Here is a 230,686-nt window from a genome sequence, read left to right on the forward strand (position 1 = left end):
GTCACACAAAACTTTTAGTACTTGATGAACCAAACGCTAACTTAGATAGCAATGGAGAGGCATGCTTAATTAATGCAATTGGCATTGCAAGAAAACAAAATACTACTACTGTTATCATCACTCACAAGCTACCGTTATTGTCCGTAGTTGATAAGGTGATCCTCATGTCAGATGGTGTCATTTACGCTATGGGACCAAAAGATGAGATTTTGAGCAAATTAGTTGCTCCATCATCAAGTACCACAGAAGATGAGCGCTCTTCAGCAAATGGTTAGTTTACTTACAATAAATTCTGTATCTGAAATAACAACTGTTCCAGAAAATATATATTTCTTTACCATTAGAAATAATATTACAAGAATAGTAAATAGATTAATAACTCCTATGTATCCGTTCAGGCAATGGCGTCAACTTAAGGGAAAATATCAGTGATAGTGTATAAAATTTCTCTCTAAATTTTTTATCATTAAATTATCCAAAGAGTGCAATAAACAGCACTTTTGTTTCTGTTTTATTTCAACAAAGAAGTCTAAAATGTGTCCTTAAGTTGACGCCATTGTCTGTTCAGGATAGCGGCAAGACCATAGAGTAAAAGTGAGTTTACAACAAATAGGTGTCATCCCAGCGCCCCTATGATGTCATCCCAGTGCTTGACACTGGAATCCAGCTTTTGATCGAAAATGTTGTATAGTGCGTTTGTTTACAATCAATTTTTCTGGATCCCAGTGTCTGGGCACTGGGATGACACCTTTGTGTTTGAGGCAAAATCGGCTATAACACTTAACATACTGCCTTTGCAAACAAATGTTCGTACAGCTGTGTGTCACGCACTTTGCTTCAATATTTGCACATTAGCCACTCCCCTGAACAGATACACTCCTATTAATTAAAGTTAATCGGCAGATAGTGTATATTTCTAATTAATGAATTTCCTAATTTATTGTTTAAATAACTTAATATTAGTAGTAATTTTATAAAAAAATTATAGTATAAATAATGTTGCTGCGAAAATTTATAACAATATTTCCCTCTAACGTTTAATGAATTTCAATAAATTGCCTTTTTAATTCTAGATAAGTATATGCTTTATTAATATGTTTAGTTCAAAATCCAAAAGTAAGTTTATGCTTTCTATTGGAGAAGAAGGCATAATGTTACTATATTTTAAAAATAATACTTTAAACAAAAGGTATTTTGTTAAGGGCAAAAACGATAAAGCAGTTTCCGATTTAATTTCATGTCTTTCGTCAGATAAAAAAGCACCTTTATACCTGGTGCTTAATCATGCAGATCAAAATTACTCGCTACAGTTTATTACAAGGGCAAACAAGATTAGTGCCTATCTATCAGCAAAAACAAAGATGGAGCATTTTTCTCGTAATAATGACATAAGTTCAGTTTTTTTGGTTGAGAAGCCAAACAAATTCAATCAAAACTGGTGCTATCTTCTTGTTTCATCAAAAGCAAAGCATTTAGTAGAATATTGGTTGAATGTGTTTATTGAAATAGGCTCCAACTTTAAGGGAATATTCATGTTTCCTATAGAAATAAGTAATATAACAAAAAAGATTTTACATAAAGATCCTAATAATTGGAAAATTATAGTTGCTGCAACTAAAACGGGAGGCTATAGACAAGTGGTTCTTAAAGAGAATAAAATGGTATTTACGCGTTTAACATCATTTACTAATGATAATTTACCAGGAATTATCGCTGGTGGAATATATCAGGAAGTGCAAGATACTATTCGATCCTTAACTAAGTTTGGGTTTGAAAAAAATAACCCTATCGACCTTTGTATCATAGTGTCAGAAGATATTAAAGCTAGTTTATCAGTCATAAATTTTTCAGAGAACAGTGTGAACATATTAACTCCATATGAGTTAGGCAAACTATTAGGAGCGGAACTAGCTATAAGTGAAAAAGATAACTTTTGCGATACCATAATTTTGTTTCATAGCTTTAAGAATAAATTAGCAGCTATTTTTAATACAAAGGAAACTAAAGAATTTTATCTATTCAATTACCTTTATTTAAACTCTCCTCGAATTTTTCTATACTTCGCCCTGGTTTTAGTTGTAATTAACGCCTTCAGTTTGCTAAATTTGTATTCAAATTTCAATGTCGCTGATAATTTATCAGCAAAGCAGAGCACCTTAAATAACCAATTAACAAAACTTAGCCAAAGCTATAATGTAAAAAAAATAGATGAAATTTATGATTTTATTAATATCAATAATATTTTATCAAAAATAGAATACTCTCCTCTTACACAAGTTAAGTATGTAGAAAAGTTAAAAGTACCAGGTATAGAGCTTCGATCATTTGAATGGAATTATAATGAGGCAAAAAGTTATATTACCACAACTTTAAGGTTTAATTTTCAATCCGGTAAAAATAGTTCCTATCAATACGAGAAACTACGAAAAAATTTAAACGATAATTTTCGTACCTATGACATTAATATTTCTGCTGCTAAAGGGCAAAATCCATCTATTGATGTTGAAATAGGAGAGGCAATGTAGATTAATGACTATCTCTCAATTAAAAAGAAAAGCTACAATTCAGTTCATATCGTATTTGTTATTATCTGTTGGATTAATAGGGTTATTAACATATGTTGTTATCTATAGCGAAAAGATTTATAATAAAAACCAAATTGCGATTGATAAAATACGTTCTATTAATTTACAGATTACTGGAATTCAAAAAAAAGAAGTTGTTCTAAATAAAAACCTAGATTTATGGAAAAAAATTTCTTCTTCAAATTTACACAGTAGCAGATACATCGCAAATTTAAATTTCGAGCTTAGCAAGTTATATAAAAAGTACTATATATTAGAACCTGAAATATCAATTTCTATACCCGAAGAAGTTGAGCTCTACAACAAAAGTGAACGCACAAAAGTAATAAAAAGTGAAGTGACCCTAAATTTAAGCTCAATCAGCGATAAGCATATTTTTTTATTTCTACAGTCTATTCCAAATCTGCCCGGTTATGTTATGATCAAATCTCTTATTTTAAATAAGCAGAGAAATATTGATGCTGCAACTATGAATCAAATTTTGAATGGTAATATGATAGAGATAGTGAGAGCTAATATAGTCTTTGATTGGTATACTATATTAAGTAGATAAGGTGATGAACATAAAGCTGTTTTTTATTTTTACGCTACTCATTTCCAATGTTAATGCATATTGCAGTTGTGAAGATATCATAGAAAGCATAGAAATTTGTAAGGAGTATTCTTGCCGACAATATATTGGCAATGAAGATTTTATTGAGCATAAAATATTAGGATTAAATAGTGGAAATTTATGCGTATATATAGAAAAACAAGTTAATGATGAAATGGTTTGTCATCATTCTCAGTATGGAATGATGATAGAAAAAAGATATTTTGAAAGTATTCTTAAAGTTGGCAATCAAGAAATCGATGATTTTATTGATATAGCAAATGTGCGTGCAAAAGAGTGTTTCTTTATCAACAATCAAAAACTAAGCTATACAGATCGGGACGATATAATAAGAGAAGCAGTGGAAAGTGACTTTGACGTTTTGTCACAATATAGTAACGTAAAAAGCATTTTTTTTGATGAAGAGCCAGTTAATAGAATGGTCAATGAAATGGAAAAGTTCAATTTACGATCTTCAAGAGCTGCAAAAGAGGAGGTATCAGATAATTTCAACGGTAAGGTAGTGAGTTTAGACTCAATTTTATATCTTTCTCCCGATACATGGAAAATATGGGTAAATGGAAAGCTGTTTATAAATACTAAAGATTTAAAAGTGCACTCAGTCACTGAAAATTATGTAACTTTTGTATGGACCATAGATCAAAAAGCAATAAAAAAGCATGCGAATGATTCTCAAAATGTATATTTTGGATATGGGAGTATTATTTTTACGCTTTATCCAAAACAAAAATTTGACTTGGATAGCTTATCTATTAAATAATTTAGTATATAGCCAAAGTGACTTACGACAATTTGAAAAACCGTCATCCCGCTACGTGTTAGCGGAATCTACACCGCGAATGAATCCATAGCTATACGAACATTGTGATTTGAGAACAATCTCCGCCAGGAAGGGTGTCATTCCAGTGCTTGGCACTGGAATCCAGCCTTTATTATGCAGCCACTGGGTTGAAATTAAGTCTTCTGGATCCAAGTAGTCTGGGCACTGCCTTTGTGTTTGAGGCAAAACCTGCTATAACATTTAACACACTGCTTTCACAAACGAATATTCGTACAGTTGTGGAATGAATCGTGGTATGACGGTCCGCTACGTGTTAGCGGGATCTAGAGATACCGCGGGTCTATACATGCGCTTGTAGCTCAGTTGGATAGAGCGTTGCCCTCCGGAGGCAAAGGCCGTGGGTTCGAATCCCTCCAAGCGCACTTTTAATAAAATTTGACAATAGTACTTTCATATAAGATAATAAAGGGATTTATTTAGAACATAATTATGTCTGGTGGTACCATAAACAAAGTCATACTAGTTGGTAATTTAGGAAAAGATCCTGAAATTAGGACTACACAAAATGGAAAAGAAATGGCAAGTTTTTCAATAGCCACATCTGAAAGTTGGGCTGACAAACTTTCCGGTATGCGCTCTGAAAAGACAGAGTGGCATAATATCGTAATTTTTAGTGAAGGATTAGTAAAAATCGTCAAAGATTTTGCACGTAAAGGCAGTAAAGTTTATGTTGAAGGTTCTTTGAAAACTAGAAAATGGACTGACCAAAACGGTGGTGAAAGATACACAACAGAGGTGGTTCTATATAATTTTAATAGCGCTCTTACTCTCTTGGATTCACGAAATAGTGCACCAAATCCTGATTACAAGCCAAGTGAATACAAACAAGGTGAAACAGGACAAAAAGATAAATACGAAAGTTTTGACAACGATATAAAAGATGAACTACTCGACGATGAAATACCATTTTAACAATTTAAATTGAAATCTACATTTTTATGGACTGCTTGTGTTACTCCTTTTAATTGCAATGGGGATAGCATAGATTATAGCAGTTTGCAGCGTTTACTGACAATGCAAGTTAAAGCTGAAAATGGTGTAGTGTTGCTGGGTAGCACAGGTGAAAGCCTATCGCTTACTGATTCTGAAAAGCGTACATTAGTTGAATTCGTATGTAAGCTAAAATTAAATACGAAAATTATAATTGGCGTACCAGGAGTGAATCTATATCAGACTCTTGAATGGCTTGATTTTTGCAAGGGTATGCCTATTCACGGCTATCTAATGACAACTCCCATTTATGCAAAGCCCGGAATTATGGGGCAGACTTTATGGTTTGAAAAGCTGCTTGAGAAAGCACATGTGCCGGTTATGTTTTACAATATTCCATCGAGAGCAGGAGTGAGCCTCCATGCTGAAACTGTACGCAACTTATCCAGCCACGAAAAATTTTGGGCTATCAAAGATTCAAGTGGCACCGTTGATACTTTAGCTCAGTATAAGAAAGTTGCACCAAATATTGAGGTCTTTTGTGGAGATGATAATATGATATCTGATATGGCAGCTTATGGTGCGGCTGGCCTGGTTTCCGTTGCTTCCAATGTTTGGCCACGCATAGCGCATGAATATGTTAAGAAATGTCTGAACGACGAACTGTCTTCACTGTCATTCCAGCGCGTGACGCTGGAATCCAGAAGGAAACCTGTTCAAATGACAGGAAATGACATGAAAAGTTCAACAGATATCTGGCAACAAGCTTGCAAAGCCCTATTTATTGCCAGCAACCCAATACCCACTAAAGCACTTTTGCATGATATTGGTCTTATAGAACATCAAACTGTCCGCCTACCACTCAGCACAGAAGACTTACCGTCTATTGAGAAATTGAGGCAAGCTAATGAAATTATCTTCGGGGGAGAGGATTGCCAAACACTTCAGGATACCAGTACCCTGCATCAATACCGTCAATTTCCATAGAGGTATCAGGCATTGCTTTATCGATTAACAATTTAAAAGGAATATAAGCAATAGAACCTGCCAAAGCAGCTAAAGCTCCTATAGCTGCTGGTGATGTAAAGCCAAGAGCAACAAATCCTGCTCCTATCCCGAATCTAATACCAGTATATGCAATTGCTTGTGCTATTTCTTTTGAAGAATCCTTAAAGCCCGAAGTTAAGAGTGTTGCTATTAAAGATATTGCAAGTAACGATGATAATAGCAACCCAGCACCAACCATTCCACCTGCAACAAGAGGTGACAAACCAGAAATAGAGCTTATAGCATAATTTGTAACAATTCCATCAATAGCTCCTAAGCCTGCTATTACCCCCCCCCGCTATTCCACAGATTATTCCCGCTATTGCTATCGTTCCTATTGGATCTGATTTAAATAATCGCTTAAGTTCTTCTATATCTTGAGATCCACTCATAATTTCTACCTCTTTATTAACATTTAATTAAGGCTAACATACTAACACATTATAGTCAATATATTCTATACCATTCTTTCAGGGCTTTTTAATTGACTTTCAACGCACTTTAGTCTATACAATTTTAATATCTTAAGCTATAAGGCACACCAGATCTATAGCTAAAGTGACCTTACCCAGAAAAAATGGAGAGAAAGAAAGGAGTTTTTTTGTGGTAATCCAATCAATCTAATTAACAGCTTGCTCATTATAGTCTTGCAACTCTGATTTAATATACAATCCAAGTGTCATTTGAACCATACGCGTCAAGTTAAGGAAAAGTGTAAGTAAAATTGATAGAGTGAAGGAAAAGAATAAGGTATAAGTTCTTCTTGGATATGTGAATGAGAGAACTTACAATGGACAGAATAGCTTGCTTATCAAAAGACCTCAATGAATTCTTTAATGAAAAAGCAGACGAAATATCAATTGCAGTAGGTTTTATAAAAAGAAAGAGAAAACTTAATGGCTCATCATTCATAAAAGCTATGGTTTTTGGTAACATAGGAGTTGGTGATTGCAGCATAGAAACAATGTGCCAATTGCTAAATGAAGACTCGATAGAAATTACAAAACAGGGTTTGGATTATATTAGCCTGCCCAGTAGCATGGAAGATATGTACAAAGGATATGGGAGTAGCTATAGAGATTGTGAGAGTAATACCAAATCAGGAATAAAGCTGCAGTTAGTCTTTGATTACCTGAACCAAGCGCTAGATAAGTTAAATTTAATAGAAGGAATAAGGTCGGATCAAGGTTATAGGGATTATCTGAACGGTTTATCAGCCAATGATTTGCTAATATTTGATTTGTGCTACTTTGTGCCTAGTTCTTTTAAACAGATTGATGAAGCAGGTGCATATTTTGTTAGTCGTTATAAGTCTGATACCAATATATATGATATAGAAACAAATCAAAAAATAGAGTTGTTGGAATGTTTAGAAGGTCAATCCCTTCTAGAGATGGAAGTGCTATTAGGAAAAGAAGTAAAAATTAAAGTGAGAATTATATGTCAAAAATTAACTGAAGAACAGTCTATAATTAGAAGAAGAAGGGCTAATAAGTTAGCAAAATCACATGGATATACATCTTCTCAAAAGAATCAAAAATTGCTGGATTGGTCGATATTCATAACTAACGTTCCAGAGAGTAAAATCAGCGCTGAACAAGTATTAACAGTTTACAGGGTAAGATGGCAGATTGAATTATTATTTAAATTGTATAAGAGTCACATCAGGCTTGACGAACTTAAAGGAAAACCATACAGAGTATTATGTGAACTATACGCTAAATTGTGCGCAATTCTTATATTTCATGGAATAGTTGGTTGTATAAAACTGAAAGAGAATACAGAGCTGAGTTTAACAAAGGCATTCATTGAATTAAAAAGAAGGATTAGGGAGTTGTTTTTAGCGTTAAGCAGTAAAATTAATAATTTGAGAATTTTCCTGAAAAAACTTACCACAGACTGGTCACAATTTTCTGTGAAAGACAGATATAGAAAAACTAGAGTATCCACCTTAAGTTCATTGAATTTTCTTACCCTTGCTTCTTAACTTGACGCGTATGGTAGCGGCGATATGGTGGCTTGCCAAGCTAGATTTACGGGTACACATGCATGATAAATTTATAGAGCAGAACAACGGATTGACTGTTACGGTATATCGCCTGGAAGAACGGGTAAAAAATCTTTCTGAGGAATTGGATGAATTCAAAGCTAACTCGAAGTACAAGTAATTATTTTTCTGCTAATGGTATATAAACCTCAGATTGAGATTGACGATCTTTCCAATTTTCAACGTATTGTTCAACTAATGAAGGGCTTCCTGTTATAACCAGTAGATTCTCAGCATTCTTTTTCTGGGCAGCGTCAGAGAAATTGAACGAACCCGTGATGATTTTTTGATTATCAATGATCATAATTTTGCTATGTGAAATTGCAGGTTTATAGTCTATGTATACCGGTATCTTTTGATAAAACAATTCATTGATAACACTATACTTTGAGCTAATTTGCGATTCATCAAGAATTACCTTAACATCAACACCTCGTTTTTTTGCCCTGATCAAAGATTGTGCAATAGGTTTAGAAGTAAAAGAATATGCCTGAACTAACACAGATTTTTTGGAGCTATCTATAGCATTAATTATTTGATTAGTACAATTTTCTCTAGGTGTAAAACAGACTGTAGTTTTTGGACAGCCCTGATAAAAGTGAGCAAGTTAATAGAACTAATAAATATGACAAAATATATACTTTCAGTAGATGGCGGAGGCATAAGGGGCATTATACCAGCTATAATACTAGCAGAAATAGAAAAGAGAGCAAGAAAACCGATCGCTGAAATCTTTGATCTGATGGCAGGTACTTCAACCGGTGGGATTGTTGTAGCTGGATTGTGTAAGAAAGATGAACGGCGAAATCCTCAATATTCAGCTAATGATTTAGTTGAGCTTTACCAGGAGTATGGAGCATATATTTTCAAGTCTTCGTTTTTTAGGCAATCAATACTATCGTGGTTTAACTGTGCACAATACCCATATGAAAACATTGAATCAGTACTGGAGAAGTATTTTGGTGACGATATTCTAAAAAACACTTTAAGTAAGGTACTAATTACAAGTTATGATATTCACAATAACTGCCCATTTTTCTTTAAGAGCTGGAAGAAAGATAAAAATTTTATCAAATTGAAAGATGCACTCAGAGCCACAACAGCAGCCCCAACATACTTTGCACCTAAGTACTTAGAAGTTAGCCAAGAAAAAAGAGTATTAGTCGATGGAGGGGTATTTGCCAATAACCCAGCGGCTTGTGCATATGCAAATAGTAAAAAACTTTTCCCTAATGAAGAAATAGTGTTGGTATCAATTGGCACAGGTCGGCTATCTAATCGAATCAAGTACAGGAAATTAGGAAAAATAGCCTGGATAAAGCCTCTGTTAAATGTGATGTTTGCATCGAGCCTTGATGTAGTGAATTATCAACTAGGTAATGTAATGGACGACATATACATCAGGATACAATCACAACTGACAATAGCGTCGGCTGAGATGGATAATATTACATCAAAAAATATTAAATGTCTACAGCAAGAGGCAAATGCAATGATAGAGGACAACCAGGAAGCAATAGATAGATTCTGCAATATTGAACTATAAACGATGCCAAGCAAACTAAAGAAATTATACCACAAAGCAAAGAAAGGTTTAAAAAACATAGTTTCGCCCAAAAAGCATAAAACTGTGACTAAGGGGCAAGAAGCTAAAATTTCAAACGATAAGCCAAAACCGCCACATGAGCAACCTCTGAAGTTGATGGAGAAGACCTCTAAAGTAGAAAATGTCAAAAAAGGAATAAAAGAAAAAATAAAAAGCTTCAAAACGAAACCCGTAGAGAAAGAGCTGAAAAGAGGCAACGTGTTCAAAAAAGGCCTCAAAAAGCTAAAAGGGAAAATAAAAAAATTAAACCCAATAAAGGTTAAGAAAAATAAGATAATCGGGAGCAAGAGACTAGCATTTTTACTAACATCTGCTACAATTGTGGCAATTTTACCAACATTCAGTTTAGCTCCTCTTCCAGCATTAGCCATAACTTCGGCATGTGTTTTCAGTATTAATTTTATAGCTGTGAAGACGTTAAAGAAATTTATCAAACAACGCAAATTAGCGGCAGAATCTAAAGAAGTAGCTGAACCGGAAAAGCCACAAGAAGAAATTCAAGATGTATCGGTCGAATCAATAAAAGAAGAATCTAAGCAAGTTTCCAGAGAATAGATTTCTATATTAATAGATATACCTAAATACTTTTATATTTTTGCTTAAATATTATATATTTAATAAAAAACACTAGCAAAGCGGGAATTTTGTTCGTAAAATAACCCAAAAGTGAGTGCAAGAGTTAATAATTTAAAAACATTTATCGCTGCATACTCTAATACAAACACATTTTTTGTGGAGTTGTTATGACAATCGAAAAAATTTTACAAAAGGCTGCAAAGGAAATTTATCACCTCAGACATCCTAGTATTCTTTCTTTATTAGTTCGTGCAGCCTTCAAAGAGATTATCAATAGTAGATTTGGTACTAAAATTTTACATTTCTCTGCAAAACGCGATCTTTACAACTTATTTCTATTCCTTGTGGAATATGATGCTAACGTTGATGCCGTAAATAAAAAGGGCAATACAGTATTACACGTTGCCTCTCAATATGAATCCACAGCAATAGCAGAGGTTGCTGTAGTTATGAGCAAAAATGTTAATGCTCAGAATATCGATGGCGACACTCCTTTGCATTATTCAATAAAGTATAAGCACCTTGATGTTATGCAAAAGTTGTTACAATGCGGTGCAGATATCAATTGCCAGAATCGTCTCGGTGAATCTCCTCTTCACATGGCTGTAAAATATGCTGACACAGTAACGTTGGGATTGCTGATCAAAGGGGACGCTTTTCTTGAAATTAAAAATATAGAAGGAAGTACCCCTCTTCACCTTGCAGTTTCATTAGACTTCTTTCAAAATTCATGTAGGGAGCTCAAAATTGTGAATTGCAGCAATCAAATTAAACCTTAAACCAAAACGTTTTCGTCGGTTTCTATACCTGTCCGAGATGATTTTAAACCTTTTCAATTACGTTTTCAACAATTGCCCTTTGGCTCATAAGTGCCCTGTTCTCTTTTTTTTGTTCTTTGCTTAACGGATTCTTTTTCGTTTTCCTGTGCGGTAATACAACATTTTTGTGTATCTTCTGCATTCCCCTGTAGCCGGCATCAGCTAAGATTTTAGTTTGCGGCAATACTGCTACCTTTGATTCTCTAAACATCCGTGTTTTCTACCATTCGAGAAAGATGTGCATATGACTTTTCTACTCTTCTTCTCTGTTACTATTTGTGTTTTTATAGTATGCCTTTTTTTCTTTCCAGAGTAGAAGGGCTTTTGCTTTTTTTTGGTCTCTCTACTGGCGTTTCAGTTCCGTCTATTACTAAAACTTCATATTCTACATCACTCTTTAATAGCTCTTTTTTTCCTGGTAATGCAAAATCTGGATGTTTTATTAATATGTCTTCTACCCATCTTATTATTTTAAAACTGTTACTTTCACTCATGCCATAGCTTTGCCCAATATGAAAATATGTACGATATTCTCTTATATATTCCAGTGCCATAAGTAGCCTGTCTTCTATGCAAAGTTTACTTTTTCTTCCACTTCTAGCTTTTTTTCTTTTATCCTCCACTTCTAGAATTTCTACCATTCGCTCAAATGTTGCTTTTTTTACCCCTGTTAAACGTCGAAACTTTTCTCCTTCTAACTTTTCTATTTCCTTATATTTCATGCTTTCAAATACTTCATCTTACACTCCCTCTAACAATTTTGAAAGGAGTCTAGTGTCAGCTACTTGAATGACATCATAGGAGCGCTGGCCTGACAACCGTCATCCCGCTGCTTGTTAGCGGGATCTAGAGATACCGTAACGGTATGACAAGGGAGAACAGTCAATGGCGTCAACTTAAGAGCCTTCATTAGCAAACCCTCTTATGGATTTTCTGAAAAGTTTTTGAGTGTATTGTATTTTTAATTTGTAAGATGACGCACCATCTCGCAAATAAATTGAACACCTGTAGAATCTCTACAGAGTACATCGACAATACTCTCCTTTTTAGCAGCAATTTCAGGGTTTTGAATGGGACTTAGAAATTTTACATCTTTTATTTCAGCCTCACCAGTGAGACCTAGAATATCATTGAGAAAATGAACAAGAATATCTTTATTTTTCTCAGTGCTACAGATACGCCGGAACGCGAAGTCATTTTTTGGATCGAGAAATTTAGAAAAAGCCATAACAAAAATGCCTGAAAAACGTTAATAATTATACACTATTATTAATAATTATTCAATCATATTTTTAAGTATTACAATTTTTGAAGCTAATGGATTTAATCGCAAAGCCATAGGATGACAGAAATTTAATGATCCAGGATATACTCCTTTGTTAAGGGAGATTGAGCATTTTCAAATATTTCTTGAGTGCTTCCAGACTCAACAATTCTGCCATTATGAAAGAAAATTACACTATCAGATAACTTTTTAGCTTGCTTCATTGAATGAGTTACCATAATTATAGTAAATCTTAATTTCAGCTCTTGTATAAGATTTTCGATTGCATTGGTTGCCATTGGATCAAGAGCAGAGCACGGTTCATCCATTAATAAAATAGTTGGCTTCACTGCAATTGCGCGAGCGATGCATAGCCTCTGTTGTTGGCCACCGGATAAATTAAGTGCGCTATCTTGCAATCTGTCTTTTAATTCTTCCCATAAGCCAACTTTGGTTAAACTACTTTCTACCACTTCATTCAATTTTTGCTTATTCTTTACCATACCATGCAATTTTGGCCCAGAAGCAACATTATCATATATTGATTTTGGAAAAGGATTTGGCTTTTGAAATACCATACCAACTTTTGCTCTAAGTAGTACAACATCCATATCGCGTGAATATATATCACCCAGCCCATCGATATCTAATTCACCAACAGTTTTGCAACCTGGTACATAGTCATTCATACGATTAAAACAACGCAAAAATGTCGATTTACCGCACCCGGATGGTCCGATAAAAGTAGTAACTTTTTTCTTATAAATATCCAAATTTATATCGAATAAAACTTGTTTAGAGCCATACCAAAGATTTAGATTTTTAACGGAAGCATATATACCGCTCATATCACATCCTGCATTGAATAGAGCCCCGGAATTTCTCTTTTATTTTCGTATAGCCATACTGCTGCTTGAACAGCTCCTCTAGCCAATGTTGTGCGATCAATTGCTTTGTGGTTTAGTTCTATCCGTTCATCAGAATTAACAAACATCACGCTGTGATCTCCTATTACTCCACCTCCACGAGATACCGCAAAACCTATTTCCCCCTTTTTCCTTATGTTTGAACCACTATGTAAATATTGATTGGACTGAAAATCCACTTTTGAAGCGTTAGCAATTGTTTTGCCAAGTTCTATAGCTGTTCCAGATGGTGAATCCTTTTTTAAGTTATGATGCATTTCCCAAATCTCAACGTCATATTCATTACCTAAAAGCTCAGCAGCTTTTTTTACCAATTTCAGCAACACATTAACCCCAACACTCATATTTGCTGACCATAATATTGGAACTTCAGCAGCATACTCTTTTAAATCGACACCTTCTATTCCAGTTGTGCCACTAACCAGCGGTGTTTTAAATTTTACAGCTGCTTTAAGGCAGTCTAACATACATTCTTTAGTTGTAAAATCTATTACAACGTCGGATAACTCAAATATGCCACTAATAGAACTTGTAACTTTAATTCCTAGATTGGCTATAATTGGTCCAATATCTGAATCTATGTACTTACTGCCTGAACGGGCAACAGCACCTGCTATTTCCACTTTGGTATTTGTAATTAATTCATTGAGTATTTTCTTGCCCATTCTGCCTAAGCAGCCTATTACTCCAACTCTGATTTTCATAAAGCTTTCTAGCGTTTATTAAGAATATTAGGCCTTTTTTTAAGCTCTGTCACTTCTGATCTATATTCTATAGCTGTACGAACACTGCAATTTGGGTCTACCAGATCCCAGTGCCTTGACCACAACTATTGCAATATGGTACATAGTGAACGATGTCATTCCAGTCTGGAATCTAGCCTTTCTGCAATCTCATCGAAAACGTTGTAACCACTTTCTATGCTAGTTTGCTTGCTTACAAGCAAACTTTTCTGGATCCCAGTGTCTGGGCACTGGGATGACACCCTGACAACCGTCATCCCGCTACTTGTTAGCGGGATCTATGCTAAGAGATACCGCGAATGAATCGCGGTATGACGTAGGACTGCTGTCATTCCAGTACCTTTTTTTGTCATCCAAGTAGCGTGACACTGAAATCTAGCCTTTATTATTTGGTTGAAATTAAGTCTTCTGGATCCCAGTGTCAGCTACTTTCATGACATCATTATAAAGTAAAATGAGATCCCAGTGCCCAGACACTGGGATCCAGGAATTTTATTAAGTTGGTGAGCATAAAAATAGCTGTTTTACGTTAAAATACAACGTTTTGATGATTATGGAAAGGCTGAATTCCAGTGTCAAGCACTGGAATGACACCATAGGGGCACTGCCGTCATAAAGGAACCAGTGTCAGCTACTTGAATGACATCACAGGGACGCTTGGATGACACCAGTAGTTAATCTCATGTTGAAAAATCATTTTATGATCTAAATCAGTTTTTTTACAGGTAACTTCTAAGCTTATCAATTTTTCCAAGATCTTCTTAAGTTCTGAAAGTTGCAAACTTTTCAAATGAGATTTAAAACTCTGCAATTGTTTAAAAAACAATGGAGGGCTTAGCTGATCAATCGCAGCCTGCTCACTCATTCCACCTTGCACTGACAGCAAAACGGTTTCAAGGCGTAGGAAATAATTTGATATAATGCGAATTAGCGCTATCGGTGAAAAATTTTCTTGCGATATCAATGCATCAGAAATTCTAATGAAACGCGACATATCTTTACTTGCTATGGCAGAGCATAGATCATCAAGTGTAGCATAGTCGTTGCCGGAAGTTGAAAAGCATAATTCTATATCAGTAAGTTTTAGGTCTTTTCTCTCCCCTAAGTACAAAACTAACTTCTCAAGTTCTGAACATATAGGCCGCTTGCTATGATTAAAGTAAGATTGCAAATGGTAGATTATCTCATTTGTGCATTTTATATCATTTTGTTTTAAGTAACTTGATATAATGTCATAAAGATTGCTGTTGCTGTCCTTATAGGAAGCAATCACACCAAAAATTTTTGAACTCTCCATATAACTTTTAGTCGCAGAATTATATGGAAGATCACTTGCTACCATTATTACATAGTGACCACTTGCGTTATAATCCAACACGTTTTTTAACTCTTTGGATATACCTCCACTCACATTTATCAGCTTAATTAATTTTTTGCTGGTAAACATCGAAATGTTTGCCAATTCAGAAAACAGTAAACCGGGTGACTTATTCACTATTGCAAAATCCATCACCTGAACTGAATACTCATCTAAATTAGCAATTATTTCTTGTACATAAAAACCAACCCTACTGTTATCACTTCCATGAATTAACACACCACTTAAAGCATCAGGTTTCTCTAGGAATTTTTTAACTTTGGATGGTGTGACCCTCATGCTATCTATATGATATCATTCTCATTTCACTGTACATGAGTATCCAAAGACTCCGAGCTTTCTTGTACAATATTATGCGCATCATCTGCCACATCATCTGACGCATCCTTCCTCCAAAAAGAAGCACACTTATTGTAAAAATTTTTCATAGGTTGTACTATATATTTAGAAAAAAATCCTTCTTCGCTCATATTGCTTACTCCATAAAACTAACATCTTATCATTAGCACATAAACAATAATATAGCAAATTGTGCTAAGATAGTGATGTTTTATAATGAGTATATTACAAAATTATTAACATTCGAGACTAAAATTAAGCCAACCTGCTTAATATTAGCCTTATAAAATAAGCAATAATTAAATATACGGCTGCAACAAGTATAATTGCAGGTCCAGTTAACAAATCAAAACTTGCAGATAACATGAGACCTGATATCCCAGAGATCACAGAAAAAACTGTTGCAACAATAATCATCTGCATTGGAGTTTTCGAAATGAGCCTTGCAGATGCTGCTGGTATTAGCAAAAATGCAGCAATGAGTAATATTCCTATTAGTTGGGCAGCAATTGCTATAAATATGGCAAGAGTGATTAAAAATTCTAGTCTAACAAAATTAACATTAATCTTCTCAACTACTCCTAAATCTTGATTAATTGAAATCATTAACCAATAACGCCATCTAAATATTAATATCAAAGTAACTATTACAGAGGTTAAAAAAATCGATATTATATCACTTTGATCGAGCGTTAATATATCACCAAACAGTGAGCTAATAATACTATTATTGCCAGATGGAAGAAAAGACATAAGTATTAAACTCGATGATAAAACTACATTGGTAACAATGTTCAATATCGTATCAGCAGAATATAATCTGTTAAAATTAAGAGAAAGTAGTATAGCAAATGTAATTGCAATGAGCATTATGCTAAGCGATGGGCTAATCTTAAAGATTAAAGCAAGTGCAATACCGAGCAATGAAGAATGGGACAAACTATCACCAAGATAAGATAACCTTTGCCATATCATAAACGATCCTAAAGCGCCTGTTACTAGGCTAATTACGACTACTGCAACTAGACTGTTGATGAAAAAATCCTGGGTAAACATTTCAAACATGCTATATGGCTATTAGATAACTGACAACAAATCTATCTTCGGATATTAAAACGTTATGGGTTCTGCATGCTGCACCGGTTGTCATAAATTCAAAATTTAAACCTTTTTGTTCCATAAGATAGGACTTCACTGAAGAACTTGGTATATTGCGTGTTTTACCAGTACCTATTATCAAAATTTCTATTTCCTCTGTTAAAAAAGATTTAAAATGTTCCTTGCTATTTATATCACTTTCTTTCAATTTAATCACCTTTTCAGGAAAAATTATAATTGAGCCATAATATTCTTGATTGTTTACCAAAAATTTTCCTTCCCTATAACCATTTATAAGATTTTTATTCTCGGAAATTAAGGGCATAAAGTCAAACTATTAATTGAGTGTCACATACCCACCATTCTGGTTGCTTTTCTCTGATATTAACTGCAGCAGCTTTTGCATTTTCCTCACTATCGAATATTCCAAAGCATGATACACCACTGCCTGACATGCGAGAAAGTATAGAGCCTTCTTGTGACTCAAGTGTTGATATCACATCCTTAATTTCAGGTACAAAGCTTATTGCTATTTCTTGAAGATCGTTTCTCGTCTCTTTAAGAAGCTTCAACAAATCCTTTTCAGCGTCATCGCTCCATTTAATTGGCTCAGAAAATTTTCCTTCATGTTTGGAAAATACCTCTGGTGTACTCAAAAACCTTTTTTTCGGTTTCACAAGCACCACATTTGTGGGTAAAGAGAATTTTTTAATGTGGCATAATTCTTCGCCAATACCTCTAACAAAAACTGGCTTGCTATCTACGCTTGCTGGAACATCAGCACCAACGTTTAAGGCTATTTCATTTAAAATCGTCCTATCAATCTCCCACAGCTTCCCTAGCGTACGTACCACAGCTCCAGCATCTGAGGATCCGCTACCAAGTCCTGCAGCAATTGGTATATTTTTTACAACCTTTACAATGACTTTAGTGCGTACAGGAGCATGTCTAAGCAGCAGATTAACCGCTTTCGTTACAGTGTTATACTGGTTATTTATTCTAGACTCGGAGTTTATAAATTCAACTGTAGAGTTATCGTATCTAGAATCCTTCTCACCTACTTTTATTTCCAAAAAATTAGAAAGATTAGCAAAGACAAATAAACCTTCAATCAAGTGATATCCTGTTTCCTTCTTATTTACAACATGCAAAAAAAGATTGATTTTTGCAGGCGCCTTTACACAAAAACTTTTCATTATATATCTTCACTAACACTATTTTTACATTATATGTATAATGCTATTTTAGTCAACTGTATATAAGGTTCTCGCACTTCTGATGAGATCAAATGCCATAAATCCTAATTTCTCTGTGTGGGTAAATGCATCTGCTGGTACAGGCAAAACAAAAATCTTAATAGACAGAGTATTGAGACTTTTATTAGAAAACAAAAGAAATATTCTTTGCTTGACATTTACCAATGCTGCAGCAAACGAGATGGAGAATCGCATTCACAGCATACTCAGTAAGTGGGCAATATGCTCAGAGAGTGAATTAATAATGGATCTGGAACAACTAGATTTCTTTCCAATGTCATTCCAGCGCGTGACACTGGAATCCAGTAAAAAAAAAGAATGGATCCCAGTGTCACGCGCTGGGATGACAGGGGGTGGTGCATCGCATAACCATGATTTAAGCAAAAAACCAGCGGTAAACCCTTCGGTGTCATCCCAGTGCGTGACACTGGGATCCAGAAAAAATAAAGATTATTTAACAAGAGCAAGAAGGCTTTTCTCTGAACTGGAAAATCTTGGTCTAACTATACAAACCATACACGCTTTCTGTTACAAATTAATTTCCAACTTTCCTATAGAAGCTGGTATCGCTCCAAATTGTACACTGAGTGAATGTAAAGAATTACATTCCATCATATTCAATAAAGTGCTTCATAACGAAACTGTGCAGGATGATATCAACCTTATTGCAACTGAAATTGATGAAAATAAACTACGCGATTTGCTTTATACTTTATGTATAAAAAGATCGATATTAGCAAATGATTCGAAATATATCAAAGATAAATTGAGCGCCCCAGATGAAATTCATGACTTACAGAGTGAAACAATTGAGCACGTGGAAAGACTAGCCGAGATATTAAGTGAAGGCAGTAAAAGAGATCAGAGTTATAGTGCAATGCTCTCTGATTGGTTTAATAGCACAAAACCGTCCGTACCAAATGGTGTCATTCCAGTGCTTGACACTGGAATCCAGAAAAAAAGAACCAGTGTCAGCTACTCGGATGACACCGGAATAAAGTGGAATGACACCAAAATAGAAAACCTAGCCAAGGTATTTCTCAAATCAGAATCGCACGAAAAAAAGAGCATATCATCCATTGCAACAAAAAGTATTTTGGAGAAATTTAGAGATGCAGAGCAAATAATAGAGAGCGTTCAGAATGTAGTATTTACCCATATAAGAGACATGAACTCTTATCAAATATTCAAGAGAACCAGTAGCTTACTTGGTGTATTTAAAGTATATGTTGATTTATATAATAGTGAAAAATCAAAAAATGCACTGCTTGACTACAATGATATAATCAACTTAGCAACAAATCTTCTCAGCAATCCAAACTATAAAGATTGGATATTGTTTAACTTGGATCAAAAAATAGATCACATCCTTGTTGACGAGGCACAAGACAATAGCATCAGCCAGTGGAAAATTATAACAAATCTCTGCGATGAATTTTTTGCCGGTAATGATGAAAAGCGAACCTTATTTGTAGTTGGTGACGTAAAACAATCCATATACAGATTTCAAGGAGCAAATCCCCATCTATTCAACTATATGCAACAATACTTTCATACGAAAACTGGTGGTAGAGATTGGATATCATGCCAACTTGAAAAGTCATTTCGCTCAACTCCAGAAGTTTTGATGCTTGTAGATAGAATATTTAATAACTTCCGCACAGAAATATCTTTTAATGATAATGAAATAAAACATGTTCCACATAGAGAAAATGACCAAGGATATATTGAAATTTGGCCAGCGTTACCAATGCGCAAAGAGAAAGAACAGCAAGCTTTACAAATTCCTCTGACATGTAAGGAAGGTTATACAATAGCAGATCGATTACTTGCTCAAACAATAGCCAACAGAATTCACAATTGGTTAAACGAAGGGCGGATTTTAGTCGCTAAAGATCGCCATATAGAACCAAGAGACATTATGGTTCTGGTACGACAACGAAACGTGTTAGTTGATTACATAATAAGCGAACTTAAAAAAGCAAACGTGCCAGTTGTAGGCCGAGATTATTTTAGAATTATGGACTATATAGCCGTGCAGGACTTAATAGCTTTGGCCGAATTTTTACTCCTCCAGGCAAATGATTTAGCTCTTGCAAATGCTTTAAAATCACCACTATTTAATTTTACCGAGGATGATTTATTTAATATTGCATATGATCGTAAAGAGCATTCACTATGGGAAAGAATTCAGGATTATTCTGTGGTTATCTATAGTGAATTAAACTATCTCATTAACTTATCTCGCACAGAATCCCCTCTTACATTATTCACGCATGTACTGCGTACAGGTAAGAAAAAATTTGCTGCAAGGCTAGGTCTTGAGTGCTTTGAGGTCCTAGACGAATTTATGAACCTTGTGTTGCAATTTGAAAACCCATCTCTTCAAGCGTTTGTTCAGTGGATCAAGGAGAATAACCCGGAGATTAAGAATGATATGCAATCAGAACGCAATGCTGTGCGAATAATGACAATTCATAAATCAAAAGGTCTGCAAGCTCCCATAGTATTTTTGGTTGATACAAACACAGTGCCAAGAAACAGTGAAAGCATTATCTTTGATGGAACGGAAGTGCCATTTTGGTGTGGAAAAAACAACAACGCTTATTGCGATCAAGTAAAAAGAGAGAAAAAACTAGAGGATTATAATGAATATTTGCGTTTATTATACGTAGCACTCACACGTGCTGAAGATGAGTTATACATCTTAAGTAAAGAGCCAGTGCAAAAGGGCTCTTGGTATGATCTAATCACTCAGTATGGAGAACCATATGAAAAGAAACACTCATACTTACAGCTAATATTTAAAGAAAAAGTTGAAGTGCTATGTGTGAACGCAAACTACCCTTACATTTATAAAAAACGTGATTATTTTGACGTTCCGGTCATTTCCCTTCCGCCAAACCTATCAATGTCATTCCAGCGTCCTCCCCTGTCATCCCAGCGTCCTCCTCTGTCATCCCAGTGCTTGACACTGGGATCCAGTAAAAAAGAAGAAAAGCCAGCATCAGCTACTCACTCTTCGATGTCATTTCAGCACGTAACGCTGGAACCTGGAGAAAAAAAGCCAGTGTCAAGCACTGGGATGACAAATAGGGGTATTGGAATGACAGATGAGAGTGCTGGAATGACAACAAGGAGCATTGGGATGACAGATGGTTATGCAAGAGGCCTGATTATTCACAGCATATTGCAGTATATGCCCAAGATAGAAAAAGAAAGGAGAAAAAATTGGGTCAGAAAACACCTTGATAACATCAACATCAGTGAAGATAAGGATGAAATTTACAGTAGAATATTAGCCTTTAATGAAAAATATGGCTATTTGTTTGACTTGGAAGGCAAATCAGAGATTACACTGAGTGGAACAATTGATGGCAAGTCAGTATTAGTACGACTAGATAGGCTATGCATAACGCAAGATAAAGCAATCATAATTGACTACAAATCGCACCGTAACGTTTCTGTTTCCTCATTAAATGAAATAAAAAAACAGATGTTGATCTATAAAACCTTAGTACAAGAAATATATCCAAACAAGCAATTAGAGTGTGTGGTTATTTGGGTAGAAGATTTAACTCTGCAATCTGACTTTTGATAAAATTTGATTACAAGAGATAACTACTACGTCATCCCGCCGCGAACCGTCATACCGTCACGGTATCTCTAGATCCCGCTAACAAGCAGCGGGATGACGGTTTTTCAAATTGTCGGTAAATCTAAGTCAGTTTAGCTATAGAAGGGTAGGGGATAAAAGTTCGTTATTTTACTATATTAGGTCATCATGTTGGTGATAATCATGATTACATAGTGAGTAATTGCCTACGTAATTTTCGTCAGCATCGTGATTAACATCAGGTTTAAGCAAAGAAAGATTGTCATCGGATTGTTCTTCTGATAAGTTAAGCAAAGAAAGGTTGTCGTCAGATTGTTCTTTCTCTTTAGACTCAAATAACCATGAAAAGAGTGATGAGATAGAATCAATGATGGATTTAATTGCTGAAAAATATTGGATAAGAAATTACTGGGTTGCTCTATTTCATCCACATCTTGTTCAGGGTTACTTCTGCTTATAAATGTCTTATCTAGCTGTTTGAATATATTTTTGTCGGAGTTTTGAAAATATATTCGACTTATCTCCTTATTTTCATCAACGTAAATCAATAAAGTTGTATTCTCATTCCCCAATCCATCACATTCACTAACGAGCGATTCATGAGAGTTCTTAATGTCTTTGATAAGTTGAAGTTTTTCTTCTTCTGCTGAAAGATAATCTCTGTGTTCTGCTCTATAAGTGGTGCCTTTGTATTTAAAACTAAACATTGATCCATGGTCTTCATATTCATCTACTAGTTCATGAATACTCTTGACATTTTGTATAGCTTTAAATTTTTCTTCTTCTGAAAGGTTCTTGTGATATTTATAAAGTGTACCTTTATATTTAAATTGAAACATCGATCCACGGTCTTCATATTCATCTAATCCAGAGTTCTTGATACGTTGTATAATTTGAAATTTTTCTTCTTCTGAAAGATCTTTGCGGTATATACTACCAGTTGTATCCTTATATTTAAATTGAAACATCCATCCACGGTCTTTATATTCATCTACACCCATCTGCTTGCAAATAGCTTTATAATTTTTTTCTTCTACCTCTCGTCCAACAACATTTGCTATGAGTTCAGTATCCAGAATATTCAAAGTTCGGACTGTTGCCAATGGTGAAAAACGCAATTGAAATATGTGACCTAGCTCATGACCTAGAACAAAATCCATGGCACTTTGCTTATATGTCAGAATATTCTGATAATCTGTTACTCCTCGTGTAATATATCCTGGACCACCATCTTCATCTAAGCCGAGAAGATCATTATACTTTGTATAATCGCTTCTATTATTAAAAATGTGAACCGTTATATTGTAACTTGCATTACTATTTTTCAAGCAAAACTTTTCTTTAAATGCCTCATAGGCAGTTTTAATGTCTGTTTCTATTTGGTTTTGTTCCTGCTCAGATAAGTTGTCGTATTTTATAGTACAATTTATATACCCGTATTTAACGGTAAAGCTGTTAGACAAAACATCATGTATATTTGTGGAAAAATAATTGAACTGCTTTGACTCAGCTTCCTTATACAATTGATGCCCATATTTATCACTAGAATACTTTGGTAGTTTAGGTACTTTGGCAATTAAGTTTTTGTTACTATCAAAAAAAGAAATGTCTATATTACCAATTTCACAATTTTGTATAGATTGCCCGCAAGTGCCATCATTTGCACAATCGTGATGATTTGGGTCAGTCTTCTTATAAAACCATGCGTTAGTGTATTTTCCCATTTTGATACCTCACTACCAAACCTTACTATATTATTATCTTGGTAAAAATCATAATAATTCGTTAACTTGTATTTTAAATCTGTATATCAAGTGTACTTTTCTCATAAAGCGCCAATTGTGAAGCTAATGAACTTTATTTGTTTAAAATTTTGCTGAAATAGCTCTTTTTATACTATGTTTTATATAGCTAAACTGACTTAGATTTACTGACAATTTGAAAAACGACAAACTCGTCATTCCGCTACTTGTTAGCGGAATCTATGCTGAGATACCGCGGCGGTATGACGTAGGAAAACCTTTCTTGGGTTAGCTATAGTTTGCTATATTATGTGATTTTATTTTCCATAATATATGTTATGTAATTTTTAATGTTAATAAAACTACTTCCCAACCTTTTAAACAGCAACTTGTCAAACCTCCAGATTAGCACTTAAGAAGAAGTGTTAAAGTATCTCTTTAAGTATTATATATTAGTATTTAGAGATCATATTTATTATAAATGTCCAAAGTACTCAACGCGTTCTGAGCAACACTCGCTACTTTGTTTGAGTCTAGTTCATCTAGTTTATTACTAGGTTTTAATACTGCACATGTAATGCCACCAGCAACAATCCCGACTGCCAGCACAGCAGCTACAGCTATACCAACTAAAGCCAATATTGGTAATTGAACACCAGCAGCAAAACATCCACCGAAAGCTATTAATCCAGCTATAATACTAGAAGCACCACCAACTTTCATTCCTATATCAATTGCCATACTCTTCTCAATTTTATAAATTTCGTTTAGAGAATCATGATTTCCAGTTACCCATAAAGAACGTTTTAATCTTTCATAATCACTTTCTACCATGCTAGTAAGAACTTCTTTTAATATACCTTCCTCTTTAGCTGCATCTAAAATAGCTTTAGTTCTTTCTCCTATGATTATTGTCCAGTAGAAATTTCAAATTTTGTGAAATCTTTAAAAACCCAGTCATTTTTAAGAGTATAGAAAATAGTTATAAGAAATTTCCTAGCAGTAGCAGTTATAGCTTTAGCAGAACCACGCTTCTTTTTTATATGTTCATAAAAACTTTTCAAGTAAGGACTGTAACGTACAGCAATCCAAGTACATTGAACTAAAGAAGTACGCGCTATTTTTGACCCTCGTTTGGTAATTCTTCCAATTGTACATTGCTGATTAGATTGAGAAACTCTTGGTACAACTCCAAAATATGCAGTAAGTTTCTCAGGTCTACGGAAATCATTAATGTCTCCAATTGTTGCAATAAAGACAGCTGCAGAAATTGGACCAATTCCCTTTATGCTGATAAGATTGCTGAACCCAGGAAGTTGTTTAGCAAAAGCTATAATTTCCTTTTCAAGTTTTTTAAGGCTTTCTCGGATAGCTTCTAAATGATAGCTAATCACTTCAATTTCAACTTTTTCTAAAGGCTCCCAATTATGCTTTTGAGTAGCACGCTCAAATCCTACTTTAGTTGTAAGTACTTCTTTTTTAATTTTTATTCCATGATAATTAAAAAGACCATGAACTTTATTGATTAAAGATACCCGTGACTTTACTAACTGATCTCTCGTTTGAAGAAGAGAAGCTAACTGCTGGCATTGTTTGTTTTTGCACCTTGCCTCAGGCAACATATCTTTGCTTAGAAAGAAAGCAATAGCTCGCGCATCATGCTTATCTGTTTTGTTCACAGAGCGACGAACAACTTCAAACTGTCCAGGAGCAATTATTACTATGCGTTTAACGTAAGGTGAAACTGCATCATAAAAGAAACAGCTGTTACCTGTTGCTTCTATGGCTACTTCATATGTTTCTTGAAGATCTTTGGTGAAATTATCCAAGTCTTTTAAGCGAAACGTTTGAATATGCTCAGGTTTCCCTTCTTGTAAGTAACAAGCAGTAAAACTATTGGTATGTAAATCAACTCCAATGTGACGCATATTTTTTCCTCCAATTGCATATTTCAATATATCAGAGTAGAATATTGCCGGTTGTTCCAAACTCCTATACGAGGTCATCACATTTTGTGAGCCTCACGATGATTTTCGGTGGCAGGGGCAGTTAATCTCCCCCACGAAGTCTTCTTTCTACTCCCTGGGCAGAAAGTGCTTCAGAAAAACATCCAACCTGCCACCTATCCACTCTGAGAAGTTATTATCTTCTCTTGCTTCCAACCAAGCAATACTTATTCATACCATCTCCCCCATCATTAAAACCTAGAGCATAGACAATCGGTGTTGCATACGTATTTGCACAAATAAGAACCTCTTTTAATATACCTTCCTTTTTAGCTGCACCTAAAAGAACTCCAGCTTTTTCTTTCCAATCATTAAAATCTAGAGCATAAGTAAACGGTTGTAAGTTGGAAATGTGATATAAAAAGAAGCAAGAAGGAAGATAACTCTATAAAAATGTGGTTATCGCCAGGCTTGAGCGACCGTAAGACGGTAGTATTATAACATACGTAGATATCAAGGTACTCAAGCCTATCCTTCGAGACGTTTGAATAGTTGTTTGGGACATATATATGCACCCGTTTACAATCTTAAATTTTAACTTAAACTCTCGAGGTTCTTTATGGTTACATCTTATCAAAATTTTATTGGCATTGATATCGGAAAACTTGAATTTGTTACTGCAGTTAATGAACAAAAAGGTGTCATCAAATTTGACAATAGTTGTGTTGGTTGGAAACAATTCTACCAAAAATTTTCAAATATCTTGCCCAACTCCATGGTAATTTTAGAAGCTACAGGAGGTTATGAGCTTGGCTTATTGTATTTTCTTATTGATAGAAACATTGCTGTGCATCGTGCTAATACTCGTCAAGTTAAAAACTTCATTCTATCTCATGGAACTTTGGCAAAGACCGACAGTCTTGATGCAAAAGCGCTTGCCCAATATGGTTCTGAGCGTTGTGGACATCTGCAGCTATTTACACCTATCTCAAAAGAACAAACCACCTTGTTTGCACTTTGTCAGCGTCGTGACGATATTACGAAAATGCTTGTTCAAGAGAAGAATAGGCTAAAAACTCCTGGAAATGATTACATTAAGGAAAGTTGTCAACAAGCTATTGAATTCCTCAACAACCAGGTAGAAAAGCTTGATCAAGCTATACAAAAAATAGTCAATGAAAATCCTGAATTGCAACGATGCCAAAAAATTCTTGAAACAGTCCCTGGAATAGGTAGAAAAACCTCTCAATGTTTATTGTGTCTCATACCGGAACTTGGTTCTTTAAATAAAAGGCAAATTGCAAGCCTTGCAGGTGTTGCGCCTCATCCTAAGGAAAGTGGTAAAGCTATTGGCTACCGAAGGATTATAGGTGGAAGAAGTAACGTTCGTTCAAAGCTTTTTACAGCTGCCATGGCTGCTGCAAGGTCCAAATCTGCACTTGGTGCCTTTTATTCTAAGCTTATTGAAAGTGGTAAGAAAAAGATGGTGGCTATAACAGCTCTAATGCGTAAAATAATAGTGATTGCTAATGCAAGGCTTAAAGAAGCAGTTAATTTGCATATTTAAAAATTTACATAGCAATAACTGAAATTGGTTAATGAATATGCGCGTCCACACACATTAAAAGCGCATATTCATTAACTTAAGCAGAAATTGCTGTGGTGGCTGTTTGATACAAAATTCTGTTTCTATAACAAATGGGTTTTTATTGCCCATATGAAGTTGCAAAACTACAAATAAAAAATTTTTAAAAAAACATAGTTGATACCTAGATTTGCTAGTGTAATAGCAAATTCAAAATGATCAAAGCCATAGTATTTTTCCTGAATTGCTAAGGCGCGTTCAAGCAACTCTCTTGCTCTCTGAGGATCACCTAAAGCACCATAAGCTATACCGAGGTTTGTCAGTAATTTAGCAACTTCAAAATGATCAGAACCATAATGTTTCTTCAAGATAGGTAAAGCCCATTCAAGCAACTCTTTTGCTTTCTGAGGATTACCTAGTGTCCTATAAGCGGTACCTAGGTTTCCTAGTACTGTAGCAATTTCAAAATGATCAGGTCCATAATGTTTCTCTTTAATTGCTAAACCTTGCTCAAACAACTCTTTTGCTTTCTGAGGATCACCTAAAGCGTAATGAGCGGTACCTAGACTTCCTAGTATTATAGCAACTTGAAAATGACCAGAACCGTAATGTTTCTCAAAAATAGGTAAAGCTTGTTCAAGCAACTCCTTTTGTTTTTGAGGATCACCTAAAGCACCATAAGCGGTACCTAGGTTTGCCAGTGTAATAGCAACTTCAAAGTGATCAGGTTCATAATGTTTCTCTTTAATTGCTAAAGCCCGTTCAAGCAACTCTTTTTGTCTTCTAGGGTTACCCAAGTCATAATACCCATTATCCATCCATATTAGCAAATCCATAAGATAATACTTCTCTATTGTTTGTTTTTCTAAAGGATTTTTCTCTAGCCAATCATCAATATGTGATAAAAATGCTTCTAAATGCAGCAATAGTTGTCTTTTCTTAGCATAATCTTCTAATTTATCACTACCATAAGGAAAACTCTCTTGTAATAGTTGAAAAACAGTTTCCATGTCTTCTTTGCTTTTTTCACTTTCTTCTGATTGTAGCCTTGTCACTTCCTGAACCAAGTTGTGCACTAACATACTATGATCTTTTTTGATAGTTAACATAGAATAACTTGTTAATATTCCAAACGCTTCATGGAAAGTTTCTAAGGAAGGATTATTTTCTTGATTATCAGCAAAGATTTCTAGTAAAGATTTAGGGATAGGACTACCATCTAAGTAAGCACAAGCAGTAAGCCAGTTAGCCGCCAAAGAAGATTCTTTTTTTATTGCTTCTACTGTAATGTTCCATGTAACATACACTATTGCTGCAGTCTCTCTATTAGCACCAGGTGGAAATGTTTCGAGCAATGTTTTATCAGATAATAAAGTTCGTTTTCTATCATTATATAATTTCAAATAGTCTGAAATATTTATATATGTTTTCTTTATATAAGCGCTTGCTTGGGCTAAAGCTAAAGGTAAATGACCTAATGTCTTTGCTAATGCATCTACTTGAGTTATGTCTAGTTTTTTTCCTTTTACTTCTAGTATCTTACGGATATAGTCCCTTGATTCTCCAGGTTCAAAAACATCAACAGAAATAGTGTTCTGTGGTTGTGGCCAGCCAAATTTATAACGAGAAGTTAATAATATCTTTCCTCCTTTTATAGGGAGTAAATCTGCTATATCTTTGTAATTAGGAGCATTATCGCATACCAGTAGCCACCCAGCACGTTTAGGGTGTTCTAGCCAATACTTAACATGCTTGGCGTGATCTTCTTCACGAAAGTTTTCTCCGTAACCATGAATAACGTTTAGTCCACGTCCTAACTTGATGTACTCGTTAATTAAAGTATTTCTATCTCGTGTATCAAGCCAAATTATCCATCTATATTTTTGGAGCTTACTCCAAATAAATTCTAATGCTAATTGTGTTTTACCTATTCCACCTAGTCCATGACAAGCAACTAGTGTTGCTGTATCATTAGCTTTCAGGCATTCTTCTATTTTATCTAGCAACGCTTCTCTGCCGACAAAGTTATAATTTCAAAGAGGAACCTGCCAAAATTCATGTAAATTTTCTTTAGGTTTTAGGTTATAAAGATGTTCTATAGCTTTCTTAAAGTAATCATCTTTTCTTGTTAGATAAGAAACTTCGCTACCCTGTTGTACCCACCATTTCTCTACCTTGTCATATACACGGACAAAAACTGTATCAATATCTTCTTCCCCTGATATTTTGTATACATTTCCTATTTTTTTCTTAATAATATCATCTAATTTTGAATGATTAGGTTGATTAACTACAAACCTTAATCTAAGTAAAAAATCTTCTATTTCATCGTCACTACCACAACTGAAGTATTTTTTTAGTTCAAGATGATTTTTTATTTTGTAGCACGTTCCTCTGTGACCTTCATAAATACTTAAAATGTTATCATCTGTTAACTTTGACTTTTCCAGATACTTCTCTAATATTTCTACGCTTCCTTGCTTCTCTGTACCTTTTTTTAGGTTCACATTGACATTAGTATGAATGACAAGCGTAATATCACTGTTCTTACACTCAGGGTTTTGCTTAATCTCAGGATGAGATTCAAAATATTTGTTTAACCCGAAATCCTCTTTCTGTCGCTTTCTATCGTTTCCATCAATAAACAAATCTTCAAAAGTAATATTCTTCGAAGGGCGATGTGTATCGCAGTGCTTAGCTTGAACCAAGATAATTCTCGATTTGTTCTTCTGATCTTTATACTCAAAAAAAATATCATCAAAGGCTCCAAAACCTTCTATGTTTGATGCTAACCAAAAGTCAATTTTACTACTTAACCCATGAAGTAGATACAGCATTAATAATTTTACTTCGTACTTGCGACCATGATCACCTGTTGATGTGCCACCTCTCTTCTTAAATGTACGATTACTAAGTACTTCAGATTGTTTGTTTTCTACATTCACGGCTCACCACCCCACCAAACACCACCAACAACTTCTTTCTATAAAAAATTAAAGTCACCAAGTGCCTAAGATAATGCAACAGATTCTTTAATATTTCAATAACAATGCTGAACAGGGTCGATTTTGTTTGCTGTCTTAAGCATAAAGATTTCCCGAATCTAATATGTAATTGCTGTAGGCTGCATTTAGTAATATAATCTCATATTAAATAAGACTTTACTTAAGTTTATGCTAGATTCTCCGCTAATTTTGACAGCCATTCTTATATTTTTTATTTTTACGTTGTCATTCTTTTTTATAAGAAAGATATTTGGGTCAACAAATAAGAAGATAATAAAATCCTTTAGGAAAATTGTTCAGCAAATAAATGCATTAGAAACAGAAATGCAGAGCTTATCTGATGAGGAGCTTGCTGGTAGAACTGAAGAATTCAAACAAGAATTGAAAAATGGGAAACCGTTAAATGACATTCTTGTACTTGCATTTGCGGTTGTGCGCGAAGCCTCTCGAAGGTTTCTTAACATGAGGCACTTTGATGTTCAACTGATTGGTGGAATGGTGCTCCACAATGGCATGATATCAGAAATGAAAACAGGAGAGGGAAAGACACTCGTTGCAACTTTAGCAGCATATCTAAATTCCTTAGAAGGGAAAGGCGTACACGTTGTAACTGTTAACGACTATCTTGCAAAACGAGACACAGAGTGGATGAGCAAATTATATAATTCTCTTGGGGTTTCTGTTGCGTTTATTACGAATAACTTGACAGACGAAGAGAGGAAAGAGGCTTACAGTGCAGATATCGTGTATTCCACAAATAACGAGCTTGCCTTTGATTACCTGCGAGACAATATGAAATTTTCTCAAGAAGACATGGTTCAGAGAGGCTTTCACTACGGAATAGTTGATGAAGTAGACTCAATACTCATTGATGAAGCTCGCACTCCGCTTATTATTTCTGGCCCGGTTGAGGAAAACAATCAGATATATAAGCATATCAATAAAATAGTAACCAAATTAGTTGACTCTGATTATGAAGTAGATGAAAAAGGTAGAACGGTATTCTTGACTGAAGATGGTATTTCACGAGTGGAGGAACTACTAAGGTCATACAATCTCATTCCTGAAAATTCCTCGCTCTATGATACTGACAGCATGATAATGACTCATTATATAGACCAAGCATTACGTGCACATAAGCTGTTTACTGCTGATAAAGATTATATAGTAAAGGATGGCAAGGTAGTGATTATTGATGAATTTACTGGGCGTATGATGGAGGGCAGGAGATATTCCGATGGTCTTCATCAGGCACTTGAAGCGAAGGAGAATCTTGAAATTCAGCATGAAAACCAAACTTTAGCATCGGTCACATTTCAGAATTACTTTCGTATGTACAATAAACTTTCCGGAATGACGGGAACAGCAGCAACAGAGGCAGAAGAGTTTCGTGATATATACAGATTAAATGTAGTAAAAATTCCAACCAATGTACCTGTAAAAAGAGTTGATATTGATGATGAAATTTACGGTACAGAAAAGGAAAAATTTAATGCTGTGTTGAAGTTTATAGAAGAATGCCACAAGCGCCTTCAACCGGTCCTTGTTGGCACGGTGAGCATCGAAAACTCTGAGAAGCTTTCTGCGCTTTTGCAAAGCCATTCTCTTAAGCATTCAGTATTGAATGCTCGTTATCATGAACAAGAGGCGTACATAATAGCGCAAGCTGGGGTGCCAGGTAGTATCACTATAGCAACTAACATGGCAGGACGTGGAACTGATATTCAGCTTGGTGGAAATGCTGAAATGATCGCAAAGGTAGAGCTCAAGAAAATAAAAAATGCTGATGAAAGAGAAAAAAAATACCAAGAAATAGTTGAAAGAGTAAAAAAAGATAAGGAAATTACTATAAAAGCTGGTGGTTTATGTGTGATTGGAACCGAAAGACATGAAAGCAGGAGAATAGATGATCAATTACGCGGCCGTTCTGGCCGTCAGGGTGATCCTGGGCTTTCTAAGTTCTTTTTATCACTTGAAGATGACCTAATGAGAATATTTGGTTCTGATAGAATGAGAAGCTTTTTACAAAAAGTAGGGTTAAAGAATAACGAAGCTATTCATCATCCATGGATCAATAAGGCACTCGAGAAAGCGCAAAAGAAAGTTGAAGCTAGAAACTATGACGTGCGGAAATCTCTACTTAAGTTTGATGAAGTAATCAACAACCAACGTAAAGTTATTTTTAAGCAGAGAAACAATATCTTAGGCAACGAAATTAATGATGTATTTGAAGTGTATAGCGAAGTAAATGAGAGCGTAGTAGAAGGTATAATCCAAAGTGGCTATTACGAAGATTATGTTGAAGATATAGCCAAAGAATTCCATACAAGGTATGGAATAACGCTTGATAAAGAAGACTTGGCAAAGTTTTTGAATAAACAAGAAGCTTTGAATTATATAAATGATAAGATACAAGAATTTTTTACTGAGAAAGAAAAATATTTCAACAGTCAGCACACTACAGATTTGTGGAATACGATCGTGAAGCAAATGATGATAATGACACTTGATCATTTATGGAGGGAACACCTTTCAGTTCTAGAGAGCCTAAGACAAAGCATAAGCTTACGTGCTATGGGGCAGAAAGATCCATTGAATGAATTTAAACGCGAAGCTTTCTTGATGTTTGAGTCAATGCTTGAAAAGTGGAAAGAGCTTACCATTTACCGCCTAGCGCACTTTAAGTTGGCAGACAACCAAGAGATAGGCAATAGGTTACATTCTGCTAGAAATAGCAGACTTCCCAAAGTCTCAAGAAACGACAAATGTCCTTGCAACTCCGGAAAGAAATACAAACACTGCCATGGTGCGGTTACTGTGGTGAATTAGTAGCTGTAGTCTGCTGCGCATTACTGCAGCTAACCTCACTTAATTTACTGCCAATTGTAACTCCATAGGCAGAGCATATAACTCCATAAACAATACTACCAGCTATTAACACAGATGCTGCAGTAATTCCAACTGTTGCTAGTACAGATAATTCAGTAGCGTATGCAAGCATCAATGGAATTACAACAGTAGTAATAGCACCCACAGCAGCGCTAATTTTTATTGCTTTATGCTTATACATGATGGATCTGCACCATAGTCTAGTAGTAGCTTTATTAGCTTTGGATGTTTATAATTGTAATGAATAGCTTAATCCAAGGGAGTTTTTCCTTCTCTATCTAGCAAATTAACACTTGCTTTTCTTTCGAGTAGAGGTTTCACTATTTCTGTATTTCTTTCCCTCATAACGGCATAATGCAAAGGAGTTCTTCTATAAAATTGATTTTGTACATTAACATTCGCTTCTTTTTTCAGTAGAAGCTCTACTATCTCTACATTGCCGAACCAAGCAGCATAATGCAAAGGTGTCATTTCAAGTTCACTTCGCACATTAACATTTGCATTGCTTGCTAGCAAGAACTTTACCATTTTTAAATTTTGTTCACCGACAGCAAAGTGTAAAGGAGTCATGTTGAGTCTATTTTTTACATCAATATTAGCCCCTATTTCCATTAAGAATCTTGCTAGCGTTTCATAACCATTTTTAACTGCTAGGTGCAATAAACTATAACTATCTTCACACAAAAAACCTGTAGATTGGTATTCTTTGAATATGTGATTTACATTGAAATTATTCTTTTTCCATTGAAAATATTGATCAGAACTATAAATATCAACTATGTTTTTTTAAAAATTTTTTATTTGTAGTTTTGCAACTTCATATGGGCAATAAAAACCCATTTGTTATAGAAACAGAATTTTGTATCAAACAGCCACCACAGCAATTTCTGCTTAAGTTAATGAATATGCGCTTTTAATGTGTGTGGACGCGCATATTCATTAACCAATTTCAGTTATTGCTATGTAAATTTTTAAATATGCAAATTAACTGCTTCTTTAAGCCTTGCATTAGCAATCACTATTATTTTACGCATTAGAGCTGTTATAGCCACCATCTTTTTCTTACCACTTTCAATAAGCTTAGAATAAAAGGCACCAAGTGCAGATTTGGACCTTGCAGCAGCCATGGCAGCTGTAAAAAGCTTTGAACGAACGTTACTTCTTCCACCTATAATCCTTCGGTAGCCAATAGCTTTACCACTTTCCTTAGGATGAGGCGCAACACCTGCAAGGCTTGCAATTTGCCTTTTATTTAAAGAACCAAGTTCCGGTATGAGACACAATAAACATTGAGAGGTTTTTCTACCTATTCCAGGGACTGTTTCAAGAATTTTTTGGCATCGTTGCAATTCAGGATTTTCATTGACTATTTTTTGTATAGCTTGATCAAGCTTTTCTACCTGGTTGTTGAGGAATTCAATAGCTTGTTGACAACTTTCCTTAATGTAATCATTTCCAGGAGTTTTTAGCCTATTCTTCTCTTGAACAAGCATTTTCGTAATATCGTCACGACGCTGACAAAGTGCAAACAAGGTGGTTTGTTCTTTTGAGATAGGTGTAAATAGCTGCAGATGTCCACAACGCTCAGAACCATATTGGGCAAGCGCTTTTGCATCAAGACTGTCGGTCTTTGCCAAAGTTCCATGAGATAGAATGAAGTTTTTAACTTGACGAGTATTAGCACGATGCACAGCAATGTTTCTATCAATAAGAAAATACAATAAGCCAAGCTCATAACCTCCTGTAGCTTCTAAAATTACCATGGAGTTGGGCAAGATATTTGAAAATTTTTGGTAGAATTGTTTCCAACCAACACAACTATTGTCAAATTTGATGACACCTTTTTGTTCATTAACTGCAGTAACAAATTCAAGTTTTCCGATATCAATGCCAATAAAATTTTGATAAGATGTAACCATAAAGAACCTCGAGAGTTTAAGTTAAAATTTAAGATTGTAAACGGGTGCATATATATGTCCCAAACAACTATTCAAACGTCTCGAAGGATAGGCTTGAGTACCTTGATATCTACGTATGTTATAATACTACCGTCTTACGGTCGCTCAAGCCTGGCGATAACCACATTTTTATAGAGTTATCTTCCTTCTTGCTTCTTTTTATATCACATTTCCAACTTACAACCGTTTATGGTGCTTTAGGTGATCCTCAGAAAGCAAAAGAGTTGCTTGAACAGGCTTTAGTAATTGACAAAGAACACTATGGGCCTGATCATTGCAAAGTTGCTGTTACACTAACAAACCTCGGTAACATTTATAGAGCTTTAGGTGACTGTCAGAAAGCAAGAGAGTTGCTTGAACGAGCTTTAGTAATTAAAGAGAAACATTATGAATCTGATCATTGCGAAGTTGCTATTACACTGGTAAACCTCGGTAACGCTTATTATGCCTTAGATTATCCTCAAAAGGCAAAAGAGTTGTTTGAACGAGCTTTAGCAATTAAAGAGAAACATTATGGCTCTGGTCATTTTCAAGTTGCTATAATACTAGGAAGTCTAGGTACCGCTTATTACGCTTTAGGTGATCCTCAGAAAGCAAAAGAGTTGTTTGAACAAGCTTTAGCAATTAAAGAGAAACATTATGAATCTGGTCATTTTCAAGTTGCTAAACTACTAACAAACTTAGGTGCTCCTATAGGGCTTTAGGTAACCTTCAGAAAGCAAAAGAGTTGCTTGAACGGGCTTTAGTAATTGATAAAGAACATTATGGACCTGATCATTGTGAAGTTGCTATTACGCTTACAAACCTAGGTGCCACTTATAGGGCATTAGGTAATTCTCAGAGGGCAAAAGAGTTGCTTGAACAAGCTTTAACGATTCAAGAAAAACATTATGGACCTGATCATTGCGAAGTTGCCAAGATACTGATAAACCTCGGTATTACCTGTTATGCTTTAGGTGACCCTCAAAAAGCACAAGTATCGTTTACACGAGCTTTACCTATCTTTAAGAAACATTATGGCCCTGATCACCCTGAAGTTGCTAAACTACTGGTAAACCTAAGCGACGCCTATGGTGCTCTAGGTAATCACAAGAAACAAAAGGAGTTGTTTGCACGGGCTTCATCTATCTTTACGAAACATTACGGCCCTGATCACCAGGAAGTTGTGAAACTATTGGCAGAATTGGATGACGTTTAGGTTTTTAGCAATGCTAAATTAACAACAACTCATTGAGCTACACTTCCAAAACTAACCTATTTGGATCTTCTATATAATTTTTTATTTTAACGAGGAAAGTTACTGCTCCTTTGCCATCAACTATTCTGTGGTCGTAAGAGAGGGCAATGTACATCATAGGTCTGATTTCTACTGCATTACCAACAGCAACTGGCCTATTTTGTATTGAATGCATTCCAAGTATTCCAGATTGCGGAGGATTTATTATCGGAGTAGAAAGGAGCGAACCGTATACTCCGCCGTTTGAGATAGTGAATGTTGCACCTTCCATTTCTGATACCTGTAACTTGCCTTCGCGAGCTTTTTTGCCAAGAGCAACTAAAGTCAACTCAATTTCTGCAAATGACATCTGATCAGCACTCTGAGTCACAGGTACAACAAGGCCTTTGTCAGTGCCAACAGCAACACCTATGTCATAGTAATGTTTATATATGATTTCATCACCTGAGATTTCAGCATTAATTTCAGGGATCTCTTTCAGTGCTTGCACTGCTGCCTTTATAAAAAACGACATAAAACCAAGTTTTATTCCATATTTTTTTTCAAAGGCGTCCTTATATTTTGTTCTTAGATCCATGACATTTTTCATGTCGATTTCATTGAACGTGGTCAGTATTGCAGCAGTATTTTGCGATGCTTTCAAACGAGTGGCAATTACTTGCCTTATTTTGCTCATTTTTACTCGTTCTTCTCTTCGCTCTCCACTCACTACACTTTTTGGCAATTCATATTGTTTTATTGCAGGCTGTTCAGCTTTGTTTATATGGCCTATTACATCTGCTTTTGTTATCCTATCTCCCATGCCAGTTCCTTTAACACTTTCTGCGCTGATTGCATTTTCCTCCATAATTTTACGAGCTGATGGAGCATCTTTTTTGGCAGAACTTTCGCTTTTATCTTCTTTTTTCACTTCTTCTATCATCTCCCCTACAGAAAGTTTCGCTAACAATTGATCAGGACTTATTACATCATCTTCTTTTATAAGAAATTCAGTTATTTGCCCTGAAGCTTCTGCAGTTAATTCGAGTGCTGTTTTGTCAGTTTCAATTTCAAAGATCAAGTCATCTACTTTTACTGCTTCTCCAATACCCTTCTTTATTTTTACTATACCTTCCGTAACTGACTCACCACCAAGAGTTTTTGGCGCTCTAATTTCTATAATTTTGCTCATAAAACAACTTCCGTATAAAACTTTCTATAGATTTATACATGAAAAGAGACATGTAATAAACTAATAAATTCATTGAGGCTCTTATCATTTAGAAGTGACAAACGGATAACATATTTCCAAATGTCATTCCAGCGCGTGATGCTAGGCCATAAAAATTCCTTGACAAGCTTCGCCAGCCCCCTTATCATGAAAATGAAGCTATTTCATTTAACTTCGCAATCTGTGCAGATTAAAACGACAAGAAAACTTGTATTTGGTGTACTATGCTTAATTTTTTGCACTATGTGCACTCTATGTCTTTATAAAACTTTTAGTAAACTCACTTTTACTCTATGGTTATACTACCTTGCCGCTATCCTGAACGGACAATGGCGTCAACTTAAGGAAAAATATAAGCGATAGTGTGTAAAACTTCTCTCTAAATTTTTTATCATTAAATTATCCAAAAAGTGCAATAAACAGCACTTTTGTTTCTATTTTATTGCAACAAAAAAGTTTAAAATGTGTCCTTTTTAGACGAGACGTGCAGAAAGGAAAAAATCTTATTCTACAAATTAAAAATACAATATACTCAAAAACTTTTCAGAAAATCCATAGGAGAGTTTGCTAATGGAGGCTCTTAAGTTGACGCCATTGCCTGAATGGATACAGATCGTAAGTTGTTTTACAAGGTATAGTAGTTTCTAAAATTTTATAACCCTAATTTGAATTAATAGACAGCAGAATCGAAAGATTATTACAAGGAAAAACCTACACAGATCGACCCTTTTGTGAATCTGCGTTTCTGCTTTCTTCAACTTGTTTTGCAAAAGATGTTTCCTGTTTCTGAAGTGGCTTAGCAATTTCACGCACAACGGCAGTAACTGCTGTTAAAAACGTTTTTAACAATGCACCTAAAGCTCCACCAACTGCTTCCCTGCCATATATATGAGCTTGCTTTTCGTTACCGTCAGCAGTTTCCCCTGCCCTCCTTCTTGGATCCATCCTATGAGCAATCACCGAAAACAACACTCCCCTGATTGAAGACTTCACTTTTTCCTTTGCTTCGTGGACATCCCCATCTTTTGCTGTTTCATGTCCATGACTTAAGTGTTTAGCGTTCATTAGCTCCTTTTGTTGCTGGGCAAACATGCTACTTAACACTTCTTCTATCGCTTGCTTCCTTCTTTTCTCTCTGACTCTTTTCATAGATTCTGATTTATCGCGAGTATGCTTTGTGGTTTCAAATTCTGCATCAATATCTTCAGACGCAGCCTGACTATATAAAGTCTCTATGAGCCTGTCTATGCTTCGCTTTATTTGCATAGTCCTTTCGTAACTATCCGAATTATCAATTCCTTCGTCGATCTGATTTAGAATATCCTCAAAAACTTTCAAATAGTCTTGAATATACTGTATTATGTATTGCTTATCTTCCTCTTTATGTTGTTCTTCTTGATTTTGCTGATTTTCATTTTCTAAACTTTTCTCTCTTTTATCATCGTTATTTTCTTCAATATCATCACCGTCTTCCTCGAAAAGGTCTTTGTCGTTCATGATTTTTTTTAATTTAGTTAAAATTCTCACCAGTTACTATTGTATATGAAAAAATTAAATTAACATTAATGAAAAGCGTTTACAACTTCAGCGCTAGCTAAAACGACAGTAAAGCTGTCAAAAGTAACAGGATCATAATACCTCTCATACAATTCAACTGAACACCTAAGCATTATCTTTTCCTTAGCATTAAAACTAATTTCATAATCATTATTAGAGTTTAGCATAGCAGAATTACGTAATAATTCATCAGCTAATACAGAGTCTAAAATTCCATTAATTTTTATCGTAATGTGTCTGCTTCCAGCAGAGTCCAATACTTTCCTCCAGCCAAAAGAAGAAATATCTTTCACCTCTTCTCTGTTATTACGCAAAGTAAACCTTAGGTTTCGTATATTATTTAACACAATAAAATTATTGTCATGATCTTTAATTTTTAGCTGTAATTTGCTCATTATCACCTCCTTTTATTAAAATATCAAAATTAATTGTTGAATGTAAAATTTCATCGTGCTGATCCATAGCACAATTACTTTCTAAAATGGCCTCATTATTAAAACCTTCAATGCTCTTAAGTATCAAGTTAATATGCCTTATAATGGCAAACATACTGCCTATATGATAGGTATATATGTCGCATGAAAATCTTGCCTTTGTAGCAAAATTGGACAGCATATGCAGGTTATTATAATTCACTACGCGTAATCTTAGGTAAGGAATGGTGACCTGTTTAGGTAAGTAGTCATAAATGTTAGTAACATATTTCCTTAAATCAGAGTTTGCTTTTAGTGCTTCATAAATGCTACTGTACAACTCGTTTATAGCTTGAATTTTTTTCATAATTAATCCTCACAGACACGGCTATTGCAATTTGCAGGCAATTTGCGTGGCAGATCCCAGTGTCTGGGCACTGGGATGACACCCTTCTGGTGGGCCCAAATCGCAATGTTCGTACAGATAAGTTCTTGGATGACAAGAAAGAGCTACAAAACAACTCGCAGTTCGCGAAACGGAGAATACACCTTCTTCACTTCAGACAAATGGCTACTTACCTCCGATTCACGATTTTTGTAAAGAGCAGAAACATGCCGCATAATACCTAGTTTTATCTGCTCAGGAATATTGTCATAGCCAGCCTCGTATACAACATCTGCTCTTATTGCATTCAAATAATTGAAAAACTCAACGTAGCCCCCTACATCACTAAAATAATACTTAAGTGTTCTTTTCTCTTGACCTTTAGATATCATTGCAGTAGCCAATACTATCTTACTCACAGGGCCATAGCTTAAATAGATCCTACGAGGTACATAATCTTCATATGAAACTTGCCATGTTTGCTTTACTAGTGACTTTTCCATATGCCACTCAGCATAATCAGTAGCCATAAAAATTAGATCTGAAATCAACTTATCATCCTGGTCGTTCTCAATACGTAAAAAAGATTTAACCTCTTCTAAAGTAACCGGAAAAGATTTAAGCTTAGATTTACGTTGCACAGATATTCTTGGTGAAGTAGATCTTATTGACATAATAACCCTCCTTTTTGATATAGCTAGAATAAGTAAGGTTTACCTCGTGACAGCGTGGGGCAAATCTTACTTACTTTAGCTATGCAGCTTGCATGCAACATTAAGTTAAATTGGCGCAGCAATAACTCTGAGTGCTTTATCGTATGAATATATTGAAAAGAGAACGTATTAAAGCTGTTTCTCCTTTTTTATTGATAAAATTTGAACTTATAGCATATTCAACTAGGCTAGATTTTAGTAGATTGACATTTTGAGAATGAATATTATTGAAGGTGGAGTTTAACTCTTTAGCAACCAGACTGCGAAATTTTTGCACACTGTAATATGCGATATTTTCAAGTTCATGTGCAAATTTATCTTGAGCTATAGTTGTTATATCTTCAATTTCCTTATTAAACTCCTCCAGCTTTTTTCCATTACTCTTAGAGTTTTTCGTAAAAGTTTTCATATCAATTAAACTCAACTACTATCATAATTATAATGACAATAAAAAACTACCAAAGTAAAAAATTCACACTACTGTGTAACTCATAACTGTACGAACATTGCAATTTGGGCCTACCAGGAGGGCAATGCCTCTTATCCAAGTACCCTCTCTTCTTGTCATCCCAGTGCTTGACACTGGGATGACAAAAAAAGGAGCACTGGGATAACATCATCCTTTTTTGGGGATTTCAGTGCAGCTACTTGCATCTGCCACCTGCAAACTGCAATGTTTGTACAGATGTAGGTGCTAAGTTTTACAAACACCGTTGTGCTGAACCTTGAATATCCACTTCTTTCAATTCAGTGGTAGGTTTTGGTTCAGCGATGGGTTTTGATATTGCGTATGTAACGCTACCAGCTATCAGTGCAGATACCACAGAAGCTGCAACTATTAATAGAGCAGACAATCCGGAAGCAATACTAAGAACACCTACTACTAACATAGCTGCAAGGCTCGCATAGGCAACTCTTGGGGAAAATTGTCTTTTTCCTACTTTTTCTAGTGACACTTCATTTGTTTTAGTTTTTGTTTTGCATAATTCACCCTTAAGTGTTGTGTTTTCACTTTCTAGATCTTGTATTTCTTGTCTTAGTGATTCATTCTCTTTATTGAATTCTTTCAACTTAGTCTCATGTTCAACTATGCAACTTTTTGATTCTGCTAGTTCCTTTTGCGCTTTTTCTAACAACACTTTTGTTTTAGAATGCTTATTTTCGTTTTCTTCTAATTCGCTATTAAGTGTTGTATTTTTACTTTCTAGATCTTGTATTTGTTGTTTTAGTGATTGTTTTTCTTTCTGTTCATTCTTTAGTTGAGCACGTAATTCTTTTAACTTAACTTTACGTTTTTTAACCCTTTCTGCTTCTTCTGGAGTTTCCGTTGCATTGTATGTTTCGGAATGGGAAGAAGTACTAGGTATCAACTATGTTTTTTTAAAAATTTTTTATTTGTAGTTTTGCAACTTCATATGGGCAATAAAAACCCATTTGTTATAGAAACAGAATTTTGTATCAAACAGCCACCACAGCAATTTCTGCTTAAGTTAATGAATATGCGCTTTTAATGTGTGTGGACGCGCATATTCATTAACCAATTTCAGTTATTGCTATGTAAATTTTTAAATATGCAAATTAACTGCTTCTTTAAGCCTTGCATTAGCAATCACTATTATTTTACGCATTAGAGCTGTTATAGCCACCATCTTTTTCTTACCACTTTCAATAAGCTTAGAATAAAAGGCACCAAGTGCAGATTTGGACCTTGCAGCAGCCATGGCAGCTGTAAAAAGCTTTGAACGAACGTTACTTCTTCCACCTATAATCCTTCGGTAGCCAATAGCTTTACCACTTTCCTTAGGATGAGGCGCAACACCTGCAAGGCTTGCAATTTGCCTTTTATTTAAAGAACCAAGTTCCGGTATGAGACACAATAAACATTGAGAGGTTTTTCTACCTATTCCAGGGACTGTTTCAAGAATTTTTTGGCATCGTTGCAATTCAGGATTTTCATTGACTATTTTTTGTATAGCTTGATCAAGCTTTTCTACCTGGTTGTTGAGGAATTCAATAGCTTGTTGACAACTTTCCTTAATGTAATCATTTCCAGGAGTTTTTAGCCTATTCTTCTCTTGAACAAGCATTTTCGTAATATCGTCACGACGCTGACAAAGTGCAAACAAGGTGGTTTGTTCTTTTGAGATAGATGTAAATAGCTGCAGATGTCCACAACGCTCAGAACCATATTGGGCAAGCGCTTTTGCATCAAGACTGTCGGTCTTTGCCAAAGTTCCATGAGATAGAATGAAGTTTTTAACTTGACGAGTATTAGCACGATGCACAGCAATGTTTCTATCAATAAGAAAATACAATAAGCCAAGCTCATAACCTCCTGTAGCTTCTAAAATTACCATGGAGTTGGGCAAGATATTTGAAAATTTTTGGTAGAATTGTTTCCAACCAACACAACTATTGTCAAATTTGATGACACCTTTTTGTTCATTAACTGCAGTAACAAATTCAAGTTTTCCGATATCAATGCCAATAAAATTTTGATAAGATGTAACCATAAAGAACCTCGAGAGTTTAAGTTAAAATTTAAGATTGTAAACGGGTGCATATATATGTCCCAAACAACTATTCAAACGTCTCGAAGGATAGGCTTGAGTACCTTGATATCTACGTATGTTATAATACTACCGTCTTACGGTCGCTCAAGCCTGGCGATAACCACATTTTTATAGAGTTATCTTCCTTCTTGCTTCTTTTTATATCACATTTCCAACTTACAACGGCCTAAGATAGCTGACCATACATACCGTTTAGTCTATCTATTAGGCCTTCATCCTTTATCAATGAGCGATCTGCTCCATATTTCATCAAAAGGTTGGCTGATTCTTTTTTGTCATTTGCAAGAGCGTAACATAATGGAGTATACTCAGCTTTATCTTGTGCATTAACATTTGCTCCACCTTCTACTAGATACTCTGCAATCTCTACACAACCATATGCAGCAGCATAATGTAAAGGGGTCAGTCCATCTTTATCCTGTACATCAATTTTTGCTCCACATTTTACCAAAAGTTCCACTGATTCTTTATTGTTTCTTGCAGCAGCACGATGTAAAAAAGTCAATCCATTTTCATCTTGTGCATCAATGTCTTCTCCATTTTCTAATATAGATTGGCCTAAAGCTTCAGATCCATCTCCATCAAAACATATTCCACTGTCGTCACTACTACTTTTATTTAAAAAGGTCTGTTCACCATTATGTATAGTATACTGCTCTAGATGTTGATCGTGCAAGTAATCTTGTTCTATGCGCTTCTGATTATTGGCAAATCTTTGTTCTGCCTCTTGCAACTTTTGCGCCACAGCATCTCTTTTAGCCAGTTCTCTTTCTAATGTATCATCTACTTTGTTTATATTGTTTTCATTATTGTTCTCTTTCTGACGTCCTTCCAATACTCGCACTCTTTCCACTACTGATGCTTTCGTATTCTCATTATCTCTTGTCAAAGAACTTGCTGCCTCTAACATTTTTATTATAGCCTTTTTATCTTTTACATCGCCGACAATATCCCTTGGAGTTCGGCCTTGACTATCTTTTAGTGAAGGATTTGCGTTATTGTTCAATAAAAGCTGAACTATCTCTTGATGACCATGCGAAGCAGCAATGTGCAAAGCAGTGAATTTAGAATTAACATCACCCGACATTTGTTCATCAACTTTTACTTTCTTTTCTAGTAGGAGTTTTACTATTGGTACACTGTTACATTCCACAGCAAGATGTAACAACATACAATTTACAGTTTTGTCTGAATCTTGTATCATGAATAGCTTATCTATCTTCAAATTGTTATAAGTGCTATATACTCCTGAGTTTACATCTTTTAGCTCACTCCCTATTCTTTCAAGTAAATTATTCTCATTTAAACCTTCATTCTTGCTTACCTCATTTATTATTTCAAAAAATTTTTCCTTTTTTATTGCCATAACCTTTCCTCTCAATTTATTTATTATTGCTGAACAGTCTCACAAAAAAGTTAAGTTTGTCGAAATTCCATGTTTGATCTAAAAATTAGTCATAAACATTAGACTTCTTTCAAAATTGTTAGAGGGAGTGTAAGATGAAGTATTTGAAAGCATGAAATATAAGGAAATAGAAAAGTTAGAAGGAGAAAAGTTTCGACGTTTAACAGGGGTAAAAAAAGCAACATTTGAGCGAATGGTAGAAATTCTAGAAGTGGAGGATAAAAGAAAAAAAGCTAGAAGTGGAAGAAAAAGTAAACTTTGCATAGAAGACAGGCTACTTATGGCACTGGAATATATAAGAGAATATCGTACATATTTTCATATTGGGCAAAGCTATGGCATGAGTGAAAGTAACAGTTTTAAAATAATAAGATGGGTAGAAGACATATTAATAAAACATCCAGATTTTGCATTACCAGGAAAAAAAGAGCTATTAAAGAGTGATGTAGAATATGAAGTTTTAGTAATAGACGGAACTGAAACGCCAGTAGAGAGACCAAAAAAAAGCAAAAGCCCTTCTACTCTGGAAAGAAAAAAAGGCATACTATAAAAACACAAATAGTAACAGAGAAGAAGAGTAGAAAAGTCATATGCACATCTTTCTCGAATGGTAGAAAACACGGATGTTTAGAGAATCAAAGGTAGCAGTATTGCCGCAAACTAAAATCTTAGCTGATGCCGGCTACAGGGGAATGCAGAAGATACACAAAAATGTTGTATTACCGCACAGGAAAACGAAAAAGAATCCGTTAAGCAAAGAACAAAAAAAAGAGAACAGGGCACTTATGAGCCAAAGGGCAATTGTTGAAAACGTAATTGAAAAGGTTTAAAATCATCTCGGACAGGTATAGAAACCGACGAAAACGTTTTGGTTTAAGGTTTAATTTGATTGCTGCAATTCACAATTTTGAGCTCCCTACATGAATTTTGAAAGAAGTCTATTGGCGTTTTTTATTCTAAACGCTGCAATTTAGCTGCTTTTAAATGCAACTAACCTAAATTATAAACGTTAAGAAATTTACTGAGCGGAAAAAAAGGCAAAGAAACCCTAGGGTAGCTAGTATTCAAATTCTCCCTTGTCTATTTGACGTCTTTTACTGTCTTAAACGCTTTATAAGCGCGTTTCGGCTTGTATAGGTAGAAACCTAAAAGTTTTATAAAGACATGAGGTGCACATAGTGCAAAAAATTAAGCATGATTTACGCCAAATACATTAAGTTTTTTTGTCATTAATCCACTGCAGAGATTGCGAAGATAAATAAATAGCTTCAGTTTCATGATAAGGGCGCTGGCGAAGGGTGTCAAGCAAGTTTTTCGTTTCTATATGCGCTACCTTAAGACTTCAACGTCTTAACGCACCTGACCCCATCGACATATAAATTTGCATGACTTTTTTGAGTATTAAGCAATGCAAGTCCAATGTTGTCTACACTAGAGCGCAGTTCCCCTATTTCCTCATTGTTTTCATTTGTAACTTTAGTGCCAATATCTGGAAGTGCGTTATCTCCCTCAACAAGGTAAAGTTTTCTTCTGAATATTTCTTGTCTGCTCATTCGATTTACAACTTCCTGACCTATATAACACCCCTTATTAAAGCTTATACCGTTTACCTTATCGATTAAAAATTGCAGCGGAAACGATGAATTCTGCACCATATCTTTCGCTCCATCTGGAACGAGATTTTGAATTCTAACTTTTTCATACTGAGTAAAATCCCCAACCGGCTCTTTTATTTCATCTTTATGTATGATCCTCATTCCTAGCAGCTTGTGCCTTGGATCTTGAAAAATAACTTGTGACTTACCACTACACTCCGCCAACTTAGTATTAAACAAAACTCCAACCTTATATAGTGCGCTAACGTCTTTAATCTTCACTCTCAAATAAGTTTTAAGCAAATCTAGTTTCTCGATTATTTGCTGCAAATGCATGTTTTCGCACTCCAAGAGGGTGTATTTACCATATTCAATAAGAAAAAAATCATATAGATATTTTCCCTGAGGGCTAAGCAATAAAGAGTAAATGGCTTTTTGGCTATCCAACTTATTAATATCATTGGTTATAATACCCTGCAGAAAATCTCTAGTATCAGGCCCATATAGCACTATCACACCACGACTTAAGAATGGTATATAACTCATGAAATCTCTATAAATAAATCTAAATTCTATTATATAACATTAGGCTCTTTTAGAAACTGCTTTTGGCGTGCATATTTTATATGGTGTGCATATTTTACAAGCTCCAGCCCTTGAAATCTAACTTACGAGTATATATATAAACTTATAAGTTAATTTGTTGATGAGGAAAAACAAATGTCAAGTATAAGTTTAAATGTATTAGATGATAGCGTGCTGATCAAGCCTATTAGCGAAGAAAAGCAAGGTGGAATTGTGCTTCCATCAAGTGCTGAAGAGAAACCTACTAAAGGTGAAGTTATAGCAGTTGGTGAAGGTTCACGCAATTCAAGTGGCGAACGCGTAACTTTAACTGTGAAAGCTGGTGATAAAGTGTTCTATCGTCAATGGGCTGGTACAGAAATAGAACATAATGATGAAAAGCTTATCGTGATGAAAGAGTCCGATATACTTGCTGTCATTAAGTAGCAGTCTTTATTTTTACTAAACTAAAACAAAGCGCAACATAACGCATTGTAAATGGTTTTATTATAGTTTTCTAAATTTTTTATTAACAAGAGGTGATAAAAATGACTAATGTAGTAGTATCAGGTGAGCAGTTGCAAGAAGCCTTTCGTGAAGTCGCAGCAATAGTGGATTCAACGGTAGCAATAACTGCGGGACCTAGAGGAAAAACGGTAGGGATTAATAAGCCCTATGGAGCACCAGAAATTACAAAAGATGGTTATAAGGTGATGAAGGGTATCAAGCCTGAAAAACCATTAAACGCTGCGATAGCAAGCATCTTTGCACAGAGTTGTTCTCAATGTAACGACAAAGTTGGTGATGGTACAACAACGTGCTCAATACTAACTAGCAATATGATAATGGAAGCTTCAAAATCAATTGCTGCTGGAAACGATCGTGTTGGTATTAAAAACGGAATACAGAAGGCAAAAGATGTAATATTAAAGGAAATTGCGTCAATGTCTCGTACAATTTCTCTAGAGAAAATAGACGAAGTGGCACAAGTTGCAATAATCTCTGCAAATGGTGATAAGGATATAGGTAACAGTATCGCTGATTCCGTGAAAAAAGTTGGAAAAGAGGGTGTAATAACTGTTGAAGAGAGTAAAGGTTCAAAAGAGTTAGAAGTTGAGCTGACTACTGGCATGCAATTTGATCGCGGTTATCTCTCTCCGTATTTTATTACAAATAATGAAAAAATGATCGTGGAGCTTGATAATCCTTATCTATTAATTACAGAGAAAAAATTAAATATTATTCAACCTTTACTTCCTATTCTTGAAGCTATTGTTAAATCTGGTAAACCTTTGGTTATTATTGCAGAGGATATCGAAGGTGAAGCATTAAGCACTTTAGTTATCAATAAATTGCGTGGTGGTTTAAAAGTTGCTGCAGTAAAAGCTCCAGGTTTTGGTGACAGAAGAAAGGAGATGCTTGAAGATATAGCAACTTTGACTGGTGCTAAGTATGTCATAAAAGATGAACTTGGAATCAAGATGCAAGATCTCACGCTTGATGATCTTGGTACGGCTAAAAATGTTAAAATTACTAAAGATAATACCACAGTTGTCAGCGAAAATAGCGATTCTGACAGTGTGAAAGCTAGAATCGAGCAGATCAAATCTCAAATTGAAACTTCAACTTCTGATTATGATAAAGAAAAGCTAAGAGAGCGTTTAGCGAAATTATCAGGTGGTGTTGCTGTGCTCAAAGTTGGTGGAGCAACTGAAGTGGAAGTTAAAGAACGTAGAGATAGAGTCGAAGATGCGCTGCATGCAACAAGAGCTGCAATTGAAGAAGGTATAGTTCCAGGTGGTGGAGTTGCGCTTCTTTATGCTTCATCTGCACTTGATAAGTTAAAAGGTGCAAGTGACGAAGAGCAAATAGGCATAAACATTATCAAGAAAGTTCTCAGTGCTCCAATTAGAAGGTTAGTCAAAAATGCTGGTCTTGAATCTGCTGTTATAATTGACTATTTGATTAAGCAGAATGATAAAGAGCTTATATACAACGTTGAGGCTATGAATTATGCTAATGCATTTACAGCTGGTGTGATTGATCCAGCAAAAGTGGTGCGTATTGCTTTTGAAACAGCGGTATCTGTTGCGAGTGTGCTGATAACTACTGAATCTATGATAGTTGATGTACCAAGCAAAGAAAATGCTTCATCTCCTATGGGTGCAGGAGAAATGAGTGGCATGGGTGGATTCTAAGTAGAATGAAACCGTGGAGCAATTGCTCCACGGTAGTTCCAAAAAATCTCACATTTTACTGTTCGTTAGATGATGTCATTCCAGTGCTTGACACTGGAATCCATCCTTTCCATAATCATCAAAACATTGTATTTTAACAAAAAACAGCTATTTTTATGCTTGCCAACTTAATAAAATTCCTGGATCCCAGTGTAAAGCACTGGGATGACACCCTCCTGATGGGCCAAAATCACAATGTTCGTACAGTTGTGGATTCATTCGCGGTATCTCGGCATAGATTCCGCTAACAAGTAGCGGGATGACGAATTTGTCGTTTTTCAGATTGTCGTAAGTCAGTTTAGCTATAGCATAATGCTATATTAATAAATAATCTATATAATGCTATTAAATATAATAATTAAAATCTAAATCACTTTCTCTATAAAAGGAGAAATTTACCTTAATGAAAATACATATATATTTAATATTGTTTTTATTTTTTTCTTGCACTCAACTATATGCTGACGAGGAAATTGCAAAATTTGATTTACTTATTGGCGAGATAAATGAAGCAAGCCTCACTCTTAAAGGTGCAATAAGGGTTACAGTAGAACCAGGCTGGCACATATATTATAAAGATCCTGGAGATTTCGGTTTTCCCACTTCTTTTGATTGCAAGGGTAACACATTAAACATAGATATTTACTGGCCTACTCCAAAAAAACATAGAGATAAAGTAGGAAGAGAGATATTTATCAGTAACGTATATGAGGACATGGTATTATTTCCCTTTAAGATGAATATGTTTTCAAATCAGGGGTATATTGACCTTAACTTCCATATAAATTATGCGATATGTAAAGATAGGTGCATCCCTAAAAATGCTGAGATAAAAATCAAACAGCCACTAAAGGATTTTATAGATTCTGATATCAATAAACTTATAAATGAGTGGTATGAAAAATAGGGTTCTCATGGGGTAGGTGTCATTCCAGTGCGTGACACTGGAATCTCATTTACTTTTTTGTTCACTATGTGAGGAACTTGGGCCTACAAGTATATAAACATAATGATTTCACATAAAAAATTTAGATCCCAGTGTCACGCACTAACTGTACAAACATTGAGATATAAGAGTAATTTGTACCAAGAAAAAAGATGTCATCCCAGTGCCTGGGCACTGGGATCCAGATTGGACACTAAGTTGGTGAGTATAAAAGTAGCTAACCTTATGTTAAAACACAATATTTTTGGTGAGGGGTTGCATTAAAAGATGGATTCCAGTGTCAAGCACTGGAATGACATCGTTTTAACATTGTACCATATTACAATGTTCGTACAGTTATGTGTCACGCACTGGGATGACAAGAAAAGGTTTCTAGAATGACAGGAACGAAGTCATACATAGAAAATAGGTTAGGTATTTTCAACTTTTGTATGTATACTTAGATCAAAACACTCACTTTTAGTATGTAAATGGATATAGTAAAGTTTGTTTTATTACTGCCAACAATATTACTCATGCTAGTTGCTGGTGTTTACCTGTCGGTTAAACTAAAATGGCTACAGATATTTAGATTGCCGTACGCCCTTTCACTCATTGGAGTTAAAAGAGGAGAAAATAAATTTTCTTCTATAGCCGCCCTGTTTACAATCTTAGGGGGAAATTTAGGAGTAGGAAATATTTCAGGAACTGCTGTTGCTCTAAAAACCGGAGGACCGGGCTCTATTTTATGGATGGCAATAATTATTGTTATCACTTCTGTGATAAAATATGTCACTTGTTATCTAAGTATAAAAACCAGAAAGGAAAAGAACGGACGGTTTATAGGTGGCCCTATAGCCTACATGGCTGATGCATTTAACTCTAGAAAAGCTACAATTGTGTTTCTAGTTGTTATGATAATGGTTTCAATAACAGTTGGTAACCTTGTTCAGGTAAATTCTCTATCAATACCACTTAACATGATAGATGTGCCTGTAGTCATTGGTGGCATTGTAATGGCCATAATATTTTTTGTTGTTGCAGTTCTCAGCTTAAAAAAAATTAAAATTTTTATATCGGCTATGATACCGATAATGACGGTAAGTTACCTCATACTTTGCGGTATCATATTATTTAAGTTTAGTGAAAATATCCTTCCTTCTCTAAAACTAATAACAAGCAGTTTTTTTACAACTAGTAGCTTTAACTCTGGTTTATCTCTAGGTTTGATTTTAGAAATGTTGACTATTATTCAAGTTGGAACTTTGCAAGGTATTTTTGCAACAGATATAGGGCTTGGCCTTGAAGGAATCGTGCACTCTTCAATTGTTCCTAAGAAAAATAACAATAAATTTATTATTGAACAGAGTCTAATCACAATAATATCGCCTTTTATAGTTGCATTCATAGTGTTCATTACAACGATGGTACTGCTTGTCACAGATTCTTGGGTCACTGATTTAGAGAGTACTAACATGTGCATATTTGCTTTTAGAAAAGCTATGAATTGGCCCTATATTGACTATTTAATTATGGCCATAATGTTTTGTTTTGCTTTCACTACTATTTTTACTTGGTTTTTTTGCTCAAAACAGACAATACGCTATGTGTCTATGGATAATAAATACACTAAAATCTGGACTGTAGTTTTTACCTTAATCATTCCACTTGGTGCAATAGGTAAAGTCCGGTTACTATGGGATGTTGCTGATATCTCGATTGCTGCTTTGTTGTTTATCAACATACTCGCTATACTCGAGCTAACCTCTCAAGATCCAGAAGTGTTTACTGTGAGTAGCAGATATTTGAAGTTGCAAAAACAGAGCTATAGCTAAAGCAATTTAGGCTATGCAGCTGTTGTGATATAAGAGTGATTTCCGCCAAGAAGGATGTCATCCCAGTGCCCAGACACTGGGATCCAGGAATCTTGATTGGCACTAAGTTAGTGAGTATAAAAGTAGCTAATCTTATGTTAAAACACAACATTTTTGATGGGGTTCGTGAAAGGCTGGATTCCAGACTGGAATGACAACTTAAATCGTTTGATGTTACCATAAAATAGCTTGTGTCATCACATTAGTAACACAACCTTCCTTAATAAAAATTCAACCAATGCCCGTAATAATCATATTAGCTAGTATTAGCTAGCACTAAAGGCAGAGGGTTATTAGTGAGGGATATATGGGCACTAACGATACACAACAAGAACACATTTATAATAAGCGCATTCAAGAAATTTTTTCTTTATTTAATGAAAGAAAAAAGGAAGACGACCCAATTTATAATGCTAGAGTTGATTTTAACACAGTAAAGTTTTTAACAGAACGCACCAATTGGGATTGGAACAAAGACAAAGATGAAGCATGTGGAGTTATTCTTCAGGAATGCGACAAGACAAACAAAGCTAGACAAGAGCTTGAAGATAAAGCTAAAGAAGAGTTGAATAAATATATTACTATTGCTAATAACATTAATGATGATGTTAAAGATAAAAAAGTTTCAATATATGGTAATCATGCAAGTATTACACTGGAGGATAACAAGAAAGAGTTCAAAATCAGCGAATTTTTAAACAGTGATTTTTGTCAGAAGAATGGAATCTCGGGGTTTTCAACGTTGCATAGTGATGGAAAGAGCGGAATGCATGGTTTTGTTGCCGAGGAAGGTGAAGGGAAAGAAAAGAGAAAAGTAAGACATTATGTCGTAACCGATGGTTCATATGAAATGACGCTAAATTGGTATGTGAATGGGGAAAAGTGTACTATCAAAATCAATATTGATAAAGATGGTGTAGAACTTATTGAAGGTAATGGCGTTACTGAAGATCAGCTAAAAGCAAATAAAGACGTAAAAATAGGTGGTTTATTCTTGCATAAAATAGAATTCGGAAAAAAAGGAAAAGCACAAGAGAGTGAAGTGCAACATAACACGTCATCATTTGAAACTACAATAAGAAGAGATGTTAAGAGAGATGTTAAGAGAGATGTTAGCATTCAAGCTACTGATATAACTCGAAAAAAAGAAGATCACCATTCACATTTTGGACCACAATCTAACATCAGAAGGCAGTCTTACGATAGCGGAATTGGAAAAGATTTTGACGATAAAATTAATTCTCAGGAGGCTAAAGAAAAGCGTGAGCTTAGACAAGCAGCACGAAAAGCAAATTCGGGAGGTCAAGTTTATAACCTCCAATCGCTTTTTGAGGAGAATCCTCAGAACAAAAAAACTCCTCCACAAGTACCAACTAGAACTAGTTCACTACCACCTGAAAAAGATGTTTTCAATGAGCAAGGGAGAAGCAAACTTGGAAGCCAAAAACCAGATGACTTGCGCGAAAATGAGCAAACACCTAATAATCAGCAAAAAGGTGAGCATCAGCCAACCACTGTATCAAGTGGAAACAACTACGGATTCCCATCTTCTGATCCTTCGGATTTCACCAAATCCGTAAGCCACAATCAAGATAATAGGCAAAAAGATGAACGGTATTACAATCCTACATTTGCTACATTTGAACATGCTGTACCTGGAAGCCAAAAACCAGATAGAAGTGAGCAAACACCTAATGATCAGCAACAACCTAAAACCCAGCAACAAGAAGGAAATAGCAAAGGCGATCTGTTACAAGACATCAGAAATTTCAAGAAAAACAACTTACGGCACATTGATGTTGATGATAGAGAAGCATCAATTGCAGGAAGTAGAAAAAATAACCTATCACCGTTAGAGACATTAAAGGACAGAATTCCTTATTCACCTTCTCCAGATAACAGTGATAACCAAGATGCTAGTGATGCTAAGTGGAAAGAAAGTGAACAGCCGCTCTCTGCTACAGCACTCAATAATAAAAGTGACTCGGGCTATTCATCTCAAATTCATGCTCAACCTCAAGTAGATCCTGAACAGCCAAAGAGGAGCTTAGAGAACATTGAACAAAGTGATCAAACTCCACCTGAAAATCTTCTTAAGGAAATCAGAGATAGATCACAGCAGGATAATAGAGGATTAAGGCAAGTTGATTCTACTGATAAACTGTCACAAGATAAAGAAGATGAATTGCAAAAAGACGATTTAGCAGATGTAAAAATAGTCGAAGGTCCAACTGTTAGTGTCTCTGCTTCAACACCAAATAGTATAAGTGATTCAGGCTATATATCTCCAACTAATAGTGATAGTAAATCTCAAACAGATTTAAAACAGGTAGGAAGGAAATTAGAAGAATATATTAGACAAAGTAATCTAACTCTATTTGAAGAACTTAAAAATACATTAGGTCAAGAAAATCTCGGGTTAAAACCAGCTGATCAGAGTCAGATTAGCGAAGAAACTAAAAAACGCTTGAGAGAAGTTGGGTTGCTAAAAGACAGCTCAACAGACATAAAAGCAAACGATTCGGGCTATTCATCTCCAACTCATGCCAATCATGAACAATCTCAAGTAAATCCTGGACAGTTAAAAGCGAGCCTCATGAATGTTGAACAAAGAGATGACACTCTACTTACAGAATTTACCAGTAAGTTGGATAAAGAAACTCAGAAGTTCCCACTAAAACCGGTGGATCAGAAAGAAATGAGCGAACAAACCAAAGAACGTTTATCAGAAGCTGGATTGCTAAAGGACGGCTTAGCAGATGTACAAACAGTGGCAGAACAAAAAAATGCTGATACTAATCTGACTATAGATAACAGTAGTAATCTATATAAATTATTAGAGAAAGATGAAGCACAACTGAAAGCTGGAGTAATAGAAGAAGAAAGAGGAGATACTTTAACAGAACACACTGATGGTTATGATCGCAATAGAATTGCATTAGCTAACAGAAATAAAAGACCACTAGATTGGGCTAAACAGGTTGCTGAGTCACAACAAAAAAAAGATACTAATAAAGGTATTTCAATATAAATTGAAGTTAAAATAATTACTTAGCAAACAATAGGTTTCGTGTAACGGCAATCCGATGACGGAAGAATAGGAGCCGCGTAAGAACAATACGAACATTCCAGCTAGGCCTTGTATATTGCATCCCCCTGCCCTATTTTTCCACTCTTCTGATGCTAAATAATACTTAATTTCTTGTTCACTGAGACGTTTAAATTTCACTATTGTAACCACAGTCCTAATATGTTGTTTGGATTGATCGGGAGTTAATAGACATACACTGGTATATACTCTATGCCTTCTTCCTGATAACAAGCGGATACATTTTTCTGCTTGCTCAACGTTTTCAGCTTTGAGCAATATCCTTCTACCACAAGCAACAACTGTATCAATACCAAGCACAAAGTAATTTGGATTTGAGCTTTGTATTTTCTCCGCTTTACTTTTTGCCATACGGATTGAGTAATCCTTCGGAAGTTCCTTTTTTAAAGGGGCTTCATCTATATCTGCTGGCAAAATTAAACCTGGCTCAATGTTTATTTGTTTTAGTAAAGCTATACGCCTTTTCGATGATGAAGCAAGAATAAGATTATTTAGAGATCGTTCTGTCACTTGTACCTTTAAGCCTTCTAATGATCCTACCCTTTCTCGCATTCCTATCGTAAATGCTCATCTCAACTAACACCCTATCCCCTATAATGATGCGTATTTTACTTCTTCTCACTTTCCCTGATACATGACAGATAATTTCATGTTCATTGTCCAGTTTCACTCTAAATTCTGCTGCAGGTAGTAAAGCAGTTATTGCCCCTTCCACTTCAAAAATTGTTTTCGATTTCTCGTCTTTTATCATATGTTATATTATAATTTAATAATCTTTTTTAGTCTACTATAGATTTTAAATTATTATCAACACAAAAGACCTTTTGCGGTATCCGTTCAGCGGAGTGGCAGAATAAAGGTAGACAAGGTGATCTAAAAGATAATCATAGAGTAAAAGTGAGTTTACAACAAATGGTGTCATGCAAGTAGCTGACACTGGTTCTTTTATGACGGCAGTGCCCGGAGGCAGTGCCCAGACTACTTGGATCCAGGAAAAAGAATGGTGTCATCCGAGTAGCCCCTTCGGTGTCATCCCAGTGCTTGACACTGGGATCCAGGAATTTTGATTGGACACTGGGTTGGTAAGCATAAAAGTGTTATGTAAAATACAACGTTCTTGATGGAATTACGGCAAGGCTGGATCCCAGTGTCAAGCACTGGGATGACACCATTTGTTGTGTTTAACAAAGTTCATACTTAGCTTTATGTTAGCTATAAACATTAAGAAATTTACTAAACAGAAAAAAAGGCAAAAGAAAACCTAGGGTAGCTAATTATTCACTATCCATTTTTTAAGTTGGCGTTTTTTAATGTTTTAAATGCTTTATAAGCGTATTTCAGCTTATGTAGATAAAAACCTAGAAATTTGATAAAGACATAGAGTGCACATAGTGCAGAAAATTAAACATGAGACGCCAGATACGTTGAGTTTTTTTGTCATTTAATCTGTACAGAGAAGATAAATAAATAGCTTCAGTTTGATGATAAGGGGGCTGGCGGAGGGTGTCAAGTAGTTTCTATTGAATATATACAGTGGAATGATAAAATTCACACACACATTTTACCACATGATCTGCGCTGATATTAAAATGCTCATAAAGTGTTTTATAAGGTGCTGATTCTCCGAAGCTTTTCATGCCAATAAATATACCGTTTGAACCTATATATTTATGCCAACCCATTTCACTTCCGGATTCAATTGCAACTTTAATGCTGTCATTATTTAATATTGCCGCTTTATATTCATCGCTTTGCTCGTCAAAAAGCCTCCAGCATGGCATAGAAACAATCCTTGTACCTATACCCTTTTCCTGCAATTTCTTCCCTGCTTCAACTGCAATTTCAACCTCGGACCCCGTAGCAAATATCGTCACTTTTAATTCTTTTGAACATTCACACAAAATATATGCACCAAACTTCGATAGATTAGCAGATTGATCGATATCAGAATGCATGTAACTTACGTTTTGCCTTGAAAGCGCAAACAGTGCTGGAGATTCTTTCTTTTCGAGTGCAATACTAACACACTCCAGAGTTTCAACTGCATCGGCTGGCCTAAAAACATATAGATTTGGTATAGCACGCAAAGAAGCTAAATGCTCTATTGGCTGATGAGTTGGGCCATCTTCTCCCACTCCAATTGAGTCGTGAGTCATTACATAGATAACCTGCTTCTTCATCAGAGCTGAAAGACGTATAGCAGGACGACAATAGTCGGAAAATACCAAAAAAGTGCCGCCATAAGGAAGAATCGCGCCGTGAAGTGCCATACCATTCATACATGCTGCCATAGCGTGCTCTCTCACTCCATAGTGGACATAAGAACCACTATAATTATTACTATCTATTACCTGCATGTGCTTATATTTAGTGCAATTTGACCCAGTAAGATCAGCAGAACCGCCGATTAATTCCGGCATAGACTCAGTTAAAAGTTCCATTACTCTGCCAAAAGAAGATCGAGTAGCTTCGTTTGGCATTGTCTCGTGTATTTGTTTCTTCAAGTTAGCCAAAACACTATCGATATTATCTGGTAGGCGTTTATCTAACCGTCTTTGAAGTTCTACATGATACCCTGTCATCCCAGCATTCTCTTCTGTCATCCCAGTGCTTGACACTGGGATCCATTCTTTTTCTTCTTTCCTGGATTCCAGCGTCACGCACTGGAATGACATCGTGTAGTTTTGTTTTGCTCTCTCAACAGTTTTCTTCCAGGCATTTTTCACATCTTCTGGTACATGGAATGGTTCATAACTCCAGTTTAATTTCTCTCTCATCTGTTTGATGTCTTCCTCCGAAAAAGCACCACTGTGAGCAGAGGATGTGCCAGCACGGCTTGAAAACTTTCCGATAATGGTTTTGCAGCAGATCATTGTAGGTTTATCAGACTTTTTTGCTTGCTCTATTGCAAAGGATATGGCATCAAAATCATGGCCATCAATTTTGTCAACATTCCATCCATACGCTAAGAAGCGTTTCTCTACATCATCAGAGCAGGAAAGGCAAGTAGCGCCATCTATAGAGATATCATTATCATCAAAAAGAGCTATGAGCTTATTCAATTTAAGATGCCCAGCAAGTGATGCTACCTCATGGCTTATTCCTTCCATAAGACAGCCATCCCCTAGCATCACGTAAGTGTAGTGATTGATTCTGAATTGCTTTTTAAGGATTGATTCAGCAAGTGCCATGCCAACAGCAGCGGCAAACCCCTGACCGAGAGGGCCTGTTGTTGCCTCTACCCCGGAAGTCAAGCCGAACTCTGGATGACCTGGGGTTTTGGATCCCATTTGCCTGAAATTCTTTAGCTCATCTATGCTAATATAACCTGTCAAATATAATATTGAATATAGTAACATTGACCCATGGCCGTTTGATAAAACAAAGCGATCTCTATTGAACCATTGAGAATTATCAGGATTATGATTCAGATATTTAGCAAACAAAACAGTTGCAACATCTGCCATGCCAAGTGGCATACCTGGGTGTCCAGAGTTTGCTTTTTGTACTGCATCAATTGATAAAAAACGGATGGCGTTTGCCATAGATTCCAAAGGTAGATGATTCATAGAAAAACTTAAAAATAAAGTATAAAAGATTATATCAGCAAAAACAAGTTGACACTGAGTGCTAAAATCCTTAATAATCTAAAGTTAAATCGTGAGAGTTTTTATATGACAACTGTTATCACTAGAAAGTATAGGATTAGCCGTAGACTTGGTGTAAATTTATGGGGTAGAGCTAAAGACCCAGTAAACAAAAGGAAATACCCTCCAGGTCAACATGGTATTCTTGGATTCAAGAAGTTATCCGACTTTGGTAAGCAGTTTGCTGCGCATAAGAAATTTAAGTTTTACTATGCGATTTCAAGTAAGCAGCTCAGACGTACATTTTTAGATGCTTATAACAGAAAGGGTTATACGGCTGATAATTTTATCGGTATCTTAGAATCGAGATTAAGTTCTGTTTTATACCACTCTGGTCTTGTTCCAACAATTTACTCAGCAAAGCAGCTCATATCTCACAAGCACGTTACAGTTAATGATAAGGTGGTTAACATATCGAGTTATCGAGTGAAGCCAGGTGATATAATAAAAATAAGAGAAAGGGCAGGAAAAATTCCTGTAGTAGTAGAGGCTGAACAAAAACAAGAGCGCAAGGCTCCGGATTATTTAGAAGCAGATAGTAAAGAGCATTCAGTGAAGTATTTGAGGTCACCTCAATATTCTGAGGTTCCTTATTCAGCAGACATGGAAGTCAATTTAGTAGTAGAGTTTTACTCTAGATAGATAAAAAAAGCCCGTGTGGCGGAATCGGTAGACGCAGCGGACTTAAAATCCGTGGGTTTTGCGACCTTGGGAGTTCAAGTCTCCCCATGGGCACCAATTTAACTTAGCAGATAAATACAAAAAAGTATGAAATGGCTTGATATAGAAGATATTGTAGAAGCTCTGGAAGAAAAATTTCCAGATGAGAATATAATTAGTATCAGATTCACTGAGCTTAAAAAAAAGGTTTTGAGTTTAGAGGAATTTGATGATGATGAAAAACGCTGTAACGAAAAAATACTCGAAGCTATTCAAGCAGCTTGGATTGAGGAAAGATTAACCGCATAGCAATAAACCATACGCAAACGTGATTTCTATTACAATTTGCATATTGATTATGCTATTTTTTGGATCTAGCCTGGCAAGTTAATAATAATTTAACCAATTAAAATTAAAACAGCTATAAGGTTAATTATGAGGCAAAACAAAAATTTTTGAATGGGACGACTTACTTGACAAGTGCTACGTTGAAATAAGTTTTACATAAAAATACTGCTTTTACGGTGTGAGGCTAGAGGGTAGAGTCTTCGTAAAGCAGTTAGAAGGTTGTCATCCCCATACGCGTCAAGTTAAGGAAAAGTGTAAGTAAAATTGATAGAGTGAAGGAAAAGAATAAGGTATAAGTTCTCTTGGATATGTGAATGAGAGAACTTACAATGGACAGAATAGCTTGCTTATCAAAAGACCTCAATGAATTCTTTAATGAAAAAGCAGACGAAATATCAATTGCAGTAGGTTTTATAAAAAGAAAGAGAAAACTTAATGGCTCATCATTCATAAAAGCTATGGTTTTTGGTAACATAGGAGTTGGTGATTGCAGCATAGAAACAATGTGCCAATTGCTAAATGAAGACTCGATAGAAATTACAAAACAGGGTTTGGATTATATTAGCCTGCCCAGTAGCATGGAAGATATGTACAAAGGATATGGGAGTAGCTATAGAGATTGTGAGAGTAATACCAAATCAGGAATAAAGCTGCAGTTAGTCTTTGATTACCTGAACCAAGCGCTAGATAAGTTAAATTTAATAGAAGGAATAAGGTCGGATCAAGGTTATAGGGATTATCTGAACGGTTTATCAGCCAATGATTTGCTAATATTTGATTTGGGCTACTTTGTGCCTAGTTCTTTTAAACAGATTGATGAAGCAGGTGCATATTTTGTTAGTCGTTATAAGTCTGATACCAATATATATGATATAGAAACAAATCAAAAAATAGAGTTGTTGGAATGTTTAGAAGGTCAATCCCTTCTAGAGATGGAAGTGCTATTAGGAAAAGAAGTAAAAATTAAAGTGAGAATTATATGTCAAAAATTAACTGAAGAACAGTCTATAATTAGAAGAAGAAGGGCTAATAAGTTAGCAAAATCACATGGATATACATCTTCTCAAAAGAATCAAAAATTGCTGGATTGGTCGATATTCATAACTAACGTTCCAGAGAGTAAAATCAGCGCTGAACAAGTATTAACAGTTTACAGGGTAAGATGGCAGATTGAATTATTATTTAAATTGTATAAGAGTCACATCAGGCTTGACGAACTTAAAGGAAAACCATACAGAGTATTATGTGAACTATACGCTAAATTGTGCGCAATTCTTATATTTCATGGAATAGTTGGTTGTATAAAACTGAAAGAGAATACAGAGCTGAGTTTAACAAAGGCATTCATTGAATTAAAAAGAAGGATTAGGGAGTTGTTTTTAGCGTTAAGCAGTAAAATTAATAATTTGAGAATTTTCCTGAAAAAACTTACCACAGACTGGTCACAATTTTCTGTGAAAGATAGATATAGAAAAACTAGAGTATCCACCTTAAGTTCATTGAATTTTCTTACCCTTGCTTCTTAACTTGACGCGTATGTTACAATAAACGGTGTCATCCGAGTAGCTTGACTACTTGGATCCAGAAAAATTGACTGTAAACAGGTACACTATACAACATTTTCGATCAAAAGCTGGATTCCAGACTGGAATGATACCACCTGCAAATTGCAATGTTCGTACAATTGTGTATTAAGAGAGAGCTTATTGTTCAAGAAGTTCTAGATAAGCCTCAAATCTATAAAGTTTATTACGCTTTTTGTTGTTGCTATCTTTCACTAATATTTTGGCTTCAACAAATTGTAGGATTAGATTATTTACTGTATTGTAAGTTTTATTTAATCTTTTGCTTAATTCTTTAATACTTATAACTGGAAGTTGAAAAAGTATATTCAATGTTTGCAATGCTGTATCACGGATCTTGAAGAAGCATTGATTTACTTGAATTATGTTTACTAAGTCCCTTTCCAACCTTTCAATGCTCTTAGCTCTACAATAAGCATCAAAGCTACTATCTTTTATAGCATTTAAGTAATACTCGATCCACCCCTCAAAGTCACCATGAGTTCTTATTCTGTCTAAACATCTATAATAATCAAAGTGGTTCTTTTTAAAATAGTAGGATGGATAAAGTATTGGAGTTGATAATAAGTTGTAATGAATTAGTAGTATTACAATTAAAAGTCTTCCTATTCTTCCATTACCATCTATAAATGGGTGAATAATTTCAAATTGTGCATGCACTAGCCCTACCTTTATAAGTGGAGGCAATTTGTTATCAGTGTTAACATAGTTTTCTAAGTCGTTCATTAGATTGACTACTTCAGGTGCAGGGGCTGCAATGAGATCACCAACACGTACAGAATCTGCACGATATTCACCACCACCTTCATTAGATTGCATTAATTCTTTATGAGCAGTTAAGATGGTTTGTGCTATTGTTGAATGTTTTGCTGTACTGAGCGCCATCTCAAGTGATTTTGTATAATTCATAACTAATTGGGTTTGCTTGTTAGGTTTTGTTGATGATACTCTTTGAGTAAAAACATCAAGTAAAGTTGTGTGTACACCTTCAATTGCGGAAGAAAGTAGTGCTTCTTTTACAATATATGCCTTAATAAACCTTTCTGCATTTGGTAAACACTCAGCCATTTCGTTCAATTGACCAAGCTTTATCATTGTTTCACCGTAAAGAACAGCAATATTTTCACTAAAACTAAAAAGAGGATCTTTCGGTGGTAATGGATAAGGGACAAAGTGTGCTAACTTATCTATATAATGGTAATATCCACTTTCACGCATTGTTTCAATATACAGACCCAAATTGAAACAACTATACAAAATCCTGCTTATGTTTCAAGATAAATGACTTTAATGAAATATAATTTACCTTACCACTTCGTTTTGATTCTCCAGTTCAACATAGGATAAATTACTCATACATTCTCCTAGTATTTCCTCCTTTTTATCATTATCTAGTCCACTGCTAAACCCCTGACACTTTTTCTCAAGAGCTAAGCGTGTAGCTATGATATATCTTACTGTTTCAGGGGATAACTCCGGCAACTCATGACGAATCTTTTCCTGCTCTTCTTCAGAGAAATTGCCAAGGTTTTCCCTGGCCGTTTCAGAAAATTTTTGAGTAATCGTTTCTTTTATCATTCCACCAACTTCCTGTTTATTTAGTGTAATAACTACCGATGGATGCAAGCCAGATAAAGACTCAACCATTTTATTATATGTTCCACCGGCACAACTTTGACCGCGATTACCATAAGTTGTTGCTGCATCTATAAGACCTTTAATAAACATATCCTTTCTGTTTTTTATGTCCTCATCACTTAAAGGAATTTTTGGGTCTATCGTTCCTGTGTTTCTATCGTTGCAAGCTTTCCAACACAAAATAGCTGTTTGTTTTAGTGTTAATTTGCTATAATTATCTTTAAAACTATCTCCTGTTGTTTTATTAATAAACTCCAAGCATTTAAGTGCATGAGATTTTTCATCTTCTGTAAATTCGCTTGACTGCCTAATATACTCTTCAACTTCAGTTGTATTTCCTCTATTTAGTTGTGTATAGAATTCATCCTTACTTAGGTTCTCCTTATATTTTTCTATGAGTCTATCAACACTTAAATTTATACTAGAAACTGCACTTGGATCATGAGTAGTTTGCGCAACAAAAGGAAGAACATTAACTAAATCGTGCATGAGAAACTGCCTTTCTTCTTCTGGAGCTTCTTGTATAAAATTAAAAATCTGCCGTATCTCTTCAATGAGTACTTGGTTTAGCAAACTTAAGAATAATATAGGCAGCACTAAAAGTATACAGGAAATAATAATCCATACGGCTAAAACAGCTTGCAATATTACCCTAATGATATTTTTTGGCCAGGCCGATAATCTTGTTTCATTTTCTTCTGGTTTTAAAAAATAATCTACTAACCAATAATACAAAAAGAACTGTATAAGAAGAAAAAGTGGGGGAATTGTGCTTATCAGTAAAAGTATGTTAATGAATTTTTTGATTCTACCAGTATTGTTATAAGCGTTTCGTACTCTCTCTATTATGGTGTTTGCTCTATTTTGCTGTTGATTATTATCTGCACCTGCTAACATATTATATTTTCTCTAAAGCACCAGATTTAGTATATTAGAATATTAAAATTATATCAATAAAAAATTTGTGAACTACTATAGCTCTCTGTGATTTACTGATCGCTTTATAAAAAGCTTTATACTTTTTGCTTAATTGGAGGTGCTAACTCTGCACTTTCTGCTCTGTCTAGGGTACTACTTGGTTTTTTTGCAGTAATTTTTTGAGTGCTACCATCTACCTTATTCTCGATATCTGCTCCATATGATCTTAATACTTCAATAGCTTTCTCGTTTCCACTATTCAGCGCAATATCCAAAGCATCCATTCCATCATTATTTTTGTGGTTGATAAAATTCTCTAACTCAAAGATTTTTATATATTGCTCAATGATGAATTCTACCACTTTTCCAGGGCAATTATTAGCGGCAGGAAAGAGTACTGTATTGTTATTATTGTCTTTCTTTGTTACATCTACTTTGAGCTTGTCTATCAAATACTTGATAATTTCTATTCTGCTATCATCTTCTGCTTCAGTGCACTGCCTAGCAGCTAAAAACAGAGCTGTTCGCCCATTATTGTCCACATCTTCAATATCTTGTCCCTTATCAATTAAGGCTTGTATTATATTTTTATTCCCATACAAAGCAGCAAAGTGAAGAGGAGTATACCCTTCGGTACTTTCTCTTTCATTAATCAATGCACCATGGCTAGCTAGTAATTCTATAAATTCTGGCGTATTTGGAAAAACTGCAAAGTGCATTGGTGTTAGATCATCTTTACCATGATTTTGAGTTTTTGCATTAACGTTTGCTCCATTTTTTATCAGCAATTTTGCTATTTCTAATTGTTTGCGTCCGATGGCAATATGCAGTGGCGTACGATTGCGTTCATAATGATCATTGACGTTTGTGCCACACTTTATTAGTAGTTCTGCAGCTTCAATATTACCTTCCTGAATTGCAACATATAAGGAAGCATATCCATCTTTTGTTTCCTCTGTCATACGAAATTGCAAACATGTTAGTTCATATATTATTAAGGATTATTATTAAGTTTTTATTAATACAATATTAATAATAATTAAGATTTTAACCGCGATTAGAGAAATTTATGTTTATCGACAATTTTGTAAACAGCAAACCCGTCATTCCGCCACGAACCGTCACGGTATCTCATCAGCTAACAAGCAGCGGGATGACGGTTGTCAGGCTAGCTGTCATCCCAGTGCCTTGACTACTGAAATCTAGATTCACCTTATGATAGTGTCATCCCAGTGCCCAGACACTGGGATCCAGGAAAGTTTGCTTGTAAGCAAGCAAACTAGCACAGAAAGTGGTTACAACATTTTCGATGAGATTATATGGAAAACTGGATCCCAGTGTCAAGCACTGGGATGACAAGGTATAAACCTTATCTTCATGCCGCCACGAACCTTCATACCACGATTCATTCGCGGTATCTCTAGATCCCGCTAACAAGTAGCGGGATGACGGTTGTCGTTTAGCCATAAATATTTAAGAAATTTACCAAATGAAAAAAAAGGCAAAAGAAGCCCCATGGTTAACTAGTTATTTATATGTACTTCAAAATATTGGCGTTTTTTATTCTAAACGCTCCGATTCAGCCGCTTTTAAATGCGACTAACCTAAATTATAAACGTTAAGAAATTTACTAAGTGGAAAAAAAGGCAAAGAAACCCTAGGGTAGCTAGTATTGAAATTCTCCCTTGTCTATTTGACGTCTTTTACTGTCTTAAACGCTTTATAAGCGCGTTTCGGCTTGTATAGGTAGAAACCTAAAAGTTTTATAAAGACATGAGGTGCACATAGTGCAAAAAATTAAGCATGATTTACGCCAAATACATTAAGTTTTTTTGTCATTAATCCACTGCAGAGATTGCGAAGATAAATAAATAGCTTCAGTTTCATGATAAGGGGGCTGGCGAAGGGTGTCAAGTAAGTTTTTCGTTTCTACTGAATGACAATTGTGGCTTGGGAGGTGATGCAAGAAATCTGTTATTTTAATTGTGTGAAATTTAGTTTTGTGTTTCGTAATATTATACAATCAAATTGATAAAAGCTGTATTATCTCCTTGCAGCATTAAGTGTATATTTTTTGCTATTTTTTCCACTAAGGGAGTAACATTATCAAAATTTGAAAATTTTGATAACACATAATCTGCTAAGCTTCTTTGATCTTCAGGTCTACCCACTCCAAATCTCAAGCGCCAATAATCGTTGCCAATAAAACTATCTATGGATTTAAGTCCATTATGTCCAGCAGAGCTACCACCTTTCTTTATTTTTATTTTTTCAAGTTCCAAATCGGCGTCATCGTGTATGACAACGATATTATCTAGCGATAATTTGTAAAAGTTTCGTATTTTTGCAACAGGGATGCCTGAATTATTCATAAATGAATAAGGCTTTATTAACATGATTTTATTATCATTAATTATGCCAGAGGTTATTAGATAATCGGCTTTTTTAGAGAACGACTGGAAATTCCAATATTTGCAAATTGTATCAACTACGATGAAGCCGATATTATGATAAGTTAACTCATATTGACCACCAGGGTTACCAAGCCCAATTATCAGGTGCACTATTCCTCTGTTTCTGCTTGAGGTTCTTCAACCTCACTATCGGCAGCAGAAATTGTAACAATGGTAAAATTTTCTTCTTCATGAGCTACAAACTTAACACCTTCTGGTAATTTTACATCATTAATATGTATAGACTGGCCAATCATTTTACCGGATAAATCAACTTCAATAACCTGAGGTATTTTATCAGGAGAGCATTTAACAGCAATAGAACGACACAAAACATTAAGCACTCCACCTAACTTGATCCCTGGGGCTTTACTTTCATTCACAAATGATAGAGGTATGTCTATTTTAATTTCGCTGCCTTTATCAACAAACTGAAAATCAACATGTTGCACAGTATCCTTTACTACATGCAATTGGATATCACGAACAAGAGCATATTCCTTTTTGCCCGAAATATTCAGCTCTATCAAATGTGCAGAAAGAGAGCCTGATTTATATTGCTTCGTGAATTCCTTTGCAGACAATGTCAAATTTACATTATCATGGCCTTTTCCATATATGATTCCAGGGATGTTTCCTTTCTTCCTTAGAGAATGCATCGCTTTTGTTTTTGTTATATCACGTAACTCTGCATTAATTGTTACTATTTCCTGTTGCGTCATCGGTTACTCCTATTCAGCTAATCTTTTTAATATAATTTAATAATAATATAACATAAAAATATTTATTTCAAACTTCATTCTTTCATATTAATTGTTTGTGAAAGGATTTGTTTAGATATATATTTAAGCTTATTTAACAAGAACTATGGGCATTGACGATAAAGTAGTTTTTAGGATTTATAGACCAACAAGAACTGCAACACAATCTGGTTTAGGTAATACAAATTTCTGGCACCTGAAAATTGAATCTGGCTCTTACTACATTGAACCTTTAATGGGGTGGGTTGGCTCAAAAGATCCAAAAAAACAGATTGTATTAAAGTTTGATTCTCTTGAAAAAGCAGTATTCTACGCAAAAAAACGTAACGTTAAATACATAATTGAAATGCCAAAAAATGTTAAGAGGCTGCCAAAATCTTACGCAAGCAATTTCATACTAGAGTAAGTTGCACAACAAATGGTGTTATGCAAGTAGCTGACACTGCTCTCCTTTGTCATCCCAGTGCCCAGACACTGGGATCCAGGAATTTTATTAAGTTGGTAAGCATAAAAATAGCTGTTTTACGTTAAAATACAATGTTTTTGATGATTATGGAAAGGATGGATCCCAGTGTCAAGCACTGGGATGACACCATTTGTTGTAAACTCACTTTTACTCTATGGTTATACTACCTTGCCGCTATCCTGAACGGATACAAAGTAAGTTTTATTGTGATGTGCTCATCTGTAAAAAATAAGACTTAATCTCACTGTTGATCATGGATTTTAAGTTGTGTTAACACACTGCGGCCATTTAAAGAGTCAAGATTTTTAACCTGACTAGCCAGTATTAATGAGTTATTTTTCAGGTATTTCTTTACAAGGCTTGCAAGTCTTTTTGGATTATTCAAATAGCTCCACTCTGCTTGTAAAACTTTTATATCACTTTGTACTAAATTAATTTCACTTTTTATTTTTATTAGCTCTCTATTTAACGACTGAACATGTAATTTTACCTTAAATAGTCCTACAATGCTAAGAAAAAACATAACTATTGAGATGATGCAGAAAGTTCTCACGACAACCTCTGTATAGCTCTTAGTTTTGCTGAGCGTGAACGCGGATTTGCACTTACTTCTTCTATACTTGCTTCAATCACTTTTTTATTTAGAAGAGAGAATGTCTTGCAATCAGTAGCACATAAATCTTTAAAAAAAGTTTTGACTATACGATCTTCTAAGGAATGAAAGGTGACGACAATTAATTTGCCATTCTCACTTAAAATCTCAGATGCAGCTTTAATGCCCTTTTCAAGTTCTCCCAGCTCATCGTTTACCCATATTCTGATTGCCTGAAATGTTCTGGTTGCAGGATCAATTTTGCTTTTTCCACGAAATACCACGGAACGTACAATATCCGCAAGCTCAAATGTAGTTTTGATAGTTTTTTTCTTCCGTGCACTTACTATTGCTCTTGCGATTTTGCGAGAATGACGTTCTCCTCCGTAGTTATATATAGTATTTGCGATTTCTTCTTCGCGTAAAGCGTTAACAAACGTTGAAGCGTTTATATAAGAAGAGTTATCCATGCTCATATTGAGTGGACCATCATGTAAAAATGAGAACCCTCTATCTCCGTTATCAAGCTGCATAGATGAAACTCCGATGTCAAAAACCACTCCATCCACTCCGTTTGATGTCATTCCAGCACGTGACCAGTTATTTTTTCCAGTATCAAGTACTGGGATGACAGGAGATGGCTCAACGCTGCTTAGTATACTTTTAATATTACTAAACTTCTCAATGAATAGTTTTATTCTATCTGGATATCTAACGCTTAAATCATCATAAAACTTAGTTACCGTTTCATCTCTATCAATTGCATATACTTTGCAATCAGCTGACTCCAATATTGCTTTGCTATACCCTCCAGCTCCAAATGTGGCGTCTACGTATATGCCACCATCCTGCGGTGATAGTAGTGATAGCATCTCTTTTAACAAAACTGGAGTGTGTGTCATAGTGCTCCATCAAGAGACTCTGTGCATACAAATAAAAATAACTTCCCACTAAAACATATGGAAGTATATAGGCAATAATATAAAAACACTTGAATATAGTCAATGATATAAAAATATTAAGATTTAATAAGATGCTATTATTAATATGATGTTCAAATTTTTCTATTATATAAAAAAAAGTAATGTATATTACTAAATACTAAACAGACTATAGAAAATTATGCAGCAAATAACAAAAGTAATATTTTCAAGTTTGATTTGTAACACTTTATTGTGGTATGACCACATGCTTTTTGGCCACTTAATAAACATAATAGGTGGTGTGTTTTTTCCATCGGATGATCAACTAACCAGCGTATTGAAGGCTTTTGGAGTGTTTGCAGTGGGTTTCTTAATGAGACCAATCGGCGCTGCTATATTTGGTCACATTGGTGATAAGCATGGCAGAAGAGTTGCCTTATTGCTCTCGATTATATTAATGACTTTATCAACCGTATTAATTGCTTTTGTTCCAGGTTATCAAAGCATTGGAATACTAGCGTCAATGCTGGTAGTGTGTTTAAGATTATTGCAGGGTATATCCCTTGGGGGAGAAGCAGGAAATGCACCATTTTTAATAGAACACGCTCCTAAAAACAAAAAAGGATTTTTTGGCAGCATTGAAGTATTAAGCGCAATTTTTGGTTCAGTATTAAGCCTGATAGCGTTACTCATATGCAAAAAAGTATCTGATTTTGAATCTTGGGGGTGGAGATTACCTTTCATTTTCAGTTTAGCAATGGGATTAATTAGCATATATATGAGATATATACTTGATGAAAGCCCAGAGTATAAAAGACAGAAAAATCCATCTAAATTGCCATTAAAAGAGTTATTAAACAATTAGAAAAAGCCTGTTCTAATATCAATAGGTATTGACTTGGTTGAAAATGCGTCTCTCTATATATATTTGGTATTTTTCAATGTGCTTACGAATAAAATATTAACAGTAAATACTCATTTTAATCATATAGTGGAAATACTGAATCAAATTGCACTTGGAGGATTGACAATATTGTTTGCAATACTTTCTGATAAGGTAGGAAGAAAAAAAGTTATGAAGTTTGCATTTATAGCTTTTGTAATAGTGAGTTATCCAGTTTTCTCAATGTTATGTAGTGGCAATTACTTGCTGGCACACATTCTTTTTATAATTCCAATAGCTGCATCGCTTGGCCATACGCGTCAAGTTAAGAAGCAAGGGTAAGAAAATTCAATGAACTTAAGGTGGATACTCTAGTTTTTCTATATCTATCTTTCACAGAAAATTGTGACCAGTCTGTGGTAAGTTTTTTCAGGAAAATTCTCAAATTATTAATTTTACTGCTTAACGCTAAAAACAACTCCCTAATCCTTCTTTTTAATTCAATGAATGCCTTTGTTAAACTCAGCTCTGTATTCTCTTTCAGTTTTATACAACCAACTATTCCATGAAATATAAGAATTGCGCACAATTTAGCGTATAGTTCACATAATACTCTGTATGGTTTTCCTTTAAGTTCGTCAAGCCTGATGTGACTCTTATACAATTTAAATAATAATTCAATCTGCCATCTTACCCTGTAAACTGTTAATACTTGTTCAGCGCTGATTTTACTCTCTGGAACGTTAGTTATGAATATCGACCAATCCAGCAATTTTTGATTCTTTTGAGAAGATGTATATCCATGTGATTTTGCTAACTTATTAGCCCTTCTTCTTCTAATTATAGACTGTTCTTCAGTTAATTTTTGACATATAATTCTCACTTTAATTTTTACTTCTTTTCCTAATAGCACTTCCATCTCTAGAAGGGATTGACCTTCTAAACATTCCAACAACTCTATTTTTTGATTTGTTTCTATATCATATATATTGGTATCAGACTTATAACGACTAACAAAATATGCACCTGCTTCATCAATCTGTTTAAAAGAACTAGGCACAAAGTAGCCCAAATCAAATATTAGCAAATCATTGGCTGATAAACCGTTCAGATAATCCCTATAACCTTGATCCGACCTTATTCCTTCTATTAAATTTAACTTATCTAGCGCTTGGTTCAGGTAATCAAAGACTAACTGCAGCTTTATTCCTGATTTGGTATTACTCTCACAATCTCTATAGCTACTCCCATATCCTTTGTACATATCTTCCATGCTACTGGGCAGGCTAATATAATCCAAACCCTGTTTTGTAATTTCTATCGAGTCTTCATTTAGCAATTGGCACATTGTTTCTATGCTGCAATCACCAACTCCTATGTTACCAAAAACCATAGCTTTTATGAATGATGAGCCATTAAGTTTTCTCTTTCTTTTTATAAAACCTACTGCAATTGATATTTCGTCTGCTTTTTCATTAAAGAATTCATTGAGGTCTTTTGATAAGCAAGCTATTCTGTCCATTGTAAGTTCTCTCATTCACATATCCAAGAAGAACTTATACCTTATTCTTTTCCTTCACTCTATCAATTTTACTTACACTTTTCCTTAACTTGACGCGTATGGTTTATTGTAAGGACTTATCTCACATTTACTCTATGATTATCTTTTTAGAGCACTTTGTCTACCTATTTTGCCACTCTGCTGAACGGATATAACCTAAGTTACTTTAGCTATAGATAAAGAAACTTACATTTCAATTATTTCACAATTTCTGTATAATCTTAAAAACTCAATTAGTGCGTTATGAAGATAATAATAGGTAATGCTAGTAAGGAATTAGGGGAATCAGTAGTTAACCGGCTAGATGTTCAACCATCCTCTGCTTGGATATCAAAGTTTACCGATGGTGAGGTAAATGTAGAAGTAGCAAATGATCTATATAATCAAGAAGTATATATAATACAATCTCTTTCTCCCCCTGTGAATGATAATCTTATGGAGCTTCTGCTTATAATTGATGCAGTAAATAGATTAGGAGCCAAAAGGATAGTAGTAATTATTCCTTATTATGGATATAGCAGGCAAGATAGAATTATCAAGAACAATAATATGCAGTCTGCTTTAAGTGCCAAATTAGTTGCAAATCTTATTCAAACTGCAGGTGCAAGTAGTGTTGCAGTTATTGATTTGCACTCAAGTCAAATTGAAGGATTCTTTGATGTACCGATAACTAATTTGAACTGCTTTGAAGCATTTGTTGACTCTATACACACAGAAAATTTGGCAATTGTTGCACCTGATGTTGGAGCAATTGGCAGAGCACGTGCTTTTGCAAAGACTTTAGAGGAAAAGTATAAGATAGGGTTAAGTGATAAGATTATTGTAGTAGATAAATATAGGGAGAAAGCAGGCACATCTCAAGTAATGAACATAATAGGAGAAGTTGCAAATAAAAATTGTGTCATTGTTGATGATATAGTTGACTCTGGTGGAACATTGTGTAATGCAGCTCTTGCTTTAAAAGGCCACGGAGCAAAGTCCGTAATTTCATGCATCACACATGGCGTGCTTTCAGGAAGTGCAGTTGAGAAAATTTCTTCCTCTTCTTTAGATAAATTAGTGATTACGGATACCATACTTCACAAACTTGAAAAAACTGGTAAAATAGAAGTTGTTTCGGTCGCAGATATTTTAACTCACTTTATCCAAGGAGGTAAAGATGCCAGCTAAGTCAACAGAAGACGTTATTACTTCACTAATAGAATTTGCAAATAAGAGAAAAATAACAATTACCAAAGAAGAAATGCTTAAAATTGCACAGCTTGTAAGGATTAAGTTATCAAATGACGAGATTGATCACTACTCCAAAGAACTGACAATGCTGGATTGGATACATGATACTTTATTGCAAGTTAATACTGAAGGTGTTTCTCCTATGCGTTATGGCAGTATAGACAAGGACATTCATGTACGCGATGATGTTATAAATTCTCAAAACATTAAAAAAGAGATATTGTCCAATACAAAACCTGAGCATGGGTATTTCGTAGTGCCAAAGGTTATAAACGATTAAGGTAAAATAAGGCTCATATCAAACCTATAATAGATCGTATCTGTTCAGCAGAGTGGCAAAATAAGGTAACGAGAAAAGACAACTATAGGAACAAATGGGTGTCATTCCAGTGCTTGACACTGGAATCCAGTCCTTTTGCACAGTTCCATCAAAAACGTTGTAGAGGATTAACCGCTTTCGTGTTTACCAACTTAGTGCCCAATCTGGATCCCAGTGTCAAGCACTGGGATGACAAGAAAGGGAGCACTGGAATTTTTGTTTCAGTATTTGTACATTAGCCATGCATCTGAACAGATACAATAAATCTACTTTCAAAAATAAGACCAATCCGGTAAAGAAGCATTTGTGGGAGTGGAAACCATTTTTTGATTTTTCTTTACTAAGTCTACTAAATATAGTTTAGAGTTGCTTGGTGATTCTGTTCTTGTAAAAATGATTTCTCTGCCATTTGGTAGCCATGCCGGGGATTCAATTTTATGCCCCTCTGAAAGCAGACGTTCTTCTTTGCCATCTGGCTTCATAACTCCTATGTAAAATTTTCCTGACTGAATCTTTGTAAAAGCTATCAGATCTCCTTTTGGCGACCAAACAGGCGTAGCATATCTTCCACTTCCAACACTAATTCTTTTAGGTTTTTTACTTTTGTTAGTAAAATCGATAACGTACAGTTGCTGACTCCCACTTATATCAGAACTAAAAGCCATATACTTTTGATCTGGAGAAAAAGAGGGAGAAGTGCTTATAGCTGAACCTTTAGTAATTTTTTTTGTCCGTTTACTACTTAAATCCAAAGATAATATATTCGTTTCACCACCCAATGAGTGGGAAATTAAAAGAGATTTACCATCGGGAGAAAATCTTGGTGCAGAAACAACTCCTTCAAATGCGCTGATTATTGATTCAGTGTTATCTTTTAAATTTTTTAATATTATATAACTTTTACCATTTGCGTACGAGATATAAACAATACCCTTTCCATTTGGTAAGAATCTCGGTGTTGACACAAATCTATCGCCATTTGTTAAGTATTTTATATTACTTCCATCTTGATTCATCACAGCAATTTTACGCACAGATTTGTAGTTGCTATCTTTTTCTTCAGCAATATACGTGATTTTTGTGTTGAAGTGCCCTTTCTCACCAATCAATCTATCATGTATCACATCCGAAACGAGGTGACCAATTTTTCTCCAGTCTTTTGCTGGAAAAACAACTGACTGAGTAAGTAATTCTCTTTTTGTAAAAGTGTCAAATAAACGAAATGATAGCTCTAATGCACTACCAGATATTTCGCTTAAACTTACTGTGACTACAGTATCGCTTTTCCAAGATTTAGATTCAGCTTCCGCGCCACGTTTTACATTAAATAAGCCACAATTAGATAAATTTGTTCCTATTACCTTTGCAATATTTTCACTTAATTCCCTTTCCAACGCTGTTTTACATGTACATTTAGATACAGCAAGACCGATGTTACCAACACTGCTTTTTTTTATATCAACATATAAAGCAGCTTTTGTAAAATAAGGAATAAATAACAAAACAAGCAATATTAGTTGAACGAATAACTTCATTAGACTTCCTGCTTTGCTCTCTATCATCCCAGCAAACGTTTACTTTTGAAGGTAAACTGCACAACAAACGACGTCATGAAAGTAGCTGATACACAACTGTTCAAACTTCTCGTGTTACAGTAGGTGACATTAACCTCTGATGTCATCCCAGTGCTTGACACATAACTATACGAACATTGCAATTTGTAGGTGGCAGGTGGTGTCATTCCAGTGCTTGACACTGGAATCCAGTTTTCTGGCAATTTCATCGATAATGTTGTATAGTGCGCTTGTTTACAATCAATTTTGCTGGATCCCAGTGTCAAGCACTGGGATGACACCCCTACCGGCAGGGATTGCTCTAAAATCACAACGTTCATATAGTTGTGTGCTTGACACTGATTTTTTTTATGGATTCCAGTATTGCATGCTGAAATAACATCAAAGAATACATTGTTAACTTCTTACTCAAATAATGGTTAATAAAAGAGGTATATTTCTATACCTGTTCTATCTGAACCTCAATTATAGGTCTTTTTAGTAAATATTCCTTTAAGATACTCAATATTGAACTTTCAATCTTATTTTTAATTTTTTTTGTTGGTTGCAAACTAAACAACGACTCAACTTTCTTGACAATTTTCTGTATGATAGCTGCATCTTCTAGCACTTCAAAAACACCAGGTACAAATACTTTTGGTTTAGCAAGCAATTTATTTTTCTTGTTTACAACTGCTGTTACCACAATAACTCCAGCATCTCTCATTCTTTTACGCATTTTTATAACACTGCTCTCCGGATGACGTAGCAGCGTACCATCAATACCAAAGTAGTCAACATCAATTGAATCAACTTTTTCTCCGTTCTCCAAATTAACAATATCACCTGGTGCAATCATTATTGCTTTTGCCACACCGCACTCTTTAGCAAATTTTACATGTGCATGCGTGTGAATATATTCGCCGTGAACTGGAATAGACATCTTCGGTTTTATTAAAGAATACATTTCCTTTAGCTCTTCTCTTGTTGGATGCCCAGAAGCATGAACATGCTCTGTTTTTTCAGTAACAACTTCTACCCCCATCTCAATAAAGGCATTGAGCATGTTGTGCGCACGAGTTTCATTTCCAGGAATGATTTTTGACGAAAAGATCATGGTATCACCTTGCTGCATTTTAAATGCTTGATGACTCTTAGCAGCAAGTCTTGCGGTAGCTGCCAGTGGCTCACCTTGACAACCTGTGCAAAGTAGCACCAGTTCTTCCCTTGGAAAATTTACTGCTTCCTTTGCTTCAAGAAACTGAGGAGAATCAGTTAAATAACCACTATCTTGCGCAACTTTCACTATTCTCCATAAAGATCTACCAAGTAAAACTACTTTTCTATTTAGTGCTTTTGCAGCTTGGCTTATCGTTTCAATTCGTGCCACATTTGAAGCAAATAGCGAAACAGCAACTAATTTTTTAGACCGCTTTATTATGTTATAAATATTATTATAAATTTCACCTTCTGACTCAGGGTGATGCTTGCTTAATATATTGGTTGAATCGCAAATTGCTGCAAGCAGGTCACCTTTATCGCCAATTTCTTTTAGGAGCTCCATATTAGAAGTTAATCCAACAACAGGTTTTGGATCAAATTTCCAGTCTCCTGTATGGAGTGCACTACCCATTTCAGTGCTAATTAATATTGAATTTGCCTCAGGAATTGAATGAGTTACATTTATAAACTCGATGGTAAAAGGACCCAAATTTGTGCTGCCATTTATGTCCACCTCTTTCACAGGCACTATACCTTCCAATCGAAATTCTTTTAGTTTCTCTTTAAGAAAATTAACCGTAAATTTTGTTGTATATATGGAGCACTGCAACTCTTCCCACAAGTGGGGCACTGCACCGCAGTGATCCTCATGTGCATGTGTAATTATTATTCCAAGTAAATCTTTTTTTCTTTGAGCAATAAAATCTATATCAGCAATAAGCAGCTCAACACCTGGCATAGTTTCATCTGCAAAACCAACACCAAGGTCGATCATAATCCACTTACCTTGGTAATGATATAGGCTAACATTCATCCCGATTCTTCCTACTCCCCCAAGCGGAAGAAATAAAAACTCATTTTTGTTTATATTCATTAAATTTAAATTATTAAAACTTGAGAATAGCAAAACTTCGACCTTAAATAAAGAAATTTATTGCTTTTACATAGTTTTAAGGAACTAAGAAGTTTCTGTTGGCTAATAATAACACTATTGTTAAGTTTTCCATTAATAAGGTCAAAGAATTGCAGGATTAAATGAAAACCCGTAAACAGTTACCCCTTTATGTCATTTAGCAGATTTCTTATTTTTTTTTTACTTTACTAAAAAACCCTTCAGATTGCTGTTGTACACTTGCATTTTCCTCTTCTTCAAGCGCTTTTAATAGTTCAATTTGCTTTTTAGTTAAATTTTTTGGATTTAAAGTCTCAACTATTACCTGTACATATAAATCACCACGAGCATGTGAGTTCATATATGGCATACCCTTTTCCCTACAACGTAGTTTGGTACCAGTTTGAGTGCCTTCAGGGACCTTTACTTTTATTTTAGCTCCATCAATTGATTGAATATCGATTTCACCACCAAGCACTGCTAGTGTCATTCTTATAGGCACTTTACAGTGTAAATCTGCTTTATTTCTAGCAAAGATTTTATGGGAAATTATTTTCACGTATACGTATAAATCTCCACTTTTTCCACCTTTTGTTCCAGTTTCTCCTTTACCACTTATCCTTACCTTAGCTCCTTCTTCTATGCCTTTTGGAATTGAAACGGATATATTTACTTCATCTCTTCTACGTCCACTTCCACCACATTTCTTACATTTATTTTGTATTATTTCTCCTTCCCCATAGCATGTAGTACATGTTCTTTCGATGGTAAAAAAGCCTTGTTGAGTTCTAATCCTACCGCTTCCCTTGCATGTGTGGCACTGAACTGGTTTAATTGCTCCTTCGCCACCTGTGCCTTGGCATGTATCACATTTTACATTTGTCACATAATGTATAGGCGCTTGTATTCCTTTAAATGCATCTTCTAAGGTAATTTCAAGATCATAACGTAGGTCTGCTCCAGATACTCCTGTTGTACTTCTTTTTGCTCTCGATCTACTTGCACCACCACCGAATCCTCCACCAAAGAAGTCATTGAATATGTCGCTAAAATCTCCTGCAGAACTGAAGCCTTGAAATCCACCAGAAGCACCTTCGTGGCCATAACGATCATAGCCTGCCCTTTTCTCAGAGTCAGACAGAACTTCATATGCAGCTGTTACCTCTTTAAATTTTTCCTCTGCTTCTTGATTGCCAGGATTTCTATCAGGATGATATTTTAACGCTAATTTTTTATACGCTTTTTTTATCTCATCAATACTGGCATTTTTGCCTACTTCCAGCAGATCATAGTAGTCTTTTTTGCTCATATATAATAGTTTAGTGCTTAACCTTTAAAGATAGGTATTACATATATTAATTTCAAGTGTGACTTCTGTTTCCTATAAAATGTGGTGCACCCTGAGCGACTTGAACGCCCGACCTTTTGATCCGTAGTCAAATGCTCTAATCCAACTGAGCTAAGGGTGCTTTCACAAAGTTAACTTTAGCAGGTTTTGTGGCTTGATTCAATTAATTTGGCTAAAAATAAAACTGTTAATTTTATCATACGGTGAGCCCCTAATAATTCCTAAACTGCCGTTCCGCATCATCAGAAGGAGCACTTGGAAAAACACCTTGAAGATTTTGAAAATAGCTATCTACCGCTCCTTTAGCTTTCCCGATATTTTCTGATTCTTCCTCATGCTTCATATGAAAAGCTAAACCACCAGCAAAACATGCGAGAGAATTAATACCAAGAATGACTAAACTCCACGCTGGTAAGACTGGGTAAACAGCACAAGCTATCAAAGCTGCCAAAAAACAGCGCCAACCGCAAATTCTATATTCCTAAGCATCTTAAGTTTATTATCCAGGTAATCTATTTTTTCTTCTTTTCTAGCCGTTTTTCTGCTGCTGTGATACCAAAAACACATACTAGCATGGAAAACAACACACACAACTGCAGCTACTATACCTAAAGCTAATAGTTTTCTACTGTCTTCTGAGTCTTTTTTCTTATCTTTTTCGCTTTGACAAAAGGCATTACTATTACTATTGTTAATATTTGTTATATTATTAACCGTAGTGTGACCACGTCCACCGAATAAAGAATCAATCCAGAATTGTAATAGTAAATAATCCCAAAAACTTAAGCTATCATTTGAGTTTGAGCGTGGAAATTTTTCATACACATTTTTAAAATTCTCCTCACTCCAAGTTAAATTCGGTGTATTATTACAATGCTGTAGAAACCCTTCAATATTATTACCTGATTTCTTTATATAGGCTAACGCATACCTTTTTAAAACACTATCACTTGCTACCATAAATACCCTCTTAAGTTAAGATTAAATTAATAAATACTTACTTACTATAACAAGATAACATCTACTTGTCAACTTGAGCCTGATTCAAGTATCCGTTCAGAGTGTGGCAGAAGAACTTATTCAAATAAAGTAGGTGGTAAAATATAAACATTTTATAAAGTGAAAAATGGACTTTTCAGACCACTGCCGAGCTAAAAAAGCCCTGTATTTCTCAGCTTTACTTCATTGGTTAATCCGCAACTGGGGTCTCTAGATCCCGCTAACACGTAGCGGAATGACGGTTTTTCAAATTGTTGATAAATCTAAGTCAGTTTAGCTATAATTTCCTAAGTTTGCTCACAATCTCTTGACTTGACACATATGTTTTTTTCCCAAATGTTACTATCTTCCTCCTTTTCCTTTCTCAATTTGTGCAACCATTTCCTTTACATTTGCATGCGTGAGAAGGGAATTTTTGCTGACATGAGATTTTGGATCAGATTTTGCTGTTATGTGTTTCGTTGCAGATCTTTTATTCTCTGTTAGAAATGAATGAGATTGTTTTTTCTTCACACCGATATCCGCTTGTGCTGCTGGAGTGGTTTTGCTTTCAGCAAGCCGTACATTATCATTTCCTTTTGCTTGATTTTGCTCAAATTTTTCTTTTAATGCCTTTACTTTACTGCCCATCTCGCGATTAGCTCCTCCTTTCATAGTAGCTGCTGCTACTTTTGGTATCGCCTTACCAGCAGCTTTTTGTGCTGATTTCCTATTGTCTTGATTTTCAGATTTTAGTGGTACTCTTTCAGCTGATTTTTTAAGAATTGCTCCTACTACTTTTGGCTCTGTGCTTACTTTTTGATTAGCACGGCTTAGATTTTTAGGCTTTAGCGGTACTGCAGGTTTATCTTTGATTACCACTTTCGATTCTTGTCTAACTTCTTGACCAGTAGTAAACATTTTTTTTGGCACTTGCGGTGGTTTTTGTGGTACTAGGGATTGAGGTTGTTGTTTCTGCTTACGTTCTCTTTTTGCTTCTATATGTTCTTTAGAAACTGTTGCATAAATTGGCTCTTCTTTGGGCGATTTTGAACTCTGCGAATTTTCCATTAAAATTTTACTCTTCTTCTCTTGATAATTTGATATCTCTTCGTATACAGACTCTTCATTTAATGAACTTCCATAGCCTAAATCTTCTCTCTGCTCATATAAAGGATTTTCCTTTTGCTTTTTCTCTTGATAATTTGATATGTCTTCATATTCAGACCCCTGATCTAATGAACTTTCATAGCCTGAATCCTCAGAAGGATTTTCCTTAGCATCAGGCATACTAAAACTATTAGCTCCTTTTAGTAAAGAAGATGTAGACTTTGCCTTGCTTTCTCCATCTGAGGATATTTCTGATTTAAAGCGTACCTTCCTCGAATCTGGAGCAGCCGGAGGTGCTGTTGTTGGTCGCTTTATTTGCCTCATGCGATTACCACCTAATTTTTCTTTCGGCTGTTCTTCTTTTCGCAGCTCAAAAGTACCTTCCTTTTGCTTTCTACCTTCCAAACTCATTTCGTGTGATCTATCTTTTCCTTGACTCTTTTCACTTTGTTCTAAATTCAAAGAATCTTTTAAAATATTATTTTTTCTTAAATCTTTTTCTAATTGTTCCAAGAGATCAATTTTTTTTAAAATTCTTGTATACTTAGCTGCTGTTTCTAAAGTGAAACTTGACAACTCATCATTTACAAAATTACTTATACTACTGTTCTTGGTTGGAAAATTTTTTCCCAAAATTCTATTCATTAATGTTTTAAAAAGACCTAATGGCTGTTCTACATAATTGTTCAAGTCAGTATATATAACAAACTCAGCTATACCTTTTGCCTCACCTGTAAAACCTTCTAATGCATGAGATAAATCCCTTAACGTTTTGTTATATTGTTTCTCTGCATTTCCTAGCTTTACAGCTTTGATCAGAGAATCGAGATTTTTTTTATAGTTCTCACTTTTAAATGGATTATTCATACTAATTACAGCTCATTATTTATTAAAATATAGATCTAAAATATTAAGATCTAGTAAATATTACTTTTGTAATTCATGTAGAACTATAGCTATAGTAAGTAAGATTTCCCTGCGTCATGCCGCTGCGGTATCTCAGCCGCTAACAAGTAGCTGGATGACGGTTGTCAGGGTGTCATCCCAGCATCTTCTCCTGTCATCCAAGTAGCCGACATTGGGATGGCTTTGTTGCATCGCTACTTATGAAAGGCTAACTATAGTTAGGATTATAAGCAACCTATTAAAAATCTTGTTTTTTTGCAATCAATCTGATCAAATTTAAGAATAGTAATTTGTTATTTATATTAATAAATTTAATTCTATTGAAAATAGCTAAAGCATTGAAATTCTTGAATTTTAGCCGGATTAGTGAGTGGTAGTGAAATTTCTTTTACTCAAATTTAGGTATTCACTGACCGTTCTTGTTATAAATACCAGAATAATAAGCTACTGATATTCTCCATCTTTTTTATCTTTAATCCATCATAGCTAGCGATGCAACAAAGCCAACTGGAATCCAGAAAAGTTTGCTTGTGAGCAAGCAAACTAGCATGGAAAGTAGCTGATCTTATACTAAATGAATGTTTTTGATGAGGTTGCATAGAAGCTGGATTGTATCTTAAAAAGGTCGAAAGACTATTGGGTGGAAAAGAAGGTAAGATGCAACTTAATGCGAGCCAGGAAAGCAAAGGAAAGGTTTGGTTGGAAGAAGTGGAGTAGCGAATGGATATACAAAACGCTGGGTCTATATTCAGACTACAGAATAAGGTATTACAAACCGAAAGCATCACCAGTACAATAGTTATAAACTTTGGCAAAGAATCTACTAGGAAAGCGTAGTGCGGATGCTGCGTTTGACGAGGCGGGAGCTAGAAACGTTAACATGGGAATTTGGATTGAGGCCCACCACGAAAGTGATGACCAAACCCTAAAGTAGGCGCGCCAGTTCTCGACCCTACATATTTTTTTGAAGGTCAAATCCAGTTTAGGGTCGAGAAATTTTGATGGCAAAAATGCCTAAAAAACATTAATAATTATACACACAATTATTCAACCATATTTTTGAAAATAGCTAGTTTCTGTATTTATTTCAGATTGAAGAAAGCTCAAATGAAAGATCGTGTTTTGCTAAAAATCACAGAATGCAGTCTGGTTACTATTTAAAAGGATATGTTCAAAAAAACTGTGTCAAATCAACTCACACACTTCATTACCAACTTCATGATGAAGTTCCGCAGTTGGATGGAAATAATCAAAAAAGAAATAATCCTTTAGTGTTTCTTTGCTACACCCAGGGTTATAGTCAACGTCAAGTTCCCCTTTAAATATCAACTTTAAGAGTATTTTTATATTTTCTTTAAATCTCCCAACTTGGTCTGCAATGTTCGATGTGCATGCATCTTGACAATTTAAACCTTTGCTCTTGTATTCGCTAAGCATACTTCTCATTTTAGAGTTAAGATCAAATGCTTTTATTTCAAGATCTGTACTTTTCTTCATATAATCTAAGCCTTTAGCCAATTTTGCATTGAAACTCTCCGTGAGCTTTGTAGCTAGTTCCCTTGCTTCTTCATCTCTATTAAAAGCTGGTATTAAGCCAACTTCAGGTGCGTTTGCAACAACTACATGCTTAACACCATGTTCATTTAGAACCTTGAGTGCATTACATATTTCACTCACTGCTTGTTCCAACACTTCTTCCGCTTTAGTATCGTCATAAGCAGTGGCAACCATAACATCATTTCCGCCGATTATGATGCAAAATAAATCTTCTTTACCTATATCTGGATGATGTTTAATTACCGCATCTAGCTGGTTAGCTAAACGAAATTTATTGAAGAAATAAGAAAAAATAGGGTCAAAAATTTCAGACGCTGTTGCACATGAAACTGCATAGTTTTGACCTTGCTGTTCGTGGCATCTACCAAAAAATGAATAACTCCACCCAGGTTTAAATTCGTCTAAATCTAAATATTTTGCTACATATTCAACAGCAGTAGGGCCATTGCTAAAAGATCCTCCTTGATAAAAAGGGTCATCAAACTTTACGCTTTTTGCAAAGGATAAGTTATTTAAAATTCCAATGATTGCGCCATTATCGGATAAACTATCACCCAGAACATAAAAATTTCTATACTTAGAATTGTCATTTTTGTTTGTCATAATATTTACCGTAGATTAGCATGTTGTTTCATTAGATTCATAAAAAAAGAAAAATAGCGGTGAAATTATACAACTTTGGCCTAACTTTCTCTCCATTTTTTCCGGGCAAAATCAGCTTCTTCTTAACTTGACACGTATACTTAAAAGAACCCTCTAAGTTTTCTAGCGCGGCTTGGATGTTTCAACTTGCGCAGTGCTTTTGCCTCTATTTGCCTAATTCTCTCACGCGTTACATTAAAAATTTTTCCTACTTCTTCTAAGGTATGTTCCTTCCCATCTTTACCAAGGCCAAAACGCATTCTTAGAATTCTTTCTTCCTTTGGTGTTAAAGTTGCAAGAACATTGGTTGTAATGCCACGCAAGTCAGCAAGTATTGCAGCATCCTCTGGTCTGGAGACCCGCTTATCTTCTATACAATCACCGAAGGTACTACTATCATCTTTTCCTGTTGGAGCTTCAAGACTTACTGGATCCCTTGCTATTTTCATAACTTTGCGTATTCTTTCCAGCGGCATTGTCAGTTCTACACTCAATTCCTCTAACGTCGGCTCTCTCCCCATCTCATGAGTCATCTTTCTTAATGCTCTGTTGATTTTACTGATAATTTCCACCATATGAACTGGTATTCTAACTACTTTAGACTGCTCAGGTATTGCCCTAGTGATTGATTGTCTTACCCACCAAGTGCCATAAGTTGAAAATTTATATCCACGTTTGTAATCAAACTTATCCACGGCCTTCATAAGACCAATATTGCCTTCTTGTATCAAATCAAGCAGATCAAGGCCTCTTTTTGAATACTTCTTAGCAATGGAGACTACTAGCCTTAAGTTAGCCTTAATCATCTCTTGCTTTGCTTCAGAGACTTCTCGTTCGTGTTTTTGTATTCTCCTGATTAGCTCCTTAAATTCTTGTACGTTATCTTCCTGTATATGCTGCTTAATACCGTTCAAGGTACTAGCTATATGTTCAGAGTTATCGTCTATAAACCTTAAAAATTTGTTTTTTAATTCACCTGTAAAAGAGGATTGATTTTCATTGATCTTTAAAAGACTTATCTCTTTCAACTCGTGCTTTAAAAGCACGTCATCATAAACTTTATAGAAACTTTCTCTATCGATATTGTATTTTCTAGCCTCAGCAATAAGATTAGCCTCTTCAAGCGTGACGGATCTATTTATCTTATAAAGTTCTTGTGTAATTCTGGCAACAGCAGCATCACTTAACTTAATTTGTAATGCTATAGACCATATTTGATTATACAAATTTTCTAGCTCATTAGAGAAATTTTTAGAATTTTTTCTTAATATCAACGCTTCATTTGTTAAAGTAATTACCTCATCCAATGCAACTATGACCTTTGGCAATAAGTCACTTTCCATTTCAAAAATAGAAACATTTAAATTGACTGAACTTATATCTTCATTATCACCGTCTTTCTCATCATCACTTTTTTTACTATCTTTCTCATCATCACTACAGTACTCAGCATCTTCAGAAATGTCCTTAGAATCCTCAACATCTTCAGCACTCTCTTCACTTTCTTCTTTGGGTACCACATTAAAATCAGAGTTATAAATTGCATCCAGATCTATAATTTCTCTCAGTAAGAGAGCTCCATTACTTAAATCATCACGCCATACTTTTATCACCTTTAATGTTACTGATGTTTCAATTATCGCACGTAACATGTTATGCTTTTCAGATTCAATTTTTTTTGCTATCTCGATTTCATCTGCCCTTGACAAAAGCTTTACAGAGCTCATGTCTTGTAAATAAATCCTCACTGGATCATCATTTTGTACTAAAGTTGGAGTAATATTTGGCGATGTGTCATCATCATCAAGTTTACTATCATCACTGTTGGAAGGAATATCTTCTTCATCTTCGCTACTTTCAAGCACATTAATTCCGGAATCCTGCAATAAAGATATAGCATCATCTATAAAGTCAGACGAAAAATTTTCATCTGATAATTTATCATTTATATCATCAAAGGTGATAAAACCACCCTTTTTTGTACTCTTAGTTACCAGATCTTTGATAATTTTTTTCTTATCTTCTGCATCATGAATAGTTGACATCATTACCTTTATAGTTTATAATTTTATTTCTTATTAACAAACAAACTTACAACGAGCAAGTCTATAATTTTACTTTTAACTTGTGGCTATTTGTTACTTCATATAGTTTAAGATACTGTTAATTTATGTACACTTGTCTTGATCAATTGTTCCATACTTTTCTTCCATTTTTACTGCTATGGATAATCCAACTGAAAATGTTGCAATTCCAACCACTATAGCAGTAAGCATTAAAACATGGGGTATAGGATTGCTATATGAATAAAAATTTGAAACCAATATAGGAGGCAAGGAACTTTTTATATATCCTAGAGATATGTAAAATAACAAAACAGATGCTTGGAAGACGCTTATCCCTATCATTTTCTTGATTAAATTTTTATCGTTTATAATAATATATAAACCTAGCACCATTAATACAATAATAATCGTATAATTATATAAAGTCATTGTTTTTTCCTACGAGCAAAATTTATATATATAATTAACATAGAGGAGTAGACAGTAAATGCTACACCTAATTCCACCAAAAAAATACCTAATTTTTGACCGGTTCTATTATTGGCTAACAAGATATCATAAGATAAAAAATTTTGGCCAAGTAAAGTTGTTGCAACGCCCGTTCCTCCATAAATTAAAATACCTAACACGTTAGTCAATCTAATCACAGAATAAGGTATTGCTTTTAGAGTTGTAGATACACCAAATAGCATTGAATATAATATTATCCCGGAGGCAATAATTATTCCTGCTTGAAAACCTCCACCTGGAGTGTAATCACCGTGAAATTGTATGTATAAACCAAATAAAATGATAAAAGGTATCATCAAAAATATTACTGCATTTAATATCGGATCTTTAATCATTTTCTTTTTCTTCTTTTAATATCAACGTTATACAAAGCGCAGCAGTAAAAACTACTATAGTTTCTCCAAACGTGTCATAACCACGAAAGCTTGCCAAAACAGCTGTCACTATATTAGGAATACCGGTAGCTTTTTCGGTATTTTCCACATAATAAGGAGCAACATGCAAGTGGATCGGAGCATTGTGGCTGCCAAAATCTGGCAATTGAATCATAAAATATGACAAACATACAGCCAGAAATAACATAAAAAAAAGCGTTATAGGGTTATGAGATAGATTTACTTTATGATTCTTTATCAAGGAGAGTGCTGCAAGCGTAAACACCGTACTGAGTCCCGCACCAACAGAAGCTTCAGTAATTGCAACATCAGGTGCATTCATAATTAAGTATATAAGCGCAATCAGTGAACTAAATACACACATTAGAACAGCACTTACGACTAAATGTCGCGAGAAAACTATAAAAACCTTAACTATTAGTAACAACAAAAGTAATACTACATTTAATATTTCTAACACCTTAGCCTTCTTTAACAGTTTTTTTCTTAACTTTATAATGAGTGCGCGCTAAAATATAGCTATTAGTTGAGTTAGCTACCCATATTATAAAAATTAATAATACTATTTTAACAGTATTGATTGAAAATCTATTCTGCAAAGCAAAACCAATTAACAATAACGTTGCACCGCTAGAATCTGTAATACCTGCTGCATGTAACCTAGTATAGAAATCAGGAAATCTAATTACTCCCACACTTGAAATGATTACTAAACAAATGCCTAAAAATATGAAAATGGATCCTATCATAAATTATTAAAACAACATTAATCTCATTAGTGCTATAGTTGATATAAAGCTAACGCTAGCATACAACAATGCTATATCAATTAAAAAAAAATTATTCAGAATGATTGATATTGCTGTTATGAGTACAACTACTTGCGTTGAGAAATTATTGAACGCTAAAACCTTATTGTACACATCATTTGACTTAGACACTATGCGACACAACATCACACTCATACAAAACAACAGTGCATAGATAGCAATGTGAATCATTTAAAGACTATGTAACTTCAGTAGATTTCTAAACGGATACTTCTTCATCGCCATCTTGATCATTTATTTCATCATCTATTTCACCATCCACTTCATAATCTTTGCTTTCTTGACTTGCATCAAGATCTGTGTTATCAGAAAAATTTAATAAATTCGCTAGCTTACTTGTATTACTGCTGTAAACATTATTCATATTTCCTTTTATGTATTCCTTGCATCTACCTACCAAAAGGCTAAACAGCTCATGAGTATCCACCTGTTTTCCTGCTATTTCATGTAAGGAAACTATGGTATTTTTATGACCTTTAAACTTAGCTGCTTGAATTGGATTACTTGCTCCTGTATTTAAATCATGTGTTCTTTGACTTGCCAACAGAACCAATTTGAAACGGTTACTTACCCGTTCTATACACTTTTCTACAATAGACTCAGCCATAAGATACTACCTTAATAAGTTTTATATTATATCACAAAAAACAAGTTGTCAACTTTGTATCTACTGTGATTCAACTTCATGTTTTACTTTTTCTGCCTCAGATTTTATTTCTTGGCTTTCTGTCATCGTGATTGTTATCTCATGATCAATTTTTTTTAGAAATCCTAACAATCGCTCTAAAGAAAAACCATCTATTTTACCATTTTTAATTTGTGATACCTTTGGCTGATCAATACCAAGTTTCTCAGCTGCAAAAGCCTGAGTCCAAGCATTTTTTTCTATAATTTTATTTATTATATAAAGCAACTTTGTTTTTATTCCTGCACTGTCTAAGTTATTTAACGATATTATTTCCATAATTTTTACACTCACATATCAATTAACTTTATTAAATATTATAGCATAATATTTTATATACCAAGATATTAATATCATATAACTTGTCAATAATTATATGATATCAATATTTAAAACTTTAAGTTGATTGTATATTAATATTTTCATCAAATTTCTAGTAATTTTAAATTACTATTTTACCATCAGCCTATCTGAAAAAACCATTTATAGAAAGAACAAGCTAAGATTACAAAGCTTGAAATATAAAAATAATTATTTTATAAATTTATCTTACATAAGAAGTTTATATATCTATATCTTAATATGGATATTTATTTAAATTTTTAAAATTTCTATTTTAACGAGAATTCTATATATTATATTTATAATATAATTTAAATATTTGTTGCTTTTTAGCTGGAACATTATTTAGTTAGTAAGTAAAATTGTGTTGAATATGACAAAAATAAAAAAAGATGTTGCTGTTATTATGGGAAGTGAGTCAGACTACACCACTATGGTCCATACCGTCGATATGTTAAAAGCATTAGAAGTTTCACATGATATATTCATAATATCTGCACATAGAACACCAGAAAGGCTCTTCAATTTTGCTAAATCTGCACAAGAAGAAGGTTTTAAGGTTATGATAGCTGGTGCAGGAGGTGCAGCTCATTTACCTGGTATGGTTGCGTCACTAACTTGTTTACCAGTTATCGGCGTTCCTGTGCATAGTAAACAATTAAATGGGCTGGACAGTCTACTCTCTATAGTTCAAATGCCAAAGGGTGTTCCAGTTGCAACCATGTCTATAGGAGAAAATGGAGCATATAATGCTGCCATTACCGCCATATCTATATTGTCAATTTCCAACAGTGAAATTGCAGGTAGGTTAAAAAAGTGGAGAGAAAAACAGACCAAAGAAGTAAAAGAAAAACCAGTTTCATAATAAATCTATGGCAATAATTCTTTTAGACACAAAAACCATAAACCGTATAGCAGCAGGGGAGGTGATAGAAAGGCCAGCAAGTGTAGTAAAGGAATTAGTGGAAAATGCAATAGATGCTGGAAGTTTGGAAATAGAGATCAAAATAGAAAGTGGTGGGCGTAACCTTATTATTGTGACAGATGATGGTAACGGAGTAGAAAAAAACGATTTAGAACTTGCGTTTATGCGTCATGCTACTTCAAAATTAAGCGACAATGAGTTGATAGAAATCAAGCATCTTGGCTTTAGAGGAGAAGCTCTGCCTTCAATAGCAGCAGTAAGTAGGATAAAATTATCGTCTAAGGCAAGAGAAGCAAATGAAGCATGGTCTATAAGTTATGAGGGTGGAGAAAAAATAGGGGAGCTGACTCCTTATTCTTTATCACAAGGTACACATATTGAAGTACGAGATTTATTTTTTGCCACTCCAAATAGACTAAAATTTCTAAAAACCGAAAGAGCAGAAACTCAAAGCATTGTTGATATTGTAAACAACCTAGCAATGATTAACTATCATATAGGGTTTACTCTCACTTCAGGTAATAAAAAGCTCTTAAAATACGCTAAGCAGACTTCGTTATTTCATAGATTGTGTGAAGTAGAAGAAGAATTTCAGGGCAGTTCTCTGGAGATTAATGAAGAAGAAGACGGCATTAAACTTACGGGACACATCTGTAAACCGACCGTCAATCGTGGTAAGTCAACTCAGATCTATACGTTTGTTAATGGAAGGCCAATTAAAGATAATCTACTTATTGGCGCAGTTAGGTATGCATATCACGATTTTATTCCAAGCGATAGGTATCCTTTCGCAGCGTTACATTTAGAGATACCTTATGATCAAGTAGATGTAAATGTGCATCCAAATAAGTCAGAAGTAAGGTTTCAGAATAAGAAGCTCATATATGAGATAGTGACAAGAGGATTAATTAAAGCATTGTCAAGAAGGATAGGCACCTTTCCAGCGCATGACCAGAAAATGGATTCAACATTGCCAGATTCTTTTGATAAACCTAATGTTCAAAATGAAAGAAGGCCAAGTCCTTTTGAAAATCAACTAATAAAAGAATTTGCTTCTCCAAATGAAAGAGTAAAAAGCTTATCAGAACAGTCAAAATCGTTTGATTATACCGGCATACAGAAATTCCCATCACAAGCGGAGACTATGGTTCTGGAAAAAAAGGTGTTAGAGCAAGTTGATTTGATAGAGAGCCACCCGCTCGGGTTTGCACGCTGTCAGGTCTATAATACTTACATTATTGCCGAGGTAAGAGACAAATTGATTATAGTCGATCAGCATGCAGCCCACGAGAGACTAGTATATGAATGCCTAAAACAAAAATCAAGTATAAAAAGACAAAAACTACTTCTTCCTGAAACGGTTGAAATCAAAAATCAAGCCGGAATGGAGATGATTGAAACCTATAAAGATAAGTTATTTGAAATGGGTTTTGATATTGAAGTCAAATCAGAAAATAAAGTGATAGTAAAAGAAATCCCTGCAATTTTGGGAGCAATAGATGTGAAAGAGATGCTAATTAATATAGTCGATAGATTAACGGAAATAGAAGATACATTGCCAGTAGAAGATAAAGTGAACAAAATATTGGCCACTATCGCTTGTCATGGATCAATTAGAGCGGGTAGGAAAATGAGATTAGAAGAAATGAATGAGCTGCTTAGACAAATGGAAAAAACCCCATATTCCGGGCAATGCAACCACGGAAGACCAACTTATATAGAAATGAAACTCAGTGATATTGAAAAACTTTTTGAGCGGAGGTAAGAGGTTGCCATAAATATGTAAGTGCTCCTTCCTCGTCATCCAAGTAGCTCATAGAAACGAAAAAACGTATCTGTTCAGATGCATGGCTAATGTACAAATATTGAAACAAAAATTCCAGTGCTCCCTTTCTTGTCATCCCAGTGCTTGACACTGGGATCCAGATTGGGCACTAAGTTGGTAAACACGAAAGCGCTTTACAACGTTTTTGATGGAACTGCACGAAAGGACTGGATGCCAGTGTCAGCTACTTGCATGACACCCATTTGTTCCTATAGTTGTCTTTTCTCGTCTACCTTATTTTGCCACTCTGTTGAACAGATACGAAAAAACTGTATCCGTTCAGCTAAGTGGTGTGAGAGACGATAGATAAGAGGTTTTGGAAAGGATTGAGACCCATTTGTTTCCATGTTAAGTATAACGAAATTATCCGTTCAAGGAATGCATTTCCCCGCTTCGATTGTGTAAAATATGAATTTTTGCGGTAAACGACATAATGCCGTATTTGCCGTTCAGCATGGTTATTTGTCAGCGGAATATTTTCTGGATCATCTAAAAATTTCCACATCATCCTTTCAGATTTCATAATATTTCTTACAACTCGAGAGGCTCCTATTGCTTCAGGTAGGTGGAATATCTCCTTCAAGTAATACCTTGTACGTTTTCGCAACTTTCTGGCAGGTCTGGCAAATCTTAAAATGTCTATCTCATTTTTTAGTAAAGCTTTTTTTAGTGCAAATAATTCAGTGGCCACGTTTCTCAAGTAACAACCCAGAACTTTAACTTCAATATTCCAACTATGTGCTAATCTTTCAAAATCTCTTGATAAATGTGCCCAACAGATTTGCCTGTTTTTATCGGCAAAGTAGTTGTATGCTGCATACCTGTCGTAAGCTATTGCGATTGCAGAACTTGCTATTTTGTAAAACCTTCATTCCTCTTGATTCTGTCAATTTTACAAAACTTGCCGTATTGCTTGCAAACACCAAGCGAGTTTACCTTTGTTATAATGGCTCGTTTCATCAATATGTAAAACTTTACTTCTACTTATCTCTTGTTCGATTTGCTCATATGTTTTTTCGCATTTCGATGCAACTCTGTGTTCACTGTTTGATATGCTGCCAACACTTATATTCAAATTAAAAATATCATTTATAATGCTAGCCACTTCGCGCTTTGAATTCTTGTAAAATCCGCTGAGTGCTGCAATTATCGATTTAACTTTTGGACCAAATGTATCTGATGTAACACCTTCTGGTAATTTGCTGCTTCTTCTTTTTCCGCACTTCCGACAACGGCCATGCTCTAGCTGATACTCTACTACATACGGCTTAATTTCCTGCAGATCAACTTTCTGATGAATATATGGTTTTTCACATACTGCAATCTTCCCTCCGCATTCGCAAGAACTCTATCTTTATCACCTCATCTGCATCCACTTTAGCGCGATAATTACCTTTGTGTCCGATCTGACCACCAATATTTCTTTCGCTTTTTGGCTTGTCCTTTTTTATTTTGTATAGCTCTTTTGAGCTGGGCAGGGATGAGTTTTTTGAATTTAAACCGAGCCTTTCCTTTAATTCAGCGTTCTCTATCTTTAAAGCTTTATTTTCTGCTTTTAAGTTTTCTATCTCTGCTTCCAGTTTTTCTATTTTCTGCTGTAAATTTTTGCAAAGTTCTAAAAGGTTTACCACATTACCTCACTTTTGCTCTATGATTATCTTTTTAGATCACTTTGTCTACCTTATTCTACCACTCCGCTGAACGGATACATAATATTGATGTTAACACTATTGTCAAGTGTACTGGCCTGTCCATTAGTGAGATTGAAGAATTGCAGAATTAAGTGTGAACGGATACGGTTTCTCATCTTTACCATGCTGTATAGAAAAAAGTCTGGATTCCAATTTGCATGACAATATGGAATATCTGCTTCTTTCATCCCAGTTTGGGATCTTTTATTCCATTTTATCAACAGTTTGTTTTGCAGTATCAAACAATTTTAATCCTATAATCCCGAATGTAACTAAAATAAAGCATATTACTTCGAATAAATTAACTGGTTCATCAAATAGGTAAACTCCAAGTATCGAAGCTCCTATAGCGCCCACTCCAGTCCAAATTGCATAGCATACTCCAATAGGTATAGAACGTGTGGCGAGCGAAAGTAAATATGTACTAAGAGCCATGGAGAATATGCTAATTATTGATGGTACGAGATGAGTAAATCCATAACTATGCTTAAGTGTTATGACCCAGAACACTTCAATTAGTGACGATAAGAGTAAATATATCCAATTCATGCATAAATTTTTAGGTTTAAATAGAGAGCTTTAGCCCTATGGTTCCTATTACAATTAAAACGATACATAAAACTTGAGATAAATTAATATTCTCTGTGAAAGTGGTTGCACCAATTATAGTTATTCCAATTGTGCATATTCCAGAGGAAACTGCATAGCATACTCTAATAGGTAGAAAGCATGCTGCAAGAGATAAAAAGTAAATGCTAATGATCATAATTACCAATGTTGCAATCGAAGGCACAACTTTAGTAAAACTGTTACTAAACTTTAGCGTTACAGCCCACAGTATCTCTAGGATACTAGACAGCAACAAATACAACCAGCACATTTTCGTAACATTTCAATCTTGTATTGTAACAGAAATTGTTAGTTAAAACTACACTAAAGTGCAATAGATCTCTCTTTCGAAATTGCTTTAATATCAAACTTAAAACAACATCCTAAAAAACTTTTCTATGAAATTCAATTCCTGCACGTCATTTGCTGCATAAAGAGGTGTAGTTTGTTGCTCAATACCTGGTATTTCTACAAAAACTTTGCCCACTTCTTGACCTTTTTTAATTGGTGCAGGTATCATATCTTTATATTCAATACGCACCTTAATTTGGTCATGCAATTTGCGGTTGTAAGTTATGGTAACATCGTTTGCAACTGTAATAGGCACTTTTCTATCTTTTCCATAGAGAACATTTACTTCCTCAACTACGCTGTCTTTAACGAATATTTTCTTAGTGTTAAAATGATTTAAGGAGTATTGTATCAATCTTTTTGCTTCTTCTATTCGCTCTTTCTCAGTGTTTAAACCATTTACGACAGCAAAAATTCTCCTATCATTTCGTTTTGCAGATGCTACAATGCCGTAACCACCAGCATTTGTATAACCGGTTTTTAAGCCATCAACTCCAATGTCATGAAAAAGTAGAAGATTTTTATTCTTTTGTACAATTTCATTATATGTCAAATATTGTTCGGAAAATAAATCATAATATTCAGGAAAATCAGTGAAAATCCTTTTTGCCAGCATTACCAAGTCTTTTGCGTTCATAAAATGATCTTCATCTGGCCACCCGCTTGAGTTGACAAAATGACTGTCATTCAGATTCAAATTTTGTGCAACTTCATTCATTTCAGCCACAAAATTCTCTTCTGATCCTGCAATGCCCTCGGCTAGTGTTATGCAGGCATCATTACCTGAGACTATTGTAATTCCTTCAAGTAATTCCCTCACCGTAACGGATTGACCTTCTTTCAAAAACATAGAAGAGCCTCTCCTTTCCCACGCTTTTCTACTTACTCGAAATTTATCCTCCATGTGTATTATTCCAGCTTTGAGATAATCGAAGGCTATATATAAAGTCATTAGCTTGCTCATTGAAGATGGGGCCATTTTTTCATCAGAATTATGGTCAAAAATGAATGAGTCTGAAGCTAAATCTAAGACTACTGCTTGCTTTGCTTTGGTTCTAAACTGGTATGAGTATGAAGAAAAAGGAAGTATAAAAACTAATAGCAAAATTACCAATCTGCTTAACATATTTATAATTTTAAATTTACAGTGTACTAATTAATAGTATAATTTTACAGGGGCATTTCAATAGATCTCTTACATAAAACTTCCTTGACAAGCTTCGCCAGCCCCCTTATCATGAAACTGAAGCTATTTATTTATCTTCGCAATCTCTGCAGTGGATTAATGACAAAAAAACTTAATGTATTTGGCGTAAATCATGCTTAATTTTTTGCACTATGTGCACCTCATGTCTTTATAAAACTTCAGGTTTCTACCTATACAAGACGAAACGCGCTTATAAAGCGTTTAAGACAGTAAAAGACGTCAAATAGACAAGGGAGAATTTGAATACTAGCTACCCTAGGGTTTCTTTGCCTTTTTTTCCGCTCAGTAAATTTCTTAACGTTTATAATTTAGGTTAGTTACATTTAAAAGCAGCTAAATTGCAGCGTTTAGAATAAAAAACGCCGATATTTTTAGTACATATAAATAATTAGTCACCAACGGGGTTTCTTTTGCCTTTTTTTTCATTTGACAAATTTCTTAATGTTTGTGGCTAAAGCAATTTAAGAGACCGAAAATGGTGTCATTCCAGTTCTCCTGTGATGTCATTCCAGTGCTCCTTTTTTGTCATCCCAGTGCGTGACACTGGGATCTAGCCTTTATTATGCAGCCACTTGGTTGAAATTAAGTTTCCTGGATCCCAGTGTCACGCACTGGGATGACAGGGGGGGAGGCTACTTGGTTGACACTATATAGGCTACTTAGAGGACCCAAAAAGGGTGTCATCCCAGTGCGTGACACTGGGATCCAGCCTTGCCGTAATCTCATCAAGAACGTTGTGTTTTAACATAAAACGGCTACTTTTATGCTTACCAACTTAATAAAATTCCTGGATCCCAGTGTCACGCACTGGGATGACAAGAAGAGGGCACTGGGATGACATCATAGGGACACTGCCCTGACAACCATACGCGTCAAGTTAAGAAGCAAGGGTAAGAAAATTCAATGAACTTAAGGTGGATACTCTAGTTTTTCTATATCTATCTTTCACAGAAAATTGTGACCAGTCTGTGGTAAGTTTTTTCAGGAAAATTCTCAAATTATTAATTTTACTGCTTAACGCTAAAAACAACTCCCTAATCCTTCTTTTTAATTCAATGAATGCCTTTGTTAAACTCAGCTCTGTATTCTCTTTCAGTTTTATACAACCAACTATTCCATGAAATATAAGAATTGCGCACAATTTAGCGTATAGTTCACATAATACTCTGTATGGTTTTCCTTTAAGTTCGTCAAGCCTGATGTGACTCTTATACAATTTAAATAATAATTCAATCTGCCATCTTACCCTGTAAACTGTTAATACTTGTTCAGCGCTGATTTTACTCTCTGGAACGTTAGTTATGAATATCGACCAATCCAGCAATTTTTGATTCTTTTGAGAAGATGTATATCCATGTGATTTTGCTAACTTATTAGCCCTTCTTCTTCTAATTATAGACTGTTCTTCAGTTAATTTTTGACATATAATTCTCACTTTAATTTTTACTTCTTTTCCTAATAGCACTTCCATCTCTAGAAGGGATTGACCTTCTAAACATTCCAACAACTCTATTTTTTGATTTGTTTCTATATCATATATATTGGTATCAGACTTATAACGACTAACAAAATATGCACCTGCTTCATCAATCTGTTTAAAAGAACTAGGCACAAAGTAGCCCAAATCAAATATTAGCAAATCATTGGCTGATAAACCGTTCAGATAATCCCTATAACCTTGATCCGACCTTATTCCTTCTATTAAATTTAACTTATCTAGCGCTTGGTTCAGGTAATCAAAGACTAACTGTAGCTTTATTCCTGATTTGGTATTACTCTCACAATCTCTATAGCTACTCCCATATCCTTTGTACATATCTTCCATGCTACTGGGCAGGCTAATATAATCCAAACCCTGTTTTGTAATTTCTATCGAGTCTTCATTTAGCAATTGGCACATTGTTTCTATGCTGCAATCACCAACTCCTATGTTACCAAAAACCATAGCTTTTATGAATGATGAGCCATTAAGTTTTCTCTTTCTTTTTATAAAACCTACTGCAATTGATATTTCGTCTGCTTTTTCATTAAAGAATTCATTGAGGTCTTTTGATAAGCAAGCTATTCTGTCCATTGTAAGTTCTCTCATTCACATATCCAAGAGAACTTATACCTTATTCTTTTCCTTCACTCTATCAATTTTACTTACACTTTTCCTTAACTTGACGCGTATGATTATGTGAACTATACGCTAAATTGTGCGCAATTCTTATATTTCATGGAATAGTTGGTTGTATAAAACTGAAAGAGAATACAGAGCTGAGTTTAACAAAGGCATTCATTGAATTAAAAAGAAGGATTAGGGAGTTGTTTTTAGCGTTAAGCAGTAAAATTAATAATTTGAGAATTTTCCTGAAAAAACTTACCACAGACTGGTCACAATTTTCTGTGAAAGATAGATATAGAAAAACTAGACTATCCACCTTAAGTTCATTGAATTTTCTTACCCTTGCTTCTTAACTTGACGCGTATGGTTTATTTAACACTCCCGTAAAACCTTCATTCTTCTTGACTCTGTCAATTTTATAAAACTTGCTGTATTACTGGCAAACACCAACCAAGTTTACCTTTGTTATAATGGCTCGTTTCATCAATATGTAAAACTTTACTTCTACTTATCTCTTGTTCGATTTGCTCATATGTTTTTTCGCATTTCGATGCAACTCTGTGTTCACTGTTTGATATGCTGCCAACACTTATATTCAAATTAAAAATATCATTTATAATGCTAGCCACTTCGCGCTTTGAATTCTTGTAAAATCCGCTGAGTGCTGCAATTATCGATTTAACTTTTGGACCAAATGTATCTGATGTAACACCTTCTGGTAATTTGCTGCTTCTTCTTTTTCCGCACTTCCGACAACGGCCATGCTCTAGCTGATACTCTACTACATACGGCTTAATTTCCTGCAGATCAACTTTCTGATGAATATATGGTTTTTCACATACTGCAATCTTCCCTCCGCATTCGCAAGAACTCTATCTTTATCACCTCATCTGCATCCACTTTAGCGCGATAATTACCTTTGTGTCCGATCTGACCACCAATATTTCTTTCGCTTTTTGGCTTGTCCTTTTTTATTTTGTATAGCTCTTTTGAGCTGGGCAGGGATGAGTTTTTTGAATTTAAACCGAGCCTTTCCTTTAATTCAGCGTTCTCTATCTTTAAAGCTTTATTTTCTGCTTTTAAGTTTTCTATCTCTGCTTCCAGTTTTTCTATTTTCTGCTGTAAATTTTTGCAAAGTTCTAAAAGGTTTACCACATTACCTCACTTTTGCTCTATGATTATCTTTTTAGATCACTTTGTCTACCTTATTCTACCACTCCGCTGAACGGATACATTAGTTCTTTTTTGTAATATCCCCTATTCCACATCGTTCCATAAAAGAAGCATCTGTAGTATTTATACTAGCCATTACTTTCGTGACAATAGCTTTAGCACCGAAAAATACAGCACAAAATACACCTAGCGCAAAAAGAGCTGGCCATGGCATTCTACCAAATATCGCAAGCAAAGCTGCACCTATTATCACTACGGTCATAAGCGGTCCACCTATTCCCCAAACGTAGCCAATAATATTACATATTACTTGAGCAGTTGTATCAGCATTAGTGTCAGCGGCAGCACTTCCAACATGAGAAAAAGAAATAAATAATACTATAAGAAAAATATTGAAAATTCTCTTGATTGTAGGGTTCATCCCTATACCTTAAACTTAGATATTGTAATTATATCTAAAATAGTATAATTTTTGGTAAAGTTAACAAAAAGATTACTGTATATCAAATCTTACTATTACCTACAAATATAAATGTACTTATAAATAAAGTATTACAATATTAGAGTTTGCAAATATTGAGGGTATAAAAATGGCAAACGAGAGTAATGAATGGGCTAAAAATGAATTTGGAGATGCTGTACTTGGAGATAAAAGATTAACTGACCGATTAGTAAATATTGCTGACAGTTTGATAAGTTTACCTGAAAGCTCAATTAATGAGGCATGCGGAAGTTGGTCAGAAGCAAAAGCAGCATATCGTTTTTTTCAAAATGAGAACGTAAAAGAAGTCGATATTCTAGCTTCACACATTGATAAAACAGTTGAAAGAACAAAAGCTCATAAAAGAATTCTTGTGATTCAAGATACAACTTATATTTCATACTCAAGCCATAAGCGGATTGGAACTATTGCTGAAAAAGGAGCAGTAATGCATACAGCCCTTGCTGTTAGTACGGAAAGTTGGTACTGGGAAGTGACCCATTTCCAGCAGTTTTTTCTTCTTCTGCTTCTTCCACTTTAGTACTAGGCTTTGACATCATATACGTAATACCACCAACCGCTAGTGCTGCTGTTGCAACTGCAACCACTGCTATTACTATAGGTATTAACTCAACTGCAATCGTTTCGGTTGCAAACAGTGCTACTGCTATAGCAGCGCCTAATACTGCCGTTGAACCACCATAAATAAATGCTCGTTTTCTCAGTTGTGTTTCTTCTGCTTCCTCTAGAAGTTTCTTTATAACATCATCTTGAGCTAAGTCTCTTGGAGTTTTACCATCGTTATCTTGTAATAGATAATCTGCTCCATTTTCTATTAGAATTTTTACTGTCTCTGTACGACCAAACGTAGCAGCCAGGTGTAAAGGAGTATGCCCATCTTTCTCTACTGCATCAACTTTTGCACCTTTTGCTATCAGAATTTTTACTATCTCTGTACAGTTTTGTATAGCAGCTAAATGTAAAGAAGTCATCCCATTTTCAATTGCCGCATTAACATCAATCCCTTTTGCTTGTAATAGAACCTTTACTATCTCTGTACGAACTTGTAAAGCAGCTAGATATAACAATGTACATTTTATAGCTTTTCCGTAAAAAGTAAACTGAAACAGGTAATTTACACTAAAACCAGCTTTTCCCCGTTTTTCATACTCATTTTTATCTTTTACTTCTAATTTCTTTTTTATTCTTTTAATTACGTTGTCCTTACTTAAATCTTCCTCCTTATCAATTACACTTAATATTTCTTTCCACTGCTTACCTTCCATTACCATAACTTTACCCTAAATTTTAACAATCTCAATTATCACATACCATAATAAAAAAGTCAACTTCACACCTTAGGTTGCAAAATTCTAAAAAGCAGCCAGAATAGAATAAGCAAACATTTACGAATTGAATTTAGTGCAAACAAGGGTGTTGATATCAACCATACTCTGCAGAATCGCAATATGGTATGACTACATGCTCTTTATTGATTTGATTAACATAATCAGCAGAGAGTTTTGTTTTGCAAAAGATGTCTACAGTAACATACTGCAATTATTTGGAATTGTAGGGCTAGGCGCAATTGTAAGGCCACTTGGTGCATTCATATTTGGTCACGTTGGTGACAGGTATGGAAGGAGGATAGCATTAATAATTACTATCTTGCTAATATCGATACCATCGAGTCTCATTGCATTTATTCCAAGTCACAATCAAGTAGGTATAATTTCTACTATATTGCTTCTTGCAATCCATATAACACAAGGAATTGCACTTGGTGGTGAACAAGGAAGTTCTGTTTATCTTATAGAGCATTTATCCAGTAGGAAAGAGAACTTAGGGATGTATTTTGGAATAATGAGTTTTGGCCGCTCCATTGGCGTCTTGCTTTCTGCGGTGATAGTAATTATCTGCAAAAAAACTACTGATTTTTGTACCTGGGGTTGGAGATTGCCATTTATTTTCTCAGCTATTTTAGGATTAATTAGCGCGTATAGCATATACAAATTGGGAGAAACTCCAACATATGAAAAAAATCGAAAACAAAGAAATTTACCTGATTTGCCAATAATAGAGCTTATAAAGCGCCACAAGAGAGCTCTTATACTTGCTATTTTAATATCTGTACCTGTTAATGTTGCTGTTGGATTTACCATATTTCTTCGAACTCTCGCAAAGGAAATAGCATCAGTGGATGTTTATGTAACAACATATATCAACGAAATTGTATTGATTATAACCAGTATATTAATGCCGATATCTTCAATAGCGTTTGGAATGTTGGCTGATAAAGTTGGAAAAGAGCGCACTGCAATCTTATTTATAGCAATTACAATGGCACTGTGTTGTCCTGCGTTATCTATTGCATATTACTACAAAAATTATCTTGTGATTGCGTTGAGCGTAATGGTTCTCTCTATAATAGAAAGGGGTATAGTTCCCATAGGAATAGTTGCATCTGAACTCTTTCCTACCAATGTTAGATTTAGTGGTGTGAGCTTATCACGCAATATCTCTTATGCGTTACATGGAGGATTTACTCCTATGGTTTGTATTTGGTTGACTGTAACATTTCCTCAAACAAACCTTGCTGCTGGGCTTTATATAGTCTTCTGCTTATTGATCAGTGTGGTAGCAATATTGCAAATAAAACCGCAAGATAAGAAATTTGATTGGTCTTAGTTTTCTCCTATGTGATTTGATAGTGATCTCCACCGGGAAAGGGTTTCATCTAAGTAGCTGACACCCTGACAACCGTCATCCCGCTGCTTGTTAGCGGGATCTAGAGATACTGTGACGGTATGACGTAGGACTGCTGTCATTCCCATACGCGTCAAGTTAAGGAAAAGGGTAAGAAAATTCAATGAACTTAAGGTGGATACTCTAGTTTTTCTATATCTGTCTTTCACAGAAAATTGTGACCAGTCTGTGGTAAGTTTTTTCAGGAAAATTCTCAAATTATTAATTTTACTGCTTAACGCTAAAAACAACTCCCTAATCCTTCTTTTTAATTCAATGAATGCCTTTGTTAAACTCAGCTCTGTATTCTCTTTCAGTTTTATACAACCAACTATTCCATGAAATATAAGAATTGCGCACAATTTAGCGTATAGTTCACATAATACTCTGTATGGTTTTCCTTTAAGTTCGTCAAGCCTGATGTGACTCTTATACAATTTAAATAATAATTCAATCTGCCATCTTACCCTGTAAACTGTTAATACTTGTTCAGCGCTGATTTTACTCTCTGGAACGTTAGTTATGAATATCGACCAATCCAGCAATTTTTGATTCTTTTGAGAAGATGTATATCCATGTGATTTTGCTAACTTATTAGCCCTTCTTCTTCTAATTATAGACTGTTCTTCAGTTAATTTTTGACATATAATTCTCACTTTAATTTTTACTTCTTTTCCTAATAGCACTTCCATCTCTAGAAGGGATTGACCTTCTAAACATTCCAACAACTCTATTTTTTGATTTGTTTCTATATCATATATATTGGTATCAGACTTATAACGACTAACAAAATATGCACCTGCTTCATCAATCTGTTTAAAAGAACTAGGCACAAAGTAGCCCAAATCAAATATTAGCAAATCATTGGCTGATAAACCGTTCAGATAATCCCTATAACCTTGATCCGACCTTATTCCTTCTATTAAATTTAACTTATCTAGCGCTTGGTTCAGGTAATCAAAGACTAACTGCAGCTTTATTCCTGATTTGGTATTACTCTCACAATCTCTATAGCTACTCCCATATCCTTTGTACATATCTTCCATGCTACTGGGCAGGCTAATATAGCTACTATCCAATAGCTTAATGCTTCTAAATTGCTTCAAAATTCTGCAATCAACCTGTAAGCTGTTTTTAAATAAAACTAAAGATTCATTATACATTCTTTTCATAAATTCCACTGCTTCTTCAGTAAATCTAAAATCCAAACCCTGTTTTGTAATTTCTATCGAGTCTTCATTTAGCAATTGGCACATTGTTTCTATGCTGCAATCACCAACTCCTATGTTACCAAAAACCATAGCTTTTATGAATGATGAGCCATTAAGTTTTCTCTTTCTTTTTATAAAACCTACTGCAATTGATATTTCGTCTGCTTTTTCATTAAAGAATTCATTGAGGTCTTTTGATAAGCAAGCTATTCTGTCCATTGTAAGTTCTCTCATTCACATATCCAAGAGAACTTATACCTTATTCTTTTCCTTCACTCTATCAATTTTACTTACACTTTTCCTTAACTTGACGCGTATGGCTGTCATTCCAGTCTGGAATCCAGAGAAAAGGATGATGTCATCCCAGTGTCCCTGTAATGTCATTCCAGTCCTTGACACTGGAATCCAGCCTTTATTATGCAGCCACTTGGTTAAAATTAAGTTTTCTGGATCCCAGTGTCTGGGCACTGGGATGACAAAGGAGGGCAGTGTCAGCTACTCGGATGACACCCTGCTGGTGGACAATGTTTGTATAGTTGTGCGTCACGCGCTGGAATGACGAATTACTTAACCTTCATACCGTCACGGTATCTCCTAGCATAGATCCCGCTAACACGTAGCGGGATGACGATTTTGTATCGGAAAATAAGTAGCGGAATAATGACAACCACGTCATACCGCCGCGGTATCTAGCCACTAACACGTAGCGGAATGACGAATTTGTATCGGAAAACAAGTAGCATGACGATTTATCAAATGTTCCTTAGTTTCTCAAAAAAATCCTTTAACAAAAAAGAGCATTCTATTTCTAATATCCCACCATAAACTTCGGGCATATGGCTGCAAAATTGAAATATCTTAGCACCATTTTCAATACCTCCACCTTTGGGATTGTAAGCTCCAAAGTACAATCGTTTAATTCTGGCAAAGGAAATAGCTTGAGCGCACATCGGACATGGTTCTAATGTTACGTATATGTCAGAATCATAAAGCGTTGAAGTTGAGAGCAACTTACATGCCTGCTTGATCGCTAACATCTCTGCATGTGCAGTTGGATCGCTGGATATATTGTGTGCAGAAGAAACAACATTGCTTCCACTAACTATTACGGCACCTATGGGAACCTCACCATTTTTCTGAGCAAGTTTGGCTTGCTCTATGGCAAGCTCCATATATTGATACTTAAACACTAGGCACTTATTTCTTATCAATTGCTGCTTTAACGAACGACACGAAAAGAGGATGAGAAGAAAACGGCTTTGATTGAAATTCTGGATGAAACTGCACACCAATAAACCACGGATGACTCTCTAACTCCACTGCCTCTATGCACGTTCCATCTTCTGATATGCTACTGCATAGCAGCCCATTTTTTTCCAAATCATCTTTATAATCTGAATTGATTATGTATCTATGCCTGTGTCTTTCTGAAATAGTAGTGTTACTATATGCATCCATCATTTTAGAGTTTGCATTTATATTACATTTATATGCCCCAAGTCTCATGGTTCCACCAAAATCGTCATCTTGATCGCCAGCTAACTTAACGATTGGATGTTTACAGTTACGAAATTCTTCAGAGTGTGCATCTTCAAGCTTAACAACATTACGAGCAAATTCAATAATTGCAAGCTGCATACCAAGGCAAATTCCGAAAAATGGGATATTATTTGTACGGGCATAATTTATTGCTAATATTTTACCCTCTACTCCGTCATCACCAAACCCCCCTGGAACAAGGATTGCATGAGAATTCTGTAATTTCTCTCCTATAAGTTTTTCATTTATAGGTTTTTCTTCCTTCTCTCTTGAGTTAACCCAATTTATCCTTACTTTGACTTTATTACTAATCGCACCATGATTTAGCGCTTCAACTAGTGATTTATACGCATCAGGGAATTCGGTGTATTTTCCCACTATAGATACAGTAACTTCCTGTGTTGGGTGCCTTATGGAATGCACTATTTGATCCCATTCAGTCAAGCTTGGTTTTGACTCACTTAAATGAAAGTGCTCCAAAATTTGCGTATCAAGCCCACATTGGCTATACAACACCGGTAACTCATATATATGACTCACATCAGGGGCAGGTATCACATTGGATAAAGAAACATTGCAAAGCTTAGCTATTTTCTCTCTTTGATTATCGAAAATTTCTTTCTCACTGCGGCATAATATAATATCTGGTTGTAACCCCGCGGAATTTAACTCTCGAACTGAATGCTGCGTTGGCTTTGTCTTTAATTCTTGCGCTGCGGTAAGATATGGTATTAAAGTTAAGTGAATAAGGATAACTCTTTGTTTTCCTAATGTGTAGTTAACTTGGCATATAGCCTCCAAAAATGGTTGGCTTTCAATGTCACCTACAGTTCCGCCTATTTCACATATTACAAAATCTAAACCTTCCGTACCATTAAAAATAAACGATTTGATCAAATCTGTTACATGAGGAATGACTTGCACAGTTTTGCCCAGATAATCACCACGCCTCTCTTTCTTCAATAACTCATGATATATCTTACCAGTTGTTATATTGTCATCTTTTGTTGCTTTAATTCCAGTAAAACGCTCATAATGCCCAAGATCCAAATCAGTTTCAGCACCATCCTCGGTAACAAAGACCTCTCCGTGCTGAGTTGGGTTCATTGTCCCAGGATCAATGTTGAGATACGGGTCAAGTTTTCTGATACGGATCTTAAAACCGTGAGCTTGAAGAAGCGCACCAACGCTTGAAGCAACTAAGCCTTTACCAAGCGACGATACAACTCCACCTGTGACAAAGATAAATTTAGCTTCCTTCATTAATTTTCAAATGGAACAGAAGTAGATTCACTTTCTTGCTTTTTTTCTAATATAATTTTTTCTGCGATCGATTTTTTATGTACGTCTTTTGAACATAATCCTGACAATAGCAATGTGTTTATAATAAACAATCCAGCAACAATAGCCGTTATTCTGCTGAGCGGGTTTTCAGAAGATTTCACCGGAATCATCGAATTGACCCCCTGTTGTGTATTACTAAAACCACTTAACGAACTACTCCCAGGCGGCTGCAAGAGCACTAAAATTACTAACACAACAACCAATATTATTTGAAATATACTTAATACCGCTACTGACATTATAGATAGGGCTGAAAATAAAAATCTTAGCAGTACAAAGCACGTAAGTCAAGAACATCTGTCACCCAAGTAGTTTGAAATCTAAGTATGTATTTACTGCTTACCTTATTTTGATTAACATATGCATAAGACTTTGGGCTTAATATGTATCACATTTTAAAATACAAAAATTATGAACCAAAAATAGACGAAAGTGCTTTCATCGCAGGTGGCTCGCATATCATAGGCAAGGTTGAAATAGGAAGAAATGCGAGCATCTGGTTTAATTGTGTGGTCAGAGGGGACGTTGGATCAATAAAAATAGGTGATGGAACAAATATTCAAGATGGAACGGTAATTCATGTGGATAGAAACCCAGGTGGTGACACAATTATTGGCAGTATGGTAACAGTGGGACATTTTTGTATGTTGCACGCATGCACGGTGCATGATAAAGCGTTTATTGGTATGGGCTCTACCGTGATGGACCATGCAGTTGTGGAGCCTGAAGCTATGGTAGCTGCTGGCTCACTGGTAACACACGGAAAAGTGATAAAAAGTGGGGAAATATGGGCTGGTAGGCCAGCAAAATTCTTCAAAAAAATGTCGAATGAAGAAATTAAACATATTACACAATCAGCACAAAACTATATTATGCTAATGAAGGAATATAAGAATTGAAGCTATATGTTAGGCTGAGAAGCCTTTGACTTCAAGAAGTTCTTCAAGCCAACCACTTCAAAATGTTCAGGATTATGATCCACTTTTTCTTCAACTTTTACTTTACTGTTTTGTAATTTATTCATTATTTTACCATCTATTAAAATATCTCTAATACGAAAACTTGCCTTCTCCTTCTTACCTATTACTTTATCTAGTATATCATTAACTATATTACCAATAATTGATGATACGCCAGGAATTGCTAGTATTGCTTTAATAGTGGGTTTTTCATCTTTTAAATTCTCCATACTTTCTGGAATAGCATCATTATTGATTGAGAAATTTAAATTTTGCCCTTCTGATAACTCTACTGTAAAAGTGGAAAATAAAGTTTTAGGTATTCTGCTTGATTTTTTTGTTTCACTTTCTTTTATTTTATCCCAGACAAAATGATAAATACATTCAGTCCACTTAAAATTAGGACTAAGATTGATACTATCTGGCTTGTCTAGAAGCATTACTATACTAGGCGTGCTTGCATTACCGTTTTTATTTATATACTGAAAAAGGCATTCAATTGACTCTTGCTTTTTGCTTTCAAAATAAAATGGCATATATAACCGCATGTGATCAGAACTAATTTTAATATTAGATTGCCTACTCTCAAAACTTAGTGTACAAGCTCTGCTTTTTCTATCATCACTTAGCTGAAGACTTGCAAGTTGACAATTACTATCGTTAAAATGTCCAGACGCTTTGTCTACTGAATTTTCAAATATTGCAACTGCAAAAGTCTTTGAATGGTCAATAAATTTTTCTACTTTTCGGAAATCTTTAGTACTATAAAACTTATTGCTTTCATATCTTTATCTGTTAACACTAACTTCCTGTTCACCAAAATCTTCAGTGACATCAAAAAATTCTTCTTCATCCAAATTTCTTTCCTTTTCACCTGACTCTTGTTCTTCTAGAGCATCATACCATACATCCTGCTCATCTTCTGCATCAATCTCATTGTCTTGTGTTTTTATTTTGTTTTCTACATTTGTTTTTCTTGTATTGCCGTCACGGTCATTTCCATTACTAGCATTTTGCACGTTGTTTGATGATGTGTGCTTGTTACTTTGAAATAAGCTCTTTATTTTTGATATTAAGCTAATCCATGCAAGCCTGCCCTGATTAAGTAGATCTCCAAAGCTTTTCATTGTTTTTTACCTCTAAACCTATTACTGAAAATTATAACAGAATAAGTTAAATATGTCAATAAGATACACAAAGTTGCTACACTTGCTTGATTGTGCCAGCTTAAAGCCTTAGGATTAAGGATAACACTTTTGCTATAGTATATTGATTTTTTATAAATCTACTAAATTGAAAATTTTTCGATATTTTTCATTTTTTTTATTGACTTTTAACACAACTGCTGGTGGATACTGCCCTCATCACAACATTAGTACAATTGTACTATCTGTAAACATACATTGCTTTAGCTATATGTCTAATTTCAGAGATCTAGCTAGTAACCACTCTATTTCTACCACTGTTTTTTGCTTTATATAAATATCTGTCAGCACGTACTATAAATTTTTTAATATCATCAAAGTCAGATCCTTGCATTTCTGCAATTCCAATGCTCACAGTTATGTTATGGGTTGTATTTTTGTCCGCAAGTATGAAAGGTTCTTTAGCAATAATTTTTCGTATTCTCTCCGCAATAGTATACGCATCTGATACATTGGTATCTGGCATTACAACAACAAACTCCTCACCACCAAACCTAGCTAGTAAATCTGTCACTCTGATATTTTCAGAAATTCTTTTCTGTATTTGCTTTAAAAGTTCATCTCCAGCACTATGCCCAAAACTGTCATTCACTATCTTAAAATAGTCTATATCAAGTATCATAAGAGACAACCTTCTATCCTTTTCCACAGAGTCCTTAACAATGTTTCTTAAGTGTGCATCAAAATATCTTCTATTATAACAGTTAGTTAATGGGTCCTTTATAGACATTTCCGCATTATTAAATAAATTCATTCTCAAGGCATCTTGATATCTTTTGCGTTTTACTTGCGAATTAACCCTTGCTATTAACTCACCCTCATCCAAAGGTACTGTTAAATAATCATTAGCACCTACATCAAGTGCTTTTACTAAATTGTTTTTATCATAATCCTCAGAAAGAATTAGAATTGGTGTATAACGTGTTTCCACCTTACTACGAAACTCAGAACACAAACGCAAGCCGTCAGTTTTTGAAAATTGCATATCAGAAATGATCAGGTCGTAACCATTCTCAATACCAACCTTCAATGCTTCCATTGGATCACTCAGTATTTTAATTGACCTAAAGCGTTGCTTTAATATATTATATATCTGCTCTGCTTGATGAACATCCTCATCTATAACAAGTATGTTAGCATCAAAAATCTGATTGGAATAATCCATAATACTGTTTCCTGCGACTCCACCAATCTCAGCGTTAGTTTCTCCTCTCAAACGCAATTCATCGATAATCATCTTTAAGCGCGTGAGGGACTTGATCCTTGCAGATAAAGCAGTTTCGTTTATTGGTTTAGTCAGAAAATCATCTGCACCAGCATTAATGCCCTGTACTCTATCATGAGTGTCATGCAGCGCAGTTACCATAATTATTGGAATATGGGTTGTCAAGGGATCACTCTTTAGCTCCTTACAAACTTCAAAGCCATTCATCTTTGGCATCATGATATCAAGTAATATAATATCAGGCTGCTGCTTTGCTACTAAATCTATAGCTTCTTCACCATCATGAGCTACGATAACCGTATAGTACTCTGCTTTTAGTCGAGCTTCTAAAAGCTTGACATTAGATAGTACATCATCTACTAACAGAATCTTCGCTGTCATTATCTTTAGATGTATTATCTATATCGTAAGTAGGATAAAGCTTACCATTTTTACCAACTATGTAATTTACTTTCTCAGTATTACACTCTTTATATAAGTCTTCAATTCCGGCATCCTTCAATAACCTTTTGGCTTTTGACTTTGCAATTATAAAATACCTATATATAGTCTTAATAAAATCAATAAATACAGGTACCTTATTTTTATCAAGAACAATTATGCTCACTAAAGCTACAACTAAAATTTCTGAAAGACCTATATTGAACATTTTCCTATGAAGCAAGTACTTTAATCCTTCTGATTATAAATATTAATTTGCTTAAATCAAGTTTAGAAGCAACCATCTCATCTAAAAAACTATTATAACGTTCTATGTAGTCCTTATCATTACAAGCCCAGGTTTGAACCTTATCTTCGGGGTTATCAGTAGCTTTTATGACTTTAACAGCTAGTTTGTGATGGTAATTGCTTAAATCGTCCAATAAATCATTAACTAAGCTGCGATCCCAATAAGAAGAGCGGCTTTTCATCTTGATGGCAATTGTTCTAATCAGATCGAATCTTAACAGCGACTTTAACTCAAAGTATATTTTACCAGCATCAAGAATGGACAAAGATGTCTGTTCAGCAACAGATATAATGTCCAGTGCATAAGCAAGAACGCATAGATCAGCAACTTTTTTTGCTAGATCTTTATTTATATTAAGTTCTACTAAAGAAGTTGATCCATGGCTATAGACCTTTAATAGGTGTTCATCTAAAACATCAGTTAAGTTCTGGCCTAAAGTTTCAATTGCATCTTTAAATTTTGTAACATCATCCAATTCTATAAAGCTAAGCTTGCCAAGATTTTTCACTAGCCAAAATGATACTCTACCAATAAATTTCTGCACGTTCCTCACTATTTGTAAGTATGAGTTAACATCAATTTTTCCATCCAATTCATCAATTTTCTGCCACAGGCTGTTTAAATCATACAGGTGGTTAACAACAATATATATGTTAACCGCTTCTTGTATCTTAATTCCAGTGTTCTCAGCCAAATTATTGATGAATATACAGCCCATTCTATTCACTACATCATTTGCAATGCAAGTAGAGATAATTTCTCTACGAAGTTGGTGTTTTAATATGAAATCCTTAAACTTTGTTACCATCTTTTTAGGAAAATAACCTAGCAAGTAGTCATTAGATATAAGATCTTTTTCAGGCAGATCGGAATGTATAATTTCATTTTTTATTGCTGTTCTAGCATAAGACATTAGAATAGAAAGCTGAGGAGAACTGAAACCTTCTGCACCAGTTAACATCCTTGCTATCTCTTCTTCAGTTGGAAGAAATTCTACGCTTCGGTTTAACAGCCCAGATTTTTCTAAACTGAGCAGTAACCTGTGGTGCTGCTCCAATCTCTCTTTAGCTTGCAAACACTCAAGAAGTAATGCTTTTGTTTCAATTTTGTTGTGGTTCTCAAGCACTTTGGATGCAACTTCATCCACCATACTTGCCAGTATTTCATTCCTTTTTTCTAAAGAAATATCCCCTGCTTTCATAGCTGAAACAAATGCAATCTTAATGTTAACTTCAAGGTCCGAACATATCACTCCGGCTGAATTATCAACAAAATCTGCATTGATATATCCACCTCTTTCAGCATATTCTATTCTTCCAAGCTGTGTACAACCAAGATTTCCACCCTCTATAAACATAGAAGCTCTAATATCTTTACCATTCACTCTTAACTCATCGTTTGCTTTGTCACCGACCATGCTATGATTTTCACTCTTTGCCTTAACAAACGTGCCGATTCCTCCATTCCATATGAAGTCCACTTTTGCTTTCAACAGATATCTAATCAAATCACTTGGAGGTAGCATATCTTCTGCTATATCAAAGCATTTTTTCATTTCTTGAGAAATGTTTACTTGCTTACTGCTACGCTCAAATACTCCTCCACCCTTAGAAATCAAATCTTTGTTATAATCCATCCAAGTTGAAAATGGTAACTCAAAGAGGCGTTTACGCTCTGTGAAACTCTTTTCTGCATCAGGGTTTGGGTCAACAAAAATATGCATATGGTTAAATGCGCCGATTAAATGTATATTTTTTGAAAGCAGCATACCATTTCCAAATAAGTCGCCAGCCATATCCCCAATTCCAATAACAGTTGCATCTTGGTAAATATCCTTATTCATTTTCCAAAAATGCCTCTGTGCTGCAATCCATGCACCTCTAGCTGTAATACCCATTTTTTTGTGATCATAACCTGCTGATCCACCAGATGCAAATGCATCGCCAAGCCAAAAATTGTATTCAGAGGCTATCTGGTTGGCATAATCAGAAAATGAAGCAGTGCCTTTATCTGCTGCAACTACCAAGTATGGATCGTCTTCATCATACCTAATCACATTCTCTGGTGGAATTATTTCACCATCAACCACGTTATCAGTAATATCAAGCATTCCTCTGATAAAACTCTTATAGCACTCAACACTTTTCTCTCTTAAAATATTCTTATCTTTATAAGCTTGCTTTATTACAAACCCACCCTTTGCACCAACAGGAACAATAACCGCATTTTTTGTCATCTGAGCTTTCATGAGCCCCAAAACTTCAGTGCGAAAATCTTCCGTCCTATCCGACCACCTTAAGCCACCACGGGCTAATTTCCCTCCTCTTAGATGTATTCCCTCAAAAAGGTTTGAATAAATATACAATTCGCGATACGGACGAGGATCAGGCAAACCATTTATTTTACTTGAGTCAAATTTTGTAGATAAATATGGTTTATCGTCTTGATAATAACTGGTCCTTAAAATAGCCATTATCAAGTTAAATATCGAGCGCAAAACGTAATCATGTGAAACATTGCTGATCTCTTTTAGAAGTTCCTCAATTTTTTCTATGAAAATGTCCGTGGTTTCTGCTCTATCAATGTCTATGTTAGGATCAAATCTTGCATGAAATAGTTGTATCAAATACTTTACTACTTTTGGATACTCTGAGACTACCTTTTGAATATATTCTGGGTTGTAGTTAAATGACGTCTGCTTTAGATAGGCACTTAGCGCTCTAATCAGAAGCACTTCCTTCCACTTGAGTCCAGCAATAATGATCAAACTATTGAAATAGTCATTTTTAATTTCCTTGCTAAATACTTTTGCAAGTGTTATTTCAAATTGCTCTTTTAGAGTAATGTTGTCTATTAATTCATCGACTCTTGACAACACAAAATGGTGTATCCATATTCCGCCGTTAATTTCTATGTAATAGCCATTATGAGATAGGATCTTCGCTCCCAAATGCTTAGTGATCCTTAATATCTTCGATAATTCAAGACCTCCATTGCTCGAAGTGTAAACCTTTAATTGATAATTAAGATTATCACAAGTAAGCCTTAAATCGACCTCGCTAATTCCCTTCTTCCTCACTATCTCCAATTTTTTCATATCGTAATATGCGTCGTGAGGTTCGAAACTCTCTTGATAGCTTATTGGAAATGCCTTGCAATAACGGATGAATATATCCTCAACAGTGCTGAAAGTATTATATAAATTGTCTATGAAACGATCTTCCCACTTTTCCGTAATGTTCCTTAATTTGTTTTCGATACGCAAAACTTCATCATCAGGAACACTAGCGTTTTTAGCCTTTAGCACCACGTGCAATTTCATTAAGTCATATTCGTTTATAATGTGGTGGTTATAAATATCTGAACTTTCTGCACTTGTCTCATCCTTCAATATGTCACGTATCTTGAACATTAGCCTAGCGCTAGCATAACGCATCGGTATCAGCACTATGCAACTAATAAAATCCCCTACTCTTCTTAAAAATAATCTGACCCTTGGCCTAATCGCAAGAGACATGATCGAAATGCAAATTTTAAATAATTCGTCTTCATTTGATTGGAATAATTCATCACAAGAGAATGCTTGTAAAATAGAAATCAAAGCTTTATTGTTGTGGCCACCTATTACAAACCCTGCATTTTTTTCTATAACTTTAACTTTATCTCTTATTATTGGAATAGTTCTAATATCTTGGACCTCCGCTATAGAAGTAAATAATCCAAAAAAACGCCGTTCCTTTACCACATTGCCCTGGTTATCAAATTCTTTTACTCCTATACAATTCATGTATGTACGCCGATGGACTATTGAGATTAGATCTGATCTCAATATGTATAGGGAATCAAGGTTTGCAGAAGGGATCAACGTACTTTGACCTACTCTCATCAGGCCAAGGTCCTTTTTGCTATCACAGACGAGTTTTTCATCTTTACCAGCAATATATTCTTGATAACCTAGAAATACGAAGTTATTATTCTTTAACCAAACTAGAAAATCTTTTTGCTCTTGATTTCGGTCTGGTGTCATTCCAGTGCGTGACACTGGAATCCACGTGTCCTTTTCCTGGATCCCAGTATCAAGTACTGGGATGACAGAAAGACTTGCCTCATCAAGCTTTTTGAGCATTAAGTGCCAATCTTTCACAACGCAATTAACTGCTTTCAGTGTTTTTTGTAGAGATTCTTTTAATGTATCAACAAAACTGTCACTTATACCTTTGATAATTAGATATATAACTGACTCTTTTATTCCATTACTTTCTTCCAAAGGGTAAATCTCGTCTATTAGGCCCTCTTTTCTTTTAATGTTAATTATGCTGTTGCTGTAATAGCATATGGTTAAATCGTGCGACTTAATAGTTGCAATAACGGAGTCAACCAAAAATGGCATATCATCGTTTGTTATCTTAATCGTGGTAAAATCGCCTGCTATTCCTGGTATATCATCTATATTGCTTACTACTAACTTACTTTCATCTTTCTCTTTTTGAGAAACAAAATTGTAAGCATCGTTTACAATATATAGCAAAAACTTATCGTTGGCTTTTAGGTCGCTTTTATAAACAAAACTATAAAAATACTTAATAAATTTTTTAATTTTTTCTTTATCTTGCTGATTTTGTTGATCAGCTAACTTAAATAAAGACTCAGTGTCAACATTATGATCTATACACATTTTTTTTAACAAAAATACACAGTGAACTTAAACCTTTTTAACTAAGATTTCATTATCAAGAGCGTACACTATTAGCTCATCATTTTCTACTACTTCCCCTGATAAAACTAATTTAGCTAAATTATTTTGAATACACTCTTGTATAACCCTTTTTAGGGGCCTTGCTCCATATTCAGGGTCATAGCCAGTTTGTGCTATTAGTTCTTTAGCTTCCTGCGACAAACTTATACTCAGTTTACGCTTAGCAAGTGTTTTTTGTAAATAAGAAAATTGAACATCTATAATTTTATAGATGTCATCTCTGGTTAAACTGTGGAATATAATAATTTCATCCAGCCTGTTTAAAAATTCTGGACGAAATGCTGATTTAACTATTTGCATCACTTCATTTGATCTCTCTGGTGTCATTCCAGTGCGTGACGCTGGAATCCACTTTTTTTCCTGGATCCCAGCGTCAAGCACTGGGATGACAGAGGGCTTTTCAAGAGAGCTATTTTCTTTTGCTCCTTTTAGCATTATCTCAGCACCAAGATTAGAAGTTAAGATCAGTATGGTATTGCGAAAATCAATTAATTTGCCATGACTATCAGTGAGTCTCCCCTCATCCAAGATTTGCAGCAATAGATTAAATATATCTGGATTTGCCTTCTCTATTTCATCAAACAGAATAACCTGATATGGCCTTCTTCTTACTGCTTCGGTTAATCTGCCACCCTGCTCATAGCCAACATACCCTGGAGGCGCGCCAATTAACTTTAAAACAGAATGTTTTTCCATATATTCTGACATATCAAAACGCAGAAGCGCTGATTGATCGTCAAACAGAAATTCAGCAAGGGCTTTTGCCAGTTCCGTTTTACCAACCCCGGTTGGGCCTAAGAATAAAAATGAACCGAAAGGTCGATTAGTATCTTGCACACCAGAGCGAGAGCGCCTAACTGCATTACTTATTGCTTCTATCGCACTTTTCTGCCCTATTACTCTTCTTCCTATTTCATTTTCCATGTTAAGGAGTTTTTCCTTTTCACTGTGCATCATGTTATCAATTGGAATTCCCGTCCACTTTGAAACAATGTTTGCAATATCATCTCCTGTCACTTCTTTCTTTAAGAAACTATCAGTAACCTTTTCCTGATTTTTTAATTCATTCTCAAGCTGAGGAATCACACCATACATCAATTCCCCTGCCCTTCCTAAATTTCCACTCCGCTGAACTAATTCCAACTCTTTTCTAGCGTTATCTAATTTTTCAACTGTTTCTTGTATTCTAGCTATTTTATTCTTTTCCATCTGCCATTTGCTGTTCAAGTCAGCAAATTTACTGTTTAGGTTTTCGATCTCTTCATTTATCTTTTTTAAACGCTGTTTAGAATTTTCATCACTTTCTTTTTTTAGAGCCTCTGCTTCAATCTTTAGCTGTATAACCTTTCTCTCAAGTTCATCAATAACTTCAGGCTTGCTATCCATTTCAATTCTCACCCTACTTGCTGCTTCATCAATCAAATCAATTGCTTTATCAGGTAAAAACCTATCTGTTATATATCTATTGGACAACGTTGCAGCAGCAATTATTGCACCATCTGTAATTCTTATACCATGATGCACCTCATATCTTTCCTTCAAACCCCTGAGTATTGAAATAGTATCAGTTTCAGTTGGTTGAGAGATAAACACAGGCTGAAAACGCCTTGCAAGTGCAGGATCTTTTTCTATATGCTGACGATATTCATCTAAAGTTGTGGCCCCTATACAGCGAATTTCTCCACGCGCAAGAGCAGGCTTCAGCAGATTCGAGGCATCCATTGCACCACTTGTTGCTCCTGCTCCAACTAAAGTATGAAGCTCATCTATAAACAAGATAACTTTTCCCTCCGCTCTCGAAAGCTCATTAATCACTGCTTTTAACCTTTCTTCGAACTCTCCTCTAAACTTAGTCCCAGCAATTAATGCGCCAAGATCCAAGGCTAAGACTTTTGCATCATGCAAACCAAGTGGTACATCGTTTGCAACAATTCTATTTGCAAGCCCCTCAACTATTGCAGTTTTCCCAACACCAGGTTCACCGATCAGCACTGGATTATTTTTTGTCCGCCTCAGTGATACCTGCATAGTTCTTCTGATCTCTTCATCACGACCAATTACAGGATCAAGCTTTCCTTGCATAGCAAGCTCTGTAACATCTTTTGTATATTTCTTTGCCGCGTTTAATTTTTCCTCACTGTTTGGCGAGTCCGCACTGCTGCCTTTTCTCATTTCTGCAATAACTGAGTTCAGTTTTTGTGGAGTCACACCATTCTCTGCCAGAATTTTGCCTACAGTATCATCTTTTTGTGCAGTGAGGCCCTGCAGTAAACGCTCAACAGCAACAAATGAATCTTTACTTCTCTTTGCAATACCAATTGAATCTTCAAAAACTTTTGCTATTTCTCTTGAAAGTTGAAGGCCACCACTTCCTGGACCTTCAATTACTGGCAACTTTTTTATTGCGCTATCCACAGCATCAGAAATACTTTGCACATTTCCACCACAAGCGTTTATCAAATCCTGAACTAAACCTGATTCATCCTCAAGCATCACTTTGAGTAAATGCTCAGGCATAAAAATCTGATGCCCAGCTCCCAACGCTTTCATCTGAGCACTTTGAATTAGACTTTTTGCTTTTTCGGTAAATTTATTTAAGTCCATAACACCAGTTAAATTCGTATTTGCTGATGTATATAACAACTGATTTCATAAATTTAAACCTAAAGTTGTTTATTGTTAGGTATGATCTGTAAAAATTTAAAACTTTTTTTTTTGTAATAGTTAAAAGGTCTAATCTACTTTCAGTTCCTCAGTATGTAAACTGCGCGGTAAGGACTCTAATTCCTTTGCAGCACTTAAGTTTTTATTTTTTGCATGTATACCAAGCTTATTAAATTCTCGGGCAGCAGGAAACACCCTTGCTTCAAGAGAGCCAGCAGTTTTATTATAATGATCAACAGCGCTTTTTAAGCTCCTGCGCAAATTATCAAAGTTTTCACCCATTGTGCAAATGCGCTCATATAAAATATGACCTAGTTCACTGATTTTCTTTGCATTTTCAGCTATCATCTCTTGCTTCCATCCATACGCTATTGCTCTCAGCAACGCAATTAGAGTGATCGGTGTTGCAATGATCACTTTTTTTTCCACTCCAATCTCTATCAAAGCAGGCTCATATTCCAGTGCTGCGCTAAAAACCCCCTCCCCTGTTAAGAAAAGCACCACAAGTTCTGGCGTATTTTCAAATTGATTCCAATACTCTTTTTTACCCAAGTCATTTATGTGTTTCTTTATTGCCAGGGAATGATTCTTTAATTTCTCCTTTTGTATTTGCAAATCATTTTGTGATATAGCATCCATGTAAGAATCAAGCGGCACTTTAGCATCTATTATTATTTGCTTTCCAGATGGCATTTTGATTATTAAATCAGGACGCAATAAATTATCCTCGTTTTTATCAACCACTGAGGCTTGAGTAAAAAAATCGCAATATTCAATCATTCCTGCTATTTCTACCACCCTTTTGAGCTGCATTTCACCCCACTTTCCTCTGATGTGAGGCTTTCTCAAGGCATTAGCAAGGCTGGAAGTTTGGTTCATCAGCGCTCCAATTTGCTCCTTTAAACCTTCATAGGCCCCTACCCTCTCTTTTTCCAGCTCGCGTATTTCATTATCGAATTTTTCTAATTTTTCTTTTATTGGAGTTACAACTTCGTTGATCGTTGCTTGTCTTTTTTTGAAATCGCTTTCCGTTTCTTTTAATTTGTTATCAATGACTTCCTTCGCTAAGTTCAGAAAATTGTTATTGTTCACTTGCAAGGCATCAAGAGAGAGCGCTTTAAAAGTGTTTGTTAATCTCTCCTCTGCTTTTGTTAGTAATTCTATTTCCTTTTTCTTTTCCTCACGTTCTTTTTGCAGAGTTACTTCAAGTTCTGCTTTTTTGATCTTTAAATCAACTATTTCTTCATTCTTCGTAAGCAAAGTTTGCTTTGTTCCTTGAAGTTCTTGCTCTAATTTACATAAAGTACCCTCAAGATTTGCTTTCTTTTCGCTCAGTTTTTTTACGATAATGTAGAAAAATAGTAATAGAGAGACAACCAGAGCTATAGAATTGAAAAGCATCAGAATAAAAAACTGTATCTACAATTCTATATGATTTTTGTGTATATAAGAAAGAAAAAAAGAGCACCTAAAGAGGTGCTCTTTTTGAAAGGTTTACTATAGTGGTTATTAATTAACAAGAACGATTATTACTAGCAACTTGTTCTTCTCTTGTTTGAACAAGCGACGAATTTGGTACCACCTTGCAAAACGATATTTCTCTTTCCAAGCTTGCTCTTAGCAAATAGTCGTATAATTCTGGAGAAGGGTGCAGTCTCCCTTGATCATGTAGCATTTGATACAGCACAACAGCACCATTGTTGCTACCATTTTTAGTTTCACTAGGACTTGCTACTTTTGGTAGCATACTATTAGTAGGAGCTTTAGATGAGGAGACAGGAGTTGATTGTTCTACTGCTGGGTCAGCAGTTGTTGAGCTTGGTTGTGTAACTCCATCATCTTCTGCATCAAAAAACTCCTCTAATTCATTAGTCTTTTCCTCATTGCTAACCACTGGTTGTGTTACGTTATTACTAGTAGTATTGAGATTAAGTTGTTCCAGCGTTGTAGTTTTGAATGGTTCTTTAGATATGCTGTCTACTTTAATCACCTCATTATCATGTAACCCTAACATTTCTTTTACAGACTCAACTCCGCCTTCAACAACAACTGTATTGTTATCCAAATACTCACCATCTTCATTCTTCTTTAGTATTGATGTTATCAACATATGGTTAATATTATGAGAGTTACTATTATTACTACCAATAATTTTATACTCATTTTCACCACACTTTATATATACATGGAGTTCAACAGAAGAACGATTTAACTTACGAAGATCTTTATACTCCTATGATTATTGTCCAGTAGAAATTTCAAATTTTGTGAAATCTTTAAAAACCCAGTCATTTTTAAGAGTATAGAAAATAGTTATAAGAAATTTCCTAGCAGTAGCAGTTATAGCTTTAGCAGAACCACGCTTCTTTTTTATATGTTCATAAAAACTTTTCAAGTAAGGACTGTAACGTACAGCAATCCAAGTACATTGAACTAAAGAAGTACGCGCTATTTTTGACCCTCGTTTGGTAATTCTTCCAATTGTACATTGCTGATTAGATTGAGAAACTCTTGGTACAACTCCAAAATATGCAGTAAGTTTCTCAGGTCTACGGAAATCATTAATGTCTCCAATTGTTGCAATAAAGACAGCTGCAGAAATTGGACCAATTCCCTTTATGCTGATAAGATTGCTGAACCCAGGAAGTTGTTTAGCAAAAGCTATAATTTCCTTTTCAAGTTTTTTAAGGCTTTCTCGGATAGCTTCTAAATGATAGCTAATCACTTCAATTTCAACTTTTTCTAAAGGCTCCCAATTATGCTTTTGAGTAGCACGCTCAAATCCTACTTTAGTTGTAAGTACTTCTTTTTTAATTTTTATTCCATGATAATTAAAAAGACCATGAACTTTATTGATTAAAGATACCCGTGACTTTACTAACTGATCTCTCGTTTGAAGAAGAGAAGCTAACTGCTGGCATTGTTTGTTTTTGCACCTTGCCTCAGGCAACATATCTTTGCTTAGAAAGAAAGCAATAGCTCGCGCATCATGCTTATCTGTTTTGTTCACAGAGCGACGAACAACTTCAAACTGTCCAGGAGCAATTATTACTATGCGTTTAACGTAAGGTGAAACTGCATCATAAAAGAAACAGCTGTTACCTGTTGCTTCTATGGCTACTTCATATGTTTCTTGAAGATCTTTGGTGAAATTATCCAAGTCTTTTAAGCGAAACGTTTGAATATGCTCAGGTTTCCCTTCTTGTAAGTAACAAGCAGTAAAACTATTGGTATGTAAATCAACTCCAATGTGACGCATATTTTTTCCTCCAATTGCATATTTCAATATATCAGAGTAGAATATTGCCGGTTGTTCCAAACTCCTATACGAGGTCATCACATTTTGTGAGCCTCACGATGATTTTCGGTGGCAGGGGCAGTTAATCTCCCCCACGAAGTCTTCTTTCTACTCCCTGGGCAGAAAGTGCTTCAGAAAAACATCCAACCTGCCACCTATCCACTCTGAGAAGTTATTATCTTCTCTTGCTTCCAACCAAGCAATACTTATTCATACCATCTTCCCATAACAATAACTTGTTTGTCAGTCACCTGACGAAAATGATCTAACTCACTTGGATAATGCCAGGGCAATCCATTATTTATTCCAATTACTCCCTTGGGATCAACAGCCATAATTCCGATAACTATCATCCCTGTAAAGCAGCTTGAGCTACAAAAAATCGCATGTGATCACGCACATTATGCACTCGAAGGAAATCAACCTTGTTGTGCAATGCAGATGATAAAGCAATTGTTTCTAAATCTCGGTTGAAGACAGGTTCTGTAGAAAAAGAAGAAATAAATGACTTTCTAGAATGACCAACCAGAACTTTGCAGCCAAAACTTTGCAATGCTTCTATATTGCGTAAAAGCCAGATATTCTGATATAGAGATTTGCCAAAACCAATACCAGGATCAATAATGATCGAGCTTTGATCAAAACCTAGAGCTAGTAATCTATTAATGTTCCTTTCTGCCCAATTATTTATGGTATCAATTCGATCAATGTCACTTGGGATAATGTTGTCACTATGTGGTGGTATGGAGAGTGAATGCATAATAACAATACTACATCCACTGCTAGCAATCGCTTTTAAGGTATTATCATCTAGATCTCCCTTCTGATCGTTTACCCAGGCAATATTGTAGTGCTCCAAAACGTTCAAAATAACATCTGTCCAGAAACTATCGACGCTGACTTTAATATCACCAACTTTCATATATTGATTAAGGTCATCAAGCACTGGTTTTAAGCGTGCATATTCTGCTTTTGGAGTTTGTATTGAGGAGCCAGGTCTTGTTGATTGAGCACCAAGTTCAACTATGCTTGCACCATCTGATAACAGCCGCAGTGCCTGCTTGGTTGCTTGATCTGCATCATAATAAAGACCACCATCTGAAAATGAATCAGGAGTAATATTGACAATACCCACAAGCTCTGGCAAAAGCGTAAAACTCTTTAAAAAACAATCTTGAATGTTAGGGTTAACAGTACCAAACGTTTTGTTAACTACTGTCATGGGACTCAGCATTGCCATCAAGTGAAGCAAAAATGGTCTGTTTATCAATTCTGGGTGAGGAATCTTAAGGTAGGGTGTATCAAGTGTCAGGTCATCCCATAACAAAATATCCAAATCAATAACGCGAGGTGCCCATTTTTCATAGGCCTGCAGGCGGCCAATGTCACATTCAATTTGTTTAAGGCCCTTTAACAGCTCTTCAGGAGAAGAAGAACAACTTCCATACACAACCATATTTAGAAATGGCTTGTCCCATCCAGGTGGAGCATCATTTGGTAAAATAGCCTTAGTCTCCAGAATAATTGAAGATTTTAAATTTTTAAAATAGCGCTCCTTTAGTAACTGAGCAGCCTTTTGTAAATGGAAAAAGCGATTCCCCATATTTGAGCCAATAGAAATATAGATCATTAGTTATCTTCCTGTTCTTGCAGTGCATTACAATAGGTAAAAAAAACGCCTCCATGTACATTAGGAACGGGTGGTGCAACTTTGTGAGTAGTCACTCTTATGGAAGAAATAGTATGTTTTTTCTGCACCAAAAGATTATTAATCGCTCTGTATATATCATGGGTTAAGTGCTCGATTAAATTGAATTGCTTGCTCTGAACAAGAGATTGAATATTTTGTACTATCTCTAGATAGCAGACAGTGCCTTTTAGCTGGTCAGTTGTAAGCCCTAAAGGAGGAGATTTAAAAATAAAATCAACATCAATACTAACTAATTGGGAATGATACTTTTCTTCTGCACTATAGCCTAAGTGAACCCAAAGCCGTAAGTCAGATATAAGAAGATTACATGCAGACATTGCATTCCAACATCACTGAGTTTTAATTTTCAAGCTACTTACAACTGCTAACACACGCTAGCATTCATCATTCCATCAAGAAAACCCCACAAGAGCTTTGCTCCCTTTTGAGCACCCTGCATAACTTTATCTTGCTCTTTTTCATCTAGATCTTCAATAAGATTTGCACACTCCTCAGAATGCCACTCATCAGCATGCATATGAACCGTAAAAAATTGAAGAGAACGCTCATCACTTATTGAATAGTGTTTTTTTAAATCTTCAATTTTAGACTTAGAAACCTCTGGAGTTTGACGTTCATAAGCATAAAGTGCACCCAAACCGGAAGCAAAATCTGATCGTACAATATCAAAGTAACCATCAACTAACTCCTGTGTCTCTTTAATCTGTGCATCTTTATGAAGATCAACGCCAAGCCCTTCAGCAAAACGCTTCCATAATTCTGGATGATTTTCATCACCTTGTTCTTCTTCTATCAAATTACCAAGCAAAACCTGTCGCATTTTTAGATCTGGGCACAAAAAATGTATACCACTGATATAACGAGGAAACGCAGCAACGTGGTGATAATATTCTTTAGCGTAGGTTTGTAAAGCTTGCAAGCTTAAGCTTCCTGTATTCCATGATTGGTAGAATGGATGATTTAATAAATGCAGCTCATCTAACTTATTATTTAGAGATTTAGTAAACTTCATTATTTCCTCCATTATATCAACATATAGTTCATATACTATAGCTTTCTCATTGTTACGATCATGCTAAGATCAACACAATGGTGGGATTGGTAGGACTCGAACCTACGACCAATTCGTTATGAGCGAACTGCTCTAACCTACTGAGCTACAATCCCTTTTATCAATATTTATAATACACACAAAAGCAAATTTGTCTATTAGCTTATTTCACTATCAACCCAACTTGACAAATCATTTGTTGCACCAATTTTGCGTGCAATTTCCTTACCATCTTGAAATATGATTAAAGTGGGTATAGATTGCACTCCATACTTACTTGGCACTTCAGTCCCTTCATCTATGTCGAACTTGCAGATCTTAATCTTGCCTTTTCTGTCTTTAGCCAATTGTTCGATACGTGGCATTAGACTTTTACATGGCCCGCACCATTCTGCCCAAAAGTCTATCAGAACAAACCCTTTATAGTCAGTGACTTCAGATTTGAAATTTTGATCATTTACCGATGTAATATCATCACTCATAAAATACCTAAACTTAAAACGATTACTTGTAAAATATAGCGTATCAATTAGCAGCTAATCAACTAAATTTTTCTGAAAAATTGCCCTAAAGTGTTTTGCACAAACAAAAAACTTCTCACAAATGATTACATCTGGTGGTTAAAGATATCCGCGTTTTCCCAACCCATTAAGTCTAATTCAATACGAGTAGGAAGAAATTCAAAGCACTTTTGGGCCAATTCTTTTCTATTTTCACGCTCCAGCATTAAGTCTAGCTTTTCCTTTATCCTGTGGAGATACAAAACATCAGATGCAGCATAACTTTTTTGTTTGTCTGTTAAATTTTCATTTCCCCAATCAGAAGATTGCTGCTGCTTATTTAGTTTGGTATCAAGCAGCTCTAAGCACAACTCTTTTAAGCTATGATTATCTGTGTAAGTGCGAACTAAACGTGAAGCTATCTTTGTGCAATAGCACGGAAGTGCCCAAGTTTCCAAGTAATGACGTATTATGCTTACATCAAATCGCGCGAAGTGAAATATTTTAGTTATATTTTTATCCTCTAATATTTGTCTCAAATTTGGCGCTGTATAATCGTTCTTGAGTTGAACTAAATGAGCGTTGCCATCATTAAAAGAGAGCTGCACAAGGCATAATCTATCTCTGCTATGAAGTAGCCCCATTGCCTCGGTATCAACAGCTATAGACCTTACATCATCTGGTATTGAACTAGCTGGCAAGTCGTCTTTATATAAAAATATTCCCATAAAGCTTTGTGGAATAATTAAAAACTTATGATAATCAAAAATGAGCCTTAAGTATACGAAAAGATCATAGAAGGAACCACGCAAATTTATGGGCTCTCACATTTTTCATGTACACGGGGTTTACAAATCGCTGTATATGCCTATAATTAAGTAAATTTAGGTTAATTTAATTGCGGGAGTAGCTCAGTTGGTAGAGCGCAACCTTGCCAAGGTTGAGGTCGAGGGTTCGAACCCCTTCTCCCGCTCTTTACTTTCAAAATCATTTCGTCAAAAACCTACTTGACACCCTTCACCAGTCCCCTTATCATGAAATTGAAGCTATTTATTTATCTTCGCAATCTGCAGATTAAAACGACAAAGGGAACTTTGTATTTGGCGTAAATCATGCTTAATTTTTTGCACTATGTGCACCTTATCTCTTTATCAAATTTCTAGGTTTTTACCTATATAAGCTGAAACGCGCTTATAAAGCGTTCAAGACATCAAAAGACGTCAAATAGAACAAGGGAGAATTTGAATACTGGCTACCCTGGGGATTCTTTGCCTTTTTTTTCTGCCTGGTAAATTTCTTAAATATTTATAGCTAAGGTTAGTTGCACTTAAAAGCAGCTAAATTGCAGTGTTTGAGGCTTAAAAGACGCCAATACTGAAAATAGACAATGACTAGGGCTTCTTTTGCCTTTTTTTTCATTTGGTAAATTTCTTAATATTTATAGCTAAAGTAATTTAAAAGTCCGTGAAGGGTGTCATGCCAGTGCTTGACACTGGCATCCAGTTTTCCATATAATCTCATCGAAAATGTTGTAACCACTTTCTGTGCTAGTTTGCTTGCTTACAAGCAAACTTTCCTGGATCCCAGTGTCAAGCACTGGGATGACGAGAAAGGAGCACTGGGATCTATTTTGCATGTAACTCCAATTGTGTTTTGGCATAAAACGCGACGCGTATTAGACTTATTTGCAAGCAAAGCTTGCTAGATCCCAGTGTCACGCACTGGGATGACAAGAAGAGGGCACTGGGATGACAGGGGAGGGAGGCTACTTGGATGACACCATTCTTTTTCCTGGATCCAAGTAGTCAAGCTACTCGGATGACAGGAGAAGGTTGCTATAAGTCATAAAAGCTGTAAAAGATCTTTTAGAAGAAGCCAAAAAACAAAAACTATTAAAGGAAGTTCTGAATGAAGAAATGACCACAAAACATTCAGATGGTCGGGAAGAAACTCATACAATACTTACAGATGCTATATCATGTAGAGACAATGATATTATGAGAGCAGTGTTAAAAATCTCTGAGGAAAATGGTATTTTGAAAGATATTCTAAAAAAGAGAATAATTATAAAACATTCAAATGGCAAGGAAATGACTTACACCCCATTCACCTATGCTGATAGCACGTAAAAATAGTGAGGCTCTAGAAGAAATCTTAAAATTCTCCGGAGAACTTGTTAATAGGAGAGCAACCCAGCAGTCCACTGTTGTAACAGCCAAAACTACTACAGCTAAAAGTGAAAAAGTGCTTCAAGATACTATCGGTAATATCGAGGCACCGGCTGACGCATATGAAAATAGTAATGAAAGTAATACAATAGCTAAAAAAGATATCGCTACTTCAATAGAAAAGCTTGATAATGCTGGAGATCAACTGATATGCGAAAAAAATGAAACTGCTGTAACAGAAACTGACATACAAGAGCCAAACGTTCCTGACAGTCTCTCTTCTATTGCATGTTTCGATAATGAAGGAAATTCTGTAGACGAAAAATCATCAAAAAAGGCAATTCAACCAATTGTAGTTGGTGTTGTTGGTGCGGCATTACTAGTCAGCAGTATTGTAGCTTATTTATTGAAAATGTACGCCATAGCGGTGATTGGGGGAATTGTTGGATTAGCGTGTATAAGTTTTGCATTGTATAATGCTCTAAAGCCCAACACCAAGCTCGAGAAAGTAGAAAGTGTGGAACAGCCCACACTGAGGCCAAGCGTATGTTCAGAAACCATAAGCATCAAATAAAATTTTTAAATAATATAATTCCTTTGGAAAATGTCTTAAGCTATTAACTTAACATCACCATAGGACTTAAAACATTCCCCAAAAAATGTTAAAGCTATTTTAGTAAAATACTCAAAACTTGACCCTAAGCAACTTTGAGTTCATGCTCCTGGTGCTTTTACTTGACCTTCCTGCATAACCGCTTTTGGAGGAAATATATTACTGGATGGAGAGCTCACTATATCACCATACTTTAAATCTTTTACTGCTTCTATGACTTCTTTTGAAAATTTCTTAGATAGGCCAATTTTTTCAGAAGGTTGACAAAGTTTTCCAGGTCTGATAAAAAACCCTTGTTTTATGGCTTGATTAACTGGTAACTTTCCTAGCAAGCAATTCTCTCCTATTTTTTCGTTACAATTTTTCCACTTTTCCTGATCTTCCACTTTTACTATTATTTTGCTTTTATCTTGCACGTCAGGATACAATCTAACGTCTAATTTCCCCTGACTGGTATGGAAAGTCAATACTATATTACTATTATCCGCAAGATCAGTGTAATTCCTTATACAATTTTTCGTTATAATTTCTACCTCACTTTTACCGATCCTTATTATATCTCTTCCGTATTCTATTTCCCCTTGAACTAACCCTAAATCCCTTGCTCCATCTGTAATTTTTGCAACATTTATTGTGCTGTCCTCTGAGTACTCTAAGTAAAAAGTAGAATTATCCATTTTTGCATCTTTTACTCTACCACTAGCTGCACTTTTAACAATTTTCATAAATTTTAGAGCATTATTCACATAATTTTCATGAGGTCTTTTTATATTAGTTTTATGATCCTTAAATCCTGATTCCAGTCTATCCAAGTTATGTAACGCTGCTCCTTTTGATACTAATTTATATATTATACCACTAGCAATTTCTATATCATTTGCAATTTCAGAACTCTCTTTTAATGCACTAATTTTTTTCATTACATGATCTGTAAAATTACCTTTATCTTGTTGCGCTACTTCCCCTGGATCAATAAAGTTAAGCCTTACTCCAGACCGTATAGTTTGATCTACGACTTCTTCCAGTTGTTTTATATCTTGAGCTTGATTTACTTTAGCAAAAAATTCATCTCGCTTCTTCTTCTGGTCTGGTGTTAAATCATCCCATAGGGTCCTGGATTTGGGCAAACATTTTTCCCTGCTATAGTCTTCTTGGTCAGTTGCTCCTGCTTTCAAAAGTAAGCCTTCTACTTCAGTAGCAGCTTCAGAAACAGAAAAAATACCTCTGGCATGTTGCAACATTATTGATTTTCCTTCTTCATCATGAAAATTTAAAACCACTTTTAGGTCTTGGTCACTCTCATACTTATCCAAAAACTCTTTTAGATTTTTAACGGCTTCAGCAATGAGAACATCATCTTCATCCCAATAGTCATTAATAGGGGACCTATATTCCCCCATTATACCATATAATTCTTCCTTCAACCTCTTTTGATTGTCAGTTGGAAAGTATTCCTTAACATGGTATTGATGATTATCAATTGCAACTTGTAGTGGAGTTTTCCTTGTTTCATCAAGTACATCGCACTTAGCTTTCTTCCGTAGGAGCAATTCTATACCTCTGTTATGACCAAGGCCAGCAGCATAATGCAAAGATGTTTTCCCTTCAATATCCCGTGCATTAGGATCAGCCCCTGCTTCTATGAGGTAAACTATACTATCACCTCCAGACCCAATAGCAGCATAATGTAAAGGTGTCTGCCATCTATCATTCTGTACATTAGGATCAGCTTCTGCTTCTATGAGTGAACATGCAGCAGATACATATTCTTCGGCTAACCTTCCTCCATATTCTGCAGCCATACTTACTACTGCATGCAATACTGTCAATCCAGATTCTCCTCTTTTAAGGTTAAGAACAGTTTTCAGATCTTTATTGTTCTTATTTCTTTCTAAAAATGTACAAACTTTTGAACTATAACTACCTCTACCGCCAGTATCTGGATATCCGCTGAGAATATTTAATAATTTTGTATTTAACTTCTTTTGATTTTCTGTTAAATCAGATTCATCACAAAACCATGCACGCATTAAATTAATAGTACCTAAACCTTTAGCAGAATCTATCAAAGTATCATTATCATTACAACGTATTTCGAAACATTCTCTGATCAAATGATGCTCATTATTCTCCTGGTGCCACTTCCTTTCTTCTAGCCAATCTTGCAATAGTGACCATTTTTCCCGTTCGTCCAATTTTTCCCATTCCAGCCATTTTTTATGTTCTTCCCATTCTAGCCACTCTTCCCCTCCTTCCCATTCTAGCCGCTCTTCCCATCCTTTCAGCTCCAGGTGTTCTTCAAAATCTTTCCATTCGCAAAATTTTTCCCATTCGTCCAATTTTTCCCACTCCAGCCGTTTTTTATGTTCTTCCCATTTTAGCCGCTCTTCCCCTTCTAACTGTTTTTCCCGTTTTAGCCACTGTTTTGGCAAAATTTTCACTCTTTGCCGTTCTAGCTGCTCTTCCTGTTCCAACCATTTTTCATCTCCTGGATTTGTTTCATTACCTAAAGCCTGCTTAGGTTCAGTACCTTTAGTTAACATGCTTTCCCTCTAATCTATCAAAAATATTATGTGTAATACATAGCACGGATAAAAGCTAATGCAAGAATAATTTTTCTAACTTTAGTATTCTTGACTTCCACAAACTTCACTGACATTGATGTGCACACCTCTGATCCTGCTATGCTTCTGCTTGTTAATTAGCTATGCCTGCCAGATTAACGACATTACGGTCTGCTGATTACTTCAATATCACTATCGTCAGAATGCAACGAGCTTAGTAACTGAACATGCCGGCACTGATTGCGCTTCACTTAACCTGCTACTTAGATCTGGCTGATCATTAGTTTGATTTGCAGGGCTAGTAGTTGCTTGCTGTGAATCTCTTGCAGCTCTAAATTCCATAAGCTGAGCTCTTATTTCTTCTATTTCTCTTGCCGTGTTTTGCCTTTCTTCTTTTAACTTTTCTATTTCTCTTGCCATATCTTGTCTTTCTTTTCTCAATCTCGTTATTTCGGTTGGGTGCATCTCTTCCATTTCTCTTAATCTATATGCTGTTATTTCAATTTGATATCTCTCTTCTAATTCTCTCACCCTATTTTGACTTTCTTCCATTTCTCTTAATCTTGTTGTTTCAGCTTCACGTCTTTCTTTCAGTTTAGCTAATGCTCCTGCACCATCATCACCAATACTGTTATTATATAAATTAAGTTTAGTAAGATTTGTAAGATTACCGTTAGCTAAGGCCTTTGCACCTTTTTTACCAATATTGTTAGACTGTAAGTTAAGTGAAGTAAGATTTGTAAGATTACCGTTAGCTAAGGCTTTTGCACCTTTTTCACCAATATTGTTAGACTGTAAGTTAAGTGAAGTAAGATTTGAAAGCTTACCTTTAGCTAAGGTCTCTGCACCTTTTTCACCTATACTATTACCCCTTAAACCAAGTGAAGTAAGATTTGCAAGATTACCGTTAGCTAAGGCCTTTGCACCTTTTTCACCAATATTGTTAGACTGTAAGTTAAGTGAAGTAAAATTTGAAAGCTTACCTTTAGCTAAGAACTCTGCACCTTTTTCACCTATACTATTACCCCATAAATTAAGTGAAGTAAGATGTGAAAGATTCCCATTAGCTAAGACCTCTGCACCTTTTTCATCAATATCGCAAAACGGTAAAAAAAGTTTTGTAATGTGTATTTTACTTTGTAAAAAGCCTACCAATTCGCTTATATTTATTGTGGCGTTATATGATACTAAAGCGTCATCTTTGACATATTGAGAAAAGTTCATTTTACCCTCTATATTAATGCTATCATGTAACATACAAGCATACATAACAAATATACCTATACTAACGCTATCGTTAAGATATCCAAACTATAAGTCAACCACTTTTTCACAAAATATTTTAACAAAGATACCATGTCAATTAGTGTCATAACAAATTTGTTTATTTACTTTCCCCAAAAAGACGAAAAGGTACGTATATTTGTGAGAACAATTCAAATAAAAGCGGCGTTGTGAAAATAGGCTAATTTTGAACTAAAACTGCAACGTTTTAGAATACCCAGTAGCAAATGCACCAAAAAGCACACTCTTAACAGCAGCACATGTACTTATATCAGAATTCTCTCGTTTCTCTTCACTAACTTTTTCACAAAACTTGCTAATACCATAACCCACCAGTGCGCCAATCACTGCAGCTACAAGCAACACTACAATAACAGTAGCAACAGAGGTTAAAGCAGCAGCTCCTGCAAGGTATGCTATAGCTACTCCAATAATCATACCACACCCTATTTCTATAGCATAGGCTTTACTGCTTGTTGATTTGAATTTTGTTTGTGTACTACCACTTAAACCATTACATACAGATTGTACTCCTATTCGTTGTTCATCATTTTTCTCTTGTATTTGATTTCTAATATCATCTGAAGAAGCAATAGAGCTTTGTGTTAATGGTTGTGATCGATCGTTACTTTCTTCTTCTATTTGTATGCTTGTTGTTTTATTCGATTGCTCTGTAACCTGGTCATTGTCTACACTTTTACCTTGTACAAAATCTTGCATTGCCTTAACTTTACATAACTCATTGATGATAATTACATACTCGTCCACTTTTGGTATACTTCTATCATAATTGGGCAGGAATTCCTGGATACTTCCAGTAAATTCTTGATTGATTTTTGCTAAAACCTTTTGCTGTCCAAGTGAAATTTTCTTAGGTTCTTCGTAATGTACTCCACTCATCATAAAATCGTCTACCAAAATTTCTCCAAATTCTGGATTGTCTTTAGCATATTGAATTAATTTGCCAGCTAAATTTTCTACAAATGGTGTAATATTCTCCTCAGTGATAGAGTTTTGTTGCTTTTCCAGTTTTCTCTCCTTTTCTAAATATTGATCGCACTGCTCCCTTAAGTTTAAATCAATTTGACTTACACTGTTAATAATGTGACTCCATGTACCTTGAATACAGGCATTAATGTTTTCACCAGTGTTTCTACTAATATATGTTGTTGCCGCCTCATATATTTCTTGTAGAAGAACAAATTCTTTCTGCTCTTTCCACGTTTCTTCTATGTTAAAGCCACTAATTTCCTCAAACAGTTTGTTTACTTTATCAGCATCCACATCATTTAATAACTTATGAAACTCTGCTCTATTAGTTATTTGCTTTTGAGAAACATTATCATTCCCAAGCTCTGATTTTATTCTAGATAACTTTTGTTGCACCAGCTCTGGATTCTGGTTCACAAGAGTAACGAGCAATTCTTTTCTTGCCATCAATGGAATAGTGAATCTATCAATTAGCAATTTAATATAACCTATAGATTCAGGTATGGTAACTTTTGCATTATCCCTCGTGTAATCATATTGTAGTTTTCCCCTAGACATTTCTTCAATATATTCACCTTCTTGATCTTTGCTTAAGTATTTTTGCTTCAACACTTCCTCGACTTTTTTAAAGGTTATTTCAATAAATTCTTTATCATCTGGTACAGCTGCATTTTTACGTAATACTTGTTCCATTACAAGTCTTTTTCCATCTTTGGTCAGGCCAAGTAACTTTACTTTCATCTGGTCGTTTTGATATTGCTTAAGTAGTTTAGGCACGTTTTCCATATAAGAAGTTGCAGCTTGTTTTAATTCATTCTCATTAGCATTTATAGATTTTACTAACTTTGCAGTGAAAAAAGACGTTTCCTTATTTGCTGCTCTTGCATGGACAGACTGTCTATTTCGTAAAATACCCTGTAACTCAGCATCCCTTTCTAGTTCTGGTTCTTTTTCAGGAATTAAACCATGTTTAAATAAAAATTCTTGCATTTCAGGAGAGTGGGTATAGAAATGAGATAATGTATGCCCTTGTTCATCTTGTGAGTTGATCAAAAAATGGTATTTGTTAGGTTGTGTGAGGATATGCTTAACTATCTTGCCACTATTATCATGTTGGGCTACATTAAAAATCATCTTTTTTACGCCCTTTTTATATGTAACTTGATTGTGAGGACGTGGTTTCAACAGGAAATCACAAAAGATTCTATGTGATATTTCTTTCAAAGAATGAATTAATTTAACTCCGGAATTTTTAATTTCAGCTAGACTTTCTATACCTTCAATACCAATTTCAATTTCACCAAGGCGAAGTTTTTTAAGGTTCTTCAGGCATGAAGACTTAGTTAAAGCCTTTAAACCTTTATCATCAATCCTGTTACCCGATAAATTAAGTGAAGTAAGATTTGTAAATTTAGCTAATTCTTTTACACCCCTAACACTAATAAGGCAAGATATTAGAGAAAGTGAAGTAAGATTTGCAAGTTTAGTTAATTCTTTTACACCTTTATCATCAATCCTGTTACCCGATAAGTTAAGTGAAGTAAGATTTTTAAGTTGAGCTAATTCTTTTACACCTTCATAATCAATCTTGTTACTAGATAAATCAAGTGAAGTAAGATTTTTAAGTTGAGCTAGTTTTTTTACAGCCTTGGTACTAACAGTATATCTGTTATCAACATATCCAGACATTAGAGATGATGGTGTATAAAGCTCAAGTTTAGCTAATCCTCTTGTAACTCCATCACCAATCTTATTGCACAATAAATTAAGCGTTGTAGGCTCAGTTAATTCTTCTACAACTTCACTACCAACATTGCAATTCTTTAAAGAAAGCCTTATAATGTGCGTATTACTTTGTAAAAAGCTTAGCAATCTCTCTATGTCTACCGCAGTAGCGTCCTTTATTATTAAAGAATCATCTTTAACGTATCGATCAAAACTCATTTTACTCTGCTGTTTAATACTATCATGTAAACATGATATCAGATATTTCAGTAACTTTCAACTATGTTAAAAAATTACGTAAAAGTTTATGAAAATGCTGCTTTCTATAGCGTCACCAAAAATTTTATTATTTACTTTCTTCAAAAACAGTACGTATATTTGCGAGAACATGTTACGTAAAAATAGGGTTGTGAAAATAAAAGCATAAAGTTGTTACAACAAAGCTAAGCAAATTAGTTCGTATATAGCAGCTATATTTATCGCACTTGGTCAGAAAACAGCATTTATATTGGATGCTGATATTTCCGGATGCTTTGATAATATTAAACATTCTGTGCTGCTTGAAAAACTTAATACCACACCAACTTTAAAGAGAATTATAAAAGGATGGTTGAAAGCAGGCATTATGGAAGATAGAAAGTTCAAACCCACCAAGTGTGGCACAATTCAAGGTGGAACAATATCACCATTACTTGCATGTGTAGCACTACATGGATTAGAACAAAATATCAAAGAAGAACTCAAGGAAGAACTTTTTCAATATGCGAAAAAGAAATATGGTAGAGTATCTCGCAAACCATACGCGTCAAGTTAAGAAGCAAGGGTAAGAAAATTCAATGAACTTAAGGTGGATACTCTAGTTTTTCTATATCTATCTTTCACAGAAAATTGTGACCAGTCTGTGGTAAGTTTTTTCAGGAAAATTCTCAAATTATTAATTTTACTGCTTAACGCTAAAAACAACTCCCTAATCCTTCTTTTTAATTCAATGAATGCCTTTGTTAAACTCAGCTCTGTATTCTCTTTCAGTTTTATACAACCAACTATTCCATGAAATATAAGAATTGCGCACAATTTAGCGTATAGTTCACATAATCATACGCGTCAAGTTAAGGAAAAGTGTAAGTAAAATTGATAGAGTGAAGGAAAAGAATAAGGTATAAGTTCTCTTGGATATGTGAATGAGAGAACTTACAATGGACAGAATAGCTTGCTTATCAAAAGACCTCAATGAATTCTTTAATGAAAAAGCAGACGAAATATCAATTGCAGTAGGTTTTATAAAAAGAAAGAGAAAACTTAATGGCTCATCATTCATAAAAGCTATGGTTTTTGGTAACATAGGAGTTGGTGATTGCAGCATAGAAACAATGTGCCAATTGCTAAATGAAGACTCGATAGAAATTACAAAACAGGGTTTGGATTTTAGATTTACTGAAGAAGCAGTGGAATTTATGAAAAGAATGTATAATGAACCTTTAGTTTTATTTAAAAACAGCTTACAGGTTGATTGCAGAATTTTGAAGCAATTTAGAAGCATTAAGCTATTGGATAGTAGCTATATTAGCCTGCCCAGTAGCATGGAAGATATGTACAAAGGATATGGGAGTAGCTATAGAGATTGTGAGAGTAATACCAAATCAGGAATAAAGCTGCAGTTAGTCTTTGATTACCTGAACCAAGCGCTAGATAAGTTAAATTTAATAGAAGGAATAAGGTCGGATCAAGGTTATAGGGATTATCTGAACGGTTTATCAGCCAATGATTTGCTAATATTTGATTTGTGCTACTTTGTGCCTAGTTCTTTTAAACAGATTGATGAAGCAGGTGCATATTTTGTTAGTCGTTATAAGTCTGATACCAATATATATGATATAGAAACAAATCAAAAAATAGAGTTGTTGGAATGTTTAGAAGGTCAATCCCTTCTAGAGATGGAAGTGCTATTAGGAAAAGAAGTAAAAATTAAAGTGAGAATTATATGTCAAAAATTAACTGAAGAACAGTCTATAATTAGAAGAAGAAGGGCTAATAAGTTAGCAAAATCACATGGATATACATCTTCTCAAAAGAATCAAAAATTGCTGGATTGGTCGATATTCATAACTAACGTTCCAGAGAGTAAAATCAGCGCTGAACAAGTATTAACAGTTTACAGGGTAAGATGGCAGATTGAATTATTATTTAAATTGTATAAGAGTCACATCAGGCTTGACGAACTTAAAGGAAAACCATACAGAGTATTATGTGAACTATACGCTAAATTGTGCGCAATTCTTATATTTCATGGAATAGTTGGTTGTATAAAACTGAAAGAGAATACAGAGCTGAGTTTAACAAAGGCATTCATTGAATTAAAAAGAAGGATTAGGGAGTTGTTTTTAGCGTTAAGCAGTAAAATTAATAATTTGAGAATTTTCCTGAAAAAACTTACCACAGACTGGTCACAATTTTCTGTGAAAGATAGATATAGAAAAACTAGAGTATCCACCTTAAGTTCATTGAATTTTCTTACCCTTGCTTCTTAACTTGACGCGTATGGTTTACTACATCTTTGTGGTTCTTTTCAGCAGCAAAATGTAAAGGAGTCCATCCATCACTATTTTTTGCATCAACATTTGCTCCTTCTGCGATTAGAATGTTTACTACATCTTCGTAGCCATGGTAAGCAACAATATGTAAAGGAGCAATTTTATTATCATATTCTGCATTAACATTTGCCCCGTTTCCAATCAGAGCTTTTGCTACCTTTGCATAGTTCCCATAAGAAGCAAGATGTAACAATGTGACTTTCGCAGAACTTTCATCACGAGATATAGTGAATATGTAATTTATGCCAGATCCACTGCCGTTGTCAGATTTACTCTCTTCCCACTTTTGACATAAACCTGGATCTTTTAACTTAGCTTTTATTTTTTCAACTATATTGTCCTTGCTCAAATCTGAAAGGTCATTTATTTTTTCTAATATTTCCATAAATTTGTCACATTCCATAACTTCCTCACTTAAAATACATAACTTAGTTGTTATATCTTTTAACATAGAAGTCAATAACCTAAATATTCGTTATTATCTTTCCTTAAAGAGTCATTTAAGTTATATTACAGACTATGAAAAACCTCAACTTTAGGAAGGAAATCAAGTTTTTTTCTCTGTCGTTTATAACTTTATTTGTTCTATGGACTGTATTGTCTGGTTATTTTGAGCCGTTTTTTATTTTTTGTGGAGTGTTTTCCTCTATATTCACATTGTTTATCTTTAGAAGGTTGATAAACGCTGAAAGAGCTCTTAGCCAGATTTTAAATGGTACGAGTAGACTGTCGTTTTATAAGTTAGTAAGTTATATACCATGGTTAATGTACCAAATCATTTTATCAAGTGTTTATGTAACAAAAAAGGTGCTACAACTCAAATCTAAGCTTGAGCCAATCATTATCCTAAGAAAATGCAAAGGGCATAATGATGAAAGCATTGCGTTATTTGCCAATTCAGTCACAATCACTCCCGGAACTTTAACTATCAATGTTGAAAGTAAGCAGAAAACATATTTCTCTACCGTGTATTTGATAGATAAAGATCTTGAAAGTGGCATTTCTGAAATAGAAAGTAAAATCTTAAAAATACTACGTTCAACTAAGTAATTGCTTTAAATAAGCTAACAGCATCCTTATATTCCCTTACAAGACTTTCAAGCATTTCTTTTGGAAGGCTATTGTTAACAATAGAACATAAATAATTATACAAATCTTCTAACCTTAATATGTTATTTCTCTTCTTGCTGTTGAATTTATACGGAAAAATACCTTCCATAACTTCAATAGTAGTAGCCTTGTTTAAAAATACATTTTCACTTGTCACGCTTATTCTTGTTAAAACAGTGTTAATTTCAGGTTCGTCACTCGTATAAAAATCTGATAGCTGAGTTATTCTAATAACGTATAAAGTTACTATTTTTGACAAGCAATTATCAGCATATTCACAATTTTTTATTACCTCCCACTGAGTAACCTGAGATTTACCTATTTTTGCATTGTTCGGTAATTTACTCATTGAAATTTCTCCATTTAATTCAGTGTAATAAATTATACTAATACTTTGTTAAATAAATAATAACGCGATTACAAAAATATATACTTATAGTAGTATATTGTACAAAAATAGTACAATATCTAAACATTAAAGCTAGTGTAAGCTGGTGCATGGGCGTTATTTTTGTGTTGTCCAGCAAAACCCAAAATTAGAGGTCCTCTTATATAAAGAATTTAGTCTGCCTTCTTTGCTATAAAATACGTTTTCCTTTTGAGCTATTTTGTTAGTATTAACTAAATTTTAAATTAACTGTGCTACAATGAAAAAGATAAAGCTCGGAATACTAATTTCAGGTAGGGGGTCGAATATGCAGGCCTTGATAGAAGCATGTCAAGATCAGAATTTTCCCGCAGAAGTTGTATGTGTTACCACAAATAATAGTGAAGCCACTGGTTTGAAAGCAGCAGAGCAAGCAGGAGTTCCAGCGTTTGTTGTTAAGGATAAACCACTTGATGCTGATAAAATTCACGAAATACTTGTTCAACATAAGGTTGATTTAATTTGCCTTGCAGGGTTTATGAGAATTCTCAAAGCTGATTTTCTGAGTAAATGGCATAACAAGGTTATAAATATTCATCCCTCTTTACTTCCATCCTTTAAGGGCCTAAACGCTCAAGAGCAAGCTCTAAAAGCAGGTGTAAAAATTACAGGTTGTACTGTACATTATGTCACTCCTGAAATTGATGCTGGAGCCATAATTGCTCAAGTTGCTGTGCCAGTGTTACCAAATGATGATATTCAAAGCCTTTCAGAACGCATTCTAGCTGAGGAGCATAAGTGTTATATAGAAGCAGTAAGGTCAATAGCGAAGATATATGACTGTAATAATTATTGACCTTGAGCGTTTTTTCCAACTTCAACAAAAAATAAATTTTCAGGATCCAGTAAAGAACTTGCTAACTCGTTCACTTCTTCCAATTTAACATCATTAATATAGCTTACAAAATCATTCATATGGTTAATATCGCGGTTGTTTGTCTGAATATCATTTAGTTTTGCAACTATGCTGTTATTGTTAAACATAGAGAAAACATAGGAATTTACCATACTAATTTTTGTATCCCGAAATAACTGCTCATCAATTCCTTCTTTTCGAACCTTGCTCAGCGTATCTTTTATTGCTGATATTGATTGACTGGCAGTAGAACTATCAGTATTAATATTTCCAGCTATAACGTTCCCATGTTTATTGGGAATAATACTTGCATAGACACCATAAGTAATACCCAAATTTTGTCTCAATTCTTTCATTAATATTGAATTCAATCCCATGCCACCAAGTGCATTAATCAAGACACTAGCGTTATAATAATTAGGATCTTCATAAGCTATACCTTTTTGAGCAAAAAGTATCACACTCTGTGGTATATCCATAAAAATGTTCTTACTTTCTGCAGAACCAAAATTATTTTTTACAGGTATTTTTCTAACTTTCGATCTTTTTGATGGTAATTTAGATAAATATTTATCTAATAATGTAATAGTTTCTTCTTTTTTTATGCAACCAACAACACTGATAACTATGTTATCTTTAGCAAAATTGCGCTTTATGTATGTTAAAACATCGTCTCTAGTAATACTTGTTATAGTATCAAGAGTTCCATATTCACTTTTTGAGTAAGGGTGCTTTTTAAATAACAACGTTTCCAATTCTTTTCCAGCAACAAAAAAAGGATTTTTTTCAAGATTATTAAAATCAACTTTGGCTTTCTCGAAAACTCTATTCAACCCTTCAGAGTCAACTTTAGGACGTATTATAGCGTCGCTAAGTAGTGAAACACCTTCTTCTAAATTCTCAGACAGAGTGTCCAACGAAACTCCAAACGTTTCTAAACCAGCACTAAAACGTAGACTAATCCCTTTATCTTCAAGCTTTTTCGCAAAATCTTTGGCATCATTTTTTCCTGCCCCTTCTTGAACTATAAGAGAAGTAAACCAGGTAAGTCCCTGTTTTTCTGCACTCTCATACACATAACCTGCATCTTTAAACGATATATTTAGTGAAACTTTTGGTAAATCACAGTTTTCAACAAATAGAAACTTAAACCCTTTACGGGTGGTGACCTCCTCTATATTTAGGTTACCACTTGCTTGTAAATTAAAGCTTAGACAGAAAAAAAATAGAAGTACAAATTTACTTATTCTCATTATCATCTCCTTTTGGTAATAAACGGCCAATTAACTTATTAGCAGAAAAAATAGCACGGATTTTATTATTTACATCCTCTAGATTAACATCATTTACTTTGCTGTACGTAATATCTATTTCATCAAGTGGAATACCAAGCGCTAAGTGTGAGCCATAGAAAAATGCTATATTGTCTAAGCTAGATAGATTATCAAATTGTGCTGCCTTATACCTATATTTTGAGCTTTGCAACTCCTCATCCGTTATTCCTTTAGACATGAAGTTATTAATAGCATTATCTAACTCTCTTTCAACAATATCTAAATTAACGCCACTTTTTGGAATGACCTGAATATCAATGTAGCCATCACTAAAAGTTAAACTATTGTAATAAGCAGATACTGATACTGCCACATCTTTATCTAAAACCAAGTCTTTATACAGTTTGCTGGATTTGCCGCCACCTAAAATGTCAACCGCTAAATGAGCAGCAGAGGCTTCATTTATGTGCTCAAATAAAGGAACACGATAACGAAAATATAAAACTGGTTCTTTTACTTCAGTGCTCTCTAAAATCACTGATAAACCTGCATTATGTACTGGATCCTGATTTGGGTAATGTCTCATTACAGGCTTAGCTTTAATTTCGCCATATTTTTCTTCTGCTAATTTCACTACTTCATCAAGTTCCACATCACCCACAATCAGTAATATTGCATTGCCGGAGTGATAATAGTTATCATGAAACCTCGTTATGTCATCCTGATTGTAAGTTTTGATATCGCTCTCCCAGCCGATAACAGACCTGCCATAGCCAGTACGGTAAAATGCACTATTCATTTCTTCCCATAACAAGTTGTCAGGATGATTATCAAATCTCATTTTTCTTTCTTCCAGTACAATGTTTTTTTCTCTATCTATTTTGTCTTGAGTAACATTAAAGCTGCCCATTCTATCTGCTTCAACTTCCATTGCAAGTGGTAAATCTTTTTTGGGGACCAACTCATAATAACAGGTATATTCTTTAGTGGTAAACGCGTTAAATTGAGCCCCAATGCTACTCATAGTGGCTTCTATATCTGTGAACTTTCCTGTAGTTTCAAACATTAAATGTTCAAAGTAGTGAGCCAATCCTGCTTTGCCGATTGGATCATCCATTCCCCCAACTTTGTATATTACTGCATGTAAAACGGCTGGAATCCGATGATTAGGAACAACATAAACATCTAGTCCGTTACTGAGTTTAGTATATTTTATGTTGTGCTCTATGTTTAAAGCATTCGAAGAAATTGGGTAAGTAAAAAAAAGTACAGGTAGTATAAGAAAACTAAAAAACTTATGAAGCATTATTTCGACCTAATATAAAAACAATTATTTTATTCCTCATTTTGTTTAGAAATAAGCATATCGTATATATACCACTTATATAACAATGTAAACATTCCACAAAGTATAGATAAATCCGCTAAATTAAAGGCTGGCCAATACCAATCATCAATATGAAAATATATGAAATCATATACAGCTCCCCAATAGATCCTATCAACTACGTTTCCGATTGCTCCACCAATCATCAGAGAAAAACCAAGGTAAGTTGACTGATCGTCAGACTTGTATATCAAGTATGCAAGTATACCAATTATTAGTATTGAAAATGCTGAAAAAAAGAAACCGCCATGTGGTAAAGCGCTACACATTCCAAAACTAATACCTGAATTCCAAACTTCAACTAGCTTTATAAAGCTAGCGATCTCAATTGATTCTCCTTCATCAATCAATGAGTTTATGTACAATTTGCTCGTTTGGTCAATCAATACTATAATTAATATAACAATTAAGCATAACTTTTTCATAAACTTGCCTTTAACCTACAAACTTTAAGTATATCATAATTTATCTGTTTTGTTAACTCCTCAATACTATGGAATTTTTTTTCTGACCTTATGAATTTTAAAAGTTGTATATTGACTTTATGATTATATACGTCTTCATCAAAATCGAATATGTGCATTTCTATTATGGGCTTTTTCAGATCCTTAAATGTAGGTCTCATACCAATATTGACTACTCCATATAACCAATTTGGGTTATTATAAGAAAACATCACTTTAGCGTGATATGTACCAAATTTTGGTTTTATCATGCAATCTTCTATAGGAATATTTATGGTTGGAAATCCTATTTCTCTACCTCTACATGCACCTTTTGTCACAACACCAGAAACTTGATAAGGTCTGCCGAGCAATTTATTAGCAATTTCTATTTCGCCCCTTTGTACATACTCCCTTATTGAAGAAGAAGAGCAAATTTTACCGTCAATTATTAATGGCTCTAATTTAGTCAAAGAGTATCCATATGTTTCAGAATATTTCTCTAGAGTTAATATATTACCCAATCGTTTATGACCAAAAGTGCAATCTTCTCCGACAATTATGTGTTTAGCGCCATATTTATCTATTAAAATCTCACTGATAAAGTCATCGCAGCTAACCTCAGAAAAACCTCCACTAAAATTAATAATATACAAGTAATCTATACCATAACTGCTGATTAGTTCCTTTTTTTGTTCTTGGTCTATTAACCTAAAATTGTTTCTACCAAATAAAACAGTTGATGGGTGAGGCTCAAAAGTTAAAACTGCAGAGGGTAATCCTCTTTCTTGCGCTACCTTCTTTAGAGTGGAAATTGCAAATTCATGTCCTAAATGAATGCCATCGAAATTTCCGAAGGTTAGTGCTATATTATTTTCTATCCCTTGCTCACAATTATAAATAATTTTCATACAATTTGATGTTTTTACATGTTTCTTATATATAATAACTATATTTTAGTAAGCTACGGAGATAAATTGTGAAAAATGTTGTGATATATGTAAAGAAGGGCTGTCCATACTGCATAAGGGCAAAGGATTTACTAGATAAAAAAGGTGTGAAGTATGAAGAAATCGATGTGCTTAAAAACTCAGATCTATTTAACGACATAAAATCAAAGTATAACGTTAGAACAGTTCCACAGATCTTTATTGCTGATGAAAATGGCAACTATATAGACCACATTGCAGGAAGCGACAAATTGATGGATCTTGAAAAAGAAGGAAAGTTGGATGATATGCTAAATAATAATGACAATCACACTGATGTCACAACCTACACAAACAGCAATGATGAATGTGGAGAGTGTGTTATACCACATGATGATTTTATGTAACTTTTTATCTTGTTTTGTCGTGTAATACGTAAATGAAAACTAGTATGCTCACTTTAAACAATTCTTAATGAATTAAAAATACAATTCATTAAGTGAGTTTTTTTAGTGGGAAAAAATGACAAAAAATATTTCAATTATTAGCAGAGACTTAATTAATATCGAATTAGTTAACAAACAAGATTTAGAGAATTTCATCAAGATTTTCACAGTGCTTGATAAACATATAGCAGCTAAAACACTTTTTACAGAAGAAGTGAGAATAGAGTATAAACAACACAACGGCATAGAAGTTGTTGAATTGCTAAAAGATACAGACTTTACATATCATGAGGTTGAAAATGTATTGAACCACCTGAGTAAACATGGAATGAAGGTGCCCAGCAGTGTTATAGCACACACCCTTTTTGCTGCATACAATCACGCACTTGAATTTAAGGATGTAGCATTTTCCTTTTCTGAAGGCTTTCCACAATTTAACATCAGAGTGAGTAAGAACACCTTCATAATAACTCCTATGAGTGAAGAGAATTTGGAATTGAATTCACAAAATAGCAAGAAATTAATAGAGTCGTTACAGAGCGAAAAAAATATTTATGATTGTATAGTAGAAGAAAATACCATTAAAGTTATAGTGCATTCTGAAATACATCAAGCTATAAATTTGATTATAAAATCACTGATAAAGTCTCGCCTTTTAGCAAAAGAGGAAGAAGGAAAATTCAAAGAGAAATTGAGACAACTTGCTTTTAAGGATCAAGCTTTTGTTGAGTATTCCAGTATCAAAACCATCAGTAGGTATCCACATAATCATCCTCTGAGAAAGCATGAAAGTGTTACTAAGGATATAGAAAATATTTTATGTGATTTCATAGCAAATGAGAATAGCGAGTTTGCTATAGAGCGGTTAAATAGGCTGAGCTCAGCAGTTTCTCAGGATACTCCAAGAATCATCACTAAAACTATAGATAAACTTGTTAAGTTTCACTAAGGTATACGAGAGCCAATAGATTTCTTGTATTACCTTTGTCATCCAAGTAGCCAAGGCTACTTGGTTCTTTTTTTGGGTTCCAGCGCTATGTACATAGCTGTACAAACATTGTAGCCGTTATTCAAGTAGCTATAGAAACGAAAAACTTACTTGACACCCTTCGCCAGCCCCCTTATCATGAAACTGAAGCTATTTATTTATCTTCTCTGTACAGATTAAATGACAAAAAAACTCACGTATCTGGCGTCTCATGTTTAATTTTTTGCACTATGTGCACCTTATGTCTTTATCAAATTTCTAGGTTTTTACCTATATAAGCTGAAACGCGCTTATAAAGCGTTCAACACATCACCCAACGTCAAATTTTAAAATAGAGAGTGAATAACTAGCTACTGCGGGTTTTCTATGCCTTTTTTTTCTGCCTGGTAAATTTCTTAAATATTAAAGCTAAGGTTAGTTGCATTTAAAAGCAGCTAAATTGCAGCGTTTAAGACTTAAAAACGCCAATACTGAAAATAGACAGTGACTAGGGTTTCTTTTGCCTTTTTTTTATTTGGTAAATTTCTTAATGTTTATGGCTAAAGCAATTTAAGAGACCGAAAATGGTTTCATTCCAGTGCTCCTTTTTTGTCATCCCAGTGTTTGACACTGGGATCCAGCTTTCCATATAATCTCATCGAAAATGTTGTAACCACTTTCTATGCTAGTTTGCTTGCTTACAAGCAAACTTTCCTGGATCCCAGTGTCACGCACTGGGATGACACCGTCATAAAGGAACCAGTGTCAGCTACTGGAATGACACCATAGGGGCGTTGGGATGATACCATTATAGAGTGAACCAGTGTCAGCTACTCGGATGACACCCTCCTGGTAGACCTAAATCACAATGTTTGTACAATCATACGCGTCAAGTTAAGAAGCAAGGGTAAGAAAATTCAATGAACTTAAGGTGGATACTCTAGTTTTTCTATATCTATCTTTCACAGAAAATTGTGACCAGTCTGTGGTAAGTTTTTTCAGGAAAATTCTCAAATTATTAATTTTACTGCTTAACGCTAAAAACAACTCCCTAATCCTTCTTTTTAATTCAATGAATGCCTTTGTTAAACTCAGCTCTGTATTCTCTTTCAGTTTTATACAACCAACTATTCCATGAAATATAAGAATTGCGCACAATTTAGCGTATAGTTCACATAATACTCTGTATGGTTTTCCTTTAAGTTCGTCAAGCCTGATGTGACTCTTATACAATTTAAATAATAATTCAATCTGCCATCTTACCCTGTAAACTGTTAATACTTGTTCAGCGCTGATTTTACTCTCTGGAACGTTAGTTATGAATATCGACCAATCCAGCAATTTTTGATTCTTTTGAGAAGATGTATATCCATGTGATTTTGCTAACTTATTAGCCCTTCTTCTAATTATAGACTGTTCTTCAGTTAATTTTTGACATATAATTCTCACTTTAATTTTTACTTCTTTTCCTAATAGCACTTCCATCTCTAGAAGGGATTGACCTTCTAAACATTCCAACAACTCTATTTTTTGATTTGTTTCTATATCATATATATTGGTATCAGACTTATAACGACTAACAAAATATGCACCTGCTTCATCAATCTGTTTAAAAGAACTAGGCACAAAGTAGCACAAATCAAATATTAGCAAATCATTGGCTGATAAACCGTTCAGATAATCCCTATAACCTTGATCCGACCTTATTCCTTCTATTAAATTTAACTTATCTAGCGCTTGGTTCAGGTAATCAAAGACTAACTGCAGCTTTATTCCTGATTTGGTATTACTCTCACAATCTCTATAGCTACTCCCATATCCTTTGTACATATCTTCCATGCTACTGGGCAGGCTAATATAATCCAAACCCTGTTTTGTAATTTCTATCGAGTCTTCATTTAGCAATTGGCACATTGTTTCTATGCTGCAATCACCAACTCCTATGTTACCAAAAACCATAGCTTTTATGAATGATGAGCCATTAAGTTTTCTCTTTCTTTTTATAAAACCTACTGCAATTGATATTTCGTCTGCTTTTTCATTAAAGAATTCATTGAGGTCTTTTGATAAGCAAGCTATTCTGTCCATTGTAAGTTCTCTCATTCACATATCCAAGAGAACTTATACCTTATTCTTTTCCTTCACTCTATCAATTTTACTTACACTTTTCCTTAACTTGACGCGTATGGTATTACAACGGTGGCAATCCAAAAAGGAGAGAAATAGGAAGTATATCAGTTTTTGTGCTAAATCAGTTAACAGATTTGCTTGAAAAAAATTTTGAGAAAAAAGAAACCTTTTTTGAAAAAGAGAAAAAAAGAACAAAAAAAGCAATAGAAGAATCAAACGATATAAGGAAGCGCATAGAAGAAATAGAAGTTAGAATTAGATCATCAGAACAAAGGGCAGAACAAGAGGCTCAAAGGGCAGCAAAACTTGAAGAAATGTTAAAAAGAATGGGAGTCGATCCAGAAACTGCTTTAGATGATGTGAATGTAAGCCAAGGTGCAAGCGCAGGAATTGGGAGAGGCAGTGAGGCTAGTGTATAAGTTTTTTGAGTAGTTTTTTCAAGTATGCAAGGGAGAGCACTAGGTAGGAGATACAAGCTTTTTTATTGGTAGAATGTTTTCAAAAAGTTCTCTCATTTAGCATCACAAAAAATTCAATTATTGACTCTTTTAAAAATTGCAAAAAAGATCGTATATTTGTGAGAACAAGCCGCGTAAAAATAAGGTTATAAAAATAGAAGATTTAAATTATTTCAATAAGCTTAGGCAAAACAGTTCGTATGTAGATATTGATGAAATGGCCTAATATGGGTAGTTTTAGCGTATAGCAAAATCACTATATTAAAAAGTTCATATGTATCGTGTGGTAGACCAACGCATCCCAAGAAAAACACTTCTCACCGCCCTTGGTTTTGAGTGCTGGAAATAGCTATTTTATTTAAAGTATTAATAATATATTTTGCTAAATTAACACTATTTTGCTTGTGAAAGAATTAACAAGCGTATGACAAAAACAGAATATAAAATAAATAAAAGGTCATATAGTGAGTCTGCTAAAGCCTTTTGCCGAAATCACTTTAGGTTAGAAAATTTTTCTGAAATAGTGATTGACAAGTTTTAAAGACAGAGTAATATGCTTAGATTATAATAGAGGCTAGTTCATTATGGTAGGTGAGAGGGTTAAGAGTCAAAGTATTTTTTCATTCATTTTCAAAGAAGGGTAATTATGGACCGTGGAGATATTCCAGAGGTTTTATTTTCTTGTATTAGAGAAGATGCTCCTTATAGAGCATCTAAACTTCTTCAAATTGAACGTTGGTGCTATGTAAACTGGCATTTGCATCAAAGAGGTGGCAAAAAACAACATAATTTTATTGCACAAGTATTGTCTGATGAAGAATGTTGGGAGAAAGTTAATAATTTACATAGGGTGAAGCTCAATAGACAAATGGTAGGTAAGAAACTTATCTTGCCACCAGAGTCAGATAACCCGTTTACTGATGCGAAAAGGTATAAAATTGCATGTGAGTGTTGCTTAGAAGAGGATGTGAGAGCTTTATTTGAGGAAAGAAAGGAAGAATTATTAGCTCAAGGTAAAAGTAGCTTGTTAGAGTATGAGCATTTAATTGGGTGTTTCGGAGAAGGTGCTTTAGGGAGGTTTTGGTCACATTTTGTTGGTGGCTATGCTTCTAAACTGAACTTGAAAGGTCGTCATATATATGAGTATGGGCTTGACTGTGCTATAGATTGCAGACAAGTTCAAGCAGTTGAGTTCTTTTGGAATAAGATAAAATCTTTGCCTGAAGATGAAATAAGTGCACAAAAGAAGGATGAGATCTTGATGAAAAATGCAGCTTATACGGCAGGACCTAGTTTTCGCATTTGTCCTGATATATTTGAGTTTTTCCTGAGTCAGGTAAGTCCTAATAGATATCCAGAGCTTTTAAGAAGAGATTTAGAGAAAAATGATCATTATGGATCTTTGAATAAAATGAAAGATATGCCCAATTTTGGTAAATTTCAGGAATTGTTTGATTGTTTAAAATCAAGTGAAATTTCAGAAGATGATTACTCTCTTTGGTTGAAATTCATGATAAAGGACTGTCCAGAGCATTATTTAGGTGCTGGTGTGGAAGTTTTTATGCATATGTGGAAAAAAGAAGGATTTGATAATCATCGTACTTTCACATTGGACGAGGAAATGATGGAAGATTCTTCTTTTCAAGGAAAATTTTCAGTGCATTTGGTTGAAAAAGGTTTTACGGAGCCAGTATGGGCAATGTTAGATAAGGCTAGTTCTAGACAAATCAAGGAGTTCATGTCTTCTGAAAAAGCAAATGATATACGTTCTATATTAGAGCAAGGAGATAATGAATCATTAAGTAAGTTTTTAGCCTATGGTAAGTCTGCTGATAAAGGGCTTGATAAAAAGAACAAACCTGGTCCAAGTGGTGATTTAGTTGAAGTAGAAGTTAGAAAAACGTATGGTAAGTCCAATGTAAGACTAGGCAAGTAAAAAACATTATATATTGTTGGAGGATTTTGTGCCAAATCAAGAGAAACCACAAGGTTTTGAATTAATAGAGTTGTTGATTCGAAAAGTAGGTTCAAATGCAGGAGCTAGTCCAAGTACTTCAACTCAACAAGGAAGTGATTTTGAATCTTTCAAAGCAAGGTTTCAGTCATATATCGATCAAATTCCATCATATTTACATTCAGTAGGTAAAGAAGGGTTTTTTCCGCATTTCTTTTTAGGAAGCTTTTCTACTTTGATAGATACAGAGATTGCGAAAAAGCTAGATATTGAAAAAATATATTTTAGTTTTGATGGTTCGAAAACTCTGAAAGTGGCTGTTATAAGAAAAGGTGGTATTACAAATCAGAAAAGCGCGATTGAGAAGGTAAATCTTTTTGTGATTTCAGAGTTTGGTAAGAATGATAGTAAGAGTAAAAAATTTACCTATGGTGAGCTAGAAGAGATACTGGGTCAATCAAATTTACCTGCACAGAATGAACATGTGAGAAGTGCTAAAGATGATCTTAAAGTTAAATTAGTAAAAATTGTTAAAGCCACAGGGGAAATATCTGTTGAAGTAAAAGATGACAAGTTGGATAAGAATACTTCTGCAACACATGAGTTTAAGGAAATAAAAAAGGGGTTATGGAATAATCCAGAAAGTGATATAGCTAAGCTGACTAATCCTGATGTGGAAAAAGTGAAAAAGCCTGTTGAAAATATTCTAAAAAAAGTTAGTAAAATTCACTCTGAATATAAGAATTCACTTACCTATGCTCAAGGAACACGAGAAGCAGCGCATCATGGGTTTGTAGCAGGTGTTCTTGTAAATTTTCGCTATAGACATAATCTTAGAGTTTATCTAGAGCAATTTGCAGGAAGAGGTTATGCTGATATTGTTTTAGTGCCTCGTGGTAAAGAACGAGCATTATATGCTATTCCTATTGCTATAGAGTTAAAAGCTGCTACTAAACAAGAGTTAAAAGAAGGTAAAATAGGAGGAAAGAGTGAAACTACACCAGCAGCTGCTTTAAAGCAAGCAGAGGATTATACTAAAGGCTTTCAACCAAATGTAATGAGAGTTTTAACTACTGCAAATGATATTTTATGTGTTGGTGTAAACCTTGATCATCCATCTCCCATTTCAGATATCGTTTCTAAGTCACGTGATCAAAAAAGTATACTCTTTTTAATGATATATTGGGATCTATTGATGAACGAAACAGTGGTCAAATTGATGAAGGAGAGTTAAAAAAGCAAATTCAAAATAATATAGAACGTGTATATCATACATTTCCTGGCACGTGAGAGAAGGGAGATAATCATTATTTTAGTAGATTTTTGTTAGGACAATCACTATTGTTAAATGAAGTTAAGGATTTAAAGACGAGTTTTGAAAAACATATTTTTGTTTATGAAGAAAACGTACCTACTGAAGTTCGTTTAGAAAGTAAAGGTAGAGGTATTCCTCAACGCCAAGCAGCCAAGAAGGCAGATGAAAAGTTAGCTGAGTCATCTAGGCTTGATGAAAGTCATGCAGTTGTAACAATGGTATTTGTTCCAGAAAGTGATAAAAAATCAGCTTATGTAATGAATATTGTTGAATCAGATGGAAAAGCTGAAATATTAAAAAAAGGCATTCCTCTTAATAAACTTGAACAAAAGATAGGAAATAGAAAGATAGTAGAATTAAATCTTAATTTTAATATAAAAGAACAAAAATCAGATTTTAAAAAATATTTTAGTGTTGAAGTTAATGAGCCTATTTCTCTAGGAGAGTATAATGGTAAAAAATCTGATAAGTTTAAAGGTGATTTTAAGAATGTTCCTTACCCTAAGGATTTTAAGAAAACATTTGATGAAGTACTAGTATCTCAGCTTGCTTCTTTACAAGATCAATCTTCATCAATAGGTAAGTACAAGAAGTTATTTGGCAAAGTAGGCGAGGCAATATTACCTTTTAAAGGTTTAATAGAAAAAGAAGCACATACTCAGGCAGTATTGTATGGAGCATTTGACCATTATAGTGATATCAAGCTAGGAGAACCACAACAAGAAGATAGAGCGTTAATATTAACAGAGTTTCAAACAGGTAGGGGAAAACACATTGATATGCTAGTTCATGGTGTTAAGTTTGCAAACCAAGCCAGCAGTGCTAAAGAGTATGATCCGGTAGGATTGGAGGTTAAAGGACCAAGGGAAGGTAAGACAGCTGATGCATTAATAACAGAAGCAAATGATCAAATAACTAAAGAGTATACAAAAGGTGTTACTTATAAAACGCTCACAGATGGCAACAAAGTTGCTTTTATGGGTGTTATTTTTGACAAAGGGGCGAGTAATGCAAATTCTCTTATTTTAGTAAGTAAAGATGAATTTACTCCTGTTAAGGTAGTTCATAGCTCCATTTTTAGTTTTAGCCAATGTGCAACAAGAAAAAGACGTGATATAGGTATACCATGCATAGATTCACGTGATGAAGAAAAGGTTACAAAGGAAGAAAAAAAGCAACGTGTTAAAGAGCTATTTGATATTGATAATGCTAAGGATTTAACTAATGAAATTGTAGATATAGGTCGTGAGCAAGTGTTTGATATGATAGGCAATGCTGATAGGACTGATGTATATGTAAAAGTAAAAGATAACAATGGTAATGATAAAAAATTGATAATAGGTGATATTGTAGAAATGAAGAATGCAGAAAGATATTTTGTAGATGATTATAGTGATGGTATTGAGATCTTAGTAAAAGTAGGCAGAGATAAGGATCGCGTTATAAAAGAAAAAATAAAAGGACAAAATATTGAGTATTATTTAAGCATCGATGGCTATGAAGTAAAATTCGATGATATAATTAAAAATTTTACTACAGATGCAGAAAGAGAGAAAATTCATAATAAATTACATCAACTATCAAATGATAAGCAGTTGTTAGAGAATAAAAAATACATTGAAGACATAGGTGATGTTCAAACTAATCAAGATTACAATAATATTGTAGAGGAAATTAAACAAAACTTATTAGCAAAAGGAGTTAGGGAAGATACTTTCGACAGGTTTAAAAGTCACTTTGATGATCTTGGTGAAAAAGTTTTTGCAGATTATATTAGTAATGTAGAAAGCAGCCTTCAAGAAAAAGGAATTGCGTTTGATCGTGATAAATTTGATTCAGCGAAAATAAAAGGAGCAAAAGGTGGAAAGTTTTTTTCCATGATGGCTATATATGACTTGCTTGATAGTATAGGTGATACAGCAACACTTGGACGACATAATAATGATGCTTTAAAGCAAGTATTTGGTATCAATGGTATACTAGATGCTATGGATGATGTTAGGACGAGTGTAAGTATTTCTCCTAGTAGTAAAGTAGGAAAACTGATTGGTAAAATACCAGGGCCTGCACGTCAAGCTTTTGTTAAGGTTATCAGTAATCCTGTAGTTCAAAGTATTACATTTGCAACCATTGCTTATCAATTTGGATACAGTATAAACGAAATAGCTCAAGGTAATAATCATCCATTAAATTATTATTGGACAGCTAGCAGTGGTGTAAAACTAGCAAGCATGAGCATAAGGCCTATAAGTGCGGGAGTTAGTTTTACGATAAAAAGTGTCAGTGCTACTACTAAGGTTTTAAGAGGATTATCTGCTGCAGGCAAAGTTTTAGGTAGGGCATCAGTAGTTACTATGGTTGCTGATGTGTTGATAACAACTGGTGTAGAAATTTATGAAAGGATGGAGTATACCAAAGCGATAGCAGAACAAGTACCTCTATTACCTGGTGGTGAACAAGCGGAAGTATTTTTTGCAGGGGTGATTAAGTTTTTTACAGGAAGGGATGTAGAAAAAGAATATGAAGACACAATTAGAATAAAAGGTTATTTAACTTACGTAAAAGAAGCAGCTATTAAACTGTTAAATAATAATTATGACATAGCTGCAGTTGTACAATACGTAATCTCCATTGAAGAGAAATATAGTGAGATAATTAGGAAGACAGGTCCTACATGTGTGCAGTATGGTGGGTGTGTATGGGGATGTGAGTTAGAAAATAAATATAATGATATCTCTTTTGACGGGATTAATACAGCTTCTAATGTGAAGAATGATCTGTCTTCACTTGAGATATCCAAAGCATTGCCTATGATACCTTATACTCTGAGTATGCAAGGATTTGAATGTACACTTCCTGTTCTTGTAACAATTGCTTTTCCTGCAGGGAGTTTTATAGCAAATAAATGTTTACAAGAATCATATGAAAAGGAAAAAGTTTATATTGTCAATACAGATGCAAAACATATCCCTCATCTAACTAAATATGAATATGAAAATCTTGGCCTAAAGATTGTAAGTGTACCATTAAAAAAGCAAACACAAAAACCTCAATGCAGTGAAGTAATTAATACACGAAATAAGTACGGTGATATGCATTTCCCATGTAACATTGGTGCAGAACATAAGCAATGCCAGCAGACATTTACTCTCTCAGGAGAACCTTTTATCTTTACTAATCCAAAAAGGAAAGATCCTGGTAATACAAAAAAGCAAACATTTCCTAAAGGATCAGTATTATATATTTCAGGATCTAAAACATTAACAGCAGCAGCAAATTATCCAGCAGTAATGCATATTTCAGAGGGTAGTAATATACGTTATGTTGGCTCAAAAAATAATGAAACTATTTTTATTATTAATGACTATATGTCTGGTACTCTTGAAGGTGGACCAGGAAAAGAAAATACTCTAGTAATGAATGTTAAAGCTAATAATATCGCTGCAAATTTGCATAGTGGAACTATACGTTATGGTAATAGTAATAACATAAGATTGGTTAACACATATAACTATGTGTCTAATTCTGACAGCAAGCAAAATATTACTACTCACTGTAAAACAAGATTGATTAATGTAAAAAATGCAGAAGTCTGGCAGAATTCATTTAACTGCACAGACAAAGATTATGAAGTTAGAGTAGTTAACAAAGAAAATGTGCATAACAGGGGATTAAAGCAAACAATATTTGTTGTTAATGAAGATAGTGATAATGCTAAGATAGTAAGTGATTTGGGCAGTACAGGAAAAATAAAAGGAAATATTGACATAATAAAGGTTCAAGTTGCTAATATCACACAGTGGGGAATAAGTGAAGATATAGAAAAGGTCGGCTATAGCTTAGATGTTTTAGCTAATAATACACAAAGTATTGTTTCAAGTACTAAAATCAATGATTTTAAAAATCTAGTAATTCAAGTAAATAGCAATGGAATAACAGAGTCTGTTGCAATACAAGATAAGTCTTTGTCTGATACAATAGAAGATATTAGATATCAAGAGCTGAAAAGTTCAGGAAGTGATATTAGTAGAGAGGTAATACAAAATAGTGCAAAAAAGTTAAAAGCATTTATACAAGCAAGTATTCTAGACCAAGAATTACTTGATAGTTACCAAATTGCAAAAGATATTGTCAATAACAATAATTTTGACATACCAGTATCTCAAGTAGAAGTTATTAAAAATCACATGGGGGTACCTAGTGAAAAAGTAATAATTGCTAGTATGTACTCAGGTCAAGTCATTGTTGATTTTAGCTATAGTAGCTCTGACGTTACAAGTAGTTATCAGAAATACCTTAATGGTGGACGGAACTAAGGTTATGATGACTATCTGATGCTGTGTAATTACTATCAGGACATTACAATAGAAGGAGAGAAAGAGCAACACCAGTATATTATCAAACTGCCAGATACATTAAATAGTAAAATTTCGTCGTCGCCAATAAGGCTCAATTTAAAAATAAAAAATAAAGCAGTACCTATACCTTATAGTATCATTGATTTTGCTGAGTTAAGTGTAACAGATGTTGATAGTATAAGCATAGAAGAAGGTAAAAGGGATTATATAAATGAATGTTATGGCAAATCAATCTCTGACCTTACAGAGGATAGTTTAGAGATACAAGATATTACAATATTTGATAGTAAAGGTACTAAATGGTCTTTATCCATTGGTTTAGTTGATTATTTTAAAAATCCAGAGAATCAACAAATTGTATTACGAATAAACAATGAGCTTTATAAAATCGATAGTACAAACTTAAGGCTTGAGCATCTAGAGATCAATCCTAGCTCTTTCAGATACTATCAACCAGAGGAACAAGGATTACAAATTTATCATAATCAACCTACTAATAAGAATGATGTTGGTTTAGTTGACTTTAGAGATAAGTCTATATTGGATTTTGATACAGAGATTGCTGATGATAGTTTAGTGTTATCACATAAGAATAATACCTTAGCAAAAGTAGAAAATTGGAATACCTATCAACCAGCAAGGGAAATGATGTTTGCTTTTAATGATACGATGGTTTCTAATTTGAAATGCATAGTCTCTGCTTGTAATTCAGAGGATATTATAGAGGAGTTTAATAAGGAGAAAGTAACTTTATTAAAAGAGCAAATATTTGATGCTGTAGTGCGAGATAATATTAATGAAGCTAAAGATTTAATTAGAAAAATTGAAAGTATTAATACTGAAAGTAGGCATGAATTAACACCTTTGTACGTTGCTATTCGAGCAGGTAGGTTGGACATAGTAGAAATTCTTTTTGATAGAAAGCATTTTAGTGTTAAAGATAAAGACATCCATGGTTGTAACCCTCTGCACTGGGCTGCTCAGCAAGGCAATTTTAATATAGCTAAGTTTTTTGTGGATAAAGGTGCTGATATTGGGGCTAAAGATAATGATGGTAGAACACCTCTACGTGTAGCAGCTTATAGTGGTGACCTAGGTATGGTCAAATTTTTTCTTGATAGGAATATGAGTATTGAGGTTAAAAATAATGATCCATATAAGATGATAGGAGTAGTTGAGGGCGTAAAGAACGAAATTATTAACCAAGCAGATACTGCGGCTAATGTAAAAAAATGGGCAGAGTCTTTTGTAGAGAAGTTAAGATACTCAATAAAAAGTGTAGCAAAAGAGAAGCTAAAGGATGGCATGTTGCATGATGGGTATAGTTCAGTTAATAAACTTGCTAATGAAATTTATAAATCAGATGGAAAGTTGTTCGATGATACAATTAGGGGAGTTATAAATGACGTGTATGGAAAAGTAGATACAAAAAAAATATTAAGTTGTGTACGAAGTCATGGTTATATTGATCAGCTTATTTCAGCTTATATAGCTGTGTTTGATGCAATGCAAAGGAATAATGATTTAAATAATGGTGCAGTATTTAAGTTAGCTTACTATGTTAAAGAAGCAATCGAGATGAAGAACTATCCTGATGTTCATCAAGAAGAAAGATCTAACCTTGAGAAACTAAAAAGCAGATTGCCAAAATCAGTGAGAAATGCAGTATTTGCGTCACAAGTATGTATTAAAAATACTTATCAAAATGAATATTTATATGCTGCTGTTGATTGTTTTAATTATGACACAGAAAGGAGGAAAGCGTTTACTTGGGTTCTTGGGAAAAATGATAAACAAGGTGTGTGGAAGATTCAGCTTGATGGTGATAGCTTTCGTATAGTGAATGTTGAGTTTAATGAACATTTATATGCTGCTAGTAACTATTTTAATTATGATAATGATAGACGAATGGTATCAACTATGTTTTTTTAAAAATTTTTTATTTGTAGTTTTGCAACTTCATATGGGCAATAAAAACCCATTTGTTATAGAAACAGAATTTTGTATCAAACAGCCACCACAGCAATTTCTGCTTAAGTTAATGAATATGCGCTTTTAATGTGTGTGGACGCGCATATTCATTAACCAATTTCAGTTATTGCTATGTAAATTTTTAAATATGCAAATTAACTGCTTCTTTAAGCCTTGCATTAGCAATCACTATTATTTTACGCATTAGAGCTGTTATAGCCACCATCTTTTTCTTACCACTTTCAATAAGCTTAGAATAAAAGGCACCAAGTGCAGATTTGGACCTTGCAGCAGCCATGGCAGCTGTAAAAAGCTTTGAACGAACGTTACTTCTTCCACCTATAATCCTTCGGTAGCCAATAGCTTTACCACTTTCCTTAGGATGAGGCGCAACACCTGCAAGGCTTGCAATTTGCCTTTTATTTAAAGAACCAAGTTCCGGTATGAGACACAATAAACATTGAGAGGTTTTTCTACCTATTCCAGGGACTGTTTCAAGAATTTTTTGGCATCGTTGCAATTCAGGATTTTCATTGACTATTTTTTGTATAGCTTGATCAAGCTTTTCTATCTGGTTGTTGAGGAATTCAATAGCTTGTTGACAACTTTCCTTAATGTAATCATTTCCAGGAGTTTTTAGCCTATTCTTCTCTTGAACAAGCATTTTCGTAATATCGTCACGACGCTGACAAAGTGCAAACAAGGTGGTTTGTTCTTTTGAGATAGATGTAAATAGCTGCAGATGTCCACAACGCTCAGAACCATATTGGGCAAGCGCTTTTGCATCAAGACTGTCGGTCTTTGCCAAAGTTCCATGAGATAGAATGAAGTTTTTAACTTGACGAGTATTAGCACGATGCACAGCAATGTTTCTATCAATAAGAAAATACAATAAGCCAAGCTCATAACCTCCTGTAGCTTCTAAAATTACCATGGAGTTGGGCAAGATATTTGAAAATTTTTGGTAGAATTGTTTCCAACCAACACAACTATTGTCAAATTTGATGACACCTTTTTGTTCATTAACTGCAGTAACAAATTCAAGTTTTCCGATATCAATGCCAATAAAATTTTGATAAGATGTAACCATAAAGAACCTCGAGAGTTTAAGTTAAAATTTAAGATTGTAAACGGGTGCATATATATGTCCCAAACAACTATTCAAACGTCTCGAAGGATAGGCTTGAGTACCTTGATATCTACGTATGTTATAATACTACCGTCTTACGGTCGCTCAAGCCTGGCGATAACCACATTTTTATAGAGTTATCTTCCTTCTTGCTTCTTTTTATATCACATTTCCAACTTACAACTGTCTCTGCTGTCAAACAAATTATCCAACTAAATTACAATTAAATGGTTGATTATTTTTAAGAATACCAAAAAATACATGCATTAATTTTCGCATTAACGCAAGAACTATGACTTTTGGACATTTGCCTTTACTTGCTAAACGCTGACAAAACTTTTGAAAATGATTATTATGGTTTTTGACTACTATAGCTGGCATATAAAGAGCTTTTCGGACGCGCTCAGATCCTATTTTGCATATGCAACTTCTCTTACTTACTGATGATCCCGATTGATAATGTCTTGGCAGCAAAAGCTGTAAATTGTTTAGCATTGTCAAAGTTATCAACTGATGGCATTTCTGCGACAACAGCAACAGCAGTAAGATATCCTATACCTTTTATAGTCTTAAGGTTTTCCACCATATTTTTTAGATGTGGATAGTTATTTATATGCTCATTAATTTCTTTTTCGAGAACAATAATTTGCTCCTCTATTGCCAAAATTACTTTAGATATAGCTTCTTTGCAACTGGAATGCATATTTTTGTTTTCCAAGCGATTCGTCTGTTGCACCTTATCATCTTTTAGCGATTGCATGCAACGGTAAAGCTCCCTCAAATGCCTAATTTCAGGTGCAATGGGCTTCCAAAGAGCAGGTTTGTTGGCGATACAAAATCTAGCTATCATAGCTGCATCTGATTTATCTGTCTTATTTCTGAGCAGCTCACTTTTGCCAAAAGCTTTCTGGGTTTACTATACTGACATTATGTCCTAAATCGTGCATAAAAGTAGCCAAATCTTCTCCATACCAACTAGTTGCTTCAAGACATAAATGAGTAAGATTTGCTCCATGGCCATTGCACCAAACTACAAGTTTTGCAAAACCATCTTGATTATTTTGAAAGACTTTGTGTCGTTTTTTACTGTCCACTAACAAACATCAAATTTCTTTTTTGAAATATCCACACCCAAAATAGCATTTACTTGCATAAAATTCCCTCCAAGACTATAAATAAACTGAGAGTTTAGACTAACCTTGTAATACGGGATATAATTCCAAAAGATACTGTTCAGTCTTTAACTCTATGGGAGGGAAGCAAAATCTGGGATTCGGCCTTAATGGCATTAGCGTCGCATCAGCTTCACCCTCCCTGTGAGGTATTTTAGCTCTAATGCCTCACATCATAAAGATACAACTGTCAAGCACTGGGATGACACCATTCTTTTTCCTGGATCCAAGTAGTCAAGGCACTGGGATGACATCTTTTTTCTTGGTAAAATTACTCTTATATCTCAATGTTCGTACAGCTATGCAAACACAAAGGCAGCGCGTGACGCTGGAATCCAAACTTTAACTAATATGATTACAGAAAGAGAATTTATTAGGTAATCATAGACACTGAAAGTGGTCAGCTTGACCACTTTCAAGTGAAGATGTAACAAAAGCTTCAGTAAAGGTTTATGATGTCATATAATTATGGTGCTCCTTTAAGAAGCACCATTTAGCCAGTGTTTTTCTGAAACTGTACTACCTATTGACATATTCCATTTTGCAATATTTTAGGAGGAGTGCAAACAGGGGTTGTATTAGTTGTCTTACATACCTCTTGTCCTGTTATTGCCTTTACAACTGAAGGAGCACCAAAAAACGCAGCAGTAAACATGCCTAGTGCAAAAAGTGCAGGCCATGGCATTCTGCCAAATATTGAAAGCAAAGCTGCACCAATTATCACTACTGTGATCATCGGCCCACCTAGCGTTTTAGTATAGTTTATTATGTTACATATTGTACTTGTTGTTGCATCATCATCAGCACGTGCATCAAATGCAAAGGAAAGAATTAAAGCCACAAGTAGAAGAAAATTTTTCATTACGCCTCCGATAATTTCTATTTAACGCTGGATTATCTATCATTTTGATTAAATTTAAGTAAACGGTGAGGATTTTTTGCTTAAAAGTATCCTTTATTTCATTTAGAATACTTTTCTTGGTTCGTTTATATTACAGTGCTACAGAAATTTTACAGCATCGTTTATTGCCTTTATCGTGCTTTGATTGACACAATTTATAATGATGGAGTGGAGCACGCAGGGTATTTGTCATTTTTAATCCTGTTATCGATATTTCCTTTTCTCATCGTTTTAATGGCTGTGGCGTCAACATTTGCAAGTTTTTTAGACCAGTATAACATTGGCTGGGTATTTATCATTGATAACATGCCACAGGATATTTTGGCATCTTTGATGCCGCGTATTAGAGAGATAATATCAGGCCCGCCGCAAAGCTTACTAACTTTGGCAATTGTAGGTGCTGTTTGGACCGCCTCGTCAACAATTGAAGGGCTAAGAACAGTATTGAACAAAGCTTATAAAATTCCAGTTTCGCCGCCTTATATATGGAGAAGGGTACTCAGTATATTACAATTTTTAGTGATCACGCTTATTATAACTCTAACTATAGCGTTCTCTACATTAGTGCCAATGCTAATTGATTTTTCCTATCAGGAGCTAAGTTATACTAAATACCTGCTCATTGAATTTGTACTTTTCACAGTAGTCTCTTGGCTATATTTTATGTTACCAAACATAAAACAAAATTTATCAGACGTATTTCCCGGATCTTGTGTAGCTGTTATTCTTTGTACAATTTCTGCTTCAGCTTTCAAGCAATACTTAAAAGCTTCCTTTGATCAACTGAATTTGATATATGGAAGTTTAGGTGGTATGGTAGTGTCATTACTATTTTTTTATATGCTAAGTTTGATTTTTATATATGGAGCAAAATTTAATTTTCAGCTAAAATATTTCAATGAATCTCGCTAAGGAGAAAGAAATGGGTAAGTTAGAAGGTAAAGTAGCTTTAATCACCGGAGCTTCAGGTGAAATAGGTTCTGCTGTTGCAAAAAGGTTTATAAGAGAAGGTGCATGTGTGATTCTGATTTCAAGATCTCTTGATAATCTCAAGCCACTATATAATGAAATTGAAGAGCTTGAAGAATTTAAAGAAGGCTCTGTGAAACTAATTCAGCTTGATCTTTTAGACTTTGAGAATGTAAAGATACTGACAAACATGATAGAAAGCCTGAAATTATCAGAATCTGGAGCACTTGATATATTAGTTGCGTGTACTGGAATTTTAGGGAAACTGAACCCCATTCACGACTATGAGATTGAAGAGCTACAGAACGTAATGAATACAAATTTTACTGCCAATTGGTACTTACTAAAAAACTTAGATCCAATGCTAAAAAAGTCTAATGCTGGAAGAGCGATATTCATGACCTCAGAGGTGACACTTTCTCCTTCCTCTTATCCATATTGGATGCCGTATGCTGCGAGTAAAGTTGCACTGGAAATAATGGTGCAGATATATGCATCTGAGACAAAACATACAAAATTATGTGTAAATGCTGTATACACGGAAGGACCTGTGGGTAGTGAGCAGGCATTTCTTGGAAAAGATACACCTGAATTGGTGTCACCTGATAAACTAACAGACAAATTTGTGGAATTAGCTTCTAACGATTGCAGCATGTCAGGAGAAATCTTACCGCTCAGCAAATCTCCTGAATAAATTACACTAGAAAGGATGTCATCCCAGTGTCAAGCACTGGGATGACATCATTCTTTTTTCTGGATCCAAGTAGTCAGCTACTCGGATGACAAAAAAAGGAGTACTGGGATGACACCAACAGTTGATATTGGTTTGTTGCTTTACTCGCAGCTACTAGCTATACCTCAAGTTTCCTATTCAAAACTTTCAATATTAGATCCAATTCATTTGGATTATTATACCGTATCATAACTTTACCCTTAGAATTGTTGTCATTAATTTTGATCTTTAAACCAAGTTGAGAAGATATAGCGCCTTCTATTACCGTCATATCTTGATTTCTAGTATATTTCTGCTCTTTTTGATTGTTGTTTTGATGTAGGTCCTTTGTCAGTTTTTCAGTTTGTCTAACGCTTAAGCCTTGAGAAACTATTCTTTCTGCAATACTTTCCGCATTTTCAACATTAATCAACGCTCTTGCATGACCCATAGACAACTTTTTTTCGTTGATCATTGTTTTCACCCTACAGGGAAGTGACAACATCCGAATCATATTGGTTATGTGGCTGCGGCTTTTGCCTATAGCTGAAGCTAATTCCTCATGTGTATAGAAGAACTCATCTATCAGTTTTCTGTAAGCTTCACCTTCTTCTATTGGATTAATATCTTGCCTTTGTATGTTTTCAATAATGGATACTTCCAAGCATTCCTTGTCGCTCAGATCTTTTATGATAACCGGCGCACTATCAAGATTTGCAATCTTGCTTGCTCGCCAACGACGTTCCCCAGCTATTATTTCGTAACCATCATCATTTGAATCTTTGCGTACCACGATAGGCTGTATAATGCCGTTTTTCTCTATTGAACTTGCAAGCTCTCTTAATGATTCCTCGTCAAAATGTTTCCTCGGTTGAAATTTGCTTGGGTGCAGTAATGAAATAGGCAAATACTCTTGTCGATCTTCTTTATTATCATAATTATCGCCTATGAGACCGGCAAGACCTCTGCCGAGGCGTCTATCATCCTTCATACTACGCCCTCGCTTACTAGCTTCTTCTCCTTACAACTGCTCGCGTGCTTTTTTAAAATTTCCCTTGCCAAACTTATATATGCTTGTGCACCAGGACACTTAAGATCATACACAATAGCGGGTTTTCCATGAGAAGGCGCTTCTGATAACCGTACATTACGTGGAATAACAGTCTCATACAATGGGATGATAGTTTTGTATACTTTATCATTTAAATACTGGCAAATATCGTTTTTAATCTGTTCACTGAGTTTGTTACGCCTGTCATACATTGTTAACACTATCCCTTCTATTGCCAAAAAAGGGTTTAGGTTATTCCTTTTTATCAGTTCTACAGTTTTAACTAAATGGCTTAATCCTTCCAGAGCAAAAAATTCACACTGAAGAGGAACAATAATAGAATTAGCAGCAGTCAAGGCATTTATGGTTAGAAGTCCAAGCGATGGAGGGCAATCGATGATTATATACTCATAATTATCGCGAATTTTCTCTAATGCGCTTTTTAGTACAAATTTTCCTCGCTCAAGTTGCGATAATTCAATTTCTGCAGCTGATAAATCAACTACTGACGAAATTAGTGATAAATTTGGAATTTCCTTTATATTGAAAATTGCCGATTCTATCAATTTATTTTCGCTGCTTAGTAGTATTTTGTATATGTTTTTTTCTTCCCTACTACGATAAGAAATCCCGAGTCCTGTACTAGCATTTCCTTGAGGATCAAGATCTACCAATAAAGTGCTTTTTCCCACAGCAGCAAAGGCTGTCGATAAATTTATACTAGTTGTGGTTTTGCCAACTCCACCCTTTTGATTTACTATTGCAATAATCTTGCTCACGCCTTTTATCTTATGTATAAAATAATTCTATTGTATATATGCAAGAAACTTTTGCATTAGAAAATTTTTTTGTTGTTAACCACACTAAAATTAGACTGTCTTTTTTGCTTTGTGTAACACACTTTGAACCTTGTTTCCTAATTCATTCAGAGTGAATGGTTTTGGCAAAAAGTGAAAATCTTCTATATTGATGTCATCACTCTTTAAAAAAGCATCTTCTGCATACCCAGAAATAAAAATAACGTTGATATTTGGCCTATGGATCAATGCTTCTTTAACTATTTCTGGGCCGCTCACCTCTGGCATGATTACATCAGTGATTATAAGATCTATGTGTTGACTTTTTTTACTGATTATTTCTAGCGCCTCGCTGCCTATGCTTGCTTCTATTACATCAAATCCTTTCCTTTTTAGTGCTTTAGCAATGAATTCCCTTACTGAATCTTCATCTTCAATCAATAAAATCATACCATTACCTTTAATTTCACTTACTACCGGTCTTTCTATTTCTTCACTATCTTCCTCTCTCAGATTTTCATCTGATATGTAAACCATGGGCAAAAATATGCTAAATTTAGTTCCATGATTTACTTTGCTAGCAACATAGATGTATCCTTCAGTTTGTTTAATAATGCCATATACAGTAGAGAGGCCAAGACCTGTACCAGAGGTAATATCTTTGGTAGAAAAAAATGGGTCAAATACCTTTCCAATTGTATCATTTGTCATTCCACATCCAGTATCAATTACTTCAATCACAACATAATTTCCATGTTCGATCGTTTCCTTATCTGGAGAAAACATATCCTGAGATGTAGAATTTAATGAGTCAATCTTTTGATTAAAGGTTCGTATAGTTAATTCTCCGCCCTTTTCCATAGCAGCACTAGCATTGACTGCTAAGTTAAGTATAACTTGCTCTAATTGCCCTTGATCAGCCCTAACAGCACCCAAGTCTCTACCATAATAAATATTAAATTTTATATTTTCACCTATTAATCTTTTTATCATTTCATAAAGATTAGCTATAGTTCTATTTACATCAATAATTTTTGGCTGCAAGGTCTGTCTTCTTGAAAAAGCAAGCAATTGTCTTACTAAATTTGATCCACGCTTTGCATTTTGCTGTATCTGTATTATATCTCCAAAAGATGGATCACCAGCTGAATGCTGGAGTAAAAGCAAATCGCAAAATCCTATTATCCCAGTCAATATATTGTTGAAATCATGCGCAATACCACCTGCTAACTGCCCTATAGCTTGCATCTTTTGATAATGCTCAAGCTTTATCTCTAGGTTTTTGTGTTCAGTATTGTCAATAAAATAACAAAGTATGAAGATCATTTTATTATGAAGAAACTTATTGAAATATATTTTTATGTTATTACCGCCGTTGAGCTGTACATCAAAAGACGCATTATTTATTCTATTACTCGAAAAATATTCACGTATTTTCACATGATAACTATCCAGTATCAATGTAAAGATTGAATTATTATCTGACCCTGCAAGCTTTATTAGTGCCGTATTTTTCTTTACAAAGTTGCCGTTTATGTCACATTGTGCAATAGCAATTGATGAATTTGCAAAACAAGGGTGTAATTGATAATCAACAATATTTGATTCGGTTGGTGTTATAAAGCCATATATATAGCTATGGTTGTATTTATCACAAAATATAGCAGTGCTCATATAAGCCTTGAATGGAATACCACTTATAGTAAAAAACAAAATTTCATTATCGGTTGTTGTATTGTTATATTTAGATTGAGATATAAAATCACTGATTGAGCTACCTTTTTCCAGTTTTTTCAGTTCAAATATGTCTAAAAATCTTTTATTTACAGATAAAATCACCCCTTTGGCATTTGCAATGTAAGTTCCTATGCTGTGTTTTTCTATTAACTCTTCATATATCTGCTCCTTGTTTATTTGTGTTGCTTTTAATACAAAATACCCATCTGGCCTTGCTATTGGCACTAATGATAAATTTAAAATCTTATTACTATTTATAGCAATTTGGGGATTATCTGGTATCGTCTCAAAGAGCAAAAGAAAGTTAGATACTCTATTCTTCTTGTTTAAGGAAATGCATACCTGTACAGAAGAGTTATTTTTTAGTGCATGATAGAGTACTTTTTTGTCTGCTTCTGAAACATCTCCTATTTCAAGAATCTTGCCTAACGTAATGTCATCATCTATATGATCTTTCAACCTTTCGTAGAACCTTGCATCAGCATAAATAATACCTTCATCTTTATGTAAAATAAGGCAAAATTCTGTATTATGATTTAGTGCATTTGCAAATATTGCATTTTGAAATTCTATAGTATTAAGTAGGTATCTGTAGCGTTTTACATTATATATCATAAAGAGAGTTGTTAGAATGCTAACTAATAAATTAATCTCTATATTAATATGCTGACTATATATATCAAAAAAGTAGAGTATCGATATTGCTACTGAAGGTAAGAGCATAATAACTGCCATCACAACAATTGACATTCCATAATTTCTTAGTATGAAGTCAACCCTGTTCTCTTTTTTGTTATCTATGTATCTTTTATTCATTATTGTTACTTGGCATTGTTGTACATACGAAAATGTTCTATTATATTGATTTAATTATTATAGATTTATTAACGTCTTTGATAAATAATTACCATCCAAATCTAATTAAGTTCCTTAAGTATCAGATATAACAATGTTAATAAGCTAGTAACAGGATATTATGGAAAAACAAAAAACACAAGCATTTAAATGGTTCTGTGCACTAAGAGATAAGATTATAGAATCTTTCTTATCAATTGAAAAACAATCATCCGCAGAGCCAAAGATCGAAAAAAGAAAGTGGGATCGCCCAGGTGGTGGAGGTGGTGAATCTACAATTATTTTTGGTAATGTTTTTGAAAAAGTTGGAGTAAACGTTTCAAAAGTACACGGAAAATTTGCAGATTCAGCCATTAATGAGATTCCTGGTGCAAGTGAAAGTAACGGAGAGTTTTGGGCAAGCGGTATATCTTTAGTGTCTCATATGCAATCGCCCCTTATCCCTGCAGCACATATGAACACAAGGCTGATATATACTTCAAAACAATGGTTTGGTGGAGGAATGGATTTTACGCCAATATATAAAAATGAAGAAGATTGCAAGTATATTCATGAATCAATCAAAATGACATGTGATAGATTTGACACCGGATATTATCCAAAATTTAAAGAGCAATGTGACAACTATTTTTTCTTACAACACAGAAAAGAGCCGCGTGGTATTGGTGGCATTTTCTATGATAATCTGAGTTCTGGCAACTGGGAAAATGATTTTGAGTTCACAAAAGCAGTAGGTGAAGCCTTTTTGGAAATTTATTTGCACATCATACGTAAACATATACAAAAATCTTGGACAAAAGAACAACGAGAAAATCAATTAATAAAACGTGGCAGATATGTAGAATTCAATCTGTTATACGATCGTGGCACAAGGTTTGGTTTAATGACTGACGGCAATCCAGATGCAATTATGATGTCAATGCCACCACTTGTTAAGTGGTTATAGAGAGCTGCTATTAGTAGAAAATAAATCATCATAGTTTAAAATTGTACCATGGTAGTGAGCTTTTATATAGAGGGGTATAATCATGGGTATAATAGATAATTTTTTAATTAAATCTGTCAAAAACAATGACATAAAAGGTGTTAAACTGACTCTAATTCTCTATGATGCATTAAATAGTTTTAGAAAATTCTTTTCAAAGATTATGCCTTTCAAGAATACAGGATCATTTGATATAAATAATAATCAAGCTTTAAATCAGGCTTTAGGACATGCAGTAAAAAGTCTTGATTATGATTTAATGAAATTACTTATTAATGCTGGCGCCAACGTTAATGCAATAGGCAGCGACGGTATAGGAAGTGTAATCTATAATTACGAAAGAGCACTTGCTCATGAGAAAGAGGTTATGCCGGTTCTAGGTAAGGAGTATCTCAAAGACTATAAGGAAAAATGTTGTTTAATACTTGGTGAGTTAGTAATAAATGGTGCAATGCCTCGAAATGTTCCAGAAAAGGAAAAAATATTGAACATTTTCAAAGAAAGAGAGGGTTTTGATGAGTTTAAAGAAGTAGTAAAGCTGAAACTTGAGGCTAACTCAGTTGGTAACATGATACCACCTCAAAAACCTCCTAGAACCTTTGAATATGAGCCAATAACTATGTACGCTGAGGTGAACAACAATGTAATACCACCTCAAAAACCTCCTAGAACTTTTGAGTATAAATCAAAGAATACTGGCTATGATACTTTTCTTTTAAAAGAGCCCATTTACGCTGAGGTGTATGACACTAAGGTTAGTAACTCATTAGGGGAGAATGGTTATTTGAATGTATCAGAAGAGTCTATTTATGCTGAAATATATGATTCACATAAAAAATCTACTGAAAATTTATCATTGGACGATAGTGGTTATTTGAGTATATCAGAAGAACCTATTTATTGCACTATAGATGATTTTTCAGAACAAAAAAAGCCTGCTAGCCTAAAACAGAAAGAGCCAGAACAGTCGTCAGAACCTATTTATGCTAGGGTAGATTTGTCCAAGAAAAGAGCAGAAAGAAAAGCAAAAGACATAAAAGCTAATTCTGGAACTTGCCATGGGTTAGTGCAAGATAAAGTGAATGATTGGCAAGTGAAGCTAAATGAGCAAAGTGCTAATAAGCCGGTAAGTCAGCAAATCAAGACCAAGGCTGGCTTTAGTGTAAAAGAAATAAAACAAAAATATGAGAGTCGGGATTCAGGTTATGATTCTGGCTATGAATCTGATACAAAAATTGAACAATTAGGAATAAAACTTAACACCCCTAACTCTGAAGTAAATTCAGTGAATATTGAATATGGCATAGAGAAAGACGTTTGTGCCATAAAATAATTGACTTTATGTGCATAATCAATATAACTTGAGTTAATTCGCATTGACTCTTTCGTCTAGTGGTTAGGACACCACCCTTTCACGGTGGTAACACGGGTTCAAATCCCGTAAGAGTCACTCAGGTAGAATATAATTAAAGTTTTAAATGGGAAAAATTAGGCTTTATGTTGAAGAAGCTTTATCACAAGGCGTGAGTTTAGCACTTAATCCACAACAAAGTCACTATATTTGCAATGTAATGCGGCTTAAGAAGTATGATAATCTCTCTCTTTTTAATGGAAAAGATGGAGAATGGTTAGGAGAAGTAGTTAATATATCGCGTAAATTGACAAAAGTTACACTCAAAGAATGTACCAAACAACAGCAATATGAGGAAAATTTATACCTGTATTGTGCCATGGTAAAAAGTGCTGCTTTGAACAACATAGTAAGACAGGCAACTGAAATGGGAGTAACCTGCATTCAATTTATTTCAACGGAACGTACAGTAGTAAAAAACATTAACCTAAGTAGAGCAAAATTACAGGCAATCGAAGCTGCGGAACAATCCGGTAGGATGAGTATACCAGAGATTTTGCCTCCTATTAACTTTTGTGAGTTACCTGATTCCCAGAGTAAAAATTTTGTTTTATGTGATGAAACAGGTAAAGCTGACAAAGTGCTGAAAGGCAAAAAAAATGTTGCTATTATTGTTGGCCCTGAGGGTGGTTTTTCATCTTATGAACTTGATCTTGCCGATAAGTTTTGTCAAAAATTGAGTCTAGGAAAAAGAATTTTAAGGGTCGATACTGCTGTGGTTGCTGCACTAACTTTCACCAATTGGTGTAGCTAGATTTTTAAATATGGTTAAGGTTTGGGCCATAGAGAAATCTGATTCAGTGTTGCACGCGCTAAACTCTATAGGCCACCTGCGAAGCAGTTTGCTACTAAAGAGGAGCTAATAAAAAACATATTCTAAAATAATATTAAATCTTATATTATATTTTTTCTAAAATAAACAAATGAACCTTGCATTTTGCCTGAATTATTGATAACCTGAGTAAAGAAGTCGGGGCGTAGCGCAGCCTGGTAGCGCATTTGGTTTGGGACCAAAGGGTCGGGAGTTCAAATCTCTCCGCCCCGATGTTAGTACGATTGTAAGAACGCTGTAACATAAGAGCAATTTCCATCAGTAAGCAAGTAGCTGACACTGGAATGACATCATTTGCCATGTAAATTACGGCATATTACATTTTAACGCTCAAGTTTATAAAATAATTGACAATGTTAGTTTTCTAATTTATAAATAAATTTTGAAATGATTACCGAAGGAGGTATAGAGTTTGATTGAAGTATCAGTCCATTATGGTGATGTAGACAGAGCTCTTCCAGTATTGAAAAAAACAATTCAAAAGGAAGGAAGAGGGTTGAAGATGAAAAAACAATATCATGAAAAAAAATCAGAAAAAACAGCTAAAAAGAAAGCTGAAGCGAGAAAAAAGAGGCACCAGCAAGAATGCAGAAGGCAGCGTTACGGTTGGTAATTTTTTAATAGTTTATCATTGGTTGTTTTATGAATATTCACGAATATCAAGCAAAAGAGATTTTGTATAAATTTAATGTTCCGGTGCCAAAAGGTTTTGTCACTATATCTGCGGAAGGAGTAAAGACTCAAGTAAGTCAATTAAAATCTGACATGTTTGTGGTTAAAGCTCAAATTCATGCAGGTGGTAGAGGTAAAGCCGGTGGCGTAAAGCTAGCAAAGTCAGCTGAAGAAGCTCAACAATTTGTAAAGGATATGATTGGTATGACTTTAGTTACTCATCAAACAGGGCCAAGCGGGCAGCAAGTAAGAAAAGTATATGTTGAAGAAGGCTCAAGCATTAAGAAAGAGTATTACTTAAGCCTGGTAATCGACCCGAAGCTCAGTAGGCCAATATTCATATTTTCCTCAGAAGGTGGAATGGACATCGAAGAAGTGGCGAAAAATTCTCCTGCAAAAATTGTGAAATTTGACATTGATTCTGCTACAAGTTTTGATAGCAGCAAGTTAAGCAGCAGTTTTGATTTGAGTCCAGAACAAATAGAAAAAATAACAAATGTTGCAAAAAATATATATGATGCGTTTATTGCAACTGATGCGAGCCAAATTGAAATTAATCCACTGGTTGAAACAAATTCTGGAGATTTTATTGCGCTCGATGCGAAAATTAATTTCGATGACAATGCTTTATATCGTCACCCAGAAATTATGGAACTTCGTGATTATGATGAAGAAGTGAAAGAAGAGATAGAGGCTTCAAAGTATGGGCTCAGTTACATCAAAATGGATGGCAGTATTGGTTGCATGGTAAACGGTGCAGGTCTTGCTATGGCAACAATGGATATAATAAAATACTACGGAGCAGAGCCTGCTAACTTTTTGGATGTTGGTGGTGGAGCGAGTAAAGAAACTGTAACTGAAGCATTTAAAATCATATTGTCTGATAGCAACGTAAGAGGAATTTTGGTTAACATATTTGGTGGTATAATGCGTTGCGATATTATCGCAAGTGGAATTGTTGCGGCTGCAAAAGAAATGAGCATCAAAGTTCCTCTAGTGGTTAGATTATCAGGTACTAATTTTGAAGAAGGAAAAAAAATTTTAGAAGAGTCGGGATTAAATATTATTGCTGCAGATGAGCTAGATGAAGCTGCGCAAAAGATAGTAAAAGAGGTGAAATAAAGCATGTCCGTTTTAGTAAATAAAGATACAAGATTAATATGCCAGGGTTTTACTGGTGCACAAGGTACGTTTCATTCAGAGCAAGCTATTGACTACGGGACGAAAATGGTTGGCGGTGTAACTCCTGGAAAGGGTGGTAGCACTCACCTTAATTTACCGGTTTTTAATACTGTAGCAGAAGCTAGAGAAAAAACTGATGCGAATGCCACGGTAATATATGTACCTGCTAAATTTGCTGCTGCTGCAATACTTGAAGCAATAGATGCAAAAATAGAATTGATAGTTTGTATTACAGAGGGCATTCCTATACTTGATATGGTGAAAGTTAAGCGCGCGCTTGTTGATTCAAAAAGTCGATTGGTTGGTCCCAACTGCCCGGGAATTATTACGCCTGAAGAGTGCAAAATAGGAATTATGCCTGGCCATATCCATAAGCGTGGACACATAGGAATTATGTCTCGCTCTGGAACTTTAACTTACGAGGCAGTAGCACAAACAACCGCTGTTGGTCTTGGTCAATCCACGTGTATCGGAATTGGGGGAGATCCAGTTCATGGTATGACATTTGTCGACTGTATGGAGCTCTTTTTAAAAGATGACGATACTCATGGTATTGTAGTTATTGGTGAAATAGGTGGAAACGAAGAAGAAGATGTATCACATTTTGTGAAGACAGAAAAAACTAAAAAGCCAATCGTTGGTTTTGTAGCAGGTCAAACAGCACCCCCAGGAAGACGTATGGGACACGCTGGAGCAATCATCTCTTCCAGTGGTGGAAGTGCTGGTGCAAAACTAGAAGTTATGCGAAGCGCTGGAATTGCAATTGCAGAGACTCCTGCGGTGATTGGTAAAAAAGTTTTGGAAGTAATGCATCACTAGAATTAGGGTCACAAAAACCCTACATCACCGGTCATGAATACGTTATTTGCCCACTTGATTAGCAATTTACCTCCTGGTAAACCTACTGAAGTCTGTTGGGCAGTTAGATATCCACGTAGTGTGGATGCAACAAGTGCTGCACAGGCTGCACTACCGCATGATGCAGTAATGCCTGTACCTCTTTCCCAAACTCTTAAAGCTATTTCTCCAGACTTTTCAACTTGTGCAATACTAATATTAATTTTCTGAGGAAATAATACGTGATTTTCTAGCTTTGGTCCTAAATTTCGCAATGGTATTTCACTTATGTTATCAACAAAAAAAACTATGTGAGGATTACCAATATTTACTGCAACAGGATCTTTTAGCATTTCAAGCTCTATAGGTAAGTGAAGAGTGTCACACTCAGTAGACAAGGGAATTTTATGCCATTTTAGCAAAGGTTTACCCATGTTAACCTTTATGGATTTATCACCCACTTTAAAACACTCTAAAATGCGTTTGTTTGTTAGCTCAATAGTGATATACTCAGTACCTTTTTCTGACATTATCAAATATCCAACACAGCGTGCTGCGTTTCCGCACATTTCAGCTCGACTGCCATCAGCATTATAGATATGCATAAAGCAGTCTGCAGCATTAGACATTGTTATAATTATCACTTGATCACAACTGCTTTGATCAGCAATTTGTCTATGGTTCCAGTCTAAATTGTTTGTTGAACGTGAGTCTATGATAACGAAGTTGTTACCAGTGCCGTGCATTTTGATAAAATTTTCAGGACCTTGGCCACTCATCATAAAAAAATATTTCTTCTATTGGTCTCCTTTTTTTCTTACTTGTTTCAGCGCCCTCTTCTTCGTAACCAACCGCTATCACTGACATTACATTAAAATCATCGGATATGTTGAATCTTTCTACTATTTTATCTCTATCAAATCCACCCATTTGATGAGCCATTAAGTTCATAGCTGCAGCCTGTAGCATAAGTGCATAATTTGCTGCACCAGTATCGTGATTAGCCCAAAAATTTTCACCTTTGTCAGATTTACGGAAATTCTTAGCGCTTAGAGATATAATTAGTATTTGTGCATCTTTTGCCCACTTTTGATTAGATTCATCAAGGCAATTTAGCAGCTTTTCCCATGCGCTTTGATTGTTCTGTTTGTTGCATATTACGTATCTCCAGGGTTCATCACCAAAACATGAGGGAGTCAGCCTTACAGCTTCCATTAAAATATCTATGTCTTCCTGAGATATTGCTCTTGTAGGATCGTATGAACGTCCGCTGTGTCTTGCTTTCATCAACGATAATAGATCTTGTTTACTCATCATTTTTAATTTAATAGTGCATAAATAATTCATTGTAGCACAATATAAGCAAAATTTAAATTGCAAAACCTCTCATACACATATATGACATTTAATAAGTTATTTTTATTGGGAAAGTATGTTTATAACACAATCTAGCAGCAGATCAACACTGGCTGAAATATTGTCTTGCGTTTTACTTTTATTCTTGATGGCTCAAATAAGCATACCATTGCAGCCTGTGCCTATCACATTGCAAACTTTAGGAGTAATGCTTATTGGGCTTAAATTTAACCGCAGAACAGCATTCTATTCTGTGCTTACATATCTATCACTTGGTGCAGCAGGATTGCCTGTTCTTGCAAATTTTTCTGGTGGTTATCACGCTCTTCTTGGACCAACTGGTGGATATTTAATTGGCTGTTTAGCTGCTGTCATAATGATGGGCGAAGTAAATGAACTCTTAAGCTTTAGATGTGAATTACTCGCGCGCAATTCTTTTAGTTGTATAGTTGGCACAGCTATGATTTTTATATGTGGTGCCAGTTGGCTTGCTGTTTACTTGGGTCTGGAACAAGCAATAATGGTGGGTGTTTTACCATTTATCCTTCCTGGTTTGGTAAAAATTTTTCTACTTGTAGCAGCTTTGCAATATTTGAAAAAATGATAAAATTTCGCCCTCATCATTTCATGTGCACCCTTGCATTTCAAGGGTATGGGTATTCTCAGGGTTTTGTAGAAAATTATAAAAAGATAGCAAGCAAAGTAATTAGTGATCCTAACACTAAAATCGAAGTAGTTGGTAACCTTGATAGTATTTGTAGTGCTTGCCCAAACCAGACTAAACAAGGTGAATGCACCGAACAAGCTAAAGTTTTAGAGCTAGATAGAAGGCATATGGAAATTTTAGGAATTAAAATTGGCGAAACTTTGACCTGGAGTGAAGCGGTAGAAAAGATTAGGGAGAAAATGTCTTTAAAGAAATTTGATTACGCATGTGAGAGGTGCAACTGGCAGCCATATGGAATATGTAAAGATGCCCTTTTAAATTGTCATTCCTACAAAGGTAGTTGACAAAAATGTTAAGATAAATTGAAGCATTTTTATGGAAATAGACTTCTTGCACTACCTCCCAAGCCACAATTGTCATTCAGTAGAAACGAAAAAACCTACTTGACACCCTTCGCCATCCCCCTTATCATAGTATTAAGGGTATTTATGACTCATTGTTTTTGACCTGCAGGCTCAATGACAAAATTCAGTAAAAAACTCAGGGTATTTATTGGCGGATTACATAAAATTATAGCGGCTGCATGTCTTTTTTATTTTTTCTACATTCAGCCAAATCGCGCTTATTTTAAGCGTTAGCACATTATTACAGCGCCAGTTTAAATTATTATAGGGTCAAAACTCGCACCACGGGGCTTCTTTTGCCTTTTTTTCGTTTGGTAAATTTCTTAATGTTTGTGGCTAAACGACAACCGTCATCCCTGTAAAGGTCAAGTATCCCGCTACGTGTTAGCGGGATCTAGAGATACCGCGGCGGTATGACGTAGGACTGCTATCATTCCAGTGCTCCTTTTTTTGTCATCCCAGTGCCCAGACACTGGGATCCAGGAAAAAGAATAGACTTCTTTCAAAATTGTTAGAGGGAGTGTAAGATGAAGCATACGCGTCAAGTTAAGGAAAAGTGTAAGTAAAATTGATAGAGTGAAGGAAAAGAATAAGGTATAAGTTCTTCTTGGATATGTGAATGAGAGAACTTACAATGGACAGAATAGCTTGCTTATCAAAAGACCTCAATGAATTCTTTAATGAAAAAGCAGACGAAATATCAATTGCAGTAGGTTTTATAAAAAGAAAGAGAAAACTTAATGGCTCATCATTCATAAAAGCTATGGTTTTTGGTAACATAGGAGTTGGTGATTGCAGCATAGAAACAATGTGCCAATTGCTAAATGAAGACTCGATAGAAATTACAAAACAGGGTTTGGATTATATTAGCCTGCCCAGTAGCATGGAAGATATGTACAAAGGATATGGGAGTAGCTATAGAGATTGTGAGAGTAATACCAAATCAGGAATAAAGCTGCAGTTAGTCTTTGATTACCTGAACCAAGCGCTAGATAAGTTAAATTTAATAGAAGGAATAAGGTCGGATCAAGGTTATAGGGATTATCTGAACGGTTTATCAGCCAATGATTTGCTAATATTTGATTTGGGCTACTTTGTGCCTAGTTCTTTTAAACAGATTGATGAAGCAGGTGCATATTTTGTTAGTCGTTATAAGTCTGATACCAATATATATGATATAGAAACAAATCAAAAAATAGAGTTGTTGGAATGTTTAGAAGGTCAATCCCTTCTAGAGATGGAAGTGCTATTAGGAAAAGAAGTAAAAATTAAAGTGAGAATTATATGTCAAAAATTAACTGAAGAACAGTCTATAATTAGAAGAAGGGCTAATAAGTTAGCAAAATCACATGGATATACATCTTCTCAAAAGAATCAAAAATTGCTGGATTGGTCGATATTCATAACTAACGTTCCAGAGAGTAAAATCAGCGCTGAACAAGTATTAACAGTTTACAGGGTAAGATGGCAGATTGAATTATTATTTAAATTGTATAAGAGTCACATCAGGCTTGACGAACTTAAAGGAAAACCATACAGAGTATTATGTGAACTATACGCTAAATTGTGCGCAATTCTTATATTTCATGGAATAGTTGGTTGTATAAAACTGAAAGAGAATACAGAGCTGAGTTTAACAAAGGCATTCATTGAATTAAAAAGAAGGATTAGGGAGTTGTTTTTAGCGTTAAGCAGTAAAATTAATAATTTGAGAATTTTCCTGAAAAAACTTACCACAGACTGGTCACAATTTTCTGTGAAAGATAGATATAGAAAAACTAGAGTATCCACCTTAAGTTCATTGAATTTTCTTACCCTTGCTTCTTAACTTGACGCGTATGGTATTACATTCTGCCTCATACGGAGGTAATTCAGAGATAGTTAAGTTCTTATTAGAAAGAGGCGCTAATCCTAATACTAGAGATACAGATGGAAAAAATCCTAGAGATGTAGCTGTAATAGAATCAAGGCACAACAAAGATAAACCTTACAGGGAAATCATAAAGCTACTTGCTAAAGCAGAGGATCAATACGAATCAACAAAAAGTAATCACTAAAGCTGTAAGTTTTCTATAATCTATATATAAATTTCCAAAACTATCCATAACAAATTAATCTTTTCACATGAAAAAGCAAAAAATCCCAATTACGGTAATTATTACCATATTAATCCAAACCGTAGCATTGATATGGTGGTTATCCAAGCTAGACTCAAGGGTACAATTTCACAATAAACTCATTGAATATGGTTTAATGGAAAAAGTGTTAGTACTTGAGGAAAGGGTAAAAAATCTTTCTGAAGAATTAGATGAGTTTAAATTGCAGGTTTTAAGCGGAAAAATTAAATCTTAATATCCTTACCTAAATTTACAATTGATTAAATACATTTTATCCGTTGATGGAGGTGGAATTAGAGGCATCATTCCTGCCATTATTCTCGCAGAAATAGAGCAAAGGACAAGAAAACCGATAGCTGAAATCTTTGATCTGATTGCAGGAACCTCAACTGGTGGAATTGTTATAGCAGGATTATGTAAAAAAGATAAACAAGGAAGCCCTCAATATTCAGCCAATGATTTAGTTGAATTTTACCAAAAATACGGGTCATATATTTTTAAATCTTCGTTCTTCAGGAGATCAATATTATCTTGGTTTAACTGTGCACAATACCCACATAAAAATATTGAGTATGTACTTCATAAATATTTTGGCGATGATGTCTTTAAAAACACTTTAAGTAATGTGTTGATTACGAGTTACGATATTCACAATAACTGCCCATTTTTCTTCAAAAGCTGGAAAGAGGATAGGAATTTTATTAAATTAAGGGATGTATTAAGAGCAGCAACTGCAGCACCTACTTACTTTGCACCTAAATATTTAAAAGTCAACCAAAAGGAAATGGTACTAGTGGATGGAGGGGTTTTTGCTAATAATCCAGCTGCTTGTGCATATGCAAGTGGTAAGAAATTTTTTCCAAATGATGAGATTATACTGTTATCACTAGGTACTGGTAGAACAGATAGAAGCATAGCTAATTCAAGGAGATTTGGAAAAATAGGCTGGATCAAGCCACTACTGAATGTGATGTTTGCTTCAAGTTTAGATTCAGTAAATTACCAACTTAATCAAGTTATAGCTCATAAATATATACGCATACAATCGCAATTAAAAATAGCATCACCTGACATGGATAATATTACATCAAAAAATATCAAATCTCTTCAGCAAGAAGCAAATGCAATGATAGAGGACAATCAGAAAGCGATAGAGAAATTCTATGATCTTATATCTTGATACGTAGAAATGCCAAAAAAATTCTGTAGCAAGGGATATCTCTTCTCCAAAAAAATGTTTTAAGAAGCTAAGCCAAAAACACTACTTAAAAAAAATGATTTACTGACAGTTGCCATACGCGTCAAGTTAAAAAGTGGCATAAGAAAGAAGAGAAACGGTAAAAATTATTTTAGATATTAAATGATAAAATTAGTAATTTATAGACTATTAAAAAAAAATTATCTCATTTTAGATCAAAACTTCTCAAAAAAAAATAAAAAGGTCAATGTCTACTAATCCAGGTTCATATAGAGGAATTTTTCCTGATTTCAAAAATTCTTAGTATTTATGTCAAACGCTTACATTGTACCAGATACTACTCCTAATCCTTAAAAATGTAGCTTAGCATCTAAAATAAACATCATTAACAATTTGAGTCATACACTTTTGTTGTTACACTATTTTTCTTAATTGCCTTACCTTCCGAATAAGCTATGAACAAGGTTGATGGTATTAATATCAAAGTACCATATAAAGCACTTTTATCAGGTAATTCATTAAATATAACGTATGCTACTATTGCAGAAATTATTAGCTCTATGTATCTATACGGTGCAAGTGCAGTAGCATCAGTAAGAGCAAAAGCTTTTAACATGAAGAACAGAATTAGGTTTGAACTTATTCCTAAAATCAGCAGTAATACTAACTCCAACAAGGAAGGCATATGCCAATAAAATAACAAAGATGGAGTGGAAAAAATTGTTGTTGTTAGAGCTGAGTAAAATAATATACTTATTATTGTCTCCTTCATTACAAGCTTCTTATTAAGTACATCTAGTATAGCGAAGATTAATGCGGATACAATAAAAATAAGAATTTTAGGATTAAAATCCTCACTATAAGCTTTAGTAGTAATAGCAATACCAATAAAACCAATGACAGCTACTACCCATCTTTGCCAAATTATATTTTCTTCCAGAAAAGGAATTGCAAGAAGCATAACAAATAATGGTATTGAGAAACCTATAATTGTTGCAGTTACTATTGGGCAAATAGTCAACCCATAGGTCCATAAGGTCATTCCACAAAACAACAATGCACCTCTAGTTATTTGAATAGATATTCGACTTGTTTTACAAATTCCTATTCCATAGTAAAATATAAAAGGTATAAGAGTAATAGTGCTAAATAAAAAACGGAAAAAGATTATCTCAAAACTTTGAAGGTGTAACCCGAGACACTTTGATATAGTATCATTAACTACACTACTAAGTAAACTGAGTATAAACCAGGTAACTCCAAGCAAATAAGCTCTTAGTCTGTGATCCATAAAACTCCCAATTTAATATTTTATGAGATAACTTTACTGTACAAAAGATCAATAATAGAAAAGGTTTCTTCTATCTACTGTTTAACCATATTCATAAATATTTAGTAGAAATAATTTGAGAAGTGTTATATAAAATGCAGCTTTATTGTATAATTTTAATAAACAGAAATGCTAACTGATTTTTTTGTAATATATTATAATACTTGCGAATACTATCACATTATCAGGAAAAGTAATCGGGAGTACTGACGGCTGTGGCGATTTTACCAACTAGCTCCTCTGCTAGCATTAGCAATATGTATTTTCAGCATCAATTTTAAAAGCATTAAATTTGAAGTTTATCAAACAACACGAATTAGCAGCAAAACTTTATGAAAATGCTTCAGTTGAGTCAGCTAAACAAGGATTTAGAATGGTTAATATATTGACTATTTTTACTTGTATCTTAAACACAATTCAATTTTCACAATCACCCAACTCATCGGCAGTTAGGCCACTTGCTCGCACGATAATATCAATAGCAATACCTGCCTTAACTAGATCTTTTGCAACCTTGATTTTCTCTGCTTTTTTAACTTTTTCCTTGCCACTTTTCATATCTTCAGATAGAGATTTGACTAGTGATTCTTGAGTCTCATCTTCTCTGTACTCATCCATTAAACTCAATAGCTTTTTGCTTTCTCTTGTTTTAGGTAGCAGAACTTTAATATTCACTGATAATTCTCCTGCTATTTCATATAATTTATCTAATGATATGGCAGTATACCCTTTTTCATATTCGTGTATTTCCTTGAGTGTTACACCAACTTTATCCGCCAAATCTTTTTGAGTATACCTTCTTATCAATCTCCATTCTCTTACTCTTTGTCCTATTCTGTAATATATAAAATCAGTGCAGATTTCTCTCTCTGTATTATCATACTCATAAATAAATAAGCCCGTTGCTTGGGAAATTATGTCAACTGAAACTCCTTCTTTTACTAGATTTTTTGCTACCTCTAATCTTGCCTCCTCTTGATTGATTTTCTCGCTAATATGAACAAACCTGACTAATGAAGGTACTATTTTACCTAATTTTTGATTCTCATATATTTTTGTTAGATAGAGTATTTCTTCGTCTTCATCTTTATACTCTCTTACTACTACTGATTCAGGTAGTAGATCTGTAACAGTAGCTGATAATGCTTTTGCTATTATATATAATACTTCAACAGGAATAGGGCTATAGCCATTTTCATAGCTGTTCACCTCTTGGTATGTTAAACCTATTTTACTTGCTAATCCTATTTGAGTATGACCTCGCATTAATCTGCTATTTTCTATTTTTTGTCCTATTTTGTAGCTTATAGAACTAATATCTCTTACAGAAACAAACATATATACCTTACTTAGAAACAAATTTTCATGCAATTTGATCAGCAGATAAGCCGACTATTTGCAAAATAATATCAATAGAAATTCCCCCTTTTACTAAATTCTTTGCAACTTTGATTCTTTCCGCTTTCCTCACTTTTTCTTCACAAATACGTATCCCTTCAAACAAAGATTTTATTAATGCATTACGTAGTTCTTGGCTCTCAATTTTTTTGTATTCTTCAATTAAATTAGGTAATTCATTTTCTACTTTACTACCTTCATCTTCCTCTATTAGGAGATCTGTAATACTAATCGATAATGTTTCTGCTATTGCATATAATTTTTCCAGTGGAATAGCTACACGCCCTTGTTCATAGTTGCTTATTTCGTGACGTGTTGTACTCATTTTCTCTGCTAAATCTTTTTGAATATACTCCCTCACTAGCCTCCATTCTTTTATCTTTTTTCCTATTTGGTAGTATATAGAACCAACTTTTTCTTCAATACACTCATCAGCAGACAGACCAATTGTTTTTGCAACAATATCAACAGAAACTCCCGATTTAACCAAACCCTTTGCAATTTTTATTTTTTCCGATTTTCTACTACTTTTTTCACTGACTTGGACAAATTTGGTTAGTAAACAAAATATTTTACGTAGCTCCTGATCATTAATCTTTTTATATTCTCTTACTAGATTTAATATTTCTTCTCCCTCATCTTCAAGACAGCTTTTTGATATAGGAATTAGATCCGTAATACTGATTGATAGTGCCTCAGCTATAGCATATAACCTTTCAATTGGAATTCTACGGTTCCCTTTTTCATATTGCAGTATTACCCAGTACTTTACACCAAGTTTCTCTGCTAAATCTTTTTGAGTGTACCCTCGTTCTAACCTCCAACTTTTTAATTTTTCTCCCACTTTATAATCTAGACTTTTTTCCACGAAAAGAACCATACATATAATATTTTATACTATAGCTCAAAGGCTCCAGATATAATAGCCAGACTCTGGAACCTTTAAATTGGTTGTAGATGAATTAAAGTGCCCTACAAGTTTCTTTACTATTTTCACGTACTTTGTCTGCCCATGAAAACAATTTTTCACTTACTTCCTTCTGCTTTTCACTCCATATGCCGCACCTAGTGAAATTACCTCTTTCTACCACTTCCTTAAGCTTCACTCCCCCAAAAAGGCAATTTTTTCCAATTTCTTCTCCTCTTTTTTGTAATTCAGCCCACATTTCCTTATCCGCTACTTTTACTTGTACCTGACTGCAGTTTTTTACGTCCTGGTACAATACAATATTTCGCTTACCAATGCTCGTAGGAAATTCTAACATGACAGAGCTGCCATCTGAAATATCGGTATAGTTTCTTATACCTCCCTTCTCACTTTTAACCTCAACTGCATCATTGCCAATTTTTAAAATATTACTTCCTAACTCTCTCAGTATTTTGGCTACTTCTATCTTACTATTTTCAGAGAACTCTATATACGATGTTGTATTGTCTATCTCAATATCTATTAATTCTCCTTCCTGAACAGCACTTTCGCCAGCTTTTTCTAGTTCTTCTAGTTGCTTATCTATCTGTGGTTGAACTTCTGGTTGTAGCTCATTATAGATTTCACCTATCAGTTTATTCTGTAGTAGAGTATCATGAAACTCTGCACAGCTTAGCATTAATTTACGTATTAGCTTTTTTCGATCACCTTTTTCTAATCTGTGAAAATGTGTACCTAATACTACATATTCTGCAAAGCTCCATTCCCCATCATTACATGCATTTAGCCTTGCTCCAGAAGCTAGCGCTTCGTCTACAGCCTTGTGCAGTTCATTTGGACTTTTTGCTCTTACCACAGCACTTTTAAGCCAGCTCAACTTTTCTGCACTTGGTTTTATTTTTTGCAAGTTTGAAGCAAATGGATTTAAATCTTCTGCTTGATCATTTAAAGGTTTTGTGCCATATATGTAGTCAAGTCCTTTCCCATAGTTGATTTGGTTTTCGCGAACTTCTCTACCAGGGAAAGGTACATCTCCAGGATTTTTAGCCTTATTAATTTTGCTTACAAAGGTGGACTGGTTAGCACGACCAATTCCTACAATAGCATTTAACATCTCACCCTTCGATAATCTATCCAGATCAATGTTTAACTCGTAAACACCTCCCTTTTTGTCATCAAAAGGTACAATTATCTTATTACCCATATTAGCCTCCGCTATTAAATATACTTTCTAAATATACAAATCTTAGTTTATACATTCTATTACTCATTATAAATTATAGTGAGTGGATTTGCAAATACTTTCTGCTATAACAATCCGTTTTCTCTAAAGCTAAAATAGCCCCCACTTGTCATAATAATGTGATCAAATAACCTAACGCTTACAGTACTACACGCTGCCGCTAGGCTCTTCGTTACTGTTTGATCTTCTTCTGACGGCTCTAAGCTCCCTCCAGGATGGTTATGTGACATTATTATTAATGCTGCATTTTTTATTAATGCTTTTCTTGTAATTTCCTTTATGTACACTGGTGCTTTTTCCATTTCACCAATATAGGATTCTTCCCCGATTAATTGGCGCCTCTTATTCAAATACAGTATTTTTACACATTACCTTTCTGAGTGGCCTATATTTACGTTCAAATATTCTACTAGCCCTTGTAAGTCCATGATTGGCCCACTCTCAAGTTTTTCTCTGAGCACCCTTTCTAGTGTTTCCTTAACACACATAATCATTGCTACTGCAGAATCAGTCACTCCTTCTATAACTTTCAGGTCATCCATTTCTCGGCCTAAAATCCTTCCTACTCCCGTATAAGTATTCACCAGATTTTTAGCAATTTCTTGAGCCTGCGGCCTTTCATGTACTGCACTTAAAAATGTTTCCATTATTTCACGATCAAGTAATGCTTTGCCTTTACTTTCTAATATTCTGAATTCTATTTCTTCTTTACTTTTATTCATATAATTTACCCTTCACTAACAACAAACTTTTTTTAAATATTTACTGCTGTTTTTTTATCAGCATTGGCATAGAGCCATAGCTTCCGAGTGAAGTCAAATCAATTTTTCAATCTTTTTTACTTATTTTTTCATCAATAAGTGAAGATATTAATATATGATGATTTTTTTATTTTAAACTTGTTGAATTTCGTCTAAAGAGATGCCTACCGCTTGCAAAATAATATCAATAGAAATTCCTTCTTTTACTAAGTCTTTTGCAATTTTGATCTTTTCTGCTCTTTTCACTTTTTCTTCGCAAATTTGTATGCTTTCAAACAGAGATTTTATTAGCGCATAGCGTAATTCTTGACTCTCAATTTTTTTGTATTCTTTTATTAAATCAGGTAGCTCATTTTCTACTATCTCATCTTCCCCTATGAGCAGATCTGTAATGCTAATTGATAATGTTTCTGCTATTGCATATAATTTTTCCAGTGGAATGGCCACACGTCCTTGCTCAGAGTTGCTTATTTCATCACGTGTTGTATCCATTTTCTCAGCCAAATCCTTTTGAGTATACTCCCGTCCATTCTTTTATCTTTTTTCCTATTTTGCAGTATATAGAACCTATTTTTTCTTCAACACATTCATCAGCAGATAGACCAATTGTTTTTGAAACAGTATCAACAAAAACTCCTGCTTTAACCAGAGCTTTTGCAATTTTTATTCTCTCCGTTTTTTTACTATTTTCTTCACTCACTCTGGCAATTTTAGTTAGTAAACAAAGCATTCTACGTAACTCCTGATCGTTAATCTTTTTATATTCTCTTACTAGATTTAGTATCTCTTCTTCTTCGTTTTTAAGGCAAATTTTTTCATTTGATACAGGAATAAGATCTATGATGCCAACCGATAACACTTCTGCTATAGCATACAATTTCTCAATCGAAATTTTACGTGTTCCTTTTTCATATTGTAGTACTATTTGATACGTTACGCCAATTTTTCCCGCTAAATCTTTTTGAGTATAACCTCGCTTTAACCTCCAGCTCCTTACTTTTTGTGCTATTTTGTACCTTATAAAGATATTTGCCATAAATATTATACAGGCTAATACTATCAAATAAAGATATACAAAAACTTCTATGTTTGAATTTTAGTTGAATATTTCTTCACAATTGTGTATAATTGTTAATGCTTTTTATCTTACTTTCTCATGGCTCTTTCGAAGTTTCTTGATGCTCGCAATGATTATGCCTTTAAAAGAATATTTGGCACCGAGAAGAATAAAGATATTCTCATTCATTTCTTGAACGATATTTTAGGCTTCACTGGCTTAGCTGCTATTCACGATGTTGAATTTCTAGCTACCATTTTAGACCCTGAAATTGCCGCTAAAAAGCAGAGTATTGTCGATGTTCTTTGTAAAGACTCTCAAGGTTCAAGATATATTATAGAAATGCAGTTCACTAAGACCAAGGGCTTCGAAAAGCGTGCTCAGTATTATGCTGCTAAAGCCTACTCAAGTCAAGCTGATCAAGGTGATAATTATCATAATCTCAAGGAAATTATCTTTATTGCTGTTGCTGATTGTATCATCTTTCCAGATAAGTCTGAGTACAAATCTAATCATGTCATTTTAGATCAAAATAGCTTTGAACATGACTTAAAGGATTTTTACTTCGTATTCATAGAACTACCTAAATTTACAAAGACAAAAGAAGACCAACTAGAAAATATAGTAGAAAAATGGTGTTATTTTTTTCGATATGCAGCAGAAACAAACGAAGAGGACTTAGATAAAATAGTTGGTAGTGACGTAATAATAAAACGAGCTTATGAAGAGATGAATAAATTTAACTGGTCAGAAGAAGAATTACTAGCATATGAACAAATGAAAAAACGCATAATGGATGAGATTGCTGCTTTTGCTCAAAAATTTGATGAGGGTCTTAAAGTAGGTCAAGAAAAAGGTAGACAAGAAGGTAGACAAGAAGGCATCCAAATCGGCCATGAAAAAGGCAGAGCAGAAGGTAAGAAAGAGGGTATAGCAGAGGGTGAACAACAAGCTAAAATAGCTGTGGCCAAAAACCTACTTAAAGCTGGTGTCTCTACTGATATCATATCACAAACTACAGGTTTTTCTCATTCTGAAATTTCACAATTCAAAGAAAAAACATAATATGCATACTTATTCACTTCAACATTTATGAAAACCTTTCCTAAGTTAAACCTACCCCATAATTAAGAGTCTAATGAACTGTCTAAAACAGCTATAAAGATAGCACAGAGAATTATATAAATTACTATCATAACGTTACCCAAACTTCTATATCAAAGCTACGTGCTGTAAGTTTAATATGAATAGTATATTAACCATTTATTCCCCAACTCTAGTCTTGTATTCCTACTTCATTCATGTTAGTATTAGAACCATCAAACTTGCTACTGGTATACCTAATTATTTTGTGGCTAATTTTGCCACCTTCACTTTAAATTTTCCACTACTTGGCATATTATAGCTCCACCTCTTATATTACAACCTACCTATTGATATTACCTCCAAGCTTGGTTACTCCTATCTCAGAAAGACAAGTTGATACTTCTGAATGGCTGTGAACTGAAGCATTACTTAAATAACTTTGAGGTTCTAAATATACTTGCTCTTCTTGTACGCCATTAGCTTCTAATCTACTACTTGTATCGTTTGAGATCTGTTGTATTAATTGATTTAATGTTATATCTAGTCCATTTAATCTGTCTTTCATTTTTCTTAATTGATTAACAAGTGGGCAGCAGTTATTTTTCTCAAAAATAGATAAAGCCTTTTCTAGCAACTCCCTTTGTGTAGAATAATCAAATATATTTCCACAAGCGTTGCCTAAGCTTACTAAAATTTTAGCCACTTCAAAATGCTCATGTCCATAACATTGCTCAAAAATAGGTAAAGCCCTTTCTAGTAACTCATCTTGTTTAAAAAAATTGCTTGTAGCGCCATAAGCGCTGGCCAAACTTTCTAAGATTCTAGCCATCTCAAGATTCCTAGGTTTATAATATTGCACAGAAATATCTAAAGCCCTTTCTAGCAACTCAATTTTTATTTTATCATTACCTGTAGTGCCATAAGCGTTGCCTAAGCTTGCTAAGGTTCTAGCCATCTCAAGGTTGCTAAGGTTACTATATTGCCTAGAAATATCTAAAGCCCTTTCTAGTAACTCCTTTTGTTTAAAAAAATTGCTTGTAGCGCCATAAACGCTGGCCAAACTTTCTAAGATTCTAGCTGCCTCAAGATTCTCAGATATATAATATTGCATAGAAATATTTAAAGTACTTTCTAGGAACTCAATTTTTATTTTATTATTACCTATAGTGCCATAAGCTTGATAGGACTTTAGGTATTTCAAGACAATTAAATTTATAATCTTTCTCAAAAAGAAGTAAAGCCCTTTCTAGTAACTTAATTTGCATTTCATTATTATCTATAGCGCCATAAGCGTTGCCTAAGCTTGCTAAAATTCTAGCCACTTCAGAATGCTCACATCCATACTCTTTCTCAAAAATAGGTAAAGCCCTTCCTAGGAACTCCTTTTGTCCAAAAAAATCGCCTGTAGCGCTACAAGCGTTTCCTAAGTTGAATAGTACTCTACCCGTTTCAAAATGCTCATGTCCATACTCTTTCTCAAAAATAGGTAAAGCCCTTCCTAGGAACTCCTTTTGTTTTAAAGGACTGCCTGTAGCGCCATAAGCGTTTCCTAAGTTGAATAGTACTCTACCCGTTTCAAAATGCTCACGTCCATACTCTTTCTCAAAAATAGGTAAAGCCCTTCCTAGGAACTCCTTTTGTTTTAAAGAACTGCCTGTAGCGCCATAAGCGTTTCCTAAGTTGAATAGTACTCTACTCGTTTCAAAATGCTCACGTCCATACTCTTCCTCAAAAGTAGGTAAAAGATTTTTTAGCCACGTTATTTTTTGCGAATTATTAATTCTACGGTACTCTTCCTCAACAATATGTAAAGCTTTTTTTAGCCATTTCTTTTTTTGCTCACGAGCATCTATAAATGAATACCCGTCTATTATGCATGTCAATACACTTAAAATGTAACTTTTTCCTCTTTTCTCTTTCTCTTCATCTGCTTTTTTAGCTCTAAAAGAAAGGAATACTTCTAAATGTCGTAACAACTTTCGCATCTCAACACAATTTTTTGGCGTGACGTTAAGAAAAGCTTGCTGTATTAATCCAAAAGCTTTTCCTAAAACTTTTTTCTCTTGATTCCGCTCTCTCAGCTCTAACCTTGTCACTTCTTGAATTAGTCTATAAATATTCAATTTGCCTTTTTCTAATTTTATTACTGAATGGCAACTCAATAATTCAATACTTCCCCACAATTTTTCATTATCTTTTGCTAATTTTGAAAAAAAAGATTCTACAGGAAGATTGTCGGAATCATAGTAAGCTACTAGATGTAAAATTTCTAAAGCAAAATTTCCATATTTGGTATTATTTTTTATTTTATCAGCCGTTGCTCTCCAAACTTCGAATATCGTTTTGGTACAATGATCATAAAAGTTCCGAGACATACTATAATCTAGTAATTTCTTCTTATTTTCTTCATATTCCTGCAAAAAGAGGTCTACTGTATACCCTTCTTTTCCTCTAAGCTTAGACTTTTTACTTTCTTCTCTTATATACTCAATTCCTTGTCGTAAGACTTGTGGAAACCTAAATAATTTATCTACCGCTAGCTCCCTTATCTTCTCATCTTGAAAATTATCAATTTCTAACTCCTTCTTCACAAAACTTATAGCCTCTTCTTCAGTTAATAGACCTAATGTTATTCCCTCTTTTATTCCCATTTCTTTCCACTGTTCTTCATTTCTGCGGGAAGTAATTAAAATATAGGGCTTATTACCACTATTGCTTGAAGCGCCAATTGGTAAGAAACGCTCAAATCCATCAATTACTTCATAATGATCAAAAACAAACAAGCTTTTTACTTTTCCGAAAAACCTGTATACCTCTTCTACAATGGACTCTATATTCTTTCTTCCTCCATCTACATTACATACACTGATTTTCAGGTAATCTTGAGCTAATTCAATAAATGACTTTACAATGGCTGGTTGATCTTTAGCATCTATCCAAATAATATTATTATCGTAGTCTTTTTTGTGTTTGCTAATATATGCTCTAGCCAATTCACTTTTACCCACACCAATAAGACCAGTTATAGTGAATATCTGTGATGTTACTCCTTCTCTGCCTTCTTGTAGTATTTTATGTAGAAGATCTAATTCTGTAATTCTTCCAACAAACCAGGTTACAGTTTTTTCTACATAAAAATTAATTGAAACCCTTGCTGATTCTTGAAAGAATGCATCACTTTCCGTGATATATTTATCTCCTTTCCTCCACCATTTTTGTACTCTATACTCAACACAAGAAAAGACTTGATCAATATCATTTTGCTCTACTTTATAGATTGACTGCATTTTCTGTTTTATGATCTCACCTAAATTACCCTCCCCAGGCTGACTCACAAAAAGTTTCAACTCACTTAAAAATTCCTCGATCTCCTTATCACTACACAACCTACTAGGAAGTGGAAGCTTTAAATCATTTTCTTCAGCACATCCAAAATTATTAGGTAATTTTATAATCTTCCTTTTTAACTCTTCTTTCAACTCATCCACTGATTTTTTAGCAAATTCTTTCTTCTTTATCCCTTCAAAAAATGCACTACTAAATTCTCTATATTGCTCACCATTAAGGAATTCTACTCTCAGTTTACCCTCTCTTTGATTTTTTTTCTCTATCACTCCTTCTACTAGAAAAATTTGATAATCCTTCAAAATAGACTTATTCCTATCTATACTCCCACAATAGACAGACTGAACTAATTCTTTTACAAGTACTTCATAATCCAGTGAATGCCTTAAAGCATCCACTACTTTCTCAACTGCATTTAGTTTATAGTACTTTTGTGAATCTCCTTTAAAATTTAAAATATCTCCAGGCTCTGTATATTTCTCTTCTACACATGCTTTTTCAACACTATCTCTGCTCTTATCAAAATTAAGTACAGCATTAGTATAAACCACGAAGCTACAGCTTCCTATATCATCTCTAAACATCAGATGATCCTTTTTTAATCTAAGCTGTTTAATCTTTCTATAAGTACTGAAGTACTTTCTTAAAAGAAAGTCACCTTTTTCTGATTGTGAAAGCAATCTATCAATTGTAACCTTTTTTTCCTTTACTTTAGTTCCTTTTTCATTCTTCTCATTCTCTTTATGCTTAGCTTGTAAAAAAACTATTTCTGACTTTTTTACTCCATCTTCATTATATCCATACTTAAAGACCACATCATCAAAATCTCCTGCTTCCTCCATATTTGTTGCTAAATAAAAACCATCTATTTTTTTATCTTCTTTTTGTGTTTCCCCCTGTAACAAGAACAACATCAATAACTCTATTGCATAACGCTGACCTCCTATACCAGATGTTCCTGGCCTTCTTTTATATGTAAATTGTTGATTTTGATCTACTCGACTAGTAACCACTTCTCTCTTATTTTGGTTCTGAATAATGTAATTCTCAACTTCTAGATGATTTTTTTCATGCGCCAAATCTGATACTACTTTACCTTCTTCATTTTTAACATCAACCTTTGCATTCCTTGCAATTAAAGCCTTAACTACCTCTAAGTTAGCCTTTTCTGCAGCTAAGTGTAATGGCGTATTGCCTTTAGTTGTTTGAGCATTGACACCTATTTCACCTTTTTTTAGTAATTCACTAACAACTCCTATATGACCATTTAGAGCTTCCAAGTGTAGCGGTGTAAATTTACCTTTGTCTCTGATATTAACATCCGCTCCTTTTTCTCTGAGAAGCTTTACTATTCGTTCATCACCACTCAAAGCTGCGTTATGTAGTGGCACTCCCCTATCTTCATCTTTTGCATTAATAACTTCTTTAAGCTTATTAGAGTAGTTCTGTTTTACTTTATTTATTATATCTTCAACAGCTTCATAGCTACTACCTTCAGCAATTAAGCGAAAATACTTTGTATACGCTGCATTATCATCAATATCATTGACAATGAAACTCTCTATTAACTTATCATACTTACTTGCATAATTCCAAGCTGATATTATATGAGATGTATAACGTTCTACACTATTATGATCTTTCATATGTTCTTCTAGTAGCCCCAGTGCCTTTGCTAGAGTTTCTTCTTCTAATACTTTTCCTTCTTCCTTTTGCTCCACCAAATCTAATCTTCTCACTTGTTGTACTAATCCATGCACATTCAGCATACCTTGTTCCAAGCGTACAATTGAATATTTTTCTAGCAGAGTGGTAATAGAAATAAGTTTGTCCCGATCACCACTTGCTAATTCACTTAAAAACATTTCTTCAGAAATATTACTTGATGCAAAATAAGATATGATATTTAACATATTCAGAGATTGCTGCCCGTACTCTTCGTTCTTTATTTTATCAAACGCAACTTCCAAAGTTTTAAAGATCGTTTCAGCATGCATACCAGTTGGTACTTTAACATTAAGCAGTTTTTTTGGTGTTTCTTCATACTTTTTTAAGTAATCACTAACTTTAAACTCCAAATTTCTTTTCTGATATGCTACGTTTGTATCTTTTATATATGCCACTGCCTGTTGCAAAGCCAATGGAAAGTTATACAACTTTTTTACTAATTCTGTTATATCTTGATTTTGTGAGTCATCCTCGATCTCCAGGGCTTTCTTAACAAACTCTGTAGCCTCTAAGTCAGTAAAGTCACCCAACAATGGTAACACTTTTATATTTTCCCTAAGACTTTCTTTCCATTCTAAGTTATTAGGAGAAGTAATTAAAACATCAGGTTTATTGGTATTAGGAGATAAACTTAATGGTAAAAATTTTTCAACTAAGACATACCTTTCAGCGTTATCAAAAATAAAAAGGCTTTTTCCATCAGCAAAATATTCATATATCTCTTCAACTAATGATTTTAGACTTTTCTCATCTAAATCTATATCTTTTGTGCTAATTTTTAATTTTTCTTTAGCCATACGCGTCAAGTTAAGGAAAAGTGTAAGTAAAATTGATAGAGTGAAGGAAAAGAATAAGGTATAAGTTCTCTTGGATATGTGAATGAGAGAACTTACAATGGACAGAATAGCTTGCTTATCAAAAGACCTCAATGAATTCTTTAATGAAAAAGCAGACGAAATATCAATTGCAGTAGGTTTTATAAAAAGAAAGAGAAAACTTAATGGCTCATCATTCATAAAAGCTATGGTTTTTGGTAACATAGGAGTTGGTGATTGCAGCATAGAAACAATGTGCCAATTGCTAAATGAAGACTCGATAGAAATTACAAAACAGGGTTTGGATTATATTAGCCTGCCCAGTAGCATGGAAGATATGTACAAAGGATATGGGAGTAGCTATAGAGATTGTGAGAGTAATACCAAATCAGGAATAAAGCTGCAGTTAGTCTTTGATTACCTGAACCAAGCGCTAGATAAGTTAAATTTAATAGAAGGAATAAGGTCGGATCAAGGTTATAGGGATTATCTGAACGGTTTATCAGCCAATGATTTGCTAATATTTGATTTGGGCTACTTTGTGCCTAGTTCTTTTAAACAGATTGATGAAGCAGGTGCATATTTTGTTAGTCGTTATAAGTCTGATACCAATATATATGATATAGAAACAAATCAAAAAATAGAGTTGTTGGAATGTTTAGAAGGTCAATCCCTTCTAGAGATGGAAGTGCTATTAGGAAAAGAAGTAAAAATTAAAGTGAGAATTATATGTCAAAAATTAACTGAAGAACAGTCTATAATTAGAAGAAGGGCTAATAAGTTAGCAAAATCACATGGATATACATCTTCTCAAAAGAATCAAAAATTGCTGGATTGGTCGATATTCATAACTAACGTTCCAGAGAGTAAAATCAGCGCTGAACAAGTATTAACAGTTTACAGGGTAAGATGGCAGATTGAATTATTATTTAAATTGTATAAGAGTCACATCAGGCTTGACGAACTTAAAGGAAAACCATACAGAGTATTATGTGAACTATACGCTAAATTGTGCGCAATTCTTATATTTCATGGAATAGTTGGTTGTATAAAACTGAAAGAGAATACAGAGCTGAGTTTAACAAAGGCATTCATTGAATTAAAAAGAAGGATTAGGGAGTTGTTTTTAGCGTTAAGCAGTAAAATTAATAATTTGAGAATTTTCCTGAAAAAACTTACCACAGACTGGTCACAATTTTCTGTGAAAGATAGATATAGAAAAACTAGAGTATCCACCTTAAGTTCATTGAATTTTCTTACCCTTGCTTCTTAACTTGACGCGTATGGAGTAGCAAACTATCTGAGCAACATTGGAGTTTAAAATACAAGCCAATTTTAGAAAGATTCAGCGTTACCCATGATTACAAAGTAGAAAATTATACCGATCAGAAGATCATAAGATACGGTTTAGCAGAACACAACGTTTACTATAAAAATGATTTAGAGCAAAAAGACTCAATACACGAATTAGAAAATTACATTTTAGTATTTTATCCAGGAGTACTGAAGTGGCACGAACATCGACATTTGCACAGAAGTTGGAAAAATAGTCAAGCAATATGTGTAATAAGTTAAATACTTATATTTAGATCCTCATATATTATATTAATAATAGGTTAAAATATATGAAATAAAAAGAAAAGGACTTGCTTTCTTATGCTAAAACGGACATGACTTGAATAGCAGCAGGTAAATATAAGAAATTTGTCTGGCGCTGGAAAAGCTAATTTTGTGAGGTAAGTATGAAGTTTAGCAAAGAATCTTTTAGTAAGTTTTTTAAAGAAGTATCAAGTAACGGGTTTAAAAACATTAATAAAAGAAATGAAGAAGGAGAGACGATATTACACCAAGCAGTAGAAATCTCTGATTACAAAACAGTGAGATTATTAATAAAAAAAGGAGCAGAGGTTAATGCAAGAGATAAAAATGGTTATACGCCACTACACTGTGCAGTATTTGCAAAAAGTTTAGAAAATGTAAAAGTGCTGCTAAGGTCTGGAGCAGAAGTAAATGCTACTCAATATGTCACTGGATGTACGCCACTGCACTCTGCGTGCAAAATAGGAGGAGCAGGAATTGAAATAATAAAAGAGCTAGTAAAGGCAGGAGCTGAAGTTAATCAACTGAATAAGTATGGTGCAACACCAATGTATTACATTTGGGAAAGTGAAAAGTATCGTCTATGTGATAGCAAAGAGAGTGAAAAGGCGAGTAAATTTCTGAAAGAAAAAGGTGGAATAACAAAAAGTAGAGAACTGACGTGCTATGGAATAGAGGGGATAGTGGGAGAAATAGCAGACATGTTGAATGGAAGCTACATGCCGGAGCTAAAAATAATAGAGATAGGAGAAATAAGGAAGAGAGACAAATCACTAATAAAGAAAGAATGTCAAAATTTAGCAAGCAAGATAATGAGCAAAGTGAACGAAATGATAGATGAGGGGGTGAGAAGAAAGGCTTAGGGATTTAAATTTAAAGAAAAGGTGGGGTAAGTTATGGTAAAGCTCGGTAAAAAAGAGGAGTCACTATTAGAGAACTCGTTTAAAAATATTTATGAAAGAGACGAAAAGGGAAGAACAGTTTTGCATTATGCAGTAGACGCAAAAACAGTGAGATTATTAGTTGAAAAAGGAGCGAATGTGAATGCAGCAGATGTAGAAGGACACACAGCACTGCACCTAGCGGTAACGGAGAAACGCCTAGAAACCGTGAGAGAATTGATAAAGTCAGTAGGGAATGTAAATGCGGAAGAATATGGAAGTAAATGCACTCCATTGCACCTTGCATGTATGGTGGGGAAAGTGGAAATAGTAAAAGAGTTAGTGGAAGCAGGAGCAGAAATAGAGCAAGCAGATAAATTTGGAATGACAGCGATGGATTATGCGAAAAACAGTAAAGAAGTAACTGAAGTATTGAAGAAAGAAACAGACAGAATTGAAAAGTTATTTATGAGAGGCTAAAGATATGGAGGAAGAAACAGAAAAGAAAGTAGGAAATTTAGGGAACAAACCATTGGAAGAACTGAAAAAAATATGGAAAAAGGTATTTTGGGAAGAAGCGCCTAGATACTCAAAGAAATATCTGATACCGAGATTAGCTTATAGAATGCAGGAAAAAGCGTATGGAGAAATGTCAAGAAAGGGGACAAAAAGACTAGAGTATCTGGCAGATCGGCTAGAGAAAGGAAAAAGAATAAGTAGCGATAAACTCCCAGTAGAGGGAACAGAGCTAATATTAGAGAGAGGGGAAGAGACTCACGCGGTAATGGTAACAGATAAGGGTTTGATCTACAGAGAAGAGTTTTATACGTCATTATCAGCAGTGGCAGGAAAAATAATGGGAATGAGTTACAACGGGCCGCTCCTATTTGGTTTGCGTGATAAAAATGGAAGTTGAAAATGCTAAAAGAAGTAAGATGTGCGATATATACGAGAAAATCAAATGAAGACGGTCTAGAACAAAAGTTTAACAGTCTTGATGCCCAGCGAGTAGCATGTGAAAAGTACATAAAGAGCAGAGAAGGCTGGGTACCATTGGCAAAAAGGTACGATGATGGTGGCTATTCAGGGAAAAATTTAGAAAGACCAGCGATAAAGGAATTATTTGAAGATGTAAAGGCAGGAGAAGTAGATTGTGTAGTGGTATATACTCTGGATAGGCTATCAAGGGAAACAAAAGACAGCATTGCAGTAACATCATTTTTTAGAAGACATCGAGTAAATTTTGTAGCAGTAACGCAGATATTTGACAATAATACGCCAATGGGAAAATTTGTACAAACAGTGTTATCAGGAGCAGCACAGCTAGAAAGAGAAATGATAGTAGAGAGAGTAAAAAACAAAATAGCAACATCAAAAGAACAAGGTCTATGGATGGGTGGAACTTTACCGCTTGGGTATGATGTAAAAGATAAAGAATTAAAAATAAATGAAAAAGAAGCAAAAACAGTAAAGCATATATTTGAAAGATATGTGGAGCTGAAGTCAATATCAGGGTTGGCAAGGGAGTTAAACAGAGAAGGGTACCGTACGAAAGGGAAATCAGATATCTTTAAAAAGGCAACGGTGAGAAGAATAATAACAAATCCAGTATATATGGGAAAAATCAAACATTATGAAAAAGAGTATGAGGGAAAGCATGAAGCAATAATAGAGGAAGAAAAATGGCAAAAAGCACAGGAATTGATAAGGAATCAACCATATAGAAAAGCAAAATATGAGGAAGCGCTGCTAAAGGGAATAATTAAGTGCAAGAGCTGCAGTGTAAATATGACGCTAACATACTCAAAAAAAGAGAATAAAAGGTACCGATATTATATATGTAATAACCATTTAAGAGGAAAAAATTGTGAATCGATAAATCGAACAGTAGTAGCAGGAGAAGTGGAAAAAGAAGTGATGAAGAGAGTAGAAGATTTATATGAAAAATGGGGAGAAGAGTGGAAAAATTTAAGTTTTGGAAAACAGAAAGAAGTAGTGAAAAAGTTAATAAAGGGAGTAATGGTAAAAGAAGATGGAATAGAGGTGAGTTCAGAGGATAAGGCAGAATTTATACCAATAAAAAAGAAAGGAAACAAATGCACAGTAGTAGAGCCAGAAGGTAAAACAAACAATGCGTTACTCAAAGCAGTGGTAAGAGCCCACCTGTGGAAACGTCAACTAGAAGAAGGAAAATATAGAAGTGTGAAAGAGCTGAGCATTAAAATTAATATAGGTACAAGACGTATACAACAAATTTTAAGGTTAAATTATTTAGCACCAAAAATTAAAGAAGACATAGTAAATGGGAGGCAGCCAAGGAGTTTGAAGTTAGCTGACTTGAGGGAAATACCGGTGTTGTGGAGTGAGCAGTTGAAGAAATTTTATGTGTATTAAATAAGACTGAATCTGACAAGTCAGTTACAATAACCTCTATTAATCACACGTATATTTATTACAATTTTAGACAAAATTGTTAATATAGAAACTATACTAGACAACAACAGTCCAAATAGCATGTAACTATATATTTGCAGCATACATTCTTTTATTGAATGGCAATGGGGATCATAATAAACCATTTTGTGAATTTTTCATAATATCTAATTAAAAAAACTCTGGGGCAAAAATTAAAGTAACTAATCTCTACCCCGTAAACATTAGCGATGAGTAACCATATTATCTACTACACTAGTGACACCAGGGACAGCCCATGAAGCAGTTCTTGCTTCTTTACGTTCATCAAAATTTCTTATTTTACCTTTGAGAGTCACTTTACTACCATCAACCTCTACTTGAACATTATTTGCATCTATGCGCGCATTACGCTCAAACTCCTTAGTAATTTTATCTTTCACCTCTACTGCATCAACACTAGGTTTTACTTTTATATCATTGGTAAAATATGTCACTCCGTATAGATGTTGTACAGCTTTTCCTGCATATTCTTTCTGATAATAATACTCAACATCACCAGTTAAAGTTAAATGTCCATTTTCCAAAGTTACTTTAATTTGTTGATGCGGGACAAACACACTCCACTTCAAAGTAGTAAGGGCAGCTTGGACTATGTCATCATCATTTCTCTTGTAGTCTGGTGTAAGATCCACTTCTAACTCATTAGCTATACCTTTAATTTGTTTAAGTTTTTGTACTGCTTTTTCAGCTAAGCATTTTTCAGCATAGCTTTTGACTTTACCACCCAATATGACTACACTATTGTCCTTAATTGAAATAGTTATATTTGATTCATCAATACCTGGTTCAAATCGTAATTTGTCCATAACGTTCGTATATAATTCACCAGTTGTTACCATAGAGCCTCCAAATTTATGAAAAACCTCAGCTCCAAGCCTTAACGTAGGTAAGAAACAGGGCATCTTATAATATCTCAACTAAATGATTGTTTGTCAAGCAAATTTTTCGTAATAATTTAATTTATTTTTTGATGACATTACCAGCAAAAGTAGAGAAGACGTTTTTGTCATGAAAATGATGAATCAAATTTCTAAAACAAGTGATGAATGCCTTTGACCAACAGTAAGAGGTTGTCCATAAACCAAGAAATAGGTGGTATATTAAAGAAAGAATATTGAGGTAAGAGATGAGAAAAAATATCCAACAGATTTAAGTGAAAGGCCAAATAGAAAAACACTTCAGACCCCAACTTGGATTAGAGATAAAAAAAGAGGATAAATATCAATAGCTTATAATTTTAGTATGTGTGTATAGAAAAATTAATGGGCACCTAAATTTGAGTTCTAAAAACCATCTATCAGTTCAGTAAAATTCAATAGTTTAGCCGCATGATGCATACGCTACTTTTAAATTTGATCAAATTTAACTAAAAAAGCAATGATTTTCAACAACTTAGCTAAAATCTAATTCATAGTTGGGGTTAGAACAGTGTTACAGAAACTGACACTTGATTATATACTAAAGCATAATCACTCTAGATGCAAAAGTGGTTAGCTGCATAATTTACCTAGGAATTTCTCCCCTAGAGTCAGAAACTCTTCTTGAATTTTCATCTATACGTTTTACCCATGAACCCTTCTGCTTATTGGATTCGCTTATTACTTCAGGACGCATTAATCTACCAGATCTAACAAAAACACCTTGGTTTATAGCTTCAATAACTGATAAACCTCCCAATAAGCAATTTTGTCCTATTTCTTCATTATAACTTTCTATCTCATCCAGTAGACCTTCATCACTCACTTCTACTTTTATCAAATTTTCATTTGCCTCATGAGGACATAATTCAACTTTTAATTCTCCCAAGCTAGTGTAAAAAGTTAATGCTATACTACTACCTTCTGTAAGATTTGTGTAATTCCTTATACCATCTTCAATTTTAATTTCTACTTCACTATTACCGATCTTTACTATATTTCTTCCACACTTTACATTTCCGTGGGTTAGTCCTAAATCCCTTGTTCCATCTGTAATCTGTGCAACATCTATTGTACTGTCCTTTGAATATTCTAAGTAAAAAGCAGCGTTATCCATTTTTGCACAATTTAACTTGCCGTTGGTCGCATTTTTTGCGATTTTCAGGAATTCCTGGGTACAATTTAAATACTGTTCATGAGCTTTTATCATATTAGCTTTGTGATCTTTAAACCCTCTTTCTATTTTAGAAATAACGTCTAAACTGTCCCATGTACTTATCCTTGCTCCTTTTGATATTAATGCACATACTATATTACTAGCAACTCCATAGTTTTCTTCTAGTTGATCAGTTCTTTCTAGTATGTAATCCATAAAATACTGACCTTGATCTTTAGCATTTAATCTTACTCCAGACATGACAGCCTTATCAATAACCTTCTGTAATTCAACTATATTTGCGGTTTTCGATATTTCACTTACAAACTTATTGAGCTGTCTCAGTTGATCCGGTAAATAAATATCCAATAAACATTGGTGTGGTACATAATTTTCCTCTTGCCAAGTTACCATCACTTCCAATGCAGCTGCCAATAGCAAATTTATCACTTCAGTATACATAGAATCTTTGAGTATTTCGAAATTATTTTCTTCATCCCTAATACTCAAAATCATCTTTAAATCTTCGTTGTTTTTATGTTCATTCAAAAACTTTTTTAGGTCCTCAACACCTTGAACGTTGTATTGGAAAGAACCATTCTCAAATTTAGATGTATCTACAATCAGCTTGTTTAATTCTTCATAAAATTTCTTTTGCTCTGAAGTAAAGAAGCATTCTGCAATATCCAAAGTACCTTTATCAATTGCAATTTGTAGGGGAGTTTTTCCATTATTGTCCTTTATATTCAAATCAGCTCCATAGCTTACAAGAAGATCCACATATTCCTTTTCAACAGGATAAGTAGCAGCATAGTAATGTAGAGGTGTTTTTCCCTCATAACTTTGTATGTTTGGGTCAGCTCCTGCTTTTAAGAGATAATCCATTAAAGTACGACGATCAAATGAATTTAATTCTGGGATTGTTGGAAGTATATGTAGCAGTGCTAACTCTGATGCCCCTACTTGAAGATTGAGAACAGTTTTTAGATCTGGATTGCCCTTATTTTGCTGTAAAAATTGTTGGAGTGTTGAAGTATCACGGCTATCAAAACTATTAATAATAGTAAACAACTTTTGAATTAACCTCTTCTGATTCGTTGTTAATTCTGATTGATACGCTTTAATCACCCATTCTTTTTGCAACAAGCTCCAATCACTTGTATCACCCATTAAGTTCATATCAATCCACAATAAACTGTGTTTGATGAGTTCATAGTAGTCATCCTTACTACTTATTGGTAATTGAGTTGTGTCTGATTCCTGTTCATCCATGCTTGACCACATTTGCCCAGTGCTTGGTTTCCATTTCGGCTCCTGCTCATTTATTTGACCACTTTGTCGATCGGTAGGTTCTATAAAATGTCCTACAAGCTCTTTAATCTCACCCATAATTAACCCTATGCTAGATAAATAAGTATATTATGCACGATATATACTATAAGTCAAGCTGATTTGAACATAATATTTTTTGCAATGTTTTAGTTTCTGTAGTAAGTTCAGACGTTTACATAAACTTTCTTTTAACCTAATAAAGAAGCCTGATAGGATAATAAACTTGCAACCTTGATTTAGAGTGCTAAGCAGCCAACATACCAGAATTTATAGTCTCTTTCCTTCCATACCAACTTCAACTTGACGCTTCTATAAACTTCGCCAACCACTATTCAATAAAGCTGATCAGGTTAGAAAATGAAGCAACCAATATAACACTTTCAACCAGTTTTAACTATAAACCTGCTATCTATGACAGACAATTAAACTCTCAATAATCCCATTTTATCTATAAGGAAAGTCGTCGACAGTGTCAATTCCTAAGTTATCTTTTATGCGTAGAACATTACTAACTGATATAAGGGTATTTGAGGCATTTTGTGCTGGTGCTGGCGCTTGATCATTAAATATGGCATACGAGAAAACCATTTTATTTCCATCAGTAATGCGATCAAATCCTCTACTCTGCAGATAACCCTCCACCTGCTCATCTGCTTTTTCTTTTCTATTTTGTATGTCTGCTTCAGTGGCAGCAAACTTTAGCTCTGTTCCAATTGGATGAGTACCTCCCCTCCTTCCTATAGCTCGTGACAATACTAAGTCTAACTTTCCTCCTCCTCCAACCTGAAATTCACTAACTACCCTAGCAGGATTATCGCAAGTGTAAAATAATCCATGCAATGCAGCATGAAACCCAGCTTCTCTAGCATTATCTCTGTTCACTACCCATGCTAACGATTGGAGTCCTGCATTATTTGGATGGGGTGGATTTAGCACGTTGGAAATTGCTTGGTAAAACCGTTCATGACTGTCTGGATCTTCATTTTCCCAGCCAGTATTCATCATTACATTTGCAGCGCGATGCACATTACTAACGCCACCTATTCGTAAAAGCTCACCTTGAAAAGGCTGATTACCTCTATCAAGCAGGTAGTCAGCAGGCGAGTCAAATGTTTCTACATTAACAGTTAAACCAAGGTTATCATTTACTCCTCTTGTCCTTCTATTTATAGTCAAATTACACACCACCTCATCTACCATAGCATTCGGCCAACGCGATAGATCCAATCCATTGTCCGGAAAAAGTTGATTAGCCAATACGTGGCGAACATGAAATACGATCACCTCCTCCTTCTGGTCTCTACCTCGTGATACATGCAAAACCATAGTCAAAGCACGATCTCCAATATTTACTTGTGTATTGTGTCCTTGCTCATCTAACATTTTTGCATTACCGTCATAGTGAAACAAGCGCTTATCTACTACTGCACGATTTCCTTCTATTGGCACAGTTCCTTTTGCAAATGCAATACTTGCGAAAGCAAATCCACTTGTATAGAGAAATATTCTTCTATCTCTAGCGTTAATACCACCCCTATTCCTAATACCTGGTACAGCAGGTACACCAAAGGCTGGATGAAGTAGATAATCCCTAACATTTTCTCCAATCTCCTCATCCTCTACAGGTTCAAATAATCTTTCCATTAAAGAAGAACCTTTTGCTAAAAAAGCCCTCACACCAAGCTGTAAACGTCCTTGGTTACCAAAATCGAAATTCACTCCAGCGCAGACAGCTCTTGGTGATAATGTTGGAATAGACATGGATGAAACGGGACATCCATTAACATAATTTCCAGCCTGCTCTAATGCACGGCCAGCATTCCTATCTGCTCTTCTGCCTGCTTTAAATTCAGTTACACAGGGAACAGAATTAATTAACCTCCGTGTACCACGTACAATAGAAGTAATATCTACATATCCACCACCTACAAACAGCTCAAGGTAAATATTGGCTGCATTGCGATATCTAAAATGCATCAAAATACCAGACACAAAACCATGATAGTCAGACTCTCTACCATAGAAGTCCAATGCCTGATTATATCTATCGTAGACACTAATAATATGCTGAAACACTTCCTCAGTAGTGTCGTGTACATCATCTGCATCATCACTTTCTAACTGATTCATCAAATCCGGTAAATAATTATTTTGCAGTCCAGGTGTTCTGGTAATTTCCAGAAAGCTATGCCTAGGAATGAGATAGGATGCATGGTTTCCAGTAAATGCTTCTCTTTCGGGAAACAGCCTACACCTTATTGCTTCCTCTTCTTCATCTTCCCCTAGATTATCTGCCCATACGAATGTTTTATACTCTTGCCAGTTTAACTCCCCATGTAGCATATCTTCTACCTGCTGTCTCTCTACCTCACTAAATCTTGAGCCGTAACTGTTTTCTCTATCAGAAATAGTAAAGCATCTTACAATTCTGCGCCCTTGTCTATCTCTTTTATTATTTAGAACAGCAACCTTGAGATTTCCTCTTCCAGAGCCATTTGGGTCATTATCAAAACGGAAAAAATCCTTTCGTTATTGTCTACAGTACCGGAATCAAACGCAGTGGCAAACATGGCAAAAAAGAATGCAGGAAAGAAACGATCCTTACCAACCGAATGCAAAAAAGATGGACATGAATCTAGAAAATACTCAAACTTTTCTATAAACCTATCGCATTCTCCATCCATCAAATTTCTAAGTACTCCATGCATAAAATACTCCTACTTACTACGAACAGGTAAACCACTAACACCAGGGGCCTCTAATAAGGAATATGGGTTACCAGCTCCACCAACATCACCTCTTCCACTAGGCAAGGTCTTATCTAATTCAGCAAACAACTTTTCTGCTAATTTACCATAGTCTGTATTTTTTCTCATACCTTCCCTACCAACCATTTTTAGGTTATCAACAACAGATTTTTTAAAATACATAAAACTTTCAACTGCACAAAACTCTTTGGCAAATTGTAGTACCTTTAACACCTCTTCCTTTTTTGTACAACCAAGTTGCCAATCGACAATCAATCCCGCAAGCGCACGCTTGATCGGAACCCTTCCATTAGAAAAAAATACCGCAGCTTTTTCCTCACGCCCCTCATGATTATTGAAATTACCACACTTTATAAGGTTCATTATAGCCTCCCTAGCTTGAAGAGTTAACTCAGAATTTTCGAGCATCATGTCCGAAAGTGAGGAAAGAAGAAGAGTATAACTCCTAGGTGAAAGTATCTTATCCTCCAGTATTTTATCTTTAAACATTGGAAGTATAGCTTGCATCGCATCAAAAAAACCTTGATGTATCAACGCGCTAAAAAGAGAGTATACTACTTTATCTTTTTTCGACAGCTCAGAATCTTTAAATAGCTTATTTTTTGCTTGATCACTCATTTTACTAAGACAAAAGTCTAAAGTAACAGCGCCATTATGGTCGCATTGAACAGAGGATAATATAGTAACTGCATCAGTAATTTCTCTTTCTCTTTCATTTAGAAGACTATAAAAATATTCTACTCCTTCGCTCCACTTAAGTGCTATAGCTTTCTTGAATCCTTCTGTTGCACTGACATGCCTCTTAAATTCTCCAGATTTTTTATCAACCCAAAAGCTAAATACAGGGTCTTGACTCTTCATATAACCCAACAATTCACTCTTTACATATTTGTTGTTGCTAGTTGCAGGCTTACCATCATCATCTATCTCTTCAGAAGAGAAGCTACTTTTGTAAGATTCAAACTGCTCCTGAAAGAGCAAAGGAATTTTATCTATCACGCAGTATCGACATGCCATATCATATCTAGGAAGAGGGTTCTTTATTTCGCCTATTTTTTCTTCAGTAAACCTCTGTCCTAAGATTGTATTGTTCAATCTTGTACCTGACCAACAACTTTCATCGCGAAATATGTTATATAAGAATTGTAGCTTATCATCTTTAAGATATTCTACCTGCCTAATGTAAGTTTTTACCCATCTTTCAATAGCTGAACGCCTTTCAGCCATGACCTTGGAATCTGTATGTTGAATAACACTCTTTAACTTATTAAGCACTGTAACATGACGCTCCATTTTTTTTGGCATTGTACCCCCTATACAAAAATATTCAAAGTATTATGCAAAAGTTAGAATTAAATAGCAACACTAAAATTATCAAGGACAAAAGAACTTTATGAAGAACATTTTCTATATTGAACAGATACAAAAATTCTATTGGAATTTACAGGAAATATCATACACGTAAGTGTCATAAAAATTTTAAATGTTTACTTTCTTCAAAAAGAGAAAAATAGATCGCATATTTGTGAGAACAAGCCATGTAAAAATAGGGTTGTAAAAATAAAAGTATAAAGTTTTTGCAGCAAAGTTAGGCAAATCAGTTCGTACGTGGGCTTAGCGAAAGTGAGCCAATATAGCTGATTTTAGCGTATAATATAGTTACCATATAAAAAAGTTCGTATGGTACACATGGTAGACCATGCCATCCCAAGAAAAACACTTCTCACCGCCCTTGGTTTTGAGTGGTAGAAATGGTTATATTATTTAATTCATTAGCAATATATAATATTAAATTAATAGTAATTCATTTGACAATAAGTATTAAGATAAACTTATAAAAAACAGAATTTAAAATAAACAAAACGTCATGTATCTCTCATATTAAGAGGCTTTTGTTGAGAGTTATTCAAGTCTAAAAAAAATTTTCAAATTGAGGATTGACAAAACCTAAAAACGTGATATCTTGCTTGAAATGGCATCAAGTTACTATAGTGTATGTTAGACGTAACAGTTTCCATTTTTTTCCATTCATAAAGAGGTGATCATGCTACGTTCAGATATTCCAAAAGTTTTATTGTCGTCTATTAAAGAGGATGATCCTTATAGAGCATCTAAGCTTTTTCAAATTGAACGCTGGTGCTATGCAAATTGGCATCTGCACCAAAAAAGTGGCAAAAAAGGACGTAATTTTCTTGCACAGGTATTGTCTAGTGAGGATTGTTGGAAAAAAGTAGACAATTTACATGGAGTTAAGCTTGATAGGCAAGTCGTAGGCAAAAAGTTAATTGCGCCAGATTCAGGTAATCTCTTTGATAAGTATGCCATTGCCTGTCGTTGCTGTCTAGAAGAAGATATTATTGCTTTGTTTGAGGAAAGAAAAGAGGAATTATCAGCTCAAGGTAAGAGTAGTCTATTGGAGTATGAGCACTTAGTTAGGTGTTGCGGATCTGGTCTTTTAGCGCAGTTTTGGTCACATTTTGTTAGTGGTTACATCTCTAAACTAAATTTAGATGGCTGTCATCCATATGAGTACGGGCTTAAATGTGCTGTGAGTCTTAAGCAAGAGCAGGCAGTGGAATTCTTCTGGAATAAAATAAAATCATTACCTGAAAGTGAGATGAGCGAACAGAAAAAGGATGAAATCTTGATGAAGACAGCAGTATATGTAGCAGGGAACCGTTGTAATAGTTATCCTGAAATATTCGAGTTTTGTTTTAGTCAAATAAGTCCTGATAAATATCCAGAACTTCTAAAAAGAGACTTAGCTGAAAATGGTTATTATGGTAGTCTAAACACGCTACAGGGTGCACTTCGCTTTGATCAATTTCAAGCATTGTTTGACTATTTGAAACCAAGTAATGTTTCAGAAGATAAATATCTTGTCTGGCTACACTATATAAAAACAGAAAACAGCTCATATTATGCTGGTGAAGGTGCAAAGCTTTTTATGCATATGTGGAGAAAGGAGGGATTTGATAGCCATCGTACTTATGTGCTGAAGGAAGAAGTTTGTAATAGATCTTGCTTTCTTGTTACAAGTTTATTAGTACCTTGGGTAAATCAAAATTACATGGAACCGGTATGGGCAATATTAGATAAGGCTAATTCTGATCAAATTAAAGAATTTATGGATTCTAGGCAAGCGGAGTATATACGATCTGTGTTAGAGCAAAGAGATATTGATTCATTAAATAAATTTTTATCATACGGTAAGTCTACAGCTGAAGGGTTTACTAGCTTAACTGAGGTTAAATTAAGCAAAGCATGTGAGCAATTAGGGTTGGGCAATTAAGGTATTATAAGGCAATTCTATAAAACAGGTGATGGTTTCTCTTGTTACTACTTTAGCTTCTGTCAAAAAGGCGTTGCATTATAATACAAATGTTATATATCCAAGTTAGTATGCGGGTAAAAATAGCTTGTATTGTTGATATCTCTGATAATAAATAGTGGGTTTGGTATAATGTAATGAAGCGGGCTTTATGTTTAAGACACAATATCTAACAGATCACCTAAAAAAAGAAGGCGTTAATTCAAAGATTACCGAATTATCGGATCAAATACAATATATAGAGCAAGCTAAAGAATTTTATCAACTTAAGCGTTATCGTAGATCTGATGTTGATTCCGAAAGTGGAAGTCAGGTTAAGAGAATCGATGTTCCAGGAGACGGTAGTTGCTTATTTTGGTCTGTTACTATGGCTTACTTAATACCCGTCAGAAACGACGATGCTTTATTTCGACAAAGGTATGAAGTACTATTTGGAAATGATGGAACTGTAACCCAAAATTTAGATCATATTAGAGGTTTGGTTCGGAATTTAGGTGCTGCGAATTATGATGATACATTTGCAAATTTAGTAAGAAACGTATTTCGTAATCGAGTAGTTGATCACATAAGTTCTTATAGAAATGAGTTCAGAGATTTTGTTGAAGGTGATTTTGAGCGTTACTTGGAAAACATGAGGAACCCTGATACTTGGGGAGGTGAACCTGAAATAAGAGCAATGAGTGGAATGCTTAGCGCAACGATTAGTGTTTCTGGTGAGGTTGAAACTCAATATGGTAATGGAAATACTCAAATACAGTTATTTCATGTTGGTGCACCAGGTAAACGAAACCATTATAATTTTGGTCTTGAAAGGAATATTATTGATAATGATAAAGAGCTTGCAAAAGGCTTAAAAAGAGTCATGGGTAAAGTAAGACCACAAGACTTTGAGTTAATACAGTTATTGATAGAGGAAGCAAGTAAAGAAGTTGGTATAAGCCGGCAAGATGAGGATTTTAAATCTTTTGAACCGAGATTTCAGTCATTTGTGGATCAGATTCCATCTTATTTACACTCTGTAGAAAAAGCAGGATTTTTTACACACTTCTTCCTAGGGAGCTTTTCTACTTTGCTAGATACAAAAATTGCAGAAAAGTTAAATATTAAAAAGATTTATTTTAGTTTTGATACTTCAAAAACTTTAAAAGTAGCTATTGTTAAAAATGGTCAAATTGGAAATGCTGAAGATGCTATTAATAATATAGATTTATTTTCCATTTCAGAAGGTAAGCGTGGCCATCAGTTTACCGTTAATGAGTTGGAGAACATATTAAGAAAGAATATAGATAGGAGTAAGATTAGAGATCGGGATGTTGAGAATGAGATCCTAAATATTAAGAATGAAATTCAAGATAGAATAAAATCTAGATTAGTACAGATCTATAAAGGAAAGGGTGATATTTTTGTTAATATGGAAGCTAAAGAGATACTTGATTCTGCTACTAGCAAGGAATTTCATGAAATAGAAAAAGGAATATGGAATAATCCGGAAGGTGATATAGCGAAGCTATCTGATTCTGATGCGCAAACAGTTAGCAGGTCTTTAAAAAAAGTTCTTGAAAAAATTAATAACGTTCATTCTGAGTATGTAGGATCAGTAGTCTATGATAATAGTGCCCGTGAAGCATCACATCATGGATTTATGGTAGGCGTTTTCATGAATTTCCACTATAGGTATAATCTTAGAGTTTACCCAGAGCAATTTGCAGGAAGGGGTTATGCAGATATTATCTTGCTGGCTCGTGGTCCTGATCGTGCATTGGATTCTATTCCCATTATTATTGAATTAAAAGCGGGAGCAGGTTCTAATGCTACTCCAGATAAGGCTTTGCAGCAAGCAGAAAAGTATGCACAAGGCTTTCAACCAAATATTCAGCGAGTTCTAACCACTGCAGATGACATTTTATGTGTTGGTGTCAATCTTGATAATCCATCTCCTATCTCTGACGTTAGGGTATCGAATCGTAGGGAAAGAATAATTCCTCTTTTTCAAGATATGCTAAAATCTGCTGATGACTGGGATACGCAAAGGATTGGAACAATAGAATTAAAGGGACAGGTGAAAGATAATCTAGAACGTATTTATCATACGTTTCCTGGTACACCGGAGAAGGGAGATAATCATTATTTTAGCAGGTTTTTACTGGGGCAATCACTATTGCTAAATAGAGTTGAAGATTTAAAAACTGGTTTTAAAAAATACATTTTTATCTATGGAGATAATATACCTACTGAAGTGCATCCTAATCTTCGTGAGCTTGGACGTCCAGCAGCTAAAAGAGCCAGAGAAAGACTGTCAGCTAACCTTGATGCAAGCCATGCAGTTGTAACAATGGTGCTCATCCCAGAAAATACAGAGAAGTTGGTTTATGTGATGAATATTGTTGAAGCTAACAGAAAAGATGTTTTGAACGGGCTGAATGAAGTTCTTCCTCTTGATAGATTAAATAGAGAAATAGGGAATAGGGAAATAATCGAATTAAGTCTTAATTTTGATACTAGATACAAGTCAGATTTTAAAAGATATCTTACTATTTGGGCTGAAAAATACAATTCTTTACAAGAGTACAACAACGGAGATAATAGATTTCAAGGTACTTTTAAAGAAGTTACTTATCCTAATGAGTTAAAAGAAACATTTGATAAAGCACTAGATATCCAATCCTTATCAATAAGAGGATATAGTAGATTATTAGAAAAAATTGGAGAAGGAATCTTTCCTTTTAAGAGTCTCGTTAATAAAGAAGCTCATTTCCAAGGAATATTGAATGGAGTGTTTAGTTATTATAGCGACCTAAAATTACAAGAATCACCAGAAACTAGAGCGTTAGTTTTAACTGAGTTTCAAACTGGTAGAGGAGAACGTATTGACATGCTAGTTCATGGTATTAAGTTTGTGGCTCAAGGTGGAAATGCTGAGGAGTACACACCAGTAGGGTTGGAACTTAAGACATCAAGGCAGGGCAAAGGAGCTCAAGCTTTATTGAGGGAAGCAAATGATCAAATAAATGAAGAATACAAAGAAGGTGTTACCTATAAAACACTTACAGATGGTGATGAGGTAAAATTTATCGGTGTTGTTTTTGATAAAGGATCTAATAATCCGAATAAACTTATTTTAACAAGTAGGACAACCAAGGAAGGATTTATTCCTGTTGAAGTAGTTCATAGTTCAGTTCATATGCTGCCTACTGGTGAAGCAACACAATCTTTGAATAAGTTAAATCTTAATGGCTGTGCAAAGCAAAGCAATAGAAAGAAGAGAAGTATTAAATGTTTATTTTCAAAGGATGATGTGGAAAAGTTTAGTAAAGGAAGGGTAGATAAAAATAATGTAGGTAAGGTTATAATTGATAGTGAAAAGTTCCTAACTTATGTTAAAAGCAGTCAAGATGAAGGGAAAAATGCTCAGCTAATAGAGTTTATTGGAAACAAAAATATTGAGGGTGACTATAAATATTTAGTTGATAAAGTGATTGGAGACCAAGGGTATGAGCGCTATATTCAGAATGAGCGTATCAAGGATTTATATGGTGACGTTTTACAGCAAAACAGTGATTTAACAAAAAACCCGAAATTAAAAAGCAGATTAATGAATGCTGCAGGTGGAATACAATTAATAAGAGGAATTCATGGTGCTATTGTATCTTGCAAGGATGGAACAGCAACAGATTGTGGATTAAATTTAGGCGGAATAGGATGGTCTTTTGTATCTCAACCAATTGAGAATGTGATGGTTAAAACTGCTCCAAAAGTTGTAACATCAGCTGGAAGGGTTGTAGGAAGAATTATACCAGGTACTTTAGGTAGGCAGACAAAATTTGCTGTTCAAGTTGCAGGAGTAAAATTTGGAAGTACAGTAGCAAAAGGTGTGGCAGGGGCTGCAGCTGGTGTATTTGATATTATTGATATAGGCATATCAGCAAATAATCTTATTGATTGTAAAAAAAGGGAGAATAGTGATAATCCATGTGGAGAGAAAGAAATAAGGGATAATATAGCTTCTATAGCCTTTTCTGGTGTGTCATTTGTTTCTGGTGTTACTCTTACAGCAGCTAGTCTGCCTAGAGTTGGTATTGGAGTTGGATTTGGACTCATGGTAACTCATGGAGTTTATAGTGGTATTAGCAATATTATAGAGTATGAAAAGAAGTATGATACAACTCATGGTGAGAATTTCGATATCTTTTTGCATACGCTTTTACTTTCATCTATGCCATATGATCTGGAACACCTTGCAGCCAGAAATAATATGGTTAATAGTCAAGCTAAAAGAGCCTGGAAAGCTTTAAGTGATAGCCCTAATGATGTAGTTGCCTATGGAGTTGGTTTTGGGGTGGATAGCGACACGCCATCTCTTCATGCAGGGTATGGAAAGATTCTAATGAATAGAACAGATGCTGATACAACAAACCTTTCACGTGTTATACCTGACCCAATTCAAAATGCTACGATGATTTGCTTACCACAAGTCACTAGCGAAATTTATGAAAAAGGTATTAAAAAATCAGTTCCAACAGCTGTGCATCACTGTGAAAATACAATGGTTATTGCTGATAGAAGAAGAATGCAAAATGGTACAATAATTCTTTATAATTTAGAAAGCATAGATGAAGGTACCATTGTTGGAAGTAATACATTAAATAACTACTTCTTGATTTTTAGAGGAAAGACAGGAATAACTGGTGGTAATAATACTGTTAACAAATTTATTCTTGTGAAACCTGGAGGTTTTTCGGGTAAAATTATTGGTGGAAGTAATGCTACTAATATACTTGACCTAAGTCAATCAACAGAATACGACTTTGTACAAGCAAAAATTGACTATCGTTTTAGACCTAACGCTCCCGGTCTTTTAAGGTTAACAACAAATCTTCATCGATTGATCAATGATTATGTTGATAGCAATGTCGATGCTTTCAGGTATAGCTATATTGGAAGGCAAAATAAGACAGATAATGTTTTATGTACATATAATTCTAGGCGCCTTACTAGAAACGATAATCGTGACGTCTTTATAAATAGTGGTGGAGGTTTGAGCAAAAATGAGAAGGATACAGTTGATAATTGTAAAAAAGTAGCTATTGCGCCATACACTAAAGTTACAGGTGCAGAAAATGATTATACCTTTTATATAAAAACCACAGATTACGAGGCTAAAGATTTATATTCAGAAATTGATGTAAAAGGAACGGGAACTGTAATCTTTCCGGAAACTAATCTGCTAGATGATTGTGATGAAATATCTTATTCCTCGACTAATAATACTTTATCTTTAAAAATAGGGCTGGGTCAAGGTAATCAATATACCCTTGATATTACAAATTATAATTCCATAAACGTTAGAAAGTTTAGCTATAGAATCTCCTGCTTGTTCTGCAGACATATCAAATGCTGTAGACATTTTTGCCACTGTTTCTGTAAAATTAAAAAGGTCTTCTTTCTTGATACCAAGCTGTCCACCGCTTGCAGCTATTTGTGCTAATTCTGCGGCTGATAATGGTATTGTTCTTGACATTTCCTTTAACCCTTTGGCAAATTTAGTTGCTTCATTCGTTCCCTTTTTAAAATCAACTACTTTTGTAACATCAGCCATAGCACTTTCAAAATCAATAGCAACTTTAACTGGCGCTGCAAGCGTTAGTCCAAGCCCAATAGTCTCTATAATTTTTGACTTAAAATGTGCTTTGCTTGCTAAAAAACTTTGGTGACTACGTATTGCAGATCCAAGCTTACCATACTTGCCTTTCAGCGCTTCAATGGACGAGCCAAGTTTATATTGGTCGCTTACTAATGACTTAATATTTCTTCCACTTTTTCTTACTTCTTCATTAAATGAATGCAAAGCATCTCTCTTTTTCAAATATGCTTCTTTTGCTTTTATTGCAGAGGTTTTGGCCTTGTCAAATTCTGCTTTTAAAGTTTTGCTCGGTTTCTCTATTGCCTTCATTTGTTTAGCTAAAGATTTTACTTGATCTTCAAAGCCTTTCCATGACCTCTTGCTAGTCAAAACATCATGACCTAACTGCTTAAACTTTGATACTGATTTTAAAGATAAGTCAAGCTTTCTTATATTCTCACCAAGATGAGTAAGTTGACTGCTACTTCCTTTTATTACAGTACTGAAACTGCCATCTAGGACTGCTCCAATTTTTATAGATAACGTTGACATTGTACCTTCCTCGCTGCTTCATTCCATAGGATAAATTCATTAATTTCCATTTCAAGTATTTGCTCAACCCCGCCCCCTACAACAGAGCTGAACATTAATACTTCTGACCTCAAGTCCTTTGAATAACTGGTGAAAAAAAATCCTTTAATACCTCTTGCACTTTCACATAATCAGCAATATCTAACTCTTCAATCGCTTCTTTTGCAACTGATGTCAAATTGGCAGTCAAAGTTACTTCCTTACTTAGATCACTACCATTAAGTCTCTCAATAGCTAGATAATCTCTAACTTTTGGACGTCTAACGGTAAGTTCTGAGACAGAAATACCATCAACTGTTATTGGGTTGTTTAGTGTTATAGTTTGCATAAAATTCTCCTATAAAAAATAAAATCTTGTAAAATGTTGTAACTATTTGATCAACATCTAAAAAATAGAATTCTAAAAATCTTCATATTCCAAGCACCGTTTGAAGTAGTGCCATCTGATCAACACCATTTATCTTTCTAATCATATTTTCAGCATCGATTTCTATTAACTCATTACCACCTATAGTAAGTTTATAGTAATGAGCAGCTACAGTACACTTCAGCGTTGCTTTTTCAGCAGGTTTCCAGTTACCAAAATCAAACTCTTTAAAAATGCCTCTTAAATTGATTATTACTGCTTCAATATCATTACTACCACTCCCTTGCATTCCACCTCTGAGTGTCAAAGAAACTGAATTCCCATTTATTAGACCAAATAGCCTAAAGAGTTCTGTATCGTATTCAGAAAAAGTGAAATCTGCTTCAAGCTTTTCCATGCCCATATCAATATTTATTGGAATATCCATACCACCAGCTCTGTACTCTTCGGTTTTTATGGTAAGCTTCGGCAAGGTTATTTCATCTATTTTTCCTGCATAACCCCGGCCATCAACAAATACGTTAAAATTTCTCAGTATTTTCGGTAACACTTTGCTTTCTCCTAACTTATTACACTATTATTTACGAGATGAGATTTGAATGTTATTTGCTCAGCCGGATATGGTAGTGTAAATTCGAAATCAAAATATACTTTCCCGCTTGCAATATTTGTTGGTGTATTGAGCTCTGGAGTTGCATAACATTTTCCGCTAATAATCGCTCCTTGTACTTTTAAATTGGCCAAATAAGAATTCACCCCCTCAATCACATCATCTATATAAGTTTTGGTGATATTGCGATCAACTGCCCATAAATGAGCTCGAAGTAGACTATCATTGATTAAATCTGCAGTCCTTCTCACTGACAGAAAAGCCCATTTTGAGTCATTTGAACATGTTCTATTTCCCCAAAGCCTATAGCCGTTTTGATGAATTATCGTTGTTACTTCATTTTCATTTAAGTGGTTTGCTCTGCAATTTGCATAACCTAAGCTAAAATCAATAGGCCTGCTTGTGCCAACAATACCGTTTATTTCTTTATTTGAAGGTGAATGCCAAAATCCTTGTTCGCTATCTAGTTTCGCTATTAAACCAGCTACAAATGGGCTAGACGGCAAAATTTCTTCTTTTCCTTCAATAAACACCTTAACCCATGGGTCAACAACGTAAACTCTTGAGCTACCTACACTTTTTCTCCATTTTATGGCTTCTTCATCATTGGTATTTGGTCCATCTGCAACTATTATTGCCCTTAGCTTTTCTGCTACTCCTATCAAAGCTGCTACTACTGGGTTTTTAGGATTTTCAGATTCAGGCAATTGATGAGTAAACTGAGGTGCAATTAGTATTCTAGGTAGCACATGAACTATACTTTCACTGCTGAGAAATGCCTCGATTCCCTGATATTCTCCGGTTTCTTTATCAACACCGCCAATTATATTTTGAATAGTTTCACTTTCTTTGAGCTTTGAATCGCTGTTTTCACTTTCTTTAACTCTAATAACTACTACTGTTGCCCCAATTTGGGAAAATATTCCATTTACTGCAGAAGGTAAACTTCCACTCTTTCCAAGCTTTGCTGCTTCCTTTAAGCTTCCTGCTATCAGTACTGGTTTATTCAGTGGAAATTTTTGCTCATCAGCTTCAGGGGCAGTACCAATTACACCTATCACTGATGATTTAGCTGTACGTACTAATCTTGCTCCTGAAGTTACCTCAATAACCTTTACTCCGTGTAAAAATTCTTCTGGCATTTCTTCCCTTTTTAACTTTCTTGCATTTTTTTCCTGAAATCATCGAGCAAAGTCTGTAGCTCTTCTTCACTTTTGACTTCTTTAATTTTCTTCTTGGCGATGTCTTCCAATTCTTCACATTTCATTATTTCTTTTACTGCTTTTTTTGCCTTCTCTTGAATTATTTTTGCCATCTCTACTACTGAAATTCCTCTCACTCTTGCTAAAGGCTCTATAATTGCTGCATCCTTCTCATCTATAGATTCTTGTGTTGTTAAAATGTTCTCCGCGGTTTTTGCTTGAATCTCGTACGACTTAGCCTTTTGATAAGAGTGCCCTGAGAATCTACTAGTAAAGTTATTAAAATGAGTACGAATATTGTCAAATGCACAGAGCTTCGCATTATCCAGTGACTCCTTTTGTATATCTTCTTTAGTACGCTGAGCAATTTCTCCTCCTTCCGTTAGACAATAACTCTTTTGCCATTCAAAATTTTCTGGCGCTTCATACCAATCATTTCCAGCTGGTTTGCTTTTAAGCGTCGTTGTTTCTACTTGTTTGTTATGTTCAAATCTAATATAAATTGGCATTGGTTTTCTCCGTTTTCTAGTATCAATTCCAGATTTTGTGGGTGGCATCTAATCCTGGGCATTGCCAAGCCCTGAGAGTCCTTTCCACATCTACTTCAAGTCCTGTAGTTAGAAAATTGCTACGTATGTTATAAATTCCCCACTGAATAAATTGACCATAGTTGTGTACATAATTTGACGCAAGCATACCTTGACTAACTTTTGTTCTGGAATACAGGTAAGATGATGTGTAAAGTAATATTGCAACTGTTTTTCCTGCTGGAATCTCCACATTACCAGATCCGGCTAACTTGCTATCAGAACTCGTGTATTGGTAAACATTTTTCCATACTATTTTCGAAATTCTTGATTTATCGGTATTGTCTGGCGTTCCCACAAATAATCCTACACCCCCATACTCCGTACTCGAGTATGATGATCCAACAAATTCTATTGTTTTATTTATGTTCACATTTGTTGTATTTTTTACAAACACTACTCCAAGTGCAGCATATGGGTAATAGTATATCTCATCGTAACTACCAGAAAAACTTTTTGTGCATAACTCTCCATAAATAAATGTTCCTTTATTTCCCTCTATAAAACTGAGTTGTCTTGGCCGATAAAAACTAACGTAATCTGTATCGTATGTATGGCTACCTGCTAGTAGTTGCAACATATAGTCTGTTTTTGTTATATCACTACTCCACTTTCCAAGCTCTGTCATAAAAGTTCCGTGGCCAAAGTAATTATTTTTTCTGCCAAGTACACCAAATAAGAAAGGTAATGACCCTGGTTCAACCATATTGCGCTTTCTTATTTCATTTATAAGAGACGCTTTTAACTGTTCATCCCGAGTTTTTATCTCATTTATCAGGGATGTTTTTAATTCGAGTTTCTATTTCCCTAATGATTGATGAGCCAGATGGTACATTATTAACAGCACGAAAATCTTCTACTAAACCTTTAAGACCATCTTTATGACTGTTACTAATGCTATTTATTGCTGCAATATTGGCATTCTTTCTCGTATCAAGTAGTGATAAATTTGTTGTTCCTTTTTCATCAATTCTCTTTAATAACTGCTTCTCTGATTCAGAGATCACTGCTAAAGAACTAGCTTTTTTAGTATCCAGATCAGTTAAGTGTTTTTTTGTACTATCAAGAAGTTCTTTTAGCTTACCATCTGTCATCTGTACAATTTCAGAAACTGCACTTTTGTCGACTATTGATTCCAATGCTTTAGCAAGATATGCAAGCTGATCTGGTGTACTATTTGCTGCTAAATCCTTAAGTCTTGTTTGTAGTGCATCAATTATTTCTTTTATTTTAGCCATTTGCACAATATTGGAAATAGCTTTTTTATCTGCTATCAATTCCAGTGATTTTGCAAGATATGCAAGCTGATCAGGTGTGCTATTTGCTGCTAAATCCTTTATCCTTTGGTGTAACGCTTCTATTGCTTCTTTCATTCCCAAAAATTCAAAAAAGTTTCAAATCTAAATCGTTTAAAATTATTTTTTAGTTCATCTTCTCTTTCGGTGATATCTTCATCTATTTTTTCTATAGCTCTTCGAATACGTACTACATCTTCCACCGCAATATTTTTTGGATGAGGCAAAGGATATCCTCGTTTGGTTTGGTCAATATTCATTATGTTACTATTACTCTAAGATTTTTGACTTTAGGACGATAAACAACCGTTCCACTTAAAACCAATTTTACCCTCGTCTCATTAGCACTAAAATTTGATAGTACATGAGTTCTCTCCACCCAGCTTTCTCCAATTGGTTTTCCTGATATTAAATTTACTAATTGCCATTTTTCTCCTCCTCCCACGTTTTTCTCTACATAAGTTTTAATGTCTGCAGTGCCAGGTATCAGCGCATCATATGTTATAGTAATTTTGGTGTTAGCTCCTGCTGTAATGCTTCTTGTAACATAATCTCCGGACTCTGAAAGATTACCCATAACTAACTGTAACCCAGGATATAGCACTGGACTTTTTTCTTGCCCTCCTTTTAGGCTTACTTTTATCGTTAGTTCCCCATTTATTCTTTCACGCAGTGCAAGCGGCAAGTTATCAGAAAGAAAATTTTCTTTTCCCTCTTCATCTGTTAAGATAAACTCTACATTGGTATCAAATGCTACCTTTTCAACATTTGTTAAAACTATTAAATCTGAAGTATTGTTTGCTGTAACCTTTCCCAGATCAATAACGTGAGAACTTTCGGTAAATTTTGCAGCTAGTAATCGAAACGTTAAATCTAAATTTTGATGTGGAGTCCAAGTACTTGCATTGCTAGATGACAGTAATACTCCTACTTGATAAGGCTGGCTTGTTACCCACCTGCTATTTACCGAATCATATTTTCCCAGCTCTGCAATTTTTACTGCAGTATCTGCATCATCGGTAAGTAAAACTATCGCATATTCTCTGCTAGCTTCACACCAGACAGGAGACCAAGTAATACGTGTTGCTGTGCCATCTATCTTTATACCTTTTGGCTCAATATAGCTTTCAGCAATGACAGTCTGCGAGGGCATTCCCACTGCTGTTTCTCTAATCTGCACAACAACACGTTTTTTGCCTTTATTTATAAACCATAGCTCCACGCCTCCTATGTGTCTGCTCTCATTTAGCGTAAATGTTTGGGCTAAAGGATCAACTCTTCTTGCTGCGATAACTCTTCTTCTTTCCTCTATGGTAATTGTTTTTTTACCAGTATAAGTTGCTTCTCCATAACTGCCTTTATCACCGAAGAACTGCACTAACTTAGTCCCAGCAGGAATGTTTCTTGGTACAGTAAATCTTCCTTTTATTTTTCCTCTGTTATCAGCAATAAATGTTGCGATCATGTTTTTCTTTCAAATATTTTCTATGCTTGAGGTTGAATAAAAATTCCATCAAACTTTAATTCCTTAAGCTTTTCACCAGCTGCAAAACCTTCAATCTCAAAATTTTGAGTTGCTTCTCGCATAAATTCAGTTTCGTATGAGGTACTTGACAGCAGCTCTGTTGTTTCTTTAACATTAAATACTCTGGTTACTGGACTTTTCCAATTTGTTTTTACCTCCGTCCAGTGATCAATATTTTTATTTAAAGTAATTTGTGCTGGTACTGGATCAAAAGCTTGATACGGATTAATTTTTTCACTTTTAGTCTGTAAAAGCTGTTCCAATACCGGCTCAAGTTCATACGGCAAAAGATATCTTTCCCCACCTTTTTCAATATCTGCAACTTCTACATCTATTGGCAGAACTAGCTCTCTATTTACTATTGCTGCAGACTGTGAAATTCCTTGATCACGCATATCATCATCAAAGAATGGGTCAACAAATACTCCTTTTTTGGTGGTAGGTTCTCTTGAATTTGCATCACTGCGTAAACGTTCCTCTGCAACTAGCGCATAAAGATCATTTATTCCTTTTTTCATTGCTTCAAGCTCATTCATCGGTACAGCATGAATAGCATTATTCACTATTTTTACCCCTTCTTTTTCGCCTTTTTTCCACGTCTGATGAATGTAGCAGAGCAAAAGTTGTCCAGAGGGGGCTTTAGGCATCGATGGTCGCCAAGGGTGAGCTATGCCTTTTATCCTTCTTATTGCGCCTTTTGCATCTATAGTGATTAAATCATAACGTGGCATTTTCCAGGTGTAATCAATCAAAACCAAGCTGTTATCAACTGCTCCTTTTACTTTGCATCCCTCTTCACTTATATCTTCAGGACTTACATGAGTACGACAGCGATAGGTTATCAGGTAACTACTTCCAGGAGCTGGCTCTTTACCTGGTAGTGACCAATCAACGTTTCCTGCGTTTAGTTTATAATCTATGCTGTTTTCATAAATAACATTGCCTTGTTTAACTTGAATAATCTCAAGTACTGCAGAGTCAGGTATCGGATCAATAACTCCAGAATATGAACCGTGAGTAATTGTAATTGTTTTTTGAATAGTTATATCTACTTTTTTGATTTCACTGATTGGAAAATCATTAACCTTCAGTTCCATTACCCTTTGGCTATTTGGCTGAAAAGTATGTGGTTCTGATTCAACTGATTTTATATTAGGATCTTCATCAAAAGAAACACGAATACTGTGAGGAAGTTCAATCTCATAGCCATCAACATGAGCTTTGCCCTCATTAATCACAAATATTTCTCCTATGATTATTGTCCAGTAGAAATTTCAAATTTTGTGAAATCTTTAAAAACCCAGTCATTTTTAAGAGTATAGAAAATAGTTATAAGAAATTTCCTAGCAGTAGCAGTTATAGCTTTAGCAGAACCACGCTTCTTTTTTATATGTTCATAAAAACTTTTCAAGTAAGGACTGTAACGTACAGCAATCCAAGTACATTGAACTAAAGAAGTACGCGCTATTTTTGACCCTCGTTTGGTAATTCTTCCAATTGTACATTGCTGATTAGATTGAGAAACTCTTGGTACAACTCCAAAATATGCAGTAAGTTTCTCAGGTCTACGGAAATCATTAATGTCTCCAATTGTTGCAATAAAGACAGCTGCAGAAATTGGACCAATTCCCTTTATGCTGATAAGATTGCTGAACCCAGGAAGTTGTTTAGCAAAAGCTATAATTTCCTTTTCAAGTTTTTTAAGGCTTTCTCGGATAGCTTCTAAATGATAGCTAATCACTTCAATTTCAACTTTTTCTAAAGGCTCCCAATTATGCTTTTGAGTAGCACGCTCAAATCCTACTTTAGTTGTAAGTACTTCTTTTTTAATTTTTATTCCATGATAATTAAAAAGACCATGAACTTTATTGATTAAAGATACCCGTGACTTTACTAACTGATCTCTCGTTTGAAGAAGAGAAGCTAACTGCTGGCATTGTTTGTTTTTGCACCTTGCCTCAGGCAACATATCTTTGCTTAGAAAGAAAGCAATAGCTCGCGCATCATGCTTATCTGTTTTGTTCACAGAGCGACGAACAACTTCAAACTGTCCAGGAGCAATTATTACTATGCGTTTAACGTAAGGTGAAACTGCATCATAAAAGAAACAGCTGTTACCTGTTGCTTCTATGGCTACTTCATATGTTTCTTGAAGATCTTTGGTGAAATTATCCAAGTCTTTTAAGCGAAACGTTTGAATATGCTCAGGTTTCCCTTCTTGTAAGTAACAAGCAGTAAAACTATTGGTATGTAAATCAACTCCAATGTGACGCATATTTTTTCCTCCAATTGCATATTTCAATATATCAGAGTAGAATATTGCCGGTTGTTCCAAACTCCTATACGAGGTCATCACATTTTGTGAGCCTCACGATGATTTTCGGTGGCAGGAGCAGTTAATCTCCCCCACGAAGTCTTTTTTCTACTCCCTGGGCAGAAAGTGCTTCAGAAAAACATCCAACCTGCCACCTATCCACTCTGAGAAGTTATTATCTTCTCTTGCTTCCAACCAAGCAATACTTATTCATACCATCTCCCCCCTCTATATTTTTGTACATCTTCTGGATTAAATCTTGAACTTACAACTTGTTCATCATTTAATCTTTCTCCAATTTTTGGAAATATGGTACTCTCTATCAGGTGCTTCTTGACTTGCTCTTTATCTATGTCTTCCAATTTTTCAGTTACCTTTGTGATTTCTTTAATTATGAAGTCTTTTGAATGAACTAATAATGATGTTTGTTTAGGCAGAATTGCAACAATAGGTCTTGCTACAAGAGGAGTGCTTTCCTTCAATCTTTCCTTATCAAGATTCTGCTTCAACTTTCCTTCTTGCCTTGCAAGTTCCTTACTTAAATCTTCTTCACTTAGATCCAAATACTTAAGTAACTTTTTTAGCACAAACAAACCTTCATTAAACCTATCAGGTCCAAGCTCAAATTTATTATGATACATCATTACAGTTTGAATTGTCTGCAAAAACTCCTGAGAACTTTTTCCACTCAGTTTAGCAAGGTTTTTAGCTTCTACAAATTTCAAAAGCGCGCTGTATGAAGTAGACTGATGAGTTACATCCATATCACGGCGTGTATAGTTCGGACCACTTGGCTCCAAACAAACAATGTTCGGGATTTTCACATTTTCATCACTTTTTTCTTTATTAATCTTCTTACTTCTGATTTCATTCCATAACACTGCATCAGTTGCTTGTTGATTTTCATCAGATAAAGATCTTGTATCTCCTGAATACTTGAATATTACATCTTCTTGTTCAGGATTTATTACCCAACCAGCAACCAAAGACTTGTGATGGTCAATACCAGATCTACCAGAACGATGATCTGCAGGAATACTAACGAAATTTACTGTTTTGTTTGTTCCATCAATATCTTTGGTAACAGAAATTTTTGTATACCACTCCACTTCTTCCACTTGATTAAATCCAAAACCCTTGAATAATTTTTTATCTCCCATAGGTACAAATACCTTCGGTTGAGGCCAATGTTTTGTTTTATAATATTTTAATAGTTTTTTTAACGAATTTTTGTCTACATGATCACGGTGATTGTGTGAGATTATGATAACATCAATTTTAGGTAACTTTTCAATGTTAGGGTGAGAGGTTATTTTTTCTGGATAAAATAACCTGCTTAAACCGTTAAATACTGGATCTGTCAAAATATTAAATCCAGGAATTTGAATTAACTGAGTTGCATGACCCACATTTTGGATGGCGTATTTCTCTCCCACCTGTAAATCTTGAATATCATCAAACTTATAAACTTTATCTTTATTTTCTTCTTGAGAAAAGTAAGATAGTTTATTCTTCACAGCCTTTGATATAAATGGGGCAAAAAGACTCCTAAGTATCCTTTTAATTTGTGTCTCTATAAAAATCCTCAAATCATTTAATGTACTTTTATTGCCAAGATTAGTAATGTACCTACCCTTAGTTTTTCCAGTGCGTTCAAATTTTACATCCTTAAATTTGTCTTGTAATTCATCAATGTAATTACAATCAACATGAGCTTGGTGCTTTTGAGAACTTACCACAACATTTACCTAACTATGAACAAAACGTTATGGTATATCATATTTTCAAATTTTTAGCAACTAAAGTCCATATTCCTCCCACTTCTCCGTGACTTTTCTTACTATTTCCTCACTCATCTCAATTTTCTTTTCCCACTCTCGTTTGGTTTCAGGCGGAATTTTGTTTGTCGCATCAAATCCCATCTTACCTCCAAGTCCACTTTCAGGGGAAGCAAAGTCTAAATAATCAATAGGTGCATTTTCTATCATGATTGTGTCACGCACAGGGTCCATTCTCGTTGATATTGCCCACATCACTTCCTTCCAATCACGTATATTTATATCATCATCAACAACGATAATAAACTTCGTGTATAAAAACTGCTTTAGAAAAGAAATTATGCCCATAACAATTCTTTTTGCCTGCCCTGGATAGGATTTTTTTATCGACACTACCGCTATTCTATATGAGCAACCTTCCGGCGGCAGATAAAAGTCCGCTATCTCTGGAAATTGATTAATAAGAATGGGCACAAAAATTTCATTGAGTGCTTCACCAAGAATCGATGCTTCATCAGGTGGCTTGCCGGTGAAAGTGCTGAGATAAATTGGATTTTTACGCATAGTAATTGCAGTAATATTAAATTCAGGAAATTGCTCAACAGAATTATAGTAACCAGTGTGGTCTCCATATGGTCCTTCATCTTGATATCTATTGAGGCTCACATAGCCTTCCAGAACGATTTCCGCGTGAGCTGGTACTTGAAGTGGAACAGTCTTACAATTTACAAGCTCAAGCGGCCTCTTTCGCAGTAGTCCAGCAAATTGGTATTCTGACAATGTTTCTGGCACTGGAGTTACCGCAGCAATAATCGTTGCAGGATCACTACCGATCACAGCAGCAGCAGGAAATTTCATATCTCTGCCTTCTTCCTTCCAACGCTTATGGTGAGTTGCGCCACCCCTGTGTGCAAGCCAACGCATTAGTGTTGTTTTTTTATCTATAACCTGCATACGATATATTCCAAGATTAAAATTATCTTGCTTTTCTTTCGTGGGTCCTTTCGTTACCACAATCGGCCAGGTGATAAGTGGTGCAGGTTCATTTGGCCAGCATGTTTGAATGGGCAGTAGACTTAGATCCACTTCATCTCCGGTTAGCACTACCTCTTGACATGGAGCCTTGCTCACGACTTTGCTTCGCATCGATAACACGACTTTCAACAAAGGAAACATTTTTATAGCATCCTTAAAGTTTTTTGGCGGCTCAGGTGATTGCAAAAATGCTAAAAGTTTACCAAGATCTCTTAGTTCATCAGAATTTATGTTCAACCCCCATGCAATCCTCTTAATAGTACCAAATAAATTCACCAAAACAGGAATCGAATTTTTACCATTTTCTGTGACAACATTTTCAAAAATGATCGCTGGCCCTTTGTTTGACAAAACCCTACGGTGAATTTCTGTCATTTCAAGAACTGTTGAAACTTCCTCCTTAATCCTAATCAGATCTTTTTTTTCTTCTAAGGCTTTGATGAAGTCGCGTAAGTTGTTGTACATATTAAAATTTAAAATAACTTAAAACAAGTCTTCTAGTGTAATCACATGATGTATCGTATCTTTTAGATATTGGTTCTCAGAAACTCCATTTGCAGCAATTAACACCCAGAATATTTGCTTCTTTGACTTCGTTTTTTCTCTATAAACTGCTTCTTTTCTTTTTAATTGTTCGACAAATTCCTTTGTTACTGTATAAGGTTTATCACTATATTTTATCTCACAGAGCATTACACATCCATCTTCTCGATCGAAAACTAGATCTATTTGAGCACCAGACTCTTTACTGTATTTTTTCGGTTGATATTGCCAATCTCCACATATAACTGCTATATGCTCTATATCTAATTTTTTTCTAATTACATTGGCATGTTTAAAACACACTGCTTCAAGTGTTTGCCCTGTCCATGTTTGCCAAGCTGGTTTCTTTATTGCTAACTCCCAATAGTGAGCATCACTTATTATTGCCCTTTTTGTTACTTCCTTAAACGGCTCAATCCACGTTAGATAAAATAATACATATTCGTCCATTACCCTGTAATATACTCCTCTCTTTCCCTTGTTCAATGGTAAAAAACCACCAATAAATCCTGCTTCTTCTAAACTCCTTAATTTAGCAGTTAAGCGACCACCCTCAGTGATTTTAGTCGTTTTTATAAGTTCTTTTCTGCTTATCCCTTTTGGCTTTTTTGCAATCGCACGAATGATATTTAGATATGTCTCTGGCTCTTCATACAAGGAGTGAAACAACATATCAAATTCATCAAATAACAAACCACCCTTCTGAAAACAGATCATATTAATGTTTTGTGCTGCTGATAATCCTTTACTTACTTCCTTAAGGTAATCTGGTATTCCTCCAATAGCCATATAGATCTGTAATATCTGCTGGTGATTAAGGTTGATTCCTAAATATCTTAGGTACTCTTTAGTTTCACGTAAGTTAAAAGGCTGCAAAGGTATCCTTGCGGTAATGCGGTTATGCAACCCCCCTTTGGTATAAATTATATTTTCCAACATCCAAGAAGCTGCTGAACCACATACAACCAAGATAAGCTTCTTTCGGTTTGTCCAATGTATATTCCAAAAATATTCTAACGTTTCTAGAAAACGAGACTTTCTCGTAGCTAACCATGGAAGTTCATCAAAAAATAAGACAATGTGTTCATTCTCATGTGTGTTATCAATAGCAAGTGTTAATTGTTGTAATGCATCTAGCCACATTTCAGGCAAAGCCATTTTTGCACCTTTATAAAAAGTATTTGATAATGACTGTGTAAAAATTGCAAGTTGTTCCTGCATAGTACCATTATTAAGACCTGTTTGTTCAAATAAAACATCGGCATGTTTACTGAAAAATTGTTTTATTAGGTACGTCTTACCTACACGACGCGGACCATACACTGCAATAAACTCAGCAAATGGGGAAAAGAGAAGCTTACTTTCTAGAATGGCTATTTCCTTTTCTCTACCAATTATTGGTTCACTCATATAATTTACCGCCGCATTTGTTAGCATTATACACGGCGGTTATAAGATGATCAACTTTTTTTTTACCGCCATGTTTACAGTTGTTATACGCGGCGGTAAAAGATAGAGCATCTCATAATTGGCTATTCTGACGGTAGTTTGGTCACTTGCATCACCAAGTCTTCTGATGAACTTTGTGGTAACGTGCTTAGTTTTCATTGTATGTAAAGTTTGTATTCGAGGCAAAACCGGCTATAAAATACACTTGATATAAATGTTTTTATATATTAACATTAGATGCTTCTTTTAATATACAGATAAATGTGTACTAAAAGTTTTATGTTGTAGGTTTTTAAATAAATTGTATCTCTAGAATATCGTTTTTATTGATCCTTATACTGGCAGTAGCAAGTTTACCAGTAATAAACAATTGGCTTTCACATCGCAGCCAAATGCTAAAAGATGATTATATAGGTGAGAAATTAGATAATTATATAAGTAGAAATTTTGATAAGATCGTAAAAACTCTCAAAGAGGAGTCGATTAAAAGTAGTTACGCTGCTCGAGATAATGTGGCCAAAAGTAAAATTTCACAATACAAGAATCAAATATTTGACCTTACTTATCCTTACTCCGGAAATGAAAATAGTAGTGTTGTAGCTGCAGGCTTCTTTGACTATTCTTGTGGATATTGCAAAGCTATGAAGAATGATATAAAGCAGTTAATTAACGACGGTAAAATTAAGTATATCTTTAGGGATGCTCCAATACTTGGTAATGACTCTTTAAGGGCAGCAAAAAGCGCTTTAGCTGTTTACTTTATTGATAAAGAAAAATATTTCGACTTTCACTATTCTGCTTTAAGTCACAAAGGAGGATTTTCAGACGAAAGCATATTGGATATAGTGAAAAGCATAGGGATTGATGAGGATGATTTTAATAGTTCCATGAAAAATAATGCAGACAAAATTGAGCAAATGATAAATGGCAGTAAGCTCCTAGTAAGAGATTTGGGAGTAGGTGGTACACCTTTTTTAATAATTGGGGATAGTCTGTTTGTAGGAGCAACTGATTTGAATGTATTACGCAAAAAAGTAGATGAATTAGTCACAAGCAAGGCTAGTTAAAGTTTGCCATAAAATTTTATTTTTTTGCTTGACAACTCAAATGAACCTGAGTATAGTAATTGTGGGTGTGACAGCAGTTTAAGGTATTATCTTAGTGGTCTCATCCACTTTCCATAGCGTCATTTACTATGTGAAACGCTTTCAAATTACAACATTTTCTTCAACCAAACTATTTTACTTTCACAGGAGGACATATGTCATTCACAGAAATTAGATTTCCAGAAAATATATCTTATGGTTCCACTGGAGGACCGGAATTTTCCACTGACGTTGTAACAACTCATAACGGTTGTGAACAGCGCAACATCAATTGGTCTCATGCACGCACTAGATACAACATAGCTTACGGGGTCAGATCAAACGAGCAGCTATTAGAATTAATAACATTTTTTCATGCACGAAAAGGTAAAGCAATATGGTTTCGTTTTAAGGATTGGTCAGATTTTATAGCCATTAATCAAAAGATTGGTATAGGAGATAACAAAAAAACGACTTTTCAGCTAATCAAAACTTATGTAAGTGGGGAAGATGGTATGAATAAGTATTGCTTGGTTGGAAGCAAGAGAAGATAATAACTTCTCAGAGTGGATAGGTGGCAGGTTGGATGTTTTTCTGAAGCACTTTCTGCCCAGGGAGTAGAAAGAAGACTTCGTGGGGGAGATTAACTGCCCCTGCCACCGAAAATCATCGTGAGGCTCACAAAATGTGATGACCTCGTATAGGAGTTTGGAACAACCGGCAATATTCTACTCTGATATATTGAAATATGCAATTGGAGGAAAAAATATGCGTCACATTGGAGTTGATTTACATACCAATAGTTTTACTGCTTGTTACTTACAAGAAGGGAAACCTGAGCATATTCAAACGTTTCGCTTAAAAGACTTGGATAATTTCACCAAAGATCTTCAAGAAACATATGAAGTAGCCATAGAAGCAACAGGTAACAGCTGTTTCTTTTATGATGCAGTTTCACCTTACGTTAAACGCATAGTAATAATTGCTCCTGGACAGTTTGAAGTTGTTCGTCGCTCTGTGAACAAAACAGATAAGCATGATGCGCGAGCTATTGCTTTCTTTCTAAGCAAAGATATGTTGCCTGAGGCAAGGTGCAAAAACAAACAATGCCAGCAGTTAGCTTCTCTTCTTCAAACGAGAGATCAGTTAGTAAAGTCACGGGTATCTTTAATCAATAAAGTTCATGGTCTTTTTAATTATCATGGAATAAAAATTAAAAAAGAAGTACTTACAACTAAAGTAGGATTTGAACGTGCTACTCAAAAGCATAATTGGGAGCCTTTAGAAAAAGTTGAAATTGAAGTGATTAGCTATCATTTAGAAGCTATCCGAGAAAGCCTTAAAAAACTTGAAAAGGAAATTATAGCTTTTGCTAAACAACTTCCTGGGTTCAGCAATCTTATCAGCATAAAGGGAATTGGTCCAATTTCTGCAGCTGTCTTTATTGCAACAATTGGAGACATTAATGATTTCCGTAGACCTGAGAAACTTACTGCATATTTTGGAGTTGTACCAAGAGTTTCTCAATCTAATCAGCAATGTACAATTGGAAGAATTACCAAACGAGGGTCAAAAATAGCGCGTACTTCTTTAGTTCAATGTACTTGGATTGCTGTACGTTACAGTCCTTACTTGAAAAGTTTTTATGAACATATAAAAAAGAAGCGTGGTTCTGCTAAAGCTATAACTGCTACTGCTAGGAAATTTCTTATAACTATTTTCTATACTCTTAAAAATGACTGGGTTTTTAAAGATTTCACAAAATTTGAAATTTCTACTGGACAATAATCATAGAAGTAGGGTTTATAGTTGATTGATGTAATAACTCAAAAGTTTGAAGTGAGCGAAGAAATAATTGGAAAGGTTAAGGAGAAGTGGGAAGAATATATGGACTAGACTTCTTGCATAAAAGCAGAAAAAGTTTGGCGTTTTTTGTAATGCCGCGATTAGTATTAACTGATAATTGTGATTTAAGTACGTCACAGTGCCCTTTTTTTTGTCATCCTATAGCTATACCGCCGCGGCGCTAACACGTAGTGGGATGACGGTTGTCAGGCTAGTACCTTCTCTTGTCATCCCAGTAGCCTCCTTCTCCTGTCATCCCAGTGCTCCTTTTTTGTCATCCCAGTGCCCAGACACTGGGATCCAGAAAACTTAATTTCAACCAAGTGGCTGCATAATAAAGGCTAGATCCCAGTGTCTGGGCACTGGGATGACAAAAAAGGAGCACTGGAATGACATCACAGGAGCACTGGGATAACACCATTTGTTATGTTTAACAAAGTTCGTACTTAGCTTCATGTTAGCCACAAACATTAAGAAATTTACCAAATGAAAAAAAAGGCAAAAGAAGCCCTGGGGTTATTATCCGCTTTAAAATATTGGCGTTTTTTATGTTTTAAACGCTTGACAAGCAAGATTAAGCTGCTTTTAATTGCAACTAACTTACGCTGCAAATGTTTAAGAAGTTTACTAAGCAGAAAAAAAGACAAAGAATCCCCGAGTTAGCTAGTCTTTTACTATCTCTGTCGAGTATTGGCACTTTTTGATGTCTTGTAACGCTTTATAAGCGCGTTCAGCTTATTTAGATAAAAATCTAGATGTAGATAAAGTTTTGTAAAGACATACAGTATCTATATACTGCAAAAAATTGAACATAAGACGCCGATACATTAAGTAATCCTTACCTTTTAATCTGCAGATTGGCGAAAGCAAATACAATAGCTTCACTGTCATGATAAGGGGGCTGGCAAACCTTGTAAAGTAATTTTTTCGTTTCTGTGAGCTACCTGAGTTTATTGACTTCATTAGAGCAAAAACTCTTGAGACCTAGGTGATAATTCTATCTAAAAGGATGCCAAAAAAGAGAAGCAACCCTACGTAGGAATTATTTTTAAATATGGACATGCATTGACTGGGATCGTCAGGATTGAAATTTTTGTATTGGCGGTGAAATATGAACCCTACAGTAAGTAGAGCAATATAAAAAATGTTATTTAATGATGATAAGATACCAGCATATAGCCACGCCATAAGAGATATTAAATAAAATCTTTTCAACCAAGATTTTGTTGTATCACCAAAATATAATGCGGTAGATTTCATTCCGAGTTTTTCGTCATCTTTTTTATCTTGATGAGCGTATATGGTGTCATAGCTAAGTGTCCAAAAGACACATCCTATATAAAACAGCAAGGATTCTATGCTGATCTGGTTTGTTATTGCTGCTGAGCCCATGAGCGATCCCATATTGAAGGTAAACCCTAAGAACAATTGTGGCCACCAAACGTAACGCTTTAGCAAGGGGTAGATAACTATCATGCACATTGAAATTATTCCAAGTATAAGTGTAGTCTTGTTAGTTAATAATAAGATTACCAGGGCAATAGACAGTAACAGTGAAAGTAAAGCCAAAGCCTGCTTTATGTTTAATGCACCACTTGCAAGTGGCCTATATTTTGTTCGTTCAACGTGCGCATCTATTTCTCTATCGAAGATATCATTGATTATGCACCCTGCGGGTCTCATTAAAAATGCACCTATAGTAAATAAAATAAGGAGAAAAAAAGCCTGATACGATAGAGAAGTTGAGGCTAAAAGAATACCGCTTAAGCTAGGAAATAGCGCAAGCCAAACAGGAGTTAAATTGTGCAACCTCATTAATGAAAAGTAATGGTTGAAATACATTAATTAAGTGTGATTATGTAATATTTTGCTTACATTAACAAAATTATCGAACGCTAAATCAGGCTTGAAAACTAACTCAGGTATAAATCGCAAATCAACATAACACAATATAGATTTACGTATTGACCATGCAGACTGGTTCATTTCATTAACAACAGTGTTAATATCACAATTATTCTCAGAAGGATCTCTAGTGTGTGACCACATGCCTTTTTCTGGATCTGAATAGTCAGCTACTTGAATATTCAATGAAGATAACACAATATATACATCTGCTTTTTTCAAATCTTTACTTAATTTTACGTCAGATACCGCTACATTTTTATTGAACACCTTACCTTCCATTAGGACTCTTGATATTGCTCTATGCAATACCGATGCTATTTTTAGGTTTCTAATTTCCTTTTTCATATCCAGCTACTATAACACCCTTTCTTCTTGCACTAATTGATAAGCTTCTAAAATATCTCCAACTTTAATATCGATATTACCTTCTAGTGATACTCCGCATTCAAAGTTTACACCTACTTCTTTAACATCATCTTTAAATCTACGTAGTGCTTTTAACTTTCCTTCATGCACCAATTTGCCACCACGCACTACCTTGATTAAAGAATCTTTTCTTATGACTCCATCACTTACGTAACATCCAATGATATTACCAGCTTTAGATACGTTAAATATTTGCCTCACAGATGCAAAGCCAACACGAACCTCTCGTGTAACAGGCTTTAACATTTTAGTTAAATACATTCTCATGTCGTCAATGAGCTCGTATATTATGTTATAAGTATGTATTTCTACACCTTTTTGTTTTGCCAAGTCCCTTATTTTTGAGTCCACTTTTACATTAAAAGCTAAAATTACTGCACTTGATGCTTCTGCAAGCAGCACATCTGAATCTGTTATCCCTCCTACTGCTTTGTGTAGGATATTTAATTTCACTTGGTCTTTACCGAGTTTATCAATTGAACTTGATATTGCTTCAATAGAACCAGTTACATCGCACTTTAAAACTACAGATAGTTCTTCTGTTTCGCTGTTATTACGACTGAATATATCTAAATTATTGTCGCCCAAATCTTCTTTCTTTTTCTTGATTAACTCTAGCCTGTATTCAACAATTTCACGCGCCTGCTTTTCAGAATTTACAACAACAAATTTATCTCCAGCATTTGGCACACCATTTAGACCAGTAATTTCAATTGGAGCGGAGGGTAGTGCTGCTTTTTCTCTTTGACCAAGGTGATTAACCATACTACGTACTTTGCTGTATGTTGTACCAACTACCAATATATCACCAACCTTTAACGTTCCTTCCTCAACTATCAATGTAGCTGATATTCCTTTCGCTTTATCTATTTTGGATTCTATTACCCATCCAAGTGCTCGACAATCTTCTATTGCTTCTAGCTTCATTAATTCAGCGATTAACAAAATCGCCTCTTCTAGTTTATCTAAATTAGTTTTCTTTTTTGCTGATACTGGCATAATCATAACATCACCACCAAGCTCTTCAGGAATGAGATCATATTGAGGCAAACTATTAATTATTTTTTCTGCATCACCAGGCTCAGATTTATCAATTTTATTAATAGCAACTATAATAGAAACATTTGCTGCTTTTGCATGATTTATTGCTTCAACTGTTTGTTTCATGATTCCATCGTCAGCTGCAACTACTATTACAACTATATTAGTAATATTGGCACCACGTGCACGCATCGCAGTGAACGCTTCATGTCCTGGTGTATCAATAAAGGTAATTTTTTGCTTATCTTTTGTCGTTATTTGATAAGCACCTATGTGTTGAGTTATGCCACCTGACTCTCTTTCTGCAACATTAGATTCACGAAATGCATCGAGCAATGAGGTTTTACCATGATCGACGTGTCCCATAAAAGTGACGATTGGTGGTTTAGGTTTTTTAGGCAGGCTTTCTCTGCCTTCTATAAAAAATAAATCTTTTTCTCTGTTGGTATCGCTCACTCGTTTAGCCGTATGATTAAATTTTTCCACTATTTCACATGCTATATCTGGATCCACCAGATCATCTACTCTATAACTCTCACCGACTTCTTCTTTAAACATTTTTAGCACACTCTTGCTATCTTCTGCCATACGAATAGATAACTCCCTGATAGTTATTTTGTCTGGTATAATAACTTCTCTTGATATATTTTTACCCTTGATAAACTTTGACTTTCTACTTCTTATACCAAATTTTTGCTTAAATACAGGGGGTTGTTCAGTTTTTTCATCTATTGCCTGTGCAATTACCAGTTTAGAATGCTTAGAATATATATCTTTGTTGACTTTAGAAGACTTTTTATCGTCGCCCTCATAGTCAATATTATCTTCTTTTAGTTCAACTAAGTGAGTATCACTTAAAACTTGCTTATTTATTTCTTTAGATAAAGTGTCCGCTTCATTTTTCTCGTCAATCTCTTTATTGCTGTCTTCTTTTGCTGTTTTCTCTTTTTCTTCTCTCTGATTTTTTTCTTTCAGCAAAGCAGCATTCTGCACAGCATTAATACGGAAAATTTGTTCTTTCTCTGTTAAAGAACCTAATTTGCTCTCGTCAAATAAATTATGTTCTTCTGCATCATGAGATTTTTTTCTTCTTTTTTTTACTATTGTAGCTCCGGTACTTGGGCTAGTTGAAGAGTTTAAATTGAGGTCTAATTTAAGCTTGCTTAAGCCTTGGAGCGTTAATTTTTTATTACTGATATCTTCATTATTCATATTATTTTATTATATTAACCCAAGCTTTTTACGTGCTTCTATGATTATTGAGTCTACTGTATCTTTTAGATTTTCTGAATTCATCTTATTATCAACTGAGGAAGAGAGTATGCTGCAAAACTCATAACTTGATAAATCTGCTATGTCCTCTAAAGTCTTAATATCATGTTTACTAAGAGCAATTTTATTGTCTATTGATAAAGTTAAATTGATTACATCATCTTCCA

General features: G+C 34.7%; 204 protein-coding genes, 7 tRNA genes and 22 pseudogenes (2 of these 233 only partly in view). 87 read left to right on the plus strand and 146 right to left on the minus strand.

The window, feature by feature from the left end; all coding sequences use genetic code 11:
- On the plus strand, positions 1 to 275 hold the end of the coding sequence (locus tag OPR57_RS04835; RefSeq protein WP_265036016.1) for a type I secretion system permease/ATPase. The gene continues 1,471 nt to the left of window position 1, outside the view; the window shows 275 of its 1,746 coding nt (coding positions 1,472-1,746); the start codon falls outside the window, past its left edge; its stop codon occupies positions 273 to 275.
- A gap of 355 nt (positions 276 to 630) precedes the next feature.
- On the opposite strand, the gene OPR57_RS04840 is transcribed toward OPR57_RS04835, so the two are convergent.
- Positions 631 to 765 (minus strand): hypothetical protein, encoded by a 135-nt coding sequence (locus tag OPR57_RS04840; protein ID WP_265036018.1) that lies wholly within the window; start codon positions 763 to 765, stop codon positions 631 to 633.
- A 329-nt stretch (positions 766 to 1,094) separates the two neighbouring features.
- On the opposite strand from OPR57_RS04840, the gene OPR57_RS04845 reads away from it, so the two are divergent.
- The 3 genes from OPR57_RS04845 to OPR57_RS04855 are packed head-to-tail and all read left to right on the plus strand — an operon-like array spanning position 1,095 to position 3,958.
- On the plus strand, positions 1,095 to 2,525 hold the full coding sequence (locus tag OPR57_RS04845; RefSeq protein ID WP_265036020.1) for a hypothetical protein: 1,431 nt from the start codon (positions 1,095 to 1,097) through the stop codon (positions 2,523 to 2,525).
- 4 nt (positions 2,526 to 2,529) lie between these two features.
- Complete coding sequence (locus OPR57_RS04850; protein WP_265036023.1) at positions 2,530 to 3,138, plus strand: hypothetical protein; 609 nt, start codon at positions 2,530 to 2,532, stop codon at positions 3,136 to 3,138.
- A gap of 4 nt (positions 3,139 to 3,142) precedes the next feature.
- Complete coding sequence (locus OPR57_RS04855) at positions 3,143 to 3,958, plus strand: hypothetical protein (RefSeq protein WP_265036025.1); 816 nt, start codon at positions 3,143 to 3,145, stop codon at positions 3,956 to 3,958.
- Positions 3,959 to 4,009: 51 nt separating this feature from the next.
- On the opposite strand, the gene OPR57_RS04860 is transcribed toward OPR57_RS04855, so the two are convergent.
- Positions 4,010 to 4,204 (minus strand): WPE palindromic element domain-containing protein, encoded by a 195-nt coding sequence (locus OPR57_RS04860; RefSeq protein WP_265036027.1) that lies wholly within the window; start codon positions 4,202 to 4,204, stop codon positions 4,010 to 4,012.
- Positions 4,205 to 4,327: 123 nt separating this feature from the next.
- Between OPR57_RS04860 and OPR57_RS04865 the strand changes: the two genes are divergently transcribed.
- The 3 genes from OPR57_RS04865 to dapA all read left to right on the plus strand — a co-directional run bounded on the left by OPR57_RS04865 (position 4,328) and on the right by dapA (position 5,956).
- A tRNA-Arg gene (locus OPR57_RS04865) sits at positions 4,328 to 4,401 on the plus strand.
- 67 nt (positions 4,402 to 4,468) lie between these two features.
- Positions 4,469 to 4,951: a single-stranded DNA-binding protein gene (ssb, locus tag OPR57_RS04870; protein WP_265036029.1), complete on the plus strand. Its 483-nt coding sequence runs from the start codon at positions 4,469 to 4,471 to the stop codon at positions 4,949 to 4,951.
- A 9-nt stretch (positions 4,952 to 4,960) separates the two neighbouring features.
- On the plus strand, positions 4,961 to 5,956 hold the full coding sequence (gene dapA, locus OPR57_RS04875) for a 4-hydroxy-tetrahydrodipicolinate synthase (RefSeq protein ID WP_265036031.1): 996 nt from the start codon (positions 4,961 to 4,963) through the stop codon (positions 5,954 to 5,956).
- On the opposite strand, the gene OPR57_RS04880 is transcribed toward dapA, so the two are convergent.
- Positions 5,883 to 6,215, minus strand: coding sequence for a hypothetical protein (locus tag OPR57_RS04880; RefSeq protein WP_265036032.1), 333 nt, complete (start codon positions 6,213 to 6,215; stop codon positions 5,883 to 5,885). The two genes, dapA and OPR57_RS04880, sit on opposite strands and share 74 nt — an antisense overlap.
- 64 nt (positions 6,216 to 6,279) lie before the next feature.
- Positions 6,280 to 6,408, minus strand: coding sequence for a hypothetical protein (locus OPR57_RS04885; protein ID WP_265036033.1), 129 nt, complete (start codon positions 6,406 to 6,408; stop codon positions 6,280 to 6,282).
- Positions 6,409 to 6,806: 398 nt separating this feature from the next.
- Between OPR57_RS04885 and OPR57_RS04890 the strand changes: the two genes are divergently transcribed.
- Both OPR57_RS04890 and OPR57_RS04895 read left to right on the plus strand, forming a co-directional pair.
- Positions 6,807 to 8,003, plus strand: a complete 1,197-nt coding sequence (locus tag OPR57_RS04890; protein WP_406831627.1) for an IS4 family transposase — start codon at positions 6,807 to 6,809, stop codon at positions 8,001 to 8,003.
- 10 nt (positions 8,004 to 8,013) lie between these two features.
- Positions 8,014 to 8,184 (plus strand): hypothetical protein, encoded by a 171-nt coding sequence (locus tag OPR57_RS04895; protein ID WP_265036035.1) that lies wholly within the window; start codon positions 8,014 to 8,016, stop codon positions 8,182 to 8,184.
- On the opposite strand, the gene OPR57_RS04900 is transcribed toward OPR57_RS04895, so the two are convergent.
- On the minus strand, positions 8,185 to 8,565 hold the full coding sequence (locus tag OPR57_RS04900; RefSeq protein WP_406831323.1) for a phospholipase D family nuclease: 381 nt from the start codon (positions 8,563 to 8,565) through the stop codon (positions 8,185 to 8,187).
- A gap of 123 nt (positions 8,566 to 8,688) precedes the next feature.
- On the opposite strand from OPR57_RS04900, the gene OPR57_RS04905 reads away from it, so the two are divergent.
- The 3 genes from OPR57_RS04905 (at position 8,689) to OPR57_RS04915 (ending at position 11,024) form a co-directional block, all read left to right on the plus strand.
- Positions 8,689 to 9,609, plus strand: a complete 921-nt coding sequence (locus tag OPR57_RS04905; protein WP_265036036.1) for a patatin-like phospholipase family protein — start codon at positions 8,689 to 8,691, stop codon at positions 9,607 to 9,609.
- Between the two features lie 84 nt (positions 9,610 to 9,693).
- On the plus strand, positions 9,694 to 10,224 hold the full coding sequence (locus OPR57_RS04910) for a hypothetical protein (protein WP_265036037.1): 531 nt from the start codon (positions 9,694 to 9,696) through the stop codon (positions 10,222 to 10,224).
- A gap of 188 nt (positions 10,225 to 10,412) precedes the next feature.
- Positions 10,413 to 11,024 (plus strand): ankyrin repeat domain-containing protein, encoded by a 612-nt coding sequence (locus OPR57_RS04915; protein ID WP_265036038.1) that lies wholly within the window; start codon positions 10,413 to 10,415, stop codon positions 11,022 to 11,024.
- Here the strand turns inward: OPR57_RS04915 and OPR57_RS04920 are convergent.
- The 10 genes and pseudogenes from OPR57_RS04920 to OPR57_RS04965 all read right to left on the minus strand — a co-directional run bounded on the left by OPR57_RS04920 (position 10,974) and on the right by OPR57_RS04965 (position 18,007).
- Positions 10,974 to 11,785: pseudogene (locus tag OPR57_RS04920) on the minus strand (IS5 family transposase). The gene OPR57_RS04915 and the pseudogene OPR57_RS04920 sit on opposite strands and share 51 nt — an antisense overlap.
- 260 nt (positions 11,786 to 12,045) lie before the next feature.
- Positions 12,046 to 12,291: pseudogene (locus OPR57_RS04925) on the minus strand (PD-(D/E)XK nuclease family transposase); the annotation flags it as partial.
- Positions 12,292 to 12,416: 125 nt separating this feature from the next.
- Positions 12,417 to 13,175, minus strand: a complete 759-nt coding sequence (gene pstB / locus OPR57_RS04930) for a phosphate ABC transporter ATP-binding protein PstB (protein ID WP_265036039.1) — start codon at positions 13,173 to 13,175, stop codon at positions 12,417 to 12,419.
- A complete protein-coding gene (gene dapB, locus OPR57_RS04935; protein ID WP_265036041.1) occupies positions 13,172 to 13,957 on the minus strand; it encodes a 4-hydroxy-tetrahydrodipicolinate reductase in 786 nt (261 codons plus the stop codon). Before dapB ends, pstB begins: the two co-directional genes overlap by 4 nt.
- A 155-nt stretch (positions 13,958 to 14,112) precedes the next feature.
- Entirely contained in the window at positions 14,113 to 14,253 is a 141-nt protein-coding gene (locus OPR57_RS04940) for a hypothetical protein (RefSeq protein ID WP_265036042.1), read from the minus strand.
- 374 nt (positions 14,254 to 14,627) lie between these two features.
- The gene (holA, locus tag OPR57_RS04945; RefSeq protein WP_265036043.1) at positions 14,628 to 15,653 is read right to left on the minus strand and encodes a DNA polymerase III subunit delta; all 1,026 of its coding nucleotides are present in this window, start codon (positions 15,651 to 15,653) and stop codon (positions 14,628 to 14,630) included.
- Between the two features lie 26 nt (positions 15,654 to 15,679).
- Positions 15,680 to 15,844: a hypothetical protein gene (locus OPR57_RS04950; protein WP_265036045.1), complete on the minus strand. Its 165-nt coding sequence runs from the start codon at positions 15,842 to 15,844 to the stop codon at positions 15,680 to 15,682.
- A gap of 124 nt (positions 15,845 to 15,968) precedes the next feature.
- On the minus strand, positions 15,969 to 16,778 hold the full coding sequence (locus OPR57_RS04955; protein WP_265036047.1) for a metal ABC transporter permease: 810 nt from the start codon (positions 16,776 to 16,778) through the stop codon (positions 15,969 to 15,971).
- Between the two features lies 1 nt (position 16,779).
- Positions 16,780 to 17,136: an Mth938-like domain-containing protein gene (locus OPR57_RS04960; RefSeq protein WP_064124872.1), complete on the minus strand. Its 357-nt coding sequence runs from the start codon at positions 17,134 to 17,136 to the stop codon at positions 16,780 to 16,782.
- A 4-nt stretch (positions 17,137 to 17,140) separates the two neighbouring features.
- Complete coding sequence (locus OPR57_RS04965; RefSeq protein WP_265036049.1) at positions 17,141 to 18,007, minus strand: 4-(cytidine 5'-diphospho)-2-C-methyl-D-erythritol kinase; 867 nt, start codon at positions 18,005 to 18,007, stop codon at positions 17,141 to 17,143.
- Positions 18,008 to 18,089: 82 nt separating this feature from the next.
- Between OPR57_RS04965 and OPR57_RS04970 the strand changes: the two genes are divergently transcribed.
- Complete coding sequence (locus tag OPR57_RS04970) at positions 18,090 to 21,665, plus strand: UvrD-helicase domain-containing protein (protein WP_265036051.1); 3,576 nt, start codon at positions 18,090 to 18,092, stop codon at positions 21,663 to 21,665.
- Positions 21,666 to 21,889: 224 nt separating this feature from the next.
- On the opposite strand, the gene OPR57_RS04975 is transcribed toward OPR57_RS04970, so the two are convergent.
- The 3 genes from OPR57_RS04975 to OPR57_RS04985 all read right to left on the minus strand — a co-directional run bounded on the left by OPR57_RS04975 (position 21,890) and on the right by OPR57_RS04985 (position 25,353).
- On the minus strand, positions 21,890 to 23,407 hold the full coding sequence (locus OPR57_RS04975; protein WP_265036053.1) for a hypothetical protein: 1,518 nt from the start codon (positions 23,405 to 23,407) through the stop codon (positions 21,890 to 21,892).
- Between the two features lie 477 nt (positions 23,408 to 23,884).
- Positions 23,885 to 24,259: a hypothetical protein gene (locus OPR57_RS04980; protein ID WP_265036054.1), complete on the minus strand. Its 375-nt coding sequence runs from the start codon at positions 24,257 to 24,259 to the stop codon at positions 23,885 to 23,887.
- Between the two features lie 74 nt (positions 24,260 to 24,333).
- On the minus strand, positions 24,334 to 25,353 hold the full coding sequence (locus OPR57_RS04985; RefSeq protein WP_265037507.1) for an IS110 family RNA-guided transposase: 1,020 nt from the start codon (positions 25,351 to 25,353) through the stop codon (positions 24,334 to 24,336).
- 637 nt (positions 25,354 to 25,990) lie between these two features.
- Between OPR57_RS04985 and OPR57_RS04990 the strand changes: the two genes are divergently transcribed.
- Positions 25,991 to 26,938: an IS110 family transposase gene (locus tag OPR57_RS04990; protein ID WP_265035888.1), complete on the plus strand. Its 948-nt coding sequence runs from the start codon at positions 25,991 to 25,993 to the stop codon at positions 26,936 to 26,938.
- Positions 26,939 to 27,102: 164 nt separating this feature from the next.
- On the opposite strand, the gene OPR57_RS04995 is transcribed toward OPR57_RS04990, so the two are convergent.
- Positions 27,103 to 28,962, minus strand: coding sequence for a tetratricopeptide repeat protein (locus tag OPR57_RS04995; RefSeq protein WP_265036056.1), 1,860 nt, complete (start codon positions 28,960 to 28,962; stop codon positions 27,103 to 27,105).
- Between the two features lie 27 nt (positions 28,963 to 28,989).
- On the minus strand, positions 28,990 to 29,901 hold the full coding sequence (locus OPR57_RS05000) for a hypothetical protein (RefSeq protein ID WP_265036058.1): 912 nt from the start codon (positions 29,899 to 29,901) through the stop codon (positions 28,990 to 28,992).
- A 228-nt stretch (positions 29,902 to 30,129) separates the two neighbouring features.
- Here OPR57_RS05000 and secA point away from each other — a divergent pair, with 228 nt between their 5' ends.
- Positions 30,130 to 32,790 carry a preprotein translocase subunit SecA gene (secA, locus tag OPR57_RS05005; protein WP_265036060.1) on the plus strand — a complete coding sequence of 887 codons (2,661 nt, stop codon included), beginning with the start codon at positions 30,130 to 30,132 and terminating at the stop codon, positions 32,788 to 32,790.
- Here secA and OPR57_RS05010 read toward each other — a convergent pair.
- The 3 genes from OPR57_RS05010 to OPR57_RS05020 form a co-directional block, all read right to left on the minus strand.
- Positions 32,774 to 33,031 (minus strand): hypothetical protein, encoded by a 258-nt coding sequence (locus tag OPR57_RS05010; RefSeq protein ID WP_265036062.1) that lies wholly within the window; start codon positions 33,029 to 33,031, stop codon positions 32,774 to 32,776. The two genes, secA and OPR57_RS05010, sit on opposite strands and share 17 nt — an antisense overlap.
- A 68-nt stretch (positions 33,032 to 33,099) precedes the next feature.
- A complete protein-coding gene (locus tag OPR57_RS05015; RefSeq protein ID WP_320157486.1) occupies positions 33,100 to 33,534 on the minus strand; it encodes an ankyrin repeat domain-containing protein in 435 nt (144 codons plus the stop codon).
- A gap of 287 nt (positions 33,535 to 33,821) precedes the next feature.
- Positions 33,822 to 34,769 carry an IS110 family transposase gene (locus OPR57_RS05020; protein ID WP_265035888.1) on the minus strand — a complete coding sequence of 316 codons (948 nt, stop codon included), beginning with the start codon at positions 34,767 to 34,769 and terminating at the stop codon, positions 33,822 to 33,824.
- A gap of 44 nt (positions 34,770 to 34,813) precedes the next feature.
- Between OPR57_RS05020 and OPR57_RS05030 the strand changes: the two genes are divergently transcribed.
- A complete protein-coding gene (locus tag OPR57_RS05030) occupies positions 34,814 to 35,512 on the plus strand; it encodes a tetratricopeptide repeat protein (protein WP_406831331.1) in 699 nt (232 codons plus the stop codon).
- A gap of 23 nt (positions 35,513 to 35,535) precedes the next feature.
- Positions 35,536 to 36,006 carry a tetratricopeptide repeat protein gene (locus OPR57_RS05035; RefSeq protein WP_265036066.1) on the plus strand — a complete coding sequence of 157 codons (471 nt, stop codon included), beginning with the start codon at positions 35,536 to 35,538 and terminating at the stop codon, positions 36,004 to 36,006.
- 37 nt (positions 36,007 to 36,043) lie between these two features.
- Here OPR57_RS05035 and odhB read toward each other — a convergent pair whose 3' ends face one another.
- The 10 genes from odhB to OPR57_RS05085 form a co-directional block, all read right to left on the minus strand.
- A complete protein-coding gene (gene odhB, locus OPR57_RS05040; RefSeq protein WP_265036068.1) occupies positions 36,044 to 37,216 on the minus strand; it encodes a 2-oxoglutarate dehydrogenase complex dihydrolipoyllysine-residue succinyltransferase in 1,173 nt (390 codons plus the stop codon).
- Positions 37,217 to 37,966: 750 nt separating this feature from the next.
- Positions 37,967 to 38,752: a hypothetical protein gene (locus tag OPR57_RS05045; protein ID WP_265036070.1), complete on the minus strand. Its 786-nt coding sequence runs from the start codon at positions 38,750 to 38,752 to the stop codon at positions 37,967 to 37,969.
- A 65-nt stretch (positions 38,753 to 38,817) separates the two neighbouring features.
- A complete protein-coding gene (locus OPR57_RS05050; RefSeq protein WP_265036072.1) occupies positions 38,818 to 39,207 on the minus strand; it encodes a phage tail protein in 390 nt (129 codons plus the stop codon).
- Positions 39,182 to 39,592, minus strand: coding sequence for a DUF3168 domain-containing protein (locus OPR57_RS05055; protein ID WP_265036074.1), 411 nt, complete (start codon positions 39,590 to 39,592; stop codon positions 39,182 to 39,184). Before OPR57_RS05055 ends, OPR57_RS05050 begins: the two co-directional genes overlap by 26 nt.
- Positions 39,555 to 39,728, minus strand: coding sequence for a hypothetical protein (locus OPR57_RS05060; RefSeq protein ID WP_265036075.1), 174 nt, complete (start codon positions 39,726 to 39,728; stop codon positions 39,555 to 39,557). The genes OPR57_RS05055 and OPR57_RS05060 overlap by 38 nt, the downstream gene beginning before the upstream one ends.
- Before the next feature lie 7 nt (positions 39,729 to 39,735).
- Positions 39,736 to 40,284 (minus strand): head-tail connector protein, encoded by a 549-nt coding sequence (locus tag OPR57_RS05065; RefSeq protein ID WP_265036077.1) that lies wholly within the window; start codon positions 40,282 to 40,284, stop codon positions 39,736 to 39,738.
- 136 nt (positions 40,285 to 40,420) lie between these two features.
- Complete coding sequence (locus tag OPR57_RS05070; RefSeq protein ID WP_265036079.1) at positions 40,421 to 40,732, minus strand: ECH_0659 family protein; 312 nt, start codon at positions 40,730 to 40,732, stop codon at positions 40,421 to 40,423.
- Positions 40,733 to 41,024: 292 nt separating this feature from the next.
- Entirely contained in the window at positions 41,025 to 41,693 is a 669-nt protein-coding gene (locus OPR57_RS05075; protein ID WP_265036081.1) for a hypothetical protein, read from the minus strand.
- A 195-nt stretch (positions 41,694 to 41,888) separates the two neighbouring features.
- Positions 41,889 to 42,836, minus strand: coding sequence for an IS110 family transposase (locus OPR57_RS05080; protein ID WP_265036083.1), 948 nt, complete (start codon positions 42,834 to 42,836; stop codon positions 41,889 to 41,891).
- A gap of 226 nt (positions 42,837 to 43,062) precedes the next feature.
- Positions 43,063 to 44,262 (minus strand): ankyrin repeat domain-containing protein, encoded by a 1,200-nt coding sequence (locus OPR57_RS05085; protein ID WP_265036086.1) that lies wholly within the window; start codon positions 44,260 to 44,262, stop codon positions 43,063 to 43,065.
- Between the two features lie 151 nt (positions 44,263 to 44,413).
- Between OPR57_RS05085 and OPR57_RS05090 the strand changes: the two are divergent.
- A pseudogene (locus OPR57_RS05090) lies at positions 44,414 to 45,225 on the plus strand (IS5 family transposase).
- Between the two features lie 410 nt (positions 45,226 to 45,635).
- Here the strand turns inward: OPR57_RS05090 and ygfZ are convergent.
- Positions 45,636 to 46,442: a CAF17-like 4Fe-4S cluster assembly/insertion protein YgfZ gene (ygfZ, locus tag OPR57_RS05095; protein WP_265036088.1), complete on the minus strand. Its 807-nt coding sequence runs from the start codon at positions 46,440 to 46,442 to the stop codon at positions 45,636 to 45,638.
- Between the two features lie 183 nt (positions 46,443 to 46,625).
- Here ygfZ and OPR57_RS05100 point away from each other — a divergent pair, with 183 nt between their 5' ends.
- From OPR57_RS05100 to OPR57_RS05135, 8 genes are all read left to right on the plus strand, one after another.
- Positions 46,626 to 46,907, plus strand: a complete 282-nt coding sequence (locus tag OPR57_RS05100; RefSeq protein WP_265037563.1) for a co-chaperone GroES — start codon at positions 46,626 to 46,628, stop codon at positions 46,905 to 46,907.
- 101 nt (positions 46,908 to 47,008) lie between these two features.
- Positions 47,009 to 48,658: a chaperonin GroEL gene (gene groL, locus OPR57_RS05105; protein WP_265036090.1), complete on the plus strand. Its 1,650-nt coding sequence runs from the start codon at positions 47,009 to 47,011 to the stop codon at positions 48,656 to 48,658.
- Between the two features lie 155 nt (positions 48,659 to 48,813).
- Positions 48,814 to 48,945: a hypothetical protein gene (locus OPR57_RS05110; RefSeq protein ID WP_259346574.1), complete on the plus strand. Its 132-nt coding sequence runs from the start codon at positions 48,814 to 48,816 to the stop codon at positions 48,943 to 48,945.
- Between the two features lie 155 nt (positions 48,946 to 49,100).
- Positions 49,101 to 49,604, plus strand: coding sequence for a protein-disulfide reductase DsbD domain-containing protein (locus OPR57_RS05115; RefSeq protein ID WP_265036093.1), 504 nt, complete (start codon positions 49,101 to 49,103; stop codon positions 49,602 to 49,604).
- A 102-nt stretch (positions 49,605 to 49,706) separates the two neighbouring features.
- Complete coding sequence (locus tag OPR57_RS05120; protein ID WP_265036095.1) at positions 49,707 to 49,907, plus strand: hypothetical protein; 201 nt, start codon at positions 49,707 to 49,709, stop codon at positions 49,905 to 49,907.
- Positions 49,908 to 50,113: 206 nt separating this feature from the next.
- A complete protein-coding gene (locus tag OPR57_RS05125) occupies positions 50,114 to 51,457 on the plus strand; it encodes an alanine:cation symporter family protein (protein ID WP_265036097.1) in 1,344 nt (447 codons plus the stop codon).
- Between the two features lie 35 nt (positions 51,458 to 51,492).
- Complete coding sequence (locus tag OPR57_RS05130; protein ID WP_153296804.1) at positions 51,493 to 51,651, plus strand: hypothetical protein; 159 nt, start codon at positions 51,493 to 51,495, stop codon at positions 51,649 to 51,651.
- A gap of 152 nt (positions 51,652 to 51,803) precedes the next feature.
- Positions 51,804 to 54,527 carry a hypothetical protein gene (locus tag OPR57_RS05135; protein WP_265036099.1) on the plus strand — a complete coding sequence of 908 codons (2,724 nt, stop codon included), beginning with the start codon at positions 51,804 to 51,806 and terminating at the stop codon, positions 54,525 to 54,527.
- Here the strand turns inward: OPR57_RS05135 and OPR57_RS05140 are convergent.
- Positions 54,519 to 55,115: a Maf family nucleotide pyrophosphatase gene (locus OPR57_RS05140; protein ID WP_265036101.1), complete on the minus strand. Its 597-nt coding sequence runs from the start codon at positions 55,113 to 55,115 to the stop codon at positions 54,519 to 54,521. The two genes, OPR57_RS05135 and OPR57_RS05140, sit on opposite strands and share 9 nt — an antisense overlap.
- The gene (infA, locus tag OPR57_RS05145) at positions 55,093 to 55,356 is read right to left on the minus strand and encodes a translation initiation factor IF-1 (protein ID WP_265036103.1); all 264 of its coding nucleotides are present in this window, start codon (positions 55,354 to 55,356) and stop codon (positions 55,093 to 55,095) included. Before infA ends, OPR57_RS05140 begins: the two co-directional genes overlap by 23 nt.
- 169 nt (positions 55,357 to 55,525) lie before the next feature.
- On the opposite strand from infA, the gene OPR57_RS05150 reads away from it, so the two are divergent.
- Positions 55,526 to 55,672, plus strand: coding sequence for a hypothetical protein (locus tag OPR57_RS05150; RefSeq protein WP_265036105.1), 147 nt, complete (start codon positions 55,526 to 55,528; stop codon positions 55,670 to 55,672).
- Here the strand turns inward: OPR57_RS05150 and OPR57_RS05155 are convergent.
- Both OPR57_RS05155 and tkt read right to left on the minus strand, forming a co-directional pair.
- Positions 55,635 to 55,793, minus strand: coding sequence for a hypothetical protein (locus OPR57_RS05155; protein WP_265036106.1), 159 nt, complete (start codon positions 55,791 to 55,793; stop codon positions 55,635 to 55,637). The genes OPR57_RS05150 and OPR57_RS05155 overlap by 38 nt on opposite strands.
- A 329-nt stretch (positions 55,794 to 56,122) precedes the next feature.
- Positions 56,123 to 58,174, minus strand: a complete 2,052-nt coding sequence (tkt, locus tag OPR57_RS05160) for a transketolase (RefSeq protein WP_265036108.1) — start codon at positions 58,172 to 58,174, stop codon at positions 56,123 to 56,125.
- 105 nt (positions 58,175 to 58,279) lie between these two features.
- On the opposite strand from tkt, the gene rpsD reads away from it, so the two are divergent.
- The 4 genes from rpsD (at position 58,280) to OPR57_RS05180 (ending at position 60,786) form a co-directional block, all read left to right on the plus strand.
- Positions 58,280 to 58,894 carry a 30S ribosomal protein S4 gene (gene rpsD, locus OPR57_RS05165; protein WP_265036110.1) on the plus strand — a complete coding sequence of 205 codons (615 nt, stop codon included), beginning with the start codon at positions 58,280 to 58,282 and terminating at the stop codon, positions 58,892 to 58,894.
- 9 nt (positions 58,895 to 58,903) lie between these two features.
- Positions 58,904 to 58,990, plus strand: a tRNA-Leu gene (locus OPR57_RS05170).
- A gap of 30 nt (positions 58,991 to 59,020) precedes the next feature.
- Entirely contained in the window at positions 59,021 to 59,221 is a 201-nt protein-coding gene (iscX, locus tag OPR57_RS05175) for a Fe-S cluster assembly protein IscX (protein WP_010962556.1), read from the plus strand.
- A gap of 368 nt (positions 59,222 to 59,589) precedes the next feature.
- A complete protein-coding gene (locus OPR57_RS05180; RefSeq protein ID WP_265037552.1) occupies positions 59,590 to 60,786 on the plus strand; it encodes an IS4 family transposase in 1,197 nt (398 codons plus the stop codon).
- A 177-nt stretch (positions 60,787 to 60,963) separates the two neighbouring features.
- On the opposite strand, the gene OPR57_RS05185 is transcribed toward OPR57_RS05180, so the two are convergent.
- From OPR57_RS05185 to OPR57_RS05195, 3 genes are all read right to left on the minus strand, one after another.
- Positions 60,964 to 62,061 (minus strand): Fic family protein, encoded by a 1,098-nt coding sequence (locus OPR57_RS05185; RefSeq protein ID WP_265036112.1) that lies wholly within the window; start codon positions 62,059 to 62,061, stop codon positions 60,964 to 60,966.
- Positions 62,062 to 62,145: 84 nt separating this feature from the next.
- Positions 62,146 to 63,378 (minus strand): hypothetical protein, encoded by a 1,233-nt coding sequence (locus tag OPR57_RS05190; RefSeq protein WP_265036114.1) that lies wholly within the window; start codon positions 63,376 to 63,378, stop codon positions 62,146 to 62,148.
- Between the two features lie 116 nt (positions 63,379 to 63,494).
- Positions 63,495 to 64,361, minus strand: coding sequence for an ankyrin repeat domain-containing protein (locus OPR57_RS05195; RefSeq protein WP_265036116.1), 867 nt, complete (start codon positions 64,359 to 64,361; stop codon positions 63,495 to 63,497).
- Between the two features lie 107 nt (positions 64,362 to 64,468).
- Between OPR57_RS05195 and OPR57_RS05200 the strand changes: the two genes are divergently transcribed.
- Positions 64,469 to 64,591 (plus strand): hypothetical protein, encoded by a 123-nt coding sequence (locus tag OPR57_RS05200; protein WP_265036118.1) that lies wholly within the window; start codon positions 64,469 to 64,471, stop codon positions 64,589 to 64,591.
- A 32-nt stretch (positions 64,592 to 64,623) separates the two neighbouring features.
- Here OPR57_RS05200 and OPR57_RS05205 read toward each other — a convergent pair whose 3' ends face one another.
- The 3 genes from OPR57_RS05205 to OPR57_RS05215 form a co-directional block, all read right to left on the minus strand.
- Positions 64,624 to 64,866, minus strand: coding sequence for a hypothetical protein (locus OPR57_RS05205; RefSeq protein WP_265036120.1), 243 nt, complete (start codon positions 64,864 to 64,866; stop codon positions 64,624 to 64,626).
- 548 nt (positions 64,867 to 65,414) lie between these two features.
- On the minus strand, positions 65,415 to 65,963 hold the full coding sequence (pth, locus tag OPR57_RS05210; protein ID WP_265036122.1) for an aminoacyl-tRNA hydrolase: 549 nt from the start codon (positions 65,961 to 65,963) through the stop codon (positions 65,415 to 65,417).
- Positions 65,963 to 66,574 (minus strand): 50S ribosomal protein L25/general stress protein Ctc, encoded by a 612-nt coding sequence (locus OPR57_RS05215; RefSeq protein WP_265036124.1) that lies wholly within the window; start codon positions 66,572 to 66,574, stop codon positions 65,963 to 65,965. Before OPR57_RS05215 ends, pth begins: the two co-directional genes overlap by 1 nt.
- Positions 66,575 to 66,719: 145 nt before the next feature.
- Between OPR57_RS05215 and OPR57_RS05220 the strand changes: the two genes are divergently transcribed.
- Both OPR57_RS05220 and OPR57_RS05225 read left to right on the plus strand, forming a co-directional pair.
- Positions 66,720 to 67,019, plus strand: a complete 300-nt coding sequence (locus OPR57_RS05220) for an ETC complex I subunit (RefSeq protein WP_265036128.1) — start codon at positions 66,720 to 66,722, stop codon at positions 67,017 to 67,019.
- A 131-nt stretch (positions 67,020 to 67,150) separates the two neighbouring features.
- Positions 67,151 to 67,318, plus strand: a complete 168-nt coding sequence (locus OPR57_RS05225) for a hypothetical protein (protein ID WP_265036130.1) — start codon at positions 67,151 to 67,153, stop codon at positions 67,316 to 67,318.
- Between the two features lie 2 nt (positions 67,319 to 67,320).
- Here the strand turns inward: OPR57_RS05225 and ftsL are convergent, their stop codons facing one another.
- Both ftsL and rsmH read right to left on the minus strand, forming a co-directional pair.
- The gene (gene ftsL / locus OPR57_RS05230) at positions 67,321 to 67,632 is read right to left on the minus strand and encodes a cell division protein FtsL (protein WP_265036132.1); all 312 of its coding nucleotides are present in this window, start codon (positions 67,630 to 67,632) and stop codon (positions 67,321 to 67,323) included.
- Positions 67,629 to 68,573 carry a 16S rRNA (cytosine(1402)-N(4))-methyltransferase RsmH gene (rsmH, locus tag OPR57_RS05235; protein ID WP_265036134.1) on the minus strand — a complete coding sequence of 315 codons (945 nt, stop codon included), beginning with the start codon at positions 68,571 to 68,573 and terminating at the stop codon, positions 67,629 to 67,631. The genes ftsL and rsmH overlap by 4 nt, the downstream gene beginning before the upstream one ends.
- A 220-nt stretch (positions 68,574 to 68,793) precedes the next feature.
- On the opposite strand from rsmH, the pseudogene OPR57_RS05240 reads away from it, so the two are divergent.
- A pseudogene (locus OPR57_RS05240) lies at positions 68,794 to 69,789 on the plus strand (MFS transporter); the annotation flags it as partial.
- A gap of 13 nt (positions 69,790 to 69,802) precedes the next feature.
- Here OPR57_RS05240 and OPR57_RS05250 read toward each other — a convergent pair.
- The gene (locus OPR57_RS05250; protein ID WP_265037552.1) at positions 69,803 to 70,999 is read right to left on the minus strand and encodes an IS4 family transposase; all 1,197 of its coding nucleotides are present in this window, start codon (positions 70,997 to 70,999) and stop codon (positions 69,803 to 69,805) included.
- 282 nt (positions 71,000 to 71,281) lie between these two features.
- Between OPR57_RS05250 and OPR57_RS05255 the strand changes: the two genes are divergently transcribed.
- Entirely contained in the window at positions 71,282 to 72,208 is a 927-nt protein-coding gene (locus OPR57_RS05255; RefSeq protein WP_265036138.1) for a ribose-phosphate diphosphokinase, read from the plus strand.
- Positions 72,198 to 72,551, plus strand: coding sequence for an Asp-tRNA(Asn)/Glu-tRNA(Gln) amidotransferase subunit GatC (gene gatC, locus OPR57_RS05260; protein ID WP_265036141.1), 354 nt, complete (start codon positions 72,198 to 72,200; stop codon positions 72,549 to 72,551). The genes OPR57_RS05255 and gatC overlap by 11 nt, the downstream gene beginning before the upstream one ends.
- A 311-nt stretch (positions 72,552 to 72,862) precedes the next feature.
- Here gatC and OPR57_RS05265 read toward each other — a convergent pair whose 3' ends face one another.
- The 17 genes from OPR57_RS05265 to OPR57_RS05345 all read right to left on the minus strand — a co-directional run bounded on the left by OPR57_RS05265 (position 72,863) and on the right by OPR57_RS05345 (position 87,562).
- The gene (locus tag OPR57_RS05265; RefSeq protein WP_265037565.1) at positions 72,863 to 74,125 is read right to left on the minus strand and encodes a Tol-Pal system protein TolB; all 1,263 of its coding nucleotides are present in this window, start codon (positions 74,123 to 74,125) and stop codon (positions 72,863 to 72,865) included.
- A gap of 23 nt (positions 74,126 to 74,148) precedes the next feature.
- Positions 74,149 to 74,484: a hypothetical protein gene (locus OPR57_RS05270; RefSeq protein WP_265036142.1), complete on the minus strand. Its 336-nt coding sequence runs from the start codon at positions 74,482 to 74,484 to the stop codon at positions 74,149 to 74,151.
- A 119-nt stretch (positions 74,485 to 74,603) separates the two neighbouring features.
- Complete coding sequence (locus tag OPR57_RS05275) at positions 74,604 to 76,238, minus strand: ribonuclease J (RefSeq protein WP_265036144.1); 1,635 nt, start codon at positions 76,236 to 76,238, stop codon at positions 74,604 to 74,606.
- A gap of 208 nt (positions 76,239 to 76,446) precedes the next feature.
- Positions 76,447 to 77,565, minus strand: coding sequence for a molecular chaperone DnaJ (dnaJ, locus tag OPR57_RS05280; RefSeq protein ID WP_265036145.1), 1,119 nt, complete (start codon positions 77,563 to 77,565; stop codon positions 76,447 to 76,449).
- An 82-nt stretch (positions 77,566 to 77,647) separates the two neighbouring features.
- Positions 77,648 to 77,725 (minus strand) — tRNA-Arg (locus tag OPR57_RS05285).
- Between the two features lie 90 nt (positions 77,726 to 77,815).
- On the minus strand, positions 77,816 to 78,055 hold the full coding sequence (locus tag OPR57_RS05290) for a hypothetical protein (RefSeq protein ID WP_265036148.1): 240 nt from the start codon (positions 78,053 to 78,055) through the stop codon (positions 77,816 to 77,818).
- Positions 78,043 to 78,564, minus strand: coding sequence for a hypothetical protein (locus tag OPR57_RS05295; protein ID WP_265036150.1), 522 nt, complete (start codon positions 78,562 to 78,564; stop codon positions 78,043 to 78,045). The genes OPR57_RS05290 and OPR57_RS05295 overlap by 13 nt, the downstream gene beginning before the upstream one ends.
- Before the next feature lie 381 nt (positions 78,565 to 78,945).
- Positions 78,946 to 80,559, minus strand: coding sequence for a hypothetical protein (locus OPR57_RS05300; protein ID WP_265036152.1), 1,614 nt, complete (start codon positions 80,557 to 80,559; stop codon positions 78,946 to 78,948).
- A gap of 1,224 nt (positions 80,560 to 81,783) precedes the next feature.
- Positions 81,784 to 82,758 carry an SGNH/GDSL hydrolase family protein gene (locus OPR57_RS05305; protein WP_265036154.1) on the minus strand — a complete coding sequence of 325 codons (975 nt, stop codon included), beginning with the start codon at positions 82,756 to 82,758 and terminating at the stop codon, positions 81,784 to 81,786.
- Positions 82,759 to 82,898: 140 nt separating this feature from the next.
- Positions 82,899 to 84,842, minus strand: a complete 1,944-nt coding sequence (rpoD, locus tag OPR57_RS05310) for an RNA polymerase sigma factor RpoD (protein ID WP_265037567.1) — start codon at positions 84,840 to 84,842, stop codon at positions 82,899 to 82,901.
- 123 nt (positions 84,843 to 84,965) lie between these two features.
- Entirely contained in the window at positions 84,966 to 85,292 is a 327-nt protein-coding gene (locus OPR57_RS05315; RefSeq protein WP_265036156.1) for a cation:proton antiporter subunit C, read from the minus strand.
- Positions 85,289 to 85,708: a Na(+)/H(+) antiporter subunit B gene (locus OPR57_RS05320; RefSeq protein ID WP_265036158.1), complete on the minus strand. Its 420-nt coding sequence runs from the start codon at positions 85,706 to 85,708 to the stop codon at positions 85,289 to 85,291. The genes OPR57_RS05315 and OPR57_RS05320 overlap by 4 nt, the downstream gene beginning before the upstream one ends.
- Positions 85,701 to 86,228: a DUF4040 domain-containing protein gene (locus tag OPR57_RS05325; RefSeq protein ID WP_265036160.1), complete on the minus strand. Its 528-nt coding sequence runs from the start codon at positions 86,226 to 86,228 to the stop codon at positions 85,701 to 85,703. The genes OPR57_RS05320 and OPR57_RS05325 overlap by 8 nt, the downstream gene beginning before the upstream one ends.
- A gap of 1 nt (position 86,229) precedes the next feature.
- Positions 86,230 to 86,517, minus strand: coding sequence for a monovalent cation/H(+) antiporter subunit G (gene mnhG / locus OPR57_RS05330; RefSeq protein WP_265036162.1), 288 nt, complete (start codon positions 86,515 to 86,517; stop codon positions 86,230 to 86,232).
- 6 nt (positions 86,518 to 86,523) lie between these two features.
- Positions 86,524 to 86,769, minus strand: a complete 246-nt coding sequence (locus OPR57_RS05335; protein WP_320157487.1) for a monovalent cation/H+ antiporter complex subunit F — start codon at positions 86,767 to 86,769, stop codon at positions 86,524 to 86,526.
- 28 nt (positions 86,770 to 86,797) lie between these two features.
- On the minus strand, positions 86,798 to 87,205 hold the full coding sequence (rpoZ, locus tag OPR57_RS05340; protein ID WP_265036164.1) for a DNA-directed RNA polymerase subunit omega: 408 nt from the start codon (positions 87,203 to 87,205) through the stop codon (positions 86,798 to 86,800).
- Positions 87,206 to 87,265: 60 nt separating this feature from the next.
- Positions 87,266 to 87,562: a helix-turn-helix domain-containing protein gene (locus tag OPR57_RS05345; RefSeq protein ID WP_265036167.1), complete on the minus strand. Its 297-nt coding sequence runs from the start codon at positions 87,560 to 87,562 to the stop codon at positions 87,266 to 87,268.
- Between the two features lie 436 nt (positions 87,563 to 87,998).
- Between OPR57_RS05345 and purE the strand changes: the two genes are divergently transcribed.
- Complete coding sequence (gene purE, locus OPR57_RS05350) at positions 87,999 to 88,490, plus strand: 5-(carboxyamino)imidazole ribonucleotide mutase (RefSeq protein WP_265036169.1); 492 nt, start codon at positions 87,999 to 88,001, stop codon at positions 88,488 to 88,490.
- 7 nt (positions 88,491 to 88,497) lie between these two features.
- Positions 88,498 to 90,315 carry a DNA mismatch repair endonuclease MutL gene (mutL, locus tag OPR57_RS05355; RefSeq protein WP_265036171.1) on the plus strand — a complete coding sequence of 606 codons (1,818 nt, stop codon included), beginning with the start codon at positions 88,498 to 88,500 and terminating at the stop codon, positions 90,313 to 90,315.
- Here the strand turns inward: mutL and OPR57_RS05360 are convergent.
- A complete protein-coding gene (locus OPR57_RS05360) occupies positions 90,281 to 90,451 on the minus strand; it encodes a hypothetical protein (RefSeq protein WP_265036173.1) in 171 nt (56 codons plus the stop codon). The genes mutL and OPR57_RS05360 overlap by 35 nt on opposite strands.
- Between OPR57_RS05360 and OPR57_RS05365 the strand changes: the two genes are divergently transcribed.
- A complete protein-coding gene (locus OPR57_RS05365) occupies positions 90,433 to 90,681 on the plus strand; it encodes a WPE palindromic element domain-containing protein (protein ID WP_265036175.1) in 249 nt (82 codons plus the stop codon). The genes OPR57_RS05360 and OPR57_RS05365 overlap by 19 nt on opposite strands.
- Here the strand turns inward: OPR57_RS05365 and tnpC are convergent.
- The 5 genes and pseudogenes from tnpC to OPR57_RS05395 all read right to left on the minus strand — a co-directional run bounded on the left by tnpC (position 90,659) and on the right by OPR57_RS05395 (position 96,307).
- Positions 90,659 to 92,006: pseudogene (gene tnpC / locus OPR57_RS05370) on the minus strand (IS66 family transposase). The gene OPR57_RS05365 and the pseudogene tnpC sit on opposite strands and share 23 nt — an antisense overlap.
- A 264-nt stretch (positions 92,007 to 92,270) precedes the next feature.
- Positions 92,271 to 92,615 (minus strand): DMT family transporter, encoded by a 345-nt coding sequence (locus OPR57_RS05380; RefSeq protein WP_265036179.1) that lies wholly within the window; start codon positions 92,613 to 92,615, stop codon positions 92,271 to 92,273.
- Between the two features lie 16 nt (positions 92,616 to 92,631).
- Entirely contained in the window at positions 92,632 to 92,946 is a 315-nt protein-coding gene (locus tag OPR57_RS05385; protein WP_007548371.1) for a DMT family transporter, read from the minus strand.
- 99 nt (positions 92,947 to 93,045) lie between these two features.
- A complete protein-coding gene (locus OPR57_RS05390; RefSeq protein ID WP_265036181.1) occupies positions 93,046 to 94,152 on the minus strand; it encodes a D-alanyl-D-alanine carboxypeptidase family protein in 1,107 nt (368 codons plus the stop codon).
- 958 nt (positions 94,153 to 95,110) lie between these two features.
- On the minus strand, positions 95,111 to 96,307 hold the full coding sequence (locus OPR57_RS05395; RefSeq protein WP_265037552.1) for an IS4 family transposase: 1,197 nt from the start codon (positions 96,305 to 96,307) through the stop codon (positions 95,111 to 95,113).
- A gap of 101 nt (positions 96,308 to 96,408) precedes the next feature.
- Between OPR57_RS05395 and OPR57_RS05400 the strand changes: the two are divergent.
- Positions 96,409 to 96,693: pseudogene (locus OPR57_RS05400) on the plus strand (IS4 family transposase); the annotation flags it as partial.
- A 28-nt stretch (positions 96,694 to 96,721) separates the two neighbouring features.
- Here OPR57_RS05400 and OPR57_RS05405 read toward each other — a convergent pair.
- A pseudogene (locus tag OPR57_RS05405) lies at positions 96,722 to 97,495 on the minus strand (DUF6444 domain-containing protein); the annotation flags it as partial.
- 79 nt (positions 97,496 to 97,574) lie between these two features.
- Positions 97,575 to 97,934: a TrbC/VirB2 family protein gene (locus OPR57_RS05410; RefSeq protein WP_265034666.1), complete on the minus strand. Its 360-nt coding sequence runs from the start codon at positions 97,932 to 97,934 to the stop codon at positions 97,575 to 97,577.
- Between the two features lie 169 nt (positions 97,935 to 98,103).
- Between OPR57_RS05410 and OPR57_RS05415 the strand changes: the two are divergent.
- Positions 98,104 to 98,472 (plus strand): annotated as a pseudogene (locus OPR57_RS05415) (IS4/Tn5 family transposase DNA-binding protein); the annotation flags it as partial.
- Here the strand turns inward: OPR57_RS05415 and OPR57_RS05420 are convergent.
- Positions 98,462 to 99,286, minus strand: a complete 825-nt coding sequence (locus tag OPR57_RS05420) for an ankyrin repeat domain-containing protein (protein WP_320157488.1) — start codon at positions 99,284 to 99,286, stop codon at positions 98,462 to 98,464. The pseudogene OPR57_RS05415 and the gene OPR57_RS05420 sit on opposite strands and share 11 nt — an antisense overlap.
- 190 nt (positions 99,287 to 99,476) lie before the next feature.
- Here OPR57_RS05420 and OPR57_RS05425 point away from each other — a divergent pair, with 190 nt between their 5' ends.
- Entirely contained in the window at positions 99,477 to 100,682 is a 1,206-nt protein-coding gene (locus tag OPR57_RS05425) for an MFS transporter (protein ID WP_406831674.1), read from the plus strand.
- 164 nt (positions 100,683 to 100,846) lie between these two features.
- Here the strand turns inward: OPR57_RS05425 and OPR57_RS05430 are convergent.
- The 5 genes and pseudogenes from OPR57_RS05430 to secG all read right to left on the minus strand — a co-directional run.
- Positions 100,847 to 102,169: pseudogene (locus OPR57_RS05430) on the minus strand (IS4 family transposase); the annotation flags it as partial.
- Positions 102,170 to 102,328: 159 nt separating this feature from the next.
- Positions 102,329 to 102,439, minus strand: a pseudogene (locus tag OPR57_RS08175) (WPE palindromic element domain-containing protein); the annotation flags it as partial.
- 263 nt (positions 102,440 to 102,702) lie between these two features.
- On the minus strand, positions 102,703 to 103,122 hold the full coding sequence (locus OPR57_RS05445) for a nucleoside deaminase (protein ID WP_265036187.1): 420 nt from the start codon (positions 103,120 to 103,122) through the stop codon (positions 102,703 to 102,705).
- Between the two features lie 25 nt (positions 103,123 to 103,147).
- Positions 103,148 to 104,752 carry a CTP synthase gene (locus OPR57_RS05450; RefSeq protein ID WP_265036189.1) on the minus strand — a complete coding sequence of 535 codons (1,605 nt, stop codon included), beginning with the start codon at positions 104,750 to 104,752 and terminating at the stop codon, positions 103,148 to 103,150.
- On the minus strand, positions 104,752 to 105,072 hold the full coding sequence (secG, locus tag OPR57_RS05455) for a preprotein translocase subunit SecG (protein WP_007548880.1): 321 nt from the start codon (positions 105,070 to 105,072) through the stop codon (positions 104,752 to 104,754). Before secG ends, OPR57_RS05450 begins: the two co-directional genes overlap by 1 nt.
- Before the next feature lie 144 nt (positions 105,073 to 105,216).
- On the opposite strand from secG, the gene OPR57_RS05460 reads away from it, so the two are divergent.
- On the plus strand, positions 105,217 to 105,732 hold the full coding sequence (locus OPR57_RS05460) for a gamma carbonic anhydrase family protein (RefSeq protein ID WP_265036190.1): 516 nt from the start codon (positions 105,217 to 105,219) through the stop codon (positions 105,730 to 105,732).
- Between the two features lie 2 nt (positions 105,733 to 105,734).
- Here OPR57_RS05460 and OPR57_RS05465 read toward each other — a convergent pair whose 3' ends face one another.
- The 16 genes and pseudogenes from OPR57_RS05465 to OPR57_RS05540 form a co-directional block, all read right to left on the minus strand.
- Complete coding sequence (locus OPR57_RS05465) at positions 105,735 to 106,328, minus strand: hypothetical protein (protein ID WP_265036192.1); 594 nt, start codon at positions 106,326 to 106,328, stop codon at positions 105,735 to 105,737.
- Positions 106,329 to 106,580: 252 nt separating this feature from the next.
- The gene (locus OPR57_RS05470) at positions 106,581 to 106,919 is read right to left on the minus strand and encodes a hypothetical protein (RefSeq protein WP_265036193.1); all 339 of its coding nucleotides are present in this window, start codon (positions 106,917 to 106,919) and stop codon (positions 106,581 to 106,583) included.
- 307 nt (positions 106,920 to 107,226) lie between these two features.
- Positions 107,227 to 108,603, minus strand: a complete 1,377-nt coding sequence (locus tag OPR57_RS05475; protein ID WP_265036195.1) for a PleD family two-component system response regulator — start codon at positions 108,601 to 108,603, stop codon at positions 107,227 to 107,229.
- The gene (tatB, locus tag OPR57_RS05480; protein ID WP_265036197.1) at positions 108,575 to 108,871 is read right to left on the minus strand and encodes a Sec-independent protein translocase subunit TatB; all 297 of its coding nucleotides are present in this window, start codon (positions 108,869 to 108,871) and stop codon (positions 108,575 to 108,577) included. The genes OPR57_RS05475 and tatB overlap by 29 nt, the downstream gene beginning before the upstream one ends.
- Positions 108,872 to 108,875: 4 nt before the next feature.
- On the minus strand, positions 108,876 to 113,627 hold the full coding sequence (locus OPR57_RS05485) for an NAD-glutamate dehydrogenase (RefSeq protein ID WP_265036198.1): 4,752 nt from the start codon (positions 113,625 to 113,627) through the stop codon (positions 108,876 to 108,878).
- A gap of 27 nt (positions 113,628 to 113,654) precedes the next feature.
- A complete protein-coding gene (locus OPR57_RS05490) occupies positions 113,655 to 116,312 on the minus strand; it encodes an ATP-dependent Clp protease ATP-binding subunit (RefSeq protein WP_265037571.1) in 2,658 nt (885 codons plus the stop codon).
- Positions 116,313 to 116,441: 129 nt separating this feature from the next.
- Positions 116,442 to 117,773 carry a DNA recombination protein RmuC gene (locus tag OPR57_RS05495; protein WP_265036199.1) on the minus strand — a complete coding sequence of 444 codons (1,332 nt, stop codon included), beginning with the start codon at positions 117,771 to 117,773 and terminating at the stop codon, positions 116,442 to 116,444.
- Positions 117,774 to 117,885: 112 nt separating this feature from the next.
- Positions 117,886 to 118,482 (minus strand): hypothetical protein, encoded by a 597-nt coding sequence (locus OPR57_RS05500; protein ID WP_265036200.1) that lies wholly within the window; start codon positions 118,480 to 118,482, stop codon positions 117,886 to 117,888.
- Positions 118,483 to 118,611: 129 nt separating this feature from the next.
- A complete protein-coding gene (locus OPR57_RS05505; RefSeq protein ID WP_265037507.1) occupies positions 118,612 to 119,631 on the minus strand; it encodes an IS110 family RNA-guided transposase in 1,020 nt (339 codons plus the stop codon).
- Positions 119,632 to 119,888: 257 nt separating this feature from the next.
- Positions 119,889 to 120,023, minus strand: a pseudogene (locus OPR57_RS05510) (dihydrofolate reductase); the annotation flags it as partial.
- A complete protein-coding gene (folP, locus tag OPR57_RS05515; RefSeq protein ID WP_265036202.1) occupies positions 120,020 to 121,300 on the minus strand; it encodes a dihydropteroate synthase in 1,281 nt (426 codons plus the stop codon). The gene folP and the pseudogene OPR57_RS05510, both read right to left, overlap by 4 nt.
- Complete coding sequence (locus OPR57_RS05520; RefSeq protein WP_265036203.1) at positions 121,300 to 121,698, minus strand: dihydroneopterin aldolase; 399 nt, start codon at positions 121,696 to 121,698, stop codon at positions 121,300 to 121,302. Before OPR57_RS05520 ends, folP begins: the two co-directional genes overlap by 1 nt.
- Before the next feature lie 47 nt (positions 121,699 to 121,745).
- Complete coding sequence (locus OPR57_RS05525; RefSeq protein ID WP_265036205.1) at positions 121,746 to 122,393, minus strand: CADD family putative folate metabolism protein; 648 nt, start codon at positions 122,391 to 122,393, stop codon at positions 121,746 to 121,748.
- A 78-nt stretch (positions 122,394 to 122,471) separates the two neighbouring features.
- Positions 122,472 to 122,548 (minus strand) — tRNA-Ile (locus OPR57_RS05530).
- Between the two features lie 42 nt (positions 122,549 to 122,590).
- Positions 122,591 to 122,914 carry a thioredoxin gene (gene trxA, locus OPR57_RS05535; protein ID WP_006279168.1) on the minus strand — a complete coding sequence of 108 codons (324 nt, stop codon included), beginning with the start codon at positions 122,912 to 122,914 and terminating at the stop codon, positions 122,591 to 122,593.
- Between the two features lie 125 nt (positions 122,915 to 123,039).
- Positions 123,040 to 123,660, minus strand: coding sequence for a ribonuclease D (locus OPR57_RS05540; RefSeq protein ID WP_265036206.1), 621 nt, complete (start codon positions 123,658 to 123,660; stop codon positions 123,040 to 123,042).
- Between the two features lie 172 nt (positions 123,661 to 123,832).
- On the opposite strand from OPR57_RS05540, the gene OPR57_RS05545 reads away from it, so the two are divergent.
- Positions 123,833 to 123,905: transfer RNA gene (locus tag OPR57_RS05545), tRNA-Gly, on the plus strand.
- Between the two features lie 501 nt (positions 123,906 to 124,406).
- Here the strand turns inward: OPR57_RS05545 and OPR57_RS05550 are convergent.
- Positions 124,407 to 124,592 (minus strand): hypothetical protein, encoded by a 186-nt coding sequence (locus OPR57_RS05550; RefSeq protein ID WP_265036207.1) that lies wholly within the window; start codon positions 124,590 to 124,592, stop codon positions 124,407 to 124,409.
- A 256-nt stretch (positions 124,593 to 124,848) separates the two neighbouring features.
- On the opposite strand from OPR57_RS05550, the gene OPR57_RS05555 reads away from it, so the two are divergent.
- Both OPR57_RS05555 and OPR57_RS05560 read left to right on the plus strand, forming a co-directional pair.
- The gene (locus OPR57_RS05555; RefSeq protein WP_265036208.1) at positions 124,849 to 125,061 is read left to right on the plus strand and encodes a WD_0033/WD_0034 family tandem repeat-containing protein; all 213 of its coding nucleotides are present in this window, start codon (positions 124,849 to 124,851) and stop codon (positions 125,059 to 125,061) included.
- On the plus strand, positions 125,045 to 125,674 hold the full coding sequence (locus OPR57_RS05560) for a hypothetical protein (protein WP_265036209.1): 630 nt from the start codon (positions 125,045 to 125,047) through the stop codon (positions 125,672 to 125,674). Before OPR57_RS05555 ends, OPR57_RS05560 begins: the two co-directional genes overlap by 17 nt.
- A 140-nt stretch (positions 125,675 to 125,814) precedes the next feature.
- On the opposite strand, the gene OPR57_RS05565 is transcribed toward OPR57_RS05560, so the two are convergent.
- The 3 genes from OPR57_RS05565 to OPR57_RS05575 form a co-directional block, all read right to left on the minus strand.
- Positions 125,815 to 128,256: an ankyrin repeat domain-containing protein gene (locus OPR57_RS05565; RefSeq protein ID WP_265036210.1), complete on the minus strand. Its 2,442-nt coding sequence runs from the start codon at positions 128,254 to 128,256 to the stop codon at positions 125,815 to 125,817.
- A 219-nt stretch (positions 128,257 to 128,475) separates the two neighbouring features.
- Positions 128,476 to 129,501: a leucine-rich repeat domain-containing protein gene (locus OPR57_RS05570; RefSeq protein WP_265036211.1), complete on the minus strand. Its 1,026-nt coding sequence runs from the start codon at positions 129,499 to 129,501 to the stop codon at positions 128,476 to 128,478.
- A 252-nt stretch (positions 129,502 to 129,753) separates the two neighbouring features.
- Entirely contained in the window at positions 129,754 to 132,495 is a 2,742-nt protein-coding gene (locus OPR57_RS05575) for a leucine-rich repeat domain-containing protein (RefSeq protein ID WP_265036212.1), read from the minus strand.
- Between the two features lie 289 nt (positions 132,496 to 132,784).
- Here OPR57_RS05575 and OPR57_RS05580 point away from each other — a divergent pair, with 289 nt between their 5' ends.
- Complete coding sequence (locus OPR57_RS05580) at positions 132,785 to 133,090, plus strand: reverse transcriptase domain-containing protein (RefSeq protein WP_265036213.1); 306 nt, start codon at positions 132,785 to 132,787, stop codon at positions 133,088 to 133,090.
- Here the strand turns inward: OPR57_RS05580 and OPR57_RS05585 are convergent.
- Positions 133,087 to 133,371, minus strand: a pseudogene (locus tag OPR57_RS05585) (IS4 family transposase); the annotation flags it as partial. The gene OPR57_RS05580 and the pseudogene OPR57_RS05585 overlap by 4 nt on opposite strands.
- Before the next feature lie 101 nt (positions 133,372 to 133,472).
- On the opposite strand from OPR57_RS05585, the gene OPR57_RS05590 reads away from it, so the two are divergent.
- Positions 133,473 to 134,804 (plus strand): IS4 family transposase, encoded by a 1,332-nt coding sequence (locus tag OPR57_RS05590; RefSeq protein ID WP_406831676.1) that lies wholly within the window; start codon positions 133,473 to 133,475, stop codon positions 134,802 to 134,804.
- Here the strand turns inward: OPR57_RS05590 and OPR57_RS05595 are convergent.
- Positions 134,788 to 135,318, minus strand: a complete 531-nt coding sequence (locus OPR57_RS05595; RefSeq protein WP_265036215.1) for an ankyrin repeat domain-containing protein — start codon at positions 135,316 to 135,318, stop codon at positions 134,788 to 134,790. The genes OPR57_RS05590 and OPR57_RS05595 overlap by 17 nt on opposite strands.
- Before the next feature lie 68 nt (positions 135,319 to 135,386).
- Between OPR57_RS05595 and OPR57_RS05600 the strand changes: the two genes are divergently transcribed.
- The gene (locus tag OPR57_RS05600) at positions 135,387 to 135,917 is read left to right on the plus strand and encodes a Na+/H+ antiporter subunit E (RefSeq protein ID WP_265036216.1); all 531 of its coding nucleotides are present in this window, start codon (positions 135,387 to 135,389) and stop codon (positions 135,915 to 135,917) included.
- Here the strand turns inward: OPR57_RS05600 and OPR57_RS05605 are convergent.
- Positions 135,910 to 136,326: a hypothetical protein gene (locus tag OPR57_RS05605; protein ID WP_265036217.1), complete on the minus strand. Its 417-nt coding sequence runs from the start codon at positions 136,324 to 136,326 to the stop codon at positions 135,910 to 135,912. The two genes, OPR57_RS05600 and OPR57_RS05605, sit on opposite strands and share 8 nt — an antisense overlap.
- Before the next feature lie 298 nt (positions 136,327 to 136,624).
- On the opposite strand from OPR57_RS05605, the gene purN reads away from it, so the two are divergent.
- Positions 136,625 to 137,200: a phosphoribosylglycinamide formyltransferase gene (purN, locus tag OPR57_RS05610; protein ID WP_265036218.1), complete on the plus strand. Its 576-nt coding sequence runs from the start codon at positions 136,625 to 136,627 to the stop codon at positions 137,198 to 137,200.
- On the opposite strand, the gene OPR57_RS05615 is transcribed toward purN, so the two are convergent.
- The 4 genes from OPR57_RS05615 to ribF are packed head-to-tail and all read right to left on the minus strand — an operon-like array spanning position 137,194 to position 141,275.
- A complete protein-coding gene (locus OPR57_RS05615; RefSeq protein ID WP_265036219.1) occupies positions 137,194 to 138,513 on the minus strand; it encodes a M16 family metallopeptidase in 1,320 nt (439 codons plus the stop codon). The genes purN and OPR57_RS05615 overlap by 7 nt on opposite strands.
- Positions 138,500 to 139,840 (minus strand): M16 family metallopeptidase, encoded by a 1,341-nt coding sequence (locus OPR57_RS05620; RefSeq protein ID WP_265036220.1) that lies wholly within the window; start codon positions 139,838 to 139,840, stop codon positions 138,500 to 138,502. Before OPR57_RS05620 ends, OPR57_RS05615 begins: the two co-directional genes overlap by 14 nt.
- Positions 139,841 to 139,869: 29 nt before the next feature.
- Complete coding sequence (gene lspA, locus OPR57_RS05625; RefSeq protein WP_265036221.1) at positions 139,870 to 140,346, minus strand: signal peptidase II; 477 nt, start codon at positions 140,344 to 140,346, stop codon at positions 139,870 to 139,872.
- A complete protein-coding gene (ribF, locus tag OPR57_RS05630) occupies positions 140,343 to 141,275 on the minus strand; it encodes a riboflavin biosynthesis protein RibF (RefSeq protein ID WP_265036222.1) in 933 nt (310 codons plus the stop codon). The genes lspA and ribF overlap by 4 nt, the downstream gene beginning before the upstream one ends.
- Before the next feature lie 68 nt (positions 141,276 to 141,343).
- Between ribF and OPR57_RS05635 the strand changes: the two genes are divergently transcribed.
- Both OPR57_RS05635 and OPR57_RS05640 read left to right on the plus strand, forming a co-directional pair.
- Positions 141,344 to 141,700 carry a glutaredoxin gene (locus OPR57_RS05635; RefSeq protein WP_265036223.1) on the plus strand — a complete coding sequence of 119 codons (357 nt, stop codon included), beginning with the start codon at positions 141,344 to 141,346 and terminating at the stop codon, positions 141,698 to 141,700.
- A 115-nt stretch (positions 141,701 to 141,815) separates the two neighbouring features.
- Positions 141,816 to 142,688, plus strand: coding sequence for a hypothetical protein (locus tag OPR57_RS05640; RefSeq protein WP_265036224.1), 873 nt, complete (start codon positions 141,816 to 141,818; stop codon positions 142,686 to 142,688).
- Positions 142,689 to 143,600: 912 nt separating this feature from the next.
- On the opposite strand, the gene OPR57_RS05645 is transcribed toward OPR57_RS05640, so the two are convergent.
- Positions 143,601 to 144,794, minus strand: coding sequence for an IS4 family transposase (locus OPR57_RS05645; RefSeq protein WP_406831635.1), 1,194 nt, complete (start codon positions 144,792 to 144,794; stop codon positions 143,601 to 143,603).
- A 155-nt stretch (positions 144,795 to 144,949) separates the two neighbouring features.
- On the opposite strand from OPR57_RS05645, the gene OPR57_RS05650 reads away from it, so the two are divergent.
- From OPR57_RS05650 to OPR57_RS05670, 5 genes are all read left to right on the plus strand, one after another.
- Positions 144,950 to 145,255, plus strand: coding sequence for a hypothetical protein (locus OPR57_RS05650; RefSeq protein WP_265036226.1), 306 nt, complete (start codon positions 144,950 to 144,952; stop codon positions 145,253 to 145,255).
- A 685-nt stretch (positions 145,256 to 145,940) separates the two neighbouring features.
- Entirely contained in the window at positions 145,941 to 147,230 is a 1,290-nt protein-coding gene (locus OPR57_RS05655) for a hypothetical protein (RefSeq protein WP_265036227.1), read from the plus strand.
- A 28-nt stretch (positions 147,231 to 147,258) separates the two neighbouring features.
- The gene (locus OPR57_RS05660; RefSeq protein WP_265036228.1) at positions 147,259 to 148,482 is read left to right on the plus strand and encodes a hypothetical protein; all 1,224 of its coding nucleotides are present in this window, start codon (positions 147,259 to 147,261) and stop codon (positions 148,480 to 148,482) included.
- Between the two features lie 89 nt (positions 148,483 to 148,571).
- Positions 148,572 to 152,879, plus strand: coding sequence for a hypothetical protein (locus tag OPR57_RS05665; protein ID WP_265036229.1), 4,308 nt, complete (start codon positions 148,572 to 148,574; stop codon positions 152,877 to 152,879).
- A gap of 18 nt (positions 152,880 to 152,897) precedes the next feature.
- Positions 152,898 to 154,853 carry an ankyrin repeat domain-containing protein gene (locus tag OPR57_RS05670; protein ID WP_265036230.1) on the plus strand — a complete coding sequence of 652 codons (1,956 nt, stop codon included), beginning with the start codon at positions 152,898 to 152,900 and terminating at the stop codon, positions 154,851 to 154,853.
- A gap of 181 nt (positions 154,854 to 155,034) precedes the next feature.
- On the opposite strand, the gene OPR57_RS05675 is transcribed toward OPR57_RS05670, so the two are convergent.
- Together OPR57_RS05675 and OPR57_RS08180 are read right to left on the minus strand one after the other, a co-directional pair.
- Entirely contained in the window at positions 155,035 to 155,982 is a 948-nt protein-coding gene (locus OPR57_RS05675; RefSeq protein WP_265036231.1) for an IS110 family transposase, read from the minus strand.
- A gap of 243 nt (positions 155,983 to 156,225) precedes the next feature.
- A pseudogene (locus tag OPR57_RS08180) lies at positions 156,226 to 157,174 on the minus strand (IS110 family transposase).
- A 221-nt stretch (positions 157,175 to 157,395) separates the two neighbouring features.
- Here OPR57_RS08180 and OPR57_RS05695 point away from each other — a divergent pair.
- Positions 157,396 to 157,539 carry a hypothetical protein gene (locus OPR57_RS05695; RefSeq protein ID WP_265036234.1) on the plus strand — a complete coding sequence of 48 codons (144 nt, stop codon included), beginning with the start codon at positions 157,396 to 157,398 and terminating at the stop codon, positions 157,537 to 157,539.
- A 177-nt stretch (positions 157,540 to 157,716) separates the two neighbouring features.
- On the opposite strand, the gene OPR57_RS05700 is transcribed toward OPR57_RS05695, so the two are convergent.
- On the minus strand, positions 157,717 to 158,055 hold the full coding sequence (locus tag OPR57_RS05700; RefSeq protein ID WP_265036235.1) for a TrbC/VirB2 family protein: 339 nt from the start codon (positions 158,053 to 158,055) through the stop codon (positions 157,717 to 157,719).
- A gap of 192 nt (positions 158,056 to 158,247) precedes the next feature.
- Here OPR57_RS05700 and OPR57_RS05705 point away from each other — a divergent pair, with 192 nt between their 5' ends.
- Together OPR57_RS05705 and OPR57_RS05710 are read left to right on the plus strand one after the other, a co-directional pair.
- Complete coding sequence (locus tag OPR57_RS05705; RefSeq protein WP_265037573.1) at positions 158,248 to 159,006, plus strand: YihY/virulence factor BrkB family protein; 759 nt, start codon at positions 158,248 to 158,250, stop codon at positions 159,004 to 159,006.
- Entirely contained in the window at positions 158,993 to 159,757 is a 765-nt protein-coding gene (locus OPR57_RS05710) for an SDR family oxidoreductase (RefSeq protein ID WP_265036236.1), read from the plus strand. Before OPR57_RS05705 ends, OPR57_RS05710 begins: the two co-directional genes overlap by 14 nt.
- A gap of 157 nt (positions 159,758 to 159,914) precedes the next feature.
- Here the strand turns inward: OPR57_RS05710 and OPR57_RS05715 are convergent, their stop codons facing one another.
- From OPR57_RS05715 to OPR57_RS05725, 3 genes are all read right to left on the minus strand, one after another.
- A complete protein-coding gene (locus OPR57_RS05715; RefSeq protein WP_265036237.1) occupies positions 159,915 to 160,766 on the minus strand; it encodes a ParB/RepB/Spo0J family partition protein in 852 nt (283 codons plus the stop codon).
- Complete coding sequence (locus OPR57_RS05720; RefSeq protein WP_006280226.1) at positions 160,763 to 161,605, minus strand: ParA family protein; 843 nt, start codon at positions 161,603 to 161,605, stop codon at positions 160,763 to 160,765. Before OPR57_RS05720 ends, OPR57_RS05715 begins: the two co-directional genes overlap by 4 nt.
- 90 nt (positions 161,606 to 161,695) lie before the next feature.
- Positions 161,696 to 164,176, minus strand: a complete 2,481-nt coding sequence (locus OPR57_RS05725; protein WP_265036238.1) for a response regulator — start codon at positions 164,174 to 164,176, stop codon at positions 161,696 to 161,698.
- A 160-nt stretch (positions 164,177 to 164,336) separates the two neighbouring features.
- Between OPR57_RS05725 and hemF the strand changes: the two genes are divergently transcribed.
- The 8 genes from hemF to sucD all read left to right on the plus strand — a co-directional run bounded on the left by hemF (position 164,337) and on the right by sucD (position 170,116).
- Positions 164,337 to 165,161: an oxygen-dependent coproporphyrinogen oxidase gene (gene hemF, locus OPR57_RS05730; protein WP_265036239.1), complete on the plus strand. Its 825-nt coding sequence runs from the start codon at positions 164,337 to 164,339 to the stop codon at positions 165,159 to 165,161.
- A gap of 82 nt (positions 165,162 to 165,243) precedes the next feature.
- Positions 165,244 to 166,533 (plus strand): hypothetical protein, encoded by a 1,290-nt coding sequence (locus tag OPR57_RS05735; RefSeq protein ID WP_265036240.1) that lies wholly within the window; start codon positions 165,244 to 165,246, stop codon positions 166,531 to 166,533.
- Positions 166,534 to 166,578: 45 nt separating this feature from the next.
- A tRNA-Glu gene (locus OPR57_RS05740) sits at positions 166,579 to 166,650 on the plus strand.
- Positions 166,651 to 166,678: 28 nt separating this feature from the next.
- Positions 166,679 to 167,365, plus strand: a complete 687-nt coding sequence (locus OPR57_RS05745; protein WP_265036241.1) for a 16S rRNA (uracil(1498)-N(3))-methyltransferase — start codon at positions 166,679 to 166,681, stop codon at positions 167,363 to 167,365.
- A gap of 217 nt (positions 167,366 to 167,582) precedes the next feature.
- Positions 167,583 to 167,656: transfer RNA gene (locus tag OPR57_RS05750), tRNA-Pro, on the plus strand.
- A gap of 199 nt (positions 167,657 to 167,855) precedes the next feature.
- Positions 167,856 to 168,056, plus strand: coding sequence for a 30S ribosomal protein S21 (rpsU, locus tag OPR57_RS05755; RefSeq protein WP_096617268.1), 201 nt, complete (start codon positions 167,856 to 167,858; stop codon positions 168,054 to 168,056).
- Between the two features lie 29 nt (positions 168,057 to 168,085).
- Complete coding sequence (sucC, locus tag OPR57_RS05760) at positions 168,086 to 169,237, plus strand: ADP-forming succinate--CoA ligase subunit beta (RefSeq protein ID WP_265036242.1); 1,152 nt, start codon at positions 168,086 to 168,088, stop codon at positions 169,235 to 169,237.
- Between the two features lie 3 nt (positions 169,238 to 169,240).
- Complete coding sequence (sucD, locus tag OPR57_RS05765) at positions 169,241 to 170,116, plus strand: succinate--CoA ligase subunit alpha (protein ID WP_265036243.1); 876 nt, start codon at positions 169,241 to 169,243, stop codon at positions 170,114 to 170,116.
- Between the two features lie 8 nt (positions 170,117 to 170,124).
- On the opposite strand, the gene dapF is transcribed toward sucD, so the two are convergent.
- Together dapF and OPR57_RS05775 are read right to left on the minus strand one after the other, a co-directional pair.
- Positions 170,125 to 170,913, minus strand: a complete 789-nt coding sequence (gene dapF, locus OPR57_RS05770; protein ID WP_265037575.1) for a diaminopimelate epimerase — start codon at positions 170,911 to 170,913, stop codon at positions 170,125 to 170,127.
- Positions 170,894 to 171,481 (minus strand): nitroreductase family protein, encoded by a 588-nt coding sequence (locus OPR57_RS05775; protein WP_265036244.1) that lies wholly within the window; start codon positions 171,479 to 171,481, stop codon positions 170,894 to 170,896. The genes dapF and OPR57_RS05775 overlap by 20 nt, the downstream gene beginning before the upstream one ends.
- A gap of 85 nt (positions 171,482 to 171,566) precedes the next feature.
- Here OPR57_RS05775 and OPR57_RS05780 point away from each other — a divergent pair, with 85 nt between their 5' ends.
- Both OPR57_RS05780 and OPR57_RS05785 read left to right on the plus strand, forming a co-directional pair.
- Positions 171,567 to 172,094 carry a biotin transporter BioY gene (locus OPR57_RS05780; RefSeq protein ID WP_265036245.1) on the plus strand — a complete coding sequence of 176 codons (528 nt, stop codon included), beginning with the start codon at positions 171,567 to 171,569 and terminating at the stop codon, positions 172,092 to 172,094.
- Positions 172,091 to 172,501 carry a DUF1284 domain-containing protein gene (locus OPR57_RS05785; protein WP_265036246.1) on the plus strand — a complete coding sequence of 137 codons (411 nt, stop codon included), beginning with the start codon at positions 172,091 to 172,093 and terminating at the stop codon, positions 172,499 to 172,501. Before OPR57_RS05780 ends, OPR57_RS05785 begins: the two co-directional genes overlap by 4 nt.
- Positions 172,502 to 172,938: 437 nt before the next feature.
- Here OPR57_RS05785 and OPR57_RS05790 read toward each other — a convergent pair whose 3' ends face one another.
- Positions 172,939 to 173,097 (minus strand): hypothetical protein, encoded by a 159-nt coding sequence (locus OPR57_RS05790; RefSeq protein ID WP_265036247.1) that lies wholly within the window; start codon positions 173,095 to 173,097, stop codon positions 172,939 to 172,941.
- A gap of 98 nt (positions 173,098 to 173,195) precedes the next feature.
- Between OPR57_RS05790 and OPR57_RS05795 the strand changes: the two genes are divergently transcribed.
- The 4 genes and pseudogenes from OPR57_RS05795 (at position 173,196) to OPR57_RS05810 (ending at position 175,858) form a co-directional block, all read left to right on the plus strand.
- Entirely contained in the window at positions 173,196 to 174,389 is a 1,194-nt protein-coding gene (locus OPR57_RS05795; protein ID WP_265037484.1) for an IS4 family transposase, read from the plus strand.
- Between the two features lie 16 nt (positions 174,390 to 174,405).
- Positions 174,406 to 174,618, plus strand: a pseudogene (locus tag OPR57_RS05800) (ankyrin repeat domain-containing protein); the annotation flags it as partial.
- Between the two features lie 67 nt (positions 174,619 to 174,685).
- On the plus strand, positions 174,686 to 174,913 hold the full coding sequence (locus OPR57_RS05805) for a hypothetical protein (RefSeq protein ID WP_265036248.1): 228 nt from the start codon (positions 174,686 to 174,688) through the stop codon (positions 174,911 to 174,913).
- Positions 174,914 to 174,934: 21 nt separating this feature from the next.
- Complete coding sequence (locus OPR57_RS05810; RefSeq protein ID WP_265036249.1) at positions 174,935 to 175,858, plus strand: patatin-like phospholipase family protein; 924 nt, start codon at positions 174,935 to 174,937, stop codon at positions 175,856 to 175,858.
- A gap of 403 nt (positions 175,859 to 176,261) precedes the next feature.
- Here the strand turns inward: OPR57_RS05810 and OPR57_RS05815 are convergent, their stop codons facing one another.
- The 6 genes and pseudogenes from OPR57_RS05815 to wmk (OPR57_RS05840) all read right to left on the minus strand — a co-directional run bounded on the left by OPR57_RS05815 (position 176,262) and on the right by wmk (OPR57_RS05840) (position 182,572).
- Entirely contained in the window at positions 176,262 to 177,167 is a 906-nt protein-coding gene (locus tag OPR57_RS05815; protein WP_265036250.1) for a DMT family transporter, read from the minus strand.
- A 456-nt stretch (positions 177,168 to 177,623) separates the two neighbouring features.
- Positions 177,624 to 178,544: a WO male-killing family protein Wmk gene (wmk, locus tag OPR57_RS05820; RefSeq protein WP_265036251.1), complete on the minus strand. Its 921-nt coding sequence runs from the start codon at positions 178,542 to 178,544 to the stop codon at positions 177,624 to 177,626.
- A 25-nt stretch (positions 178,545 to 178,569) separates the two neighbouring features.
- On the minus strand, positions 178,570 to 179,484 hold the full coding sequence (wmk, locus tag OPR57_RS05825; protein ID WP_265036252.1) for a WO male-killing family protein Wmk: 915 nt from the start codon (positions 179,482 to 179,484) through the stop codon (positions 178,570 to 178,572).
- Positions 179,485 to 179,566: 82 nt separating this feature from the next.
- Positions 179,567 to 180,736 (minus strand): hypothetical protein, encoded by a 1,170-nt coding sequence (locus OPR57_RS05830; protein ID WP_265036253.1) that lies wholly within the window; start codon positions 180,734 to 180,736, stop codon positions 179,567 to 179,569.
- Positions 180,737 to 180,840: 104 nt separating this feature from the next.
- Positions 180,841 to 181,497 (minus strand): annotated as a pseudogene (locus OPR57_RS05835) (JAB domain-containing protein).
- A gap of 171 nt (positions 181,498 to 181,668) precedes the next feature.
- Positions 181,669 to 182,572, minus strand: a pseudogene (wmk, locus tag OPR57_RS05840) (WO male-killing family protein Wmk).
- Between the two features lie 120 nt (positions 182,573 to 182,692).
- Here wmk (OPR57_RS05840) and OPR57_RS05845 point away from each other — a divergent pair.
- Complete coding sequence (locus tag OPR57_RS05845; protein WP_265036254.1) at positions 182,693 to 183,658, plus strand: Rpn family recombination-promoting nuclease/putative transposase; 966 nt, start codon at positions 182,693 to 182,695, stop codon at positions 183,656 to 183,658.
- 361 nt (positions 183,659 to 184,019) lie between these two features.
- On the opposite strand, the gene OPR57_RS05850 is transcribed toward OPR57_RS05845, so the two are convergent.
- Both OPR57_RS05850 and OPR57_RS05855 read right to left on the minus strand, forming a co-directional pair.
- Entirely contained in the window at positions 184,020 to 184,880 is an 861-nt protein-coding gene (locus OPR57_RS05850; protein WP_265036255.1) for a tetratricopeptide repeat protein, read from the minus strand.
- Positions 184,837 to 189,549 (minus strand): ankyrin repeat domain-containing protein, encoded by a 4,713-nt coding sequence (locus tag OPR57_RS05855; protein ID WP_265036256.1) that lies wholly within the window; start codon positions 189,547 to 189,549, stop codon positions 184,837 to 184,839. The genes OPR57_RS05850 and OPR57_RS05855 overlap by 44 nt, the downstream gene beginning before the upstream one ends.
- Positions 189,550 to 189,646: 97 nt before the next feature.
- On the opposite strand from OPR57_RS05855, the gene OPR57_RS05860 reads away from it, so the two are divergent.
- From OPR57_RS05860 to OPR57_RS05885, 6 genes and pseudogenes are all read left to right on the plus strand, one after another.
- Positions 189,647 to 190,840 (plus strand): IS4 family transposase, encoded by a 1,194-nt coding sequence (locus OPR57_RS05860; protein WP_265037484.1) that lies wholly within the window; start codon positions 189,647 to 189,649, stop codon positions 190,838 to 190,840.
- A gap of 14 nt (positions 190,841 to 190,854) precedes the next feature.
- Positions 190,855 to 191,142 (plus strand): annotated as a pseudogene (locus OPR57_RS05865) (phage tail protein); the annotation flags it as partial.
- A 167-nt stretch (positions 191,143 to 191,309) separates the two neighbouring features.
- On the plus strand, positions 191,310 to 192,029 hold the full coding sequence (locus OPR57_RS05870; RefSeq protein WP_265036257.1) for an ankyrin repeat domain-containing protein: 720 nt from the start codon (positions 191,310 to 191,312) through the stop codon (positions 192,027 to 192,029).
- A 33-nt stretch (positions 192,030 to 192,062) separates the two neighbouring features.
- Complete coding sequence (locus tag OPR57_RS05875) at positions 192,063 to 192,527, plus strand: ankyrin repeat domain-containing protein (RefSeq protein ID WP_265036258.1); 465 nt, start codon at positions 192,063 to 192,065, stop codon at positions 192,525 to 192,527.
- A gap of 4 nt (positions 192,528 to 192,531) precedes the next feature.
- Positions 192,532 to 192,963: a DUF2924 domain-containing protein gene (locus OPR57_RS05880; protein WP_265036259.1), complete on the plus strand. Its 432-nt coding sequence runs from the start codon at positions 192,532 to 192,534 to the stop codon at positions 192,961 to 192,963.
- Between the two features lie 2 nt (positions 192,964 to 192,965).
- Complete coding sequence (locus OPR57_RS05885) at positions 192,966 to 194,441, plus strand: recombinase family protein (RefSeq protein ID WP_265036260.1); 1,476 nt, start codon at positions 192,966 to 192,968, stop codon at positions 194,439 to 194,441.
- Between the two features lie 263 nt (positions 194,442 to 194,704).
- Here OPR57_RS05885 and OPR57_RS05890 read toward each other — a convergent pair whose 3' ends face one another.
- The 5 genes from OPR57_RS05890 to OPR57_RS05910 all read right to left on the minus strand — a co-directional run bounded on the left by OPR57_RS05890 (position 194,705) and on the right by OPR57_RS05910 (position 202,000).
- Positions 194,705 to 195,424: a BON domain-containing protein gene (locus OPR57_RS05890; RefSeq protein WP_265036261.1), complete on the minus strand. Its 720-nt coding sequence runs from the start codon at positions 195,422 to 195,424 to the stop codon at positions 194,705 to 194,707.
- 601 nt (positions 195,425 to 196,025) lie between these two features.
- Positions 196,026 to 197,984, minus strand: coding sequence for an ankyrin repeat domain-containing protein (locus OPR57_RS05895; RefSeq protein WP_265036262.1), 1,959 nt, complete (start codon positions 197,982 to 197,984; stop codon positions 196,026 to 196,028).
- A gap of 387 nt (positions 197,985 to 198,371) precedes the next feature.
- A complete protein-coding gene (locus tag OPR57_RS05900; RefSeq protein WP_265036263.1) occupies positions 198,372 to 200,270 on the minus strand; it encodes a hypothetical protein in 1,899 nt (632 codons plus the stop codon).
- Positions 200,271 to 200,383: 113 nt separating this feature from the next.
- Positions 200,384 to 200,635 (minus strand): hypothetical protein, encoded by a 252-nt coding sequence (locus tag OPR57_RS05905; protein ID WP_265036264.1) that lies wholly within the window; start codon positions 200,633 to 200,635, stop codon positions 200,384 to 200,386.
- A gap of 9 nt (positions 200,636 to 200,644) precedes the next feature.
- Positions 200,645 to 202,000, minus strand: coding sequence for a hypothetical protein (locus OPR57_RS05910; RefSeq protein ID WP_265036265.1), 1,356 nt, complete (start codon positions 201,998 to 202,000; stop codon positions 200,645 to 200,647).
- Positions 202,001 to 202,739: 739 nt separating this feature from the next.
- On the opposite strand from OPR57_RS05910, the gene OPR57_RS05915 reads away from it, so the two are divergent.
- The gene (locus OPR57_RS05915; protein WP_265036266.1) at positions 202,740 to 203,987 is read left to right on the plus strand and encodes a hypothetical protein; all 1,248 of its coding nucleotides are present in this window, start codon (positions 202,740 to 202,742) and stop codon (positions 203,985 to 203,987) included.
- Positions 203,988 to 204,393: 406 nt separating this feature from the next.
- Positions 204,394 to 204,735: pseudogene (locus OPR57_RS05920) on the plus strand (OTU domain-containing protein); the annotation flags it as partial.
- A 4,596-nt stretch (positions 204,736 to 209,331) separates the two neighbouring features.
- Here the strand turns inward: OPR57_RS05920 and OPR57_RS05925 are convergent.
- From OPR57_RS05925 to OPR57_RS05990, 13 genes and pseudogenes are all read right to left on the minus strand, one after another.
- Positions 209,332 to 210,198: pseudogene (locus OPR57_RS05925) on the minus strand (phage tail tape measure protein); the annotation flags it as partial.
- 109 nt (positions 210,199 to 210,307) lie between these two features.
- Positions 210,308 to 210,565 carry a phage tail assembly protein gene (locus OPR57_RS05930; protein WP_250777628.1) on the minus strand — a complete coding sequence of 86 codons (258 nt, stop codon included), beginning with the start codon at positions 210,563 to 210,565 and terminating at the stop codon, positions 210,308 to 210,310.
- Between the two features lie 82 nt (positions 210,566 to 210,647).
- On the minus strand, positions 210,648 to 211,154 hold the full coding sequence (locus OPR57_RS05935; protein WP_264706158.1) for a phage major tail tube protein: 507 nt from the start codon (positions 211,152 to 211,154) through the stop codon (positions 210,648 to 210,650).
- A gap of 11 nt (positions 211,155 to 211,165) precedes the next feature.
- The gene (locus OPR57_RS05940; protein ID WP_265036267.1) at positions 211,166 to 212,356 is read right to left on the minus strand and encodes a phage tail sheath subtilisin-like domain-containing protein; all 1,191 of its coding nucleotides are present in this window, start codon (positions 212,354 to 212,356) and stop codon (positions 211,166 to 211,168) included.
- A gap of 11 nt (positions 212,357 to 212,367) precedes the next feature.
- Positions 212,368 to 212,925 carry a hypothetical protein gene (locus OPR57_RS05945; protein ID WP_265037578.1) on the minus strand — a complete coding sequence of 186 codons (558 nt, stop codon included), beginning with the start codon at positions 212,923 to 212,925 and terminating at the stop codon, positions 212,368 to 212,370.
- 22 nt (positions 212,926 to 212,947) lie between these two features.
- A pseudogene (locus tag OPR57_RS07875) lies at positions 212,948 to 214,376 on the minus strand (hypothetical protein).
- The gene (locus tag OPR57_RS05960) at positions 214,373 to 214,558 is read right to left on the minus strand and encodes a hypothetical protein (protein ID WP_265036270.1); all 186 of its coding nucleotides are present in this window, start codon (positions 214,556 to 214,558) and stop codon (positions 214,373 to 214,375) included. The pseudogene OPR57_RS07875 and the gene OPR57_RS05960 overlap by 4 nt, the downstream one beginning before the upstream one ends.
- On the minus strand, positions 214,558 to 215,763 hold the full coding sequence (locus OPR57_RS05965; protein ID WP_265036271.1) for a hypothetical protein: 1,206 nt from the start codon (positions 215,761 to 215,763) through the stop codon (positions 214,558 to 214,560). The genes OPR57_RS05960 and OPR57_RS05965 overlap by 1 nt, the downstream gene beginning before the upstream one ends.
- A gap of 20 nt (positions 215,764 to 215,783) precedes the next feature.
- Positions 215,784 to 217,070: pseudogene (locus OPR57_RS05970) on the minus strand (DUF4815 domain-containing protein); the annotation flags it as partial.
- A gap of 8 nt (positions 217,071 to 217,078) precedes the next feature.
- Positions 217,079 to 218,098: an IS110 family RNA-guided transposase gene (locus OPR57_RS05975; protein WP_265037507.1), complete on the minus strand. Its 1,020-nt coding sequence runs from the start codon at positions 218,096 to 218,098 to the stop codon at positions 217,079 to 217,081.
- A gap of 245 nt (positions 218,099 to 218,343) precedes the next feature.
- Positions 218,344 to 219,876 (minus strand): MBL fold metallo-hydrolase, encoded by a 1,533-nt coding sequence (locus OPR57_RS05980; protein ID WP_265036272.1) that lies wholly within the window; start codon positions 219,874 to 219,876, stop codon positions 218,344 to 218,346.
- 60 nt (positions 219,877 to 219,936) lie between these two features.
- Positions 219,937 to 221,415, minus strand: a complete 1,479-nt coding sequence (locus OPR57_RS05985) for a UbiD family decarboxylase (RefSeq protein ID WP_265036273.1) — start codon at positions 221,413 to 221,415, stop codon at positions 219,937 to 219,939.
- Between the two features lie 18 nt (positions 221,416 to 221,433).
- A complete protein-coding gene (locus OPR57_RS05990; RefSeq protein ID WP_265036274.1) occupies positions 221,434 to 222,903 on the minus strand; it encodes an AAA family ATPase in 1,470 nt (489 codons plus the stop codon).
- 344 nt (positions 222,904 to 223,247) lie between these two features.
- Here OPR57_RS05990 and OPR57_RS05995 point away from each other — a divergent pair, with 344 nt between their 5' ends.
- From OPR57_RS05995 to OPR57_RS06005, 3 genes and pseudogenes are all read left to right on the plus strand, one after another.
- The gene (locus OPR57_RS05995; RefSeq protein WP_265037580.1) at positions 223,248 to 224,009 is read left to right on the plus strand and encodes a DsbA family protein; all 762 of its coding nucleotides are present in this window, start codon (positions 223,248 to 223,250) and stop codon (positions 224,007 to 224,009) included.
- Positions 224,010 to 224,203: 194 nt separating this feature from the next.
- A pseudogene (locus tag OPR57_RS06000) lies at positions 224,204 to 224,539 on the plus strand (phage distal tail protein, Rcc01695 family); the annotation flags it as partial.
- Positions 224,540 to 224,795: 256 nt separating this feature from the next.
- Positions 224,796 to 225,815: an IS110 family RNA-guided transposase gene (locus OPR57_RS06005; protein ID WP_265037507.1), complete on the plus strand. Its 1,020-nt coding sequence runs from the start codon at positions 224,796 to 224,798 to the stop codon at positions 225,813 to 225,815.
- A gap of 372 nt (positions 225,816 to 226,187) precedes the next feature.
- On the opposite strand, the gene OPR57_RS06010 is transcribed toward OPR57_RS06005, so the two are convergent.
- The 5 genes from OPR57_RS06010 to nusA form a co-directional block, all read right to left on the minus strand.
- On the minus strand, positions 226,188 to 226,337 hold the full coding sequence (locus OPR57_RS06010; RefSeq protein ID WP_265036276.1) for a hypothetical protein: 150 nt from the start codon (positions 226,335 to 226,337) through the stop codon (positions 226,188 to 226,190).
- 519 nt (positions 226,338 to 226,856) lie between these two features.
- Complete coding sequence (gene ubiA, locus OPR57_RS06015) at positions 226,857 to 227,714, minus strand: 4-hydroxybenzoate octaprenyltransferase (protein WP_265036277.1); 858 nt, start codon at positions 227,712 to 227,714, stop codon at positions 226,857 to 226,859.
- A 3-nt stretch (positions 227,715 to 227,717) separates the two neighbouring features.
- Positions 227,718 to 228,125: a ribosome-binding factor A gene (locus tag OPR57_RS06020; RefSeq protein ID WP_265036278.1), complete on the minus strand. Its 408-nt coding sequence runs from the start codon at positions 228,123 to 228,125 to the stop codon at positions 227,718 to 227,720.
- Positions 228,126 to 228,134: 9 nt separating this feature from the next.
- Entirely contained in the window at positions 228,135 to 230,459 is a 2,325-nt protein-coding gene (gene infB, locus OPR57_RS06025; protein ID WP_265036279.1) for a translation initiation factor IF-2, read from the minus strand.
- A 9-nt stretch (positions 230,460 to 230,468) separates the two neighbouring features.
- On the minus strand, positions 230,469 to 230,686 hold the 3' portion of the coding sequence (gene nusA, locus OPR57_RS06030; RefSeq protein WP_265036280.1) for a transcription termination factor NusA. Its footprint extends 1,354 nt past the window's final position; the window shows 218 of its 1,572 coding nt (coding positions 1,355-1,572); the start codon falls outside the window, past its right edge — the gene reads right to left on this strand; the stop codon is at positions 230,469 to 230,471.

This window comes from Wolbachia endosymbiont (group A) of Anomoia purmunda, from assembly GCF_947251545.1.
GTDB lineage: Bacteria > Pseudomonadota > Alphaproteobacteria > Rickettsiales > Anaplasmataceae > Wolbachia.

What these genes read in the sequence shown, in the direction of transcription:
- OPR57_RS05150 (WP_265036105.1), top strand. Translation starts at nt 55,526, where the DNA reads ATGCAAGTAGCTGACACTGGTTCTTTTATGACGGCAGTGCCCGGAGGC.
- OPR57_RS05670 (WP_265036230.1), top strand. Translation starts at nt 152,898, where the DNA reads ATGCTGTGTAATTACTATCAGGACATTACAATAGAAGGAGAGAAAGAG.
- OPR57_RS05080 (WP_265036083.1), bottom strand. Translation starts at nt 42,836, where the DNA reads ATGGTTACATCTTATCAAAATTTTATTGGCATTGATATCGGAAAACTT.
- OPR57_RS06005 (WP_265037507.1), top strand. Translation starts at nt 224,796, where the DNA reads ATGCGTCACATTGGAGTTGATTTACATACCAATAGTTTTACTGCTTGT.
- OPR57_RS04850 (WP_265036023.1), top strand. Translation starts at nt 2,530, where the DNA reads ATGACTATCTCTCAATTAAAAAGAAAAGCTACAATTCAGTTCATATCG.
- OPR57_RS05395 (WP_265037552.1), bottom strand. Translation starts at nt 96,307, where the DNA reads ATGGACAGAATAGCTTGCTTATCAAAAGACCTCAATGAATTCTTTAAT.
- OPR57_RS05900 (WP_265036263.1), bottom strand. Translation starts at nt 200,270, where the DNA reads ATGCTACATGGGGAGTTAAACTGGCAAGAGTATAAAACATTCGTATGG.
- OPR57_RS05735 (WP_265036240.1), top strand. Translation starts at nt 165,244, where the DNA reads ATGGGTATAATAGATAATTTTTTAATTAAATCTGTCAAAAACAATGAC.
- OPR57_RS05560 (WP_265036209.1), top strand. Translation starts at nt 125,045, where the DNA reads ATGCTGATAGCACGTAAAAATAGTGAGGCTCTAGAAGAAATCTTAAAA.
- dapF (WP_265037575.1), bottom strand. Translation starts at nt 170,913, where the DNA reads ATGAGTGGCCAAGGTCCTGAAAATTTTATCAAAATGCACGGCACTGGT.
- OPR57_RS05695 (WP_265036234.1), top strand. Translation starts at nt 157,396, where the DNA reads ATGACACCATTCTTTTTCCTGGATCCAAGTAGTCAAGGCACTGGGATG.
- OPR57_RS05595 (WP_265036215.1), bottom strand. Translation starts at nt 135,318, where the DNA reads ATGTTAAAAGATATAACAACTAAGTTATGTATTTTAAGTGAGGAAGTT.
- OPR57_RS04980 (WP_265036054.1), bottom strand. Translation starts at nt 24,259, where the DNA reads ATGGTAGAAAGTGATTATGAAAGATTAAAACGTTCTTTATGGGTAACT.
- purN (WP_265036218.1), top strand. Translation starts at nt 136,625, where the DNA reads ATGAAAAAGATAAAGCTCGGAATACTAATTTCAGGTAGGGGGTCGAAT.
- iscX (WP_010962556.1), top strand. Translation starts at nt 59,021, where the DNA reads ATGAAATGGCTTGATATAGAAGATATTGTAGAAGCTCTGGAAGAAAAA.
- OPR57_RS04885 (WP_265036033.1), bottom strand. Translation starts at nt 6,408, where the DNA reads ATGAGTGGATCTCAAGATATAGAAGAACTTAAGCGATTATTTAAATCA.
- sucC (WP_265036242.1), top strand. Translation starts at nt 168,086, where the DNA reads ATGAATATTCACGAATATCAAGCAAAAGAGATTTTGTATAAATTTAAT.
- lspA (WP_265036221.1), bottom strand. Translation starts at nt 140,346, where the DNA reads ATGAAAAAGTTATGCTTAATTGTTATATTAATTATAGTATTGATTGAC.
- OPR57_RS05195 (WP_265036116.1), bottom strand. Translation starts at nt 64,361, where the DNA reads ATGACAGAGGAAACAAAAGATGGATATGCTTCCTTATATGTTGCAATT.
- OPR57_RS05790 (WP_265036247.1), bottom strand. Translation starts at nt 173,097, where the DNA reads ATGCTTCATCTTACACTCCCTCTAACAATTTTGAAAGAAGTCTATTCT.
- OPR57_RS05180 (WP_265037552.1), top strand. Translation starts at nt 59,590, where the DNA reads ATGGACAGAATAGCTTGCTTATCAAAAGACCTCAATGAATTCTTTAAT.
- OPR57_RS05120 (WP_265036095.1), top strand. Translation starts at nt 49,707, where the DNA reads ATGATTTCACATAAAAAATTTAGATCCCAGTGTCACGCACTAACTGTA.
- OPR57_RS05135 (WP_265036099.1), top strand. Translation starts at nt 51,804, where the DNA reads ATGGGCACTAACGATACACAACAAGAACACATTTATAATAAGCGCATT.
- OPR57_RS05940 (WP_265036267.1), bottom strand. Translation starts at nt 212,356, where the DNA reads ATGCCAGAAGAATTTTTACACGGAGTAAAGGTTATTGAGGTAACTTCA.
- OPR57_RS04990 (WP_265035888.1), top strand. Translation starts at nt 25,991, where the DNA reads ATGGTTACATCTTATCAAAATTTTATTGGCATTGATATCGGAAAACTT.
- OPR57_RS05700 (WP_265036235.1), bottom strand. Translation starts at nt 158,055, where the DNA reads ATGAAAAATTTTCTTCTACTTGTGGCTTTAATTCTTTCCTTTGCATTT.
- OPR57_RS05295 (WP_265036150.1), bottom strand. Translation starts at nt 78,564, where the DNA reads ATGGTAGCAAGTGATAGTGTTTTAAAAAGGTATGCGTTAGCCTATATA.
- OPR57_RS05710 (WP_265036236.1), top strand. Translation starts at nt 158,993, where the DNA reads ATGAATCTCGCTAAGGAGAAAGAAATGGGTAAGTTAGAAGGTAAAGTA.
- dapB (WP_265036041.1), bottom strand. Translation starts at nt 13,957, where the DNA reads ATGAAAATCAGAGTTGGAGTAATAGGCTGCTTAGGCAGAATGGGCAAG.
- mutL (WP_265036171.1), top strand. Translation starts at nt 88,498, where the DNA reads ATGGCAATAATTCTTTTAGACACAAAAACCATAAACCGTATAGCAGCA.
- OPR57_RS04905 (WP_265036036.1), top strand. Translation starts at nt 8,689, where the DNA reads ATGACAAAATATATACTTTCAGTAGATGGCGGAGGCATAAGGGGCATT.
- OPR57_RS05565 (WP_265036210.1), bottom strand. Translation starts at nt 128,256, where the DNA reads ATGTTAACTAAAGGTACTGAACCTAAGCAGGCTTTAGGTAATGAAACA.
- rsmH (WP_265036134.1), bottom strand. Translation starts at nt 68,573, where the DNA reads ATGACACACACTCCAGTTTTGTTAAAAGAGATGCTATCACTACTATCA.
- OPR57_RS05185 (WP_265036112.1), bottom strand. Translation starts at nt 62,061, where the DNA reads ATGCGTGAAAGTGGATATTACCATTATATAGATAAGTTAGCACACTTT.
- purE (WP_265036169.1), top strand. Translation starts at nt 87,999, where the DNA reads ATGACAAAAATAAAAAAAGATGTTGCTGTTATTATGGGAAGTGAGTCA.
- OPR57_RS05190 (WP_265036114.1), bottom strand. Translation starts at nt 63,378, where the DNA reads ATGTTAGCAGGTGCAGATAATAATCAACAGCAAAATAGAGCAAACACC.
- OPR57_RS05215 (WP_265036124.1), bottom strand. Translation starts at nt 66,574, where the DNA reads ATGACGCAACAGGAAATAGTAACAATTAATGCAGAGTTACGTGATATA.
- OPR57_RS05460 (WP_265036190.1), top strand. Translation starts at nt 105,217, where the DNA reads ATGTATCACATTTTAAAATACAAAAATTATGAACCAAAAATAGACGAA.
- OPR57_RS05385 (WP_007548371.1), bottom strand. Translation starts at nt 92,946, where the DNA reads ATGTGCTGGTTGTATTTGTTGCTGTCTAGTATCCTAGAGATACTGTGG.
- OPR57_RS05200 (WP_265036118.1), top strand. Translation starts at nt 64,469, where the DNA reads ATGTTTATCGACAATTTTGTAAACAGCAAACCCGTCATTCCGCCACGA.
- OPR57_RS05450 (WP_265036189.1), bottom strand. Translation starts at nt 104,752, where the DNA reads ATGAAGGAAGCTAAATTTATCTTTGTCACAGGTGGAGTTGTATCGTCG.
- OPR57_RS05320 (WP_265036158.1), bottom strand. Translation starts at nt 85,708, where the DNA reads ATGATTAAAGATCCGATATTAAATGCAGTAATATTTTTGATGATACCT.
- rpoZ (WP_265036164.1), bottom strand. Translation starts at nt 87,205, where the DNA reads ATGGCTGAGTCTATTGTAGAAAAGTGTATAGAACGGGTAAGTAACCGT.
- OPR57_RS05540 (WP_265036206.1), bottom strand. Translation starts at nt 123,660, where the DNA reads ATGGGAATATTTTTATATAAAGACGACTTGCCAGCTAGTTCAATACCA.
- OPR57_RS05300 (WP_265036152.1), bottom strand. Translation starts at nt 80,559, where the DNA reads ATGAATAATCCATTTAAAAGTGAGAACTATAAAAAAAATCTCGATTCT.
- ubiA (WP_265036277.1), bottom strand. Translation starts at nt 227,714, where the DNA reads ATGTATTTCAACCATTACTTTTCATTAATGAGGTTGCACAATTTAACT.
- OPR57_RS05645 (WP_406831635.1), bottom strand. Translation starts at nt 144,794, where the DNA reads ATGGACAGAATAGCTTGCTTATCAAAAGACCTCAATGAATTCTTTAAT.
- mnhG (WP_265036162.1), bottom strand. Translation starts at nt 86,517, where the DNA reads ATGATAGGATCCATTTTCATATTTTTAGGCATTTGTTTAGTAATCATT.
- OPR57_RS05115 (WP_265036093.1), top strand. Translation starts at nt 49,101, where the DNA reads ATGAAAATACATATATATTTAATATTGTTTTTATTTTTTTCTTGCACT.
- OPR57_RS05885 (WP_265036260.1), top strand. Translation starts at nt 192,966, where the DNA reads ATGCTAAAAGAAGTAAGATGTGCGATATATACGAGAAAATCAAATGAA.
- OPR57_RS05960 (WP_265036270.1), bottom strand. Translation starts at nt 214,558, where the DNA reads ATGAATATTGACCAAACCAAACGAGGATATCCTTTGCCTCATCCAAAA.
- OPR57_RS05420 (WP_320157488.1), bottom strand. Translation starts at nt 99,286, where the DNA reads ATGGTAATGGAAGGTAAGCAGTGGAAAGAAATATTAAGTGTAATTGAT.
- tkt (WP_265036108.1), bottom strand. Translation starts at nt 58,174, where the DNA reads ATGAATCATCTACCTTTGGAATCTATGGCAAACGCCATCCGTTTTTTA.
- OPR57_RS04895 (WP_265036035.1), top strand. Translation starts at nt 8,014, where the DNA reads ATGGTAGCGGCGATATGGTGGCTTGCCAAGCTAGATTTACGGGTACAC.
- OPR57_RS05465 (WP_265036192.1), bottom strand. Translation starts at nt 106,328, where the DNA reads ATGCCATTTTATTTTGAAAGCAAAAAGCAAGAGTCAATTGAATGCCTT.
- OPR57_RS05890 (WP_265036261.1), bottom strand. Translation starts at nt 195,424, where the DNA reads ATGCCCTGTTTCTTACCTACGTTAAGGCTTGGAGCTGAGGTTTTTCAT.
- OPR57_RS05220 (WP_265036128.1), top strand. Translation starts at nt 66,720, where the DNA reads ATGGGCATTGACGATAAAGTAGTTTTTAGGATTTATAGACCAACAAGA.
- rpoD (WP_265037567.1), bottom strand. Translation starts at nt 84,842, where the DNA reads ATGTCAACTATTCATGATGCAGAAGATAAGAAAAAAATTATCAAAGAT.
- OPR57_RS05525 (WP_265036205.1), bottom strand. Translation starts at nt 122,393, where the DNA reads ATGAAGTTTACTAAATCTCTAAATAATAAGTTAGATGAGCTGCATTTA.
- OPR57_RS05065 (WP_265036077.1), bottom strand. Translation starts at nt 40,284, where the DNA reads ATGTCAATAAGATCTACTTCACCAAGAATATCTGTGCAACGTAAATCT.
- OPR57_RS05805 (WP_265036248.1), top strand. Translation starts at nt 174,686, where the DNA reads ATGAAAAAGCAAAAAATCCCAATTACGGTAATTATTACCATATTAATC.
- OPR57_RS05020 (WP_265035888.1), bottom strand. Translation starts at nt 34,769, where the DNA reads ATGGTTACATCTTATCAAAATTTTATTGGCATTGATATCGGAAAACTT.
- OPR57_RS05905 (WP_265036264.1), bottom strand. Translation starts at nt 200,635, where the DNA reads ATGCATGGAGTACTTAGAAATTTGATGGATGGAGAATGCGATAGGTTT.
- pstB (WP_265036039.1), bottom strand. Translation starts at nt 13,175, where the DNA reads ATGAGCGGTATATATGCTTCCGTTAAAAATCTAAATCTTTGGTATGGC.
- OPR57_RS05620 (WP_265036220.1), bottom strand. Translation starts at nt 139,840, where the DNA reads ATGCTTCATAAGTTTTTTAGTTTTCTTATACTACCTGTACTTTTTTTT.
- OPR57_RS05485 (WP_265036198.1), bottom strand. Translation starts at nt 113,627, where the DNA reads ATGTGTATAGATCATAATGTTGACACTGAGTCTTTATTTAAGTTAGCT.
- OPR57_RS05520 (WP_265036203.1), bottom strand. Translation starts at nt 121,698, where the DNA reads ATGTCTGCATGTAATCTTCTTATATCTGACTTACGGCTTTGGGTTCAC.
- OPR57_RS05475 (WP_265036195.1), bottom strand. Translation starts at nt 108,603, where the DNA reads ATGACAGCGAAGATTCTGTTAGTAGATGATGTACTATCTAATGTCAAG.
- OPR57_RS05085 (WP_265036086.1), bottom strand. Translation starts at nt 44,262, where the DNA reads ATGGCAATAAAAAAGGAAAAATTTTTTGAAATAATAAATGAGGTAAGC.
- ssb (WP_265036029.1), top strand. Translation starts at nt 4,469, where the DNA reads ATGTCTGGTGGTACCATAAACAAAGTCATACTAGTTGGTAATTTAGGA.
- secA (WP_265036060.1), top strand. Translation starts at nt 30,130, where the DNA reads ATGCTAGATTCTCCGCTAATTTTGACAGCCATTCTTATATTTTTTATT.
- ribF (WP_265036222.1), bottom strand. Translation starts at nt 141,275, where the DNA reads ATGAAAATTATTTATAATTGTGAGCAAGGGATAGAAAATAATATAGCA.
- OPR57_RS05895 (WP_265036262.1), bottom strand. Translation starts at nt 197,984, where the DNA reads ATGGGTGAGATTAAAGAGCTTGTAGGACATTTTATAGAACCTACCGAT.
- OPR57_RS04880 (WP_265036032.1), bottom strand. Translation starts at nt 6,215, where the DNA reads ATGGTTGGTGCTGGGTTGCTATTATCATCGTTACTTGCAATATCTTTA.
- OPR57_RS05425 (WP_406831674.1), top strand. Translation starts at nt 99,477, where the DNA reads ATGCTCTTTATTGATTTGATTAACATAATCAGCAGAGAGTTTTGTTTT.
- odhB (WP_265036068.1), bottom strand. Translation starts at nt 37,216, where the DNA reads ATGAGCAAAATTATAGAAATTAGAGCGCCAAAAACTCTTGGTGGTGAG.
- OPR57_RS05110 (WP_259346574.1), top strand. Translation starts at nt 48,814, where the DNA reads ATGCTTGCCAACTTAATAAAATTCCTGGATCCCAGTGTAAAGCACTGG.
- infA (WP_265036103.1), bottom strand. Translation starts at nt 55,356, where the DNA reads ATGATAAAAGACGAGAAATCGAAAACAATTTTTGAAGTGGAAGGGGCA.
- OPR57_RS05360 (WP_265036173.1), bottom strand. Translation starts at nt 90,451, where the DNA reads ATGACAAGAAAGGGAGCACTGGAATTTTTGTTTCAATATTTGTACATT.
- OPR57_RS05605 (WP_265036217.1), bottom strand. Translation starts at nt 136,326, where the DNA reads ATGAGTAAATTACCGAACAATGCAAAAATAGGTAAATCTCAGGTTACT.
- OPR57_RS05305 (WP_265036154.1), bottom strand. Translation starts at nt 82,758, where the DNA reads ATGACAAACAAAAATGACAATTCTAAGTATAGAAATTTTTATGTTCTG.
- OPR57_RS05965 (WP_265036271.1), bottom strand. Translation starts at nt 215,763, where the DNA reads ATGATCGCAACATTTATTGCTGATAACAGAGGAAAAATAAAAGGAAGA.
- OPR57_RS05255 (WP_265036138.1), top strand. Translation starts at nt 71,282, where the DNA reads ATGAAGATAATAATAGGTAATGCTAGTAAGGAATTAGGGGAATCAGTA.
- OPR57_RS05615 (WP_265036219.1), bottom strand. Translation starts at nt 138,513, where the DNA reads ATGAGAATAAGTAAATTTGTACTTCTATTTTTTTTCTGTCTAAGCTTT.
- ygfZ (WP_265036088.1), bottom strand. Translation starts at nt 46,442, where the DNA reads ATGAGTTATATACCATTCTTAAGTCGTGGTGTGATAGTGCTATATGGG.
- rpsD (WP_265036110.1), top strand. Translation starts at nt 58,280, where the DNA reads ATGACAACTGTTATCACTAGAAAGTATAGGATTAGCCGTAGACTTGGT.
- OPR57_RS05270 (WP_265036142.1), bottom strand. Translation starts at nt 74,484, where the DNA reads ATGAACGTTGTGATTTTAGAGCAATCCCTGCCGGTAGGGGTGTCATCC.
- infB (WP_265036279.1), bottom strand. Translation starts at nt 230,459, where the DNA reads ATGAATAATGAAGATATCAGTAATAAAAAATTAACGCTCCAAGGCTTA.
- OPR57_RS04960 (WP_064124872.1), bottom strand. Translation starts at nt 17,136, where the DNA reads ATGCCCTTAATTTCCGAGAATAAAAATCTTATAAATGGTTATAGGGAA.
- OPR57_RS04955 (WP_265036047.1), bottom strand. Translation starts at nt 16,778, where the DNA reads ATGTTTGAAATGTTTACCCAGGATTTTTTCATCAACAGTCTAGTTGCA.
- OPR57_RS05250 (WP_265037552.1), bottom strand. Translation starts at nt 70,999, where the DNA reads ATGGACAGAATAGCTTGCTTATCAAAAGACCTCAATGAATTCTTTAAT.
- OPR57_RS05715 (WP_265036237.1), bottom strand. Translation starts at nt 160,766, where the DNA reads ATGAAGGATGATAGACGCCTCGGCAGAGGTCTTGCCGGTCTCATAGGC.
- OPR57_RS05880 (WP_265036259.1), top strand. Translation starts at nt 192,532, where the DNA reads ATGGAGGAAGAAACAGAAAAGAAAGTAGGAAATTTAGGGAACAAACCA.
- OPR57_RS05745 (WP_265036241.1), top strand. Translation starts at nt 166,679, where the DNA reads ATGGGAAAAATTAGGCTTTATGTTGAAGAAGCTTTATCACAAGGCGTG.
- OPR57_RS05550 (WP_265036207.1), bottom strand. Translation starts at nt 124,592, where the DNA reads ATGCCAAAACACAATTGGAGTTACATGCAAAATAGATCCCAGTGCTCC.
- OPR57_RS05590 (WP_406831676.1), top strand. Translation starts at nt 133,473, where the DNA reads ATGGACAGAATAGCTTGCTTATCAAAAGACCTCAATGAATTCTTTAAT.
- OPR57_RS05205 (WP_265036120.1), bottom strand. Translation starts at nt 64,866, where the DNA reads ATGGCTAAACGACAACCGTCATCCCGCTACTTGTTAGCGGGATCTAGA.
- OPR57_RS05570 (WP_265036211.1), bottom strand. Translation starts at nt 129,501, where the DNA reads ATGAACTTTTCTCAATATGTCAAAGATGACGCTTTAGTATCATATAAC.
- OPR57_RS05265 (WP_265037565.1), bottom strand. Translation starts at nt 74,125, where the DNA reads ATGAAGTTATTCGTTCAACTAATATTGCTTGTTTTGTTATTTATTCCT.
- OPR57_RS05490 (WP_265037571.1), bottom strand. Translation starts at nt 116,312, where the DNA reads ATGGACTTAAATAAATTTACCGAAAAAGCAAAAAGTCTAATTCAAAGT.
- OPR57_RS04915 (WP_265036038.1), top strand. Translation starts at nt 10,413, where the DNA reads ATGACAATCGAAAAAATTTTACAAAAGGCTGCAAAGGAAATTTATCAC.
- wmk (WP_265036252.1), bottom strand. Translation starts at nt 179,484, where the DNA reads ATGGTTCTTTTCGTGGAAAAAAGTCTAGATTATAAAGTGGGAGAAAAA.
- OPR57_RS05505 (WP_265037507.1), bottom strand. Translation starts at nt 119,631, where the DNA reads ATGCGTCACATTGGAGTTGATTTACATACCAATAGTTTTACTGCTTGT.
- sucD (WP_265036243.1), top strand. Translation starts at nt 169,241, where the DNA reads ATGTCCGTTTTAGTAAATAAAGATACAAGATTAATATGCCAGGGTTTT.
- OPR57_RS05410 (WP_265034666.1), bottom strand. Translation starts at nt 97,934, where the DNA reads ATGAACCCTACAATCAAGAGAATTTTCAATATTTTTCTTATAGTATTA.
- OPR57_RS05815 (WP_265036250.1), bottom strand. Translation starts at nt 177,167, where the DNA reads ATGGATCACAGACTAAGAGCTTATTTGCTTGGAGTTACCTGGTTTATA.
- OPR57_RS05600 (WP_265036216.1), top strand. Translation starts at nt 135,387, where the DNA reads ATGAAAAACCTCAACTTTAGGAAGGAAATCAAGTTTTTTTCTCTGTCG.
- OPR57_RS04890 (WP_406831627.1), top strand. Translation starts at nt 6,807, where the DNA reads ATGGACAGAATAGCTTGCTTATCAAAAGACCTCAATGAATTCTTTAAT.
- OPR57_RS05875 (WP_265036258.1), top strand. Translation starts at nt 192,063, where the DNA reads ATGGTAAAGCTCGGTAAAAAAGAGGAGTCACTATTAGAGAACTCGTTT.
- OPR57_RS05070 (WP_265036079.1), bottom strand. Translation starts at nt 40,732, where the DNA reads ATGAAAACTTTTACGAAAAACTCTAAGAGTAATGGAAAAAAGCTGGAG.
- holA (WP_265036043.1), bottom strand. Translation starts at nt 15,653, where the DNA reads ATGAGGGTCACACCATCCAAAGTTAAAAAATTCCTAGAGAAACCTGAT.
- OPR57_RS04845 (WP_265036020.1), top strand. Translation starts at nt 1,095, where the DNA reads ATGTTTAGTTCAAAATCCAAAAGTAAGTTTATGCTTTCTATTGGAGAA.
- OPR57_RS05125 (WP_265036097.1), top strand. Translation starts at nt 50,114, where the DNA reads ATGGATATAGTAAAGTTTGTTTTATTACTGCCAACAATATTACTCATG.
- OPR57_RS05495 (WP_265036199.1), bottom strand. Translation starts at nt 117,773, where the DNA reads ATGCTTTTCAATTCTATAGCTCTGGTTGTCTCTCTATTACTATTTTTC.
- folP (WP_265036202.1), bottom strand. Translation starts at nt 121,300, where the DNA reads ATGATCTATATTTCTATTGGCTCAAATATGGGGAATCGCTTTTTCCAT.
- OPR57_RS05055 (WP_265036074.1), bottom strand. Translation starts at nt 39,592, where the DNA reads ATGAAAAAAATTCAAGCTATAAACGAGTTGTACAGTAGCATTTATGAA.
- OPR57_RS05335 (WP_320157487.1), bottom strand. Translation starts at nt 86,769, where the DNA reads ATGATTCACATTGCTATCTATGCACTGTTGTTTTGTATGAGTGTGATG.
- OPR57_RS05445 (WP_265036187.1), bottom strand. Translation starts at nt 103,122, where the DNA reads ATGGAGCTTGCCATAGAGCAAGCCAAACTTGCTCAGAAAAATGGTGAG.
- OPR57_RS05010 (WP_265036062.1), bottom strand. Translation starts at nt 33,031, where the DNA reads ATGTATAAGCATAAAGCAATAAAAATTAGCGCTGCTGTGGGTGCTATT.
- OPR57_RS04970 (WP_265036051.1), top strand. Translation starts at nt 18,090, where the DNA reads ATGAGATCAAATGCCATAAATCCTAATTTCTCTGTGTGGGTAAATGCA.
- hemF (WP_265036239.1), top strand. Translation starts at nt 164,337, where the DNA reads ATGGAAAAACAAAAAACACAAGCATTTAAATGGTTCTGTGCACTAAGA.
- OPR57_RS05045 (WP_265036070.1), bottom strand. Translation starts at nt 38,752, where the DNA reads ATGAACGACAAAGACCTTTTCGAGGAAGACGGTGATGATATTGAAGAA.
- wmk (WP_265036251.1), bottom strand. Translation starts at nt 178,544, where the DNA reads ATGTTTGTTTCTGTAAGAGATATTAGTTCTATAAGCTACAAAATAGGA.
- OPR57_RS05655 (WP_265036227.1), top strand. Translation starts at nt 145,941, where the DNA reads ATGGACCGTGGAGATATTCCAGAGGTTTTATTTTCTTGTATTAGAGAA.
- OPR57_RS04985 (WP_265037507.1), bottom strand. Translation starts at nt 25,353, where the DNA reads ATGCGTCACATTGGAGTTGATTTACATACCAATAGTTTTACTGCTTGT.
- OPR57_RS05675 (WP_265036231.1), bottom strand. Translation starts at nt 155,982, where the DNA reads ATGGTTACATCTTATCAAAATTTTATTGGCATTGATATCGGAAAACTT.
- OPR57_RS05500 (WP_265036200.1), bottom strand. Translation starts at nt 118,482, where the DNA reads ATGTTGATAACATCAATACTAAAGAAGAATGAAGATGGTGAGTATTTG.
- OPR57_RS05985 (WP_265036273.1), bottom strand. Translation starts at nt 221,415, where the DNA reads ATGTACAACAACTTACGCGACTTCATCAAAGCCTTAGAAGAAAAAAAA.
- OPR57_RS05915 (WP_265036266.1), top strand. Translation starts at nt 202,740, where the DNA reads ATGCTACGTTCAGATATTCCAAAAGTTTTATTGTCGTCTATTAAAGAG.
- OPR57_RS04965 (WP_265036049.1), bottom strand. Translation starts at nt 18,007, where the DNA reads ATGAAAAGTTTTTGTGTAAAGGCGCCTGCAAAAATCAATCTTTTTTTG.
- OPR57_RS05975 (WP_265037507.1), bottom strand. Translation starts at nt 218,098, where the DNA reads ATGCGTCACATTGGAGTTGATTTACATACCAATAGTTTTACTGCTTGT.
- OPR57_RS05845 (WP_265036254.1), top strand. Translation starts at nt 182,693, where the DNA reads ATGGCTCTTTCGAAGTTTCTTGATGCTCGCAATGATTATGCCTTTAAA.
- OPR57_RS05780 (WP_265036245.1), top strand. Translation starts at nt 171,567, where the DNA reads ATGTTTATAACACAATCTAGCAGCAGATCAACACTGGCTGAAATATTG.
- tatB (WP_265036197.1), bottom strand. Translation starts at nt 108,871, where the DNA reads ATGTTCAATATAGGTCTTTCAGAAATTTTAGTTGTAGCTTTAGTGAGC.
- OPR57_RS05990 (WP_265036274.1), bottom strand. Translation starts at nt 222,903, where the DNA reads ATGAGTGAACCAATAATTGGTAGAGAAAAGGAAATAGCCATTCTAGAA.
- OPR57_RS05775 (WP_265036244.1), bottom strand. Translation starts at nt 171,481, where the DNA reads ATGAATTATTTATGCACTATTAAATTAAAAATGATGAGTAAACAAGAT.
- OPR57_RS04975 (WP_265036053.1), bottom strand. Translation starts at nt 23,407, where the DNA reads ATGGGAAAATACACTAACGCATGGTTTTATAAGAAGACTGACCCAAAT.
- OPR57_RS05725 (WP_265036238.1), bottom strand. Translation starts at nt 164,176, where the DNA reads ATGAATAAAAGATACATAGATAACAAAAAAGAGAACAGGGTTGACTTC.
- groL (WP_265036090.1), top strand. Translation starts at nt 47,009, where the DNA reads ATGACTAATGTAGTAGTATCAGGTGAGCAGTTGCAAGAAGCCTTTCGT.
- OPR57_RS05575 (WP_265036212.1), bottom strand. Translation starts at nt 132,495, where the DNA reads ATGAGTTTTGATCGATACGTTAAAGATGATTCTTTAATAATAAAGGAC.
- OPR57_RS06020 (WP_265036278.1), bottom strand. Translation starts at nt 228,125, where the DNA reads ATGAAAAAGGAAATTAGAAACCTAAAAATAGCATCGGTATTGCATAGA.
- OPR57_RS05830 (WP_265036253.1), bottom strand. Translation starts at nt 180,736, where the DNA reads ATGGGTAATAAGATAATTGTACCTTTTGATGACAAAAAGGGAGGTGTT.
- OPR57_RS05855 (WP_265036256.1), bottom strand. Translation starts at nt 189,549, where the DNA reads ATGGCTAAAGAAAAATTAAAAATTAGCACAAAAGATATAGATTTAGAT.
- OPR57_RS05795 (WP_265037484.1), top strand. Translation starts at nt 173,196, where the DNA reads ATGGACAGAATAGCTTGCTTATCAAAAGACCTCAATGAATTCTTTAAT.
- dnaJ (WP_265036145.1), bottom strand. Translation starts at nt 77,565, where the DNA reads ATGAGCAAAAAAGACTACTATGATCTGCTGGAAGTAGGCAAAAATGCC.
- OPR57_RS05870 (WP_265036257.1), top strand. Translation starts at nt 191,310, where the DNA reads ATGAAGTTTAGCAAAGAATCTTTTAGTAAGTTTTTTAAAGAAGTATCA.
- OPR57_RS04950 (WP_265036045.1), bottom strand. Translation starts at nt 15,844, where the DNA reads ATGAGCGAAGAAGGATTTTTTTCTAAATATATAGTACAACCTATGAAA.
- secG (WP_007548880.1), bottom strand. Translation starts at nt 105,072, where the DNA reads ATGTCAGTAGCGGTATTAAGTATATTTCAAATAATATTGGTTGTTGTG.
- OPR57_RS05640 (WP_265036224.1), top strand. Translation starts at nt 141,816, where the DNA reads ATGACAAAAAATATTTCAATTATTAGCAGAGACTTAATTAATATCGAA.
- OPR57_RS05050 (WP_265036072.1), bottom strand. Translation starts at nt 39,207, where the DNA reads ATGAGCAAATTACAGCTAAAAATTAAAGATCATGACAATAATTTTATT.
- OPR57_RS05945 (WP_265037578.1), bottom strand. Translation starts at nt 212,925, where the DNA reads ATGCCAATTTATATTAGATTTGAACATAACAAACAAGTAGAAACAACG.
- OPR57_RS05470 (WP_265036193.1), bottom strand. Translation starts at nt 106,919, where the DNA reads ATGAAAAGCTTTGGAGATCTACTTAATCAGGGCAGGCTTGCATGGATT.
- OPR57_RS05315 (WP_265036156.1), bottom strand. Translation starts at nt 85,292, where the DNA reads ATGACTTTATATAATTATACGATTATTATTGTATTAATGGTGCTAGGT.
- OPR57_RS05275 (WP_265036144.1), bottom strand. Translation starts at nt 76,238, where the DNA reads ATGAATATAAACAAAAATGAGTTTTTATTTCTTCCGCTTGGGGGAGTA.
- OPR57_RS05555 (WP_265036208.1), top strand. Translation starts at nt 124,849, where the DNA reads ATGACCACAAAACATTCAGATGGTCGGGAAGAAACTCATACAATACTT.
- gatC (WP_265036141.1), top strand. Translation starts at nt 72,198, where the DNA reads ATGCCAGCTAAGTCAACAGAAGACGTTATTACTTCACTAATAGAATTT.
- OPR57_RS05930 (WP_250777628.1), bottom strand. Translation starts at nt 210,565, where the DNA reads ATGCAAACTATAACACTAAACAACCCAATAACAGTTGATGGTATTTCT.
- OPR57_RS04855 (WP_265036025.1), top strand. Translation starts at nt 3,143, where the DNA reads ATGAACATAAAGCTGTTTTTTATTTTTACGCTACTCATTTCCAATGTT.
- OPR57_RS05785 (WP_265036246.1), top strand. Translation starts at nt 172,091, where the DNA reads ATGATAAAATTTCGCCCTCATCATTTCATGTGCACCCTTGCATTTCAA.
- OPR57_RS05390 (WP_265036181.1), bottom strand. Translation starts at nt 94,152, where the DNA reads ATGTTAAGCAGATTGGTAATTTTGCTATTAGTTTTTATACTTCCTTTT.
- OPR57_RS04940 (WP_265036042.1), bottom strand. Translation starts at nt 14,253, where the DNA reads ATGACGGTTGTCAGGGTGTCATCCCAGTGCCCAGACACTGGGATCCAG.
- OPR57_RS05860 (WP_265037484.1), top strand. Translation starts at nt 189,647, where the DNA reads ATGGACAGAATAGCTTGCTTATCAAAAGACCTCAATGAATTCTTTAAT.
- OPR57_RS05910 (WP_265036265.1), bottom strand. Translation starts at nt 202,000, where the DNA reads ATGCCAAAAAAAATGGAGCGTCATGTTACAGTGCTTAATAAGTTAAAG.
- OPR57_RS05225 (WP_265036130.1), top strand. Translation starts at nt 67,151, where the DNA reads ATGTTTTTGATGATTATGGAAAGGATGGATCCCAGTGTCAAGCACTGG.
- trxA (WP_006279168.1), bottom strand. Translation starts at nt 122,914, where the DNA reads ATGAGTGATGATATTACATCGGTAAATGATCAAAATTTCAAATCTGAA.
- OPR57_RS05380 (WP_265036179.1), bottom strand. Translation starts at nt 92,615, where the DNA reads ATGAATTGGATATATTTACTCTTATCGTCACTAATTGAAGTGTTCTGG.
- OPR57_RS05345 (WP_265036167.1), bottom strand. Translation starts at nt 87,562, where the DNA reads ATGGAAATAATATCGTTAAATAACTTAGACAGTGCAGGAATAAAAACA.